The sequence below is a fragment of the Thermoanaerobacter sp. X514 genome (genome assembly GCF_000019065.1).
In the GTDB taxonomy this organism is placed as follows: domain Bacteria; phylum Bacillota; class Thermoanaerobacteria; order Thermoanaerobacterales; family Thermoanaerobacteraceae; genus Thermoanaerobacter; species Thermoanaerobacter pseudethanolicus.
Window position 1 is genome coordinate 47,501 of the sequence record NC_010320.1, and the last position, 230,686, is coordinate 278,186.

Below are 230,686 nucleotides of genomic sequence, written 5' to 3' on the forward strand. Positions count from 1 at the left end.
AGATGCGGGGACGCAGCGAGATAGGTGGAGCGTGCGGTTGGTAGGGCACGTCCAATCAGGCACCGAAGGGTACGTAGGCAAATCCGCGTACTGGCAGGGGTCTGAGAAGGGGAGCCGGAAGGCGAAGCCACCGAAGCAGCTGCCGAGAAAAGCCGCTATCGAGGCCTGAGGTGCCCGTACTACAAACCGACACAGGTAGGCGAGGAGAGAATCCACAGGCGAGCGGGAGAACCCTCATTAAGGAACTCGGCAAAATGACTCCGTAACTTCGGGAGAAGGAGTGCCGAAAGGCCGCAGAGAAGAGGCCCAAGCGACTGTTTACCAAAAACACAGGTCTCTGCTAAGTCGGAAGACGAAGTATAGGGGCTGACGCCTGCCCGGTGCTGGAAGGTTAAGGGGAAGTGTGAGAGCACTGAACCGAAGCCCCAGTGAACGGCGGCCGTAACTATAACGGTCCTAAGGTAGCGAAATTCCTTGTCGGGTAAGTTCCGACCCGCACGAAAGGCGTAACGACTTGGGCGCTGTCTTGATGAGGGGCCCGGTGAAATTGTAGTACTCGTGAAGATGCGAGTTACCCGCGATTGGACAGAAAGACCCCGTGGAGCTTTACTGTAGCCTGTCACTGGATTTTGGTAATTCTTGTACAGGATAGGTGGGAGACAGAGAAGGTAGGGCGCCAGCCTTACTGGAGTCGACGTTGGGATACCACCCTGGGATTACCGGAATTCTAACCTATAGCCGTGAAACCGGCGTAGGGACAATGGCAGGTGGGCAGTTTGACTGGGGCGGTCGCCTCCTAAAGGGTAACGGAGGCGCCCAAAGGTTACCTCAGCGCGGACGGGAATCGCGCGAAAGAGTGCAAAGGCAGAAGGTAGCCTGACTGCGAGAGAGACATCTCGAGCAGGGACGAAAGTCGGGCTTAGTGATCCGGCGGCAGTGAGTGGGAACGCCGTCGCTCAACGGATAAAAGCTACCCCGGGGATAACAGGCTGATCTCCCCCAAGAGTCCACATCGACGGGGAGGTTTGGCACCTCGATGTCGGCTCATCGCATCCTGGGGCTGAAGTAGGTCCCAAGGGTTGGGCTGTTCGCCCATTAAAGCGGTACGCGAGCTGGGTTCAGAACGTCGTGAGACAGTTCGGTCCCTATCCGTCGCGGGCGTAGGAAACTTGAGAGGCACTGCCCCTAGTACGAGAGGACCGGGGTGGACGAACCGATGGTGTACCAGTTGCACCGCCAGGTGCACAGCTGGGTAGCCAAGTTCGGAAGGGATAAACGCTGAAAGCATCTAAGCGTGAAGCCCGCCTCAAGATTAGGTTTCCCATCCGAGAGGGGTAAGACACCTCGAAGACCACGAGGTAGATAGGCCGGGGGTGTAAGAGTGGAAACACTCTTAGCTGACCGGTACTAATCAGTCGAGGACTTGACCGAGAAGGCTTTGTGCAGTTTTGAGGGTCTAGATTTCCGGTGGCGATAGCGGAGGGGAAACACCCGTTCCCATTCCGAACACGGTCCACAAGGGGCCCCCAGACGGTCGCAAGACCGGCTGGGGTGCTAGTTAAGCCCTCCAGCGCCGATGGTACTGCTTTCGCGGGAGAGTAGGTCGCTGCCGGTAAAATTTTATAAAAAGCCCCCTTTATAAACTCCTAAAAAGGAGTTTATTTTTTTATATATATTTCCCATACTCCATTTAGAACTTCATCTATTTCCACTGAACAATTAAGCTTTAAAAAATATTCCTGTATGTTTTTTAAAGAACAGCTATGGTCCACCACGATTTTTAACACATCACCTTTTTCCATTTTTTTATATTTTTCAATGGCCTTCAAAAGAGGTAGTGGACAAATTTCTCCAAAACTTATAAGTTCCCAAATCATGCTTTATCACCTTAACAGAAGAATTTTTTGCCTGAGTTTTTGATAAAATCAATAAAATCAGACTTAATTTTTTTACGAATCTTTTTGTTATATATAAGTGAATAGGTGTAATTAAACTCGATGTTATCTACTTCTATAATAGTGAGGGTTTTAGTATACAACTCTTTTTTTATAGAAATATAAGGCAAAATAGATAAACCATGTCCTGCAGCAACTAAAGATTTTATTGATTCGATAGAAGGTGACTCTATTTCAATTTTTAATTTGTTTATGTCAATGCCGTATTTAAGAAATGTCTCTTCAATTATTTTTCGCAATGCACAGTTTTTATGAATGATAAAAAAGTGGTAATAGAATAATTTATTTTTTGGCAAGTTTTTTAGCTCCCAATTGCCACTAGCGACAAAATGCATTTTAAATTCTCCTAGAGGAATGCAATTTATATTTTCATCAGTATAACAGCCTTCAATAAATCCTATATCAATGCCTCCTTCTTTTATGTGATGGATTACTTCATTGCTAAAATTGTGCTCTACGTGAAGTGTAATATTTTTATTTTTCTTTTTAAATTCGTGAAGAGTGCAGGGCAAAGCATATTGGCCGATGGTAGGGCAGCAAGATATTGTGAGTCTGTTTACACAGTCATTTTCACAACACTGTAGGTCTTGGAGCATATTGTCATATAAATTTAAAATTCGTTCTGCATATTGATAAACTAATTCTCCTGCCGGTGTTGGAATTACACCTCTATTGCTTCTCTTTAAAAGAGTAGTTTTTAAATCCTTTTCAAGAGTTTTTATTTGCTGACTTATAGCAGGCTGAGATAAATACAATTCTTTTGCAGAAGATGAAATGCTTTTATAATAAACTGTTTTGTAGAAAGCTCTCAAATTGTTGATATTCATACGCCTCCTCCTTTTTGACAAAAATTTATCGGATATTGTTAAAGACATGACTTAATACAACGTTTAATTTAATTATACTACAAATTTGATATAAATGAAACTAATATTGTATAAGATTTTTAAATAATAAAACGCCTAAAACTTATAGTATAATACAATTGAAATGTTAAAATAATAACGAAGGGAGGGATTTAAATGGAGACGGTGAAAAAAAGCAAAAAAAAGAAAAAAGTAAATCAGTTTCCTTATGGAGTCGTGCTTTTAGTGGTAATTGTCATTGTAGGCATAATCTTATCAATGCAATCGCCCCAGTTAGCAGTTCGTTGGGCCTTTGGAATCGCCTTTGGTTTCGTTCTTCAAAAGTCCAGATTTTGCTTTACTGCATCTTTTAGAGACCCAATTTTGACAGGTAGTACTTCAATTACCAGAGCTGTGATTGTAGGATTGATGATTGCCACAATAGGATTTGCCGCAATTCAGTACAATGCTTATTTAAGAGGAGAACCGATTCCTGGAAATATCTCACCTGTTGGAATACACATAGCAATAGGAGCTACGATGTTCGGGATAGGGATGGTCATAGCTGGAGGTTGTGCCTCAGGAACTTTGATGAGAGTTGGAGAAGGATATATGATGCAGTGGTTGTTATTAATATTCTTTATCATAGGTTCTTTATGGGGTGCAAGGGACTTTGGATGGTGGACTGAAATGTTTATAGCTAAATCCCCTAAAGTGTTTTTGCCAGATGTATTTGGCTGGGGAGTCGCATTCTTTGGACAACTAATATTGTTAGGTCTACTTTTCATACTTGCAGAATGGTATGAGCATAAAAGATTTAATGCTTAATGCAAAAAATTAATTTTTAAGGAGGAGATTTTTATGGCAGAATACAGACTTGATTGTTTAGGAGAGGCTTGTCCAGTACCACTTTTGAAGACTCAAAAAGAGATGGAGAAATTAAAAGTTGGCGATGTTTTGATTGTAGAGATAGACCACAGTTGTGCTATGAAAAATGTGCCAGAATGGGCAAGAAACATGGGATACAATGTAGAAATTGAAGAAGTTGACGATGGCCAGTGGGAAGTTTATATTGAAAAAAATAAATAAATGGAGGTGAAAGTAAATGAAGTCCCAGGAGCATCCCCTTTCTCCCCTTTTTAAGAAAATAATAAAGGATCCATGGAGTTATTGGATAGGAGCAGCCCTTTTAGCCCTTTTAAATATAGCTTTATTTGCATTTTCTGGGCATCCATGGGGTGTTACTACGACTTTTTCCTACTGGGGTGCTTGGATATTTAAAGCTTTAGGAGGACATCCAGAGACTTGGACTTATTTCCAAAATCCATCTCATGCAAAAGCACTCACTGAAAGTGTTTTCACAAACGCAGGTTCAGTTCAGAATATAGGGATTATTATAGGAGCTTTTTTGGCTACTCTTTTAGCTTCGCAGTTTAAAATTAAAAAGATAAAATCTTATAGACAAGTTATTGCGGCCATACTTGGTGGCCTTTTAATGGGATACGGTGCAAGAATAGCTTTTGGATGTAATGCTGGAGCTTATTTCAGTGGTATTCCTTCAATGTCTCTCTATGGTTGGGTGTGGGCAGTATTTGGACTAATTGGAGCGTGGATTGGAAGCAAACTTTTAGTCAAATATTTTATGTAAATAATTAGGTGGCTTGTAGCCACCTAAATTTTAGGAGGGAGTTTGCATGGAAAAGAAAAGAGAATATTATGATGTAGTAGTTATTGGCGGTGGACCTGCTGGAATGACAGCAGCTATATATTGTGGACGTGCGAGACTTAAAACTCTTTTGATTGAAAAGTCTCTCGTTGGTGGCCTTGCCACATATACCAGTGAAATCGAGAATTATCCGGGATTTCCTGAGGGAATTGGTGGACTTGAGTTGATGAAATTATTTGAGCAACAGACTAAAAGGTTTGGCGTGCAAATAAAGCTTACAGATGTAAAAGGCTTGAGAATAGAAGAAGACTATAAAGTAGTTTCTACTTTCAGGGTTGATTATTATGCTAAGGCTGTTATTATTGCGACAGGAGGCAAACCAAGGCTTACTGGTGCTAAAGGGGAAGAGAACTTTTTATACGATAAAGGAATATCTTTTTGTGCTACCTGTGATGCGGCCTACTACACTGATAAAAAGGTTATGATAATTGGAAGCGGAGATGCAGCTATAGAAGAAGGAATATTCTTGACCAAGTTTGCAAGAGAAGTTCATGTATCTGTTCTTCATGATGAAGGAATAATGGATGCCAATAAAGTAGCGCAAGAGAAGGCCTTGAAAAATGAAAAGATGATATTTCATTGGAATACAATGGTTGAAGCTTTTGAAGGGAATGAAAGGTTGGAAAGGGTTGTCCTTAAAAATTTAAAGACAGGAGAATTAATCCCAGTAGATGTAGATGGTTGTTTCCTGTTTATAGGTTATGTTCCTAATACGGAGATATTTAAAGGTCTAATAGACATGACACCTAAAGGTTATATCATAACAAATGAAAATATGGAAACTAATATTGATGGAGTATACGCAGTAGGAGATGTGAGAGATAAATTCTTGAAGCAAGTTGCTACAGCAGTAGGAGATGGTGCAATAGCGGGTGTTATGGCAGAGAAGTATATTGAGGAAACGGATTACTTTACGAATGAAATTTTGAAGGCTAAAGAGACAGTGTTAGCATATGTCTACAATGCTGTAGAAGCAAAAGACAGAGAATATCTTATGAAGGTTGAGGAATTTCATAAAAAATATGCTGATAAACTGAAAATGTGTAGGATAGATACTTATAAGTCTGACAGACTTGCTAAGAGGCTGTACTGTGAAAAGGTACCCTGTATTGCTGTTTTAAAAGAAGGCAAGGTGGTAAAACACATTTATAACTTAGAGGATTTTGAAAAAGAATTGCTTAGCTGTATATAAGAAAATGCCCTTTTGGGCATTTCAGCTTTGTTAACAAAGAACCAAAAATTATTTAAAGTAGATATTTTGCATCGTTGCTCCGAAGTTCCAAAGCGACAAAGCTAAAGCGCGACTTTCGGATTACGGCGGGGTACCGGGCACATTCGACGTCCTGTCTTAGGTGCCCGCCTCCGCCCTCCTTGGCTTCGGCCCCGCCTCCATCCTCAGTCTTGCTAAGCTTTGTTAGCGCTTTGTCACAAGTCGCAACTTATGTAAAATATCTACTTTGCGAAAGTTTGTCATCAGTCTGAAATGCCCTTTTGGGCATTTCTTTATTATATTGACTTTAATAGCAAAATGGAGGATACTATATTTAAAAACAGTGAAGAATGGAGGGATAAAAATGGGGAGAATCCTATGCGGTGTTGACTTAGGAGGGACAAAGATAAGCACAGGACTCGTGGATGAGAAGGGCAATATCATAAGAAGCACAAAAATACCTACTATGGCTGAAAAAGGGCCAGAAGAAGTGATTAAGCGAATAGAACAAAGTGTTTATGACGTTTTAAAAGAAGCAGGATTAAAATTATCTGATTTAAAAGGAGTTGGGATTGGATCTCCAGGGCCCCTTGATGCCAAAAGGGGGGTAGTTATAAGCCCACCTAATCTTCCGGGTTGGGACAATGTCCCTATTGTGGATATTTTATCTCATAAGCTGGGAGTTAAAGTAAAATTAGAGAATGATGCAAATGCTGCAGCTATTGGAGAACATTTATTTGGCGCAGGAAAAGGTATAGACAATTTTGTTTATATAACTGTAAGTACTGGGATTGGCGGTGGCGTGATAATAGAAGGGAAACTTTATAGCGGAGAAAATTCTAATGCAGCTGAGATTGGGCACCATACTATAAATTTTAATGGACCTCGGTGTAATTGCGGAAATTATGGATGTTTTGAGGCTTTTGCTTCTGGTACAGCTATTGCGAGATTTGCTCAAGAGGGAATTCAAAATGGGAAAGATACAATGATAAGGGATTTAGCTAAGGATGGAGTAGTAAAATCAGAACATGTATTTGAAGCGGCAAAATTGGGAGATGAGTTTGCGAAAGAATTGGTTGACAATGAAGCTTTTTATCTTGGAGTGGGAATTTCAAATATCATGGCTTTTTATAATCCAAAAAAAATTGCCATAGGTGGTGGCGTATCCACTCAATGGGATATGCTTTATGATAAAATGATGGAAACAATAAAGAAAAAAGCATTGAAGCCTAATGCCGAGGTTTGTGAGGTAGTAAGAGCTGAATTAGGAGAAAACGTGGGAGTTTTAGGAGCGGCAGCATTACTCTTATAAGAGGTGAAATATGAATAGGTGTCCTTGGTGTCTTAGTGACGAGCTTTACATAAAATATCATGATGAAGAATGGGGAGTGCCTGTTCATGATGATACAAAGCACTTTGAGTTTTTGGTTTTAGAATCAGCACAAGCAGGTCTTAGTTGGATTACTATTTTAAGAAAAAGAGAAAATTACAGAAAGGCCTATGCTGACTTTGACCCTATGAAAGTGTCACAATATGACGAAAAGGAAAGAGAAGAACTCATAAAAAATAGTGGAATTATAAAAAACAGAAAGAAAATAGAGGCTTCAATACATAATGCAAAGAGGTTTATAGAAATACAAAAGGAATTTGGAAGTTTTGATCAATATATTTGGGGTTTTGTAAATTATAGACCTATAATAAATGCGTGGGAAAAAATTGAAGATATACCTTCTAAAACTGAATTATCAGATAAAATCAGCCAAGACCTTAAAAAGAGAGGATTTATTTTTATAGGTTCTACTATTATATATTCCTATATGCAGGCGGTAGGTATAGTAAATGACCATTTAATAAGTTGCTTTAGATATAAGGAGTTAATTGAGTCTTTTAAATAATACAGGCAGGGCTTGGTGCAATTTGCATTGAGACTTGCTTTTTTTCTTTTAAGAAAAAATATAATGAAATTGAGGAAATACAAAAAAGGGTGAATATATTTCTGCACAAAAGGGAATAATTTCATTAGGATAATTTTGAAAGATGGTGTTGCATATGGAAAGCATAGCAACAAAAAGGAAATGCTTTATATGCGAACAGCAATCAGAAGATGGAATAGAAGTGTTAGGGAAATTTCTTTGTACAAATTGCCAACAAAAATTGATAAACTTATCTCCTTTTGATGAAGGTTATGATTTTTACAGGCAAAAAATGATAGACATATGGGAAGGCTATATGAGGGACATAAAATATGAAAACCGGATATGAATCCGGTTTTCATATTTTTTTATGGTATAATCAAAATAACGAAAAATTACGATTACACGGAGGTATTGTATGACAGCTCCATTATATAAAACACTTATGGATTATGTAAAAAACCAAATTATACCTTTTCACATGCCAGGTCATAAACAAGGAAGGACTTTTCCAGAAGAATATCTTGTTAATTTGGCAAAGATTGATCTAACAGAGGTACCAGGACTTGACAATCTTCACAATCCTGAAGGTCCCATACTTGAGGCACAAAAACTTGCAGCAAAAGCTTTTGGGGCAAGAGAGTCTTTTTTTCTTGTAAATGGGACGACATCCGGCATATATGCAGCGATGTACGCAGTTTTAAATCCTGACGATAAAGTGCTTATAATGAGAAATTCTCACAAATCTGTGTACAATGGCCTTGTACTAACAGGAGCAGTACCTGTCTACATAAACCCGGAAATTGATTATGAAGACGGTATTCCAATGGGAGTTGATATAAACAAACTGGAAGAATATTTAAAAAAAGATGAGTCTATAAAAGCAGTAGTGATAACTTATCCCAATTATTACGGATTCTGCAGCGATATCACAGGAATTTCTGACATTGTTCATAAATACAATAAAATTTTAATTGTAGATGAAGCCCATGGAGCTCACTTTCCTTTTTCTAATAATTTGCCTCTTTCTTCTTTACAGGCAGGATCAGATATTGTGGTACAGAGTGTCCACAAAACCTTGTCTTCTTTTACTCAAAGTTCTATACTTCATTTGAATTCTGATAGAGTAGATACAAATCGACTAAAATATTCTTTAAGCCTTTTTCAATCAACATCTCCTTCCTACCTTCTTATGTCTTCGCTTGACCTTGCAAGAGATTATATGGAAAAAGAAGGTAAAAACAGATTAGAAAAAGCGATTATTATTGCTGATTATGCAAGATATGAGATAAACACCATTGGGGGAGTAAGGTGTTTAGGAAAAGAAATAGTAGGTAGCTTCGGCATTGTTGACTTTGACAAAACCAAACTCACTGTAAGTGTAAAGAACATAGGTATAAAGGGGACTGAAGCGGAAAAGTTTTTGAGGGAGAATTTTAATATACAGGTAGAGATGGCCGATACTTTTAATATACTTGCTATGGTTACATTGGCAGATGATAAAGAAAAGATTGACCTTTTAATAAAGGGGATAAAAGGGCTTGCAAATGTAAAAAAAGATAAAAAAACAGCTGAAGAAGTAGCAGCTTATCCTGATACTCCAGAAATGGTTTTAAAACCTTCTGAAACGGTAAGGCAAAAGACTAAATTAATATCTTTAGAAGAAGCGGAAGGTTGTGTTTCTGCAGACTTTATTATCCCTTATCCTCCAGGTGTTCCGCTTATTTGTCCAGGAGAGCGCATAAAAAAAGATATGGTAAAATATATAAATGTATTATATAATAAAGGTATTAAGATATTAGGTCTTAAAAATAACAACCTATTGGTGTGTGAAATATGAAAGGGAAATTTATAAGCTTTGAAGGAATAGATGGATGCGGTAAGACTACTCAGATAAAATTTCTGGAGGAGTATCTTTTAAAACAGGGTTATAATATTTTGGTATTAAGGGAGCCTGGAGGCACAAAAGTTGGAGAAAAAGTTAGAGATATTTTATTGGATAAAAATAATTTCATTTCTCCAGTCACAGAAATGCTTTTATACGCTTCTTCTAGGGCTCAGCTAGTGGAGGAGAAAATATTGCCGGCCATTGAGGAGGGTAAAATTGTACTCTTAGACCGCTTTGTGGATAGCTCTTATGTGTATCAGGGTTATGCGAGGGGCTTAGGGATAGAAAAGGTTAAGGTAGTTAACGAAATAGCTACAATGGGGATTTTGCCTGATGTAACAATTTATATAGACATTACTCCTGAAGAAGCAATGAAAAGACGAGGCAAAAGAGAAGCAGACAGATTAGAGAGAGAAAGTTGGGATTTTCATAAAAAAGTAAGAGAAGGGTATATTAAGCTAGTTAAAGAATTTCCTAAAAGGTTTGTATTTATAGACGGAATGCAAGAGCTTATGAAGGTGCATAAAGACATAATTGATGTAGTAAAAAAATATTTGTAAGGAGGGCATAAGATGAAGTTAGTGTTAGCTATTGTGCAGGACGAGGATGTAAGAAGACTTATGGATGGTTTGACTGAGGGAGGATTTAGTTTTACGAGAATAGCATCTACTGGAGGATTTTTAAGGTCTGGTAATACAACTTTGATAATAGGTGTAGAAGACGAAAAATTAGATGATGTTATCAGCATAATAGAGAAAAAATGTAAAACTCGCGATAGAATAATTACTTCTCCTACGCCTATGGGTGGTGCTACAGACATTTTCCTGCCTCAAGCCGTTGAAGTTACAATTGGTGGAGCTACAGTTTTTGTATTAAATGTAGAAAAATTCTTCAGGATTTAGGGTGCTTGACATGAGAATTGAAGAGGTAAAATCTCCAAAGATTTCATCTGATATAAAAAGTGAGTATAATAGGTCTTATAGAGTTACCAAAAATTTTATTGATACTTTTGATGAAGAATTAGAGCAATTTCATCGAGACAAATTAAATGGGATTTTATCAGAGATAGATAGTGCAGCACAAAAGTTAAAAGAAAGTTTAACTTTGCAGGACTTAATTAATTACAAAAAACTTGTAAAGAAGTTTTTGCAGGAAGCGACAAGTGGTATGTTAAAATACACTAAAAAAGAATATGTCGATGCAAGAGGAAGGAAGAAAATTTATTCTTTGGTGGAAAAAGCAAATGACAAGCTAGAAAAGCTTACAGAAGAGTTTTTAAAAGATTCCAAACACTTGGAACTTTTAAAAATGATAGATGATATAAGAGGATTATTAATAGATATATATTCATAGGTGATAGCGTGTATAGGATTTATGGGCATGAAACAGTATTAAATATTTTTAAAAATGTAATATCTCAAAATAAAATTTCAAATGCTTATTTGTTTGTAGGAGAAGAAGGATTAGGGAAAAGATTTATGGCAGAGTATTTTGCCATGATGATAAATTGTAAAGGGGAAACTGCAAAGCCTTGTTTTAAGTGTAGTTCTTGCTTAAAGGTAATGGATAAAAATCATCCAGACGTATTTTTTATAAAGCCGGAGGAGAATTCTATAAAAGTAGATACTATAAGATATATAACTAATGAAATCAATATAAGACCTTATGAAGCTAACAAAAAGATTTTTATTATAGACCAAGCTGATAAAATGACTGCAGCAGCTCAAAATGCTTTTCTCAAAACTTTAGAAGAACCTCCCTTATATGGCCTTTTTATATTGATTGCATCACAACAACAAGAGCTTTTGCCTACAATTGTCTCTCGCTGTAATATAGTCCGTTTTAATAAGGAAAATAGAAATACGATAAAGAACTATTTAATGTTTGAACACGATATCTCTGAAAAAGAGGCGGAAGTGTTAGCTCATATTGCTGATGGAAATTTTGCTCAAGCCAACAAATTAACTAATAACGAATATTTAAATTTTAGAAGAGAGACAATACAAGAAATAGAAAAAATTCTTACGATTAAAGGATTTGAAGTGATAGAGGAGTTTGAATTTTTTGATAAGAATAAAGACAATATAGAAGAAATTTTAAAGATTCTGCTTTCTTATATGAGAGATTTGTTAGTTTTTAAGGCTACAAAAGATGCCTCTTTTATAAAAAATATAGATTTTTTAAATAGGATACAGGAAATGGAATCCCGATTGACTATTAATAAGCTCAATAATATAATTAATAGAATAGAGCAGTTTAATTCACAGATTAATTCAAATATAAACTATCAATTGGCAGTAGAGAATCTATTTTTAGATATGGCGGGAGGTTTATAATTTTGGTTATTGTTGTAGGTGTGAGATTTAAAAAAGCAGGGAAGATATACTATTTTGACCCAGGGGATTTGCCAATAAAAGTAGGAGATAAAGTTATAGTTGAAACAATAAGAGGGATAGAATTTGGAGAAGTAGTTGTCGGTATAAAAGAGGTGCCAGAAGAAGAAATTGTGGCTCCTTTAAAAAAGGTAATAAGGATTGCGACACCAGAAGATGTAGAACATTATTATGAAAACAAGAAAAAAGAAGCTGAGGCTTTTGAAATATGTCTTCAAAAAATACAGCAGCATGGTTTGGAAATGAATTTAATTGATGTAGAATACACTTTTGATAACACCAAAGTCATATTTTATTTTACTGCAGAAGGAAGAGTAGACTTTAGAGAATTAGTGAAAGATTTAGCGGCTGTTTTTAGGATGAGAATAGAACTGAGGCAAATAGGAGTAAGGGATGAGGCAAAAATCATAGGAGGTTTAGGACCTTGTGGAAGGCCTCTATGTTGTACTACTTTTTTAGGGGAATTTGAGCCTGTTTCTATCAAAATGGCTAAAGAGCAAAATTTATCTTTAAATCCTACCAAAATATCGGGTATTTGCGGGCGATTGATGTGCTGTTTAAAGTATGAACAGGAGATGTATGAGAAAATTAGAGCAGAGCTTCCTAAGGTTGGCAGCATAATAAGAGTTGGAGATAAAGAAATGAAGATTGCAGAAGTAGATGTGATTAGACGAAAACTCAAAGTAAAAATGAAAAATGCAGAAGGAATAGAGATAATAAAAGAATACGATCCTGAAGAAGTGGAGATTATAGAAGAAAGAGAAGAAATTGAAGGAACCTACGAGGAAGAACTATTTGAGGAGGACTTAGAGAAAATAGAGGAATAAATTTCCTCATAATCCTAAAAAGGCTCCAAAAATTCCTGCTATAAAAGAAAAAGTGAGAATTTCTAGATATGTAAGGACTATTATCATTTTTTATTAATAAATCTTCGCTAACATTTCCCTTGGGCTATCCCGTTTTTGTCCATAATTAAAGGGGCATATCTGTTAATTTGTTAGTAACTTTTCAATGTAGATTAAAAAATCCCCTTTTTTATGCTTTAGATTTGTACATAAAAAGGGGACTATGATTTAATTTATTCTCTTAAAAGGGGCATAGTCATACAACGAGGGCCGCCTCTTCCCCTTGAAAGTTCCGACCCTTCTATAGGGATTACCTTTATTCCTTCCTTTTCCATTATTTTATTAGATATTTCATTTCTAGAATAGGTTACAATAACTCCCGGAGCGATAGCTAAGGTGTTTGTACTGTCATTCCATTGTTCTCTCGCAGAAGTTATTGCATTTAATCCGCCAGTTGGTATTATATCTATTGTATAGAGATTTAGCGCACTTTTTAATGCTGTTTGCAAATCTTTTTCTTGATGTATAGAGAAACCTTTTTCTTCTTTTATGATGCTAAATACTCTCAACTCGTTTTTTATTCCTGGATAAAAAACAAATCTGTTTGTGTCAACCATCGTGAAAACTGTATCTAAATGCATATAAGAGCGGTTTATAGGGATTTGCACTACCAATATTCTTTCGACAGAGGAACCTTTTTCAAATAAATTATGGGCTAATTGCTCTATTGCCTGAGGAGTTGTTCTTTCACTACATCCTACTGCAATTACTTTTTCGCTTAATACCAGTACATCTCCGCCCTCTATGGAATGAGGATAGCTATCATCATACCACCAATGAATATTATTTTTTCTAAAAATTTCATGATATTTATAAATGTATTTTAATATTAGAGTCTCTGGCTTTCGCGCTGCTGTTTTCATAGAACTTATCATTAAGCCACCATCTATCATTGCTCCGGGGTCTCTTGTAAAATAAAGGTTTGGTAAGGGCTTTATATAAAAATAGCTGTCTTGGTATATGTATTCTGCTAAACCCATCATAGATTTTTTTATCTTTATTTCATTTAGAGTCAAACCTCCAATTGCTATTTCGGCAACCTCGTTTGAAAATTTTTCTTTAAGGAATTCTTTTAAATAGTTATTGATTTTTGGAGAGGTTACTCCATTTACTTGAAGTAATTCATCAATAAATTTTTCTTTTACATTTTCTTCTTTTAATATTTCTTCTAAGAGATTTTGTAAATACAGCACTTCGACTCTGTTTTGCTGCAATACTTTTACAAAATTGTCGTGTTCTTCCTGGATTCTTCTAACCCAAGGGATATCATCGAAAAGGAGTTCGGATAAATTTTGAGGAGTCAATCTTTCCAATTCTTTCCCTGGCCTGTGCAAAATGGCCATTTTTAATTTATTTATTTCTGAATTTACGCGAGGAGCAGTAACTACTTTTACCAACTTTTCATCCTCCTAATGTTTAAATTCTTTATATAGTATACTGTGCACTACTTCAATTTTCAATACGCTATTTAAAAAAGTTAATAAAAACTTTTGATAATTGTGATAAAATAAATCAAGAATACTATAGAGGTGATAAAATGCTGAGAGATGGGGAAAGATTAGATGAATTAAACTTAAAAGATTTAGTTATAATTCAACACAGGGATAAATTTAAATTTGGGATGGATGCGGTATTGCTTGCTAATTTTGTTACTGCTAAAAAAGGAGATAAAATTGTAGATTTAGGGTGTGGAACTGGCATAATACCTATTTTAATTGCTGCTAAAACTTATGATACATTTATTTATGGTGTTGAGATACAAGAAGATATGGCGGATATGGCTACAAGAAGTGTAGTTATTAATAAAATGGAAGAAAGAATAAAAATAATAAAAGGCGATGTAAGAGGATTAGAAAAGATATTAGGATATGAAAAATTTGATATAGTGACTTCAAATCCTCCCTATATGCCAGTAAAAACAGGATTTGATAAAAAACAAGAGTCAGAAAATATTGCGAGATACGAAATATATGGAGGACTTGAAGACTTTATAAAAGCTGCTTCGAAACTTTTAAAATTTGGAGGAAAATTCTTTATGATTCATAGAACAGAAAGATTAGTTGACATTTTGTATTTTTTAAGAAAATACAATTTAGAACCTAAAAAATTGAGATTTGTGCATCCTTACGTAGATAGTAAACCCAATCTTCTTCTAATAGAATCAAAAAAAGGTTCTCAGCCAGGTTTGAATATATTGGCTCCCCTTTATGTGTATGAAAAAAGTGGGGAGTATACAAAAGAAATTATAGAAATATACTCTAAAGCACAATTAGAGGAGGAATAGAGATGGAGAATTCTGGGGTATTATACTTATGTCCTACTCCTATTGGTAATTTAGAAGATATAACTTTAAGAGTTTTAAAAACTTTAAAAGAAGTTGATATTATAGCTGCGGAAGATACGAGGCAAACTCTTAAACTTTTAAATCATTTTGACATAAAAAAACCTCTTACCAGTTACCATGAACATAACAAAAGGACAAAAGGGGCAAAACTTATAGAGGAACTAAAAAAAGGGAAGTCAATTGCCTTAGTTACAGATGCAGGTACACCTGCAATCTCAGATCCTGGGGAAGACCTTGTGAAACTTTGCATAGAAGAAGGCATAAAAGTTGTGCCATTGCCTGGTCCAACTGCTGCAATTACTGCTTTAGTTGCTTCAGGATTAGATACTTCTTCCTTTGTCTTTGAAGGTTTTTTGCCGACAAAAAATAAAGAAAGAGAAGAAAGGCTAAACCGTATTTCAAAAGAAGAGAGAACCATTATACTTTATGAGGCACCTCATCGTTTAAAAGAAACTCTGCGGGAATTGAAATCTTATGTAGCTGAAAGAAAGATTGTCATAGCAAGAGAACTTACTAAAATTCATGAAGAATTTATAAGAGGTACAATAGATGAGGTTTTAACGAAACTGGGGGATGAAATAAAAGGTGAAATTGTACTAATTATTGAAGGAGCGCAAAAACAACAAGTTGAAGAAAAACCAGAAATATTAATTCAAAAATACCTTGAGGAAGGAATGGATAAAAAAGAGGCGATTAAAAGAGTTGCTAAAGAATTGGGAATACCAAAGAGTCAAGTGTATAAACTTATTATAGGAAAAAAATAAAGAGTTGGGGATAATTACCATTATCAATTGAATTTGATTTTCAATTATTTTGCGTTAATAATATTTGACTATTTTTTAGGAATCAAATATAATGTATATCAATAGGTTAGATTTCAATTGATAATTTGGAGGATGCCATGGATAAACAAAAAGCAGCGTTATTATCTATGATTTCTAATAGCGCATTAATAATTATAAAACTAGTTGCAGGAGTGTTAATGCATTCAATGGTGGTAATTTCTGCAGCTATAGATTCTTCAATAGATTTAATAGCCAGTTTAATTGCTTTTTTTCTATAAGAGTATCAGTAAAACCAGCAGACGAAGACCATCCTTACGGACACGATAAATATGAGAACATTTCTGGTTTTATAGAGGCTATTTTAATATTCTTTGCTGCTGTACTTATCATATATGAAGCTGTTGGAAGAATAATTGCTGGCACGTATGTAGAGAAATTAGAAATGGGAATTGCAGTCATGTTGTTTGTATCTTTTGTAAAAGGAATTGTTTCATACGTTTTGTTTAAAGTATCTAAAAAAGAAAATTCTATTGCTTTAAAGGCAGATGCAACGAATTTATTGACGGATGTATTTACTTCATTGGGAGTTACTACAGGGCTTGTAATTATAAAAGTCACTAAATTAGACATTTTAGACCCCATTATATCCATTTTTGTTGCGTTGATTATTATAAAAACTTCATTTGATTTGACAAAGGAAGTATTAAAAGATTTGACAGATAGCAGTCTACCTGACGAAGAGGTCAAAGAAATAGAAAACATAATAAAATCCAATCCTGAAGTTACCAGTTTTCATAAACTAAGGACGAGAAAGTCCGGTACTAAGAGAGAAATAGATGTTCACGTGAGAGTAGATAGAAATTATAACATAGTAAAAGCCCATGAATTGTCCCATAAAGTTTCAAAACAAATAACGGATAAATTTCCTGATTCCCATGTGATAATCCATATAGAACCGGAAGGAAAAAAAGAAGAGGATAAATAATAGGAGGACATACCCTCCTATTATTTATCCTGCTATTAGTCTACAGATTTCTTTAACTCTTCAAGGCAATTTTTACATATATTTTTGCCTTTGTAGTTTATTACATTCTCAGCGTTGCCGCAGAAAATGCAAGCAGGCTCATACTTTTTGAGGACTATTTGTTCCCCATCAACATAGATTTCAAGAGCGTCTCTCTCTGCTATGTTAAGTGTCCTCCTGAGCTCGATTGGTATTACTACCCTTCCCAATTCGTCTACTTTTCTTACAATACCTGTGGATTTCAACATTTTTCTCCCCTCCTGAGTTACAAAATTCGACAACTAAACTTCACTTATAATAATACCAAGTTTTGAAAAATAAGTCAACACCTTTTTTGGAATTTTTTAAGGTTAATAACATAAATTTTATTACATAAGAAGAAAAGCATAAACGAAGTTTTTTTGGTAATTTGGGAGGGCTATACCATGATAAATTACATATGGTTTTTTATGATAGCGATAGGAGTTTTAGTAGGAATAATAAATGGCAGAATGGCAGAAGTATCCAAAGCTATAATTGATTCAGCACAGACTGCTGTTGCTATTTCGATAGGGTTAGTTGGTGTAATGTCTTTATGGCTTGGAATAATGAAAATTGCAGATAAGTCAGGTCTTACAGATATTATCGCAAAATTGCTAAAACCTATAATCATAAGGCTTTTTCCTGATGTTCCTAAAGACCATCCAGCTATTTCAGCGATGATAATGAATATATCAGCTAATATGTTGGGATTAGGCAATGCAGCAACACCTTTTGGAATTAAGGCTATGGAATACCTTCAAGAGCTTAACAAAAAAGACAGTGCTTCAAATGCAATGGGCCGTTTTTTAGTGATAAATACAGCTTCAATACAGCTTATACCTGCAGTAATGATTGGAATAAGGGCTTCCTTAGGATCACGAAATCCTGCAGATTTTGTGATTGTCAGTATACTTTCAACTAGTACTGCCATTGTGGTTGGCCTTATTTTGAATAAATATCTTGAAAAAATGCCTATATTTAAGGAGTGAAAATAATGATAAAAATTATATCTGAATGGATTATCCCCATCTTTGTTTTTGTTATTCCTTTTTATGGAATTATAAAAAATGTCAAAGTGTACGAATTGTTTGTCGATGGGGCAAAAGAAGGGATTTCTGTAGTTGTAAAAATATTTCCAGCTCTTGTAGCGATGCTTGTGGCAATAGGCGTATTAAGAGCGTCAGGCGCCCTTGACTTGTTAGGGAAATTTTTAATGCCCTTTACAAATAAAATAGGCATGCCACAGGAACTTGTGCCTCTTGCTTTAATAAGGCCCCTTTCGGGAAGCGGTGCTCTTGGGATAGCAACTGAAATTATGAAAACTCATGGTGTCGATTCTCTAATTGGAAAAATGGCTTCTGCTATGTATGGATCTACTGAGACCACTTTTTATGTTCTTGCTGTTTACTATGGGGCAGTGGGAATAAAAAAGATGAGACATTCTGTTATTTCTGGAATTTTTGCAGATATTGTTGCAATACTTTCGTGTGTATTTTATAGCAGATTATTTTTTTAATACTTGTATACTTTTTCACTTTTGTTATACTATATAGTGTAATGTTGTTTTGCCTTTTAAAAGGAAAGGAATGATTTTTTGTGGCAACAATACCAAAATTAATAAGAAAATTAGGAAAAGAAGCATATAATTTGTATATTGTTGGGGGATACATAAGGGACAGGATTTTAAATAGAGAAGCTAAAGATTATGATTTTGTAGTTCAGGAAGATGCAGAGAAAATCGCCAAATTGGTGGCAGAAAAATTAGGGGGTACTTTTGTGCCTTTTATGGCGGAAAAAGGCACATATAGGGTTGTGGTAGGAGATGAAATATTGGATTTTACTAATTTAAGGGGTGAAGACATATACATAGATTTAGCTCATAGAGACTTTACAATGAATGCTATGGCTATAAAACTGACGGATTATTTTGAATTTGAATATATTATTGATCCTTTTGGTGGCATGACGGACATAAAAAACAGGAAAATAAAGCATGTTGGAATGATGACTTTTAAAGAAGACCCTTTGAGGGCTTTGAGAGCTGTAAGATTTGCTGTAACTTACAAATTTGATATTGATGAGAGTACAAAGGCTAAAATAAGAGAAGAAGCAGAGCTTATAAAACAAGTAGCGCCAGAGAGAATAATGAATGAAATTTTTATAATATTAAAAGAAAAGAATTCTCACAAATATTTAAGAATGATGGAAGATTTAAAACTTATGGAAAATATATTTGAAGAAGTTGCTAAAATGAAAGAAGTAGGAAAGTGCTATTATCACCTTACGAATGCTTGGATACATTCACTAAAAACTGTAGAAGAATACGAAAATATCATAAATTCTATGAGATTTCCCAAAGACGTATATGATATAGTTTCGGAGTATTTAGATAGAAAGCTTTCTTCTGACAACAAAGTAAAGGACATAATAAAACTTGGAGCTCTTTTTCACGATATAGGCAAACCAGAATCCATATACATTGATACTGAAAATAGAGTACATTTTTACAACCACGAGACAAAAGGAGCAGAAATCGTAAAAAAGATAGCATCAAGGATGAAAATGCCCAAAAAAGAGTCTTCTTTGCTAAAGAAGCTTGTTCTTTATCATATGAAGCCTTTGATGTACTATGTAAATGGCGGACCAACGAATAAGTCTCTTTTTAGATTTTTTTCCGAACTTAAGGATGATTCAATAGCGATTTTACTTTTATCTCAGGCTGATTTTACTGCTACAAGGCTTAATTTAGGCAAAGAGGAAGAAATACCTAGGTATACAGATTTTATTACCAGACTTTTAAAAAGGTATGTAGAATTTAAAGAAACAGAAAAACCATTACTTTCACCGCTGGATATAATAATAAATTTTGATGTAAAGGATGGGAAAAAATTAGGACAGATTTTATATGAAATAAGGAAAAATAGATTTTACGGAGAAATTCAAGATAAAAACGATGCGATTGAGTTTGTAAAAGAAAGAATGAAAATAGAGAAAGTATAAAAGAAAAAGTAGTTGACAATACTTTTTATAAAGGGTATATTAAAGAATAAATAGATATTGTAAAAGGCAATGAAGGAAAGAGTAAAAAGCTTGAACTTTTACAGAGAGTCGGGCGAGGTGCGAACCGATAAAGTTTGGGCTTTTGAAGATGGCTCCGGAGCCGTACTGCCGAAGGCTAGTAGGTTTTACCGGGAACTCCCGTTATAGAGTAAGAGTGTGTTAGCACTCTGTGAGGCATGCGTCGTGAGGTGTATGCGAAGAAGGGTGGTACCGCGACAATCTCGCCCCTTATGTGGAGGCGAGTTTTTTATTTACAAAAAAAGAGGAGGATGGATATGAAAAAGACTTTTTACATTACGACACCTATCTATTATCCCAGTGATAAATTACATATTGGTCATTCATATACTACTGTTGCTGCAGATGCGATGGCAAGATTTAAAAGGCTTACCGGATACGATGTCAAGTTTTTGACTGGTACTGATGAACATGGGCAAAAAATTCAAAGAATAGCCAGAGAAAAAGGGATGTCTCCTAAAGAATATGTAGATGGGATAGTTGAATGGATAAAAGATTTATGGAAGATAATGGATATAAGTTATGACCAATTTATTCGCACAACTGATAAATATCATGAGGAAATAGTACAAAAAATATTCACGAAATTATATGAAAAAGGAGATATATACAAGAGCAAATATGAAGGATGGTACTGTACTCCTTGTGAATCTTTCTGGACTGAGAGCCAGCTTGTAGATGGGAAATGCCCAGACTGTGGTAGACAAGTAGAAAGGGTAAAAGAAGAAGGGTATTTCTTTAGATTGTCTAAATATGGGGATAGGCTGTTACAATATTACGATGAACATCCTGATTTTATACAGCCAGAGTCAAGACGCAATGAGATGATAAACTTTATAAAATCAGGTTTGGAGGATTTATTTGTTTCAAGGAGTTCGTTTGACTGGGGTATAAAGGTACCTTTTGACCCAAAACATGTGATTTATGTTTGGATAGATGCTTTGTCAAATTACATAACTGCCTTAGGATATTCTACAGACCATGACGACGATTTTAAAAAATACTGGCCAGCAGATGTTCATTTGGTTGGAAAAGAGATAATGAGGTTCCACACAATAATATGGCCAGCAATGCTTATGGCTCTTGACTTGCCTCTTCCTAAAAAAGTGTTTGGACACGGTTGGCTTATACTGGAAGGAGGCAAGATGTCAAAATCTAAAGGTAATGTAGTAGACCCTAAAGAGTTAGTTAGTAAATATGGTGTAGATGCTGTAAGATATTTTCTTTTGAGAGAAGTTCCTTTTGGGGCGGATGGAGTGTTTTCTAACGAAGCTTTAATAAATAGAATAAATTCAGACCTTGCTAATGACCTTGGAAACTTGCTGAGTAGGACTGTTACAATGATTGAAAAATACTTTGGAGGCATTCTGCCAAAACCTTCACAAAAAGAAGAGGTAGATGATGACCTTATAACTACTGCACAGAATCTGCCGAAAACCGTTGAGGAGTATATGGATAAACTTCAGTTTTCCAACGCTTTAATTGAAATATGGAAATTGGTAAGACGAGCGAATAAATATATCGATGAAACGATGCCTTGGGTTTTAGCTAAAGATGAAAGCAAAAAGGAAAGATTAGGTACAGTTTTATATAATTTGACGGAAGCTTTGAGGTTTATTGCAGTACTTATATCTCCTTTTATGCCCAATACTCCAAAAAAAATCTTCGAGCAGTTAGGAGTAGAAGAGAATTTAACTACTTGGGAAAGCTTAAAATTTGGCCTGTTAAAGGAAGGCACAAAGGTGAAAAGGGGAGAAATTATATTCCCAAGGATAGATGTAAAGAAGGAACTGGTTGCTATAGAAGAAAAAGCAAAGGAAGAGAAAAAGATAGATTACATCACTATTGAAGAGTTTGCAAAAATTCAGTTGAGAGTAGCTGAAATTTTAGAAGCAGAAAGAGTGGAAGGTTCTGACAAACTTATAAAGATGAAGCTTAAAGTGGGAGAAGAAATAAGACAAATTGTGGGAGGAATTGGTCGCCATTATGCTCCTAAAGAGCTTGTAGGAAAGAAAATAATTATTGTATATAATCTGGAGCCAAAGAAACTAAAGGGTATTGAATCTCAAGGAATGCTTTTGGCAGCATCTACCGAAGGAAAAATGTCTCTTCTTACGGTAGACAGGGATATAGAAAGTGGGGCAAAGATAAGCTAAGGAGTGATAAAATTGTTGGTGGATTCTCACGCTCATCTTGAAGATGAGAAATACGATAAAGATAGAGAAGAAGTTATTGAAGAATGCAAAAAAGATCTCACATTTTTAATAAATGTGGGGTCTAATATCTTAACTTCTAAACAGTCTATTAAGCTAGCTCACAACTATGACTTTATATACGCTTCTGTTGGAATTCATCCTCATGATGCACAAAAGGAATTTGACAAAGTGGAAGAAATAGAGAGGTTGGCTTTGCAGGAAAAGGTTGTAGCAATAGGAGAAATAGGTTTAGATTATTATTACAATGACCCTCCTAAAGAGTTTCAAAAAGAGGTCTTCATAAAGCAAATAAGGCTTGCAAAAAAGCTTAATCTTCCAATAATAATACACGATAGGGATGCTCATGGAGATATACTAGATATATTAAAACAAGAATGGACGAAAGATTTAAGAGGGGTTTTTCATAGTTATTCAGGAAGTGTTGAAATGGCTTTTCAAGCAATTGAAATGAACTTTTACATTTCTTTAGGGGGACCTGTGACATTTAAAAATGCAAAAAAGCCAAAAGAAGTAGTAAAAGCTGTTCCCATCGAAAAACTTTTAATTGAAACAGATAGCCCTTATCTTACTCCTGAGCCTTATAGAGGGAAAAGGAATACACCGGTGTATGTGAAATTTGTAGCAGAAAAAATTGCAGAATTAAGAGAGATGTCTTATGAGGAGGTTTGTAGGATTACTGCTGAAAATGCCATAAAACTTTTTGACATCCTTCCCAAATAAAAATATTAAAAAACAACTTCCTGTTTTTAGGGGAGGTATCAAAAGTCAAAAAAATGCGTATAATATCATTAAGTTTAATTTCACCATAAATGAAAAATTGTGTATAAAAGTTTGACAAATCAAATTAATTGGATTAAAATTACTTACGACTCCCCTAAATTAAATTTTTAACAGGAGGTTATGGGATGGATACAGACGATTTTAGAAAGCGACTTGGTGAAATATTTAAAAAACCAGTTGCTCTTCTAACATTGGCTGCCGTATTCCTATTGATTGTCGGAGTTGGAACATACGCAAGCTTAAAAAAGGAAATAACCCTTCAGGATGAAGATAAAAAAATAGTTGTTACAACATTTAAATCAACAGTTAAAGATTTGTTAGAAGAGAAAGGAATTAAACTAAAAAAAGAAGATGTAGTAACGCCTTCTTTAGACACTTCTTTAAAAAATGGCATGAAGGTGACTATCAAAAGAGCAGTTCCTATCACTATCTGTGTGGGTGGAAAAGCAAAAGATATTTACACTGCTGCATCTAATGTAAAAGAAGTACTTCAACAAAATAGTATAACTTTAGGACCACAAGACAAAGTAAATATGAGTTTAGATACGCCTGTTTTTAAGTACATGTACATCGATGTTACAAAAGTAACAGAAAAAATTGTTACTCAAGAAGTAGATATACCATATCAAACAGAGACAGTAAAGAATGACAATATGGAAAGAGGGCAAGTAAGAGTAGTTCAACAAGGAGAAGTTGGGAAAAAACAAATTGTGATGAAAGTTACTTATGAAAACGGCAAAGAGGTAGCAAAAAATATAATAGAAGAAAAGATAATAAAAAATCCAATTAACCAAATTGTGCATGTGGGAACATTAGGAATTTTTACTACTTCAAGAGGGGAGACTTTTAGGTATAGAGAAGTTAGAACTATGGTAGCTACAGCTTATGACAGTAGTGAAGGAAGCACTGGTAAAAAACCTGGTGATCCAGATTATGGAATAACAGCTACTGGTATAAAAGCTACAAGGGGAGTAATAGCTGTAGACCCCAGAGTTATACCTTTGGGAACGAAGTTGTACGTAGAAGGGTATGGCTTTGGAATTGCTGCAGATACAGGTGGAGCTATAAAAGGTAATAAAATTGATGTCTATTTTCCAACCCGTGAAGAAGTAATGAGATGGGGAAGAAGATACGTTAAAGTTTATATTTTAAAGTAGACAGGGTTTCCCTGTCTTATTTTTTGAGGTGGAGCTATGAAAGTAAAAGGGGTTAATGTAAAGAAAAAATGGGGACAAAATTTCATATTTGACAAAAATATTTTAGCAAAAATTGTGATTGCTTCGGGAGTTGCTCTTGAAGATTTTGTATTAGAAATTGGAACAGGATTAGGGACTTTGACAGAAGAACTAGCTAAAAGGGTTAAAAAGGTAGTTTCTTTTGAAATTGACAGAGAACTTTATGAAGCAACAAAAGAAAAACTTAACATTTATAACAATGTGATTATCATGAATGAGGATATAATGAAAGCAGATTTAAATAGAATAGCTAATGAATATTTTGAAGGGAAGCCTTTTAAAGTGGTTGCTAATCTTCCCTATTACATAACTTCTCCTATAATAATGATGCTTTTAGAGTGTAAATTTGTAAAAGAAATAACTGTGCTAGTGCAAAAAGAAGTTGCTGAAAGAATTTGTGCTCTGCCGGGTACTAAGGACTATGGGATACTTACAGTTTTTATAAATTTTAAAGCAAAGCCTAAGATACTTTTTAATCTTCCACCAAGTGTTTTTGTTCCTCCACCTAAGGTAGATTCTTCTCTGGTTAAATTAGAGATACTTGATAAACCTTTAGTTGAGGTAAAAGATGAAGCGTTATTTTCTAACGTGGTAAAAGCTGCTTTTGGACAAAGGAGAAAAGTCTTGTCCAATGCTTTAAAAACTTTAGGGCTTCCAAAAGAAATTATAGATAAAGCTTTTACTCTTTCAAATTTATCCCATCAAAGGAGAGGAGAAACTCTTAGCATAGAGGAGTTTACTGCTTTGGCAAATGTTATTTATGATTTGACAAAGCAGTAATAATAATCCCCCTCTTTTCATAATATATATTGCAAAGTTATATTTAAGATAAATGAGGGGGAAGAATAAATGCCAATAAATATATATAAAAGGTTTTATATTGTCTTTAATCAAGAAGACAAGGGATGTTCTATTGAAGGAAAAGAAGTGACAGGCTATTTAAAAGTGGAGTTTAGAGGAAGCAGAGGAAGAATAACAGCGGCTTTGCAAAATCTTAATCCCATGTATTCCTATAATGTGAAATTGCTAAAAGGCGAGGGAGAAGTTACTGTTGTGGATTTTGGAGCAATAAAAGTAGATGATAAAGGACGTGGTGGAGGAGAATGGACGTTCAATGTAGAGGATGTAAAAGATTCGGGAATTAGTTGGGAGGAATTTTCTGTAGCATTTATAGAAGCCTATGATGGAATAAAAACTTTAATACCTTTAGCATCTGTTATAAATAAAAAAACTACAAACTGGAAGGCTGCTTATAAAAAATATCTATCAAAGGCAAAAGAAGAAGAAGAAACACCAGCAGAGAAGAGTGATAAGAATGATAGAGAAATTAATCAAGAAGAAACTGAAACTGCGATACTCCAAGACTATGAAAGTGCGGAAAATGAAACTGAAAAAGATGCAACTTCACAAAATATTTTGGAAGATCAATCTGAAACTCCTGCATCTGAAGAAACTTCTGATGCATTGACAGATTCTTCTTATACACAACAACCTGAAACTTCTTTTAAGTTTGAGGAAGAAGTAGAGGAAGGATATATAAAATATTTAAGAGAGTATGTTAACAATATAGTGAGTTTTTTAGAAGAAGTAGAGCCCTTTGAAAAAAATTTTGAAGGTTATAGATGGTGGAAAGTTAAAACGGGTTATAGGGAGGGAGGTTTTGACCATTATCTTGTGGGATTTGTAAATAATGAAAAGGGTGAATTAAAATATATTGTATATGGAATGCCAGGATTTTTTACTCTTGCAGACCAGCCTTTTGGTGGTATGACAGGGTTTGTAGTTTGGAAGCCAGTTAAAGAAAATTTAAGAGGCGCGAGGGATGAGGGATATTGGATTTTGCATATTGATGCAAAGACAGGACAAATTGCTGTGCCTATAGAACCAACTCCACCGCCTTTGATATAAAAATAAAAGCGTAGTCTCTACGCTTTTATTTTTATACTATTATACTATGAATTCTTTTAAATCTTCTTCTAATTTTTTCAAGCTTTCTTCATCAGTTGTGTGAGGTATTACTGTAAGGACATTTTCTAAATTAAGGCTAAAAAGGCCCATTATTGATTTTGCGTCTATTACATAACGACCAGAAGTCACGTCTATGTCAAAAGGATATTTTGAAGTTTTTTCTACAAAATTTTTGACACTTTCAATTGTAGTTAATTTTACTTTTATTTCTTTCACGGATAATTCCCCCTTTTATGGATTTAACTTTATCGTATATGATTTGTGGACTTTTATCAATTAGCTTTTTTCACAAAAATTTTATGCTTATTTTAGTAATTGTTTTCAAAAGTAAAATCCCTCCAATGAGGGATTTTACTTAACATCTGAGGCTAAATCAATATCAACAGAAACATTTATATTTTTATCTGTTTTAACACTTATTTGTGTAATTTTACCATCATAAGTAAAACTTTTTATGTCATATGGATAAGTGATAGCTTGTGTCACAATTGCATCAGGAGAAGGATCTATATATTTTACTTCAACTTCTAATATGGCATCCTTTGATGTCTTTATTATTTGGGCCTTTTGTATAATTACGATATATCCGCCTGTTCGCGTCATACCGCGGGTTGCAATTATATAATATACTCCATTTTCGTCTATTAGTTTTACCGTAGGCTTGCTTTTAATAGATTCAACAATTGACATTATTTTTTGAGAAGGATTTGTAACCTTTTTTAATTCTATTTGAATCACTTCCTTTTCACTTTTATTATTTAGAATCTCAATTTTTGTTATGCTATTTTTAGAATTCAATGTTAATTTAACTAACTGGCCGGTTTGCAAACATTCTTTTCCAATATTTTCGCTTTCGAGATATACAGGTACATTTTTTAGTAAATTATATTTTTTTAACTTGTTATCAATTTCTACGGTTATAGTGTTGTTATTTACCATAAAAATAGTAGCAATAATTTTTTTATCATTAAAATTAAAAGAAAATTCTTTGTTAGACTGTAAGTTTTTTAAAGAAGATATTTTGGAACAGGCTGCGGTAAACAATAGTATAACAAAAAGAATTATTAATATATCAATTTTTTTGAATATAGCATTTTACCTCCTTTTCTTTTTAATTTTGATTTTCATTATACCCATCTTTTATTTCTTTATCAGCATTCTTAGAGTTACAATAAGGGGATTCTACTTTTGTTGTTGATTCTTTTTTAGAAGAATTTTCAGATTCATCTTCTTTTTGTTGGTTGAAATCGCTGAAATTATCAGAATTCTCACCTTTAATTTTTTCATTGTTGCTTTTGTTTTTTATTTCAGATGAGTTACTACTTTTATTTTTATTATCATAATTTTTTTCATCTTCTTTATTAGGAGGATTGAAATTTTTCATTTCTATTTCTTTTTCTTTTATTTTTTTAGTATAAGCTTGTTGTAATTCTTTAAAAGATTCTGAATTGTTTAATTTATCTTTCGGTATCTCTATTCCTTCTTCTTTGGCTTTTTGCCATATAATAAGTCTTCCAGGAGAGACTTTTTCTTTTTTAGCTTCCTCTCTTTGAGTTTCATTGGATTTTAAAGTTTCTATTTGAACATTAGTATTTATCTTTTTAATATTATTAATAGCTTTTTGTATTTGTTCATTTATAATTGGTGAATTTTTAATAGGAACAGTAGTAATTATTACTGCATCATCTTCTTTTAAAAACCCTAATTTTTGCGATTCTTCAACTGTTTGATTTATAAACGTTGTAATGTCAAGGCCTTTATAAGAGAGATTTTTTAAGATTTTTTTTCCATCTTCATTTATAGGATTGGCACTTATTATTTTTCCATTTTTGTCTATTAAAACTTCAATGCTTGGATTTATATCTATATACACATAAGCGTAAACTTCTGCTGATTTAAAATTGATAATAGTAAATATTAATGCGAGAAGAATAGAAGCAGCTATTAAAATTTTAGCAATAGGCTTAAAAGCTACAAAATTTTCGTTAAGTTCGATAGTTTCACCTATATCTACATTTTGCAAATTTTTCAAGCACTTAAATTCTCCTTTTTCAGTCATTACATAAGTTTTATTTTTTTCTTTTTGAACTACAACAGCCTTCATATTTTTGCCACCTCACTTTCTGGGCTTATGTATTGTTTTAGAAGAGGTAAGTCTTCAGAAATAATTATTACTAACGCTATTATGTATTTTCTATGTTTTTCTATAGTCTTGCGGCTTACTTTTAAAATACTTATTAAATCTTTTATAGGAAGATTCTTTCTGTTTTTTAAATATTCTAGTAATTTCTCGTTTTTACAAATTGTATAAGCAATTTTTGTAGCTATTTTTCTGGTGTCTGAGTGTTTGGGGGATTGCTTAACTAAATCATCTAAAGTTATATTGTAAAGACTTAGCAAGTTTACAAAAGAAATCATTTCTAATTTTCTATTTTCTGCCTCATAATCAGTGCCTTTTTCTACATATAGTTCTAAAGGAATAGTATTTTGCTGATTTTGCCGTAAAAAATCTATAAGTCGCCTTTTAATGAGCAAACTTGAAAAGCTTAAGAAGGGACCTTTTGTGTTATCAAAACTGTCTATAGCTTCGTTAAAAGCTATAAGGCCTATGCTTAATTCGTTGCTATTTCTTTCATCTATATATCTATTTGTAAATAAAGACAATTGTTTTATGACAAAGGGGGTATATTCTTGAATTAATTTTTCTCTTTCGGAGGGATCTTTTTTGGCTGCGTATACTCTGTCGTTTATATCCAACTTAACCACCCCACTATATTATTCGCATCGACAAAATTTTTTGCGGGTATTCTATTAATAATGATTATATATTATAATATAAATGTCAACAAAAAAATACCAACAGGAGGTATAGAATTGGTTACAAAAGAACAAGTGTTAAACGCTCTAAGAAAGGTATATGACCCAGAAATAGGAAGAAGTATAGTTGACCTCGATATGGTGAAAAATATTCATATAGAAGGGGATAAAGTTACAATTGACATAAACCTTACTGTGAAAGGTTGCCCTCTTCAAGATACTATTAAAAAAGATGCTATAAAGGAAGTATCCAAACTTGAAGGAGTTTCAGAAGTAATAGTAAATTTAGGTAGCATGACAGAAGAAGAACGACAAAATTTGGCAAGAAAGCTTAGCGGTGGCAGGAAACCTATATTTGAAAATACGAGAGTAATAGTAGTAGGTAGTGGAAAAGGTGGAGTAGGTAAATCAACTGTTGCAGTTAATTTAGCTGTAGCTCTTGCTAGATTAGGCTTTAAAGTAGGGCTTTTGGATGCGGATGTGTTGGGATTTAGTGTTCCAAGGCTTTTGGGTATTGTGGATGAAAGACCTTATGCATTGGATGAGCACACTATTTTGCCATTAGAAAGATTCGGGATAAAAGTGATTTCGATGGGTAATTTTGCTGACGAAGATACGCCTTTAATATGGAGAGGTCCACTTTTGTCAGGAGTGCTTGATCAGTTTTTCAATGATGTGTATTGGGGAGAATTAGATTATTTAGTATTGGATTTACCACCAGGGACAGGAGATATACCTCTTACAGTGATGCAAAAATTGCCTGAGTCAAAATTTGTGCTTGTGACAACTCCACAAGCTTCAGCATCTCACGTAGCTGGAAGAATTGGCTATATGGCTAAAAAAGTTAATTTAGAAATTATAGGTATTGTGGAAAACATGTCATATTTTGAATGCCCTAACTGTCACCAAAGGTATAATATTTTTGGTGAAGGGGAAACAGAAAAATTAGCGCAAGATTTAGGAACAGAAATACTTGTAAAGATTCCAATAACGGTTAAAGTCAGAGAATTAAGCGATGTAGGTATACCACCTGCTCTTGATGATGGACCTGAGGGATTACCGTACATTGAGCTGGCAGAAAAAGTTGTGGAGAAAGTAAGGCCTATCAAATAAAAAAGCCTCTTTGTGAGGCTTTTTTATTTTGCAAGTTCGTCTTCAGGAATTGTATCAGTTAAATTTTCAACATATTTTGAGAGGTTTTGTATAACTTCTTCATAAGGCAAACTTTTCTCAAGACGTATAAATTTTAGCCCTTTTTGTTTTGCCTTTCCATAAGAAAGACTGCAAAAAGCTTCAGGCACAGTTATTACTACATCGGTTTTTTTGTCAAGGAGAAAATCTACAATAGCACTTCTTCTTCCTTCTTTTAGAAAGTATCCCGGATTATCGTACTTTTCAGTATTTTCTTTTTGTGTATCAAAAATAATTATATATGGCCCGTCGGGAAGTTTTTCAATATAGCCTTCCGCTGTTATTGTAGCAGCTATTCTCATACAAATTTGCCTCCTTATTTTTTACGTATCTTCTATAATTAATTATACTCCTTCTGAATGGCAAAACAAAATTTTTAATATTGTACTCGATATATATTATATGATATAATACAGTATATCATAAACAAGGAGTGAGAGTTTTGCTCAAGGGAATAAAATGGCAGATTGTTTTGATAACTTTTGTAGTAGTTTTTGGATTTTTATTTGCCGGCTTTCAATTGTATCAAAATAAAATTTTGCCCGATAAGATTTCAAAAGATGTAAGTACAGTTAAATTTGTCAAAATGGTAACAATTTCAACTGATACCAATGGGTATATTATGAAAGTTAGATTAGGAGAAGTAGAAAATTTAATGGAAACTTATAAAGAAATAGAAAACAAAGTAAATAAATACCCTGTTAAAATAAATATTTTACTTATTGACAATTCTAATGAGAAGTTAAATAATGTTTATTATAACTCTCAGTTTTCAATTTACGAAGGTATACAAAAAGGCGATTATATGAAGATGTATGATACAATAAGAGAGATTTCAAGTAAAAATAGTGTAAGATCTTATGTATATATTGATAAGCAAAACATTTATTTAGATTTAAGAGATGGGTCTCATTATTTATATAAAATAATACCGCGTGAGATTTACAAGGGGGAAAGCTAGATGGTCAAAGAAATCTTATTAGGAGTAGTTATTGCTTTTGCGATATTTGCAGCTTTACTAGGTATAAATGTTACTCCTTTACTCTTTTTAGCAGGTGTTTTTTTGCTTCTTAATTATATTATAGAAAATAAAGGGTTAATACCAGGAAGCAAAAATATTATAAAGCCCGAGTCAGAAATATCCTTTGAGGACATCGGAGGACAAAAAACTGCTATTTCGGAGCTAAAAGAGGCACTAGATTTTGTAATAAATAAAGAGAAATTATCTAAAATGGGTATACGACCTATCAAGGGCATATTACTGACAGGACCTCCTGGAACTGGTAAAACTTTATTAGCTAAAGCAGCTGCAAAATATACAAATTCGAGTTTTATAGCGACTTCAGGTAGTGAATTTATAGAAATGTATGCAGGAGTAGGTGCACAAAGAGTTAGAAATCTTTTTGAAACAGCAAGAAATCTTGCTAGAAAAGAGAACAAAAATAGTGCAATAATATTCATAGACGAAATTGACATATTAGGTGCTAAAAGAGGTACTAATGAAAGTCATCACGAGTATGATCAAACCCTCAATCAACTGCTGGTGGAAATGGATGGGATTAAAAGTGATGGAGAAATAAATATTTTAGTAATTGCTGCAACAAACAGACCAGATTTATTAGATCCAGCTCTTTTGCGTCCTGGCAGGTTTGACAGACAAGTTGTAGTGGACTTGCCTGATAAAAGTGGAAGACTGCAAATTCTCAAAATTCACACTAAAAACAAGCCTTTAGGTGAAGATGTCAATCTTGAGGCTATAGCTGAAAATACCTTTGGATTTTCAGGAGCACATTTGGAGAGCCTTTGCAACGAAGCGGCAATTCTTGCGATGAGAGACAATTCCGATGTTATTTTGCAAAAGCATTTTGTAGAAGCGGTGGATAAGGTTATACTGGGAGAAAAAAGTGACAAAAAACCGGCAGAAGAAGAAATATTTAGAGTTTCTGTACACGAAGCAGGGCATGCTATAATAAGTGAAATAGTAAATCCAGGCTCTGTTGCAACAGTCACTATTGTTCCAAGAGGAAAAGCTCTTGGGTTTGTAAGACAGTTTGATAAAGAGGATACCCTTATTTATACTAAAGAACAATTAGAGAAGGACATAATGGTAGCTCTTGGGGGAACGGTAGCAGAACTTTTGGTTTTAGGTAATAGAAGTACAGGCTCTGTCAATGATTTTGAACAAGCAGTTCATATTGCAAAAAAAATGGTATATACTGGTTTGTCTGGTTTGGGTATAGTCAGTAGAGAAGATGTTCCTAAAGAGAAAGTCAATGAGGAAGTAAATAAAATCATTAAAGAGGAGGAAGAAAAAGTTCAAAAAATGTTGGAGGAAAAACTTGAACATTTAGAAGAAATCGCAAATATTTTAAGGAAAGAAGAGACTATATCAGGGGAGAAGTTAAGGGAGCTCATAAGTGCAGTGAAGCTCTGAGCCGATTTAAAATTGTTGGTTCTTTGTCAAAAGTTGGGGTGGGTATTTTTCTGAATGCCTGCCTTTTATTTTTAAACTGAAATATATAATTGTCGTTTCTATTATGTCCTCAAAAATTATATCTTCAGCTTTTAGAAATTTTGTGATATAATTGGTATGCACTTCTGATGCCTCCTTTTAATAAATTTTGTTTTAACCAATTTTATTATAGCAGGCATTCAGAATAAGTACGTTATTTTTTATGGGGGATTTTTACCCTCTAACATTTTTATTTATAGAACCTGATTTTATAAAATTTATTTTCTTGTTATATTAAATAAAATATTATAAAATATATTCTAGAGCCAAATAATACTCAACATTTTTTCATTTTTAATATATTTTAATATATGAATATTATTCATATATTAGCTACACAAAAGGATAATAAAAAAGAGGTGAAAAAAGAATGAAGTTAGAAAATCTCACTTTTAAGGGTGGGGTAAATGTACCACATCATAAGGATTTAACTGAGGGGCTTCCTATAGAAAGAGCAAAGGAACCGGATGTAGTTTATATTCCATTGCATCAACATGTTGGAGCACCTTGTGAACCTTTAGTGAAAGTAGGAGATACTGTAAAAGTAGGTCAAAAGATTGGGCAATCTGATGCATTTGTATCTGCTCCGGTACATTCATCTGTCTCGGGCATAGTTAAAGACATTACGACTATGTTTATACCTACTGGTCAAAGGGTTAAATGTGTAATTATAGAATCAGATGGAAAGAATGAGCTAGACGAGTCTGTAAAACCAAAAGGAAGCCTGGAAGATTTATCTCCTAAAGAAATTATTGAGATAATTAGAGAGGCTGGTATTACAGGAATGGGAGGAGCTGGATTCCCAACTCATGTTAAATTATCGCCTCCTTCTGACAAAAAAATCGATACTATTCTTGTAAATGGAGCAGAGTGTGAACCTTATTTAACAACAGACCATAGATTGATGGTTGAATATCCTGAAAAGATAGTATTTGGTTTAAAAGCAATTATGAAAGCAGTAGGAGTAGAAAGAGGAATTATTGGAGTAGAAAAAAACAAACCTGATGCCATATTGGCTTTAAGAGAAGCAAGCAAAGATGAGAAAAACATTCAAATAGCAACTTTAAAAGTTAAATATCCTCAAGGGGATGAGAAAAGATTAATTAATGCTATATTAGGACGAATTGTACCATCTGGCGGATTGCCAATGGACGTAGGAGTTATAGTAGTCAATGCCGCTACTACTAAAGCGGTGGCTGATGCGATATTAGAAGGTAAACCTTTATATGAAAGAGTAACTACGATTACAGGCCATGGAATTAAACAACCAAAAAATCTCCTTGTTAAAATAGGAACGCCTCTTAAAGATTTGATAGAACAGTGTGGGGGATTTACTGAAGACTCACCAGGCAAGATTATCAGTGGTGGGCCTATGATGGGAATAGCTCAGCATTCTCTAGATGTACCGATTATAAAGGGAACTGGTGGAATATTGATATTGACAAAAAAGGAAGCAAGACCAGAACAAGTACAACCATGTATTAAATGTGGTAAATGTGTTGAAGTATGTCCTGTAAACTTACTACCATTGTATATAAGTAGTTATTCTCTCAAGAAAAACTTTGATAAGGCAGAAGAATACAATGCTCTTGATTGTGTTGAATGTGGATCATGTTCTTATATATGTCCTGCTAAAAGACCTTTGGCAGAATCTATAAGACTAGCAAAAAGAGAAATAATTGCTAAAAAGAAATCAAAATAGATAGGAGGATATAAAATGGCATCTAAAGTGCAAGAAGTCGTTTTAGAGAATAAGTTGTTAGTTTCTTCATCTCCTCATATAAGATCTAATGAATCGGTACAGAGGATAATGTTAGATGTGGTAATAGCTCTTACACCGGCTATTATAGGAAGTGTATACTTGTTTGGTTTAAATGCTTTAAAATTGATATTAATTTCAGTAGCCTCATCTGTTTTATTCGAAGCACTAATTCAGAAATTATTTAAAAAACCTATTACTATAACAGATTTTTCTGCTGCAATAACCGGTATATTAATCGCGTTTAATTTACCAGCCAGTGCCCCGTGGTGGCTACCAGTAATAGGCTCTGCTTTTGCAATAATAGTAGTAAAACAACTTTTTGGTGGTTTAGGTGCGAATTTTATGAATCCAGCATTAGCAGCGAGAGCAATGTTGATGACTTCATGGCCAGTTCACATGACAAACTATACTGGCACTAGACCGGACGTAGTCACATCAGCTACACCATTATCCATAATGGGCACTAGACCGGACGTAGTCACATCAGCTACACCATTATCCATAATGAAGTACGGTACAGGAGCTGAACTTCCAACATTGAGGGATATGTTTATAGGTAATATTCCTGGAGTTATTGGAGAAACTTCTGCATTATTGCTGTTAATAGGTGCTGTTTATTTGATAATAAGGAAAGTTATAGATTGGAAAATACCAGTATTTTACATAGGGACAACCTTTATTATGTTATTATTATTAGGAGTTGAACCTAAATTATTACCATATCATATATTAGGCGGTGGATTAATACTTGGTGCTTTTTATATGGCTACAGATTATTCTTCCTCGCCAGTAACTCCTTTAGGTAGAATTATATTTGCAGTTGGAGCAGGTATATTAACAGCAATAATTAGAGTTAAAGGAGCTTATCCAGAAGGAGTATCTTATTCAATACTATTGATGAATGTTGCGACTCCATTAATTGAGAAATTTACTAAACCTAATGTATTTGGGAAGGTGAAATAGATGAAGGAAATAACAAAAATAGGTTTAATTTTACTTTTGATAACTGCTGTTGCTGGAGTAATATTAGGAGTTTCGAATGCAGTTACTTCAGAAAAGATAGCAGAAATAGAAAAAATTGCTAATAATGCAGCAAAACAAGAGGTATTACAAGAAGCAAAAAATTTTGTTGCATTAGATGAAAAGCGATTAAAAGAGGTTGCCGGTTCTAATCAAAATGTATTAGAAATTAGTGAGGGTTATGATGCAAATTCATCTCTTGTTGGATATGTATTTAAAATTACTTCTAATGGTTATGGTGGAGAAATTCAATTCATGGTTGGTATATCTAAAAAAGGATATATTACAGGTATCAAAATCTTGAATCACAGAGAAACTCCAGGACTTGGAGCAAATGCAACTAAGAGCTTCTTCACTGATTCTTTTAAAGGTAAATCTGTAGCTGGCAAGTTAGTCGTTGTTAAGCATCCTCCTAAAGCTGATAATGAGATACAAGCTCTTACTGGTGCAACTATAACGTCTAATGCAATAGTCAGCGGTGTAAATATGGTTCGGGAAATATATAATTCAAAATTGGCTAATTAGTTAAATCGTGGAGGTGTAAAGAATGAAGTTATCCAAAGTTTTTTATAATGGTCTAGTCAAGGAGAACCCCATATTTGTCCAGGCACTAGGTATGTGTTCAGTTTTAGCTGTAACTACTTCAGCAATTAACGGTTTGGCTATGGGATTAGCTGTAACGGCTGTATTAGTTGGATCAAATTTAGTTGTTTCCTTATTAAGAAAAGTTATACCAGATAAAATTCGTATTCCAGCTTTTATTGTAGTTATTGCAACTTTTGTTACTGTTGTGGAAATGTTTATGAAGGCTTATACTCCTGATCTGTACAACGCACTGGGAATTTTTATTCCTTTAATAGTTGTTAACTGTATAATTTTAGGTAGAGCAGAAGCTTTTGCTTCCAAAAATAGTTTGTTGCCCTCCATAGTGGATGGTCTAGGTATGGGAGCAGGATACACTTTAGCAGTATTAATATTAGGAAGCATAAGAGAAATATTAGGTTCAGGTAGTTTGTTTGGAATACAGTTGTTTGGAGCAAGTTTTGAACCAGCACTAATTTTTATAATGCCACCAGGAGCGTTTATTGTACTTGGGATATTAATTGGGATTTTTAATTATGTTAGAAAGAGAAAAGAAGCTTCTGAGACTGGTGTAAGGGAGGAAGTTTTAGATGAATATATTTATAATATTGATTAATACGATATTTGTCAACAATTATGTTTTTGCCCGTTTTTTAGGGATATGTCCCTTCTTAGGTGTATCTAATAAAACAGAAACAGCTACTGGAATGGGTATGGCTGTAACTTTTGTAATTACACTATCGTCAGTTATAACTTATATAATACATCATGCTATATTAGTTCCACTAAATTTAGAATATTTGCAAACTATAGTTTTTATACTTGTTATAGCTTCTTTAGTACAATTTGTTGAAATATTTCTTAAAAAAACTAGTCCAAATCTATATAGTGCATTAGGTATATATCTTCCATTGATAACTACTAACTGCATAGTACTAGGAGTAGCTATATTGAATATTCAAGAAGGCTATACATTATTTGAAACGATTTTTAATGCCCTAGGAGCATCTATTGGTTTTGCTATTGCATTGTTGCTTATGGCTGGAATAAGAGAGAAGCTTGAAATAATAGATGTTCCAAAGGCTTTAGAAGGTGTTCCAATAACATTAATAACTGCAGGTCTTATATCCATAGCGTTTTTAGGATTTAATGGGCTTGTTTAGGAGGTAATAAAATGGATGGTATATTGTATGCAATAGTAGTATTAGGCGGTTTAGGATTTTTATTTGGATCAAGTCTTTCTTTAGCATCTAAGATTTTTGCTGTGGAGATAAATCCAAAAGTAAAAAAGATAAGAGAAGTTTTACCAGGTGCAAACTGTGGGGCTTGTGGATATCCCGGTTGTGATGCCTATGCTAATGCAATTGTAGAGGGGAAAGCTCCAGTAAATGCTTGTAGTGTTGGGGGAAATTCTGTAGCAAAAAAAGTGGCAAATATAATGGGAGTCGACGCTGTAGAAGTAGAAAGAAAAGTAGCAACTGTATTATGCCAAGGAGATCGTAATAAAGCAAAAGATAAATATCTCTATTATGGTATAAGGGATTGTAGGGCTCAAAATATATTAGCTGGAGGAAGCAAATCTTGCTCATACGGCTGTTTAGGTTGTGGTACTTGTGTGGATGTTTGTGATTATGGTGCAATTCAAATTATTAATGGAGTTGCTGTTATAGATAAAGAAAAATGTGTGGCTTGCAAAGCTTGTATAGAAGTTTGTCCTAAAGGAATAATTGAGCTTGTACCCTATGACCAAGAAGTGATAATAAAATGTAAGAGTAATGATCCGGGTAAGGTAGTTAGAAGCAATTGTAGCGTTGGATGTATTGGATGTCAAATATGTGTTAAAAGTTGCCCTGAAAATGCAATTACTTTTGAAAATTATCTAGCAAAGATTAACTATGAAAAATGTACTAATTGTGGAATTTGTGCTGAAAAATGTCCTACAGGTACCATATTTTCGAGTCTAGAACAGGTAAGGAAGAAAGTACAATAATTTAGAGCCTTTAATTAGGCTCTTTTTTATTCTTTTATAATTATTTTGTAAATAAAAAATATAAATGGTAAACTAAGTATGACGTTTGTAGAAATAAACTTGTTTCAAGGAGTGAAAAAAGTGACAAAAGGTGACAAATTTTTAATAATTACTATTGTAATTATCAGTGTTATATCACTTATATTTATAAATAAATCAGTTTCTAGTTACGAAGAAAAGTATATAAGTATACAAGTAGATGGGAAAGAGGTAAAGAGAATAAAATTTGATAGTAGTTTAGTGGGAAAAACAATACCAATAAAGACAGAATATGGTTATAATTTACTTGAAATTGGAGAGGATAAAGTGAGAGTAATTGAGGCGGATTGTCCTGATCAATTGTGTGTTAAACAAGGCTATATTTCACGAGTTGGAGAGGCTATTGTATGTTTGCCCAATAGATTAGTTGTTGAAATAAAAGGAGGGGAGAAGGAAATGGAAATAGATGGTATCAGTTACTAGAAGGGAACGAATAAAAATATTGCATCTATTCAGTGCTTTTAGGAACGAAAAATCCCGAACATGTAAGGAAAAATTTAGATTTATTAGAGTTAGAGATTGACGACAAAATTGTAGATAAAGCAATAGAAATTGCTAATTCATAAATTTTTTAATAAATTTTTGATTTAAAAAGAGGAATATTTATTTTTTTGTAGAATATTAATTATTGTGTGTGTTAAAGAAAGATTTATGGGTGTAAAAGGTGGCATAAAATGAGTAAAATTTTAGTTTTAGACGATAATAAGGGAATCTGTAGTTTAATAGAAGAAATTTTCACGATGGATGGCCATGAAGTGAGAACTTACAGTGATATTAGCCATTTTGACAAAGAGATAGAAAAATTTAGACCTGATGTAGGATTGTTTGATTTACACATGGCAAAAGATATGCTAAAAATCATCAAAAAAGTTAAGAATATTCATCCAAACATGAAAGGTATTATAATGTCAGCAGATGAGCCACAAGAGCCTTTTACGGAGTTTCCTTTTATCTCTAAACCTTTTGACATAATAACACTAAAAAATTTAGTTTATGATAGTCTAAAGCAAGAAATGTTTGTATAAGGTACGTTTGTACCTTTTTATATTTTTCTTGAGCTAGCTTTAAACAAATGCTATAATGAAAAAGTAAAGTTACATAATATTAGGTAGTATTTTGAAAACAGTTATAATAAAGGAGTTGTTAGAAATGTTAGTGACAGGTATAGAGATATTGGAAAAGGCCCATAAAGAAGGATATGCAGTTGGAGCTTTTAACACCAGTAATTTAGAAATTACTCAAGCCATTGTGGAAGCAGCAGAAGAGACTAAATCACCAGTCATAATACAAGTCAGTGAGGGAGGATTGAAATACGCTGGTATTGAGACGATTTCAGCGATTGTCAGGACAATGGCGGAAAAAGCGTCAGTTCCAATTGCCCTTCACCTTGACCATGGTACAGATTTCAATACGGTCATGAAATGCTTGAGAAATGGTTGGACTTCTGTAATGATGGATGCATCAAAATTGCCACTCGAAGAAAATATAAAAGTGACGAAAACTGTGGTGCAAATTGCTCACGGAATGGGAGTTTCTGTTGAAGCTGAAATCGGAAAAATTGGTGGTACAGAGGATAATATCACAGTAGATGAAAGAGAAGCGGCTATGACAGACCCAGAAGAAGCTTTAAAATTCGCAAAAGAAACAGGAGTAGATTATTTAGCTATAGCTATTGGGACAGCTCATGGACCTTACAAAGGAGAACCTAAGCTGGACTTTGATAGACTTAAAAAAATAAAAGAAATGCTCAATATTCCTTTAGTTTTACATGGAGCTTCAGGAGTTCCTGAAGAGGCTATAAAGAAGGCTGTAAGCCTTGGCATAAATAAGATAAACATAGATACGGATATAAGACAAGCTTTTGCACGAAGACTAAGAGATTTATTAGAAAAAGATAGTGAAGTATACGACCCAAGAAAAATTTTAGGTCCGTGTAAAGATGCGATGAAAGAAGTAATTAAGCAAAAAATGATTTTATTTGGAGCAGCAGGAAGAGCATAATTTAAAGCGGGGTTTCACCGCTTTTTATTTTTTATGTATAAATTTTTACAAATTGTCAATTATAAATTTGGGACTGAAAATAACTACTTGACATTCCAAAAAAATATAAATAAAATAGAATAAGATTATACGTATTCATTTCTTTTAGCATTTTCTTTTTGTGTTTTTAATAAGTATCCTTTGCGAGAAGTGTGTTGCGCAGAAATTCTCATTTTTATCCTCCAGGTAAGTTCCCTCTTATACTTTTTTAAAAATGAGGTAATGAGGACTTAGTTTGTTAAAATTCTACTTTTGGGAGGTGTACATTTGCATTTTGATATTAATACTTTGGGAAATTTGAGTTTGATGGAACTGAGAGAAATTGCAAAAGAGTTAGGCATTAAAAGTATTACGAAATACAGAAAACAAGAGCTGAGAGAAAAAATTTTGGAAAAAGTTAGTCAATTAAATGGAGAAAATTTAATTCAAGAGGATAACAGAAAAGAGGAAGGTTTAAATGAGGGGCCAACACAAGAATTACAAGAAAGTAGGGTAGGGAAAAATACAGACGATACTTCAAATACAAATTCTAACATATCGAAAAATGGATATGCAAAGTCTATTAGTACTGAAAATAGCGCAAATGGATTACAAGCTCAATCAAAGCCTTCAAAAGACATCTTGCCAATTGCTAAAGAACTTTCTGATCCATTGAAAGAACTTATACAGACACAAGGAGATGTAGTGGCAGAAGGCATTCTTGATATTTTGCCAGATGGTTACGGATTTTTAAGAGTAGAAAACTTTGTTCAAGGGCCTAAAGATATATATATTTCTCAATCGCAAATAAGGCGTTTTGGCTTAAAAGTTGGCGACAAAGTAAGAGGTATTACAAGGATTCCTAGAGAAGGGGAAAAATATTCTGCAATTCTTTATGTGGAATCTATAAATGGTGAAGATCCCGAAAATGCTAAAAAAAGGATTCCCTTTGATGAATTAACTCCTATTTTCCCAAATGAGAAATTGAGATTAGAGACTTCACCTACAGAATTTTCCATGAGATTGGTAGATATCATTGCTCCTATAGGTAAAGGGCAAAGGGGTATGATTGTTGCACCGCCAAAAGCAGGAAAAACCACTTTACTTAAGCAAATTGCCAATAGCATTTCACAAAACCATCCAGAAGTTATTCTCATTGTGCTTTTAATTGATGAACGCCCTGAAGAAGTAACTGACATGAAACGTTCTATAAAAGGAGAAGTAGTATATTCTACTTTTGATGAACTCCCAGAACACCATACTAAAGTGGCTGAAATGGTATTAGAGCACGCTAAAAGACTTGTGGAGTATAAAAAGGATGTGGTGATTCTTTTAGATAGTATTACTAGGTTAGCGAGAGCTTATAACCTTATTACACCTCCTTCAGGAAGAACTCTTTCTGGTGGCATTGACCCTTCTGCATTACATCCTCCGAAAAGATTTTTTGGAGCAGCCAGGAATATAGAAGAGGGTGGAAGTTTAACTATCCTTGCTACTGCTTTGATTGAAACGGGAAGCCGCATGGATGAAGTTATATTTGAAGAATTTAAGGGAACGGGCAATATGGAACTTCACCTTGACAGAAAATTACAAGAAAGAAGGATATTCCCTGCTATTGATATATACAAATCGGGTACAAGAAAAGAAGAATTGCTGCTTACTAAAGAAGAATTGGAGGCCATGTGGATATTAAGGAAAGCCATGTCAAATTTACCGCCTGCAGAGGTTACAGAGATGTTAATTGAAAAATTAATACGAACTAAATCTAATGCGGAGTTTATAAATATGATAAGAGCACAATTATATAAATCTTGATATTGTGTATAACTTGTGTTATAATTTCTCCGTATGAGTTTTGGTTGAAAGAGGTGAAAGCTGTGAAACCGAATATACATCCTACCTATTATCATGATGCGGTTGTAAGGTGTGCATGTGGAAATACTTTTATAACAGGTTCTACAAAGAAAGAAATTAGAGTAGAAATATGTTCCAAATGCCATCCTTTCTTTACAGGCCAGCAGAAGATTGTAGATACAGGTGGAAGAGTCGAGAGATTTAGAAAGAGATTTAATTTAGAGGAAAAATAATTTGGGGGTTAGAGTGGTGAAGACTCTAACCTTTTGTTTTTAATTTGACATTAAGAAAGGTGGTTTTCATGATATACGGATCTTTGGATCATGGTTTTATAGAGGTTATAGTTGGTCCTATGTTTAGCGGTAAAAGTGAAGAACTAATAAGAAGGATTAAAAGAGCACAAATTGCCAAACAAAAAGTACAAGTTTTTAAACCGGCTATTGACGATAGATATTCTATTGACAAGGTGGTATCTCACAATGGCACTAATATAAATGCTATTAGTGTAGTAAAAGCTTTTGAAATAATTGAGCTTTTAGAAGAAGACACAGAGGTTATCGCAATTGATGAAATTCAGTTTTTTGACCATTCGATTGTGGATGTTGTAAGGGAAATTGCTGATTTGGGCAAAAGAGTCATTTGTGCTGGCTTAGATATGGACTTTAGGGGAGAACCATTTGGGCCTACTCCTGATGTAATGGCAATTGCGGAGTCTGTGGATAAACTGACGGCTATATGTGTGAAATGTGGCAATCCTGCTACTCGCACTCAAAGGCTTATCAATGGGAAACCTGCAAAATACGATGATCCAATCATTTTAGTAGGGGCCCATGAAACCTATGAAGCAAGGTGTCGAAAATGCCATGAAGTTCCCCGTACATAGAAAAGAGGTGTAATAATGAAAAAAACTGATATAGGTGGTCAAGCAGTAATTGAAGGAGTTATGATGAGAGGACACAATAGTGTAGCGACAGCTGTAAGAAAAGGAGATGAAATAATTATAAAGAAAGAGTATGTAAAACCCTTGACTAAAAGGAATAAATTTTTTTCGTTACCTTTTATAAGAGGTACTTTTGCTCTTTTTGATTCTCTTATCGTAGGTATAAAAAGCCTTACTTATTCTGCAGAACTTTTTGAAGAAGAAGATGAAGAAAATATTTCAAAATTTGATTCATTTTTACAAAAAGTGTTTGGAGATAAGTTAGATGATGTTTTGATGTATTTTTCTGTCGCAATATCTTTAATTTTATCTATTGTCATATTTTTTATCGGACCGACATATGTAGCGGATTACATGAAATTATTTACAAAAAATACCATAGTCATAAATTTTGTCGAGGGGTTGTTGAGGGTTGTCATTTTTCTCTTGTACCTTGTTCTTATTTCTCAGATGAAAGACATAAAGCGTATTTTTGAATATCATGGGGCAGAGCATAAGGCTATTTACTGCCTTGAACATGAAGAGGAATTGACAGTAGAAAATGCTCGCAAATATACTACTTTACATCCTAGGTGTGGAACAAATTTCCTTTTTATAGTCATGACTGTCTCTATAATAGTTTTTTCTTTTTTGAAATGGCCTACTCTTTATATAAGGATACTCAGTAGAATTCTTTTGCTTCCTGTAGTTGCTGGTATATCTTATGAAATAATAAAATTGGCAGGGCGAAGTGACAATAAAATAATAGCGGCTTTTGTATATCCTGGCTTGCTGTTACAAAAACTTACTACAAGAGAGCCTGATGACAATCAATTAGAAGTTGCTATTGCATCACTAAAAAGTGTTTTGGAGGACGAGGGAGGACAAGAATTTGAAAGTATATGAAGTGATAAATTTAGGGGCAAAAGAACTTCAAGGCATTTGCGAAAATCCTAAACTTGAAGCGGAACTGCTCCTTGCCTACTGTTTGGGGATGGATAGGATAAATCTAATAATTAAAAGAGAAGATGAAGTGGAGGAAGGGGAGTTAGCAAAGTTTTTAGGACTTTTAAATATGAGAAAATCTCACATTCCTTATCAGTACATTGTAAAAAAACATTATTTTATGGGTTTGGAGTTTTTCGTGGATGAAAATGTATTGATTCCAAGGCCTGAGACGGAAATACTTGTGGAAGAAGTATTAAAAAGGCTTAAGAAAGGTAATACACTAATTGACATAGGGACAGGCAGTGGTGCTATAGCTGTAAGTGTAGTCAAATATTTTCCTGATTGCTTTGTATATGCTGTCGATATTAGTAGAAAAGCTCTTGAGGTGGCAAAATATAATGCAAAAAAACACAACGTTTTAGATAAAATTGTTTTTATAGAAAGTGATGTTTTTTCACAGGTTCCTAAGAATATAAAGTTTGATTTTATTGTATCAAATCCACCCTATATTAAAAGAGGCGAACTTGAAACCCTTCAAGAAGAAGTAAAAAAAGAACCTATTATAGCGTTGGATGGAGGAGAAGATGGGCTTTTCTTTTATAAAAAGATTATAGAGGGAGCTCCTTTTTATCTAAATCCTGAAGGGGCAATTTGCTTTGAAATGGGATATGACCAAAAAGAGGAGGTAACTGATTTATTGACAAAAGGTGGTTTTAAAAATATTGAAGTGATAAAGGATTTATCGGGAATTGATAGAGTTGTAATAGCAAGGTATAAGTTATAGTTTTCACAAATAGCAATATATGATATAATCAATCTTTGAGGTGAGATAATGATTGATAAATTGCAAGCAATAGAAGATAGATATGTAGAATTAAGTCAAAAAATAAGTGACCCTAATATTATTTCAAATGTAAATGAATGGAGAAAGTATGTAAAAGAGCATGCGGCTATTGAAGATATTGTGTTAAAATACAGAGAATACAAAAAAGTTTTGGAAGATATAGAGGCTACAAAAGAGTTGTTGTCTTCAAATGATGAAGAACTTAAAGAGATGGCAGAGGAAGAACTTTCTCAATTAGAAGAAAAAAAAGAAAAATTATTAGAGGAGATAAAAATTCTTTTAATACCAAAAGACCCAAATGATGAGAAAAACGTCATAATGGAGATTAGGGCAGGAGCAGGAGGAGAAGAGGCAGCTCTTTTTGCCCATGACCTTTTTAGGATGTATTCCATGTATGCAGAGAAAAAAGGTTGGAAAGTAGAAATAATGAGCTCCAATGAAACAGATATCGGAGGATTTAAAGAAGTAATTTTGAATATTTCTGGAAAAGGATCTTACAGCAGGTTAAAATACGAAAGTGGTGTTCATAGGGTTCAAAGGGTTCCAACCACTGAAGCCGGGGGAAGGATTCACACTTCTACCGCTACAGTGGCAGTTTTGCCTGAAGTCGAGGAAGTTGATGTAGAGATAAATCCAAATGATATAAAGGTAGATGTATTTAGGTCAGGCGGTCATGGAGGGCAGAGTGTAAATACGACTGATTCCGCAGTCAGAGTTACCCATATTCCAACAGGAATTGTCGTAACTTGCCAAGATGAAAGGTCACAGATTCAAAATAGAGAAAGAGCTCTTAAAATTTTGCGAGCAAAGCTTTATGAAATGGCTCTACAAGAACAACAAAGAGAAATTGCTGAGACACGGAAATCCCAAGTAGGTACTGGGGAAAGGAGCGAGAGGATAAGAACTTACAATTATCCACAAGGTAGAGTCACTGACCACAGAATAGGTTTAACTTTATATAGATTACAGGAAGTTCTTGATGGGGACTTGGATGAAATTATAGATGCTTTAATTTTAAATGACCAGGCAGAAAAACTTAAGAATATGAATCTAAATTAAAGGAACAGGGAAACCTGTTCTTTTTTATTCCTTAAAAGGATATGAAGTGTGTATTATCAAAAAATATAGGTATAATTTAAATTTTTGTGCTTGACTAAATAATCGTTATAAATTATAATTATAAAAAAACACTTTATTAAGTTAAACTAAGAAATAGCAGTATGTGACAAAATACATACAATTTAACATTGCCCCCCAGCTGTCCTCTATAGAGGACGCTTTATTCGCTCGATGGTCCTCCTACCTTCGAGCGAATTTTTTTGTGCTAAGCATAAGTTCAATAACGATTTAATACATTTGAAGTAGATTTAAAAATTAAGGGGATGTTTTTATGTCTGCCTTCAATGGGATGATAATAGGCTCTTTGGTCGGAATAATCGGTACGGGAATGGGGGGAGCTGCGACATATTTTTTAAAAAACCCTTCTAATAGATTTTTTAGTGGGATTATGGGGATTACTGCGGGCTTGATGCTCTCTATTGTAGTTTTTGACCTGTTGCCTCATGCTTTTGATATAGCAGGTCTTGCATTGGGGACAATTGGGATATTAATAGGAGCTATTTTGATTTCTTTTTTTGACATGATAATAGAAAATATGGATATCGCTGGAGGCTTCATAAAAGAAGGTGTATTATTAGGAATTGCAATTGCTTTACATAATTTTCCTGAGGGACTTGCAGTGGGCTCTGGTTTTATGGTATCTCAGTCATTAGGTATTAACATCGCATTGGTTATTGCTTTGCACGATTTTCCTGAGGGTTTAGCAATGGCAACGCCATTTTCTGCAGGCGGCATACCTCCTTATAAAAATGTAATATACACCGTATTAGCTGGGATTCCTACAGGAATAGGGGCTTTAATTGGAGTTTTGACGGGTGGTATATCCCCTTATTTTATTGGATTAAATTTAGGCATAGCAGGAGGAGCTATGTTGTATGTGACCTGTGGCGATGTAATTCCTGAGGCCAGAAATATTTACAAAGGGAAAATTTCTATTTTGGGGATGATATTAGGTTTTATTGGTGGTATAATAATAACAAAGTATTTGTAAGTTTTGTTTATGCAGGGAGTGCCTTAAATGACAAAAATAGTACGTGTTAATAAAAATAATCCAGAAATTGAGCTTATTGATTTTGCAGCAAAAGTGATAAAAGAAGGAGGACTTGTGGCTTTTCCTACAGAGACAGTTTATGGAATTGGAGCCAATTCTTTCAATGAAGAAGCTATAAAAAAGATATTTATAGCAAAGGGAAGGCCTCAAGATAACCCTCTTATTGTTCATATTGCAGAATTAGAGCAGATTTATGACCTTGTGAAAGAAGTACCTCAAAAAGCTAAAACTCTTATGAAGAAATTTTGGCCAGGCCCTTTAACACTTATTTTTAAAAAATCACAAAAAGTGCCTTATGTTAATACGGCTGGCATGGATACTGTAGCTATAAGGATGCCTTCAAACACAATTGCTCATCTTTTAATCAAAAGGGCAGAAGTCCCTATATCTGCTCCCAGCGCTAATGTTTCAGGTAAGCCTAGTCCTACTGATGCTTCTCACGTTATTGAAGATTTGTATGGAAAAGTAGATGTAATAATAGATGGAGGAAAATGTGATGTTGGCGTAGAATCTACTGTTTTGGATTTGACAGAAAAGGTGCCGGTCATTTTAAGACCGGGAGCAGTTACTTTGGAAATGCTTAAAGAAGTGATAGGAAATGTTGAAGTGGATCCTTCACTTTTAAAAAAGCCAAAGGAAGATTTAAAGCCTAAGTCCCCTGGCATGAAGTACAAGCATTATTCTCCTAACGCGGAGGTCTATATAGTGACAGGAGACCTTGAGAAAGTTGTAAAAAAAATTCAAGAATTGACAGAAGAACAATTGAAATATGGTAAAAAAGTTGGTATAATGGCAACGGTACAAACTTCGACACAATATGAAAAAGGAGAAATTATTGTCGTAGGGGATAGAAATAGACCAGAGACGATAGCGAAGAATCTTTTTGCAGTTTTACGACAATTTGACAAAAAGGGAGTAGATGTCATTTTTGCTGAAAGTTTTGGATATGACAACATTGGACTTGCTATTATGAATAGATTAGAAAAAGCTGCCGGTTATAAAGAAATAAGTGCTGAAGGAGAATTGCCATGAAAGTATTATTTGTGTGCACTGGGAATACCTGTAGAAGCCCTATGGCAGAGGGACTTTTTAATGACAAAGCGAAAGCTTTCGGTAAGGACTTTGAAGCAAAATCTGCTGGAGTATTTGCTCCAGAAGGTTTTCCAGCTTCACAAGAAGCAATAGAAGTATTAAAACAGGATTATAATATAGATATTTCAAACCACAGGTCAAAAAGTTTAAGACGTCAAGATTTAGAAGAGGCTGATTTAATTTTAGCTATGTCGAATTCTCATAAACAGAGCATACTTTCTAAGTACCCAGAATATTCCAATAAAGTTTTTACTATAAAAGAATTTGTAGGGCTACAGGGAGAGGTTGAGGACCCTTATGGCATGCCTATAGAAGTGTATAGACAAACGGCTCGCGAGTTAGACAATCTAATTTCAAAGATTATAACCAAAATTTCAGAAGGAAGGGAAAAACGGTGATTGCATTAGGAGCTGACCATGGTGGCTATGAACTTAAAGAAGCTATAAAAAAGTATTTAGATGAAAAAGGAATAGCCTATAAAGATTTTGGAACTTTTGGTACAGAATCTGTAGATTATCCAGATTATGCCCTCAAAGTAGCAGAGGCTGTTGCATCTCATGAGTGCAGCGAAGGAATTTTAGTCTGTGGGACAGGCATTGGTATGTCAATAGCGGCAAATAAAGTACCAGGAATTAGAGCTGCTCATGCAGAAGATGTTTTTTCAGCAAAAGCCGCTAAGGAACACAACAATGCTAATATTTTGTGCTTGGGAGGACGCATCACAGGACCAGGACTTGCTGTGATGATGGTGGAAGAATGGTTAAATGCAACTTTCCAAGGAGGACGTCATCAGAGAAGGATTGACAAAATAGCGGAAATTGAGAAAAAGTATAGCAAATGATATTAATTTGTTATTAGAAAAGAAATTTTAAACTTACAGGAGGTAAAAAATGTATAAAAATGTATTTGTCATTGACCATCCACTTATTCAACATAAAATAAGCCTTATAAGAGATGAAAATACAGGTTCTAAAGAATTTAGAGAGTTAGTAGAAGAAATTGCAATGCTCATGGCATATGAAGTCACAAGAGATTTGCCTCTTGAGGAGATAGAGGTAAAAACTCCAGTGGCAGTGGCAAAGACAAAAGTGATTGCAGGGAAAAAATTAGGAATAATCCCTATATTAAGGGCAGGATTAGGAATGGTGGATGGAATGTTAAAACTCATTCCAGCTGCTAAAGTAGGACATATAGGAATTTACAGGGACCCTGAAACTTTAAAACCTGTAGAATATTACTGTAAACTGCCTTCCGACATAGCAGAAAGAGACCTCATTGTGGTAGACCCTATGCTTGCGACAGGAGGTTCTGCTTGTGCTGCCATACATTTTCTCAAAGAAAGAGGCGCACAAAATATAAAATTGGTGAATTTAATAGCTGCTCCAGAAGGAATTGAGGCAGTTCACAGAGACCATCCAGAGGTTCCAATTTACGTGGCCAGCATAGACCAAGGTTTAAATGAACATGGTTATATTGTACCGGGTTTAGGAGATGCAGGAGATAGGCTTTTCGGCACAAAGTGATGGCGAGGGATGTACAAATGAGACCCTCATGGGATGAATATTTTATGCAAATTGTAGATGTTGTAAAAACTCGCTCTACTTGTCTTAGAAGACAAGTAGGGGCTATTTTGGTGGTGGATAAACACATAATTTCAACAGGGTATAATGGTCCTCCTACAGGACTCGCCCATTGTGAAGAAACAGGTTGTTTGAGAGAGCAATTAGGGATACCGTCGGGAGAAAGGCCAGAGCTTTGTAGAGGTGTACATGCAGAGCAAAATGCGATTATACAAGCAGCGTTGCATGGGGTAAGTACTAAAGGGGCTACTCTCTATGTAAGTGCCAGTCCTTGTGTCATATGCGCTAAAATGTTAATCAATGCAGGAGTTAAGCGAATTGTATATGAAGAGGAGTATCCCGATGAATTAGCTTTTAAACTTTTAAAGGAAGCAAATATTGACTTAGTAAAAATTGAGCGACAAAAATAAGCGGGGAATAAACCCCGCTTTTATAGATTTATTTTATTTATTAGCTTCTGCTTTTGTTTGACTTTTAGCGATTAGGTACCACAGATAACCAATTACTATTGCTCCGATGAATCCGCCTATTACGTTGTAATCAGCGACCATCCAGCCCCATTTGCCTAGGTAAGCGCCGCCAAGCCATGCTCCGATTAGATGTGCAACTAGTGCTGCCCAGTATGTTCCGTAAATTTTATTTAGCTTTTCGACGTAAGATTCTCCAGCTTTGGAGTTGAACAAAGGATGAAATACAAGACTAGATATAAGTCCTACTACAATAAGTGTTACCCAGAACATATTTCACACCTCCTTTTTGAGATATTTTTCCTTCCACTTATAATTTTACTTTATCAAAATTATAAAACAAATTTGATTTTTGACCTTTTTTGACCAAAAAAGTTTATCAGGAAAATTTATCTATATTTATCTGACCTTTTCTGACTTATTCTCTTTTTATCTAATTATTTCTAATGGCTGCCCATTTTTCCTGTTATGTCAATAATAAAATTTTTTAGATTGATGAATAAATCTTTTTATTTCAGTTAATAATTTAAAATAGAAGGGCGGTAAAAATCGGCGGATCCATTCTCCCCCTTGTGGATTCGCAGGTATTTTACCGCCTTTTTTTAAAAGGAGGTAAGAAATGTGTTTAAAAAAATATTTACAGGATTAATAATTTTTATTGTAATATTTTCATTTGGATTTCAAAAACAGACTTTTCTTTCATTGACGGAAGATGTTTCACTGACAAAAGAAGTCTTTTTAACGACAGGAGCCACTTATGAATATGCGAATATAAACGGGTGGGCAAAAGTCGACAATGTATTTACAAATTTTGACAATTTAACAAAATATGTTGAAAAAGCACTTGAAAGCATGGAAATTGACAAAGAAAAAATTAAGGTATCAAAAAGCGAAAAAGATAATTTTCGACAGATAGAAATAGACTATTCAGAAAATATGAGAGCAATAAGTATTGTGGCGCAAAGTATAAAGAATAGGGATAAAGGAGAGGCATACTTGTTAATAGATGAATATTTACTAAAAGGATATCAAGATGTTGAAAAAGAAAAAAAACTTATCGATAATACTTTTAAGGAATTAAAAGGGAAACCGGAGATAACAACCTGCTTTGTAGGGACTTTTAAAGGGAAGTTGAATAAAGAAAAAAATAGTAGTATAGTTAAATTAATACTTGACAAATTAGATGCACAAAAAGTAGAAGGAATGGAAGATGAAAATATAATAAGTGTTTCTGCTTATTCGAGCAAATTAAAAGAATATATTAAATTAGGAAGTGAAAAAATAAATTTAAACGTAGCAATAAGATATAGTTCTTTTGACGATAAAACTTATATATGGGTGGCGACACCTATTATAGCTATAGAATATTAAAAGAGGGTGATAACAACGAAATTTATTGTTGAAAAAAGCCCACCTCTTAAAGGAAGTGTAAAAATAAGTGGTGCTAAAAATTCTGTATTACCTATAATTGCCGCTTCTTTGTTGTCATCAGGAGAAATAGTGTTAGATGACATACCTACTTTAGAGGATGTCAATGTCATGATAGAGTTAATTAAGCATTTTGGTGCTATATGTGAATTTGAAAATGAGAAATTAAAGATAAAAGTGGATATTAAAGATGTAGAAGCCCCATATGATTTGGTGAAGAAAATGAGAGCATCGTTTTTGGTGATGGGACCCATACTTGCAAGGTTGGGGCACGCTAAAATTTCTATGCCAGGTGGGTGCGCTATTGGTTCTCGACCAATAGATTTGCATTTAAAAGGATTTCAAACTTTGGGAGCAGATATCACCATAGGACATGGTTATGTAGAAGCACGAGCCAAAAAATTGACAGGCAAAAAAATTTATTTAGATTTTCCAAGTGTTGGGGCTACAGAAAACATCATGATGGCGGCAGTTTTTGCGGAAGGAGTTACTATAATAGAAAACGCTGCGGAAGAGCCGGAAATTGTTGACCTTGCCAATTTTCTCAACAAGATGGGAGCAAATATTAAAGGCGCGGGGACAGATACAATAAGAATTGAAGGAGTAAAGGAGCTAAAAGGGGCTGAGCATACTGTCATACCAGATAGAATTGAAGCAGGGACTTTTATGGTAGCAGCTGCAATGACTGGAGGAAATGTTCTTATAGAAAATGTCATAGTGGATCATGTAAGGTCTATAATTGCGAAATTAACAGAATGCGGAATTAAGATAACAGAAGAACCTAAGGGACTGCGAGTCAAAGGAATCAAAAATTATAAAGCAGTGGACATAAAAACTCTTCCTTATCCAGGCTTTCCTACAGATATGCAAGCTCAAATGATGGTTATGATGACAGTGGCAAAAGGGACAAGCGTTATAATAGAAACAGTTTTTGAAAATAGATTTATGCATGTGGATGAGCTAAAGCGTATGGGGGCAAATATAAAGATAGAAGGGAGAAGCGCTGTTGTTACAGGAGTAGATCATTTGACAGGTGCAGAAGTTAAAGCAACGGATTTAAGGGCGGGAGCAGCCTTAGTATTGGCAGGACTTATTGCAGAAGGTAGGACTGAAATAAACGATATTTATCATATTGACAGAGGTTATGTAAAAATGGAAGAAAAGTTAAAAAATCTTGGTGCAATCATATATAGAATATAAAGGCGTCATGTTGCGCCTTTTTAAATTTACGAAAAATTTTAAGAAAGTATGTTGTTTACTTAAAAGTTTTTATAATTTCTATTTTTTGTTGAAGGATTTTTAATAGCTTTGTAGAATTAATATATTGAAAAGGTTTTGATAAAAGATTGATAAAGGAGAGATAGGATATGAAAATTGGCGTTCCAAAAGAGATAAAAACTGCAGAGGCTCGTGTGGCTATTACTCCTGCGGGAGTTGAAGCTTTTATAAAAAATGGCCATGAAGTATATATTGAAAAAAGTGCAGGAATGGGAAGTGGCATAACTGATGAAGAATATGCAAAGGTTGGAGCGAAAATACTTAATACTGCAAAAGAAGTATTTGATGTAGCAGATATGATTATGAAGGTAAAAGAACCACAGCCAAGCGAATATGACTATTTCAAAGAAGGACAGATTCTTTTTACTTATCTTCATTTAGCTCCTGATAAACAACAAACAGAAGCTCTATTAAGGAAAAAAGTAGTAGGGATTGCTTATGAGACAGTACAATTAGATAATGGAGCACTTCCTCTCTTAACTCCCATGAGTGAAGTAGCTGGAAGGATGTCGGTGACAATAGGAGCTTATCTTCTTACCAACATAAATGAAGGAAGAGGAATTGTAATGGGCGGAGTCCCAGGAGTAGAGCCAGCAGAAGTAGTAATAATAGGTGGGGGAACGGTAGGTACAAATGCAGCAAAGGTAGCTATGGGGATGGGAGCAAGAGTTACAATATTGGATGTAAATCCAGCGAGACTTGCTTACCTTGATGACATATTTGGTGGACGAGTTACAACTTTGATGTCAAATAGTTTTAATATTGCTCAGAGTGTGAAGAAAGCAGATTTGCTAATAGGAGCAGTTTTGATACCTGGAGCAAAGGCGCCAAAACTTGTGACAGAAGAAATGGTAAAGACGATGAAGAAAGGTGCAGTAATAGTGGATGTTGCAATAGACCAAGGTGGTTGTATAGAGACCTGTGATAGAACGACTTCTCACAAAGACCCGTACTTTATAAAACATGGAGTAGTACATTATTCTGTGCCTAACATTCCAGGAGCGGTTCCGAGAACCTCTACTTTTGCTTTAACTAACGTAACATTGCATTATGCTTTAGAAATAGCAAATAAAGGATATAAGAAGGCTTTACTTGAAAATAAAGCTTTATTAAAAGGATTAAATGTTTATAAAGGAATGGTAACCTACAAACCTGTTGCAGATGCTCAAGGTTTAGAGTATGTTGACCCTGTTGAGGCTTTAAACAAAGAATAAGAATTTTCTGAAGGGAAATATCTACCTCTCACAAAGAAATTTTGTGGGAGGTTTTTTGTTGTTTACTAAAAAATCTCATGTTATAATTTTTGTAAAATTAAAATCTCAATAGGCGGTGGAAAAATGTCTGAGACTTTATTATATAAAAATTACAATCCGCGCTTAAACAGAAAAAACGAAGATAGAATTTTTGGGGAAGGGTATATTGGAGGAAAAGCTTCAGGACTTTGCTTTGCAGAAGAGGTATTAGAAAAATATATTGATGTTTTTAAGCAAAGTGTAAAGATACCTGAAAGTTTTTTTATAGCTACTGATTATTATCAAATGTTTTTAGATTATAATAATTTAAATGATATAACGGAAGATACTCCTTATGAGGAAGTAGAAATGAGATTTAGAGAAGCTAAATTTCCTCCAGAATTTAAAAAAGTGCTGACAGAGATTTTAAATAAAATGTATTATCCTTTAGCTGTGAGGTCTTCTTCTTTATTAGAAGATAATGTAAAATATTCTTTTGCTGGCAAGTATTATACCACTTTTATTCCTAACAAGGGGACAGATAGAGAAAGGCTTAAACAATTAGAAAAAGCTATTAAAGAGATTTATGTAAGCGTATATGGCCCAGATGCCGTCGCATATAGGAGAAAACATGCTCCTGATCAAAAAGAATTAATGGGGGTAATTGTGCAACAACTGATAGGTTCACAAAAAGGTATGTATTTTTATCCAGAGGTTTCTGGAGTAGGCTTCTCTCGAAATTACAGACGGTGGACTGACAGAATTAAAATAGAAGATGGGGTTGTGAGATTAGTTTTTGGTTTAGGGACAAAGTGTACAGGTAGAGGATATGCGAGAATTTTTTCTCTAACTAATTTGCGTTTAAGGCCCGAAGGCAATAATCCAAAAGAAATAGCGAAAAATTCACAGGAAACTTTTGATGTGCTAAATTTAATTACAGGGGAAGTTGAGACCTATAACATAAATGAAGTACCGCAATTTTTAACATATCACGATAAGATAGGTGATATTGCTCAAATATACTCAAAAAGAGAGAACGCTATTTTTGATATCAATATACTGAATAACAGCAATGATGTTTTTAATAAATATATTTTTACTTTTGAAAACTTTCCGAGGAAACACAGAGGATTTTTTAACATAATCTCTAATTTGTTTAAATATCTTGAGGAAGAAATGGGAATGGCAGTTGACATTGAATTCACTTATGACTTAAAAAAAGGCGAATTTTATCTTCTTCAAACACGACCATTGAGTTCTTATGAGAGTTTCAGAAAAGTCCACATTCCTAAAGATATTGAAAAAAAATGTGTCTTGTTGAAAGGGGATAGAATGCTTACAAATGGCATCTTGAAAAACATAAAATATATAGTATACGTAGACCATAAAGTTTACAGCCAATATAGAGATAAACATGAAATTGCAAGAATAATAGGTAGACTCAATAAAAGTATAGGAGATAGATACATTCTTGTGGGTCCGGGAAGATGGGGTTCCTCTAATCCCTATTTAGGGGTACCTGTTATATACAACGAAATATCTAATGCTGCTATGATTGTAGAGCTTGGAATAAAAAATGGCGATTTTATGCCAGAGCTTTCTTATGGGACTCACTTTTTTACTGATTTAGACATTGATAACATTTTATACATGCCGGTATTTGATGGTTATGAAAATAATATTTTCAATGAAGAATGGTTTAAAAGGGGGACATATATCGACACGGCTGTCAAAATATTTGAAGGACGATTTGATGCTTATTTAGATGGAGACAAAATGATAGGGTATGTCATTTCTCATGAGAAGTAAGTCGATTTATGTATAAAAAGATATAAAAATAACAAAAAATGAGACTTAAGTCCTATTTAAAGCGCCAAAATAATGTAATATAATTTAAACTGTAAGAATGATTCCCCTTTTCCCCATAAAATTTAATATATTCTGCACCCCCAACCCAATGTAGGCTGCTTTAAAGCAGCTGTTTTTTTGTTTTATTAAAGTTTTATATTAAAACTGCCGATAGAAAGTTATGAAGCAATAAATGCTTATATCCTCCTCTACTATAGTGGGAACTTTTCCCACTATTTTAATTGTTATTTTGGATTCTCTGGAAGAATAAATATATATTTATGGACATATATTTTATTTAGCATGTTTAATGTCGGAGGGGGAAAATGAGATATGTTGCTTATGGAGTTTTCACAATATTTTTTAGTTTGATAATTTTGCCATCTATAATAGTGTTTGGCTTTAATTTTCATAAAACTTTTTCTGTACCTTCCCAAGAAATAAAATTAGTGGATAACGGGAAATTAGTAAAATTAGAGGACACAAGTAATTACAAAACTATAAATGTTTTTATAACAAACCAAAACAAAATACAAAAAATGGATTTAGAGGAATACGTAAAAGGAGTAGTTGCTGCAGAAATGCCTGCGGAGTTTGAAATGGAAGCTTTAAAGGCACAAGCTGTTGCAGCGAGGACTTATGCTCTCTCAAAGGAAATAGCTTTGGGAGGAAAGGGTTGCGAATTACATCCAGGAGCTGATGTGTGCGCCGATTCTGAACATTGCCAAGCATGGCAATCTGAGGGGGAGTTGAGGCAAAAATGGGGAGAAAATTTTGATAAATACTATGCCAAAATATCTCAAGCAGTAGAAGATACAAGAGGACTTGTCTTAGTGTACGATGATGCTTTAATTGTGCCAGCTTATCATGCTATAAGTGGAGGGAAAACAGAGAATTCTGAGGACGTATGGCAGAGTAAAATTCCCTATTTAAGAAGTGTGGTTTCTCCTGGAGAAGAGGTAGCATCAAAATATAAAACTACTGTTATAGTGTCAAAAGAAGAATTTATAAATAAATTAAAGCAAAAAGAGCCTTCTTTGAAATTGGATAATAGCAATATTTTAAATCAAATAAAAGATGTAGAAAAAACACAAGCTGGGCACGTTAAAACTTTGAAAATAGGAAATATAACTTTTAATGGCAAAGATATAAAGGAAATTTTTAATTTAAATTCTACAAATTTTAGTTTTGAGGTACAAGGAAATAATATTATAATAACTGTTATTGGTTATGGTCATGGTGTAGGAATGAGTCAATATGGAGCAAATGCATTGGCAAAACAAGGTAAAAAGTTTGACGAAATATTGAAATATTATTATACAGGGGTAGAAATAGTAAAAATTGAAGATTTATTGGAAATACAGCACTGATAAAGTGCTGTATTTTTTGTATAAATAATTAAGTTAGTGGTTAAAATACCATTTGGAGGTGAAAAATGTGAGAATAAACAGGGAAAATTTAATAAGATTTTTTGATAGAAAGGGTTTTTACATAGTATTATTTTTATCCATAGTAGTGATAGCCGCTACATCAGTATATGTTACTAATAATAATTTAAAAAAATTAGAAGAACTCAGAAAAGCACAGCAAGAAGAAATTAATTCAGCTATTGAAAGTGATTGGGATTATGAAGAAGAACTAGCTCAAACTCAAGAAGAAAAAGAACAGCAAAATAATTCTACAGCTGTTATCAGCCAACAACAAGAAAATAACGTATCTGACGATAAAGAAAATCCTCAACCGGTAACAAAACACAGTAACGAGGTTAAAAATCCAGGGAAAAATGATAGTTTAACAAACAGTAAAGTAACAACTGTTATGGCAAGTAATACCTCTACTATAAAAAAGGATAATAGTTTATCTTCTGCGAAATTAGTTTTATTGAAGCCTGTAAATGGAGACATAATATTAGAATTTGCCAAAGATAAGCTTGTATTTTCAAAAACCCTTCAAGAATGGACAACTCATAAAGGTGTAGATATTGGGTCAAACTTAGGAGAACCTGTATTGGCAGCTATGGATGGAATTGTGACAAAAGTATATAAAGATCCAAAATTAGGGAATACTGTTGTTATAAAAAATGGAAAATGGGAAACGCGGTATGCAAATTTAGACGATGAGATTTTAGTAAAGGAACAAGAAAAAGTAGTAAAAGGACAGCAAATAGGGAAAATAGGAGAATCGGCAAAGTTTGAAGTTGGAGAAGGCCCCCACTTACATTTTGAACTTTTAGAAAATGGAATACCTGTTGACCCAATAGCATATTTTAAATAAGAACACCTGTTTAAAAAGACTTGGATACTTCCCGGTATTCAAGTCTTTTTTGTTTTTATAAAGATTCTAATGGCTTTGTTTTGGCATATACATATTAATGAGATTTGAAAAATTTAAAGGGGGTTTTGGTTTTGAAAGATTACATAGAAGAGAGAACACTAGAAATATCAAAATACATAATAGAACACAAAGCAACAGTGAGAGAAGCTGCGAAGGTTTTTGGAGTTAGCAAAAGCACAGTTCACAAAGATGTGACAGAAAGGCTTCCTGATATAAATTTTGAATTATATAAAGAAGTGAGAGAGATTCTAAGCAAAAATAAAGCGGAAAGGCATATAAGAGGAGGAAAAGCCACCAAAATAAAATATCAAAAAATGAACAATAAATTTTAAGAAAATAAAAGAGGATTTTGTAAATTTGTAGCGAATTAATAAATTGATAATAAATTAAACATTTCGGCATCAATGTCGATAATTTAAGTGGATGCCATTTTTGTCGAAATACATAAGAAAGGTGTGTTTGGATGTTTGCGATCTCTAAGGATATCGGAATTGACCTTGGCACGGCATCTGTCCTGGTCTACATCAAAGGGGAAGGAATTGTTTTAAAAGAACCATCAGTTGTAGCAATTGATAGAAATACAAATAAAATTCTTGCAGTTGGCGAAGAAGCACAAAGAATGGTAGGCAGGACGCCAGGGAATATATTAGCTATAAAGCCTCTGAGGGCTGGAGTAATTTCTGACTACGACGTTACAGAGAAAATGCTTCGGTATTTTATAAACAAAGCCTGCGGGGGAAGGTTTTTATTAAGGCCCAAAATAATGATTTGTATTCCAAGTGGCGTAACACAGGTAGAAAAAAGAGCTGTCATTGATGCAGCATTACAAGCAGGAGCGCGAAAAGCTTATCTCATCGAAGAACCTATTGCGGCAGCTATAGGAGCAGGATTAGATATATCACAGCCTAGTGGAAATATGATTGTAGATATAGGGGGAGGCACCACTGACATAGCTGTAATTTCTTTGGGGAGTTCAGTGGTGTCTAAAAATATTAAAGTAGCAGGTGACAATTTTGATGAGGCAATTATCCGTTACATGAGGAAAAAGTATCACATAATAATAGGAGAGAGAATGGCAGAAGAAATAAAAATAAATATAGGTACTGCTTACTTTGACGGCAAAGAAGAGAAAATGCTAGTAAAAGGGAGAAGTTTAATATCTGGTTTGCCTCAAAATGTAGAAGTGACTTCCAGTGAAATATGTGAAGCATTAAAAGAGCCTCTTGAAGAAATTGTTGAAGCTGTGCACAATGTATTAGAAAGAACACCTCCTGAATTAGCGGCTGACATAAGTGACAAAGGCATAGTACTTACAGGGGGCGGAGCATTGCTTAAAGGAATGGACAGGCTTTTAAGGGAAAGGATGAATACACCTGTATATCTTGCAAATGACCCTATAAGTTGCGTCGCTTTAGGTACAGGAAAAGCATTGGATTCTCTTGAATTATTAGAAAAATCAGAAACTGTAATTGACGTATACAAAATCAATAAGTAAGAAGGTGATTTTATGTTAAGAGGGCTTTATACTGCCTCTTCTGGGATGATTACTCAAACTAAGATAATGGATGTTTTGGCGAATAATCTTGCAAATGTTAATACAGTAGGATATAAAAGAGATGTGGTAGTTACTTCCTCTTTTCCAAATTTTGAAGTAACAAGACATGGTGGTGATAATATACCGCCTAACGGAAAAATTGGAAGAATGGATTACGGCGTGTTAGTTGACACTTTTCATACAAATTTTGAAGAAGGGGCTTTTTCTCAAACCAATGGTAAGTTAGACTTTGCGATAGATGGCAATGGGTTTTTTGTGGTAGATACCCCTAATGGTCAGAGGTATACAAGGGATGGTTCTTTTACTTTATCAAAAGATGGGCATTTAGTCACAAAAGAAGGATATATTGTAGAAGGGGAAAATGGGCCTATACAGTTGTCACAGGGAGACATTTCTGTTGACGAGATGGGTAATATAATAAACAATGGTCAATTGGTGGACAGGCTTAGAATTGTGGATTTTGATAATTATGATGGTTTAAGAAAAGAGGGCAATAATTTATTTTTTATAGATAACAGTACCAATGTACAAGTTATTCCTGTAACAGGGAAAATAAAGCAAGGTTTTTTAGAACAGTCAAATGTGAATTCAGTTAAAGAAATGGTAAATATGATAAGCGTGATGAGAAATTATGAATCAAATCAGAAGGTTGTAATTGCTTTTGATGAGACTCTTGGAAAAGCTGTTAACGAAGTTGGAAAAGTATGAGGAGGTTGAAAACTTATGATGAGAGCATTGTGGTCTGCGGCATCTGGTATGACTGCTCAGCAACTTAACGTAGATGTTATCGCGAATAATCTTGCGAATGTAAATACTACTGCTTTTAAAAGAGATAGGGCAGAATTTAAAGATTTAATATATCAAACTTTACAAAGAGAAAACGTATATGGTGGACAAGGTAAACCTGTCAATATGCAAGTAGGGGTAGGCGTGAGACCTTCAGCAATTGTAAAAGATTTTACGGAAGGAAGCCTCCAGCAGACAGAGAATCCTTTGGATTTGGCATTAGATGGAGAAGGCTTTTTTGCAGTTTTAGGACCTGATGGCAAGGTTTATTATACAAGAGATGGAAGCTTTAAATTGAGTCCTAATGGGAATAATTTGATGCTTGTAACAGCAGATGGGTATCCCGTACTAGATGACAGCGGTAATCCCATAGTTTTTGACAGCACTGAAAAAGATATATCGGTATCACCTATGGGTGTGATAAGCGTAAAAAATCCTGACGGAACTACTCAAGAAGTAGCTACTTTAGGAATCTATAATTTTGTCAATACTCAGGGACTTTTAAGTGTGGGTAGTAATCTCTATGAGCCAACAGAAGCATCAGGACAGCCTGGTACAAGAGATGACTTTGAAGGAAGAATGGGTAAAGTCATGCAAGGATTTTTAGAAACCTCCAATATTCAAATTGTTAAAGAAATGGTGGATATGATTGCGGCACAAAGAGCTTATGAGATAAATTCAAAGGCTATACAAGCAGCTGATGAAATGCTGGGAATTGCAAATAATCTGAGAAGATAGTTATAATTGAAAGGAATGACATTGCATGGAAATAAATCCTATAAGTAATAATGCTGTAAATAAACTGCAAATTGATTTGCGAAAAGATGGAAGTGATTTTGAACGAATAATACAACAGGCAATAAAAGACAAAGACAAGCAAAAACTTAAAGAAGTATGTCAGCAATTAGAGGCGACTTTTATAGGGCTTATGTTAAATGAGATGAGAAAGACAATTCCAGAAGATTCATTGACCGGAAATAGCCTGGCGAAGGATATTTTTACTTCTATGTTATATGATAAATATGCTGAAATGTTGGCTCAAAATGGATCTTTTGGACTGGCTGACCAAATATATAATCAACTTTCTAAGAAAGTGTAAAAGGGCGCTTGCCCTTTTTACAGTTTGTTGACAAAGTTAAAAAATATTCAAAGGAGATATTTTGCATCGTCGCTCCGATGTTCCAAAGCGACAAAACTAAACTCGACTTTCGGGTTCCGGCAGGGTACCGGGCACAATCGACGTCCTGTCTCAGGTGCCCGCCTCCGCCCTCCTTGGCTTCGGCCCTGCCTCCACCCTCAGTCTCGCTAAGTTTTGTTACCGCTTTGTCACAAGTCGCTCCTTATGCAAAATATCTCCTTTACGAAAGTTTGTCTACAGTCTGTAAAAGGGCGCTTGCCCTTTTTATTTTTCATTTTTTTGTGATATAATCAATGATAAGCCACTGTTTTATCATATCTTCAAATTCTGCTAAAAAGAGGTGAAGAATAGAGTGGAAAATAAAGGTATAAGAAAAATTCTTCCTCATAGATATCCTTTTTTATTAGTGGATAGAATAATAGAAATTGAAGAAGGTAAAAAAGCTGTTGGAATAAAAAATGTGACAGCTAATGAACCTTTTTTTCAAGGGCATTTTCCAGACAATCCTATAATGCCAGGAGTTCTTATTGTTGAGGCATTGGCACAAGTAGCAGGTATTGCTGTTATGAATATAGAAGAATTCAAAGGTAAATTAGGGCTTTTCACAGGGATTGATAAGTGCCGCTTCAAAAAAGTAGTAAGGCCGGGAGACCAACTTGTTTTAGAAGTTTTAATAGATTCTATAAAGATGGGGCTTGTTAAAGCTAAAGGTGTTGCAAAAGTTGGAGATGAAGTTGCAGCTACTGCAGAGCTTATGTTTATAATGACTGAAGAAGGATAGGAGGCTTAATATATGTCGACGGCTAAAAAAGCTGTAAAAGCAGCTAGCGTCATAATGATAATAACTTTATTAAGTAAAGTATCTGGATTTTTGAGAGAAATAACTTTTGCTGCTAAATTTGGTACTTCTGTTTCCATGGATGCCTACAATATAGCAACTGTTATACCTATGACACTTTTTGTGGCGGTAACTGCCGCAATAGCTACCACTGTTGTGCCAATATTTACCGAATACTTTCAAAAAGAAGGAAAGCAAAAGGCATTTGATTTTATAAATAACCTTTTAGGTGTTGTATTGGTTGCAACAGTAATTTTAACTTTCTTGGGTTTTACATTCGCACCTTATCTTGTAAAATTTGTGGCGCCAGCTTTTACTGGAGAAAAATTTGAGTTGACAGTAAAGATTACGACTATATTATTGCCTACAATGGTGTTGATAGCTGCATCTAATATTTTTACTGGTGCTCTTCAGGCGATGGAACATTTCACTGTTCCTGCCATGATTGGTATACCTTACAATATTATTGTAATAACAGTAGCAATTTTATATGGGGGCAAATTTGGAATTACTGCAGTAGCTTATTCTACAATTATCGCCACTTTTATACAAACATTAGTTCATTTGCCTGTTTTATATAAATTAGGTTACAGATTCAAGTTGAGAGTGAATTTTAAAGATGAAGGAGTAAAAAGAGTCATTTTATTAGCAATGCCTGTGCTTGTGGGGACAGGGGTGCAGACTATAAATGTTTATGTGGATAGAGTGATAGCTTCTTTTTTGCCTGACGGAAGTATTGCGGCATTGAGTTATGCCAATAGGCTTAAGACGTTTGCATTAGGTGTTTTTTCAACATCAATTGCAACTGCTATATATCCTGTTTTATCGCAACATTCAGTAGCAGACGACAAAGAAGGTTTTCTAAAAAGTTTAAATTTTGTAGTAAGTGGTATTTTATATGTATTAATACCTGTATCAGTTGGTGCAATGGTACTCCGAGTGCCTATAATAAAAGTATTATTTGAAAGAGGAGCTTTTGATGAGAAGTCCACATATCTTACCTCAATCGCCCTTTTTTATTATGCCATAGGAATGACTGCGTATGGCCTTAGAGATGTCTTAAGTAGAAGTTTTTACTCTATGAAAGACACAAAAACTCCCATGATAAATGGTGCCATGGCTGTATTATTAAATATTGCACTTAATTTAATTTTGGTAAGATATTTAAAATTAGGAGGACTTGCTCTTTCTACTTCTATTGCAGCCATATTTGCTACTTTTCTTTTATTTACTTCTTTAAAAAGAAAACTTGGTAAAATAGGCGGGAAATACATGTTTATGAGTTTTATAAGGGCAATGTTTGCATCAGTTGTAATGGGGGTTGTAGTGCATTTTGTGTATAATAATATGATTATTAAGATGCCGTCAGATAAAAGAATTTATGAGGTTATAGTCTTGTTTATGACCATATTAATTGGAACTATAATTTACTCTGCCATTGTATTAATCACTGACAAATCTGCCCTCTCTTATTTTAAAAAAGGCATAAAATTTGTAAATTCTAAACTTGTAAGAAATTAATTTAAAAATGAGGTGATATCATGAAATCAAAGGTATATTTTTACAATCTGAGAGCGAATAAAGCCAGCAGTAGTTTGTCTTCCAAAGTAGCGAGAATTTTTGATGTAGCAGGTTTTAAAAACATTATTGATAAAAATGACTTGGTAGCTATAAAAATTCATTTTGGAGAAAAGGGAAACAACGCTTACATCAACCCTATATATGTAAGAAAAGTGGTTGATAAAATCAAGAGTTATGGGGGAAAGCCCTTTTTAACAGATACAAATACTCTTTACAAAGGTAGTCGTTCAAATGCAGTTGACCATTTGACAACAGCAATTGAAAATGGTTTTGCATATGCTGTTGTAAATGCACCAATAATAATTGCTGACGGCATTTTAAGTAAAGATTCTGTAGAAGTGAAAATTGACAAAAAACATTTTGATACTGTAAAAATTGCTTCAAATATTTTTTTTGCAAACTCAATGATTGTAATGTCACACTTTAAAGGTCATGAATTGGCTGGTTTTGGAGGAGCCATCAAAAACTTAGCTATGGGGTGTGCACCTGCGGCAGGAAAACAACAGCAGCATTCAACAGTGCAGCCTGTTGTAGGAAAGGGATGTACCGCATGTCAAATGTGTATCAGGAATTGCCCCGTAAATGCGATATCTTTGGTCAATGGTTCAGCTTATATTGACCCTTCTATATGTATAGGGTGTGGAGAATGCGTGTCCATTTGTCAATATGGCGTGATAAAGCCTCAATGGGGAACTGATATGGATGCTTTTGTAGAGAGAATGACGGAATACGCATATGGCGCTTATTCTACAAAAAAAGGCAAAATTGCGTTTATAAATTTTGTCATGAATGTTACACCACTTTGCGATTGTACGCCTTGGAGTGATGCTCCTATTGTTCCTGATATAGGAATATTAGCTTCCTTTGACCCTGTTGCTATAGATCAGGCAAGCTATGACCTTGTGAATCAGCAATTTGGTCACAAAGGCACAGCTTTAGAAGAAGCGGGATATGGCATGAATCCTGGAGAAGACAAATTTAAAGCTTTGCACCCTGAAACAAAAGGAGAACTACAATTAAAATATGGAGAAGAAATTGGCTTGGGTACAAGAGATTATGAACTTGTTGAACTAAAATAGCAGGTTAATCCTGCTATTTTTTAATAATTTTTAGTGACTTATGAGAACGTTTGTAGTATTATATAATTAAAGAGGGGTGGGGAGGGGGATTTATGGAAAAATATTTTGTTCTTGCTTCTATTATAGCAGTAATTACCTTTGTGCTATTTTTAATAGCCTCGGTCCTTTTTGTGCAATGGACAAATAAACTTTTCGGAATTGAAGAAAATAAAAAAGAAAAAGAGAAAAGGAAAGATAAGTTACACAGTTGATAAAGGAGTGATACTTTGGAAATAGGTTTTAAAAGAAATGAAGTAAAAGGAGTAGTTTTTTATACAATACCATCTTTTGAAAAGACAGGACTTGTCAAACACCTTTTTACTACTAGAATTGGCGGTGTAAGTAAAGGCAAATATGCTTCCTTGAATTTAAGCTTAAAAAGATATGATACTAAAGAGGAAGTCTATGAAAATTTTAAAATAATATGCGATATTGGCGGTTTTTCCTACGAAGATATGGTTTTTTCAGACCAGGTTCATGGTGATGTTATAAGAAAAGTGACTCTAAAGGATAAAGGAAAAAACTTTGGAGGAAGCGATATTTCTGGCGTAGATGCCCTTATGACTAATGAAAGAGGTATTCTGCTTGTTACATTTTATGCCGACTGTGTGCCTTTGTTTTTCTTAGACCCTGTCAAAAAAGTTATTGCCCTTGCACACGCAGGATGGAGAGGCACAGTAGCCTACATTGGGCCTAAAACAGTTAATGCCATGAAAGAAGAATACGGCTCAAATCCAAAAGATATACTTGTAGGGATAGGCCCTTCTATATACAAATGCTGCTATGAAGTAGGTGATGATGTTGCGAATAAAATTAAAGATGTTATTGATGAATGGGAAAAAGTTCTTGTGAAAAAGGCGGGGGGCAAATGGATGCTGGATTTACAGCTTACCAACTACATTGAACTTATAAATACTGGCATACCAGATGAAAACATTACAGTAACCCAAATGTGCACCCATTGCAATAGTGAATTTTATTCCTATAGAAGAGACAAAGGCATGACAGGCAGTATGGCAGCTTTTATGGAACTTAAGTAGTTTTTCTTTTATGATATTTGTTCTAATATATAAGTTAAAGAAATGGTTATTTATGTTTTTTGCATATTGACTATTTCTATATTGGATAATATAATCAAATTGAATAATATGATAATATAGTAAATAAAAATAGTGAAAGAGGTGGTAAGAATGAGAGTAAATGCTACAGAATTCAAAACAAGAGTTGGTAAATATTTAGAATTAGTTGATAAAGAAGAAATTATTATAACGAAAAATGGACGTGAAGTTGCGAAACTTATTCCAGCAAAAAAAGAAGGTACACCAAATGCAGATTTTTTGTATGGAATTTTATCTGACTATCCTGACAAAAATATAACTGCTGAGCAAATACGGGAAGAAAGAATAAGAAATAAATACAATTAAAGGGGAGGGAGAAATTACCCGTTAAATAACAATATGGGTATAATGGGGTAAATAAATGAAAGTGTTAATTGATACTAATGTTATTCTTGACGTTTTATTGAAAAGAACTCCCTTTGATGTAGATGCTTATAACATATTAAAATTAGCAGAAGAAAAAAAGATAAATGCGTATTTAGCTGCTTTTTCAATTACGGATATATATTATTTCATAAATAAAAACCTTTCTCACAATGAAAGCATAAAAGCATTAGAAGCTTTGCTAAGTATAGTAGAAGTAGTTAGTATAACAAAATATGACATAAAGAAAGCAATGAATTTGAAGGAGTTTGGAGATTTAGAAGATGCTCTACAAATGCAATGTTTGAAAAAATTAAAAGGTGATTTGATTATTACAAGAGATGAGAAATTTCAAAAAATAACTAATAAAGCAATATCACCAAAAGATTTTTTATCCAATGAGGGCTTAACTTAAAAACCAATACAAATGCTACCATACTTTTTATGCCATAAGACCTATTAAGGTCTTTTTTATTTTATCTAAAAACTTTTGTTCACAACTTATGCAATTTACTAAATATTCCGCTACAATTCCTGCCATATTTATGGTATATTTTTTGCATAATAGATATTGAAGGGAGGCTTGTCACTATGATTGAAAGGATTTTTGAAATTATACAAAAAGAGGATAAAAAGAATCCTTTAACAGATGACCAAATAGCGGCAATTCTCAATATTAAAAGAGAAGATGTGACACAATTTAGACTGAAAAATAATATTCCTGACTCAAGAGAAAGAAGAAAACCTTACCTTTTAGAAGATGCAAAAAAAATAATTTCAAAGGACCCAAATATTTCAGATAGAAATTTGACAAAACAATTAAATAATTTAGGATATAATATTTCTCGTTTTGTAGCTACACAAATAAAAAAGGAAATTTTAAAAGATAAAATTGCAGATAATTTAGTGCAACGAAGTACTATTAAAAACGATACTGTAAATTTTGAAACTCCTAAAACAGCTAAAAGCTTACTCTCATTTAAAGAGATTATTGGAAGCGAAGGAAGTCTTAAAGTGCAGATAAGCCTTGCAAAAGCTGCAGTACTTTATCCTCCCCATGGATTGCATACTTTAATAGTAGGACCATCTGGATCTGGAAAAAGCCAGCTGGCTGAAGCAATGTACAACTATGCAATAGAGTCTGGAAGATTTAATGAAAATGCGCCTTTTGTAGTTTTTAACTGTGCTGATTATGCGGATAATCCACAACTACTCATGGCGCAACTTTTTGGTTATGTAAAAGGCGCTTTCACAGGGGCTGATACTGCAAAAGCGGGATTGGTAGAAAAAGCTGATGGTGGAATTTTGTTTTTGGACGAAGTCCACAGACTCCCCAGTGAAGGACAAGAGATACTCTTTTATTTGTTGGACAAAGGAAAATTCAGACGATTAGGGGAAACAGAAAGTACTAGAGAGGCACAAATTATGCTTATTGCTGCTACTACTGAAAATCCTGAATCTTCGCTATTACTTACTTTTAGGAGAAGAATTCCTATGGTGATAGAACTTCCTTCTCTTTCAGAAAGACCTCCCCAAGAAAGATATGAAATTATACATCATTTTTTCTCAAAAGAGTCTTTTAGAATTAATAAATCGATTATTGTAAAAAAAGAGGCAGTAAGAGCTCTTATGCTTTATGACTGTCCGGGGAATATAGGGCAGCTAAGGAGCGATATTCAAGTTGCTTGTGCGAGGAGCTTTTTAAATTCATTAGGGAGTAAAAGCTCTTCATTGACAATAGACCTTTCAGATTTACCTAACCACGTAAAAATGGGGATAATCAGAGTAAATAAAAGAGATCCCGAAATAGAAAGATATTCAAATGAAGACATTATGGTGTATCCTGACAAGGAAATTAAGTTATATCCAAAAGAAGATAGATATATGCTGCCTGATGAAATATATCAATTTATAGAAGAAAGGTTTATTGACTTAAAAAGACAAGGACTTACAAAAGAGGAGATAGATAAAATTCTCGGGAAAGAGATAGAGGCGGAGCTGAAGAAATTTGCTGTAAATGTAAAATCTAACATAACAATTTCAAAAAAAGAATTGACAAACATAGTAGGAGAAAAAATTGTAAATGCTGTTGAAAAAGCATACGAGATTGCTAAAAAAAGTTTTAAAAACTTAGAGGATAATCTCTTTTATTCCCTTGCTATACACTTAAGTGCTGCTTATGAAAGAATATTAAGTGGCAAACCAATAATTAATCCTCAACTTGAAAACATAGTGAAAGAATATCCTGTTGAGTATTCTATTGCTAAAATTATGGCAAAACAAATTAACAAAGAATTAGAAATACAGCTGCCTGATGAAGAAGTGGGCTTTATTGCTATGTATCTAAGGACATTCTCAGGGGACAAAGAAATAACTAAAGGCAGAGTGGGCGTAGTTGTGCTTACGCACGGCCATGTTGCAAGTGGCATGGCAGAGGTGGCAAATAAACTCTTAGGGGTAAATCATGCAGTCGGTATAGATATGGCTCTTGATGAAAGCCCAGAATCTGTTCTTGAGAGGACAATTGAAGTAGTGAAAAGAATAGACGAAGGCAAAGGCTGCATTATTTTGGTTGACATGGGTTCATTAATTACCTTTGGTGAAATTATAACCAAAAGGACAGGGATACCTACAAGAGTGGTAGGAAGAGTAGATACGGTTATGGTGTTGGAAGCTGTCAGAAGAGCTATTATACCGGATACTAATTTAGATGAAATAGCAGATGCGTTAGACGTAGATAAAACATATATAGGAAGAGTTGAAGGTATAAAGAGTAAAGATAAGCTTCCAAAAGCAATTGTAACTGTATGTATTACAGGAGAGGGAACAGCGTTAAAAATAAAGAAATATATTGAAGATGTCTTACCACAACTAAAAGATGATTACAAAATAATACCTGTTGGAATGCTCAGGCAGGAAGATATTGAAAAAGAAATTTCAAAAATAAGAGAAGAAAATGAAGTGGTAGCTTTTGTTGGTACAATAAATCCCGGCATAAAAAGTATACCTTTTATATCTGTTGAAGATATTTTACATGGCACAGGGATTGAAAAGCTTAAAAAAATCCTCAATTTAAAGGTTGAAAATCCATTGAAAGAAATCATTGATGAAAACCTTATCTTATGTGATGTGGATATTTCTATGAAAAGTGATGTCATAGATAAATTAGTAGAATTGCTTCAAGATAAAGGTTATGTAGATGATAAGTTTTTGCTAAGTGTATACAAAAGAGAATCAATGGGAGCCACCTGGATGAAAGGCGGTATAGCTATACCACATGGATACACGAAAAACGTTACGAAATCTGCCATAGCAATTGCAAAATTAAAAAAACCTATTTTTTGGGAAGGAGAGCTTAAAGCGGATTTAGTTTTTATGATAGCGTTAAAAGAAGATTCGAAGGATTATATGCTTGATTTATATAAAGTAATGACAGACGAAAAGATTGTAAATGCTTTGAAGGGAGCTAAAAGTCCGGTTCAAATAAAAGAAATAATATTAAAAAATACACTACCGGCCAATTAATTGGCACGATATTTGCACTATATAGAAGGGCAGTAGATGAGGAGGTAATTGTTGATGAGAATATCAGAGTATTTCAATAAAGAATTAATTGTTACAAATTTAGATGTTAAAAGTAAAGAAGAAATATTTAAAGTACTATTTAAAAAACTATATGATAACGGTTTTGTAAAAGAGAGTTTTTTAGATGCAATTATTAAACGTGAAAAAACTTTTCCAACAGGTTTGCAATTAAATACGTATAATGTTGCAATTCCTCATACAGATCCAGAACATGTAATAAAACCTGCAATAGCTATTGCAACATTGTCAAAACCTGTTATATTTAAAAACATGGCAAATCCGTTGGAAGAAGTAAATGTTAGCATTGTATTTATGATGGCACTAAATGAAGCACATAGCCAGGTGGAGATGCTTCAACAAATGGTTCAATTAATACAGAATGACACATTACTTGAGAAAATAATTGAAGCAAATGGAGGTGATAAAATCATTGATATAATAAAAAATGCTTCATTTACATTGAATTAAATTTTAGTAAATGAAGCAAAATAGTAAGCTTTATAAATTTAGGCTTAGAGGTGTAATGTCAACTAGTAATTATTGGAATCTTGAAAATTAAAGAGTTGATTACTACACTTAGCTAAAGAGGCGTCTTCAGCACTAAAGCTGCCAGATTGATAATTTATTTCACACAAGGCAAGCAAATTCTTGGCGAATGCGTTAAGATGTTTTGGGATTTCTTTATCCGACTTTTTAAACTGGAAACTAAAGAAATTATAATATTTTCAATAGCCGTGATCAAAGTCATACTAACAGTATCGTATCAAACCTGATACACGAAGCATTAGTAGCTTTAGGATAAAAAATTACCTCAAAGGGATAATGGAATCAGCACCTGAAGTATTATGAGAAAGTGAAGAAAAAAGCTAAGATTGTTGACTGTAGCTAGGGTGTTCCTGAAACATAACTTTAGAGATAGGAGGGAGATAAAATATGATGACAGGAAAGAATTACAAGAATGTGCGTGTACTTGTTGTGTGCGCAGATGGTGTTGCTACTTCTACAATTGCGCTGGTATCTTTAAGAGAAGCTTTGGAGGAAAAAGGTATTCACGCAGAATTTGTACAAGGAAGAGTAGTAGATGTTGATAATATGGTAAAAAATGGAGATTTTGACTTTGTGATTTCTACTGCTGGAACAGATTTAGATGTAAATATTCCTGTTATTAGTGGAGTTCCGTTCTTAACTGGCATAGGAAAAGACCAAGTTTTTACTCAAATTCAAGATATTATTAACAATAAAGAAAGAGGGGGTAAGTAAAAATGTTTACGATGATTGTGAAAACCTTTGGGGCTGCTGTTCTACTTCCTATTGTAATACTAATTTTTGAATTAATTCTTGGAGTAAAGTTTTCTAAAGCTCTCAGATCAGCACTTTACATAGGTGTAGGTCTTAATGGTTTAGTATCAGTCTTAAATCCGTATTTCATGGGATTAATTGGGAAAGCAGTTTCGGATATGATAACTACGGGAGGAGTGCATTTACCATATGTTGATACTGGTTGGGCTCTTTTAGCAGCAGTGGGTTATTCAACACAAATTGGGGCACTGATTATTCCTATTGGTATAATTGTTAACATTATAATGCTTTTATTACACTGGACAGATACTTTAGACTTGGACGTATGGAATTTCTGGCATTGGGCTTTTATAGGCAGCATGGTTTATTATGCGACTAATAATCTGGTATATGGGTTATTAACTGCGGTAGCAGTTGAAATGTTCCTTCTTATACTTGCCGATATAACTGCTCCTACCATGCAAAAATTCTTTAATTTACCAGGGCTTGCTTTTCCGCATGCAAGTGGTCAAGGAGGAACATTAATAGCTGTTCCTTTGAAATGGTTCTTTGATAAAATTGGATTAACCAAGATACAAATTAGTTCACGAACTATAAGAGAAAAATTTGGTATTTTAGGAGATTCTGTTGTTGTGGGCTTTATAATAGCTACAATTATAGGGTTTATTGCATGGAGAAATAAATTAGGTGATATGCAAACTTGGTCTGGGATATTGGCATTAGGCATAGGAACAGGTGCTTTTATCTACTTATATCCCAAAGCAACCGGAGCTCTCTTGGAAGGATTTGTACCTCTTAATGAGAGAGTAAGAGAGATACTTTCTAAGAGAGGCGTTAATAGAAAATTAAATTTTGGGATGGATTCAGCTCTTACTATTGGACATCCGGATGTTCTTACTACAGGGCTTCTGACTATGTTGACTACTGTACCTCTTATATTTTTGCTACCAGGTAATAAATTTATCATGTTAGCAGATTTAGGAGTAACACCCTTTTTCTTAGCTTCAGCTGTAACAGCAATAATGGGAGGAAATATTATTGCTTCTTATATCACTACAGTTATTGCTGTAATTATAACATTATACTTTTCCAGTGCAGCATCTCCACTTTTTGCCCATATAGTAACTTTGATAGGAACCCAGTTACCTGATACTGGTAAAGCCATTGTTGGCGCTGATATGAGACCTTTACATGGATTGTTTTGGTTACTGGGGCAATCACCTATAGGACTTGTTGTAGCATTTATAGGTATTTTTGCGATGCTATTTTTCTTTAAGAGAAGTCCTGAAGTATGGTATAAAGCATTTGGTTATAAAGGCAACGAAAGCAAAGCAAAAATTTAAACATATTATAATAAAATGCAATTAGTTGTACCAAACAAGAATAGTTGATAGTTTATTCTTGTTTGGTACTATAATTTGTTGATGTGAATCATAATAATGAATATAGGCAGATCTGTTTGTGAGACGAGGGAGGAATATTTAAATGAAAAAATGGAAAGTTGTTAGTACAGCAGTTACATTTGGAAAAATTAATAAAGAACCAGTAAAACGTCTCGAAGAATTTGGTTGTGAAGTTGTACTTAATCCTTTTGGAAGACCTTTTACAAATGAAGAAATAATAAGATATGCTTCTGATGCGGATGCACTGATAGTAGGAAATGATAAAGTTCCAGGGGATGTTATCAAAAAATGTAAGAAACTCAAGATTATTGCAAAACATGGAGTAGGAGTAGATAGCATCGACGTTAAAACTGCGAATCAATTAGGCATTGTTGTTACTAATGCCCCTGGCACTAACAGCGAAGAAGTTGCTGATTTAGCTTTTGGATTACTTCATATGCTTGCTCGTGGGCTTTATCAAGCAAATACTGATACAAAAAATGGCAAGTGGATTAAGCCAGTTGGTATAAGTTTAAGCAAAAAAACTATTGGAATTATCGGAGTTGGTACAATAGGTACTGCAGTGGCAAAACGAGCTACTGGATATGATATGAATATTTTAGGATATGATATCAAGAAAAATCCATTAGCCTTGGAGCTAGGAGTAAAGTATGTGGGGCTAGATGAACTTTTATCAGAAGCAGATTTTATAAGTTTGCATTTACCATTAACCAACGATACATTAAATATTCTTAATGCAGATAAATTTAAATTAATAAAAAAAGGTGCTATTATGATTAATACTGCTAGGAGTCAACTTATTGATAATGAAGCTCTTTACAACTCTTTGATAGATGGAACTTTAAAGGGGTATGCTACTGATGTATATGATTTTGAACCTCCAATGCATTTGCCTCTTTTTGATTTACCTAATGTTATATTAACACCTCATATTGGTGGAACAACTGTTGAATCAAATAAACGAATGGGTAATACTGCTGTTGATAATGTAATTGCAGTTTTAAAAGGCGAAACTCCTCCTAATATTGTTTTGGTTGATTAGAGCTAAGCTAAAGTAAATGAGGGGAGATATTAAATGCCTAGTATAAAAAAAGCAATTCTTTTAAATAAAGCGGATAGTGTTGCAACGGCATTGTCACAGATTCAAAAGGGTGATGTTGTAGATATTATCTATAATAATGAAACAGTTAATAGACTCATTGCATTAGATGATATAGAAATATACCACAAAATCGCAGTAGTACCTATTCAATCCGGAAATAACGTTTATAAATATGGGGAGGTTATAGGTAAAGCTATTAAATCTATAGAAATTGGCCAGTGTGTTCATATAGATAATATAGAGAGCGTGAGGGGTAAGAGATGAAAATTAAGGCATACAAAAGACCAGATGGTAAATATGGAATAAGAAATAAAGTTTTAATTTTACCTTCTGTAGGATGTGCAAATGAAACAGCGAGATTAATATCAGAACAAGTTCAAGGTACGACATATATAACTAATCCAAAGGGATGCGGGCAAATTGGAAGTAGCGTGGAACTTATGCACAGGACTTTAATAGGGTTGACTTTAAATCCTAACGTATATGGAACCATTATAGTTGGATTGGGATGTGAAACTATTCAAGCTTATGATTTATATGAAGAAGTTAAAAAAAGGAGTAATAAACCAGTAGAAGTCATAAGTATACAAAGAGAGGGAGGAACACTAAAAACCATACAGAAGGGAATTAAATTAGCACGAAAAATGGTAGAAGAGATGTCAAAAATAGAGCGTGAAGAAGTTGACATTTCTAATATAACATTAGCAACTAATTGTGGAGGTTCTGATGCTACTTCTGGAATAGCTGCTAATCCAACATTAGGATATTGCAGTGATATTTTAATAAAAGAAGGGGCTACAGTATTTTTGGGTGAGACTACAGAATTCATTGGAGCGGAACATATATTAGCCAGAAGAGCAAAAAATGAAAAAGTTAGGAATAACTTATTAACAATAGTTAAAAATTTAGAAAACGAGTTTATTAGATTAGGAATAGATGTTAGGGGCGCGAATCCTTCACCGGGAAATATTAAAGGAGGATTGAGTACTTTAGAAGAAAAATCATTAGGTTCGATTATGAAAGGTGGAACAAGTATTATTAATGAAGTTGTACGTTATGGAGAAATTCCGAAAGAAAAAGGTCTCATTATAATGGATACACCAGGTTATGATATTGAATCTGTTACGGGGATGGTAGCTGGAGGAGCGCAGATATGTGTATTTACCACAGGGAGAGGTACTCCTATTGGTAATCCTATTATACCTTTAATTAAAATAACGGGAAATAAACAAACGTATGAAAACATGTCGGATAATATTGATTTAGATGTTTCGGATATAATTGAAGGTAAAAAAGACATTAAAGAATGTGGTGAAATGCTTTTACAAGAGATAATAGATGTATGTAATGGTAAATTAACAAAAGCAGAGATATATGGATTTTCAGAAACGTGTATATATAGAAATCAAGAGATTTGGTGTTCGTGGTAAGGTAATAAAACATTCCTTAGATTATAAGAAGCTGAGAGTAAAAAAGGTTCAACACAAGTAAGACATTAAAATGAGGAGGGGAGAAATAAAGATGAAGATTACATCATTAAAGGTATATAAGGTAAAACCAAGATGGATATTTTTAAAGATAGATACAGATGAAGGGATTAGTGGATGGGGTGAATTGATTTCGGGTACTAAAACAGAAACAGTTGTTGCAGGCGCATATGAAATGGGAGAGTATCTTATTGATAAAGACCCGAGACAAATTGAGGATATGTGGCAAGTAATATATAGGTCCTTTTTTAGAGGCGGTCCTATAAATATGACAATTTTATCAGGCATAGAAATGGCATTATGGGACATAAAAGGCAAATATTATAATATGCCAGTATATGAATTTTTGGGCGGAAAAGCAAGAGACAAAATAATGGTTTACTCATGGATTGGTGGAGATAGACCCTCAGATGTAGTGGAAGCAGCTTTGGATAGGAAGAATAAAGGTTTCAAGGCAATAAAAATGAACGCCACAGAGGAACTTCATTATATTGATTCATATAAAAAAATTGAAGCTGTTATTGAAAGAGTGGCATCAATAAGAGATGCTGTTGGTTATGAAATGGAGATAGGGATAGATTTCCACGGACGTGTTCATAAGGCAATGGCTAAAGTTTTAGCTAAAGAATTGGAAAAATACAGGCCGATGTTTATAGAAGAACCTGTATTACCCGAAAACAATGAAGCACTGAAGGAAATAGCAAGTTATACATCCATACCTATTGCGACAGGTGAAAGATTATATACTAGGTGGGGATTCAAAGATGTATTAAAAAGCGGTGTTGTAGATATAATTCAACCCGATGTAGCATTAACAGGGGGTATTCTTGAAGCTAAAAAAATATCTGCTATGGCAGAAGCGTTTGATGTAGCTGTAGCTCCACATGCTCCGTATGGTCCAATTGCACTTGCTGCTACATTACAATTAGATATCTGTACACCTAATGTGTTTATACAAGAACAAAGCTTAGGCATACACTATAATCAAGGTTTTGATTTACTTGATTTTGTAAAGAATAAAGAAATCTTTGCGTATAAGGATGGCTTTGTCGATATTCCAACGGGCCCAGGACTTGGTATTGAAATCGATGAAGAATTAGTCAAAAAAGTTGATATGGAAGGATTACATTGGACTAACCCAAAGTGGAGGAATTACGATGGAACGGTAGCTGAGTGGTAATATTATTAAGCAGTAAATAACGCATATATCGGATAATTAAAAAGCAATTTAAACAGTAAATAACATTGGATTTTCAAGGGGTGATACAATGTCTAAGTATAAAGTTGTGATTACTGCTAGATCGTTTGGTGAGAGCAGTGATGAGCCGTTCAATATATTAAAAGGGAATGACTGTGAAGTGGTTAAGATTCCTGTTGATAGGCCTTTAAGTGCAGAAGAACTTATACCTTTAGTGAAAGATGCTGATGCACTGATAGTAGGTAACGATAAAGTAACTGAAGATGTAATTAATGCAGGCAAGAAGTTGAAGGTTATTTCTCGATACGGGGTTGGATATGATAATGTTGATTTGAATGCTGCAAAGAAAAAAGGAATTGTTGTAACAAATACTCCAAACGCTAATAATAACTCCGTGGCTGATTTGGTAATTGGGCTCATGCTCGTGCTTGCAAGGAATTTACTTGCTGTAGATAGAATTGTGAAATCTGGCGGATGGAAGAGAATAATGGGTACTGAAATCTACGGAAAGACTCTGGGCATAATTGGCTTAGGAAAGATAGGGAAAGGTGTTGCAAAGAGAGCTAAGGGTTTTGATATGAATGTACTTTGCTATGATGTTTATCCAGATCTAAAATTTTCAGAAGAATATGGAGTAACTTATTGCTCATTTGAGGAACTTTTGAAGCAGTCAGATATTGTAACTATCCATGTTCCATTGACACCGGAGACAAAAGGTCTTATTGGCGAAAGAGAACTTGGCATGATGAAACCAACTGCTTTCTTGATAAATACATCAAGAGGTGGTATTGTAGATGAACGCGCACTATACAATGCTTTAGCGAATAAGAAAATAGCAGGGGCTGCACTTGACGTTATGGAACAAGAGCCACCCATTAATAGCCCACTTCTTCAGCTTGACAATGTTGTAATAACATCCCATATTGGAGGATACACATGTGAGGCCATTACTAATATGGGAATTGTGGCTGCAAAAAATGTTGTACTAGTGTTAAATAAAAAGCAAGGCGCACACATAGTTAATGGCGAATAATTTTTAGGAGGGAATGATTATGAAAAGCTATGAGGTATTAAATAAGATTAAGGAAGTAGGAATTTGTGCAATTGTAAGGGGTACATCCGTTGATTCATTATATAGAATTGCAGATTCACTGATTGCAGGGGGAATAAAAGCTATTGAAGTTGCATTTAATACCCCTGGTGCTGCTAAGATGATAGAAAAACTTGTTGAAAAATATAGTGATCAGGTATTAGTAGGTGCAGGTACTGTCTTAGATGCTGAAACTGCGAGAATTGCTATACTGTCAGGAGCATCATTTATATTATCACCTTCTTTAAATCTAGAAATGATAAAAATATGCCAAAGGTACAATGTACTACCTGTTCCGGGCATTTCGACACCTACAGAAGCAGTAACAGCGTGGGAAAATGGAGCGCAGATTGTTAAAGTGTTTCCTGCTGGAGTCTTTGGGCCAAACTATATAAAACAGTTAAAAGGACCTTTATCGCAAATAGAAATGATGGCAGTTGGGGCAGTAAATCTTGACAATTTTAAAGATTTTATAAAAGCTGGAGCATGTTCTGTAGGAATAGGCAGTGAGCTTGTAAATAATAAGCTTGTCGAGGAAGGAAAGTTTGATGAAATAACAAAGAGAGCTGCAGCATTCGTAAATGCGTTTAAAGAAGTTAATGGTAAATAACCAAATTTGTTTTTCCTCCCCTGTTTCTGTATAATTAATGTGCAGGATAAACAAGACAGGGGAGGATATTTTGTTGAGAAAAAACGCGTATACAATTGCAATAATTTACCTTTTAATGATGTTAATAGGAATAGTAGAAAATGTCAAAGGACCGCTGATAATAAATATCAAGACTTTTTATGGTGTTGACTATACTATGATGGGCTTATTTTTGTCAGCTGGAAGTTTTGGATTTATTTTATCAACTTTTCTAGGAGGATTTTTAGCCGATAAAATAGGCCGTAAGTCAGTATTAATAAGTGGTCTAATCCTTATAATAGCCGGAATACTTGGAATTTTTGCAGCTCGTAAATTTATTGTATTTCTTATTTTTGCTTTTGTGATGAACATGGGGATGGGACTATTGGAGATTGGCATAAATGCAGTTGCTTCAATAGTTTTTATAGTAAACCAAGCACTTATGATGAATTTGCTTCACTTTTTTTACGGAGTTGGAGCTATTATTTCCCCAAATATGACAGCAAAACTGTTACATATCAATTTTTCGTGGCAACAAGTTTATTTAACTGTTGGAGCAATAGTTTTTATACTAATGTTAGCTGCACTTGAGATTAAGATGCATGGAGAGGAAAAACACATTGCGAGAGATAAAATAGATTACATACAAATCCTAAGTGACAAACGCATGTGGCTTTTTGCAAGTATGCTTGGATTTTACGTTGCCTCTGAACTTGGCATAGGCAATTGGGCTGTCACATTTTTTAGCGCACAATATAAAATGGACAATACAATAAGTTCTCTCTATCTTGGGCTTTTCTTTGCGACATTCACTTTTGGCAGATTAGTTGGGGGGTTTATTGTTGAAAGAATTGGTTATATAAAAAGTTTGTTTATATTTTCTTTGGTTTCTTCAATACTTATTGCATCTGGAATGGCCGGAAGAAATTTTGCATTTTTAATTTCAGTAGCAGGATTTTTTTATTCAATAATTTTCCCAACGACAATTGCTATAGTCATGAAAGAATTTAAACAACATGTAACTATTATAATCGCCATTATTTTGACAATAAGTTCAACAATAAATATGTTGGCAAATTTTTTAATTGGAAGATTAAACGACATTTTTGGAGTTTTTATTGGATTTTCAGCTATATTGATATTTATGATTTTAGTCGTATTTATGTCTTTAATTTTAGCGAAAACAGAAACAACTGATGATTTAGAGAAAGTCTGATTTACAAACTAGCTTAACTTTCCTCTAAAAATTTTTACTTTTCTGTGGTATACTTTTTATAAATACAGTATGGAGGTGTGCGATAGTTTACTAATTCGCCTTAAAGGGGAGATCATCCTTGACAAACAAAGAAAGAGTATTTAATTTGATAAAGGATTTGTCAAAAGATATAAATATTAAGGAAAAGAAGGGATTGACTGCCCAAGAAATTGCCAAAAAATTGAATTTGAGAAGGAATGTGGCAAGCCATTTATTAAATGAACTTTATAAAGAGGGCAAAATAATAAAAATAAACACAAGGCCTGTCTATTTTTTAGACAAAGAAGTTTATGAAAAGAAGGCAAAAGAATTCAAAGAAACGGCTAAAACTTTGGATTCAACTGTAAAGGTTTCAAACGATGACCCTTTTACAAAGCTTATAGGATATAACGGCAGTCTTAAAACACAAGTGAAATTATGCAAATCTGCTGCTTCCTATCCTCCCAATGGACTACCTATTTTGCTTATTGGAAATACAGGAGTAGGTAAAAGCTTCATTGCTCAACTTATTTACGAATATGCAAAATCGATCAATGCCATAGATGAAAATGCTCCATATGTGATATTTAATTGCGCTGAGTATGCTAACAATCCTGAACTACTTTCCGCAAACCTTTTTGGCTATGTAAAAGGAGCATTTACAGGTGCTGATAAAGATAAACCCGGCCTTTTAGAAGAAGCGGATGGAGGATATTTGTTTTTGGATGAAGTTCACAGGCTTCCGCCAGAAGGGCAGGAAAAACTGTTTCTATTTTTGGACAAAGGCATATTTAGAAGGCTTGGTGAGACAGGCAATTGGAGGACAGCAAAAGTAAGGTTTATCTTTGCCACAACTGAAGACCCTGAGCAAACTCTTACAAAGACTTTTTTAAGAAGGATACCATTAGTTGTAAACATCCCCTCTCTCTATGATAGGCCTTTACATGAAAGGTTACAACTTATCTATAACTTTTACAAAAATGAGGCCAAAAATCTGGGAATGGATATTTTAATAAGCAAACAAGTCCTTAATGTACTTCTTAAAACCAAAATTTCTGGCAACATTGGCAAACTTATAAATGTCATAAAATACAGCTGTGCTCAAGCCTATAACCATGTCATAAGAGAGAAAACAAATATATTGCGAATCCATCTATATGACCTGCCAAGAGAAATGCAGGCCGATTTAGATATAATAAAAAGTAATTTTCACTTTAACGGCATGTTAATTTCTCACAATAGGAAAGATGAAGATTTGATATGGGACAAAGAAGACAATAAAGATGTATATGAAGTAGTAAGCAAAATATTTGTGCTATTTGAGAAATATAGTAGTAGGGAAATAAATGCTGACAGTTTTAAAAAAGATGCTTTGATTTATTTAAATGAGTTTACAGATAAAATAATTTTTAAAAACGATAACACGTATATAGATTCAATAGTTTTCAATGCTATTAAAAATGTAATAGAAAATGTGTTAAATATAATACAAAATATGTACGGAATTAAATATTATGGCAATTCAGTTTTGGTATTGACTCATTTTATTAATTATTTATTAAGCGAAGTAACTTACGAGAAGTATTCTGAGAATATAAAAGTGGTATTGGGAGTTTTGAAAAATGTTTTTCCCAAAGAGTTTATAATAGCTAATAAAATGGTTGAACTTATTGAAGTTAATCTGGACGTCAAGCTCAACCAAATAGCTATAATTTATTTTACACTTTATATTAAAAGCTTAAATAAAAGTGACAATACAAATCTCATAAATTCTATAATAATAGCCCATGGTTATTCAACTGCCAGTAGCATAGCTAGTGTCGCCAATAGGCTTTTGGGACAGTTTGTTTTTGAAGCTTTTGATATGCCAATTGAGATGTCGACACAAGAGATTATGCTAAAAGTTCAAGATTATTTAAAAAATATAGATACCTCCAAAGGGATTATTATATTAGTAGACATGGGTTCTTTAGAGGAGATATACAAGTCTTTAACTGACATTGTGGAGGGAGACATAGCAATTATTAATAATATTACTACTCAATTGGCTTTAGACGTTGGCAACAAGATAATGCAAAATCAGCCTATAGAACAAATTGTTACAGAATCAATCCAAAGAAATAGCAGTAGTTATAAACTCATTAAGTCGCAAAAAAATAAAAGAAATGCTATTATTGCTACTTGTATAACGGGAATAGGAACTGCTGTAAAAATAAAAGAACTTTTAAAAGAATGCTTTGTAAATGAAGATATTGAAATAATTGCGTACGATTATAATAGACTTAAAGGTAATGGTGTAAAAGACGAGATATTTAAAGACTTTAATGTTAAATTAATTATTGGTACAGCAGATCCTGGCATAAAAGAAATACCTTATTTGTCGTTAGAAGATTTGATTGCTGGAAAGGGCGATGTACTATTGAGTAAAGTTTTAAGAGGGGTTGCGGATGCTGAAAAAATTCAGCGAATCAATCAAACGATAGTCAGACTTTTTTCTTTGCAAAATGTGTTACATCATTTGACAATATTAAATCCTGATAAAATAATTGCTCAAGTTGAAAAAGCTATTTCCGATTTAGAAAGATTCATTGGTGTGAGGTTTTCAAATGATTTAAAAATAAGCTTATATATACACGTTAGTGTAATGATTGAAAGATTAGTAATGAAAGAGCCCATTGTGTTTTACAGTAGTTTAGAAGAGTTTGAACAGTGTCATAGACAGTTCATAAATTTCGTTAAATCTTCTTTTAGTGTCATAGAAGAGATGTACAAAATTGAAATTCCTACATCAGAAATAAGGCTGATATATGATATTATAAAAGATAGAGTAGCAGAGTTAAATGTGTAATTAATCAAAGCATGCTGAATAGTTAGTACACTATTTGGCATGCTTTTTGCATTATAAAGAAGCAGATAAAAATTTAAAATAAAGTATAGTTAACATCAACTTTTAAAAAAGTTTCAAAGAAGTATTTTAAAATTCAAAGTTAAAGATATTAGCAAAGCGGAGGTGTAGTAGTGAAAGAAAAATTCGTACTAATTATTACACATGGAAATTTTGGGAAAGGATTATTAAACGGAATTGAGGTGATTATGGGAAAACAGGAAAATGTGTTAGCCTTGGGACTTAATTTAGGGGATAATATCGAGCTTTTAAGAGCTGAAGTTGAAAAGATTGTTAGAGAAAAGCTAAGAGAGAACAAGGAAGTAATAATTGCTGTGGATTTATTTGGGGGAAGTCCATTTAATGTTGCACTTTATGTTATGAAAAATTACGATGTAAAAGTTATAACAGGAGTTAACATGCCTATGCTTATAGAATTGCTGTCTTCACTTAATGCATGTGACACAAAAGAACTGATAAATAACATATACAAAGTTGGTGTTGATGGTATTAAGGTAATTGAGAAGAATTCACTTAGTTTGTGAAGAAAGAGAGGTGAAACAGCATACGAGTAAAAAAATAGCAGACAGTTGGAGGGAATACAGTCTAACTCGAGTAATAACAAAGAAGGCTCTACAGAGGTAAGCTAGAGATTCCAAGTTCTTGTTAACAGTTATACAATAATACCAGAAGATAATATTTTTCTGCTTAAAGCCTGAAGCTTTAGCCAGAAATTTCCAAAATTATATTATACGAGATAGGGGGAAATGAAAAATGCAAATGAGTTTAAGTATTTCACAGGCAGCTTTGATAGCTTTATGGATAGCAATAGTAGAGGCACGTGCTCTTGGTTACTCTACATTAATGCTTCGTTTTAGTCCTTTGATGACAGGCTTAATAGTTGGGATAGTTATGCATGATATTCCAACAGCGATGACTATTACAGCTGCCATTCAATTAATTTATATGGGCTTAATTGCTCCAGGAGGTGCTATGCCAAGTGAACCTGCTGTAGCGACTGCTATAGCAGTACCGGTTGCTATTTTAGGAGGCCTAACTCCAGAAGCAGCAATTGCTATAGCTGTTCCTGTAGGACTTTTAGGTTCTTATCTTTATTCTCTAAGATTTTTTATTAATACATTTATCATTCGTTTAACCGATAAATATGCGGATGAGCTTAATGAAAAAGGATTAACTTTAAGCATTATTGTACTTCCTATACTTGTAAGTTTGGTTCTGTTCTTTCCACTAATGTTTATTGCACTTTATAAAGGAACACCTCTAATAGCTGATTTAGTAAAAACATTAACTGTTGGAAAGGCATTTCATGTGTTAAATGTTGTTGGAGGAGGACTACCTGCATTAGGAATTGCGTTAACACTAACTGTAATAGGAAAAAGAAAATTTCTTGTGTTCTTTCTTTTAGCTTATTTTATGGCTGTAATTTTAAAGCCGCTTAATGTCAATACTGTGACATACGCAATTTTAGGAGGAATAATAGCTTATCTATATGTACTTGTTACACATTCACAGGTTGAAGGGCAAGAAATCTAAAGAGGAGGTAAATGGCATATGATGGAAAACATAGAAGCTAAGGATGATTTAAAGGGTACACAATCTAATTCTACTGATAGTAAAATTACGAAAAAAGATTTACTTTTGAGTTGGATTAGATGGTGGTATGCAAATGAAATTCCTCATAGTTATGACAGAATGATAGCCCCTTCTCTTCTTTGGGGGTTGATGCCTATTTTGAGAAAACTGTATAAAAAGAGTGAAGATTTAAAAGAAGCATATAAAAGACATCTCGTGTTTTATAATACTCAAGCAATTTGGGGCGGTGGGACGATACTTGGAATTACAGCTTCTCTAGAAGAGGCGAGGGCTAGAGCATTGGAGGAGAATAAAGGAGAGGATGTTGTTACTCCGGATGTAATTAATAGCACTAAAGTTGGTTTAATGGGACCACTTGCAGGTATAGGAGATGCTATAGATTCTGGTACAGTTCAATATATTTTAATAGGTATGTTCCTTCCTTGGGCGAAAGCAGGTAGTGCTTTAGGTGCATTAATTCCGTGGATTGCATTTGTGGCTTTAACTTTTACTTATGGATTTTACTTTACTCAGCTAGGGTATCGGTTAGGACGAGCTGCAGCCATTGAAATAGTTAGTGGCAAGGGAATAAGGAGTATAATTGATGGATTATCAATTTTAGGCACATTTATGATGGGGATTTTAGCAGCTTTATATGTATCAGTTAGTACTCCTCTAAAATGGAGCCTTTCAGGGAAAGAGTTTGTGTTGCAAGATATATTGGACAAAATTCTACCTGGGTTATTGCCTTTACTTACTGTGTTATTAGTTTATTTATATTTTTCCAAAAAAGGCTTGAAAATAATACAAGCACTTTTATGGTTAGTAGTTATTTTTGGAGTGTTAGGAGTAATAGGTATACTTTAAAAATATAAAGATTTTAAATTTAAATATATGTTATTGATCCTTGCAGAACCCTTAAAATTCATGTATCTTTGGGTTCTGCAAGGAATTTTGAGATAAAAAAGAAAGGTGAGTGATTAAAATGGGAGAAATAGTGTTTGCTAGAGTAGATGACAGATTAATTCATGGTCAAGTAATGACCAAATGGGTAAAAGGATATAATTGTAATTCTATTTTTATAATTGATAATTCCCTTGCGAATGATGAGTTTATGAAACAAGTTTATATGATGTCTGCCTCAGCAGCTCATGTAGCACTGAAAATACTTAGTACAGAAGAAACGATAACATTATGGAAAAAAGATAAGTTTAACGGATTTAGAGTAATTTTACTTTATAAGGATATAATTTCGGTTAAAGAAACAATTGCCAATGGCTTGCCAATAAAAAAATTGAATATAGGAGGTATTGCTAAAAGCCAAGATAGGAAATTTATAATACCCAGTGTTAGCTTGAAAAAAGAAGAGTTAGAAATACTTGTGGAACTTGCGGATAATTTTGGCGTGGAAGTCTTTTTTCAAACAGTTCCAGATAGTAAAAGAGTTGATTTAGAGGATGCCCTAAAGTTATTTGGTTTAAAATAAATAAACACTACATTTTACTATTATAGACATGAACAAAATGTTAAACCAAGGTCATTAAAAATAAAATTCATAGAACACATAGATAGGTTTCTTTCTTTAAAAATAAAGGGAGGTTTAATAAGAATGAGGAAAAAAATATTGATTACGCCAAGATCTTTTGGGAAAAGTAGTAATCTCCCATTTGAGATGCTAAAAAAGTATGATTATGAAATTATAAAAAATGAATCCGGACAACCATATGAAGAATCACAATTGATTGATCTCATTAAGGATGTGGATGGTATAATTGTTGGTTTAGATAAGATAACAAGCAATGTGTTGAGAAATGCAAAAAAATTAAAAGTTATAACAAAATATGGAGTTGGCGTAGATAATATAGATGTTGATGAAGCAGAAAGAATGGGGATAAAGATTACTTATACGCCTGATGCAAATAAAGAATCTGTAGCAGATTTAGTTTTTGCTCTAATGTTGGGTTTAAGCAGAGAAATCATAAAGTTAGATAATATAGTTAGAAACAACCGATGGGAAAAAATAATTGGTAACGAAATTTATAAGAAAACAATTGGAATTATTGGGACGGGAGCCATTGGTAGATGTGTTGCCAAAAGAGCTACGGGTTTTGATATGAAAATATTAGCATATGACAAGTACCCTAATTATGAGTTTGCAAATAGCATAGGCATGAAATACGTTGATAAAAAAGCATTATTAGAAGAGTCTGATTTTATAACATTACATTTACCATTGACAGAAGAAACCTATCATTTTATAGATGAGGAAGAATTAAAAATTATGAAAGATACAGCTTATATAATTAATACTTCGCGTGGTGGAATTATAAACGAGAATGCTCTATATAACGCGTTAAAAAATAAAAAAATTGCAGGAGCGGCATTAGATGTTTTTGAAATAGAACCACCGATAGATAGTAAATTATTGAAATTAGACAATATAATTTTAACACCTCATTGTGGAGCATCTACCAAAGATGCGACAGATAGGATGGGAATTATGGCAGTGGAAGGACTTATCAGCGTATTAGAAGGCATGGAACCAAAATATCTTTATAAAAGGCAGAAATAAAATAATTTTAAAAAATAGGAGGTAGGAAGATGGAAAAACAACAAATAATTGAAAAACTTAAACAACTTAAAATTACAGCTGTAATTAGAAATAGTGATATAAACACAATGTTTTCTTTAGCTGATGCCTTAAAAAAAGGTGGTATTGAAGCATTAGAAATAACTGTTGAAGCGCCCGGTGCTATAGATGTAATCAAAGAATTAAGTAAAGCAAATAAATATTTTGTTGGTGCTGGAACAGTATTAGATGCGGAAACTGCGAGGGCTGCTATTATAGCAGGTGCAAAATTTATATTTACACCGGTTATGAGACTTGATGTAATAAAATTATGTAATAGGTATGGTATACCTGTTATTCCTGGTGCTACTACTCCGACAGAAATTTTAACAGGTTATGAAGCAGGAGCGGATTTTATTAAAGTTTTTCCTGCAGGAGTTTTTGGACCTCAATATTTAAAAGAAATTTTAGGGCCACTCAAACATATACCCATTTTTGTGACGGGAGGAATTAATAAAAATAATATTAAAGATTTTATTTTAGCAGGTGCAACAGGCGTATCCTTAGGCGGAGCATTAGTAGATAAAGAACTTATTGCAAAAGGCATGTTTGACAAAATAACCGAAAAAGCTATTGAGTTTGTAAGGCTGGTAAATCAAGTTTAGTTTACATGAAAGGGCATTGATTCAGCAGCAGGTTTAGCCTTATCAGGACTTAAGGAACCATCATAAAATTTAATATGACAGACAATACGTAATTCATTAGTAAATTAAATTTGGGAGGCATAAAAAATGGGTGTTAAAATTGCCATTGTAAATTCCAGCAGTTTTGGCAAGCATTTTCCTGAACATATTGAAAGGTTAAAAGCATTAGGAGAAGTCGAAAGATTTGAACTTCCCCACGATATGAGAGGGAAGGCATTAGCGGAAAAGCTAATGGGGTATTCTGTAATAATTGCCAGTGTCAAGCCATATTACGATAAGGAGTTTTTTGAGCATAAAGACAAAACTCTTTTAATAACACGTCACGGCATAGGTTATGATACAATAGACATTAAAAGTGCTACTGAAAAAGGAGTTATTGTAACGAAAGTTGAAGGCATTGTAGAAAGGGAAGCTGTAGCCGAAAACGCTATTGCACTTTTACTAGATGTTATGAAAAAAGTAAGGTCTGCCTCACTTAAAGTGAAAGAAGGAAAGTGGGGGGAAAGAGCGAGCTTCATTGGATATGAAATAAAAGGCAAAGTTGCAGGAATTATAGGTATTGGAAATATTGGAAGCAGAGTTTGTGAAATCCTGAAATATGGGTTTGGTGCTAAAGTAGTGGCTTATGACCCTAATCTTTCAGCGGAAGAAATAGAAAAAAGGGGAGCAGAGCCTGTCACATTAGAGGAACTTTTAAAGAGGGCAGATATAATTTCTTTAAATGCTTCGCTAAATCGCGACAATTATCACATTCTTTCTCATAAAGAATTTGCCATGATGAAAAAAGGTACATTTATTGTCAATACAGCAAGAGGAGAACTTATAGACACAGAGGCTTTGATTAAGGCGTTAAAGGAAGGAATAGTTTTAGGAGCAGGGTTAGATGTTATAGAAGGGGAACCTATTGACGAAAATCATCCTCTTTTGGCATTTGACAACGTCATAATAACGCCTCATACTTCTGCATACACTTATGAATGCCTAAAAGGCATGGGGGACAAAGTGGTTTCTGATGTAGAGAAAGTTTTAAGAGGAGAAATACCTGAAGGGGTAATAAATCCAGAAGTTTTGGAGGGTAGGCCATGGAAAATTTGATTTTTTCTGTTGATATATAAATAAAGAAAGCAAATAACAACCATTTATTGGAAATTATTAACAAAAAAGCAATGATACAAAAAATTAAATGTTACAATTATAGAAGAAATGAATAGGACAAAAGGGAAAGGGTATAATTCAACAAAGCCTTTAAAAATATGCAAGTAAACTATTTATATAATGGGAGGTAATGTATGATAAAAGCTGACATTGGTTTAATAGGCCTTGGGGTGATGGGACAAAATTTAGCATTGAATATTGCAAGAAATGGATATGCTGTCTCTGTATTTAACAAAACAGAGGAAAAGACGAGAGAGTTTATTGATGAGAAAGTAAAAGAAGAGAAAATTTATCCTTTTTACACATTAAAAGATTTTGTCGAAAGTCTAAAAAAACCAAGAAAAATTATACTTATAATAAAAGCAGGAACACCTGTAGATGATGTGATAAACGAACTCTTATCGTATTTAGAAAAAGGGGATCTTATTGTTGACAGTGGGAATTCTTATTTTATGGATACTTCCAGGAGGTTAAAAGTTTTAAAAGAAAAGAATATTTTATTTTTAGGCATGGGAATTTCTGGTGGAGAGTATGGTGCATTATATGGTCCTTCTTTAATGCCAGGTGGAACAAAAGAAGCTTATGAGTTGATAAAAGATGTACTTTTAAAAGTAGCTGCAAAAACAGAAGATGGGCCTTGTTGTACGTATGTGGGCAACGATTCTGCAGGGCATTTTGTAAAAATGGTTCATAATGGTATTGAATATGCTATTATGCAATTGATTGCTGAAGTGTATGATTTTATGAGGAAAATATTGAATATGACTAATGAAGAGATAGGGGATGTGTTTGAAAGGTGGAATCAGGAAGAACTTGATTCTTATTTAATGGAAATTTCTTATAAAATTATGAGATATAAAGACAAAGAAACTGGAGGATTTTTATTAGATTACATTTTAGATAAAGCAGAACAAAAAGGCACTGGAAAGTGGACTGCTCAAACTTCTTTGGATTTAGGAGTTCCTACACCAACATTGAATTTGGCGGTAGAGGCCAGAGTTATTTCTCATTACAAGGAAGAAAGAAAAACTTTATCAAAATTATATTCGAAAGAAAAGAATACAATCTCTGTGAATAAAGAAGAAATGATAGAGCATTTAAAAAAGACACTGCTTTTTGGAGTATTCATGTCATTTTCACAAGGATTATGGCTCATTTATGAAGCTTCAAAACAATATAATTATGGAGTAGACCTTAGCGAAATATTAAGAATTTGGAAAGGAGGCTGTATTATAAGAGCAAAAATTTTAGACTTTTTGAGGGATATCATCAGAGAAAATGAAAAATATGCAAATCTTTTGCATAGTGATAAGTCTATAGAATTTATTAAGGATAAATTAAATTCTGTCTATCAAGTTCTAGAAATTGGAAGAAATTATAGAATACCTCTCATGATAATAAATTCTGCAGTTGATTATTATTTTGCTTTAACAGAGGAAAATCTTCCTGCAAATCTTATTCAAGCCCAACGTGACTTTTTTGGAGCTCATACTTATGAAAGAGTCGATAAAGAAGGAATATTCCACACAGAGTGGGAAAAATAAGCCATGGAGAAGTTGCTCCATGGCTTTATAACTAAAAGAAATAGCATGATTGACTCGATGACAGTAATCTGCTATAATTTAAGCGTTGAAAATTTGACTTAGATATTTTAAAGAAGAAGTGGTTCCATAGGCTTCTTGCTTTTTTCATGGGAAGGTGATTTTTATAATAAAAATAAAACTGACACCTACTCAAGTACTTGCTTTAGGATTTGCGGCTATTATATTAATTGGGACTTTATTACTAATGCTACCTGTGGCAACTAAAAGTGGAGAGAGAACAGATTTTTTAACTGCGCTTTTTACGGCTACATCAGCTACATGTGTTACTGGCCTTGTAGTTGTTGACACAAAAACATATTGGTCTGTTTTTGGGCAAATAGTGATAATGTTGCTGATACAAGTTGGCGGTTTAGGTATTATGACCATGTCAACGCTTTTCGCGTTGATCCTTGGTAGGAAGATAACCTTTAAAGAGAGATTGGTGATGCAAGAAGCTTTCAATACAAATAGCCTCGGAGGCATTGTGAAATTTGCCAAGTATATACTAATGGTTTCTTTTTTATTTGAAAGCATTGGCGCAATTATATTGACTTTGAGATTTTTACCGCAGATGGGATTAAAAAAAGCAGTGTATTACGGCTTGTTCCATTCTATTTCTGCATTTAATAATGCTGGCTTTGATCTTATGGGTAATTTTAGGAGTTTAACGGGTTATGTTTCTGACTGGGTGGTAAACCTGGTCATAATGGGTTTGATAATATTTGGCGGGTTAGGATTTTACGTTTTGCTTGATATATACGAACATAGACATTTTAACAAATTTACACTGCATTCAAAAATTGTTATAACTATTACATTGTTTTTAATTACTATCGGCACACTGCTTATATTTTTATTTGAATACAATAATCCAAAAACATTAAAACCGCTGGATTTTCCTACCAAGATACTTGCAGCATTATTTCAAGCTGTGACACCCAGAACAGCTGGTTTTAATACATTATCGCTTTCTGACATGACTATAGCATCTAAATTTTTGACAATAATACTTATGTTTATTGGAGCTTCTCCAGCTGGAACAGGTGGAGGTATCAAGACAACTACTTTCGCGGTTATACTATATACTGTGTTATCAGTTATAAAAGGTGAAGAAGAGACAGTACTTTATAAACGCACTATTAGCAGAAACATAGTCTATAAAGCTGTAGCTATATCTTTTATAAGTGTTTTTATTATTTTCTCCGTGACTATGGTTTTATCTATTACTGAAACATCCAACTTTTTGACTGTATTATACGAGACGACTTCAGCTTTTGGAACTGTAGGACTATCACTTGGGCTTACCCCCGAATTGAGTACAGTTGGCAAAATTATTATAATATTTACAATGTATACTGGCAGAGTTGGTCCTTTAACATTGGCGCTGGCATTGGCAAAAAGGCAGAGAAGGCCTAAACCTATAATAAAATATGCTGAAGAAAAAATTATGGTGGGTTAAATAGAGGTGGGACGATGAAACAATTCGTTGTTATTGGGTTAGGAAGCTTTGGCATAAGTTTGGCTAAGACTTTATATGAAATGGGCAATGACGTACTGGTTATAGATGAAGATGAAGAATTGGTGCAAGCTATGAATGGCTTGGTTACACATGCAGTGAGGGCTGATGCTACTGATGAAAATGTACTTAAGTCCCTAGGTGTGAAAAATTTTGATGTGGCTATAGTTGCTATAGGAAAGAACATGGAATCAAGCATTATGGTAACAATGCTTGTGAAAGAATTGGGAGTAAAATACGTAATAGCAAAAGCTCACAATGAATTACACGCGAGGGTTCTTTATAAGGTTGGAGCAGACAGGGTTGTTATGCCCGAAAAAGATATGGGCATAAGGGTTGCCAGAAATGTTTTTTCTAGCAATTTAATAGACCTTATTGAGTTTTCTAAGGAATACAGCATAGCAGAAATTCTTCCAATTGAAGAGTGGTTTCATAAAACATTAAGGGATATAAACATGAGAGAAAAATATGGATTAAATGTCATAGCGGCAAAAAAGTTGAATGATGAGATTATACTATCACCAGGACCGGACTATGTGGTTGATGAAGGTGATGTATTGGTTGTTTGCGGTAAAAACACAGATATTAAAAAATTTGAGATAAAAATATAGGATGTAGGACAGAATTGTAGAAAAATAAAAGCCATTGGAGAGTATATATCACTCTATGGCTTTATTTTTTATATAGTTAAATAAGTTAACCTCAATATTTTTAAAGCTTTTTTAGGATTTCGCAATAACCTAAATGTTTTAATTTTGAAAGGAGGAAACGACATTATGTTGCTAAAGCAAGGGGAATTGGTATTATTTCAAGGTGATAGCGTGACAGACGCGGGACGCAATAGGAATGATGGAAACGACCTGGGTTTTGGGTACCCCATGTTTATAGCATCGTGGTTTTCTGCTATGTACCCTGATTAGGCGTTCGCTTTATAAACCAGGGGGGTAAGTGGCGACAGGGTAAGGGACCTTAAAGCGCGCTGGAGGCAGGATTGTCTTGACTTAAAACCTGATTAGGTTTCTATACTCATAGGAATCAACGATTGTTGGAGAAGATATGACAGCAACGATCCCACATCAGTAGAAGCTTTTGAGGCTGATTACAGGTATATATTGGATCAACTAAAGAAAGAACTGGATTCTAAAATTATAATTTTAGAGCCTTTCGTGCTTCCCATATCAGATGATAGGATGCAATGGAGAGAAGATCTGGACCAAAAAATACAAGTAGTAAGAAAGCTGGCAAGGGAATACAGTGCCTTTCTCATACCTTTGGACGGTGTTATGGCTCAGGCCTGTACCAGGAGGGAACCAGAATTTTGGGCGGCAGACGGCGTACATCCGATGGTAAGGCTAGAATTTGCCTATGTTGCAGAAAATCTACTTTTAAGAGGTGGTTATAGGAAAACCCATTTTCAAGCTGATCAGACTACATTACAATCAGTTTCCCAAATAGGGGAGGTTTATAATAAGCCAATTGAGACTTTAACAATCAGCAATTACAAAACGTTTACTCCTTCTATTGTATGGGATAGAAAATTTGAATCATCACCCGAAACTTTCTACTTTCAGGAATCTATTCTCCAATCTTTGATAAGGCAACATCTATCAGTTAATAATAATCTCCAAAACTTTTTATTTTCTGCTGGCTTGATTTCTTTTAAGGCGGAAGATTTTGAGGTTCTCGGGGAAAAAGCTTTATCTGAAGGCTACATAGATATCCTCATGAAGGATCGTATGCCTGTAGGCTGTTCTATGAAGATTATTTTAGAAATTAAGACTGGAAACGCAAAATATAAAGATATTGAGCAAGTACAAAACTATATTAGAGAAATGGGTCCAGAATGCATAGCGGGAGTACTTATAGCACAAAAATTTTCAAAAAAACTCAAAGAAGAATGTGAAAGTATAGGAATAAAACCTTTTATTTACACTTTCGGTCAGATTGAAAAGTCACGCAAATATACTTTAGAAGACTTGAAGCGAAAGCTTCAAATTTTTAAAGTCGATCCATAAAAGGTAGGGAGGAGGAAAATATTGTGAACGAAGTTATCAACGCCATTAAATCCCGAAGGAGTATAAGGCGGTTTAAGCCCGAACAGGTAAGGGATGAAGAAATAGAGGCCATTATCGAAGCAGCAATCCATGCTCCCAGCGGCCACAACGAGCAGCCTTGGCATTTTACCGTCATTCAGAATAAAGATCTCATCGACCATTTCAGCAATGTCACAAAAAAAGCCATGGCCGAATCTAAAGTCCCATGGATAGCCGCACTAGGCAAAAATGAGAAATTGCATCTTTTTTATAACGCACCGACCGTAATAGTAGTATCGGGCAAAAAAGGTTCTTATTCACCTCTTATCGATTGCAGCGCCGCCACTCAAAACATGCTGCTTGCAGCTCACAGCCTGGGACTCGGAGCGTGCTGGATCGGCTTAATAAATTTGATATTTAAGATGGAAGAAGAGGTGAAAAAACTCTCGCTGCCACACGGCTATGAGCCTTACTTTGCAGTGGCCTTGGGTTACCCAGACCTGGAAAAACCACCGCGTCCCATAGAAAGGAAAAAGGATGTAGTAAATTACATAAAGTGATAAAAAATCCACCCCCAAACTTTGACAGTTTGAGGGTGGATTTTTTGCTTAATAATTTTCGTACATATCTTCCAATATCTTCAAAATTTCTTCTCTTTCCAATTGCCGCGGAACAAAACTGTAGCAAGGATCTTTAAACACCATATCAACCGTACCCAATAAATCTTCTTTAGATATCCCAAGCTCTCTAAGCGGCCTTATTCCCAACCCCTTCATGAACCTTCTTATGGCTTGAGCAACCTTTTCGCCAATTTCTTCGCCACTTTCCCTGCCTGAAAAATCAAGGCCCATCGCTTTGCCCACAATCTTTACCCTAGATGCATCCACCGTAGCGGCGTATTTCATCACTTCGGGTAGCGCCAGAGCACATGCTTCGCCATGGACTACATGGAACTTCGCACCTATGGTGTGAGCTATGGCATGTCCTAAGTGTACTAAGGCATCGTTAAAGGCTATACCTGCAAAATTGCTAGCGAGAAGCATATTTGCTCTTGCTTCGATGTTGGCACCATCTTCGGCAGCAACCGGCAGATACTTAATTATTTTATTAATCGCATCAAAGGCAAGAAGCTGCGATTTAGGATTAGGCAGTTTTGCCGTAATAGCTTCAGCCGCATGGGCGAATGCGTCCATCCCTGTATGGACAGTGGCATCCTTTGGCAAGCTTACAGTAGCTTCGGGATCTAATATTCCAAGGGAAGCTACTCCAAAGACAGAGTTTTTAGCATTATTTACAGTATCTGTTATTACAGCGACTCCCGTGCTTTCGCTTCCGGTACCGGCTGTTGTCACCACCATCACAACGGGAACGCCGGGCTTAAAAAAGGGATTCCCAAAATACCGGTTTATGGGCGGCGGATTATTTATAAGTATATTTATGCCTTTAGCCGCATCCATTACGCTTCCTCCACCTACAGCCACTATCCCGTCAACTTTTTGCTCTCTTGCCACTTCTCCGCCTTTATTGACTATATAATCCGGAGGATCAGGTAATATTTCATCAAATTCTACAAAGCTTATGCCAGCATCACTTAGACTTTTTTTGCACTTTTGGTAAATATCAAGATTTGACACAGTTTTATCTGATACCAGGAGCACCTTCGAACATCCTAGTTTTTTGACTTCGTCGCCCATAAGACTTACAGTTCCTCTTCCGTAAATAATTGGACACAATTGGGCGTATCTCGAATAGGATAACAACATCTCAGATTTCCCCCTTTTTAGCTTCATTGATATTTTACAAATTATACGCTGCCAAAAAGCCAGCCTCTATAGCATTTCTTATTTTCCCTGCTTTTTCTGCATCTCCCAATATAAAGACCTTTTCAAAGCTGCTTTTTATCTCTTCAACCAAGTTTTTATTCGGTATCCTCCCAAGAGACAGCACCACGTAATCGAATTTGCAAACGACTTTTTCTTGAGTTTTCGTGTTCTCAAAAATCACTTCATTTCCATTTATCGCAACAAGTTTGTGGTTTGGATTTAGCTCTACATTATATGCTTTCAAATGACCTAAAACATCTATTAAATTCTGGAAAAATAATCCGGGTCCGATTTCATCTAGCATTTCAAATACACTGACCTCATTTCCTTTTTCCGCGAGGTAATGAGCGGTTTCAAGCCCCGTCATTCCAGATCCAACTACTGCTACTTTTTTACCGGATATATATACTTTCTCACCTAATATATCTTCTGCTGTAAATACGTTTTCGCTTTCGATGCCGGGAATCGATTTAGGTATTATGGGCTCTGAACCTTGAGTTACAAACACCGCGTAGGGGTTAAGTGCCTTTAATTCATCAATCGTCGGCATCGCATTAAATCTTACCTCTATATTTTCCTTTTCAATCTGAGAGTTAAAATAATCAATGAGCCAATTTATCTTCTCCTTTTTGGGAGGCTTGCTTGCAAGGTTCAACTGTCCGCCTATTTTATCGGTCCTTTCAAAAATCACCGGCCTAAACTTCCGTTTCGCCAGTATTCTTGCTGCCTCAAGCCCCGCAGGCCCTGCGCCTATTATAGCTACAATCCTACCTTCCCCATCCTCCTTAAGTTGATTTAACTCCCATTCGCGGCCACTTTGGATGTTTATGCTGCACTGGCAAGGCATTCCTGTTATATCGGCACCAATTAAGGTTTCCATACAATAAAGGCAAGATATGCACTTTCTTATTTCATTTACTTTACCTTCCATTGCCTTATTCGCCCATTCCGGATCAGCAAAATGCTGTCTTGCGGAACCCGCAAAGTCGATCTTACCTTCCCTTATCATTCTGTCTGCAAATTCGGGGTCCCTTATTACTGAAACTCCTATTACTGGGATGTCCACGGCTTTCTTTATCGTTTCAGCAAGATATATCTTCCATCCCTGCTCGTAAGAGGTCGGTTCCCAGGACACATTCATTGTTTCATAGATACCGCAACTTATATCCAGTGCATCCACGCCAAGCTCCTCAAGCCTCTTTGCTATTTTTACCCCATCTTCTAGATGAAGCCCTTCATTTGGAAGCCCCACCTTCTCCAAAAATTCATCGACCGTCAATCTTACAAGAAGTGGAAAATCTTTTCCGCACTTTTCTCTAATGCCAACTACTATTTCTTCTAAAAACCTCATCCTGTTTTCAAAACTCCCGCCGTACTTGTCAGTCCTTTTATTTGTATATGGACTCAAAAACTGGTTTATTAAATATCCGTGCGCTCCATGGACTTCAACTCCGTCGAATCCGGCTTTCTTTATTCGAACTGCAGCATCTACAAATTTTTTTACCATTTCCTCGACTTCTTCCGTACTCATTGCCCTCACGGGTTGATGCACGACTTTGCATTCCACCTCGCTCGGTGCCGCCATCGGCATATTTCCGTTTATCGCAGAAATTCCTTGCCTTCCCGGATGATAAATCTGAGCCACAATCTTCGCACCGTATTTGTGCACCTCATCGGCCAGAGCTCTGAGACCGGGTATAAATTTATCGTCATACGCACACATCTGCCTGGTGTTACCTTTGCCCCTCTCGTCTACAACCATACATTCGGTGATAATGAGCCCTACTCCACCTTTTGCCCTAGCCGCGTAAAATTGGATGTCCCTTTCCGAAACAGTTCCATCGGAATTTGCGAGGGCGTTTCCCATAGCTGTAAAGACGACCCTGCTTTTTGTTTCCATAGTCCCTATTCTGCCGTGAGAAAACAAGTTTTTAAACATACCCTTCCCTCCTACTTTGTTAATGTTATAACTATCCCATTTCAATATATATTTTAGCCAACATAAAACCTCTTGCCTAACATAAAGTAGTTGTATTAGCTACAATCTTTTTTTGACCGTAAAGATATCCTTTCAAAGGCCTTGATACCTTTAAATCCATATTGTAAAATTTCAGTAGTAGACCAAGAAGCGAGGGTGATGAAATGGAAATCGATATTACTTCTCTTAAATATTTCGTGCTTATATGCAAAAATAAGAGCTTTTCCAAAGCTGCAGAGGAACTTTTTATAACCCAGCAGGCTGTAAGCAAGCGCATCCAAAAGCTAGAAAAGCAGTTAGGCACACAGCTTTTTGAACGTACACCCCGAGGCGTCACTCTTACGGAAACGGGTAGGTATGTCCTTTCGAGGGCGGAACTTCTTGTCAAAACTTATGATGAATTCATTTCCGATGTAAAAAGTAAAATAGACCAAGAAAAAACAACGATAAAAATAGGGTTTGCCCCTGGCACTCTCCAAATTTTAGGGGTCAAGGCAATAATTGAATTCGAGCAAAAAAACCGGGATATCCACATTGAAATAGCAGAATTTTCCGATATAGACTGTGAAGCTAATGTATTAAACGGAACTCTAGATCTAGCTTTGACAGTAAAACCTAAAGACCTGAGCAATTTTATCTATAATCCTCTCATAAGGGAAAAATTAATCGTTACAGTCAATAAAGCCAACCCTCTTTCATCTAAAGAAAGTGTAAGATTTGAGGACCTTAAAAACGAAAAACTGATACTATTGAGCGATACTTTTCGGATCCAACCAGTTATCCTTGAACATTTTGAGAAAGCGGGCCTTGTTCCAAAAATTTACTTTAAATCAAGCCACGATTTGAAAGTCGCTTACGACTTTGTGGAATTGAACCAGGGCATTTTTATATTTGTGGACAAACTAAAGCCTCCCCACATAGAAGAATATAAAAATATAAAGGTAATCCCCATTGATGATCCCACAGCTTACTGGGATGCCGGATTTATAGTAAAAAAGGGAACAAAGATTAGCAAAGCTGCGAAAAGGTTTATAGATTACTTCATAGACAAATAAAAAACAAGTCAGAAACTATTTTTTAATTACTTTCTTATTTCCTAAACCTTTTGAATCAAAGTTGCGGGACTTCTTTCCTTTATTGCTAAAAATGACATAATTATATATAATTAGGAAAAATATCAATTTTATATAGACTCACGGCAATATGTCAATACCCTAAAACTGGAAAATAAAATTATCAGGGCAAAAAAAGACAATAATATCTCTAGTCAATTAGTATAAAAAAATGGCACAGAGAAAGATCGGATAAGTTTTAAAAACAAAATTAATTCTTCACCGCTGGTGCTTTTGCACCTCCTGATACTTGGTCTGATAATAGGCCTTGTATTCCTCGTTGTGCACCCGCAACGAGTTTGCAGCCATGACCAAGTAATAGCGGAGGTATTTGTTCCCGCTCTTTGTCAAACGACGCTCTTCGGCGCCAAAATTGCCCGACTGATACCGGGTCCAGGTGAGGCCAGCATACTGAGCAAAAGAGGCTTTGTTCTTGAAACGCTTGATATCGCCTATTTCAGCGATTATCCCTGCAACCGACACCTCACCTAAACCCTTAAACGTAGTGAGAGTTTGAGGAATAGCCCTAAGCTCTCTAGAAATCACCTTATCAAAGCTTTTAATCTGCCTTTTGAGATGCTCAATGTTTTGAAAAGTTAAAGAAAGAGCTATCTCGCAGGCCTGCTGCATTTTATGAAAGAATCTTCAAATAATTATTATAAAAAATTTTAACTCAAGGGAACTTTTTGGCAACATAAAACGACTATATTTATAGAGGGAAAAATTCCATGTGAAAGATGCAGAATGGCTTGCAACTCTTTTAACGGTAGGGCTTTTAAATGGAAGCTTCATCCCTCCTCAAGCAATTCGAGAATTACGAGACCTTACAAGATACCGTAAAAGCAATCTCAAAAAAACTGGTATTGAAAAACACCTCCAAAGCTGTGGTTTTAAGCTCTCAAATTTCCTCACAGACATATTTGGCGTATCAGGGAACCATAATAGACCATATAGCAGAACACAGCAGTATAACCGTTGAAAAAGTTGAAAGTTATGTAAAAACAAGGGCACGTAACAAACTACAAGAGATAAAACTATCGGTTCAACGGCAGAATGAACAGGCACCAACGGAATTTTTTAAAGCTGCTGCTTAAACATTTAGATGAAACCTATGAACATCTCCGCGAAATCGGAGAAAACATTAAAGTTATAGTCCTTCAATCGGTTTAAGTTTTGATTTAATTTATAAAATTTTCCATTTGGTACCTTGTAGCATTGGTTAGATTATCATTGCTTTTTTTCTGGTTTAATGATTAGCATATTCTATTTGTCAATGTTCAAAATCATTTTTGAACGTAACCTATTTTCTTGCTAAACACTAAGACAAAGGCTGCATAGACCATTTTTTTCGTGATGGTCATTTTTTTGTCTTTTTGGGCCTCCAATTCTTTTTTTATTCTGAACCACACCTCATCTTCGATATGTTTACGTGTCTATTATAAAAAAATTTTATTCTAAGGGAACTTTTTGGCATCATAAAACGACTATATTATAGAGGAGAAAGATTATGTTGACCAGCAATAAAACTTTTTAAGGAGGCGATACCCCTATTTTTTAAGTAAACACGGGTAAGGGGTAAGAGCTATGAAAGGTTAGCATTCGAATAAGGGTATCGAAAAAATTAAATGTTTTACTTTAATGCGGGAGGGATTAAAAGTGAAATTATTAAAAAAATTATCTATAATGGCTTTTCTATTCGTGTTTTCTTTAAGTAACGCATTAGCAGTGCCTTTTGATAAAAACTTACCAATTACAAAAGATGATAGAATTATATTGAAATATCAAATAATTATTCCGCCTCAATTAGGTTCTGATAGGGAAATAGGAGTGGAATATGTAGATCCGGGTTACGGAACCGTAAAAATAGAAGATGTTTTAACAAACGAAGTTGGATATATTGATGGGACTCTAAGGAAAAGTTTTACCAACTTCGAAACTTTTAAATATGCTTCAATATTGATAATTAAGGCAGTGCCTGGTCTTGGGGATATATATAGAAGAGGTGAAGAAATATACAATGCGTTAAAGGCTATTTATACGGATTTGTCAAAAATAGACCCTTACAAGAGAGTAGAAACGGAAACAAAGTACACATACAGGGATTTTTACCATGACCTATGTGTTTGGGACTACAGCAAAACGTGGAAAAATGTGGGCTATAGCCTGAGCAGATATTATTATAAGTATTACAAGATATGGTATTTTAACACGGATATTGGCGAATTTAGATGGAGGGATTATGCTTTTAGTCATCAAAATGATTACCCCCCTGAAGTTATAGCAAAAGCTCCAAATTATATGAAATACAATGTGTTAAGTCAATTAGCATACGAGGCATGGATAATGGGGAGGAAATATTATGAAACCTATTAGAAAATTAATTATCATTTATCTTCTTTTCTCTTTTTTATTGTTAACTGGATGCCAATATTTTGCCGATCCTTTCCTCCCAGACGTTTCCTTCGTAATAGACAGAATAAATTCAGGGGAAAGTGAAATAGATTATGAAAAATACATAAAAATTGAAATGTATAAATCTCGATTGCTTTTCGATCATACCACAGAAGAAGGCGGCCCGGATGATGAAGCCTGCAACCTGATATATGAATTTAGAGTAATAAATATTTCAGATGAAACTATTAAAGTAAATTTAAAAAGGTTCGTTCCTCCGGAGTTAAATCAAATAATTATTGCTGGCCAACAAACAGAAATGTTTTCACCTCATGAATATATTGTATTGAAACCAGGGGAAAGAATTCATGCCGAAGGAGGAGTATTGATGAGGCACTATAATAAACTTTCAGAAGAAGAAAAGGAGATATTCAATAAATATAAAGATACCCTTTATTTCGAGTTAAGGATCAACGGGAAGAAAGCTTACGTTAAAGTTTCTAGTTAAGACTGATTATGCTGGTCCCGGTTATTTAGACTTAAACGACTAGCACTTCCCAGCCCGCATTATTTCTTAAAAATTCTTCGTAAAATTTGTTTGGCGTTATATATTCCAGCGATTGATGGGGGCCTTTATTTATATTTTCTACATACAGCAGTTTTGGTGTAGAAGGGCTTTCATCTTTAGCAATAATAGCAAGTTTTATATATAGCTTCCTGGTATAAAAGAGGGGCTTTTAAGTATTTGGCAGGTTTTCAATTGGGAAGAATGCTTTTCTCTTCTATTTGTTATTTTATTTACCGTAAAAACATCCTTGCGCGGTAGAGCCTGTTTTTGACGGTTCCTAATGGTACACTGAGATACTTTGATATTTCATTTTCTGAAAGGTCGTTATAGTACTTCAATACTACGATCTGCCTGTAAGTTGGATTGAGCTGCTTTAAAGCGTAATCCAGATCTATCCTATTTTCAGCATCCGTAATTGTATCGAGCGAAACTTCCAGATTGGTATTCAGAGAAACTATCTTATCCATAAAGCTCTCATCTATGAGCACATACTTTGCCTTATTTCGGATAAGGTTAACGGCTTTTTTGGTAGCGATAGCTCAGACCAGCGCCTGGAATCGGGAAAGGTCCACAAGGTTTTTTTTAATATTTCGTAGGTCACCAAAAAAGCTTCCTGAACGCAGTCCTGGGCGACCAGGTACGCCGACCTGTAAGCTTTTGAAAAATACCTGCGGTAAAGGTTCTCGAAAAGGTCCAAATTTTCCATTTTAAAATACCGCCTTTTTGAAAGAATCTTTAAATATTATTATAAAAAATTTTTCAATTAAAGGAAACTTTTTGGCAACATAAAACGACTATATTATAGAGGCGAAAGATTATATTGACCAACAGATTATGAATATATTTTGCTCTAGTTTAAAAGCTCAATTGAAAAAACAAAAAAAACTTTAAACCGGGATTTTTGGGACACAAAGGGACACCTTCTGAATCTGAATGAGGTTTGGGCAAATCTTTGGTTACATCTAGAGGGATAAATTCTTCGATGTCGATGTAATCGTTAAGCATCTTTAATTTATTGTTGCTGGTTGCTATCTGGAAGTCATTGCATAGGTGAAAAATAGTTATCTATTTATATTTCTCCAAAAGGGTCCCCTCCGGTTGAGAGTTTTTCAAAATGAAATATTCTTCATGAGGTGAAGGGAGCCCTTCTTGTAATTAGGTAAAAAAACCCTAATTTTTTTTACTTAAATAAGGAGGATTTTTTAAATTTATAGAGAATATATATAATATATAAGTTTGTTGGCTCAATAAACTTATTGTTAATCGTTATTTAAGAAAAACAATGTAGCTAAGTTTTTGAAGGTCTTTAGTTTAATCCTTTTCTTAGGATACGTAGAAGCTGTGATTATTGTTAAAAGATGGTTTGGTAGCTTCTGACCGTTAACAGGGAAATCTAGAAAGTCCTGATTTTAAATTTAGAAGGAGGAAAATGACATGGAATACTTCAAAAATGTACCACAAATAAAATATGAAGGACCAAAATCAAACAATCCATATGCATTTAAATTTTACAATCCAGATGAAATAATAGACGGAAAACCTTTAAAAGAACACTTGCGTTTTTCAGTAGCGTACTGGCACACATTTACAGCTAATGGGACAGATCCATTTGGAGCACCTACAATGCAAAGGCCATGGGACCATTTTACTGACCCTATGGATATTGCCAAAGCGAGAGTAGAAGCAGCCTTTGAACTATTTGAAAAACTCGACGTACCATTTTTCTGTTTCCATGACAGAGATATAGCTCCGGAAGGAGAGACATTAAGGGAGACGAACAAAAATTTAGATACAATAGTTGCAATGATAAAAGACTACTTAAAGACGAGCAAAACAAAAGTATTATGGGGTACAGCGAACCTTTTTTCAAATCCGAGATTTGTACATGGAGCAGCTACTTCCTGTAATGCAGATGTATTTGCATATGCAGCAGCGCAAGTAAAAAAAGCCCTTGAGATAACAAAAGAACTTGGAGGACAGAACTATGTATTTTGGGGTGGAAGAGAAGGATATGAAACATTACTTAACACAGATATGGAATTGGAACTTGATAACTTAGCAAGATTTTTGCACATGGCAGTAGAATATGCACAAGAGATAGGATTTGAAGGGCAGTTTTTAATTGAGCCAAAACCTAAAGAACCGACAAAACACCAATATGATTTTGATGCAGCAAGTGTACATGCATTTTTAAAGAAGTACGACCTTGATAAATACTTCAAATTAAACATAGAAGCGAACCATGCGACACTTGCAGGACATGACTTTCAACATGAATTAAGATATGCAAGGATTAACAACATATTAGGCTCTATAGATGCAAATATGGGAGATATGCTTTTAGGATGGGATACAGACCAATATCCAACAGACATACGAATGACAACCCTTGCGATGTACGAAGTCATAAAGATGGGAGGTTTTAACAAAGGTGGACTTAACTTCGATGCGAAAGTAAGGCGTGCCTCCTTTGAGCCAGAAGATTTATTTTTAGGGCATATAGCGGGTATGGATGCATTTGCAAAAGGATTCAAAGTAGCCTATAAGCTTGTTAAAGATGGTGTATTTGATAGATTTATAGAAGAAAGATACAAAAGTTATCGAGAAGGCATAGGAGCAGAGATAGTAAGTGGGAAAGCGAATTTTAAAACTCTTGAAGAATACGCATTAAACAATCCAAAAATTGAGAACAAATCAGGCAAGCAGGAACTACTGGAGTCAATATTAAATCAGTATTTATTTAGTGAATGACGGAGGGCTAAAATATGTATTTTCTTGGGATAGATTTGGGTACATCAGCTGTAAAGATAATTTTAGTAGAGGAAAATGGAAATGTAATAGGAAGCACATCAAAAGAATATCCAGTATATTACCCTCAGCCAGGCTGGTCAGAACAAAACCCTGAAGATTGGTGGAATGCCACAAAAGATGGCATACGTGAGTTAATAATTAAAACTGGTGTAAAAAATGATGATATAAAAGGCATAGGGCTAAGTGGACAAATGCATGGCCTTGTGCTTTTAGATGAGAACAACAATGTACTATTGCCTGCTATACTTTGGAATGACCAAAGAACGCAAGAGGAATGTGATTATATTACCCAAACATTAGGTAAAGAAAGATTGACAAAATACACAGGGAACAAAGCTTTAACCGGATTTACAGCCCCAAAGATATTATGGGTAAGAAAACATCGCCCTGATGTATATAAAAAGATTCATCATATACTTTTGCCTAAAGATTACATCAGATTTAAATTGACAAATGAATATGCAACAGATGTATCAGACGCATCAGGTACATTGTTATTTGATGTAGAAAATAGAAAATGGTCAAAAGACATGCTAGATGCATTAGACATACCTTATAATTGGATGCCAAAATGTTATGAATCTACGGAGGTAACTGGATATGTCACAAAAGAGGCAGCAGATTTGACAGGATTAAAAGAAGGGACAATAGTTGTAGGCGGAGGAGGAGATCAAGCAAGTGGAGCAGTAGGGACAGGAACAGTAAAAAGTGGCATAGTATCAGTTGCACTTGGCACTTCAGGAGTTGTATTTGCAAGTCAAGACAAATATGTAGTAGATGAAGAAAACAGATTACACTCTTTCTGTCATGCTAATGGCAAATGGCATGTAATGGGAGTAATGCTCTCAGCAGCCGCTTGTTTAAAATGGTGGATAGATAACATAATCAACTTTAATGGTTCTTCTATAACATATGAAAAGCTTTTAGAAGAAGCAGAAAAAGTAACACCAGGCAGTGGTGGATTAATATTTCTGCCTTATCTCATGGGTGAGAGGACTCCACATAGTGACCCTTATGCAAGAGGAAGTTTTATAGGATTAAACATGACTCACAAGAGAGAACACATGACAAGAGCAATACTTGAAGGTGTAGCATTTGGGCTTAGAGACTCACTTGAGATAATAAAAGAACTCAATATACCGGTAAATGAAGTCAGAGTAAGCGGTGGCGGTGCAAAAAGCGTATTGTGGAGACAAATACTTGCAGACATTTTTGGTGTCAGAGTAGACATGGTAAATGCGACTGAAGGACCAGCTTTTGGCGCAGCAATAATGGCAGCAGTAGGATATGGTATATTTAAAGATGTTGAGGAGGCATGTAGTACACTCATCAAAGTGACTGATAGTGTGTATCCAATAGGAGAAAATGTAAGTAAATATGATGAAATATATGCTATCTACAAGGACTTGTATTACTTACTAAAAAATACATTTAAAAGAATCTCAAAAAATAGTTAAAAGGGGGTGTCCAAAAATATCACAAGACAAAATCTTTTACAGCAAAAATATTATAAAAATATATTATTTTGAGGAGGAGAATAAGTATGTCATGGAAAATTTCCAGAAAAATTGTTTTACCACTTATAATGGTGTTAATTTTGACATTTGTATTTTCTGGATGTGCTACTACATCTAACAACCAGCAAAGTACTACTTCTACAACAACTTCTTCAGATAATGCTAAAAATACAGAAACAATCAAAATAGGCTTCAGTATGGATAATTTGGCTTTGGAAAGATGGCAAAAGGATAGAGATTTATTTGTAAAAAGAGCGAAAGAATTGGGAGCAGAAGTTTTAGTGCAATCTGCTAACAGTGATCCACAATTGCAATATTCACAATGCCAAAATTTAATTGCTCAAGGGATAAAAGTTTTAGTTATACTTCCGACTGATGGTAGTGCTATTGCGCCTATAGTAGAAGAAGCGCATAAAGCAGGTGTAAAGGTTTTAGCCTATGATAGATTAATAATGAACTCTGATTTAGATTATTATGTATCTTTTGATAATGTTAAAGTTGGAGAATTACAAGCAGAAGCAATTACTAAATTAGTACCCAAGGGTAGGTATTTCTTGCTTGAAGGTTCTCCGACAGATAATAATGCAAAACTATTTTATGAAGGGCAGATGAAAGTATTAAAGCCACTAGTTGACAAGGGGGATATTAAAATTGTAGGAGAACAATGGGCTAAAAATTGGGATACCAACGAAGCCTATAAGATTATGCAAAATGCGTTAACAGCTAATAATAATAAAATTGATGCAGTTGTTGCCGCTAATGACAGTACTGCATTGGGAGCAATCAGAGCTTTAGAAGAACAGAAATTAGCTGGAAAAGTGCCTATTTCTGGTCAAGATGCTGACTTAGCAAATTGTCAGTTGATTGTGGAAGGCAAACAAACCATGACTGTATATAAGCCAATCGTATTAGAAGCTACAAAAGCGGCTGAAATGGCAGTTGCTATGGCGAAAGGAGAAAAAATTGAAACAAATGGAACTGTAAATAATGGAAAGATAGATGTACCTTCTGTTTTGGTAACTCCTATTGCAGTTGACAAAAATAATATGTTTGATACGGTTATAAAGGATGGGTTCCAAAAGTTAGAAGAAGTTTATAAGAATATTCCCAAAGACCAATGGCCTAAACAATAAAAAATTGTAGGGGAATGAAATCATTCCCCTACTTATGCGTGCGCCCGGCATGGGCGATAGCTAGGCGGTGAAAGTCCGCTGTGGGCTTGGTAGTGGGAACCACTAGCCAAGAGCAAGGGTGTCCATCGTGAGGTGGAATCTGAAGGAAGCTTAAGGCAAAATCTCGGTCTGATGAACAAGAACCAGATAAGAGGCTGAATTGGGATGGATGAGTTTGCGTAACAAAACGAAGTCCAACACTACCCGAATCCCATACAGTAAATCTGGCAGATATATGAGATGAAAGTTATCGTTCTTACCCGGGGAGGTCTCAAGGATAAGTCACTAAAGTGAACTCTGAAGTGACAACCCATACAGTGATGTATGGTTGAACCTTGAGAAGTCAGCAGAGGTCATAGTACTTATCTAGTCATGAATAGATAAGGAAGGGCCGAACGTTAGGAGGTTTTGGAAATCTTATGGACTCGAAAGATATGCAGAGACTGCAGACAACTCAACAAAGAGGCTATCCGTTGAATAGAGAAATGGAATTTCAAAAGACAACGGAAGTGCATAGTATATCATCGGCGTCAAAAGATAGAAGAAACGATGTACAAAGATATACCAGCAAGATGCTTGAAATGATAGTAGAACGAGGAAACATGAGAGCAGCATACAAGCGCGTTGTTGCAAATAAAGGAAGCCATGGAGTCGATGGGATGGAAGTAGATGAACTTCTACCGTATCTCAAAGAAAACTGGGCAACCATAAAACAACAACTGCTGGAGGGGAAATACAAACCACAACCAGTGCGAAGAGTAGAAATTCCCAAACCAGATGGAGGAGTAAGACTACTAGGAATACCTACAGCACTAGATAGGCTAATACAACAAGCAATAGCCCAAATACTAAATAGAGTCTACAACCATACATTTTCTGATAGCAGTTATGGATTTAGACCAGGACGCAGTGCAAAAGACGCAATAAAAGCCGCAGAAGCATACATAAATGAAGGGTACACATGGGTTGTAGATATGGACTTAGAAAAGTTCTTTGACAGAGTAAACCACGACATAATAATGTCCAAACTAGAAAAGCGGATAGGAGACAAAAGGGTACTAAAGTTAATACGAAGATACCTAGAATCAGGAGTAATGATAAACGGAATCAAAGTATCAACAGAAGAAGGAACACCCCAAGGAGGGCCATTAAGTCCCCTATTAGCAAACATAATGTTGGACGAACTAGACAAAGAACTTGAAAAGAGAGGACACAAATTCTGTCGATACGCAGATGACTGCAACATATATGTAAAAAGCAGGTCTGCAGGAAACAGAGTAATGAAGAGCATAAAGAAATTCATAGAAAGCAAATTAAAACTAAAAGTCAACGAAGCAAAAAGTGCTGTAGATAGACCATGGAGAAGAAAATTTCTTGGATTTTCATTCTACACAAAAGAAAACGAAGTAAGAATAAGAATCCATGAAAAATCCATCAAAAGGTTTAAGGAAAAAGTAAGAGAAATAACCAATCGGAACAAGGGAATAAGCATGGGAAACAGAATAAAAAGACTAAATCAAATAACAACAGGATGGGTCAACTATTTTGGATTAGCAGACGCAAAAAGCATAATGAAAACCCTTGACGAATGGATAAGGCGAAGACTAAGGGCATGTATATGGAAACAATGGAAGAAGATAAAAACGAGGCATGATAATTTAGTAAAACTAGGAGTAGAAGAACAAAAAGCCTGGGAATACGCCAATACAAGGAAAGGCTACTGGAGAATATCCAATAGCCCAATCCTAAATAAGACTCTTACAAATAAATACTTTGAAAGCATAGGTTATAAGAGTTTATCCCAAAGATATCTAATTGTACACAATTCCTAATGAACCGCCGTATACCGAACGGTACGTACGGTGGTGTGAGAGGACGCTGAATAAAATAATTATTCAGCTCCTACTCGATTTAACAATGGAGGGTTAATATGAGTGAATATATTTTAGAAATGCGTAATATTACAAAAGATTTTGCAGGAGTCAAAGCTTTAGATAATGTTTCTCTTAAAGTAAAGAAAGGAGAAATTCATGCTCTTTGTGGAGAAAATGGTGCAGGAAAATCTACATTGATGAAAATATTGAGTGGTGTATACCCTTATGGTACTTATTCTGGCGAAATATTTTATAATGGTGAAAAATTGATTTTACATTCAATTAAAGATGCTGAAAGAAAAGGTATAGCTATTATATATCAAGAATTAGCTTTAATTAAGGAGCTTTCAGTAAAAGAAAATATTTTTATAGGGAATGAACCAAATAAAAATGGGATAGTTGATTTTGATCAAATGTATATCGAGACGAAAAAAATTTTGCAACAATTTAATCTTGATATTAATCCAAATACGTTAGTAAAAAATTTAGGTGTTGGACAGCAACAATTGGTTGAAATTGCGAAAGCATTATCGAAGAATGCAAATTTACTGATTTTAGATGAACCGACATCTTCTTTAACAGAATCCGATGTAGAAATCTTGTTAAATATTTTAAAGCATTTGAAACAAAATGGTGTTACCTGTATTTATATTTCACATAAGTTAAATGAAGTAATGGAAATAGCTGATACTGTTACTGTAATTCGGGATGGCAAAACAATTGGAAGTGATGATGTTAAAAATTTAACACAAGAAAAAATTATAAATATGATGGTAGGAAGAGAGTTATCGCAACTTTATCCCAGAGAAGAACACTCGATAGGCAAAGAGATATTTGAAGTAAGGAATTTTAATGTTTTTGATATCAAAGTTCCTAATAGAAGAATAGTAAAAAATGTTAGTTTTAGTCTCAGAGAAGGAGAAATATTAGGAATTGCAGGGCTTATAGGGGCAGGGAGAACGGAACTTGTCTCAAGTATTTTTGGTTCATATCCTGGGAAGTATTCAGGTGAAATATATTTAGAGGGTAAAAAAATTATTATTAAAAATCCAAATGATGCATTAAAACATGGTATTGCGATGGTACCAGAAGATAGGAAAAGACTTGGGCTTATAAGCTTAATGTCAGTAAAGGAAAATATGACTATATCAAATATAGAAAAATATAAAAGTATACTTGGTACCATAAATGAGAATGAGGAACTATTAGATGTAAAAGATTATGTAAAAAAGTTAAGCATAAAGACACCACGTCTTAATTTACCTGTTAAAAATTTAAGTGGTGGGAATCAACAAAAAGTGGTACTTGCAAAAAATTTATTAAGAAAACCTAAGATATTAATTTTAGATGAGCCGACAAGAGGCATTGATGTTGGTGCAAAATATGAGATATATAAATTAATGTTTTCACTCGTTCAAGAAGGAATTTCAATAATAATGATTTCTTCAGAATTACCAGAAATACTTGGCATAAGCGATAGAATAATTGTAATGCATGAAGGCGAGAAAAAAGGTGAATTTGAAAACAAAAATGTAACACAGGAAATGATAATGCAATGTGCAATAGGAGGTAAGGAATGATGGTAAAGCCTAAAGATAATGAATATAAACAATATGTATCAAAGCTTGGAATTTTGAACATAAATATGAAATTATATACTATGCTTATAGCATTAATAGCTATATGGGCTATATTTTCAATAGCAACAGATGGCAATTTTATTACACCAAGAAACATATCTAATCTTTTAAGACAGGCAACCTCTACTGGGATTTTGGCTATTGGAATGGTATTTGTAATCATTGCAGGTCAAATAGATTTATCAGTCGGTTCTTTACTTGGTTTAACAGGTGGTATTGCGGCTATTTTAAATGTTTGGTATCACGTAAATGGGATAGTTTCTATTTTGGTAGCTTTAGCAATAGGCGTGATAATTGGATTATGGAATGGATGGTGGGTTGCTTATAGAAACGTTCCGGCTTTTATTGTGACACTTGCAGGGATGCTTGTGTTTAGAGGAATTCTAATCGGTATAAGTAAAGGATATACTATTGCTCCTTTGAGCTCAGATTTTCAATTTATAGGGCAAGCTTATTTAACACAAAATAGCGGATATTTACTGGGGATTATAGCTGCTTTTTTGATAGTTTATTTAGTGTTAAATAGCAGAAAAACAAAAGCTAAATATAATTTAGATATTCCTCCATTAGGAATTGATATTTTAAAAATGACTTTTTTAATAATTCTCGTTGGTTTATTTGTCTTTATTTTAAATTTATATCAAGGTGTCCCGTTATCCGTATTGATTTTATTGATATTAGCGTTAATTTTCTCGTACATTTCTTCTAAAACTGTGTTTGGAAGAAGAGTATACGCTATTGGTGGTAATGTTGAAGCTGCTAAATTATCAGGCATTGATGTCAAAAAGATTACTCTAATTTTATTTGCTATAAATGGTTTGCTTGCTGCATTTGCAGGAATACTACTAACTTCAACGTTAAATGCTGCATCTGTTTCTGCAGGGCAAAATGCGGAGTTAGATGCAATTGCTGCTAGTGTGATTGGTGGTGCTAGTCTGAGCGGTGGAGTAGGGACAGTGTTTGGAGCGGTTATAGGTGCGTTAGTTATGGCAAGTATAGATAATGGAATGAGTATGCTTAATTCTCCACCATTTTGGCAATTTGTTGTTAAAGGATTAATTTTACTTATAGCTGTATGGATAGATGTGGTATCTAAAAATAAATAGTGATATAATTAATATATGGAAAATAAAACAATGAAAATGGAATAAAAAGGTGAAGAAATGATAACAGCGGATCAATTATTAGTTAAGCAAATAAATAAATCAATAGTGCTCAATACCATAAGAAAAAAAGGGAATATTTCAAGAGCGGATATTGCACATATTACAGGTTTAAACAAGTCAACTGTCTCTTTCCTTGTTGATGAACTTATAAACGAAGGGTTTGTAAGGGAAGAAGGGCCTGGTGCATCAAAAGGTGGTAGAAAACCAATCATATTAAGCATCAATAACAATGCTGGCTGTATAATAGGTATTGATTTGGATGTAAACTATATATTAATTGTTTTGACTGATTTAATGGCAAATGTCATTTGGGAAAAGAAAGTCGATATAAAAATTGGTGAAAGTCAACAGGCTATTATTGAGCGTTTAATAGAATTGATTGACGAAGCAATTTTAAATGCACCTAACACTATTAGGGGAATTTTAGGTATTGGGATTGGTGTGCCAGGCATTGTGGATTACAAAAAAGGCAGTATATTGATGGCGCCGAATTTAAAATGGCAGGATGTGCCTCTTAAAGAAATCATAGAAAATAAATTCAAAATTAAAGTACACATAGATAACGAAGCAAATGTAGGAGCAATAGGTGAGAAGTGGTTTGGCACTGGAATTAAATACAACAATTTCGTATATGTAAGTGCTGGAATTGGTATTGGTACAGGAATAATAATCAATGGAGAACTGTATAGAGGGACAGTAGGGCTGGCAGGAGAAATGGGACATATGACAATAAATATACATGACCATCAATGTAGTTGTGGAAATACAGGTTGTTGGGAAAATTATGCATCAGAAAAAGCACTATTCGATTATATACATACACAGTTGATAATGGGAAAATCTGATAATTATATAAATAAAGATAATTTTAATACACTTAGTGCTCTTGATATTATAAATTATGCTCAAAAAGGAAGCGAAATAGCAGTAGAGGCTTTAAAAGAAATTGGAAGGAAATTGGGTGTGGGAATTGTCAATGTAATAAATACATTTAACCCGGAACTTGTGATTATTGGAAATACGTTGTCTTTAGCAGGAGATTTGATTTTGGATGAGGTTTTGAAAGAAGTAGAAAAAAAGTGTCTTGTGTATAGATATTATAAAGTAAAAATCAAAACCTCTAAACTTCAATTTCATGCAGGAGCAATTGGAGCAGTATCGCTTGTTATTTCAGAGTTGTTTGCATATCCTGGACTTTAATTATATGAGGTGTTGACATGGAAAAATTAAAAGCAATTATTATAGGGCCAGGGAATATTTTTAATAAAGCCTATTTGCCTTTCATATTTAATTTAGATGAACTAAATATATTAGGTATTGCTGGAAGAAACAAAGAAAAGCTCCAAAAATATAAAGAAAGATATGGTTGTGATGTTTACACAGAAATAGACGTTGTGATAAAACAAAAGCCAAATTGTGCTTTTGTACATGCATCCACAGATAGCCATTATGAAATAGTAAGAGAACTACTAAAAAGCGGTATTCACGTATATGTTGATAAGCCTATAACTGAAGAGATAGATAAGACAAAAGAACTTATAGATTTGGCTATGGACAAATCTCTTATTTTGAAGGTAGGTTTTAACAGAAGATATGCGCCTATGTATCAAAAAGCCTTAGCTTTGTTTGAAGGCTTAAAACCTGAATTGTGCATTATGGTGAAAAATAGGAATAATGACATCAAAAATAGTGTTAAGTTTACACTTTATGACGATTTCATTCATATAATAGACACTTTATGCTATATAGTTAAAGATGTTGATGACATAGATGTAAATATTTCAAAAGAAAGAGATTCATTAAAATCCATAGAAGTAGTATTAAAATCTAATAGTTCTACAGCGATAGGAGTCATGCATAGAAATGGCGGAAAAGATTATGAAAGGTTAGAGATACACGGGCATGGCAAAAGTGCAGTTGTGGAAGACATGGAAAGTATAAGAATAATGGAAAATGGCAAAATATATGTGCATAATATTGAAAGCTGGGATACTATATCTTATAGAAGAGGTTTTGAGACTGCTGTAAAAAGCTTTTTAAAGGACGTATTAGAAGGGAATTATGCAAATGACGAATTAAAATGTACTTTAAAATCTCACGAGATTATAGAGGAAATATTAAAAAAGGCAGTATAAAATCAGGGCACAAAAAGCCCTGATTTTATAATAATTAAATCACGTGAAAAGTTATAAAAAATTTTTATTTTTATTATTGACAAAATGTCATTTTTATTTTATTATATAGTTAAGCGTTTTACTAAAACGTTAAACCAAATTTAATAGGTGATGAATTTATGGCTGTAACAATAAAAGATATTGCAAAACTAGCGAATGTATCAATTACAACAGTATCGAGAGTTATAAACAATAAAAGTGAAGGGGTTAGTGAAGAAACTAGAAATAGGATTCTTCAATTAGTAAAAGAATTAGGGTATCAACCTAATGCAATAGCACGAGGCTTAGTTACTAAAAAAACTAAAACTATCGGCCTTATAATTCCTGATATTTCCAACCCATTCTTTCCTGATATTGCCCGTGGTGTAGAGGATAGTGCTCACATTTACGGTTACAACGTCTTCTTGTGCAATACAGATGACAATTTGGAGAAAGAAAGCGAGTATATAAATGCACTAAAAGAAAAATATGTCGATGGTATAATATTTACCAGCAGTTCTATTCCTAAACATGAACACATTATGGAACTTGTCAAGAGTGGTATTCCTATTGTCATAATGGATAGACGTGTTGATTCTGAAGACATTTACGGAGTTTTTCTTGATAACTATGAAGGTGGTTACATTGCGACAAAACATCTCATAGATTTAGGGCATAAAAAAATTGCGTGTATAACGGGACCGCTTTATACAAAAAGTGCCAAAGAAAGACTAGAAGGGTACAAAAAAGCATTAGTAGAAAATGGTATGGATGTGGATGAAAGGTTGATATTTGAAGGAGATTATAAGATAAACAGTGGAATAATTGGAACTGAAAAATTGTTAGGTAATAATGAAAATGTTACAGCTATTTTTGCCTGCAATGATTTAATGGCGTATGGAGCGTACAAAACAATACGTTCATATGGGTACAAGATACCAGATGATATTTCAATAGTAGGGTTTGATGATATACAGCTTTCTCAAATACTAGAACCACAATTAACTACTATAAAGCAACCTGCATATGATATGGGACTGGCTGCTGCTCGAATGCTAATAAAACTTGTAGAAGGGAAAAAGTTAAAGAAAAAAATTATTAATTTTAGACCACAGTTGATAATACGCCAAAGCACAAAAAATATTGGCTAAAGGTGGTAAAAAAAGATGGAGAAGATAGTTGTTGTTGGAAGTATTAATATGGACGTTGTGATACGAGTTCCGCATATTCCTGTAGTTGGTGAGACAGTTATTGCTTATGATTTAAAAAATTACGGCGGTGGTAAAGGCGCAAATCAAGCGGTATCAATTGCAAGGTTGGGTGGAACGGTCTTTATGATCGGCAGAGTGGGAAATGATGAATATGGTAAGAAATTATATGAGGATTTAAAAAATGATAGCGTTGACATTAAAGGAATAGAATTTGATTACGAAATACCGACGGGTACAGCTTATATTAATGTGAGTGAAAGAGGAGAAAATAACATAGTTGTTTATCAGGGAGCAAATAAAAGGCTTAATATAGAGCAAATAGAAAAACACGAAGATATTTTTGATGAAGCAAAAATGTGTGTAATTCAGTTAGAAATACCAGTTGAGACAGTAGAATTTGTAGTGGATTTATGTTACCGAAAGGGTATAAAAGTCATATTAAATCCTGCACCAGCATGTGAATTGCCTGATACGCTCTTAGAAAAGGTTTATATTTTAACTCCAAATGAAACAGAATTAGCTCTTTTATCTAGAAGTAAAACAGAAACAATTGCAGATATAAAAAAGGCCTCAAAATATTTGCTGGACAAAGGAGTTCAAAACGTTATAACAACTATTGGAGAAAAAGGAAGCTTTTTTATCAATAAGGATACAGAAAAACTATTTGATGCGATCAAAGTTACTGCTGTTGATACAACAGCAGCAGGTGATTCATTTACAGGAGCATTAGCAGTGGCATTAAGTGAAGGGAAGAACATTGAAAGTGCAATAGAATTTGCTACATACGTAGCAGCATTAACGGTTACTAAAGAAGGCGCTCAGTCATCCTTGCCTTATAGAGATGAGGTAGAAAAATTTATTAAAGAAAGGGGTTATAACAAATGAAAAAGACATATTTGCTGAATAGTGAAATTTCAGAAGTTGTTGCAAGATTAGGGCATACAGATTTGTTGGTGATTGCTGATAGTGGATTACCTATACCAGATGGTGTTAAAAGAATTGATATTGCTTTAACAAAAGGGATACCGAGTTTTAAAGATACATTAAATACGGTACTTACTGAGTTGGGAGTAGAAAAAGCATATATTGCGAAAGAAATGATAGATAAAAATAACGATTTATACCTATACCTTCTCGAGCTATTTGGAGAAAAGCTAATAATTATTAGCCATGAAGATTTAAAGGCAATGTCAAAAAACGCTAGAGCTATTATTAGGACTGGTGAATATAAGCCATATGCAAATATTATTTTAGAGTCAGGTGTGGAATTTTAACAATCCAAAGGGGGGAATAATTTTTGGAACCCGTTTTAGAGATGAGGAATATAACGAAAAAGTTTGGCAATGTTAAAGTTCTGGATAATGTGAGCTTAACCCTTTATAAAGGTCATGTCTTAGCTTTATTAGGTGAAAATGGGGCAGGAAAGTCAACTTTGATGAAAATTCTCTGCGGCATTTATGAGAAAAATGAAGGAAGTATTTATATAAAAGGGGAAGAAGTAAATATAAGAAATGTCAAAGATGCTGAAAAATATGGCATTGCTATGATTCATCAAGAGCTCAATCTTATACCATCACTTAGTGTTGCTGAAAATATTTTTTTAGGGAGGGAATATCTAAAATCATTTAACGCTATAGATTGGAAAAAAATAAAGCAAGAAGCTGCTAAAAAGCTTAGCGAATTGGGTATGAATATAAACGTTAATAGACTGGTAAAGTACTTGAGTGTTGGAGAACAACAAATGGTTGAAATAGCTAGAAGTTTATTGATGGATGCTGAGATATTAGTAATGGATGAACCAACTGCTGCTTTAACAGAGGCAGAGACAAAGAAATTATTTGAGGTCATAAGATCGCTTAAATCAGAAGGTCGAACTATTATTTATATATCTCACAGAATGAATGAAATTTTTGAAATTTGTGATGACTATATTGTTTTAAGAGATGGACGCTTTATTTCTCAAGGTAAAATTAACGAAGTTACACGTGATGAGTTAGTTACAATGATGGTTGGAAGAGAACTAAAAGAACAATATCCTCGTGAATCTGTTCTGCTGGGAGAGGAAATATTGCGAGTAGAAAATCTTAGTATGAAGGGTTTATTTGAAAATATTAATTTCACAGTCAGAAAAGGTGAAGTAGTAGGGTTTGCTGGTTTGATAGGTGCAGGAAGAACTGAAGTGGCCAAAACAATATTTGGTTTTTATAAGAAAACCTCAGGTAAAATTTATCTTGAAAATGAGGAGCTAAAGATAAATAATCCAAAAGATGCTATTGATAATGGAATAATATATTTATCTGAAGATAGAAAAAATGACGGTTTGATATTAAAGCATACTTTAAAAGAAAATATGACGCTTTCAGCATTAAAAAGTATTTCTGATTATATAGGCACTATTTACCATTCTAAAGAAAAATATTTAGTAAACCAGATGATTGAAAAATTAAACATTAAGACCTCTTCAATAAATCAAAAAATATCTAAACTGAGTGGAGGAAACCAACAAAAAATTGCTATTGCCAAATGTTTATTGACAAATCCTAAATTAATTATTCTTGATGAACCAACTCGAGGCATTGATGTTGGAGCAAAAAATGAAATATATAAATTGATTAATAATTTAAAAAAGCAAGGTATTGGTATAATTTTAATATCTTCAGAATTGCCAGAGGTTTTGAATATTAGCGATAGAATTATTGTAATGCATGAAGGAAGGATAACAGGCGAAATACTTCATGAAGAAGCGACAGAAGAAAAGGTAATGTTAAAAGCTGTAGGAGGGGAATGAGTTGAATTTACCGGAAGAAAAAGTAACAAAAATAAATATTAGTGAATTTTTACTCAAAGCAAAATCTTTGATAGGCTTAGTAGGGTTAATCGTTGTATTTTCAATATTATCACCAAGATTTTTAGATTATTATAATCTTACAAATGTTTTAAGACAGACTTCCCTAAATGCAATAATGGCTGTGGGTATGACGTTTGTAATATTAACAGGTGGAATAGACTTATCTGTAGGTTCTATATTAGCCTTTTCAAGTGCAATTACAGCTGGCATGTTAAAAGACGGTTCTCCATTAATTATAGCGGTATTAGCAGGTTTAATAATAGGTACCGGTTTAGGATTTTTTAATGGTTTTGTCATAATTAGATGGAATATACCACCCTTTATTGCGACATTTGCCATGATGACAGTAGCAAGAGGTCTAACACTTGTATATACCAATGGACAACCAATAACGGGTTTAGGTGCGGCTTTTGGTTATATTGGCAACGGTTATATTGGGCCGATACCTGTACCAATAATTCTTACGGTTCTTATCTTTGCGATAGGTTATTACATTTTAAAGAATAATAGACTTGGAAGATATGTCTATGCTACAGGGGGCAATATACAGGCTGCTAAATTGGCTGGTATTAATACTAACAATATAATTCTATTTGTGTATTCTTTAAGTGGCTTTTTAGCAGCAATAAGTGGTTTAATAATTACTTCAAGGTTAAATTCCGCAGCTCCAACAGCGGGACAGGGTGCTGAACTTGATGCCATAGCTGCGGTTGTACTTGGAGGTACAAGTTTATCAGGTGGCGAAGGGGGAGTAATAGGTACTCTGATAGGTGCTTTGATAATAGGCATTTTAAATAATGGCTTAAATTTACTTAACGTTTCGCCTTTTTATCAGCTTATAGCTAAAGGTGCAGTAATATTACTTGCTATAGCATTAGACAAAAAAGAAAGTAGATAAAGGGGGTGTTTTAGGAAGGTTTTAATTGAAAAACAAAAAGTTTTAAAAATTAAAAATTTAATTAAAAGGGGAGAGTTGAATTATGAGAAAATCAAAAATTTTGTTCCTTTTATTAACATTTATTTTACCTGTTGCGTTAATTGCTGGATGCAGTACAGGTAATACCAATAATACTTCAAATGCTAAAGAAGAAAAGACTATAGGCTTGGTAATATCGACACTTAATAATCCATTTTTTGTAACATTGAAAGATGGAGCAGAAGCTAAGGCAAAAGAATTAGGCTATAAATTAATAGTAGCAGATTCACAGAATGACTCTTCAAAAGAACTTTCTAATGTAGAAGATTTAATTCAACAAAAAGTAGACGTTTTGCTTATAAATCCTGTAGATAGCGATGCTGTAGTTAATGCGATAAAAGAAGCAAATAGCAAAAATATACCAGTTATTACTTTGGACAGGTCTGCAAATGGTGGAGATGTTATTTGTCACATAGCTTCAGATAACGTAAAAGGTGGAGAAATGGCAGCAGAGTTTATTGCCAAAACGCTAAATGGGAAAGGAAACGTAGTAGAACTTGAAGGCATACCAGGTACTTCCGCAGCAAGAGATAGAGGCAAAGGATTTGATGAAGCTATCGCTAAATATCCAGATATAAAAATTATAGCAAAACAAGCTGCTGATTTTGATCGTTCAAAAGGTTTATCAGTAATGGAAAATATCCTTCAAGCCCAACCTAAAATTGATGCAGTATTTGCGCAAAATGATGAAATGGCATTAGGTGCAATAAAGGCAATAGAGAGTGCAAATAGGCAAGGAATTTTAGTAGTTGGATTCGATGGGACAGATGATGCGTTGAAAGCTATAAAAGATGGCAAAATGGCTGCAACGATTGCTCAGCAACCAGCTTTAATAGGTTCTCTTGGAGTAGAAATGGCTGACAAATATCTAAAAGGTGAAAAGGTAGAAAAATTTATACCAGCTGAGCTTAAACTTATAACGAAGTGATATGATATCAATACAGATAAGGAAAATAGAAAAACGAATGCGAATCTAAAAAGCCTGCCGTGTTTTGGGCGGGCTTTTTTACGTGCGCCCGGCATGGGCGATAGCTAGGCGGTGAAAGTCCGCTGTGGGCTTGGTAGTGGGAACCACTAGCCAAGAGCAAGGGTGTCCATCGTGAGGTGGAATCTGAAGGAAGCTTAAGGCAAAATCTCGGTCTGATGAACAAGAACCAGATAAGAGGCTGAATTGGGATGGATGAGTTTGCGTAACAAAACGAAGTCCAACACTACCCGAATCCCATACAGTAAATCTGGCAGATATATGAGATGAAAGTTATCGTTCTTACCCGGGGAGGTCTCAAGGATAAGTCACTAAAGTGAACTCTGAAGTGACAACCCATACAGTGATGTATGGTTGAACCTTGAGAAGTCAGCAGAGGTCATAGTACTTATCTAGTCATGAATAGATAAGGAAGGGCCGAACGTTAGGAGGTTTTGGAAATCTTATGGACTCGAAAGATATGCAGAGACTGCAGACAACTCAACAAAGAGGCTATCCGTTGAATAGAGAAATGGAATTTCAAAAGACAACGGAAGTGCATAGTATATCATCGGCGTCAAAAGATAGAAGAAACGATGTACAAAGATATACCAGCAAGATGCTTGAAATGATAGTAGAACGAGGAAACATGAGAGCAGCATACAAGCGCGTTGTTGCAAATAAAGGAAGCCATGGAGTCGATGGGATGGAAGTAGATGAACTTCTACCGTATCTCAAAGAAAACTGGGCAACCATAAAACAACAACTGCTGGAGGGGAAATACAAACCACAACCAGTGCGAAGAGTAGAAATTTCCAAACCAGATGGAGGAGTAAGACTACTAGGAATACCTACAGCACTAGATAGGCTAATACAACAAGCAATAGCCCAAATACTAAATAGAGTCTACAACCATACATTTTCTGATAGCAGTTATGGATTTAGACCAGGACGCAGTGCAAAAGACGCAATAAAAGCCGCAGAAGCATATATAAATGAAGGATATACATGGGTTGTAGATATGGACTTAGAAAAGTTCTTTGACAGAGTAAACCACGACATAATAATGTCCAAACTAGAAAAGCGGATAGGAGACAAAAGGGTACTAAAGTTAATACGAAGATACCTAGAATCAGGAGTAATGATAAACGGAATCAAAGTATCAACAGAAGAAGGGACACCCCAAGGAGGGCCATTAAGTCCCCTATTAGCAAACATAATGTTGGACGAACTAGACAAAGAACTTGAGAAACGAGGGCATAAATTCTGCCGATATGCAGATGACTGCAACATATATGTAAAAAGCAGGTCTGCAGGAAACAGAGTAATGAAGAGCATAAAGAAATTCATAGAAAGCAAATTAAAACTAAAAGTCAACGAAGCAAAAAGTGCTGTAGATAGACCATGGAGAAGAAAATTTCTTGGATTTTCATTCTACACAAAAGAAAACGAAGTAAGAATAAGAATCCATGAAAAATCCATCAAAAGGTTTAAGGAAAAAGTAAGAGAAATAACCAATCGGAACAAGGGAATAAGCATGGAAAACAGAATAAAAAGACTAAATCAAATAACAACAGGATGGGTCAACTATTTTGGATTAGCAGACGCAAAAAGCATAATGAAAACCCTTGACGAATGGATAAGGCGAAGACTAAGGGCATGTATATGGAAACAATGGAAGAAGATAAAAACGAAGCATGATAACCTAGTAAAACTAGGAGTAGAAGATCAAAAAGCCTGGGAATACACCAATACAAGGAAAGGCTACTGGAGAATATCCAATAGCCCAATCCTAAATAAGACTCTTACAAATAATTACTTTGAAAGCATAGGTTATAAGAGTTTATCCCAAAGATATCTAATTGTACACAATTCCTAATGAACCGCCGTATACCGAACGGTACGTACGGTGGTGTGAGAGGACGCTGAATAAAATAATTATTCAGCTCCTACTCGATTAATACAAGAAAATAATAGCATGTAAATGAATGAACATAGACTTTAATTAAAATAATAGTATAATATCATAAATAGAGGATAAAAAATAGTAAGTGGTGATTATATGAATAAAATAGATTATCTTATAAATGAAATAAAATTACTTCCCCGCAAAGGATTGGCTAAAACCTGAGGAGGACGAGGCATGGCAGAACTTATAAAAGGCGATGTGGTTGAAAAGATATATATTCATTTCCTTTGAACAATGAGGATTTAGAAATTGGGACTTTAAATTAGGTAGACCAAATAAATTATTTACAGCTGATAGTAAGATTGTAATTTACAAAGTCGGTACTATAAATCAAGAAAAGCTTAAAGAAGTAATTGATAAATTGGTTCAAATTATAAAAGAATAACTGTTATAAAACTTATAGTTTTAAACAGATGGGCTGATGGCCTGTTTTTTTATGCAGATAATAATTTACAAAAAGTTGTAAAATATGACTTAGGTCGAAAATATAGTTTTAATATCAAAGTTTTAAAACATTTTATGAAACCAAATTACAAAACCATAAAAAATACTTGAAATATTATTTCATAAGTAGTATAATATAAACTAGAAAGGAGTGCAAACATTAACATGCCAGGAGATATAGAGAAAATTAGGGCAGTTATTAATAATTTAAAACCATCAGAAAGAAAAATTGCTGAGTATATAATTGAAAATGCTGATAAGATTTCAGATTTATCTGTAGCTGAACTTGCAAAAAACAGCAATACCAGTGAAGCAAGTGTTGTGAGATTTTGCAAAAGTCTCGGATACAAAGGATATCAAGATTTAAAAATAAAAATTGCTGCAGACTACACATATAAGACAAAAAGTATTCAAGGTTTTGTTAATATAGATGATGATATTAATACCATAATTGTGAAAATATCTAAAAATAATATGGACTCAATAGAAAAAACAATGGATATGTTAGATAGAAACGAAGTAGAAAGAGCTGTTATTGCTATTTTAAATGCCAATAAAATAGACATTTATGGAGTTGGAGCATCTGCTATTGTTGCACAAGATATGTTGCAAAAATTTATGAGGATAAATAAATCTTGTACGGCATACAGTGATTCTCACATGCAACTTGCATCTGCGGCTAATCTTCGCCAAGGAGATGTGGCAATTGGTATTTCGTATTCAGGTCAAACAGCAGATACTGTTGATGCTTTAAGGATAGCTAAAAATTCGGGCGCTACAACAATTTGTATAACAAGGTTTGGTAATTCACCTATAACAGAAGTTTCAGATATAAAACTTTTTGTATATTCTACTGAAGCAATCTTTAGAAGTGGTGCAATGGCATCAAGGATGGCACAACTTAATGTAGTAGATATATTGTTTTCTATAATAGCCTGCAGGAAATACGATGAGGTAATAAAATATTTAGAAAATACAAGTGAAGCGGTCTCATCAAGAAAATACTGAAGGAGAGGTTTGTATGTTTAATATATTTAAAAAAAAGACTGATAAACTATTAATTAAAGCACCTGTTGATGGAGATGTGGTAGAAATAGTAGATGTTCCAGATGAAGTGTTTGCTCAAAAACTTATAGGAGATGGTGTTGCTGTGATACCTGAAGCCGATATATTTGTTTCTCCTGTTGATGGTATTGTAACAGCTGTTTTCCCTACAAAACATGCAATAGGTATTAGGACAAAAGAAGGAATTGAGGTAATGATTCATGTAGGAATTGATACTGTAAAACTAAATGGTGAAGGATTTGTTACGTTTGTAACTGAAGGTGATAAAGTAAAAGTTGGCGATAAACTATTAAAGGTAGAAAGAACTTTAATAAAATCAAAAGCTAAATCACTCGTTTCCCCTATAGTAGTAACTAATATGGATAGGATAAAAGAATTTAAAAAAATGACAGGTAAAGCGACTGCTGGGCAGACCGTTGTAATTGAGGCGGTTATTTAATTTACTTCAATATGAAATAAATTTTCATAAATACTTTATATTTATGAAACAATATAACATATAAGGAGGTGGGAGATAGGTATATAAGATTCATATGTTTAATTATCATTATCCTTTAAATATTAAATTGAGGATAGGGGGATTAAGAATGTCAAGAGAAAAAGAAATAGCTCAAGGAATTATTAAAGAGTTAGGCGGAAAAGAGAATGTTATATCAATCACGAACTGCATGACAAGATTAAGGATACTTGTCAAGGATTATGACAAGGTTAACAGGGAAGCTTTGGGGAAAATTGACGGTGTTATTAAAGTCAATGAAGAGGGTGGAGAGTTACAAGTTATTGTAGGACCTGGTCTTGCTAACAAGGTAGAAAGTGAGGCATCAAAAATACTAGGTGGTACTAAAGTTGGAAAAGCAGAAGAAGTTAAAGCGGCAATTAGTGCCAAAAACCAAACACCTTTTAAACTTCTCTTGAGAAGGATTGCTAGTATATTTATTCCTTTGATTCCAGGTTTAATTGGTGGTGGTTTAATACTTGGCATTACCAATGTTGCGACAAAATTTAATTGGATTGCAGACAAAAATTTATTGGCTATGTTAAGTTTGTTAGGCAGTACTATTTTTACGTATATGGGTATTATGGTAGGTATGAATACTGCTAAAGAATTTGGAGGTTCTCCTACAATTGGAGGTATTCTTGCTGGTATTATTTATAACCCTGCATTAGCTAATATTACAATTGGAGGGAAAGCTTTAGTCGTAGGTAGAGGCGGAATTATTTCTGTTTTAATTGCAGCAGCATTTGCAAGTTGGCTTGAGAAAAACATTAGGAAAAGAATGCCTAACAGTATAGAATTGCTTGCAACTCCTTTGCTTACAATTTTGATAGCAGGTTTTGCAACTTTATATGTATTACAACCTTTAGGCGGATATATAGCTGATGGTATTGGCAAAGCAGTAACTGTTGCAATTGCAGGAAAAGCTGGTGTATTTACAGGATTTATACTTGCTGGTACATTTTTACCATTAGTTATGACAGGTTTGCATCAGGGTTTGACACCTATCCATGTGCAATTAATTGAGTCGACAGGAGTTACTATATTACTTCCTATTTTAGCGATGGCGGGAGCAGGTCAAGTTGGAGCTGCATTAGCAGTATATGTGAAGACCAAGAGCAAACAACTTAAAAAAATTATAGAAGGCTCAATACTTGTCGGTATTCTCGGTATTGGAGAACCATTGATTTACGGTGTTACTTTACCACTTGGGAGACCTTTTATAGGGGCATGTATAGGAGGTGCTTTTGGTGGAGCTTTTGAAGCCCTTAAAGTAGTTGGTGCAAGAGGATTGGGTATCTCCGGTGTACCATTAGCTGTATTAATTGAGCCAAATAAAATTATTTATTATGTTTTAGGATTATTGATATCGTATACTGCAGGATTTATAGCTACCTATCTATTAGGATTTGAAGATCCAGTTGATGAAGAAATAGAAAATTCACAACCATTTACTTTTAATGTTTGATACAATTAAAAAGGGGCGTTTTGCCCCTTTTTAGGAGGAGATGATGAGGTGGCTGTTGGTATTTCGGTTTATACTACAGAAGACTTTCCACATCAAAAGAACAAGGAATATATAAAAATGGCAAAAGACAATGGGATAAATATGGTTTTTACGTCGATGCATATGCCTGAGGTTGAATATGATAAAAAATTAAATGAATTTGAAGATTTAATTGAATATATTAAATTACTAGATATGAAATTAACTATTGATATTTCGCCTGTAACAATGAATATATTAAATTCCTCAATAACAGATTTAAAACCTTTTTATGATTTGGAAGTAGATTGTTTAAGGCTTGATTATGGTTTTACTGCAGAGGAAATAGCTGAAATGACAAACAACAAATATGGAATTAAAATAGAGTTAAATGCCAGCACAATAACAAAAGAAGAAATAGAGAAATTGATAAAGCTAAAAGCTAATATAGATAATTTGACAACTTGCCACAATTATTATCCTAAACCGTATACAGGTCTTTCCTATAAGTTTTTTAAAGAAAAGACAATGATGATAAAAAATTACGGACTTAAGGTATCGGCATTTATTCCTTCTTTGGAAGGTAGGAGAGGGCCAATATATGAGGGATTGCCGACGCTTGAAATGCATAGAAACATAAAACCTTACACAGCAGCGAGACATTTAATTTATTCTGGGTTGATAGATGACATATATTTTGGGGATGCATATGCATCTATAAATGAAATAAGAGATGTTATCTCAATAAATAAAGATGTCATTGAATTAAATATCAATCTTATTATGGATATAACAGATTATGAGAAAGACATAATTTTTGCTGGTATTCATACAAATAGGTCTGATTCTTCTGAATACATTATAAGATCAGAGGAGTCAAGGGGTTATGCAAAGATAGGGAAAGCAATAAAGCCGTATAATTGCATTGAAAGAAAGAAATACAGTGTTACAATTGATAATTACGGTTTTAAAAGATATTCGGGAGAGCTTAATATTTGTTTGATTGATATGCCTCAAGATGAAAGAGTAAATGTGGTAGGACATATACCTGAAGAAGAACATATATTGGTAGATTTAATTAGACCGGGGACAAAATTTAAATTTAGAAAGGGTTGATACAATGGATTTAGATAAACTTATAACGGAAGGAAGAAACCCTGATACACTTGATATTGATAGATTAAGTACAGAAGATATGTTAAAAAAAATAAATAATGAAGATAAAAAAGTTCCAATAGCTGTTGAAAAAGAAATACCTAATATAGCAAAAGCTGTTGATATTATAGCAGAAAAATTAAAACAAGGAGGAAGACTTATATACATTGGTGCTGGTACAAGTGGAAGGCTGGGAATTCTCGATGCATCCGAATGCCCACCAACTTTTGGAGTAGATCCAGAAATGGTGCAAGGGATTATTGCAGGTGGAGATGTTGCAATAAGAAGGTCAGTAGAAGATGCGGAAGACAAAGAAGACCTTGGTAAAGAAGATTTAAAGAAAAAGAATTTGTCAAGTAAGGATGTTGTAGTAGGTATTGCAGCCAGTGGTCGGACGCCTTATGTATTAGGAGCACTTAGATATGCTAAAGAAGTTGGTGCACATACAGTAGGGATATCCTGCAATCCGGATAGTGAGATGAAAAAAATAGTTGATATAATGATAGCGCCTGTTGTAGGGCCAGAAGTAATTATGGGTTCTACCAGAATGAAAGCAGGAACTGCACAAAAATTAGTATTAAATATGCTATCTACAGGTGCTATGATAAAACTTGGTAAAGTTTACAGCAATTTAATGGTGGATGTAAAAGCTACAAATGAAAAATTAATTAACAGAGCAAAACGCATTGTAAAATTAGCAACGGATGCAGATGAAAAAGTAATTGAAAAAATACTTAAGGAAACTAATTATAATGTTAAATTAACAATTTTAATGATATTAACAGGACTTAACCAAAATAAAGCAAAAGAACTTTTAGATAGGTCTAATGGTTATATTGCAAAGGCATTAATGCTTAATGAAAATAAGTCTTAAGAATAAATTTGAAGAGAAATTGAATTTATTAGGAAGTTTTATTTAAACTGAAAGGCGGATTAGTTTCCGCCTTTTATAAAAAATTTTTCGAAATCATATTGACACTGATGAATTAAAATGCTATATTATAAATGTACAAAATATTGTATATTGTCCGGGTGATTGAATGATTAAAGATCTATTAACTAAAAATGGGATTGCCGTTACGATGTTGGCACGAGAAATGCTTTCTTTAAAATGTGGAGATAGAATTGAAACGATAGGAGAATATGCCAAAAAATTTGACCTCGGGCGTGGGACAATACAAACTGCTTTAAAGTATTTAGAAGATAATGAAGCAATTGAATTAGAGCCACGAGGGCATTTAGGTACGTATATAAACAATATTGACTACAAAAAATTATGGGAATATGCGGGACTTACTATTGTTTCAGGGGTAATGCCTCTTCCGTATTCAAGAAGATATGAAGGGTTAGCTACAGGTTTATATAAAGTATTTGAAAAAGGGGAAATACCTTTTAATATGGCATATATGAGAGGAAGCGAAAGAAGGTTAGAGGCATTGTTGAATGGAAAATATGATTTTGCCATAATGTCGATGTTGGCAGCAAAATTGTATATTGAATCTGGTAAAAATTTAAAAATAGTAGTCGATTTTGGACCAAATACGAACGTAAGTACTCATCGTATAATATTTTCAAATAATGCGAAAAATGCGATTGAAGATGGAATGAAGATTGCTATAGATCCAACTTCATTAGACCAATTTATATTAACCTACTATGAATGTGAGGGAAAGAATGTAGAGTTTATAGAATTACCGTATAATCAAATTATACCTCATATAATGGAAGGAAAAATAGATGCAGCTGTATGGAACTATGATGAAATAGTTGACAGAGGACTGTCTATTAAAAATGAACCGCTTAAAAGCGAAAAATCGAAAAAAATTAGTGAAGATAATACACGTGCTGTTTTAGTAGTTAAAAGAGATAATTGGGGTGTTGATAAAATAATAAATAGAATTGTTGATAAAGAAGAAGTTATAAAGATTCAGGAACAAGTGTTGTTGAATAAAATATTTCCAGAATATTGATTTATAATTATTCATATATTATTTTTGGAAGGGCTTAAAAAATAACTTTATATCACAGTACAAAATACTGTATAATGTTTGGAGGGATTTAAGTGAAGGATAATGTTGTAAATAGAATAGATTTGTTAGTACAAGGTAATGTGATTGATTTTGATACTGGAAAAGCTATTAAAAAGATTGATGAGGAATTAAGAGTAAATTATGAAATTTGCGCTGAGGATGAACACTATGAGATGTTTATAACCCATTTAGCAATGTCTATAAAAAGATTAAAAGAAGAAGAAAAATTGGAGTCTACAATAGATGACGAACTTTTTAACGAAGTTAAAAATTGTCCTAATTACTATAGAGCACTTGGTATTTTACAAAATATAGAAGATAGGATAGAAATAAAATTACCCGAATCCGAAAAAAGATTTGTGTTATTACATTTGTGTAATCTTTTAGAAAGGGGTAAAAGTACATGATAAGATTTGTTGTAGGTGGAGCTGTTGATAAGCAAAAAGTTGCTCAAATGATAAAGGAGATAGGAGGTGATAAAGTAAGTGTTGAAATAAAATCAGATATTGAAGCTGCAATGGCTGTGAAAAATGGAAAGGCAGATTACTATGTTGGTGCTTGTGCAACAGGAGGTGGTGGTGCTTTAGCTATGGCAATGGCTATATTAACAGCTCAAAAATGTGCAACTATCTCTATGCCTGGTAAGCCACCACAGGAAGCCGACGTAAAAAAAGCAGTAGCTGAAGGGAAAGTAGCGTTTGGTTTTACTAATGACCATATTGAAAAAGCTGTACCTTACATTGTAAACGCAATTTTAGAAAAATAGGGATTGGAGGATAAAAAATGAAGATAGTGTTAATTGCTTTAATTGGTGCTTTGGCAGCAATTCTTGCGAATGGTGGTATTGCTGTATTTAATGATGGGCTAAGACCTATAATGCCTGAATATCTAGAAGGTAGAATGAAAAAAGCAGAATTGGCTGCAACGAGTTTTGCTTTATCTTTTGGACTTGTAATCGGTTTTGGAATACCAATTTCAATTGGTGCTACCATATTACTTGTTCATAGTATTTTACTCGGGACAGATATTATAGGAACATGGTCACCAAAAGGTAAAATAGGATATGCTGTTGCTGGAACAATAGGAGCTCTGTGGGGAATAGGACTATTGGTAGGATTGCAATGGATTGTAAATGTATTCAAAAAATTACCGGTTAATGTTTTCGACTCAATGGGACAAATAGGTACACCTGTAATATTTGCTTTTGCAGCATTTCCTGCATTAGCAGTTGCATACCAATATGGTGTTAAAAATGGGCTTATTACTTTAACAATATCGGCATTGGTTAGAGCTATAGTAGCAAGATTTTCTCCAATAGTTATTGGAACAAGCAAAATAGCTTTGAATCCAGAAGGTATGGCATTAGTTACTGGAATGATAGTTTTACTTATCTATGCTATGAGAGAAAAGAAAGAAGAAAATTCAACAAATATTGCTGCTTTATTTACTGAAAGAGTAGACAGGATAAAAAAGAATGTTTGGGTACTTGCTATAATGGGTGCTCTTGTAGCGGCAGCCACGTCTCTGCATATTTTGGCAGGCGATCCAATTTCTCTATCATTGGTTTCTAAAGGTAATTATACAGATGCTGCTTTAGTTGCATTAGCGAGAGCAATTGGTTTTGTACCTTTAGTTGCAACTACTGCTATTGCTACCGGTGTATATGGTCCTGTTGGAATGACTTTTATATTCGCAGCAGCTTTATTTGCGAACAATCCACTGCTTGCAGCAATACTAGGATTTGTAATAATTTTTGCGGAAGTTTACCTGCTGGGAGGTATAGCGGCATTTTTGGATAAATTCCCAGGGATTAAAAAGTCTTCAGATAACATTAGGACAGCGATGGGACAATTATTGGAAGTGGCATTGTTAGTTGGCGGGGCGAATGCATCTAATATGGCGTTGCCTGGATTAGGGATATTTATTGTAATTGGGTTATACCTTTTAAATGAAATTGCAGGAAGACCTATTGTGAGAATGGCAGTTGGACCCATTGCAGCAATATTAGTTGGTATTCTTGCTAACATATTGGCGGTTTTTGGACTGTATGTTCCACCGGTTAAATAAAGAGGGGAATTTCCCCTCTTCCATATAATAAATTTATTAGGGTGAATGTTATATATGAATGATAAAATAGTTATGCAAAAAATAAATGAGATGGCAAGACTCGCATATGCGATAAATATAGCACGTGATAATTTAGGTTATTCTGTTAGATATATTAATTATAAGGCAATAAAAAAAGCTGTAGAAGCGTTAAAAGTATATGATAAATTATACTTTTATGGAATAAAAAATACATCACAAATTAAACGCGAATATTTGCAAAAATTATCTAATATTGGAAATTATATATGGCTTACAGTTGATGAGATGTCAAAAGGCGGTAGAGCAATTGATATTGAGAGAATAAACCCTGTTACTGGCAGGCCGATGACAGGCTCTACAAGTGCTGGTTGTATCAATGTGTTATTGGGAATAAATGATTTTACTATTGGCACTGATGGTGGTGGTTCTGTGTTGGGGCCTGCGATGTCCTGTAATTTGTATTCTATCATGGCAAAAGGATTAGGCCTTGAAGGTAAAAAATTAAAAAAATCAACAGATGCTATAAATTTCATACCTGGTATTGGAATAATTGCAAAAGATTTATTCGTATGTAAAGATGTATTGAGTAACCTAATAGATTTGGATGATACAATAGATTTTCGCAATTTAAAAGTTGGAATTCCACGAAAAGGCGATATAAATCTTCCGATTATTGGTGACGTCCGTGAAGATTTATATAATATTGAAAGAGTTTTATCAAAAGAGGGTATTCCAGTAATTGATATTGATTTGAAGGATGTATTGAAAAGAGAAGATGCTATATATAAGCTTAATAAAGCTTTTGAAGAGGTAGATATAGTGATAACAAAAGAAGGACCTATTGATATTTTTGGTTTAGGAGATTCGGTTTTAGGTACTATGGGATATGTCGGAAGTTATATTCAAAATAGTTCAGGAAAATATTTGATAAAAGTTGCTAACATGGTAAATACTACAGCTCTTACAATACCATCAGAAAATTTAGGTGTAGGGATTTTAATAATGGCGAAAGAAGGAAATAAATATGGTACAGGTGCTATTAAGCTGGCAGAGATAATTGATAGCAATATTAGCCATCCAAAACTATTTTATGAATATTTTAACACTAAAGAATATGATGATATTTTATTTGAGGTGAATTAAATGATTTTAGATAATAATACTGGTTTTAAAGATATAGGTTATACTCTTATACATGAACATTTGACTATTGATTTATCAAGACTCAAAGAAGATGATGATGCCAAACTTGATGATGTAGATAGCTTAATTGAAGATTTAAAAGAACTCAAAAAAAGTGGCATAGATACTATCGTTGATGTTACAAACATAGGTATGGGTCGAGATATTGAAAGAATCAAGTATATTTCTGATATTTCAAATATGAATGTGATTTTATCTACTGGATTTTATAAAGAACCTTTTTTGCCGGAAATAGTTTATAAGAGTTCTGTTAAAGAATTGGCTGATATATTTATTGATGAAATTATTAATGGAATCGATGGTACAAATTATAAAGCATCTGTGATAGGCGAGATAGGCACAAGTAAAGAAGAAATAAAAGAAGTAGAAAGAAAAATTTTTGAAGCTGCTGCAATTGCACATAATGAAACCGGAGTACCGATAATAACTCATACAACGTTAGGGCTTTTAGGATTAGAACAGATTAAAATTTTTAAAAATGTGAAAGTAAATTTAGAAAAAGTAGTTATAGGGCATGTTGATTTAAACATTGATATGGATTATTATTTAACTTTACTTGATAGTGGATGTTATCTTGCTTTTGACACAATTGGTAAAACTAATTATCAACCAGATGAGTTAAGAGCAATATCTATAAAGAAACTTATTGACAAAGGATTTATTAACAAAATTCTCCTTTCATTGGATATTTCAAGAAAATCTTATCTAAAAAATTATGGTGGTTTTGGCCATTCATATATAGTAGAAAAATTTATTCCTCTTTTAAAAAACAATGGGTTAACAGAAGAAGATATAAAGACTATATTATACAGAAATCCATTGAACTTGATTGGAGGATAAAGAATGATTACGTATCCTATTAAACAGATTAGCTTAGAGGAAGCAATTAATTTGCAGTTTAAATTAGTAGATATCATCCAATCAGTTTTTCGAGGGCATGAATTGCTCGAAGCTGGTGATTATGGTGTATCATTGGAGCTTGGACGACCTAAAACCACCTCAAAAGTTGAGAAGGTTCTTGCTAAATTTTTTGATGCAGAAGACTCTGCTCTAGTAAGAGGTGCTGGTACGGGGGCTATGAGACTCGTTTTTAATAGCTTATTAAAACCTCTTAATACCTTACTTGTGCATGACGCCCCTGTATATCCTACAACACAAAACCTTATCGATATGATGGGCCTTAAGCTTTTAAAAGTAAACATGAATGATTTAGATTCATTTGAGATATTAAAAAATACAAAAGTTGATGCTGTGTTAATACAACATTCAAGGCAAAAACCTGATGACAGCTATGAGCTCGAAAAAGTAATAAAAGCTATTAAATCTATAACGAATGTGCCTATTATCACTGATGAGAATTATGTAGTTATGAAAGCTCCATATATAGGTGTTCAGTTGGGAGCGGATGTTTCAGTATTTTCCATATTTAAATTGTTGGGTCCGGAAGGAATTGGATGTGTAGTAGGTAAAAAGCATATTATAGACGGAATTCGTAAACTAACTTATTCAGGAGGAAGCCAAGTGCAAGGACCTGAGGCAATGGAAGCTTTAAGGTCGCTTGTATACACTCCTGTTTCATTAGCAATACAAGCAATGCAGGTTGATGAAATAGCAAAGAGGCTTAATAACGGGGAAATAAAAGGAGTAAAAAAGGCATATGTAGCAAATGCGCAGTCCAGAGTTGTATTAATAGAATTTGAAGAACCAATTGCGGCAAAAGTATTAAAGTACGCTGAAGAGATGGGAGCAGTACCTTATCCTGTAGGTTCTGAATCAAGATATGAAATTGGTGCTATGTTTTATAGAGTTTCAGGGACTTTTATTAAAGATAATCCTGAAATAAAAAATTATGTAATTCGCATTAATCCAATGAGGGCAGGTGCTGATACTGTTATTAGAATTTTAAAAGAAGCTGTAAAGAAAAGTCTGGCTTAGGAGATGATGCAATGTTTCTTAATATGGTTATTGAAAGAAATCCACAACTTATTATAGAAGCTGCCAAATTACACAGAGACGGTGTTATTGAACCCAATACTTATGTGTTGGATGTTGATAGTATTTATGAGAATGCAAGATTAATTAAAGAAACTGCTGATAAATATAATATTAGCTTATATTATATGACAAAACAGTTTGGAAGAAATCCTATTATTTCAAAAATCATTGAAAAGGCGGGAATTGATAAAGCAGTAGCTGTAGATTTTGATGAGGCAAGGGTATTGTTTGATAATGGTCTTAAAATAGGGCATATAGGACATTTAGTACAAGTCCCGAAAAATGACATTAAGTTATCTTTACTCATGAAACCAGAAGTTATAACATGTTTTTCATATGAAAAAGCAAAAGAAATATCAGATAACGCAAAAGAGCTTGGAATTATGCAAGATATATTATTAAGAGTAATAGATGAAAATGATGTAATATATCCGGGTCAAGAAGGAGGTATATATCTTGGAAAGTTAAAAGAAACAGTTCATCATATATTAAAATTGAAGAATATAAAAATTGCTGGTATTACATCCTTTCCATGTTTTCTTTATGATTATGAGAAGAAAGAAATTACACCAACGCACAATGTATATACACTCTTAAAAGCAAAAGAAATATTGAATGAAATGGGGCTTGAAATCTGGCAAGTAAATGGGCCCAGTGCTACATGCTGTAGTTCAATACCGCTTTTAAATAAGTATGGTATTACTCATGGAGAGCCGGGGCATGCTTTATTGGGGACGACTCCTTTACATGCATATACAAAACAGCCTGAAAAACCATCAATTGTGTATGTATCTGAGATATCTCATATTAACAATGAAAAAGCTTATTGCTATGGAGGCGGGTTTTACCCGAGGTCGAATGTTAAATATGCGTTAGTATCAAATAATCCTGAAGATATTTTAGATAGAATATTTGATGTTGAAGAATTACCCCCGGAATCAATAGACTATTATGGAACTATACTTTTAAACAATAGAAAGGTTAACGTCGGGGACACTGTAATATATTCATTTAGAACACAAATATTTGTAACAAGAGCAAAAGTAGCTCTTCTTGAAGGGTTATCTTCAGGGAAACCAAAATTAACGTATATATTTGATTCAAAAGGTAATCTTTTAAAGGATTTAAGAAAGAAGGATAATAAATGAGAGCCATAATTCTTGTAATAGATAGTCTTGGGGTTGGTGAAATGGCTGATGTCCCTGAGGTACGTCCGCAAGATATAGGAGCAAATACTTTAAAACATGTTTCTGAATATAATGATAATTACAGATTAAATAATTTAGAATTAATGGGAGCAGGTCTTATAGTTGAGAGTAAGAATATAAAAAAGGTTAGTAATCCCATTGCAAGCTATGGATGTTCAAACTTAGAGCATGAAGGAGCAGATACTTTTCAAGGGCATCAAGAGATTGTTGGTTCAAAGCCTAGAAAAGCTTTGGTACAGCCTTTTAAAGAGTGTATGGACAAAGTAAAAACTGAGTTAGAGAAAGCAGGCTTTGATGTTACTATACCAGATTCTAAACACCCATTTTTATTGGTAAATGGTGTTGTAACAATAGCAGACAATATTGAAGCGGATATAGGTTTAAACTACAATGTTACTGCTCCTTTGGATTATATTTCATTTGAAGAAGAATTGAAAATCGGACAAATAGTAAGAGATAACGTTAAAGTTGGAAGAGTTATCGTATTGGGAGGAAAAGGGATCACAATAAATGATATATTAAATGCGGTAGAAGAAAAATCGGATAATATCGTTGGAATAAACTGTACAAAAGCTGGTGTGTATAATAAAGGTTATATGGTGAGACATCTTGGATATGGAATAGACCCAAATGTCCAAGTGACAACTATTTTGAAGAAGCATGGTTTTGATGTATCTCTTATTGGAAAGGCTGCAGATGTTATAAACTGTGATGGTGCAGATTATAATCCATGTGTTGATACAGAAACTGTATTAAGCATATTATTGAATAAGTTAGACAACATATCTGATGGTTTAATAATGGCAAATGTACAAGAAACAGACCTTGCAGGGCATTCACAGGACGTAGAAAAATACGCCGAAAAATTGAAACTTGTAGATTATTATCTACCTAAAATTATTGATAAAATGAAGAAAGATGATATTTTATTTATGACTGGTGATCACGGTAATGACCCTACCATAGGGCATAGCCACCACACAAGAGAAAAAGCGCTTCTATTGGTTTACGGCAAAAAATTAAGACCGGTAAATTTAGGAGAAAGAAAGACTTTATCAGGTATAGGAGCTACTATAGCAGATTATTTTGGTGTTGAAAAACCAGAGAATGGAGAGAGCTTTCTAAAAATGTTAATATAATTATTTTTGACGAGCATTTGAGCCTTGGAAATAAGGGGTAAGAAATCCTTTATAACGAAAGATTTCTTACCCCTTTCAATATAATCGTTAAGCATTTTCTCGGTATATAGTATATAGAATAAAATACCAATATCGCGAAAATATGATTTGCTTTTAATGTAGAAAGGGGAGGTTCTATAGTAATTGTATCACAATTGCGAAAGTTATATATTAACATCGTGAGAAAAATAAAAAAGGATTTATTAAAAAAATGTAGAATTAATTATGTAAAGCATAAAATAGAATTGGTGCGTAAAGAAAATGAAAGTCCTTTTAAAAATATCATCTGAAAGGATTGAAGATTATGGGGATTAAGGATATGACACTGGAAGAAAAGATAGGGCAAATGCTGATGGTTGGCTTTCCGTCGCCCACCTATGATGACCATGTTGAGAAGTTAGTTAGTGAATATAAAATTGGTAACATAATTTTATTTTCTAGAAATGTAAAGGGAAAAGAACAGCTTCAAAATTTATGCAATAATATCCAGATGAACATAATAAAACATACAGGCATTCCAGCGTTAGTTGCTATTGACCAGGAGGGAGGAATGGTTACAAGAATTTATAAAGATGCCACTTATTTACCAGGCAATATGGCAATAGCAGCGACAAATGAAGTAGAAAATGCATATAAGATAGGAGAAATAGCAGGTAAAGAGCTTAGAGCATTGGGCATAAATATTAATTTTGCTCCTGTCCTTGATATTAATAATAATCTATCTAATCCTGTAATAGGGGTTAGGTCTTATGGAGAAAATCCAGAAAAAGTAGCGGAGTTCGGAATTAATTATATAAAAGGTTTACAAAAAGAAAATGTTATAGCGACAGCGAAGCATTTTCCCGGTCATGGGGATACTTCAGTAGATTCTCATCTTGATTTACCATTGGTGTCTTACAATAAAGAGCGATTATATAGAATTGAGTTATATCCTTTTAAAAAAGCAATAGAAAATGGTGTGGAAGCCATAATGACAGCCCATATTCTCTTTTCAGCTCTTGAGGAAAATAAATTGCCTGCAACATTGTCCCATAATATTCTCACCAATATACTGAGAAAGGAACTTAGATTTAATGGATTAATTATAACTGATTGTATGGAAATGAATGCAATTGCAAAATATTTTGGTACGGCCAAAGCAGCTGCGATGGCCATAAAAGCAGGAGCAGATATAGTCCTTGTTTCCCATACGAAAAAACTGCAGATAGAGGCATTTAATGAAATCAAAGAGGCAGTTTTACGAGGTGAAATATCAATTGAAAGAATAGATGAATCTGTTGAAAGAATAATCCAATTAAAAGAGAAATACAAACTTTTTGAAAATCCATATCCAGATGAAAATAAAATTAAAACTATTGTGGGGTGTAAAGAACATCAAGAAATTGCAAAAAACATAAGTTTGAATAGCATCACTATTGTTAAAGACGAAAATAACCTTTTACCAATAAGGAAACAAAAAATATTGGCAGTTTCTCCTGAAACAGTCCCAATTTCAGGTGTGGATGATACTTTAATGGATAAAGTATCTTTTGCAAAAGCTTTTGTGCAAAAATTTGGAGGGGTTGAAAAAACTATTCCTGTAAATCCTGATGAAGACCTCATAAATACTATCAGAGAAGAGGCTAAAGATAAAGAAATTGTTGTAGTAGGCGCTTATAATGCTAGTTTGAATGAAGGCCAAGTAAGGCTTGTAAACTCATTGCTGGAAGTGAATAAAAATATCATCGTTGTTGCCTTAAGAAATCCATATGATTTATTAGAATTTGAAGATGTGCCTACATATGTTTGTACTTATGAATATACTCCACTTTCTGTAGAAAGTGTGCTAGAGGTTTTAAGTGGTAATTATGTGCCAAAAGGAGAATTGCCGGTTTCTTTATAAACCAAATAATTAAAATAAAATAGTAAAAAAGGGGAGTTGACATGGATATTCAATATATTAATTTGACAGAGGGAAGGGTAGAAGAAATATTGTTTCTTTGGAATAAAGAAATAGGTGATAATTTTCCCATGAGAAAAGAGCTATTACGACAAAATACTTTTGAAGATGTAAATGTCCTTTTAGAAGGGTCATGGGTTGCCGTTGATACAAAAAACGACAAGACAGTAGGCTTTATAGTGTCAAAAATATGGAAAGAAGATATGGAATGTTTAAAAATCCAAAAAGGTGTTGGACATATTCAAGTCATTTTGGTTGATCATGACTACAGAAATAAAGGAATTGGCAGCGAATTGTTAAAGAGGGCAGAAAAAGCTTTAAATGAAGCAGCTGTTAAAACTGTATTATTAGGCCAAGATCCATGGCATTACTTTCCTGGCATACCTTCTGAGTTTAAAAAAACGAGGGAATGGTTTGAAAGACGAGGATACGTTAATTATGGGGAAGAGTACGATATGTATTGTGATTTATCTAAGAAAAATGAAGTGATATTACCGGATTTACTAGATGTTAAATTTAAACTGTTAGATTTAGCAGAAAAAGACAAATTTCTTTCGTTTTTAAAAAAGAGTTTTCCAGGTCGGTGGGAATATGAGGCTATACATTATTTCAAACGAGGAGGTGAAGGACGGGATTTTATTGTAGGTGAGAAAAACGGCGAAATAGTAGGTTTTTGTAGAATTAATGACATTAATTCTCCTTTTATTGCGCAAAATGTGTATTGGGCTCCTTTATTTAACAAAGAGCTAGGAGGTATAGGGCCCTTAGGTATTGATGAAAAGGAGAGAGGAAAAGGATTGGGGTTGGCAATTGTTCAGGCTGGCATGTACTTTTTGTATAGTAGAGGAATTAGAAATGTGGTGATAGATTGGACTGAATTGGTGGATTTTTATTCAAGACTGGGGTGCAAAATTTGGAAAAAATACACAGTGTATAAAAAGAATTGAAATAAAAGACAAGTTGTTATTGGAAGGAAGTGATTTGCATGAAAAACCTTTTATTAAAACATGGTGAAATATATACACAGAATGAGATAATATATAATGGAGATTTATTAATTTCTAATGGGAAAATTTCAAGTATAGGTAAAAATTTAAGTACTAATGATGCAGAAGTAATTGATTTAAAAGGCAAAAAAATAGTGCCTGGCTTTATAGACATACATATTCACGGCGGTGTTGGACATGATACAATGGATGCTACTTATGAAGCATTAAATGCTATTTCAATTCATCTTGCAAAACATGGAGTAACTTCTTTTTGCGCTACTACTATGACAATGGATGTACCCTATATCCTGAATGCTCTTAAAAACATAAATGAGACGATGAAAAAAGGAACAGGTGGAGCACAAATTTTAGGGGCATATGTTGAGGGACCCTTTATAAGCAAAGAACACAAAGGGGCACAGGATGAAAAATATATAATACAACCTGATAAAGAGTTATTTGACAAATTTTTAGAAGTTTCAGGAGATAACATAAAAGTAGTAGCATTAGCACCTGAAAAAGACCCGGATGGAAGCTTTGTAGAACATGTCACTAAAAAGGGTGTAAAAGTCTCCTTAGGGCATACAAATGCCACTTATGAGGAGATGAAAAATGGAGTAGATCATGGTGCTACAATTGCAGTTCACACTTATAACGGCATGAAAGGGTTACATCACAGAGAACCTGGTGCATTAGGAGAAGTATTTTTAGATGACAGAATATACAGTGAGGTAATATCGGATTTTATTCACACACATCCCGCTTCAGTAAAGATATTAATTAAAATAAAAGGAACAGACAAAGTGATACTTATATCAGATGCGATGCCTGCCTGTGGATTAGGAGACGGGGAGTACATATTTGGAGGGCAAAAGGTACTTGTAAAAGAAGGTGTGGCAAAACTAGAAAACGGTTCATTAGCAGGAAGTACATTGACGTTAGATAAAGCTTTAGCAAATATAACATTTCTTGGAGTACCGCTTTTTGAAGCTTGCAAGATGGCCTCTTTAAATCCTGCCAAAGCAATTGGAGTAGATAATAGAAAAGGAAGCATAAAAGTTGGCAAAGATGCAGATATAGTTGTGCTAAACAATGATTTGACTGTTTATATGACGATAATAGAGGGGAAGGTTTTTAAAGAATAAAGTAAATTAATATAAAAATGCTCACAAAAAAACTGATAAATAAATGCCAAGAAGCTTAATTGCCATACAAAGTTTAAGGAATCCTTTCGATGTAAGGATTCCTTTTTACATTAAAGGTATTTTGCGATATGTTGGATGTTATTCCTTTACAATATTCTCTTTGCAAAATTTTTTATTCTTTCAAGTGCTCTTGCTATTTTATCTATAGAATATGCGTATGATACACGAATAAATCCTTCACCGCTTGGGCCAAATGCGTCTCCTGGTACTACAGCTACTTTTTCTTCTTTTAAGAGTTTTTCACAAAATTCCTGTGAAGTCATACCCGTCTTTTTTATTGACGGGAAAATATAGAAAGCTCCTTTTGGCTCAAAGCAGTCAAAACCTATTTCGCGAAATCCGTTTACAATAAATTTCCTTCTCTTATCATATGTTTCTCTCATTTTTACTATGTCTTCTTCACATTGATATATACCCTTTATAGCTGCATATTGTGCTGTTATTGGAGCGCATATAGTTGTGTACTGATGGATTTTATTCATCGCTTCAATGAATCCGTGTTCTGCTGCAATATATCCAAGTCTCCAACCTGTCATGGCAAAAGCTTTAGAAAAACCGTTTATAAGTATTGTCCTTTCTTTCATGCCCGGAAGTGAGGCTATGCTTACGTGTCTTCCTTCATAAGTCAATTCACTATATATTTCATCAGAAATTACTATTAAATCATGCTCGATTATTATGTTTACAATTTCTTCTAATTCTTCTTTTTTCATGATAGCACCTGTAGGGTTATTGGGGTAAGGAAGAATTAATGCTTTTGTTTTCGAGGTTATTTTTGATTTTAGGTCATCAGGGGTTAGTATAAAATTGTTTTTTTCATCAGTAGGAACAAATACAGGGATGCCTCTTGTCAAAGTTACACAGGGGGCATATGAAACATAGCTAGGTTCAGGAACTAAGACTTCGTCACCGTCATTTAAAAGAGCTCGCAGAGCAAGGTCAATGGCTTCACTAGCACCAATAGTTACCATTATTTCTTTTTCAGGGTCATAGGTTAAATTATAATGAGTTTTTAAGAAATAGGATATGGCCATTCTAAGTTCGGGCAAGCCTAAGTTTGAGGTGTATGTTGTGCTACCTCTATCTAGTGCGTTAATGCCTTCTTTTCTTATTTCCCACGGAGTTACAAAATCTGGTTCGCCAACTCCCAGTGATATTATGTCTTTTGAATTAGTCACAAGGTCAAAAAATTTTCTGATTCCGGACGGTGGAATACTTTTTACTACGTTGGATATGTATTTGTCTGTATTCATGGTGTTATCACCAATCTTTTGTCGTCTTGTCCTTCTTCATAAAAAACTCCGTCTTTTTTATATCTTTTTAAAATAAAATGTGTGGTAGTGCTTAATACGCCATCAATGGGGGCAAGTCTTTCAGCGACAAAGAAGGCTATTTCTTTCATTGTTTTACCTTCTACTTCAACGGAAAGGTCGTAAGTTCCGGAAATTAAGGAAACTGATTTTACTTCTTCGTACTGGCATATTCTTTCAGCTATTGCATTAAATCCAAGTCCTTGCTGGGGTGCTACTTTTACATCTATGAGGGCAGTTACGACTTCCCGGCCAGCCTTTTCCCAATCCACGAGAGCAGTGTATTTTAACAACACTTTTTTGTCCTCAAGACTTTTTATTGTGTTTTTAACTTCTTCTTCACTAAGCCCTGTGATTGCTGCCATTTGCTTTTCTGTAAGACGGCTGTTTTCGCACAGAAGGTCAAGGATCTCCATGCTTTTATCCATTTTTGCACCTCCTAAAAATATATTTTATGCACATTATAATACAAAGATAGGCGTAATTCAATAATTTAATAAATTGAAGTATAAAAATTTAAATAAAAACGTTTGAAATTTAACGAATGTGTGAATTCTGGGTTGACATGTATGTATAAAGAATGTTACAATTTTTATATAGATATTGATAATTATTTTCAATTATGGAGGCATCACAAATGGCAGAGAATACTATTATAAATCTTATACAATTAAGGGAAAATCATGAAGGAGAGATTATACTAATAAAAACTGGAAGGACAGCTATGCAAAGATTGAATGAAATGGGACTTGTCCCAGGGACGAAAGTTAAGCTGGTTAGAAAAGGCCCTTTGCGGGGGCCTGTTGAGCTTGAAGTTAGAAATTCTCACCTTGTGATTGGATATGGTCTTGCTTCAAAAATATATGTAAAAATTGCCTAACAGAAAGGAAGGCTTAAGATGAAAAAAGAAATAGTTATAGCCTTAGCAGGAAATGCTAATGTAGGTAAAAGCGTTATCTTCAATCAATTGACGGGTTTAACTCAGATAATTGGCAACTGGCCGGGGAAAACAGTGGAAAGGGCAGAAGGGCTTTTGAGATTTAAAGGCCGGACTATAAAAATTGTTGACCTTCCCGGTATTTATTCTCTTTCTGCCTATTCTCAAGAGGAAATTGTTTCTCGTGAGTTTATAGCTTTTGAAAAACCGGATGTTGTAATAAACGTGGTGGATGCCTCTAATCTTGAGAGAAATTTGTTTTTTACAGTGCAACTTTTAGAGCTTCATGTGCCTATGGTTATGGCTTTAAACCAAGTGGATTATGCCCTTAAAAAGGGTATAGATATAAATGTAAAAAGGCTTGAAGAACTTTTAGGAATTCCTGTTGTAAAAACTATCGCTACAAAGGGGAAAGGCCTTGAAGAATTGATAGATAAAGCTTTAGAAGTTGTAGATTCACATAAAGAAACGGCTGTAAAAGAGTATGACATAAAACAAGAAAAAATTCTCAAATACAGAAATGAAGTAAGCGAGTATGTAATGAGAATTTACAATATTCTTTTAAAACACAATGTAGTAAACATTATAAATTTGTTTCATCCTCTGTGGATTTCTCTAAAACTTATAGAAGAAGATAGCGATATAATTGAAAAGCTAAAAAGAGAGCCTGATGGTAAAAAGGCTTATGAAGAGATTCAAAAAGAACTAGAGGGATTAAAGGCGAAGACAGATGGCCCTCTTGTGACTTTAGTTACAGCAGCCAGGTATGATATTGCCTCTTTTATAGCCAGGCAGACAGTATCAGAAATTCACCATAGAATTACATGGACTGATTTGATTGACAATGTTGCTCTTCATAAAATATTTGGCTATATATCAATGTTTGCTATTGTCTTCATATCATTTTACGGCATATTTAAATTTGGAGAGTATTTCTCTGGCGTGTTGGAGGGATTTTTTGATGTATTAAGACCTTTGGTGTATAATTTGCATATTCCAAATATGTATAAAGATGTTTTATGGAATGGACTTGTTGAAGGACTTATTTCTGCTATAACCATCGTACTACCTTATATACTCCCATTTTATGTATTTTTATCAATACTTGAAAACACGGGTTATCTTGCGAGAATTGCCTTTTTAATGGATGAGATAATGCACAAAGTGGGACTTCACGGCAAAGCTCTCATTCCAATATTGATGGGCTTTGGGTGCAATGTCCCGGCAGTACTAGGCACAAAAATTTTAGAAACTGATAGAGAAATATTTGTTGCGTCTTTTATGTCCACTCTTGTGCCTTGTTCTGCAAGGATTGTGATAATTTTAGGTACAATAGGGGTATTCATGGGGCCGCAATACGCACTTGCTGTTTTTGCCTTAGATGTTTTGGTAATTTATATAGCAGCGTATTTTGCAGATAAAATAGCGCATGGAAAACCCTATGATTTGATAATGGAACTTCCCGGTTACAGAGTACCCGCGTTAAAACCAACATTAAAGCAAATATGGATTAGGATTAAAGACTTTTTGTATGTGGCACTTCCTATAATTGTTGTAGGAAGTCTTGTGCTTGAAATATTGAAATACACAGGTATATTTAAATATGTGACGTATGTAACGGACCCTATTGTAGTAAAATGGTTGGGATTGCCATCAATAGTAGGAATAGTATTGATTTTTGGGGTTTTAAGGAAAGAGCTTACCCTTATAATGCTTTTAACACTGTCTGGGACAAGTCATATAACACAGATTTTGACGCCGCGGCAGATGATTGTCTTTGGTGTTGTTACAATGCTTTATATTCCCTGTATTGCTACAATTGCGGCATTAAAAAGGACAATTGGATGGAGAAAAACATGGTGGGTAGTTTTTGTTAATATTTTTATTGCAATACTAATAGGGGGAATATTAAATAGAATTCTTACTTTTGTATAATTGTGCTATAATGTTAATGGGTGAAAAACAATAGAATTTATAGAAAAAATAAATTGAAAATAGAGTAGGACACTAGACCTACTCTATTTTTTTATCAAATCAGATTGGCTTTTAGCAAAAGCTCCTCATTATTAAGAATTTCCTCAGGTTTACCTATAGTTTCTATTCTATGGTCTTCGTTTAGCACTATTATCCTGTCTGAAAGCGTTGCTGCCATATCAAGGTCGTGAGTTGCAATAACTATTGTAGTACCTTTTTTGTTTAATTCTTGTAGTTTCACTAAAAGCCACTTTTTTGACCGTGGGTCAAGGCCATTTGTAGGTTCGTCAAGAAGCAAAACTTCAGGATTTATCACCATGACTGATGCTAATGCGACTTTTTTCTTTTCTCCGCCGCTTAATCTGTGAGGGGGCCTATCTTTTAATTTTTCAATTCCAAAAGAAATAAGAGTTTCTTCCACTATTTTTTGGACTTCGTCTTCCTTTAAGCCCATTTGAAGTGGTGCAAATGCTATTTCGTCAAAGACTGTAGTGCTGAAAAGTTGCACATCAGAGTCCTGAAACACAAAACCTACTTTTTTTCTAAATTCATATTCATCAAAAGTTTTTTTACCCCCCAGCAATTTGCCAAATGCCCATATTTCACCTTTGTCCGGATAAATTAAATTGTCCATCAATTTTAAAAGAGTGGATTTTCCACTGCCATTTGCACCGAGAAGGATTAACTTTTCTCCTTTTTTTACTTCAAAACTTATGTCAATTAAAGCAGGAACTGATTTATTGTAAGAGTAATAGACATTTTTTAATTCAAATACTGTGCTCAATTTACACCTCCTTATGGGTGGATATACCACAAGATGAATAAAAAAGTTATATTAAAACCTATCCACATATAATCATAAAAAGTCATTTTAAAAGTAGTTAGTGTTTTGTAATCTCCATTGTAACCTCGTGAAATCATGGCGTTATAAACTTCATCACTCAGTTGTTGAGACCTTATCAAAACATTTGCCATAGCAGAAGCGACAAATTTTCTTCCTTCACTACTATCACTTTTCCTGACATTTCTGCTTTTTCTTGCGAGAAACATGTTTGTAGCAATTTCTAAAAGCAAAAAGATGTAACGTAAGGCCATTTCAAGTGTAGCAGTAAAAATGCGGGGAAGCTTAAAAGACCTCAATCCTTTTAATATTTCTACCCATTTTGTTGACAGTGCTAGTATATATACAAAAGATAAAGATATAAATGACCTCATCATAAAAATAATGGCACTATACAAACCTTCTTTTGTTATATAAAAATTTTTTGTGAAATATACTAAAGGCTGTCCTTCTTTTACTACATTAAAAAGTGAAGGTATCAGGACAATACCTGTAAAAAATATTGAGACTGTTGATACCCTCACAACATATGCTTTTAAAGGTATTTTAGAAAAATAAGCCAACAAAAGTGTATAAATAAGAAATATGGTCATAAAAGGTATTGTCTTTCCAAAATTGACTATAATGATTAATATAAAAACGGAGACGAGTTTTATTCTCGTATCAAGAGACTGCATAATACCTTTCTTAGCAAAAATTGTGTCAGAATAAAACATATCTTCAAATGCATTTTGTATACTTAAGATTGTCTTTTCTAAAAAGTTATCCATTTTTCTTCTGGGGTTTTCCCATAATCCTCCCTAATATTGCAAATATCAATACAATAGCTGCAATTCCTATAACTGCCGAAAAAATATAACCTAAAGCTTGTTGGAAGAAATTAACATCAAATCCTGGTATACTGTAATCGGGTAATATTGCTTTTATAACTTCTGAGAATCTACTCATTCCCTCAGGTACATATCCTATCATGTTCTTAATTTCATCTAAGCCCCATTCTCCCCATGCCGAACCAGGAGCTAAAAGCCCGAGAGGAGTGAGAAGTATTATAACTATAGCTGCAATGTAGAATTTTTTCATCTATTATCACCTCTAAGCTTGTATGAAAATTTATACAGTATATTTTCCTCATCCGCTTTTTGTAAATAATATACTACAAGGCCTGTTATGATGGCTTCTACAATACCAGCTACAGTAAGATGAGCAAACATCATTGCAGGTATTGCTACGTTTAATCCATAGGGAAAATATAGAGGTGTTCCATTTGCTGTATGAAAAAGCAATGGCTGAAGTCCAAGTTCTATTGCTGTAGCAAGAGCTGCAGCATTTATTCCTACATATCCCCCTATAGCAGATGATATGACTTTATTTAACTTAAGTGACAACATAAGTTTATAAATTCCGTATCCAACAAAAGGAGCTATAAAAGCTATATTAAAACTATTTGCACCCAAAGCTAAAATTCCTCCGTCACCAAAAAGCAATGCTTGTATAAATAAAGCTATAGTAAGAGATATACTTGCTGCCCACGGCCCTAAAGTTATTGCAAGGAGAGTTGCACCAATGGCATGGGAAGTTGTACCACCTGGTATTGGTACGTTAAACATCATTATTGTAAATGCAAAAGCAGACCCTATAGCCAAAGTAGGTATGTCTTTTTTGTCAAAACTTTCATTGACTTTTTTTGCTGCAACTGAAATGACTGGTACCATAGCAGCACCCATAACAGCGCAGGTTTGAGGACTTATATAGCCTTCAGGTATGTGCATAAAAAATTCCCCCTTACAAATTTTCACCTGTTGTTGTCATTACCAGTTTTCCATGCTTTACTCCTTTTGTGCTTATAATTTCATCTGCAATTTTTGTAATTTCTTTTGAAGTGCCTTTTACTACCATTACTTCGAGGCAGTTGTGCTTATCCAAGTGTACGTGCATTGTTGAGATTATGTTTTGATAGTGCTTGTGTTGCATATCTGTCAGTTTGTCACTTATTTCCCTCACTTCATGATTAAAAACATAAGTAATTGTTCCAATAGTTTCTACATCCTCTGCTTCCCACTGATTTTCCACGATAAAATCTCTTATCAAATCTCGTATAGCTTCAGACCTGTTGTTGTAATTTTTTTTCTTTATAAGCTCGTCAAATTGATAAAGAAGTTTTGATTCCATTGAAACTCCAAAACGTGTTATTTCTTCCAGACTTATCACTCCCATAAAATAGTGTTATCTTCTTAAAAATAATAACACTATTTTATGGGAGAGTCAATTTAAAAATTAACTAAAGTCTTCGCTTTTATGCGTAGAATGCATTGCGGGAGTAACTACGGGAGCCTGCAGACAAGAGCATAAAAGCAGAAGGCTTAATTTTATCATTGGAGGCACTATCGTATATCTTGCAATAAAAAATACGAACTGTGTTTAAAGTTGCTATTGGAGAGATAGATTTTTGGTGGTAGTTATATTATTTGTGATGATTAAATTTTTAGTAAAAATATTTAATAAGTGAGATGAGTGTAAAAATTTTTCACTCTTTTTTAATTATAAAGCTCTTGTGATATAATAAAATAAAGTTAGTTACAATACAGGAGGTAGAGTATGCCACTTAATGTAGTACTTGTTGAACCTGAGATACCACAGAACACGGGGAATATTGCAAGGACTTGTGTACTTACGGGCAGCAGGCTTCATCTTGTAAAACCTTTAGGTTTCAGTATAGACGAAAAATACGTAAAAAGAGCTGGCTTAGATTACTGGCCTCTTTTAGACCTTACTGTTTACGATAATCTCGAACAATTTCTTGAACAAAACAAAGGGAAAAAGTTTTATCTTGCTACCACAAAGGCTAGAAAATATTATCATGATGTGAAATATGAAGACAATTCTTATATACTTTTTGGGAAAGAAACTGCAGGACTTCCTAAGTGGTTGATTGAAAAATACTACGAGGATTGTATACGGATACCAATGCATGAAGTGATATCTACAAGGTCTTTAAATTTGTCCAACTCTGTAGCTATAGTACTGTATGAGGCCTTGAGACAACTGGGTTTTCCTAATATGAAATAAAAAAATTGAGGGATGATTATGAAACGAAAGATTATTCATGTTGATATGGATGCTTTTTTTGCATCTGTAGAACAACATGATAATCCGGAATACAAAGGGAAACCTGTTATTGTAGGAGGTCTGTCGGGAAGAGGGGTAGTTTCAACTTGCTCCTATGAGGCAAGAAAGTACGGAATACATTCTGCAATGCCGATGTACATGGCAAGGAAGCTATGTCCACACGGTATTTTTCTTTCTGTAAGGAGAAAAAGATATGAAGAGGTTTCAGCTCAAATTTTTGATATCCTGTACAGTATAACTCCTTTAGTGGAACCTGTTTCTATAGATGAAGCCTATCTTGATGTTACAGATATTGACAAAAATCCAGAGATTATTGCCCTGGAAATAAAAAAGAAAGTGAAGGAAACGACAGGACTTACTATTTCTGCAGGAGTTTCCTATAATAAATTTCTTGCAAAACTTGCCTCAGATTGGAATAAGCCAGACGGATTTATGGTCATAACAGAAGACATGATTCCCGACATTTTAAAACCACTTCCCGTTTCCAAAGTTTATGGTATAGGGCAAAAATCCGAAGAAAGACTTAAATCTATGGGAATAAATACAATAGGTGACCTTTTAAAACTGTCACAGGAGAATCTTGTTGAAATTTTTGGTAAAGTAGGTGTGGAGATATATTTAAGAATCCGTGGCATTGATGAGAGGCCTGTTGAAACTATGAGGGAGATTAAGTCTATAGGAAAGGAAAAAACATTGGAAAAAGATACAAAAGATAAAAAACTTTTGCTTCGCTATGCGAAATTATTTTCCGACATAATATCGGAAGAATTGTTTAGAGAGAGGCTTTATGCCAGAACAGTTACTGTTAAGATAAAAACATCAGATTTTACAGTTCACACCAAAAGCAAAACTTTAAATAAATATATACGATTAGGTGAGGACATATACGATGTAGCCTACGAAATTATTGAAAGTCTAAAATTAGACCAATATATAAGGCTTATTGGTCTATCTGTTTCTAACTTGAGTGCAGTAAAATATGAGCAATTGTCCTTTTTGGATAAAAGGGTTATTAAATTTATTAAAGCAGAAAATGTAGTTAGAGAAATAAATAAAAAGATGGGGCAGGAAGTAGTGAAAAAGGCAAGTGAACTTTTAAAAGAGGAAACGAAGCAACGGAGGGATTAAATTGGAAGCAAAAGAGAGGCATAAGCGCAATGTTGCTAAAGAAATTATAGAATTGGCTTGGCCTTCTATAACAGAACAAATGCTTATAATGACAGTTGGAATGGTGTCAACTATATTTGTAGGTCGAATAAGTGCCAGTGCAATTGCGGCTGTTGGGATGATTAATTCCCTTATTTTTTTCTTTCAGGCAATCTTTTCAGGGCTTGCCACTGGTTCCACAGTAATTGTAGCGAGGCTTATTGGTGAAGAAGACAAAGAAGGGGCTCGCCTTGCAGTTATGCAGTCCCTTATTATGAGTATTGCCATTTTTATAGGACTCACTACTTTGGGCTATATTTTTGCAGTACCTATTGTTAAAACCTTCTTTGGAAGTGTATCCCCTGATGTTTTTAAATTGGCTTTAATGTACTATAGAATAGTGCTTTTTGGTCTACCTTTTGTGATAATTGATATCATCATAGACTCCCATGCCGCAAATGCAGCACCAGCAGAGGATGAAAATGTCCTTTTTTGATGATATAATCAGTACAGCGGCTGGTGAAGAAAGGTCGTTCTTACCTTGGTGCTTTGAGCCCGACTCATAGACAGACTCCAACGACCAGGTGCACCACAGATTGTTGCTCCCTTTACGGGAAGCACGCAGGATAGAATAACCCCTTATGGTTGTTGCACCAGCTCTTCAATTTTACAGTCGCTATCGTTCAAATTTTAAAAAAGGAGTTGGCTCTTTCATGGATTTAGTTTACTCTCACGTTTGCGGATTAGATGTCCATAAAAAGAATGTCGTAGCTTGTATAATAACACCAGAAGGTAAAGAAATCCGCACTTTTTCAACTATGACCGATGACCTTATTGCATTAAAAGAATTTATTAAAGCTAAAGGTTGTTCTGTTGTTGCTATGGAAAGTACCGGCTCTTATTGGAAACCTATTTACAATCTACTTGAGCTTGAGAGCATTAAAATCCTACTCGTCAATGCTAAGCATATTAAAAATGTCCCTGGTAGAAAAACCGATGTAAAAGATGCTGAGTGGATAGCAAGTCTCTTACAACATGGCCTTTTGCAAGGCAGCTTTGTGCCAGATCGTGAACAAAGAGAACTTCGCGAGCTTGTACGCTATAGAAAAAGCCTCATTGAAGAAAAATCAAGAGAACTTAATCGCATACAAAAGGTTTTAGAAGGAGCTAATATCAAACTGTCTTCGGTAGTCTCTGATATCAACGGGGCATCCAGTCGTTCTATACTTGAGGCTATTATAAATGGTGAAGAAAATCCCGAAACCCTGGCTGAGCTTTCTCAAGGCAAGCTAAAAAATAAAATGGATGAACTAAAACGCGCTTTAAAAGGCTTGATCAATCATCACCAAAGGATGCTTCTGGAAATACAGCTTAGACATATTGATTACCTTGATGAAGAAATAGCAAAATTAGACGAAGAAATTAAAAATCGAATGCTCCCTTTTGAAAAAGACCTGGCACTGCTGGATACAATCCCTGGAGTCGGAAGAAGAACTGCAGAACAAATAATAGCCGAAATCGGCACGAATATGGAACAGTTCCCCTCTGCTGCCCATTTGTGTTCTTGGGCAGGGTTGTGTCCAGGTCATAATGAAAGTGCTGGTAAACAAAAGTCTGCAAGAACTCGAAAAGGTAACCAAAAATTGCGAAGCTCTCTTATTGAAGCTGCCAGAGCTGCCTCAAGGGCAAAAGATACTTATCTCTCAAGTCAGTACCACCGCATCGCTGCTCGAAGAGGAGCAAACCGTGCAGCAGTTGCAGTGGCACATAGCATTTTAATTATAGTTTATCATATTCTCAAGCAAAAGCAACCATATATTGAATTAGGTCCTACTTATTATGAAGAGAAAAAGCGTAATATGATTATTCGTCAATCTTTAAAAAAGCTAGAGTCTTTAGGCCTTAAGGTCACGGTCGAATCTGCAGTGTCTTAACTTTTAATTTAACTTTATTAACCATTTATTTATCCCATATTTTTACATCGGTATGGGTTTAGTTTTTTGTTGCCTTTTTGAGAGACACTATTTTCAGGATAGGTGGGGCTTTAAGAGGTGCAGGGGATACCAAAACCCCAATGTACATAACTGCTACAGTAAATGTGATAAATCTTTTGTTAAATAGCACGCTTGTATTTGGAGTAACTTATCAGAGTAGATATTTAATACCTCCTTTAGGAGTAAAAGGTTCTGCACTTTCTGCTACAATTTCAAGAATAATAGGAGGTTTTTTGCAGTTATATGTTTTATATTTTGCTAAAAGAAGGATTAATCTTGATATAAAAGAAAAGATTCGATTTGACTTTAACATGATGATGAGGATTATACGAGTAGGAATACCAGCTTCTTTAGAGCAGGTAATAATGCAAGGTGGTTTCCTTGTAATGCAAGTTATCGTTTCCACAATGGGGACTATTGCAATTGCTGTATATCAAATAGGTATGAATGCTAATAGTCTTGCTTTTATGCCTATATTTGGATTTTCAATAGCGGCAACCAGTTTAGTGGGACGGAGTCTTGGTGCAAAACATTTTATGTTAGCGGAAATATACGCAAAGGTTTCAAGAAACATTGCTGTTGTTGTAATTTCTGTTATAGGTGTTTTTATGTTTATATTTTCAAGGCAGCTTGCAGCGCTTTATACTACTGATCCTATTGTTATAAAAATGGCATCGGATATTATTAGGATTTTTGCTGTTGTGGAACCTTTGCTTGCTATATTAAATGTCATGGCAGGAGTATTAAGGGCTGCAGGCGATATTCCTTATATTGTTCTCTCGGCTTTTATTGGTTTATGGCTTTTTAGAGTGACAATTGGTTACACTCTGGGAAAAGTATTTGGTATGGGAGTATATGGAATATGGATTGGTATATGTATCGACTTTGTTGTAAGGTCAGTAATGTATAGCTATAGGTTTAAAGCGGGTAGATGGAAATATATAAAAGTTTAGACTACACAAATTTATCACATATTCTTAATTTTTACATAACAATTTTTTGATATTTTAATTATAACATCAATTTTTTAGAAGAGGTGGATTTATGAAGAGGAAATATTTATATGCGATTGTTGCAGTATTAATCATTGGAATTGCCACTTTTTACTTTGTAAACAGGGCAAAATCATCACAACCCCAGCAGCTTTCATATGTTACAGTTACTCGTGGTAATATTTCTATGGAAGTCACTGGAACAGGAAACTTAAGTGGCGATGTAAGAGCAATTACGTTAAAAGGCAGTGGAACAGTAAAGAAAGTGTATTTTAAGGTAGGAGATACTGTAAAGAAAGGAGACCTATTATACGAAATTGAAGATGACGATTTAAATAATCAGCTTGAAGAAGCCAAATTAAATCTTGATTTAGCACAGCAGCAATTAAATCAAGAAAAGCAAAATTATAATAATAGCCTTGCTAAGTTGAGTATAACTGCACCTTCTGATGGAGTTGTACAGGTATTAGTAAAAGAAGGACAGGATGTTACTCCAGGTATGCCTGTTGCAATAATTGGGGATAATTCAAAAGAGAATGAAACTGCAGAAAATAATGGGCAAACTACTCAAAATTCAGTTAATGTTACAGCACAAATTGCAGGTACAGTAGAAAAAGTATATGTGTCCCAGGGACAAAATGTAAAAAAAGGCCAACTTTTAATAAAACTATCCTCGAATAATATAAGTGATGCACAAATAAAAAATGCCGAATTAAAACTGAAGCAAGCACAAAACCAGTACAATCAGATTTTGCAACAAATTGATAACTTAAAAATTTACTCTCCTATAGATGGGAAGATCCTTAGCCAAAATATAAACGAAGGAGATATACTAGGTACTTCTGTAGCGAGCACTAACATAAGCAATACAAATAGCCAATCGCAGCAAGCAGGTTTTGTGCCCGTTTTAGATATAACACAATTATCTACTTATGAGAGTCAACCAGAAACTGCGGTAATAGTGGGCAATTCTAATTATGTTGTCAATCTTTCTGTTGACGAGACAGACATAAAAAATATAAAAGTAGGGCAGCAAGCACAGCTTACAACAGATAATTTACCGGGTAAGACTTTTACCGGTACTGTTTCACAAGTATCACAACTTCCAACAATACAAAACGGAGTAGCTTCTTATAATGTAACTATTGAAGTAGAGCCAAGTGAAGACTTACTTTTAGGAATGTCAATGAATGTTTCAATAACTGTTGCAGAAAAACAAGATGCTTTAATACTTCCTATACAAGCTGTTCAGACAAACGGTGATAGAAAATACGTAATACTCTACACAAACGATTTAAAAAATCAAAATATCAATAGCACTAACAATAGCACTAATAACAGGAACTCTTTCAGGAACAACATGCGATTTGTAGAGACAGGCATATACAACGACAACTTTATAGAAATCGTGAGCGGTTTACAGGAGGGAGACAAAGTATTAATTCCAACCCTTAATTCTTCAACAAACGCAAATAACAGTAATCTAGGTGGTTTTGGTGGAATGGGTGGCTTTAGGCCAGGAGGCAATTTCAACGGGAACAGCACAAGCCAAGGTGGTAGTTACCCAGGCGGAAGCTTTAACAGGACATGGCAAAATAACTCTTCCCAAGGGAGGTAAATGATGGATAGTGTTTTGATAAAAATAAGGAATTTAACAAAGATTTACAAAATGGGGGAAAATGAAGTAAGAGCGTTAGATGGTATAAACCTTGACATTGAAAAAGGAGAATTTGTCTCAATTGTTGGTCAATCAGGTTCAGGCAAAACCACTTTAATGAACATAATAGGCTGTTTAGATGTAAAAACTTCTGGAGAATATTTTTTAAATGGCATAGATACAAGTAAACTTTCTGACAATCAATTAGCAGATTTAAGATGTAGTGAAATAGGGTTTGTTTTTCAAAATTTCAATTTGCTTCAAAAAATGACGGCTTTAGAAAATGTGGAATTGCCTATGATATACAAAGGTGTGCCTACAAAAGAAAGGCGGCAAAGAGCGGAGATGCTTTTAGAGATGGTAGGACTTAAGGAAAGGATGCACCATAGACCTAATGAATTATCAGGAGGTCAGCAACAAAGAGTAGCAATAGCAAGGGCACTAGCAAATAATCCCCATCTCATATTGGCAGATGAACCAACGGGAAACTTAGACTCAAAAAGTGGTAGTGAGATAATGAAAATAATAAAAGAGTTAAACGAGAGAGGAAATACAGTAGTACTCATAACGCATGATCCTAATATAGCTGCACAAGCCAAAAGAATAGTAAGAATAAAAGATGGGCGCATTTTAGAAAACGAGGTGGTAACACCGTGAGATATGTAGAAGCTTTGAAAATAGCTATACGCAGTATTTTAAGCAATAAAATGAGGTCTTTTCTCACCATGTTGGGGATTATAATAGGTGTCACAGCTGTTATAGCCTTAGTAAGTATAGGCCAAGGCTCTACAAGAAGTGTTACTTCTCAGATACAGAGTATGGGTTCAAACCTCATAATGGTAAACGTAATGGGGAGAGGGGGAGAAAGCTCTTTAACTTATGACCAAGCCATTGCTTTAAAAGACTCAAGCTTTATAGCTGCTATATCTCCGGTCATATCTACCAGTGTAACGGCTATGTACGGAAATAATTCAGTGGACAACACAACAGTAAATGGAGTTAATGGAGATTATCAATCAATACGCGATCTACAAGTAGCAGCTGGCAGATTCATTTTGCCGATGGATGATGAAGGAAGGAACAAGGTGGCAGTTCTTGGCAGCAATGTAGCGAGAGAGCTTTTTGGCTTTACTGACCCTATTGGCAAAACTATAAAATTAAATGGCCAAAACTTCACGGTAGTAGGTATTTTGTCCCAAAAAGGTTCTTCAATTGCAGGTTCTGATGATGATTCAATATTTATACCCCTTAAAACAATGTTCTACTTTGCGAAAAATAGAGATATAAGACAAATATATATAGAAGCAACAAGTCCAGATACCGTTGAACTCGCTAAAAACGAAATAAACAGCAAACTGCTAACTATATTTAAAGGCGATGCAAATGCCTTTAGAATAATTGATCAATCACAAATTTTATCTACAGTAAATAGTGTTACTGCTACATTGAGCTTGCTCCTTGGAGGAATTGCAGGAATATCCCTTTTAGTCGGTGGAATAGGCATAATGAACATAATGCTTGTATCTGTTACTGAAAGGACGAGAGAGATAGGGATAAGAAAAGCATTAGGAGCCAAAAAGAAAGATATATTACTTCAGTTTATAATTGAATCATTAACTTTAAGCGGATTAGGAGGAATAGTGGGAATTATAGTAGGATACGTATTGTCGATGGTACTAGGCTCAGCTATGAATATAAATGCTAAGCCTTCTCTCTCTACAGTATTAATATCCTTTTCCTTCTCAGTAATTGTAGGATTGTTCTTTGGCGTATATCCTGCAAATAAAGCTGCCAATTTAAATCCAATTGAAGCTCTAAGATATGAATAAAATACAAAGAAAGAGGGCATAAATTTATCAATTATAATGCTTGTCAATAAAACGTTGGTGGATTGGCTTATAAATCACAAAGCAAAGTAGATAAAAATTAGGAGAGTACATAAAAAGTCAAATGTAAATATATAAATAGCCTGTAAATGCAGGCTATTTTTTAATCATAAGTTATGTGGTAAAATATTTTTAAATCTAAAAATTTGAGGGGGTTTTATTGTGAGGCTTGTGAGAATAGATAAAGCGTTGAATGAATATGGAATAATTGAAGGGGATAAAGTTATTGCATTTGGAAGTGAAGGTTTCAATTCTTACAACTTGGAGGAAGTAAAGCTTTTGCCCCCTTGCCTGCCTACAAAAGCTATATGTGTAGGGTTAAATTATAGGGATCATATAGAGGAAATGGGGGACAAAGAGCCGGAGGAACCGACATTATTCATAAAACCTTCAACAGCAGTTATTGGCCCTGATGATTTTATAGTTATTCCTAAGATGTCAGAGAGGGTTGACTATGAGGGGGAATTGGCTGTTGTCATAGGCAAAAGAGCGAAAAATGTGTCTGAAAAAGATGCGTTAGATTATGTCCTTGGCTATACGATAGCTAACGATGTAACTGCGCGGGATTTGCAGGCAAAAGATGGCCAATGGACAAGAGCGAAGTCTTTTGACACTTTTTTGCCCATAGGCCCTTGGATTGAGACAGACTTAGACCCATCTTCTTTGGACATAACTACATATGTAAATGGTGAAGTAAAGCAAAAAAGTAACACCAGACACCTCATATTTAACGTTCCAAAACTTGTAAGTTTTATATCCCACATAATGACTTTAAACCCTGGCGATGTCATATTGACGGGGACACCTTCTGGTGTTGGTCCATTAAAACCTGGTGATGTTGTAACTATTGAAATAGAGGGAATAGGTAAACTGACAAACAGAGTAAAATAAAATCAAATGTCATGCAGGGCTTATTTTAGCTGCTGCCAGTTTTGTGTTGTTAAGTACTGCAATGAAAATATTGAAGCAAGTGAAAAAGATAAAAATGAAACAGACTTAAAATTTAAATATGGGAATACTGATTATGCGTTAAAAATAACAGTGTCAGGGGAAGGAACGAATATTTGGGTTGAAGGAAAATAGAAAGTAGAAATTTGCAAAGTTTATGGTGAGTAATATACAAGGGGACGTTTTGTTTATCTTATTAACAAAGGGAGTGTCCTCTTGTATTTTTTTTATCTTTATCAATAGTAAATAATGTGGTAACATCTATATAGATAAGTTTTTGGGAGTTGATTTTATGGGTATAAGGTTTATATATGGAAGAGCAGGTACAGGCAAGACTTATTTTTGCCTCCGTGAAATAAAAGAAAAAATAAATGACGGCAATAGTCATCCTCTTATACTTTTGGTGCCAGAGCAGTTTACTTTTGAGGCAGAAAAATATCTTCTTGAGACAGTGGAAAAAGATAGAAAGATGAGGGCGCAGGTTTTAAGCTTTAAAACTTTGGCAAACAGAGTTTTTACAGAGGTTGGAGGGCTTACACGTCAGCACGTCAACTCTTGTGGCAGGTCAATGGTGATTTACAAGATAATGGAGGATTTAAAAGAAAACCTTAAAGTTTATTATAAAGCTTCAAGACAGCAGGGGTTTATAAAAAAGATTTCTGAGGTAATAACAGAGTTTAAAAGGTTTGAAGTCACACCAGAAAAGCTTATGGATACAGCTGAAAGTATACAAAAAGAAGGTTTAAGGGAAAAGTTAAGAGAGTTAAGCTTGATATATGGCAAATTTGATGAACTTCTTCATCAAAAATACATAGATGAAGAGGATGCTCTTACATTGTTAGCGGAAAAATTGGAGTATTCTGAGCAATTTAAAGGTGCAGAATTCTGGATAGATGGTTTTACGGGGTTTACACCAAAACAGTACAAAGTTTTAGAAAAGCTTCTCAAAAAAGCTGCCAGAGTAAGTGTCACTCTCACAATGGACACATCGAAAGATTCAATAGATAACACAGACCTTTTTTACACTACCAAGAAGACAGAAGATAAATTGCTTAAAATATGCTATGAAAATAATATTTCTTATGAAAAACCTGTAGATTTAAACGAAGGTGTGCCAAAAAGATTTGAAAAAAATGAAGAAATGGCTTTTTTAGAAAAGCATCTTTTTTCATATCCTTACAAGATTTATAGTAAGGATACAAAAAATATAAGCCTTTTTAAGGCAGTGAATGTTTACAGTGAAGTAGAAGAAACAGCAAGAGAGATAATAAGGCTTGTAAGAGATGAAAATTTACGTTATTCAGATATTGTAGTTACTGCAAGGGATTTAAAAAGATATCACAAACTTATAAAAACTATATTTTCCCATTATGGAATTCCACATTTTATAGATTTAAAATTAGACATAAAAAACAATCCTATTATTGTCTACATAACTTCCCTTTTCGAAATATACTTAAAAAATTGGTCTTATGAATCGGTTTTCAGGCACCTAAAGACTGGTTTTACAAATCTGAATAAAGAAGATATAAGTTTTTTAGAAAACTATGTCTTAGCAAACGGCATAAAGGGCGGCAAGTGGAAAGAAGAATGGAAATATAGTTTTAGAAATAGACTTGACAAGTTATTCGATGATCAAGATGAAAAAGAAGCTTTAGAAAAAGTAAATACAATAAAAAACGGCATTTCGGAACCTCTTAATAAGTTTTATAAAGACTTTTCCAATGCAAATACGGTTAGGGAAGCCTGTGAGATTTTATACAATTTTTTAGTAGAAAGGGATATTCCACAGAGGATAGAAAATCTCATTAGAGAGTTCAAAGAGAATAAAGAGTTTGAGATAGCAAATCAATATTCTCAAATTTGGGACATAGTTGTGGATGTATTGGATCAGATGGTAGAAGTTATGGGAGAAGAAAAAATCAACATAGACCTTTTTTCTAAAATCTTAGACATTGGGTTTGAAGCATACCAGATTGGCAGTATACCGCCAGCTTTAGATGAAGTTTTAGTAACGAGTGTTGACAGGATGAAAAGCCATAATGCAAAAGCCCTTTTTGTAATAGGGGCAAATGATGGGATATTTCCTGCTTCCTCTTTTGAAGAAGGTATACTTACAGATGAAGATAGGCAGATTCTAACTTCTTATGAGGTAGAACTGGATAGGGATACGAAGGCTAAGGTGTTTGAAGAACAATTTTTGGTTTATACAGCTTTGACCTCCACAAGTAAATTTTTGAGGATAAGCTATCCTATTGCAGACCATGAGGGTAGGAGTTTGAGGCCTTCTATAATAATTTCAAGGTTTAAGAGGATTTTCCCTCAAATTACGCAGTTTAGCAATGTAATAGAGATGGATACAGATGAGGAAAACTTGCACCGTGTTTCTTCTCCTGATCCCACTTTTAATGAAATGATAAAATCTTTCAAAGAATGGGATATAAAAGATAAAATAAATTCCTTGTGGTTAGATGTGTACAATTGGTATTCAAATAAAGAAGTGTGGAGAAAAAGGATAGAGAAGGTGCTTGAAGGATTTAATTATTCTAATCAAGTTAGAGTAATTCCTTCTGCTAAAATAAAGAGACTGTATAAAGATGAGATAAACTTTAGTGTTTCACGACTTGAAAAATATGCTGCCTGTCCTTTTGCCTATTTCGTACAATATGGACTTAAAGCCAAAGAAAGAAAAATTTACAGTTTTGATCCGCCAGACTTGGGAATCTTTATGCACAATGTTTTAAACGAAGTCTCTAAAGCATTGGAAAAAGAGGATAAGACGTGGGAGGATTTAGATAGAGAGTATTGTGATGAGGTAGTGAACATTGTAGTGGATAATATGCTAAAAGGTGTATCTGAACACATTCTAAAGAGCAGTCCCCGTTATGAATATCTTTCCAAAAGACTTACAAGGGTACTTTCAAATGCAGTTTGGGTGATTTCTGAACACATAAAGAGAAGTTCTTTTATTCCTTCAGGACATGAGGTTGCATTTGGGGAAAACCAAATGTATCCACCTATAAAAATAATTCTGTCCAATGGAGAAGAGATAAATCTTATAGGTAGAATTGATAGGGTAGATGTGTTTGAAAAAGGCGAGGAATCTTATATAAGAATAATAGATTATAAGTCAGGCAACAAAGAATTAAAACTTGAGGATGTATTTTATGGTTTAGAGCTTCAGCTTTTAATATATTTGGATGCGATATTAGAAAGTGCGGATAAAGAAAATACAGATATCAAACCGGCAGGCATATTTTATTTTAGAATAGATGACCCGATTGTGAAGGCTGATAAAGATATAACTGACGAAGAACTGCAAAAAGAAATTTTAAAAAAGCTGAGATTGGACGGCCTTGTGCTTAAAGATGCCGAAATAATAAAGGAGATGGACAAATCTATAAATGGTACTTCATATATAATTCCTGCTTCTATTAATAAAGACGGTACAATAGGCAAGAAAACAAAGGGAGCTACAAAAGAACAGTTTGAACTTTTAAGAAAACATGTAAAAAATATGATAAAAGATTTGGCGGAACAAATGATCAATGGCAATATTTCTATTACTCCTTATAGAAAAGGAAAAGAAACTGCTTGCAAGTATTGTCCTTACTCTTCTGTATGCAAATTTGAAACCAATTTTGAAGGGAATAAATACATGTTTATAAAAGAGCAAAAAGAGGAAGAGATTTGGAATATGTTACAAAAGGAAGTGAATAAAGATGGGGACAAAGTGGACTGAAGAGCAGAAACAAGCTATTACGACAAGAGGAAGCAATCTTTTAGTTGCGGCAGCAGCCGGTTCGGGTAAGACGGCTGTCTTGGTAGAGAGGATTATAAATCTCATAACAGATGAAGAAAATCCTGTAGACATTGACAGGTTGTTAGTTGTTACTTTTACAAATGCTGCTGCATCTGAGATGAGGGAGAGAATTGCAGAGGCTTTAATTGCCATATTGGACCAAAATCCGGAGGATAAAAGGCTGGCGAATCAGCTGACACTTCTTAACAAGGCTACTATTACAACAATCCATTCCTTTTGTTTGGAAGTAGTCAGAAATAACTTTTTTTTGCTGGATTTAGACCCTAACTTTAGAATTGGAGATGATACAGAAACCTTGCTTTTGCAATTGGAAGCGTCAGAAGAACTTTTTGAAGAGATGTATGCTAAAGAGGATAAAGATAAGGAAGGTTTTTTGACATTGGTGGAAAGTTATGGTGGCACAAAAGATGACCAAGATTTGCAGGACATCCTATTAAGACTTTATGGATTTGTGAGGTCTCTCCCTTGGCCTGAAAAATGGCTAAAGGATGTGATTAACACTTTTAGAGTAGAGGATAATTTCAAATTTGAAACTTCAAAGTGGGCTGAGGTTATATTGGATAGTTTAAAAGTAGAAATATCTGGGATTTTAAATACCATGCTTGTGGCTGTCGACAAACTCAAAAACGAGGCGGGGCTTGAGGGATATTTTCATGCTTTTCAGAGGGAAGCTTATGAAATAGAGCAGCTCCTCCAATATGATAATTGGAATGAATTTAAAAATCACATACAGGCAATTGAGTTTGAAAGGCTTCCCAATGCTGGTAAGGATGCAAATAAGAATGTTAAAGAAGAAGTTTCAAATATAAGAAAAAAAGTAAAAGATAAAATAAAAGAAATAAAGGAAAAGTTTTTTTCTGACAGCGTAGAGGAAATAAAAGATGAAATAAAGGCTTTGTACCCTATTATGGAAGCTTTGGCGGATTTAATACTACTTTTTGATAAAAAGTATAAGGAAAAGAAAAGAGAAAAAGGAATAATAGATTTTAACGATATTGAACATTTTGCACTTCAAATTTTGACTGAGATTGATGAGGAAGGAGACGTAAATCCTTCAGAAGTAGCTTTGCATTATAGAGAAAAATTTGAAGAAATATTTGTAGACGAATATCAGGACTCAAACCTGATACAGGAGGAGATACTTAGTATAATCGCAAGAGAAAATCCTCCCAATAGATTTATGGTAGGAGATGTAAAGCAGAGTATATATAGATTTAGACAGGCAAACCCTTATATATTTTTTGAGAAATACAATAGCTATTCTCTTGATACAGGAGAAAAGAATCAAAAAATACTGCTGTATAAAAATTTCAGAAGTAGAATAGAAGTTATAGAAGCCATAAATTATATTTTTAAAAAGATAATGTCAAAAAATATAGGGGAAGTAAACTATACAGAAGAAGAAAAATTAAATTATGGGGCAGAGTATGAAATTCCTCCCGAAGATTCTGTTACAGGTGGTGCCGTAGAACTTCACCTTATAGAAAAACAAAAGGTTGAAGAGGAAGTAGAAGAAAAAGAGGAGGAAAAAAATGAGGAAAAAGATTTTGAGGAGGAAGAGGAGGACTTAATTGATGATATACAGGTAGAAGCAAGGGTTGTAGCAGAGAGGATAAAACAGCTTTTTTCACAAAATTTTATGGTTTACGATAAGAATATAAAAAGTTACAGAGCAGTTGATTACAGGGATATTGTAGTATTACTTAGGGCTACTGACAGGTGGGCACCGGTATTTTTGGAGGAACTGACACAGGCAGGTATTCCAGCTTTTGCAGATACGGGCACAGGATATTTTGATACAACAGAAATAAAGACTATAATATCTCTTTTACAAGTGATAGATAATCCAATGCAGGATATACCATTGTTAGCTGTGCTTCGCTCTCCAATCTTTTCTTTTACAGAAGAAGAGCTTATTGACTTAAGATTAGAGGATATGGAGAAAACCATATATGAAGCAATCAAAAAAGCTTCTCAAAGGGAAGACGAATTAGGTGAAAAGGCTAAGAATTTTTTAGATACACTGAAAAAGTGGCAGGAAAAGGCTGTTTATATGCCTGTTGATGAATTTCTTTGGTATTTATATAAAGATACTGGTTATTATTCTTATGTTGCTGCTATGCCTCAAGGGGTTCAGAGGCAGGCAAATTTGAGGATTTTATTTGAAAGAGCTAAACAGTACGAGGAAACCAGCTTTAAAGGCCTTTTTAACTTTATAAATTTTATCAACCGACTTAAAGTGAGCAGTGGCGACATGGGAAGTGCTAAAATTGTCGGAGAAAATGAGAAAGTTGTACGGATCATGAGCATACACAAAAGCAAAGGCTTAGAATTTCCTGTGGTGATAGTTGCAGGGTTGGGCAAGCAGTTTAACACAAAAGACCTATATCAAAAGATTCTGTACCATCACTTTTTAGGATTAGGTCCTGAATTTGTAGATTTTAGAAGAAGGATTTCTTATCCCAGCATTGTAAAAGAGGCTATAAAGTATAAGATAAAGTTAGAAGGCCTATCTGAAGAAATGAGGGTTTTGTACGTTGCACTGACACGGGCAAAAGAAAAATTAATACTTGTAGGAAGTGCAAGAGATATAAAGAAAAATGTGAGGAAATGGGCAAATGCGGCAATTTTGCAGGAAAAGGTTTCTGAATATGATATTTTAAATGGCAAAAGCTACATGGATTGGATTGGAGCAGCTGTTATAAGGCACAAAGACTTAGAACCTTTACGAGAGTTTGCAGGTGTTTCTCTTTCTGAAGAAGAAGACGCTTCAAAATGGGAAGTAAAACTATGGAATAAAAAGGATGTGCTTTTAGAAAAAGAGAAAAATGACAAAGTAGATGTGGTGGAAAGACTAAGAAGTTTAGACTTGGATGCCCACTACAGCGAGTTTTACAAAGAAGTTGAAAGAAGGTTAAACTATGTATATCCTTACGAAAAAGCATGTTACCTACCTGCCAAGCTTTCTGTGACGGAGGTTAAGCGCATTTTAAATGCAGAAGTAGTTGACGAAGATACCACATCTATTTTTGAAAGAGAAGTTTTAAAAACACCCATATTTTTAGAAAAGAAAAAAGGACTAACTGCAGCTGAAAAAGGTATAGCTATGCACCTTGTCATGCAAAAACTTGATTTAGATAAGGATTTGTCTTTGGAGGGTATTAAAGAACAGATAAAAGATATGGTAGATAGAGAGATATTAACAGAGGAGCAAGCAAAAGAAGTGAATATACATAAAATCGAAGGATTTTTCAAAACCTCTCTTGGGGAAAGGATGCTAAGTTCAAAAAATGTAAAAAGAGAAGTGCCTTTTCACATTAAATTGAGCAGCAGGGAGATTTACAAAGATTTGCCTGAAGAATACGAAAATGAGTTTATACAGGTGCAGGGAATTATTGATTGTTTCTTTGAAGAAGAGGATGGTTTAGTTTTAATAGATTATAAAACAGACTATGTACAGGAAGGCAAAGTAGAAGAAATTAAAGAAAGATATAAAGTTCAGATAGAACTATATTCAAAGGCATTAGAGAATATTACAGGCAAAAAGGTAAAAGAAAAATACATTTATCTATTTTTCAATGGGAACATTTTGGAGTATTGATAGACATGCGTCAAACAGAGGGGACGGTTCTTTTTGTTTGGCTCAAACAAAAGGAACCGTCCCCTCTGTTTGGTATAAGTTTTATGATATAATAAGCTTGTAACAATTGTTTATCGTTTCTAAGTGAAAGATAAAATATTAAGGGTGATAAAATGAAGATTTTACATACTTCAGACTGGCATTTAGGGAAGGCTCTTGAAAATTTTTCGAGGATTGAAGAGCAGGAGAAATTTTTAGAGGATTTTGTTAATATAGTTGAGGAAAATGATGTGGATTTGGTTATAATTGCTGGAGATGTTTATGATTCTTTTAATCCTCCTGCAAAAGCGGAAACCCTTTTTTACAACACTTTAAAAAAGCTTTCTAATGGAAATAGGGTGGTTTTGGTTATAGCAGGGAATCATGACAATCCTGAAAGGCTTTCTGCTGCCAGCCCTCTTGCCTATGACCAAGGTGTTATACTTTTAGGGATACCCAAAAGCATTGTGCCTACTGGGGATTTTGGAAAGTTTAAAATTTTAGACTCTGGTGAAGGCTTTTTTGAAATAGAAATAAAAGGAGAAAAAGCGGTAATTATAGCTTTGCCGTATCCCAGCGAAAAAAGGCTAAATGAAATTTTTACAGCGGAATTGGATGAAGAGAAAAGACAGAAAAGTTACTCTGAAAGAGTTGGTGAAATTTTTAATGACCTTTCTAAAAAATACAGAGAAGATACTATAAACATTGCGGTATCTCATATTTTTGTTGCAGGAGGAGAGGAGTCAGGTTCAGAAAGGCCCATTCAGTTAGGAGGAAGTTTTACAGTAGAAATAAGGCACCTGCCACAAAAAGCGCAGTACATAGCTCTCGGACACCTTCACAAACCCCAGAGAATTTCTTCTACTCTTCCTGCTTATTATTCTGGTTCCCCTCTTCAGTACAGCAAAAGTGAGATGAACCATTCTAAATGTGCTTATTTAGTAGATTTAAAGGCAGGAGAACCTGCACTTGTGAAGGAAATATATTTTAAAAATTACAAGCCTATTGAAGTGTTTAGGTGTAATGGTATAGAGGAAGCTTTAGAGATTTGCAATGAATACAGGGATAAAGATATATGGGCATATTTCGAGATTAAAACTGAGTTTCCACTGCCTTCTTCAAAGATAAAAGAAATGAAGAGCATATTACCGGATATAGTTGAAATAAAGCCAATTTTGCCAGAGGATGAGATGGAAATTGAAGACTATGAGATAGATGATAAAAGTGTAAAGGAACTTTTTGAAGAATTTTATTTAAAGGAAAACAAAGTTTCTCCAACAGAGGAGGTTTTAGAACTTTTTATGAGTATAGTAAAGGAAGAGGATGAGGAAGATGAGACCTCTGAAGCTTAAAATTGCTGGGCTTAATAGTTTTGTAGAAGAACAAATTATTGATTTTGAACTCCTAACAGAAAAAGGACTTTTTGGCATATTTGGTCCCACAGGAAGTGGAAAATCCACTATTATAGATGCAATTACTCTTTCAATGTACGGGAAAATTCCCAGAAATAGCAAGGATTTTATAAATACTCAATCTACATCTATGTCTTTGACATACCAGTTTGAAATAGGTGTTGATGGGGCAAGAAAAAGGTATATAGTTGAGAGAAATGTAAAAAGGGACGCAAAAAGCGGCGGTTATAAAACTACATTAGCAAGACTGCGGGAAATAGGGGAAAGTGGAGAAAGAGTTTTGGCAGAAAAAGATAGGGAAGTTCAGCAAAAAATAGTGGATTTAATTGGACTTACAGCAGAGGATTTTACTCGTTCTGTAGTGCTTCCACAAGGGAAATTTAGTGAATTTTTAAAGCTAACAGGCAAAGAAAGAAGGGACATGTTAGAGAGGATTTTTGGCTTAGAAAAGTATGGAAGCAAATTACTTGTTAGAATAAGAGATGTAAAGAGAGAAAAAAGTAATTTATTGAATGAGGTAAATGCGAAGTTAAGTCAGCACGAAGGTGTTACTAAAGAAGCATTGGAAGATTTAAAGAAAAAGTTTGAGATTTTAAAAGAAGAAGAGAAAACTTTAAAAGAACAAAAGGATAAATTAGATAAAGAAAGGGAAAAACTTAAAGGGATATGGGAAAAACAGCAGGAGTTAAATCAATTTTTGCATAAGAAGGAAGTCTTAGACCAGCAATTAAAAGAAATAGAAGATAAAAAGGAAAAGTTAAAAAAAGCGGAAAAGGCATTATCAGTAAAACCGTATATAGACTCTTTAGTGGAGACAGAGAAAAAACTCATTTTAAATCAAAAGGATGTGGAAAAGTATTCTAAAGAGTTGGAGGAGGCTGAAAAATTACTTGAGAAGGTAGAAAAAGAATATGAGGCTTCATTAAAAGAAAAGGAAGAAAAAATTCCTCTCATAATTGAAAAGGAAGAAAGGCTTAAAAGGGCTTTTAAACTGAGAGATGAGATAAAAAAGATTAATAGTGAAAGGGAGAAACTTGTAAAGGAGTATAAAGATTTAAAAAAGCAGATAGATGGGATAGAAAGAGAAATAAAAGCCCTGTCCGATTCTATAGATATAGCAAAAAGACAGTTGGGTGAGAAGGAAAAAAGAATTAATGAAATTAAAGTTGATTCGAATAAAAGGGAAAAAATTTTTGCTGCTTTTGAGATTCAGAAAGAGTTTGAAAGGGCAGACAAAGAGAAAAAAGAAAAGGAGAAAAGAATTTTAGAATTAAAAGAGCTAATAGGTAAGCAGCAGAAAGATATTGAAAAAATAGATAATTTATTGAAACGAAAAGAAAAAGAAATACAAGAGGTTGACAATAATATAAAAAAACTTGAAATGCAAAAGCCTCCCACAAATGAAGACCTTTTGGACCTGCAAAAAAGTTTAGAAAGAAAAAGAGTAGAAATTTTAGAATTGAAAGAAAAAGAAAAGTTAAAAAATGAGGCGGAAAATAATTTAAAAGAAATTTTAAAAATAAAAGAAGAAATAAATAATGAGATAAAAGAGATTGAAGAGAAATTAAAAAATAAAAATAATAGTTTGGAAGAAGTAAAAAAAGATATAGAGGAACTTGTAAAAAACAACATGGCAGGTGAACTGGCAGAGGGATTAAAAGAAGGTGTTCCCTGTCCTGTCTGTGGTTCGATTCATCATGTAAGATTGGCACAAAAGGTAGAGGAAGACTTAATAAAAGAAAAGCAGGAAATAAAGGCAAACTTAGAAAAGGATATAATGGACTATCAAAGTAAGCTTTTTAAATTAAAAGGTGAATTATCAGGAATAGAAGTCAAAGAAGAGATGTATAAAAAAGAATATGATAAACTGTGGGATATATTAAAAGACATTAACCTTTTAAAGTTAGAAGAAGAATTAAATAAGATGGAGTCTGATTTTATACAGTGGAAAGAAAAATTAGAAAAATGGAATAAGAGTAAGGAAGGATTAGAGACCTTAATTAAAAAATTAAAGGAGGAAAAAGCAAGTTTAGATTTAGAACATACAAGATTAAAAGAAGGTATAAATAAAGATATTAGCCTTTTGAAAGAGTTTGAGTCTTCTCTTGAGGCTATTAGTATAACTTACAGTGAATTAGAAGGTCAGTTAAGAATATCAAGGGAAGAATTGGGGATTTCAGATTTTAAAGAAAAAGTGGAAGAAATAAATCAAAAAGAGAGGGAAATAGAAGGCCTGAGGAATGAAATAGAGAATTTTAAAAATACGATTGAAGAATTGACAAATAAAAAGGAAACCCTTTCAAACAATCTCAATGCTCTTTCAATAAGGAAAGGACAGATAGAGGAAATAGGTAAGGAAAAAAGTAAAAACCTTCGGGAGAGGCAGCAGGAGTTTGATTCTTTATCAGAAGGTAGAGACATAGAAGAATATTTAAAAGAGATTCAGTATAATAAAGAAAAAATTACAAAAATGGAGAGTGTTTTAAAAGAAACTTTAGAAAAGGCAAGAAAGGATAAACAAAATATAGAGAGTAAAAAGATATCTGCCTGTAAGAGTCGGGACCTTTTAAATAATATGTTTAGGGAACAAAGTGAAAAATTAGAAAATGCTCTATTAGAAAAGGGATTTAAGGATAAAAAAGAGGCTTTGGAGTATTTATTAGACAGTGAAAATATTAAAAAAATTGAGGAAGAAATTAAGAATTTTGAAAATGAATATGTATCTGTAAACAAAAGTATAGACAGACTGATGGAGATATTAAAGGGGCAGAAAATTAATGAAGAAGAATGGAATCAATTAGAAGAAAGCATTAAAGGGTTGGAACAGGTCTTAAACGAAAAAAGGAAGGAAATAGGCGCTACAGAAAAGGCTATTTCAGATATGCAAGAGAATTTGCAAAAAGTAGAAGAATTTACAAAGCAGAAAAAGGAATTAGAGCGTGTAGTGGATATATTAAATGAATTGGACAATCTTTTTCAGGGAAATAAATTTGTAGATTTTATTGCCGCAAGACAGCTTAAATATATAACCTTTTTTGCATCAAAAAGGCTTAAGGAAATAAGCAGGGGAAGGTATGCCCTTGAGATTGATTCAGACAACAATTTTGTAATGAGAGATGACTTCAATGGCGGAGTAAGAAGGTCTGTAGATACTTTATCTGGCGGTGAAACTTTTTTGACATCCCTTTCTTTGGCTTTGGCTCTTTCTTCTCATATACAATTAAAGGGAAGAGCACCTTTAGAATTCTTTTTCTTAGATGAAGGTTTTGGAAGTCTTGATGCGGAACTTTTGGATATAGTGATGACCTCTTTAGAAAGGCTTAAAAAAGACAAAATGGTAGTGGGCATAATAAGCCATGTAGATGAATTAAAAGGCAGAGTACCTGTAAAACTAATTGTTACACCACCTGCCGTCTCTGGCGAAGGGAGTAAGGTGAGAATAGAATATACATAGAGAGAAGGGGATACCTTCTCTCTAAAACTGTCTTACAATTTTCTCAATTGCATCGAGAGTTTTTTCAATCTCTTTTTTACTTATGTAATAATGAGTTACAAATCTTACTGCAAAATCATTCCCGCCGTTTATTAAAATTCCATGCTCTTTTAGTCTTAAGGATAGTTCCTTACCTGTCATTCCTGTGCCTGAAATGTCTGTCATTACAATATTAGTCTGCACTGTTTCCAGGTCGAGGTTTATTCCCGGTATATTTTTTAATCCTTCTGCTAAAAATCTTGCATTGTCATGGTCTTCCTGTAGCCTTTTTGTCATTTTTTCAAGTGCTACAATGCCAGCAGCTGCAATAAAACCTGCTTGTCTCATTCCACCACCTAACATTTTGCGGTATTTTCTTGCTTTTTCAATGAAATCTTTTGTGCCGACGACTACCGACCCAATAGGGGCGCATAAGCCTTTGGAGAGGCAAAACATTACACTATCTGCATATTTGGCTATTTCTCTTACATCTACTTTAAGATAAGTAGCGGCATTGAATATTCTCGCACCATCTAAATGAACAGGTATATTATGTTTTTGAGCTATTTCGTATATTTCCTTCATAATTTCAATTGGAGTTACAGTGCCACCAGCTCTGTTATGAGTATTTTCAAGGCAGATAAGACTTGTGACGGGGTAATGTATGTCCTTTGGCCTTATGGCCTTTTCTACATCGGCAGGATTTAAGACACCTTTGTTGCTTTTCAAAGCTTTTGTCTGTACGCCTGCAAGGTATCCCACTCCTCCAACTTCATAAGTTATGATATGGCAGTTTTCTTCTACAATAATTTCTTCTCCTGGATGAGTGTGAGTCATTATTGAGACTTGGTTACCTTGTGTACCGCTTGTTACTAGCATTGCTGCTTCTTTTCCCAACATTTCTGCTGCCATTTCTTCAAGTTTTCTCACTGTAGGTTCTTCGCCGTAGACGTCATCACCTACCTCAGCTTTATACATAGCTTCTCGCATTTCTTGTGTTGGAAGAGTTACTGTATCGCTTCTCAAATCTATATATTTCATTTTTATCCCCCTATCAACTTAAGCTTACTTCCATTATATCACATCTCATAAAGATTTCATTTATCAGCAAACTAAAGCGACGACCTACTTTGTTAAAGAGGTCGTCGCTGTCGAAAAGAAGGGATATTTTATGAGTGACCTTATTTCAAAGGCTTGTGTACAAACCACCAGTCAAAAGCTTCAATTTCTTTTGATTTAATTTTTTCTTTTCTTTCATTTGCAGAAGCTTCATCAGTGGATGGTGGGACTATTACATGGTCTTTAATTAAGTAGTTATTTGGCCATTTTTCAGGGAGTGCCACGCCGTATTGGTCTGCTGTTTGCAATGCTTTTAATGCTCTTAATATTTCATCTACATTTCTTCCAACTTCTTGTGGATAATACATTATAAGTCTTATTGTTCCTTTGTCGTCTACTATAAATACTGCTCTTACAGTATTGGTACCTTTGCCTGGATGAATCATTCCTAATTGGTTAGAGACTTTTCCTAAGTCATCAGCTATTACTGGGAAAGGAATAGCTATGTTTGTGTTGTCCTTTATCCACTCTACCCATTTTATGTGGGAGAAAACTTGGTCAACTGATAGACCTATTAATTCAGTGTTTAATTCTTTAAAGTCATTAGCTTTCCTTGCAAATTCTACAAATTCTGTTGTGCAAACTGGTGTAAAGTCTGCTGGGTGGCTAAAAAGCACAAACCACTTTCCCGCGTAATCCTCAGGCAGTCTCTTTACTCCTTGAGTTGTTACTACCTCCATAGATGGGAATTTTTCTCCTAACAATTTCATTCTAATTTCCTCCATTTTTTAAACCTCCTTATTTTTCTCATTACATTTTTTGCATATGCCATAAACATTTATGTCAACATTTCTAATTACAAAGCCTTTTAATTCTTCTACATTTATAATTTCCTCTGATACGGGAAAATCATATACGTTGCCACATATTTCACATTTAAAGTGTCCGTGAAAGTAAGTGTTTATATCATATCGCAATTCTTTTTCTTTCAAAGATAAAGCATTTACAACTCCTTTTTCCATAAACAATTCCAATGTGTTGTAAATACTGGTTTTTGAAAGGGTTGGTATTTCGCTTATCAAGTATTGATAAATGTCATCAGCTGTTGGGTGTATTCTATTGTTTAAAAGGTATTCTAATACTTTTATCCTTATGGTAGAAGGCTTTATATCATGTCTCTTTAAATAATCTTTTAATTGCTCTATTGTATAAGTCATTTTCATTACTTCTTTCTCACGATTATTTTGCTGCGTAGTAGCATCTTTTGGGAGACATTATCAAGTCCTCTTTTTTTAGCTCTTTTATAGCTTTGTCTACTTCTTTTTTGTCTAAATTAGCTTTTTGAGCAATATCTCCTGGTCTTAAAGGTTCAGAGGATTCTTTTAAAGTTTTTAGTACCAACTCTTTTACTTCCATTTATCTCACCTCATTTGTATTAAATTTAATTTTGTATTGATTTCAATTTTATTATAATATTAATTTTTAGTTTTGTCAACAGTTTTTTGTTTTATTTTTTCCTTCATGAGAAGAAATTATTAAAAAATGAAGCAGTAATCTTCAAAAAAACATTGACAATTTTAAAGGAAAAGTATATTATAATAGTAGAATGCATTCGGTTGCATAAAAGTTCTTGACATTTCTCCCCGATTTGATTAATTTTCAAAATTAATCAAATTCTTTTTTTAATGTGGGATGCATTCGATTGCATTTACTAAAAAGAATAGGAGAGGTCTTACAAATGTCCGAAATAAGATATGACCTTATAACTGGTAAAAGGGTAATTATAGCTACAGAGCGAGGTAAAAGACCTCATGATTTCAATGTAAACTATGAGGGAAAGAAAAATAATAATACTTGCCCTTTTTGCCCCATGAATGAAGAGATGACTCCTCCTACTTTAGTTGAAATTAAGGATAAAAAAGGGAACTGGTTAGTGAGAGGATTTGAAAATAAATTTGCAGCCGTGAATAGGGATTTAAAGAGCTTTGAGGTACCATCCCTTTATAAAGCAGAATATGGTTATGGTGTAGCAGAAGTGATAGTAGAGTCACCAGAACACGATGTAACTTTTGGAAGTTTATCTTTAGGGCAAATGCAAAAAGTTTTTATGGCAATAATTGAGCGTTATAAAAAAATTGCTCAAGACGATAAAATAAAATACATTCAGGTGTTCAAAAATTTTGGAGCAAGAGGAGGAGCTTCCTTAGAACACGGGCACTGGCAGATTATAGCTATTTCTTTTATTCCAGATGTAGTAGAAAAAGAGGTAACAGGTACACAAGAATATATTAAGAAGAAGGGCAAATGTCCTTATTGTGAAATTGTCAAATATGAAAAAGAAGAAGGTAAAAGGATAATAGCTGAAAATGAGAGTTTCATTATTATAGCCCCTTATGCATCTCAATATCCTTATGAGTCATGGGTAATGCCCAAAGAGCATCAGGAGCGATTTGAAGAGTTAAGAGAAGGAAATATTGCAAGTCTGACTGAAATTTTGAAGCCTCTTATAGAAAAGTACGAGAAAGAATTTAACTTGCCTCCATATAATATTGTGATTCACACATTACCAATTTCTGATATAAGAAATTATCATTGGCATATTGAAATTATTCCAAGGCTTACTGTGGCAGCTGGTTTCGAGTTAGGGACAGGAGTTTATATAAATCCTGTGCCACCAGAATTGGCAGCATCAGTTTTAAGAATAGAATGAAATTCTATTGAAAGAAGTGGTCAAATGTATATTGATAAAACCTTCAACTTTGAAGATATACCTACAAAACTGAAAGATATAATTAAAAATATAGATAAAGACAATTTTAAAAAGTTTAGGTGGTTTCAGGAGAAGGCTTATAATATTTTAGATATATTTTTATTTGATTATGCAATATTGTCTAAAAAGGAAACTGAGATTATAATTGCAGCTATTATAGCTTTTGTGGTGAAAGCTCCAACGAGTAAGAAAGAGATTACTTTGCTTTATTATGTGCCTTTAATTATAACTCCTTATTTTAGGAATAATGATTTAATAGATATTATTGAGAATCCAAATTTAAAAGCTTTTATATACGATGGAATTGACGATATAAATTATGTTAAGTTTTTAAATAAAGTGTTAAGTGAAGAAACAGTTATAAAATTTGAGTCTGGTGCCCAATTAATTCCTTATAATCTTAAAAAAGACGATATATACAGTTCAAGAAGGCTGAGCAATAAGTCTAGTAATAGTTTAACATTTTTGCAAAAAGATGAAATAATAAAGACTTATAGAAAATTTGTAAAAGGAGTTAATCCTGACCTTGAAATGACTTTTGAACTTAAAAATGCAGGTTTTGGAAATGTTCAAGATATAAGAGGATATTTTTTATATAAAGACAGGAACAGAGAAAGGTACACTGTTGCTATAATAGTGGAACACATTAAAAACATGGGAGACATGTGGCAATATACCGAAGAGTATTTGTCTTCTGTAATTTCTACTTTATCCGATTATGATGAAATTAAGGAAAGTTACGTAGAAGGATACTTGAGCAATTACCTTGAAGAGGTAAGAGGGATAGCAAGGATAATTGCCGATATGCATATTAAATTGTCTTATATTGATAAAGAAGATTTTGCTAAAAGAAATGTGGAAATATCAGATGTTGAAGAAATAGTAAAAAGTATAAAAAATAATTTTACTAAACTTTTAAATTTTGTAAAATTGTCAACTTTCGATGAACAAATAACTTCAATGATAGAAGAGATTGTAAAGCAACAAGATTTTTTAATGAGCAAATTAGAAGAATTTAAAGATACTGCTGTTTTTGGCAAATATATAAGATGTCATGGAGACCTACACTTAGAGCAAATTTTAAAGACTGAAGAGGGATATGTGATAATAGATTTTGAAGGGGAACCGACAAAACCTATTGAGGTGAGGAGAAAAAAAATATCTCCATTAAAAGATGTGGCAGGCATGATACGCTCTTTTAGTTATGCTGCTTATGCTGCTTATTTTAATTATCTTAATGCAAAAGGTAAGTTTCGGGATGAAAAAATAGAAAAAGCGCTATTATGGTGGGAAAAAGCTGTCACAGAGACCTTTGTGGAAAACTATTTGGAATTGGTGACAAGGGAAGCACCAGACATTGTACCAGAAGGTAAAAACTTTGATAAGGCTTTAGCTATTTTTAAATTAGATAAAGCTCTTTTTGAAGGAATTTATGAGGTAAATAATAGACCTTCTTGGTTTAGAATACCTTTAAAAGGTATTTTAGAGTGTATTGAGGATTTGAAATTAGAAAAGCACAGATCGGAGGTAAATTATGGATAAGTTAAAAGTTACAATGTTTACAAATGAATACCCACCTAATATTTACGGTGGAGCTGGCGTTCATGTAGATTATCTTGTCAGGGAACTGTCTAAACTGATGAAAGTAGATGTGAGATGCTTTGGTGACCAAGATTATACGGCTGATAATGTAAAAGTCCGTGGATATAAAGAGTGGGATAAGTTAAAGGAAAATTCAGATCCAAGATATCAGAAAGTTTTGGGGCCTTTTTCCATAGATTTGGCAATGGTGAAAGATGAGATAGACTCAGATATTTTACACTGCCATACCTGGTATACTTTCATGGCGGGCTTTTTAGCTAAAAAATTGTATGATAAACCCCTTGTAGTTACAATTCACAGCCTTGAGCCTTTAAGGCCATGGAAAGAGGAACAGTTAGGAAATGGATATAAGCTAAGTTCTTGGATGGAAAAAACAGGAATTGAAGCCGCTGATAGGGTTATAGCAGTATCACAAGGATCGAAAGAAGATATATTGAAGTATTACAATATTCCAGAAGAAAAAGCTGAAGTTATATATAACGGCATAGATTTGAACCAATACCAGAAAACAGATAGAAATATTGCTCGCAAAAAATATGGAATTGAGGGTAAATACATTCTCTTTGTAGGAAGAATATCAAGGCAAAAGGGCATTACTTATTTAATAGATGCAGTAAAGTATCTACCTAAGGATATAAAGGTTGTACTATGTGCTAGTTCTCCAGATACACAAGAGGTTTTAGAAGAAGTAGAGCAAAAGGTTAAACTTTACGACAATATTATTTGGATAAATAAAATGGTAGAAAAAGAAGAAATTATAGAGTTGTACAGCAATGCTGAAGTTTTTGTTTGTCCTTCTATTTATGAGCCTTTTGGTATAATAAACTTAGAAGCAATGGCTTGTAAAACTCCTGTTGTGGCAAGTGCTACAGGAGGAATTAAAGAGGTTGTAGTTCATGAAGAGACAGGATTCCTTGTAGAACCAGGCAATTCTGAAGAATTGGCAAAATATATAAACATACTTTTAAATAACAAAGATTTAGCTGTAAAGTTTGGAGAAAATGGGAGAAAACGTGTTGAAGAGATGTTTAGTTGGGAAAGCATCGCCAAAAAGACTTATGAGATGTACAAGGATGTAATAGAGAAATATAAAAAATAAATGCGCTAAGGCAGGGGTGACAATTTCCCTGCTTTGTTTTTTTGTGTTATAATAAACTTAAAAAAATAATGGATGGTGTGGCCATGGAAGGAGAATCTTTTCTTTATAATTCGGTAATAATTTATGGCTACATAGCGCTTTTTATAGGGCTTATGATTGAAGGAACTGGAATGCCGGGACCAGTGCAAATATTATTTTTCGCTGCAGCGTACTTGGTTTCAAAGGGGGAAATGAACCTTTTTTATGTTATAGTCATCGCTGCATTAGGAAATGTGACAGGAAATGTGATAGCTTATTTGGTAGGCTATTATAAAGGTAGGCCTGTTGTTGAAAAGTACGGTAAATATCTAAAAATAACAGTAAAAGACCTTGAAGCTATGGATAAATGGTTTGCTAAATATGGAGGATTTACGGTTTTATTAGGTAGGCTAATAGGACTTCCGCGGACCCCGGCTATTTGGGCCTCGGGAATAACGCGTATGAATTTTACTGTGTATGTGGTGTTTTCTGCTATTGCTGATTTTATATGGTCTACTTTTTGGGCAGTAGTGTCTTATCTTGCTGCAAAACAATTGATTAACATAAACTTTTTCGGAAAGAGCCAACCGCCTTGGGTGTATTTTGCTTCCACAATAGGCTTTATGATATTTTTATATGTAGTTTGGAAGGTACTCCTTTGGATGAAAGAAAAGTATCTAACGTAACTATTAAGAAGATAGCAAATGTATCTGATCTTTTAGATATAGAGGATATATGCTATGAGTTTAGAGAATGTGTCGGAAGTTTATCCTTTATTAAAAGGTAAGAGAGTTTAGGGAGTCACAGGTTTAGCGTAAAAGAATTTAATAGGGTCACTGTATTTAGGTACCACTATTTTATCAGAAGTTTGTATGTCTACTTTAATACCATAAAATCTTAAAGTATCTACTATTCCGCCTTTTAAATTAAGAGCTGCTTGCAATGTGTCAGGGTCTCCTATTGCTTTTATTACGTAAGGAGGAGCATACCTGGTAGAGTTTATGATTATCGTTGGACCTACGCATCGTATTTCAGATGTTGCAATTATTCTTTGGTTGTTTATAGCTATTGCTTCAGCTCCACCCGCTTTCAATTCATTTACAATACTTAATAAATCTTCATCATGGACTAAGTACAAATTAGGGTCTTCCCCGTCTCGAGGCTGTAAGTCGCTGTCATTTACCGTTACTATAACTCCTGGGCCTACCATATCTGTAAGTCCTGCTAAAATTTTGTATTTTTCAACATCCTGCTGTAGATTTTTTAAAGCGGCATCATCTTTTGATGCAACATCTTCGTACTCTTTAAATCTTTTAGTGAGTTCTTCTAATTGCTGTTCTAAATTTGCCTTTTCTTCTTGAGCTTTTTTGAGCTGTTGAGTAAGTTCTTCTAATCTTGCAGAGTTTGTAACTGAAATAGAGGTAGGAGGTTTATCGCCGCCTTGTACAGTTTTAAATTGCATAGAAATCATGAGACCCATTGCAATAAATACAAGTATCAAAGATAAAGTTTGCAATGCCTTTCCTTTCAATTTCTCCACATCCTTTCTCTATATAAAAAGACATCTTCGTCTTGCTTTTGGTTTCAGCTTATATGCACTTTTATAAATAACTATGATACTCTATAAATACTATAACATGGAAAATGTTAAAATTTATTAAGAAATTATTAAGTTTTTATTACAAAAAAGTTACAAAACCTCTGACATTTTTCATATCAGAGGTTGTCATTTTTTATTTTATTTTCTATAGAATTTTTTAGTGACAATATTTCTTCTAATTCTTTATTGTATTTATCTATTTTCAACATGGTACTTCTATATAGGCGTATATCTTCTTCGTTTTTTTGTATACATTTTTTAAGGGAGTTTTTTACAGTTTCAAAAAGCGTATCATAAGTAATGTAATTATGCATTTCAAGGTCGGAGATTGGAACTGCGATTAATTCCTCCCCTTCTATTTTATAGTGATAAAAAATGTTGTCGGGTTTTAAAACTATTTTTTCATCTATGCTTTTATCGTAAATTATTATACCTTCTCCTATTTCAAAAGTTTTTCCGCTATAACTTCTAAGTTTTATATTTTCGACTCCTATGTATTTTTTTATTGCCAAAAGTATGTTTTTTATTTCTGAAATGGATTTTACAAGCACTTCTTGCATTTTTTTATTTGCCATCTCTTTATCTTTTTCACTTTTTATGAGTTCTTCCATCAAAGACTTTATTTCATGTATATCTCCCATAAAATATCACCTCTTTCTTAATATTCCACAGAGGAATCATTTTAAACGTTGAATATTTTAAATTATTAGAGAAAAAATAGACTTGACTATTTTTTGAAATTTGATAGACTATTATTAATAGAAAATTAATATTGAAAAGGAGAAGATATTATGAACAAAATATCTATAATAGGTTCTGGATTTGTCGGTGCTACTACTGCATACACACTGGCTTTGAGTGGGATTGCCAAAACTATTGTATTAATAGATATTAATAAAGACAAAGCAGAAGGCGATGCTCTTGATATAAGCCACGGCGTACCGTTTATTAGTCCAGTTGAATTGTACGCGGGAGATTATAGTGATGTTTCAGGTTCTGACATAATAATCATTACAGCGGGAGCAGCACAAAAACCGGGAGAAACCAGACTTGACTTAGTGAAGAGAAATACGATGATTTTTAAAGACATAGTGGCAAAACTTATTAAAGTAAATGACACAGCAATATACCTTATAGTTACAAATCCAGTAGATATTCTTACATACGTTACCTATAAAATATCTGGCTTGCCATACGGAAGAGTATTGGGGTCTGGCACAGTTCTCGACAGTGCGAGATTCAGATATCTTTTAAGCAAACATTGTAACATAGATCCGAGGAATATACACGGATATATAATTGGGGAGCATGGCGATTCTGAGCTTGCAGCTTGGAGCATTACGAACATAGCAGGCATACCAATTGATAATTACTGCAATTTATGTGGAAAAGCATGTGAAAAAGATTTTAGAGAGGAGATTTTTAATAATGTTGTAAGAGCTGCCTATACGATAATAGAAAAAAAGGGTGCGACATATTATGCGGTTGCTCTCGCAGTAAGAAGAATCGTAGAAGCTATTTTCAGAGATGAAAATTCCATTTTGACTGTGTCATCTCCGCTAACCGGCCAATATGGTGTTACAAATGTGGCTTTGAGCCTTCCCTCCGTTGTTGGACGAAATGGAATCGTAAATATACTTGAATTACCACTTTCACAGGAAGAAATTGCTGCTTTTAGAAGATCAGCCGAAGTTATCAAAAGTGTAATACAAGAGCTTGATATATAAGAGGGGAAACCCTCTTTTTTTGTATATAAAAAGTCACAGCGTGAAAATATAATAATTAAAATAATGATTTTTTAGGGTGTGATAGTCGTGCAGAAAATAACTCAGCAGGAGATTATTTTAAGTGCCTTTGTTGAAGCACAAAATTTAGAAAAGATACTGTTGGATAAAGTAAGAGAATATGGGAAAGAATCAGTAGATAATCAAATAAAAGCATTGTTAAAGCAAATTGAAATAATGATAAAAAATCATAAAGAAGACATAAAAAAGGCACAAAAGACTATGCATATTAATTCCCTTGTCAAAAAAAATATGTCTCAAGAACCTTTAGACATGCTTCAAGATTTATTAAAAAATTTAGTTAATATTCAAGCCTTCTATAATGAAACTGTTGTGAATGTTACTAATCCTTACGTTAGGCAGTTGTTTACTCAAATGAGGGATGATGTTATGAGATTTATTTCTATTCTTCAAATGGAGATTGAAAGTCTGGAATCGAAACCTTCTATTCCAAATAACACAGTTTTAAATACACCGGAGATGAGTTAATATGAAAGTGGCTATTATTGGTGCTGGTGTTTCAGGGCTGGCTGCGGCAATTACTTTTCAAAGGTATGGCATTACACCAGATATTTTTGAAAAAAAGTGCAAAATAGGTGAATTATTTAACCATGTTGCGGGGTTATTAAAAGTGATAAATAGGCCTATAAAGGATCCGCTTCATCATCTTAAAAATGTTTATGGAATAGAAGTTAAACCAATTAACACCATTGACAAAATAGTAATGAAGGGGCCAACTGTAACAGCTTCTGTTACTGGGAGTAATCTTGGGTATATGATTTTAAGAGGACAGGACGCAAACTCTCTTGAAAATCAATTGTATAATAAGTTAGAAATACCAGTTAATTTCAATATAGAAGCTGATTATAAGAAGTTAAAAAATGATTACGATTATGTCATTATTGCTACGGGAAGTTCGCAGATTCCAAAAGAATTAGGTTGTTGGCAAGAGTTGGTGACGACCTGGGTGAGGGTAGCAAATGTTTTGGGGAATTTTGACACGAAAACTCTTTTAATGTGGATAAACACTCTTTACACTAAAAGCGGTTATGTATATCTCATGCCTTATAATGAAAAAAGAGCTGTCTTAGCTATGGTAGTACCTTATATTTCAAAAGAAGAGTTGCAGTATTATTGGGATACATTTCTAAAGGTAGAAAAGATGAATGTGGATATTGTAAATATGGTGGATTTGGAGCATATTTCGGGTAATTGTTTCCCACATCAATATGAAAATCTGCTTTTTGTTGGGAATGCAGGAGGAGCGATAGAGCCTTTTTTAGGGTTTGGGACTTTTAACTCAACTGTAAGTGGAGCTATAGCAGCAAAAAGTATAGCTGAGGGAGTCGATTTTAAAAAAGAAATAAGATTTTTGTCTGAAGCAAATATAAAGATGTTGGAATTTAGAAAAGCTTTAGACCTTATGGACAATGATAAGTTGGATAAGTTTATAAAAATTCTTACTTTTCCTCCTGTGAAAAAACTTGTTTACAATACTAATTTCAATGCTATAAAATATGGCTCTATTTTTATGAAATATGCAATAAATAAAATGAATAATAAACCTTATGAACACAGAAAGAAGGTATGAAAATGAGAGTAGCAATAATTGGAGCAGGAGTAGCAGGCCTATGTTGTGCATATACTCTCGAGAAATTAGGTGTACCTTGTGATATTTACGAAAGAAAACATACAATTGGAAGCCTGTATTCTTATGGAGAATTGTTATTGCAGATTGTGCATAGACCTTATAAGGATCCTCTTAAGTTTATAGCTAAAGAGTTTGGAATTTTAATTGAGCCTTTAACTGAAGTAAAAAAGATAGTTATCAAATCTCCAAAGAGGGAAGCTTTCATTGAAGGTAAAAAACTTGGATATATTGTAAAAAGGGGTCAAGAACAGGAAAGCATAGAAAACCAATTGGCAAAAAAAATAAATGCAAAAATAAATTTTAATGTTAATGCGGATTATAGGGAATTAGCCCAATCTTATGATTACATGGTAGTTGCTACAGGCAGCAGCATGATAGCAAAACAACTTACAAAAGTTAAAAATATAGTTTCTTCAAGGATTAAAGGAGGAATTGCATTAGGGGATTTTGAGCCTAATACTGTGTATTTATGGCTTAACACTCTATATGCAAGGTCAGGTTTTGGCTATCTTGTGCCTTTTAGTAAAAATAAAGCATCAATAATTCTTGTGGCTACTTATACGCAAAAAGAAGAGATTGAAAATATGTGGCACACCTTTTTGTATCAAGAAAAATTAAATTATGAGATGATAGAAACTTTTGAGACGGAATTAGACATAAGTATAACAGATAGACATCAGATAGATAATATATATCTAATAGGAAATGCAGGAGGTTTTTTAGATCCTTTTTTAGGATTTGGACTTTTAAATGCTATAGAAAGTGCAGTTTATTCAGCTAAATCAATAATACATGGCGAAAATTATGAGAAAAAAGTTAAGAAAATAACAGATAAAGTTGATAAACTTGTAGATTTTAGGAAGATGATGGATGGTATAAAAAATGAAGACTATGATAGAATAGTAAAAGTGATTGGAAATCCCATAATTAAAAGGATCATGTATAAAACTAATTTGGATGTGATAAAGTATTTACATTATTTTACAAAATATCAAAGACCCAGCAATTAAACTGGGTCTTAAATATTCCACAATTGAAGTCCTGTTGTTTCATCGTAAACTCTTTCCAGTTTATTGTCACCGTAATCTGTTATTACGAATTCTGCAGCAAATATTATTGTCCCTTCCATTAAATGGCCGCCAAAAGCGTTTCCGTTCTTATCTGCTAATGTTATGTGGACATGGGCAAAGGGCTTGCCATCTTTTACTGAGATATTTCCTATGGCATTTAGTATTTCCATGTGCTCGTCTTTTGATATGTAGATGTAGCTTTTGCTTTGTGCATCATAGTAGCCAAATATGGCTTTTGACACAGCACCTATTATGCGTATTTCTCCTGAGAGTATGTTTTCTTCTGTAATCAGTTTATTGATTTCTTCAAGTAAGTCTTTCCCGTATGGAAATCTACCCATGAACTTTCTCTCAATTAGTACACTTTTATACCCCATAAAACCACATCCTTTTAACTTTTATTTTTTACATTATTAATTATATCATAAACTTGCTTGAGTGTGGAATTTGCAGAGGATATATACCTTTTTGGTTCATGTGCGAAAGGAGTGAGTTTAATATGAAAACTTCAGGTTTTCCTATATCTACGGTAAACCAAGAATCAATGGATTTACCTAATATCAAACGTTTCATTGTTGTTTTTGATTTCAAACGATAAAAATGAACGTAAGAGCATCCGAAATAAATAGGACATATTGTTGAAAAATAGATATAATAATTTATAATATAAGTATAAATAGCATAACATTATTAATAAAATATAACATACTAATGTAAAAAGGAGGAAGATTTTATGTCCAAAATAACTTTAACTGTGATTAAAGCAGATGTTGGTGGCTTTGTAGGGCATACAGATGTACATCCTGAACTTCTAGAGCTTGCTAACAAACATTTAAAAGAAAAAGGAAAAATGCTCATCGATTTTTATGTGACTAGAGTAGGAGATGACATTGAACTTGGTTTTCCAGCAGTAGGTGAAGCGTTGGAACCTTTTGCTAATCCCTATCTTGTTGAAAAACTTCAAGGGAGATGGGAGGAAGAATGAGGTGCAAATTGCGCCTCATTTTTACATTTTTTCAAGAAAGGATTTTTGAAAAGTTTATCGAATAAATATAAAAGATTGGACAATTTTTATGTGACAACTATTTAATAATTTTAAGTTGATATTTAATCGTCAATATTTTATTATGAGTGTAAAAGAGACGTAAGGAGGAAATAGCGATTTTTATGAAAACGTTAAATGAGAAGTTTTTTAAGTTAATGGACAAGGTCATTTTAATTTTGGTCATTTTGATAGCAGCATTGAGCATTTTTTTATATAAGCTTCAAAAGGTAGAAGAACCCATTTTTGCAAAAACGCCTCAGTATCACTTTTACATGGTAGCCCAAAATTCTGTAGATCCTTTTTGGAAAGAAGTAAAAATGGGTGCCATGGATGCTGCAAAACGTTACAATGTTGCAATTGAATTTAATGCGCCAAAATTTAATAACATCCAAGAGGAACTTCAATATTTGGATATTGCTATACTGTCTAAAGTTGATGGTATAATAACTCATGTTTCAAACAGTAAAGAATTTGTAGACTTGATTGAAGAAGCCTATAAAGAAGGTATACCAGTAATTACAATAGAAAATGACGCGAAAGATAGCAAAAGACAGGCTTTTATAGGTACTAACAGTTTTCAATTAGGAGAAGAAGCAGGAAAACTTATGATTCAAGCTACTAAAGGGAAAGCCAACATTGCTATAATTGTCAGTAATGATTATCAATTGGACACTGTAAATCAAAATTTGAAAATCAATGGTTTTTTAGATGCCATAAAGGATTATCCTCAAATGAAAGTAGTAAAAGTTTACACTTCAAAATTAGGTACTTTAAGCGCAGAAGAGATTACTCAGTCAATTATAAGCAGTAAACAAAACATAAATGCCATTTACACTACAGATTCTGTGGATACCATTGGTACTGCACAAGTAATAGTTGATTTTAACAAGGTGGGAGACATAGCGATTGTAGGGTATGGAGATACAGCGGATATTTTAAGGTATATCGACAAGGGAATAATATACGGTACAGTTATGAGTGACCCTTACAGAATAGGATATGAAAGTGTAAAATCTATGGTGGAAATTAAAGAAAAAAATAATGTTTCTACATTTGTTGATATAGGAGTAAATGTTATTACTAAGGACAATGTCAAAGAATATTTCAAAAGAATACAATCAATAGAATAAGGTGATGGCATGAAAAAAGATATGTGGAGATTTACGGGCATAAGGCGAAAATTGATAGTTTATTACCTCATAATCACTATTTTAATGGGTATCACAAGTTTTTATTCGTATTATAATGCAAAATCAGTTATAAATCGTTTAAAATCAATTTTTGTGGATTATATATACCTTAACAATTTAAATGCGGATGTAAACATGTTGGAAACAGAAGTGGAGAAGTATTTATCTACCAAATCTTCGGACGCCCTTTTAAATTATTATACTCTCTATAACAAACTTCAAGAACAAGCCTCCGCTATTTTAAATGAAAAAAACTATGACCAGGATGGTTTAATGTTAAAGGATATAGGGAATATGATTGAAAGCCTTTTGAATGAAACTGACGCAGCAATAAATGCTAAAAGAGGCAGGATAAGCAGCGAGTACATTGCACATTTTACGAGGTCCAATAAAATAAGTGAATATATAAAACTTTACATTAATAATCTTCTCAACAGTAAATTGCAAGAGGGCTCTTTAAAATATGCATCTATAACAAAAAACATGGAGTTTATAAGCTATTTGAATGTGTTTTTGATAATAGGTTCTATTCTTTTTAACATATTTCTTGCAATATTTTTTACCTATCGAATTACAAAACCTCTTATAGACCTTTCCCATTTGGCAGTGAGAGTTTCAAAAGGAGATTTTGATGTAAGACCGCTTTCTATAAAGACAAACGATGAGATAAATATACTTGCAGAAGCTTTTAATAAGATGGTAGTAAGCATAAAAAATTATATAGGGGAAATCAAAAATCAGGCAGAAGTAGAGAAAAAATTAAAAGAACAAGAGATGCAAAATCTCAAAATGAGAAATATTTTAAAAGAGGCAGAACTTAAGGCTTTGCAGTCTCAAATAAATCCACATTTTCTCTTTAATACCTTAAATGCAGCTGCACAATTAGCGATGATGGAAGGGGCAGATAAATCTTCGGAGTTTATAGAAAACGTTGCAAACCTATTTAGATATAATCTAAAAAAATTGGATACTACAGTTACTTTGCAAGACGAGATAAACAATGTAAAGACATATATGTACATTTTGAAAACGAGATTTGGCGACAGAGTAGATTTTAAAGTAGATGTAGACGAAGGGGTTTTAGATGTAGAAATGCCTTGTACAATAATTCAGCCTGTAGTTGAAAATGCTTTTATTCACGGATTAGAAGATACAGAAAAAGGAGGTTTTATTAAACTTGCGGTAAAGAAGGATAATGATAAAGTTTTAATAGAGGTTATTGACAATGGGATAGGAATGAGTGAAGAAAAAGTAAGGGCAATATTATCAGCAGACAATGAGGATTTATCTAAAAGGCATGTTACGGGTATTGGCATGCACAATATCATAAACAGACTAAGACTTTTTTATAACACTTCTGCTATAGAAGATGTAATTGAGATAGATAGCAAAATAGGAGAAGGAACAAAAGTTACTTTAAAAATTCCTTTAATGAAGGGTGATAAAGAAAATGATTAAATTGTTTATTGCGGATGATGAGCAAATAGTTATAGATTCAATTAAATTTATCATAGAAAAGAATAATGTAAAAGCTGATATAATTGGTTTTGCTAAATCTGGAAGAGAAGCCATTGAAAAAGTGGAAATTTTAAAACCTGATGTAGTTTTTATGGATATAAAGATGCCAGGAATAGATGGAATTGAAGCCATAAAGCAAATTAAAGAAAGGCATAAGGACATAATTTTTGTTATTATTACCGCTTACGAGTATTTTAATTATGCGAAAGAGGCAATAGACCTTGGAGTGTTAGATTATCTTTTAAAACCTCTTAATAGAAATAAAGTCGTGGAAACTATAAAGAAAGCTATTGAGGTGATTGAAAAAAGAAGAGAGGCAATGTTAAAAGAGTTAGAGTTAAAGGAGAAACTCAATAAGATTATTCCTTATTTGGAGGGGCAATTTTTGTATACTACTCTTTTTAGTGGTATAACCTATGATGACTTGTCCTTTTATGAAGATGTATTTGGAATAGAATTAAAACGGGGTTATGCCATGATAGTGACAGTGGAGGATTTTGGTAAAAACATCAAAGATCAAAATCTAAAATTGAGCATAGAGAAACAAAATTTTTATGATTATTTTAAAACAATTGTAAAAAATTTTAAAAAATGTTTGGTAGGTCCATACTTTATTGACAAATTATTTGTGTACTTTCCTGTGGAGGAGGGAAATTCATTTGAGATTAAAAATAATTCTATAGAAACAGCGCAGAAGATAATAGAAGCTATAAACCAAAAAGTGAAAATTCCTTACAGGATTGGAATAGGCAGAGTTTACAGTTTCGAAAATATTTTGAAATCTTATTATGAAGCAGAAATAGCTTTAAAAATGACAAAAAATGAAATGATAGCACATTTTGATGATATGGCAATGCCACAAAATAGATTTAAGCCTTATCCTATTAATAAAGAAAGACTTTTTATTGATAGACTTATGACTGGAGACCTTCAAGGATCTTTTACTATATTTAATGAAATTTATGAATGGATGGTTTTTGAATACCAAGAAGATATAGATAAAATAAAGGCTAAACTTATAGAAATAATCGGTGTTATTAAAAGGAATCTTTCCTATTATGCAGAGGATGAAAATTTTATTGAAAACAGAGAGCTGGAAGAAATTTTAAAAATAAACGATGTTGACAAAATAAAGTTTATATTTATCAATACTCTGAAAAATTTATTCGAAAACATAAAGACAATCAACAAAGAAAAAATGGATACCTTTATAGCCAAAATAATTAGATTTATAGAGGACAATTTCAATAAAGATATTACTCTGGATGACGTTGCAAAAGAAGTCAATATGAGTTACCACTACTTTAGTAAATTTTTCAAAGATCAAACTGGAAAAAATTTCATCGATTACTTGACAAATTTGAGAGTAACTAAAGCCAAAGAACTTTTAGAGGATGAAACTGTAAGCATAAAAGAAGTGTGCTACAAGGTTGGCTACAGCGACCCAAATTATTTTAGTAAGATATTTAAAAAAGCTACAGGGATGACGCCTACAGAGTACAGATCGGCTATTTACAAAGGAGGGGGTGTAGTTGGTGGAGAGTAAAAATGTAATCAAAGTGATAGTAGCAATTGTCCTTATGATTATTTTGGGTGTTTTAGTTTTTTTGACTGTTAAGCATGTAGTAGCGTATAGAGAGGTAAAGAATGTAAACTCTAATCCCTTAGATAAAAAAGGGCATAAGATTAAAATTGGTTTTTCTCTTGGTACCTTAAAAGAAGAAAGATGGATTAAAGATAGAGATATAGTAATGGCAAAGTTACGGGAATTGGGGGCAGAGGTTTTAGTGCAAAACGCTAATAATGATGACCAAGACCAATTAAAACAGGTGAGATACCTTTTGGACCAAAAAATTGACGTACTTATCATTGTTCCAAATGACCTTGAAAAAGCCTCTTATGCGGTATCTTTGGCACAAAAAGAAGGAGTAAAAGTGATATCCTATGACAGGCTTGTTACAAAATCAAATGTAGACCTTTATATATCCTTTGACAATGTGAAAGTTGGGAAACTGATGGCGGAATATTTAGTGAAAAGAGTGCCAAGAGGAAATTATCTCATAATAAACGGTGCTACGACGGATAACAACACAAAGATGATAAAGGAAGGATATGACAGTGTTTTAAAACCTAAAATTGAAAGTGGAGACATAAAAATTGTAAAAGAAGATTGGGCGCCTAATTGGATGACGGAATACGCTTTTAATTCTACTGATGAACTGCTGCAAAAGGGTGCAAAAATTGATGCTGTGATAGCGGGGGATGATGCTTTAGCAGGAGGAATTATAGAGGCTTTGTCAGAGCATAGATTGGCGGGAAAAGTATTGGTTGCAGCTCAGGATGCTGACCTTGCTGCATGTCAAAGGATAGTGGAAGGAACTCAAGCTATGACAGTGTACAAACCAATTGATAAATTAGCGGAAGCTACAGCAAAAATGGCTATGAAACTTGCGAGAGGAGAAAAATTAGACATTAAAAATACCATATATGACGGAAAATATTACGTTCCTTATTATGTTCTTGAACCAATTGCTGTTGATAAAACTAATATAGATGATACTGTAATAAAAGACGGTTTTCACAATCGCGATGAGGTATACAGAAATGTGGCTAAATGATTATTCAGGCTTTAAGCCTGTATTTTTTTGTCTCAAAAAAATACTGAGAAATAAGTTAAAAAATTTAGGTCGCCAAAAAAGTAAAGGATAACAAAAAAAGTTCCAGAGGCAATTTGAGGGGGGAGGTAGAATTAATTATTAAAATAAAATTTTAGAAAGGAGAGGTAATGTACAATGAGTAACAAGCGCAGACTTATAGTAGTAGTAATAGCATTCCTATTGTTAGTATCTGCTTTTCTTGGTGGTTGTTCTTCTTCCTCAAAGCAAACTTCTGAGAAAAAACAATTGGCTGTTGGTATTGTATTACCGACAAAAGATGAACCCAGATGGATTCAAGATGAGACCCGCTTTCAGGATGCATTAAAGAATACCCCTTATTCTGCTGAAATTCTTTTCAGCCAAGGTGACCCTGCTAAAGAAAAAGCTAATGTAGAAACTTTGCTAAGTAAAGGTATAAAAGTGCTTATTTTGTGCCCTCACGATGCAAATGCGGCAGCAGCTTCTGCAGAGGCAGCTAAAAAAGCAGGTGTAAAGGTTATATCTTATGACAGATTAATACTTAACACAGATGCAGTAGATTATTATGTCACTTTTGATAGTGTACAGGTAGGTAAAGAACAAGGACAATATTTAGTTGATCATGCAACAGGTAAAGGCAATCCTTTATATCTCTATGCTGGTGCTTTATCTGATAACAACTCTTTCTTATTCTTCCAAGGAGCATGGGAAGTTTTACAGCCAAAGATCGCTGATGGCACTTTTGTAATTGCAAATTCTGACAAAGCAGTTGCATTAAAAGATAAAAAAGATTTAACTCGTGATGAAATGGCAAGTATTATAGGACAAATTACTACAAATTGGGATTTCAATACTGCTAAAAACCTTGCTCAGGCAAACCTTGCTAAGGCGCCAAAAAATTTAAAGGGTAATGTATTTATACTTGCTCCTAATGACGGTACTGCAAGGTCAATAGCAGATACTTTTAAGGCAGATCCGGACATCAAAAGTTATGTAATTACTGGACAAGATGCTGAAAAACCATCCATTCAATACATTATTGATGGAAAACAATCCATGACTGTCTTCAAAGATGTTAGGATTCTTGTTAAGGATGCAATAAATGCTGCTTTGACATATTTAGACGGAAAAACACCAGAATCTACAAAAACTTATAATAATGGTGTAAAAGATGTTCCTTCTAAACCATCTCCTGTACAAGTAGTAGATAAGAATAATGTAAAACAAGCCTTAATAGATTCGGGATATTACAAAGAAAGCGATTTTACTTGGCCTAAATAATGTTGGAGGTGTAGAGAATGGGTACCCCGCTTATAGAGCTTGTAAACGTAAGTAAAAGTTTTTCAGGTGTACAAGTATTATTTGGTGTAAATTTTAAAGTTCAACCAGGGGAGATACATTGTTTAGTTGGAGAAAATGGAGCCGGCAAAAGTACTTTAATGAAAATCTTAAGCGGGGTATACCCTTATGGTGAATACGAAGGAGAGATAAGACTTGAGGGATACCCTGTAAGATTTTTTAGCATAAAAGACAGTGAAAAAGCCGGAATTTCCATTATCCATCAAGAACTTTCTTTAGTTCCAGAGATGACAGTATATGAGAATATCTTTTTGGGAAATGAAATTAAAAAGGGAAGTGTGATAGATATTTTTGATGAGATAGAAAAAGCACGACAACTTTTATCAAAAGTCAAAGGTGAAAATATTAATCCTACTGCAAAGGTTAAAGACCTTAGCGTGAGTATGCAGCAGCTTGTTGAAATAGCAAAAGCACTTTCAAAAAATCCCAAAGTATTAATTTTGGATGAGCCAACTTCTGCTTTGAGTGAAACTGAAAGTGAAAATCTCCTTATTCTTTTAAAAGAACTTAAAGAACAAGGAGTTACAATTATTCTTATAAGTCATAGATTAAAAGAAGTTTTGAAAGTGGCGGATTCTATAACTGTTTTACGAGATGGGCAAACAGTAGCCTATTTTAATTGCAAAACTGAAGAAGTAGATGAAAAAAAGATAATAAAACATATGGTTGGAAGAGAGATTACAAATCTTTATCCAATGCCTATAGCCAAACCTCTAGATGAACCTATAATGGAAATTAAAAAATGGAATGTAGTTGAACCCAATACAGGCCGCTATTTAGTAAAAGATGCAAATATTGTATTAAAAAAAGGAGAAATAGTAGGGTTATTTGGATTAGTTGGTGCTGGACGTACAGAATTTGGACTTAGCCTTTTTGGGAATCCATATGGCTACATTATTTCTGGAGATATAATATTAAAGGGCAGAAAAGTAAAGTTTAAGACTCCGGAAGATGCAATTAAGCAGGGAGTGCTTTATTTAACGGAGGATCGAAAAGAAAAAGGGCTGATTTTGATAAACAGCATAAAGGAAAATATAAGTTTGGCGAATTTAAAAGCTTTGAAGAAAGGAATTACAGTTGATGAAGCCAAAGAGATAGAAATAGCCCAAGGTTTTCAGAAAAGACTTAATATAAAAGCTCGTAATGTTGAAGTTAATGTTTCTACTTTGAGCGGAGGGACTCAGCAAAAAGTTTTGGTAGCTAAAGGCCTTTTTGCTGAACCAGATGTCATTATTTTGGATGAACCTACAAGAGGTATAGATGTTGGCGCAAAATATGAAATATACACATTAATAAGAGAATTAGCAAGTGAAGGCAAAGCCATTCTCCTTATATCCTCTGAATTACCGGAAATATTGGGAATGAGTGATAGAATATATATAATGAGCAAAGGTAAAATTACAGGGGAATTGAAATCAGAAGAAGCCAATCAAGAAATCGTAATGGCTTATGCCGTGAGCTAAAGGAGGGTTTAAGATTGAAGGAATTTATTCGCCATTTAAAAGAATTTTTGAAAGATCATGTAAGAGATTATGCTATGTTTATAGCACTTTTTGCAATAATGGCTGTTTTTGCGGCCCTCTCTGGCGGCGATTTTTTATCACCTGTAAATATTAGTAATCTTGTGGACCAGACGGGATATATAGCTGTTCTTGCAATTGGAGAAACTTTAATTATTGTTATACGACATATTGACCTTTCTGTAGGATTTTTGTCTGGATTTTTAGGAGCAATTGCAGCTATATTGATGCAATTTTATCACTTTTCTGCTTTATCAGCCATTATAATAGTGCTAGGATTAGGAACATTAGCTGGATTACTAAACGGTTCGCTAGTAACCTACTTAAGAATCCCAGCTTTTGTTGCTACTTTAGCAGGTTGGTTAGCTTATCGTGGCGCTCTTTTGTTGGCTACAAAAGGATCTGGAACTATTATAATTACCAATAAAACTTTTAATGCTATAGGCAACGGTTTTATTCCAGACTTGCCTTTTATAAATAATATTTTACCTAATTATCATAAGCTTACATTGTTAGTGGGTATTGTAGCAGCAGTGCTAATTGTTTATTTTTCTCTTAAGAATAGAGCCCAACAAATTAAAAGAGGATTTGATGTACTTCCACTAGACATTTTCCTTATCGAATTGCTTTTTATTGATGCTTTATTGTTATATATAACTTTTATTTTAGCAGCTCATCGAGGGATTTCATGGACCCTTGTAATTATGATAATTACCACAGTTATTTATAGTTTTATTACTAATAGAACCGTTTTGGGAAGACATATTTATGCAGTAGGTGGTAATCCAGAAGCGGCTGCTTTAAGTGGAATTAATGTGAAAAAAATTACCCTTATTGTCTTTGCTTCGATGGGTTTTCTTTCAGGTTTATCAGGAATATTGTTTGCTTCCAGACTTCAATCAGCTACAACTACTGCTGGTACTCTTTTTGAACTTTATGCTATTGCTGGAGCTTATATAGGAGGAGTATCTGCAGCAGGCGGAGTGGGAAAAGTAATCAACTCATTGATTGGAGCATTTGTTATGTCAACTTTGACTAATGGAATGAATCTTCTAGGAGTGGATATTTCGCTTCAATATATAATTCTTGGAATAGTTTTGGCTGCCGCTGTCATATTTGATGTAGCAACTCGCAGCAAGGAAAGATAAAAAAGACGGGTATGTCCCGTCTTTTTTATCCCCCGCTTTTTCAATGGTCCCCCTCTATTTGCTCCACTTTAAAACAGGATTTCTTGCAGCCAGTACCTCATCAACCCTTCTTACAGGCGTGTTGTGTGGAGCTTCTTTTAAAAGTTGCGGATTTTCTTTTGCTTCCTCTGCTATTTTAATCATTGCTTCAATGAAAGCGTCTAATGTTTCTTTACTTTCTGTTTCAGTAGGCTCTACCATTATGGCGCTGTCAACAATTAATGGGAAATATATTGTGGGTGGATGGAAACCGTAATCTATAAGTCTTTTAGCTACATCTAATGTTGTGATATCATTGACTTTTTCTAAAAGACCAGCTAAAACAAATTCATGCATGCATACTTTGTCAATAGCGACTTTGTAGTGATTTTTGAGTTTTTCTTTAAGATAATTAGCATTTAAAACTGCCATTTCGCTGGCTCTCTTAAGTCCTTCAGCTCCCATAGTTAAAATGTAGGAATAAGCCTTTATAAGCACATTGAAGTTGCCATAAAAGCTTCTCACTTTTCCAATAGAAAGCGGCCTATCATAGTTTAAGCTATATATGCCGTCTTTAAATTCTATTACAGGCACTGGCAAAAAGTCGGCAAGCTCTTTTTTGACACCTACAGGTCCAGAACCCGGGCCACCACCGCCATGAGGTGTAGAGAAGGTCTTGTGAAGATTTAGATGTACAACGTCAAATCCCATGTCTCCAGGGCGTGTGATTCCCATTATAGCATTTAGATTTGCACCATCGTAATACAAAAGTCCTCCTGCTTCGTGTACTAGTCTTGCGATTTCTACTATATTTTCTTCAAAAAGCCCTAAAGTGCTGGGGTTTGTAAGCATAAGTCCTGCTACTTCCTCATTTAAAACGGCTTTTAACGCCTCAAGGTCTATTGCACCTTCTTTGTTAGACTTAATTTCAATAACGTCAAAACCTGCAACTGCTGCACTGGCGGGGTTAGTACCATGAGCAGAGTCTGGCACGATTATTTTTTTACGTTTTTTGTCATTTCTGTGTTCGTGATAGGCCTTAATTATCATGAGTCCCGTCAATTCTCCGTGGGCACCTGCAGCAGGCTGTAATGAAAATTTGTCCATTCCAGTTATTTCAGAGAGCATGTTTTCTAATTCATACATGAGTTTCAAAGCGCCTTGCACAGTTTCTACTGGTTGATAGGGATGTAGAGCTGTAAAACCGATAAGGGATGCCATGTCTTCATTTATTTTAGGATTGTACTTCATAGTACAAGAACCTAATGGATAAAAACCCGTATCGACGCCGTAGTTTTTATTTGACAAAAGGGTGTAATGTCTTATTATGTCTACTTCACTTACTTCGGGAAGCTCTATTTCTTCTTTTCTCATCATTTGTTGCGGAAGTATGTCTTCTAAAGGTTTTTCTTCTATATCCAACTTAGGGAGAGTGTAGGCTTTTCTTCCTTTCTTTGACAATTCAAATATCAATTTATTGTACTCTTTCATTCTATCACCTCCAACAGAGCTTTTAACTCATCAATTTCTTCTTTTGTCCTTTTTTCTGTAAAGGCCAGTAACATTGTATTTTTGTATTTGTCGTAATCTCTGTGGAGGTTGTATCCGCCTAATATGCCCTTTTCTAAAAGTTTTTTATTAATTAAGTCTACATCTACATCAGCCTTTAATGCAAATTCCATAAAGAAGGGCTTGTTAAAAGCAGGTTTATATTTTCCTGATGCGGTAAGCATTGAAAAAGCGTAATGAGCCTTTTGAGTGCACTGATAAGCCACTTCTTTTATACCTTTTTTGCCCATAGTTGCTAGATACACTGCAGCTGTTAAGGCATTTAATGAGTGGTTTGAGCATATATTCGAAGTGGCTTTTTCCCTTCTTATGTGTTGCTCTCTTGCTTGCAAAGTAAGCACAAAAGCACGTCTACCATCTACGTCTTTTGTCTGGCCTACTATTCTTCCTGGCATTTTCCGCACAAGCTTTTGTGTTGTAGCTAAAAAACCAAGATAAGGGCCACCAAAATTTAACCCATTGCCAAGAGACTGACCGTCTCCTACAGCTATATCTGCGCCAATTTCTCCTGGCGATTTAAGTATGCCGAGAGGTATTGGATGTACGTAAGTTATCAACATTGCTTTATTTTCATGGGTTATTTTCTCAATTTCTTGCAGGTCTTCGATGATTCCCATGAAATTAGGATACTGTACAATTACTGCCGCAGTGTTAGTCCCAATTTCCGCTTTTAATTTTTCTAAATCTGTTACTCCTTCATTATCGTCTATTTCAATTACTTGGATATCTCTAAAATGCATATAAGTCTTTAAAACTTTTCGCGTTTCTGGATTTACAGTTTTTGAAACTATTATAGACTTCCTTTTGGTGTTTTCACAAGCCATAATTGCAGCTTCTGCGCAGGCTGTTGCTCCGTCGTACATTGAAGCGTTTGTGACTTCCATTCCTGTAAGTTTTGTAATCATTGTCTGGTACTCAAAGATAGCTTGTAGTGTTCCTTGGCTTATTTCTGGCTGGTAAGGAGTGTAGGCCGTGTAGAATTCAGAACGAGATATTATGTGCTTTACCACAGAAGGAATGTAATGGTCATATACTCCAGCGCCTAAAAAACTTGTCAGCTCTTCAAGGCTTTTATTTTCTTTGGCGCATTTCTTTATGTGAGCTGTAAGTTCTACTTCTGACATTGGATTTCCAAGATTTAAAGGCCTTTTTAAGCGAACTTCTTGAGGTATGTTTTCAAATAGCTCTTCTATAGAATTTTTTCCTATTGTTTTAAGCATTTCTTTTTCGTCATTGGAGGAGGCAGGAAGGTAAGGAAACATGCTCTCACTCCTCATCTAAAAATTTTTTATATTCTTCGGCTGTCATCAAATTATCAAGCTGTGACTTGTCTTTGAGTTCTACTAATGCCATCCAACTGCCATAGGGGTCATTGTTTACTAAAGAGGGGTCGTCAACGATAGCATTGTTTACTTCAAGTACTTTTCCATCTACAGGTGTGTAAACATCAGATGCAGCTTTTACAGATTCTACGACTCCAAGTACATCGCCAGCCGAGAGTTCTGCACCTACTTCTGGAAGCTCAATGTACACTATGTTTCCTAAGGAATGCTGTGCATAGTCAGTTATTCCTATGTATGCTTTATCTCCTTCTACTTTGACCCATTCGTGGTCTTTTGAGTAATACAAGCCTTCTAAAACTTCCATACCAAAAACCTCCTATTTTTTATAATTTTTCTTGTAAAAGTTTTTGCTTATGATTAAAGCCTTAAGTGGCTTATTTCTTATCACAATTTCAATTTGATTTCCTAATTGGGCATATTTTGAATCAATCAATGCAAGACCTATATTTTTCTTTAGTGTAGGAGAGAAATACCCTGTTGTTACATAGCCGATTTTTTGATTGTGAGCACGCACTTCATAACCATGTCTTGGAATTCCATTGTCTATCATTTCAAATCCCACGATTTTACGCTTAAGCCCTTCTTCTTTTTGCTTTAGTAGAGCATCTTTTCCGATAAAATTGCCCTTGTCAAATTTGACGAAAAACTCAAAACCTGCTTCTAAAGGAGTTATTTCTTCTGAAAGTTCATTTCCGTATAGAGGTAAACCTGCTTCAAATCTCAAAGTATCTCTTGCCCCTAATCCTGCCGGTTTAAGTCCATATTCTTTTCCAACTTCCACTATTTTTTCCCACAATTCTACTGCGTATTTATTAGGCATGTAAATTTCAAAGCCATCTTCACCCGTATATCCTGTTCTTGATACCAGGCATTCAATTCCAGCTATTTTTACATTGTCTTTAAAGCAGAAAAATTTAATTTCTGAAAGATCAGTATCTGTAAGTTTTTGAAGTATTTCTTCTGCTTTTGGGCCTTGTATGGCAAGTTCTGCTACTTCATCTGAAATGTTTTCTATTTCTACCTCATATACGCCTTTATTGTCTTTCATCCATTTGTAATCCTTTTCTATATTAGCCGCATTTACAACCAAGTAGAAGTGTTCATCAGAATATTTGTAGACTAATAAGTCATCTACAACGCCGCCATTGTAATTGCACATAAAAGTATAAAGGACTTGATTGCCTTTTAGTTTTGACAAATCATTTGTTATGAGATTTTGCAAAAAGTTAAAAGCTTCTCTTCCTTTTACAGTTATTTCTCCCATGTGAGAAACATCAAAGAGTCCTGCAGCATTTCTCACTGCTTCGTGTTCAGAGATTATACTTTCAAACTGAACAGGGAGAGCCCATCCTGCAAAGTCAATGATTTTTCCATTATATTTTTTGTAAAGTTCAAAAAGAGGTGTTTTTTTGAGGTTATCCAAACATACCACACCCTTTCATAAAATTTAAAAGAGGAGTTATGATGAGCACAACAAGAGAATATGCCATCACAACTCCTCTGTTTTTTGACCTGAGAGCTTCTACTTATGTATTGCTCCTTCGGTGCTCTTGCGAGACTTTCCAGAGGTCTATCCGATAGCGATACTTTTGCCTGAGAGCTTCTATAAAGGCTTGGCGGGCCTTTATATTTCCCCTTCGGCTATCTTTTTACAAAGATATCTCTCGCTATCTTCATCTAGAACAGTATTAAATTTTTTTAAAATATGCTATACTTTTATTATATTATATTCCCTGTAATAGTCAATAATCAAAACAAGGAGAGGTGGATATGTTATATATTTACAATAAGAACACAAATCCTTATTTTAATTTAGCTGCTGAAGAGTACGTTTTAAAAGAATTCCAAGAAGAATGTTTCATGTTATGGAGAAATGAACCTAGCATTATAGTAGGCAAAAATCAAAACACATTAGCGGAAATAAATTTGGATTATGTGCGACAACATAAAATTCCAGTTGTCAGAAGATTATCGGGTGGAGGAGCGGTTTTTCACGACCTCGGCAATTTAAATTTTACTTTTATAGTAAATGAGGATGTCAGCAGTTTCAGTGATTTTAAAAGATTTACACAGCCAATTATAGATGTGCTTAGAAAACTTTCTGTTAATGCTGAGTTTTCAGGGAGAAATGACATAACAATTGACGGCAAAAAAATTTCAGGAAATGCGCAGTATTATTACAAAAATAGGATATTACACCATGGAACACTTTTGTTTTCTTCCAGCATTACAGATTTGTCAGCAGCACTGAAAGTGCGACCTGTAAAATTTGAAGATAAAGGTGTAAAATCTGTGTCTAAAAGAGTTACAAATATAAGTGAGCATCTAAAAGAGCCTATTACAATAGAACAGTTTATAGACCTCATTATGAATCACATTAGAGAACAAACCGGTGGAAGGGAAATGTATGAATTTACGCAGGAAGACATAAAAAAAATAGAGAAATTGGTTAAAGAAAAGTATAGCACATGGGAATGGAATTTTGGAACATCGCCAGATTACAGTTTTAAAAATGAGAAAAAATTTACTGGTGGCACTGTAGAAGTAAATTTAAATGTAGAAAAGGGAATAATAAAAGATATAAAAATTTATGGAGACTTTTTTGGAAAATACGATGTTTCAGAGATAGAAAACCTTTTGAAAGGAGTAAAGCATTCAGAAGAGGAAATAAAAAAAGTACTTTCAAATATTGATATAAACGATTATTTTGCCAACATAACTGTTGACAATTTAATAGAAGTGATGTTTTGATAAAAAAATATTTTTAAATTGTTGAATTTTTAACTAAAAAGTGATAAGATATATATGAAGGAAATTGTTAAATAATTGGCGTTTTTATTTTATCAAATTTAATCCCCTCCCTAATGGGGAGCTATTACAAGAGATACGATTTGTAAGTGATTGATGAAACAGAAAGTATTGGAGGTATATATAGATGGAAATAGAAATAAAAATACCTGCTTTGTCAGATACGATGAAAAGTGGGCGAATTACAAAATGGTACGTAGAAGAAGGACAATACGTAGAAAAAGACTCTTGTCTATGTGATATAGCAGTAAATAAAGTAAATTTTGAAGTATACAGTGACTATGAAGGCATTATTTCAAAAATTGTTTGTCCTGCTGGAAGTACAGTTGAACCGGGAGATGTTATTGCAATTGTTACACAGTCTGAAGAAGTAAAGCCTTCTGCCACCCAAAAAGAAATTAAATATGAATACAAAGAATATGATTTAGCTGTCATAGGGGCTGGACCAGGGGGATATGTGGCTGCTATTAAAGCTGCTAAAAAAGGTGCAAAAGTGGCTTTGTTTGAGAAGGATAAATTAGGTGGCACCTGTTTAAACAGAGGATGCATACCAACAAAAGCTTATGCGAGAATTGCTGAAGTGTATGACATTTTAAAACGGTCAGGAGAATTTGGATTTGATGTGAAAGTAAATTCTTTTGATTACGCTAAAATTGTAAAAAGAAAAAATGACATTGTAGGAGAGCTGACAGAAGGTATAAATGCTTTACTTAAAGCCAATGGAGTGGATTTGTTTTACGCTGAAGCAAAAGTTGACAAGGAAAAGAATGTGCTCTTTGGAGAAAACAAAATTAAAGCGAAAAATATTATCATTGCAACGGGGTCATCACCTGCTGAACTTCCTATCGAAGGCATTAACTCCAAAAATGTCATGAATAGCGATGTTATTCTTGAAATTACCTCTTTGCCTCAAAGCTTATGTATTATAGGTGGCGGAGTAATAGGCATGGAATTCGCCTTTATAATGAACCAATTTGGAGTGAAAGTGTCTGTTGTTGAGATGATGCCTGACATTCTGCCCATCCTTGATAAAGAAGTAAGTTCTTTTATTAGGGCAATAGCTCAAAAAAGAGGAATCAAGATATATACTTCTTCAACGGTTGAGAGAATAGATGAAGAAGAAAATGGCGGAAGTATAGTAACAGTTAAAAATGGTGAAAATATAAAACGCATATACGCAGATAAAGTGTTTGTGTCTATAGGGAGGAAGTTAAATACAGATATTGGTCCAATTGTAGAACTATTAGATTTTGAAGGGAAAGCTATTAAAGTTGATGAGTACATGAGGACAAATGTAGAAGGGGTTTATGCAGTAGGTGATGTTACAGGCAAAATGATGTTAGCCCATGTGGCTTCTGCACAAGGGGAGGTAGCAGTTGACAACATTTTTGGTGAATCAAATACATTAGACTATATGAAAATACCTGCAGCAGTATTTACAGAACCAGAGATTGGGTATTTTGGCTATACCGAAGAAGAGGCGAGAAAGAAATTTAAAGATATAAAAGTGGGAAGATTTAATTTTGAACACAATGGGAGAGCAAAGACATATGGAGAAACGGAAGGTTTTGCAAAAGTAATTTCAAACGAAAAAGGAGAAGTAGTCGGTGTGTGGGTGGTAGGTAGTGGAGCTTCTGAACTTATCCACATACTTTCAACAGCCTGCCAAGAAGGTGTGGATGCAGAAGCTTTGAAGAAAGCGGTTTATGCCCATCCTACCCGAAGCGAAACTATTATGGAAGCTGTTAAGGATATTTTCGGGGAGTCTGTACACAAAGTATAATTTTAACGTTATTTATCTATAGTGCTTTCGAAGCTCTTAAAGGGCTTTCGAAATACATAAACTTTGAAAAATAAAAGGAGGAGTTTAAAATGGCAATTGAAACATTTAAAGCAGTTTCAAGGAAATTGCCAGAGGGATTAGCAGTTGAAAGCGAGGTAAGAGGCTTTAAAATAATCTTAGATGAACCTAAAGAGCTAGGCGGCACGAATAAAGGGATGAATCCTGTTGAGGCTTTACTTTGCGCTTTAGGGTCATGCCAGACGATTGTAGCGGCAGCTTTTGCACAGGCGAAAGGCATAAATCTACAAGGTTTTTGGGTAGAATTAGAAGGAGACCTTGATACAGACGGATTTATGGGAAAAGCTGGTGTAAGACCAGGTTTTCAAGAAATAAGATTTAAAATGCACATAAAGACAGATGCCCCAAAAGAAAAAGTAGAAGAATTTGCAAAGTTTATAGAAAATACCTGCCCAGTAGGAGATTCTTTAGCAAATCCAGTAAAATTAGTTTTGTCAGATGTGATTGTTGAATAATAGTCAAAAGCACTCCACCTTTTTAAGTTGGAGTGTTTTTTATATAGAGGATTTTTAAGATTTTTGTAGAACTATAATAATAAAACTATTGTTTTAGGAGGATTAGAGATGAACTTTGAAGACAAGGTGGCAAAAAGAGCAAAATCTATAGAAATATCTACCATAAGATATTTCTTTAACATGGCGCGAGAGGTGCCGGGAGCAATATCCCTTGCTATTGGAGAGCCGGATTTTGTAACGCCAGCGCATATAAGAGAAGCAGCGAAAAAAGCCCTCGATGAAGGTAAAACAGGGTACACTGTAAATCCTGGACTTATTGAATTGAGGCAAGAAATTTCGAATTATCTTAATAGAAGGTATAACCTTTCTTACAATCCGGAAACAGAAATTTTAGTTACAATTGGGGCTACTGAAGCTATATACGTTGCTTTAAATACTTTGGTAGAAGAAGGAGACGAAGTATTAATTCCAGAACCTTCATTTGTGGCATACCATCCTTGTACAATTCTTGCAGGTGCTAAATCCGTTTTTGTCCCAACATATGAAGAGGATGATTTTGTATTAAGGGCAGATGTTTTAGAGAAGTACATTACGGACAGATCAAAAGTCTTAATTTTACCCTATCCTAATAATCCAACTGGGGCAGTAATGCCAAAAGAGGCGATGGAAAAGATAGCTGAAGTGGTCAAAAAGTATGACCTCATTGTAGTTACTGATGAAATTTATTCTGAGCTAGTATACAGTGGTTTTGAACATGTAAGTTTTGCATCTTTGCCAGACATGTGGGAAAGGACGGTTACTATAAACGGTTTTTCTAAATCCTATGCGATGACAGGTTGGCGTCTCGGATATATAGCGGCACCAGAATATTTTATAAAACATATGACAAAAATACACCAATACGGCGTAACAGCAGCAGCAACGATGTGTCAGTATGCGGGTATAGAGGCTATAAAAAATGGGGACGGAGATATTTTAATGATGAGAGAAGAGTACGACAAAAGAAGAAAGTATTTGCTTCAAAGTGTGAGAGAAATGGGACTCGATTGTTTTGAGCCAAAGGGTGCTTTTTACATATTCCCTTCAATAAAAAAGACAGGCCTTACCTCAATGGAATTTGCTAAGAGACTCCTTTACGAAGCAAAAGTTGCAGTTGTGCCGGGAAATGCCTTTGGAGAAAATGGTGAAGGATATGTTCGCATGGCTTATGCAACCTCTATGGAAAACTTAGAAGAAGCAGTAAAAAGAATGAAAGAATTTATGTCAAAGTTTTAAAAATAAACTGCGGAAGGTGAATAGCTTACCTTCCGCAGTTTATTTTATGCCATTTATTTAGTTTATTTTTGCCACATTTATATTGCAAAATGTTAAGCTTTTCATAATAATATAAATAGAATATAATTTAAAATGAAAGAGGTGATAATTATCACACTCAATGAAAGATGTACTCAAATCCTTATCAGACTTATTAATTCTAATGCGCCTATTAAAATTTCTGACCTTGCAAAAATATTCAATGTAAGCAGTAGAACTATAAGATACGACCTTGATACAATCGATGAGTTTTTAAAGTACAACAATTTGCCACAATTGATACGCAAACCGAATGTGGGTGTGAAATTTTCTGAACTATTGGAATACAGAAATAAAGTTTTATCTCTTCTTGATAATCTCAATATTTATTATTACAACTTATCTCAAAAAGAAAGAGTAAATATCATATTAAGTGAACTTATACAGCAAAAAGACTACATCACTATCAATAGCATTGCAGATAAATTGATGGTGTCAAGAAGTACCATTATAAAAGATTTAAAAGATGTAAGAGAGTGGCTTACACGTCATGGACTTCAGTTAAAGTCTGCACCGAAATATGGAATCAAAGTTGTGGGGGATGAAAAACGATTACGAAGAGCTGCTATAGAACTTCTAACAGAGGCAATTGACGTTGATAAGGCGCTGGATATTGTAAAATCTCCGATTTATACTCGTTCTAGTGTAGGAATTGATAAACAAATTACCAAGCTATTTGAAGATATAGACATACCTTATATCGAAGAATGCATACAAATAGCAGAAAGAGAACTGGAAACTGTTTTTTCGGATGCGGCATTTTCTGGCCTTGTAATACACATAGCAATAGCGATTAAAAGGATTCAACTAGGGAAAGACATAATTATGCCAAAAGAAGAATTAAAAGCTTTGGAAATTACAAAGGAATTTGCTGTTGCATCAAATATTGCAAAAATGTTGGAGGACCATTTTAAAGTTTCTATTCCTCTTGATGAAATCGGATATATTACTGTTCATCTTCTTGGAAGTAATGTCTCAAAAACACGTCCTTATCCTAATGAAAACTGGGTTGAATACCAGTTATTGACGGAAAAAATTATTACAAATGTCACCAACAAAATACACCAAGATTTATCAGGAGATAGACAGCTTTTTGAAGGGCTTTTAGACCATTTAAGGCCTACAGTATACCGGTTAAAACACGGACTTAAATTAAAAAATCCCATTTTAGATGAGATTAAAGCAAATTATAAAGAATTGTTTGAAATAGTCAAAGAAAGTTTAAAACCTTTAGAAGATTATACAGGCAAAGCATTAAACGACGAAGAAATAGGTTATTTTACAATACATTTTGGTGCTGCAATTGAAAGATTAAAAGTTACTAAAGCACCTAAGCCTAATATCCTCGTTGTATGTGGTACAGGAATAGGTACGGCGAAACTTCTTTCTTCGAGATTACAATCAGTTTTTGATGTGAATATAGTAGATGCTGTCGCATACCATCAGGTAAAAGAAAGATTGAAAGAAAAAGATATAGATCTAATAGTATCTACTGTTCCAATTCCTTATGAAGGTATTAAAACCATTGAAGTAAATCCGCTTCTTACAGAGAAAGACATAGAATTATTAAAAGACCTTGTTATTAAACCTAAGCTGCAAGGGACAGTTATTAATGATTTAATAAAAATAATAGAAAAGCATTGTGTGATAGGCAATCGTGAAAAGTTAATAGAAGATTTATCAAAATTTTTAAATGTAGCATCATATGAAAATACGAGAGGAGTTGTACAACCAGTGTTAAAAGACCTTTTGACTAAGGATACTATAAAACTAAATGTTGAGGCAAAAGATTGGGAGGAAGCAGTGAGGATAGGAGGTGAGTTATTAGAGAAAAGCGGGGCAATTGAACCGAGGTATATTGATGCAATGATAAACACTGTAAAAGAGATAGGCCCTTACATTGTTATTGCGCCAGGAATAGCGATGCCCCACGCAAGGCCAGAAGCAGGTGCTAAAAAAATAGGCATGAGCTTAATTACACTAAAAAATCCTGTCAACTTTGGCAATAAAGAAAACGATCCAGTAAAAATTGTAGTTTCCCTTTGTGCAATCGACCATTCTTCACATCTTAAAGCATTGTCTGAACTGGTAGAACTTTTGGGAGATGAAAATACGGTAAAAACAATATGTGAGGCAAATGACGTTGAAGAAGTGGTAAATTTGATTAAGTAGATATTTTGTCAAATGGAGTTTGTGTGTTTGATAATGGTATTTACTATGTGAAAACAAATAAAAGATAGTTTATTTTTAGAGGAGGGAATTTGATGGCATTAATTGATTTTTTGGTTAAAAATTTGTTTAATCAGGTATCTGTTTTAATAGGTCTTGTTACATTGATTGGTTTACTTTTACAGAAAAAATCTTTTCAAGACACAATTTCAGGTACTATAAAAGCAATGGTAGGTATACTAATTATGCTAGCGGGGACAGATGTTTTTATAGCAGGTCTTGTTTCTTTTCAAACGATAGTTTCATCAGCATTTCATATTTCTGCCCCAGTTGCTAAGAATACTTTACAAAACTTTACGAATAACTTCGGAAGTATTGCAGTTTCAATAATGGCTCTTGGCTTTTTAATTCATCTCATTATTGTAAAACTATTTAATACAAAATTTGTATATTTAACAGGACACTTAATGTGGTGGATTTCTCTTGTTATTACAGCAAGTTTATTAGAAGTATTTCCCAATATTAATCAAGGTACTTTAATACTAACAGGAGCGATTTTAATAGCACTTTATTGGACTTTTCAGCCTGTTTATCTCCATAAATATATGAGGAAAGTTACAAATAGTGATGAAATTGGTTATGGCCATACTTCTTCCATTGCTGCTTATTTAGCAGGATGTTTTGGACATTTATTTGGAAGACCAGAAGAAAGTACTGAGAAAGTGAACATTCCAAAGAAAATTGAATTTATGAAAGATATTACTGTTGGAACTGCTTTTATTATAACGATAATAATGCTTGTTGCTAGTTTCTTTGCAGAAAGAGAAGTTGTATTAAAACAAGCAGGAGATCTAAATTTTGTTATTTGGGCAATAATTCAAGGATTTAAGTTTGCCGCAGGTATAACTATTCTATTATATGGAGTAAGACTCTTTCTTGCCGAGATTGTTCCTGCTTTTAGAGGAATATCGCAGAAACTTATTCCTGGTGCAAAACCCGCTTTAGATGTACCAGTAGTATTTCCATATGCACCTACTGCAGTTCTTATTGGTTTTATTAGCTCAACACTAGTATTTTTGCTCTTTATGATAATATTCGGGTTAACTGGATTTGCGACAATAGTTCCTTCAATGATAATGCTTTTCTTTCCTGCTGCTGGTGCTGCAGTATTTGGAAATGCAGTTGGGGGATGGAAAGGTGCTGTATTTGGAGGAGCAATAAATGGTTTATTTTTGGCTTTTGGTCAAGCACTGACTTGGCCTATGTTAAGTAATACTGCTCCTGAACTTGCTGTTCTTGCAGATCCTGACTGGTATATCATAATGTGGCTAATAATAGGAATTGGTAAACTTATAAAGTTGGTATTTTAGCCTAGGAGGTTTTGTTGATGAAAGACAGAATAAGAATTGTAACAGCATGCGGTGTAGGTATGGGAAGCAGTCTTATACTTAAGATGATGATAGAAGACCTTTTAAAAGAATTAGATATAAATGCGCAAGTAGAAAATACTGATATAGGGAGTATAAAAAGTACTAACGCTGATATAGTTGTTGTTCAAACGTTTCACAAAGACAAAATGGAAAATATAGCAAAAGTAGTAATAGCTATTGATGATTTTTTTGATAAAGAAAAATTAAGAGAAAAACTTCTTGAAGGATTAGATAAAGTGAAAGAAGCACAAAATTAAGGGGGCTATAAAAAATTGTTATTAGAGTATATTGATGAAGTTTATAAAAGCGTAGAAAAGATAAAAGCAACTCAGATTAAAAATATACAAGAGGCAGCAATGTTAATAGCTAATTCTCTTCTAAAAGAAGAAGACAGTGTTTTTCATGTATTTGGCTGCGGCCATTCTCATATGGCCGCAGAAGAATTGTTTTATCGTGCAGGAGGTCTTGCTTGTGTAAATCCTATTTTGCCTTCAGAATTAATGCTTCATGAAGGAGCACTAAAAAGTTCTTATTATGAGAGGAATGAAGACATAATAAAATTGATTTTTGACAGATATGATTTACGACAAGGAGAATGCATTATTATTGTTTCTCATTCTGGCAGAAATGGAGCACCAATTGAAGCAGCAATTGAAGCTAAACGTAGAGGGTTAAAAGTTGTGGCGATAACCTCAAAAGAATATAAACAAAAAACATTTTCTAGACATTCTTCTGGCAAGTTTCTTGAAGATATTACAGACATTGTTATAGATAATTGTGGGCACTATGGTGATGCAGTGTTAAAAATTAAAAAAGATACTCTGGAAATTTCATTTTCTCCTCTTTCTACTGTACTTAATACCATTATATTAAATATGATAGAGGCTGAAATAGTTTCTATTATGATAAAAAAGAATTTAGTTCCTCCTGTATTTTTGAGCGGTAATATAGAAGGGGCAGATGAACATAATTTAAAATTAATTGAAAAGTATAAAAAAAGAGTAAAACATTTATGAGATTTAATGCTTTAAAAATGAGCAAGCTATGTTGGTTAATTTTTTTAGAAACAGAAGGTTTCACAGATGATGAAGTTCTTGGACGTTTTTCTTTACGTTCAAGGACTTTTAATTTTGTAAATTTGTAAATGATAAGGGAAGGAATTTTTATACAATATGGATAATAAAAGATATAAATTTTTTGAAATTGATCTTCAATAGATTATAATTAAATTAGAATAATAAAAACATTGAGGAGTGATTTTATGGAAAACTTTGTTTTTTCAAGCCCTACAAAAATTATTTTTGGTAAGGGAACAGAACATCAGGTTGGAAGTGAAGTAAAAAATTATAGCAGTAAAGTGTTGTTTTGTTATGGTGGAGGAAGCATAAAAAAATCTGGCTTATATGATAAAGTTGTAAATTCTTTAAAAGAGGCTGAGATTGAGTTTATAGAGCTATCAGGGGTAAAGCCTAATCCAAGGCTTAGTCTTGTGCAGGAAGGAATAAAACTATGTCGAGAAAACAATATCGATTTTATCTTAGCTGTTGGTGGAGGAAGTGTTATTGACACTGCAAAGGCTATTGCAATGGGTGTGCCTTATGATGGCAACGTGTGGGACTTTTTTGTAGGAAGAGCGAAGCTTGAGAGGGCCTTACCTGTAGGTGTAATTTTAACTATTCCTGCAACAGGAAGTGAAGCGAGTGATGCTACAGTTATTACAAATGAAAACGGATGGTTTAAAATAGGTTTTCATCATGACTTGATAAGACCTAAGTTTGCGATTATGAATCCAGAGCTTACATATACATTGCCAAATTATCAAACGGCCTGTGGTGTTGCAGATATTATGGCACACGTCATGGAAAGATATTTTACAAATGTCAAAGGTGTTGATTTGACTGATAGGTTTTGTGAGGCTACTTTAAAAACTGTTATAAATAATGTGCGTATTGTGCTAAAAGACCCAACAAATTATAATGCAAGGGCAGAAATTATGTGGGCAGGTACCATTGCACACAATGATTTACTAAGCACAGGAAGGATAGGAGATTGGGCTTCCCATAAAATTGAACATGAATTAAGTGCTATTTACGATATTGCCCATGGAGCAGGACTTGCAATTATCTTTCCAGCCTGGATGAAGTACGTATACAAGCATGATATAAATCGCTTTGTACAATTTGCTGTAAGAGTATGGGATGTGAATTTAGCTTATGAAAACCTCGAAGACATAGCATTAGAAGGTATAAGACGAATGACAGAATTTTTTAAAGCGATTGGTCTTCCTGTTACGCTCAAAGAAGCAGGCATTTCTGATGACAGATTTGAAGAGATGGCAAATAAGTGCACAGACAACGGCAACAAAAAAATTGGTAATTTTATAAAGTTAGGAAAGGAAGATGTCATCAATATATATAAATTAGCAAAATAAGCTTTTAAAAAGTCAGTCATTAGTGGCTGACTTTTTTGATGGGATTTTTAATGATTTGTTACAAATTGGACATAAAAATGGCCTGAATTTATGATATAATTTATATTAATCATTATATGCTTTCAGAAGAGTACTTTAATATGGGGGATTTAATATGGATAATAACGCAAATTTAAAGCGAAGTGAAAGGAGAAAACAGAAGGATAAAACTAAAAAGAAAAGCGTGGCAAAAAACATAATAAAATTTGTCATATATACTTTTATAATTCTAATATTTGCAGCTGCTGGGGTTATTGGAGCTAAAGTATGGACAATAATTAAAGATACTCCCGAGATATCTGAGGAAGCTTTAACAAAGCAAGCCCAATCTTCTATTGTTTATGCAGATAACGGAGAAGAAGTAGCAACTTTGTTTGGGGCAAGTAATAGGATATGGGTTCCATTAGACCAAATACCTAAAGATTTACAAAATGCTTTCGTTGCTATTGAGGACCAAAGATTTTATCAAAATAACTTAGGAATTGATCCAAAAAGAATCATTGGAGCTCTTATTGCAAATATTAAAGCGGGAGGTAAACCTGTTGAAGGTGCAAGTACTATAACTCAACAGCTTGTAAAAAATACCATGCTTTCCAGTGAAAAAACCCTTTCAAGAAAAATTAAAGAAGCGATTCTTGCTTGGAGACTGGAACAGAAATATTCAAAAGAACAAATACTAGAGGCTTATCTCAACACAATATACCTTGGAGGACCTAATGTAAATGCATATGGAGTGGAAGCAGCTGCAAGAGCTTATTTCAACAAACATGTTAATGAGTTAGATTTAGCAGAAAGTGCTTTAATTGCTGGTATAACTAAGAACCCTTCCTTGTATTCGCCTGCAGCTAACAAAGAAGCTGCAATAGAGAGGCAGCGTCTTGTTTTAAAAGAAATGCTTAAACAAGGGTACATTACACAAGAACAATACGATGAGGCTATTAATGAAAAGTTGGAGTTTGATATACATTATTCTGTTGTCAGCGATAAACATAAATATTTCATAGATCAAGTAAAAGAGGATGTGGCTAATGCTCTTTCACAAAAATTAAACATATCGTATGAAGAGGCTATGAACAAAATATTCAATGGTGGTCTTAGAATTTACACGACAATGGATGTAAATATCCAAAATATTATGGAGGAAGCTTTCAAAAACTCAAAACTTTTTCCGGCTGATTTAAAAGATAAAGAAGGCAACATTCGAATAGTTCAAGGTGCCATGGTAGTAATGGATTGGAGAACAGGAGAAGTTAAGGGTATAGTTGGGAGAAGAGAAACTGACGAAACTCAGGGCAAAGTAAGAGTTTTCAATTATGCAACTACAGGTGGCAGACCACCTGGTTCTTCAATAAAGCCTATTACAGTTTATGGACCAGCATTGGAGAAAGGCTATACAGCTGCTACAGTTGTTGATGATGTTCCTGTTTATTACAAACAGTGGAATTGGGAGCCTCACAATTATAGTAGAAATACTTATAAAGGTCTTATGACCTTCAGAGAAGCTTTAAAAGTATCCCAAAATATACCTGCTGTAAGGATAGTTGTCGAGATGATAGGGCTTAATACTGCTGCAGAATATGGCAAAAAATTTGGGCTTGACATAACGGAAAGAATTGAAAAATCACCAGCTGCCCTTTCCCTTGGAGCAGGTGGAGAAGTTACCCCACTTCAAATGGCCGCTGCTTATGGAGCGATTGCAAATGGAGGAGTTTACACATCTCCTATTACATTTACAAAGGTTACTGACTCAGAAGGGAATGTAATTTTAGAAAATAAACCTTCCCAGCATATAGTTTTAAGTCCGCAAAATGCTTATATATTAACAAATATGATGCAGGAGGTTGTAAAACCTGGAGGGACGGGTACGAATGCAAGACTTCCTAATATGCCTGTTGCAGGGAAAACTGGTACAAATGAAAACTATTATGATGCCTGGTTTGCAGGGTTTACCCCTTATTATTCGGCTTCAGTGTGGATGGGAACCGGGGAGAATATAGCAATGATATATGGTGGTAAAGGAGTTACAGGAGGTTCTTATCCAGCAATATTTTGGAAAACAGTGATGATGCAGATACACAAAAATTTACCATATAAAGATTTTGTAAGGCCACCAGGAATTATTTCTGTAACAGTATGTCGCGATTCAGGAGAACTTCCTACAGATTTGTGTCATTTGGATCCTAGAGGTGACAGAACCTATACTGAAATTTTTGCACAGGGTACTCAACCCACAACTTATTGCACTGTTCATGTTACAGCAAAAATAAATTCTCAAAATGGTAAACTAGCAACGGATTTAACTCCTCCTGATTTGGTAAAAGATGCTGTGTTTATAGATCCACCAGGTAGAACACCAGCGCAGAATGCAGTTGCACTAGATGGAAAATATGTGGTTCCAAAAGAATACGATGATACTGTTCCGCCACCACAGAATTCTGATAATGGTGATGCTCCAGGGGATAATACTCAACCACCGCCCGCTAATAACGGTGGTACAGAGCAACCTCCTGGAGGAGAAACGACCAATCCGCCTCCTAACAATGGTAATTCTCAAACTAGTCCGCCTAGTAATAACCCTCCTTCCACAACAAATCCAATACCATGAGAAAAAAGCATACTTGAAAGCATAGCTTTCAAGTATGCTTTTTTTATAAAATGTGCTATTATTAAATTAAGATATAGTTGGAGGAGTTAAATTGAAAAAGATTGTTTTATTAATGATGGTTTTAGTGTTATTTTTATCAGGGTGTGACAATTTAAAAACCCCAGGGGAAGCTATAAAACCTCCGAAAAATATTGCAAATGCCGCCTTGCAAGACGGCAATGTGCCTTTGTGGACAATTCAAAGTAATGGAGAAAGATTTTTTGATACCACATTTATATCAGAAGATGAAATCGTTACTTTAGTGTATAAAGATGGAAACATATATTTGAGAAGTTATGACAAAGATAAAATGATTGAAGAAAAACTTTTGGGGACAAAAGCAGATTATAGAATATTAAATACCTCTTTAAATAAATTTGTGGTTAAAAAAGGAGAAACGGAAATAGTACTTTATGATGATAAGTTAACTGAAATTTTAAATTATAATGTGGAGGCTAAAAAGATTGATTATCAAAAGAATGTGTTAGATGCTATGGTGTCTCCTGATGGAGAAGCTGTTGTTATTTCCAATATATACTATGAGGATAATTATCCAGCTGATGGCGAATTAATATTGTTAAATCAAAATAAAATTGTCAAAAAGATAAATCATGTAATACCGAAACTTGAAAATTTTAGCGATAATAGCGAAAAATTTTTGTTTATTGATTTAAGCAATAGAAATAACAACAATAATTTGATACAAGAAAAAGAAAATGATGTTCCTTATCTTTCCTCTAGTGATTTGCTACAATATAACGTTTATGTGTATAATAGAAATGGGAAAATGATAAAAAGAATAAAGATGCCGCTCAGCCCATCAAAGGTAGAAGGAACTTCTGGCCTGACAAAAAATTCGGCTTTATTATCTGCTGATGGCAATACAATTTTATTTTCCAGTTATTTTGACAAAAAACTTTATATAGAAAAATTAAATGGCGACAAAACGGAGATCCCAACGATAGCAGAGAGGTTTTACACTAATAAAGATGCTACTAAGTTTGTTATAGGCAATTATGGAGTTTCTAAAATTTATGATAGTTGTGGAAAGCTTGTAGACTATATTGTAGTAAATTACGGACTTATAAATGATGTGCGTTTTGAAGGGAATAATACTTATTTTGCTATAAATGGCACAACAATACCTAACGCGAAAACTAAAGATTATATAGGGGTCATGGATGAAAGTGGAAATATGATTTGGACTGCCAAAGTCTATGATACTATAGCAATGCTTAAATTTTCTCCAGATGGCAAAAGAATTATGGCACAGTCTTCTAAATCCATATCAGTATATGACTATCGCAATGGGAAAATGGACATTATACCTCGCCCTATAAACGGAAAATATCCTGAGTTTGTCTGGAAAAGGTTATTAAATGAAGACATTGAAGGAGAAAATGCTTTTATATTTACAGATGAATTAGAAAATATTTATATAGCTAAAAATACTAATTTGATAAAGGCTACAAAAAATGGCAATCAGCTTTGGATGGTAGGTACAAGTAAACCTATCAAATTTTTGGATTTATCTCGCAATGGAGAGTTAATTGCTTTAGCCATAGAAGATGAAAAAGGTAGTGAAGTGATAGTTTATGATAAGTCAGGCATGGTGATTTCCCACAAATACATAATAAAAGGGCACAAAGTAACTTCCGTTTCTGTATCTCCTGATGGAGAATATTTTTCCTATGCAGTATCAACGCCTGAAAATGAGGAATATGGCTCTTTTATTGATTTTTTTAATGATAAAGGATATATGGTATGGGAGCAAAAAATAAAATCTACTTTTGTTTATGACTTATCTATAAATAAAGATATAGTAACTGCCTCTTTTGATGATGGTAATTCTTCTGGAATTTTAGCGATGGATTTTAACGGCAAAGTTTTTTATAATAAAGACATGAAAAACAATGAACCTTTTATAACAGCTTCAGAGGATGGAAAAGCGTTTTTACTCTTAGGTTTTGACGGTAGTATTGGATTTTATAATAGAGAAAAGGCACTTTTAAGTGAAAACTATACAAAAAAAGGAGTTATACAACAAGCTTTAATGTCTAAAGATGGGAAAGCATCGGTTCTAATATCTTTCAGCAAAGATTATAAAGAATATTATATTACATTTTTTAACAATTTTAATATGACAAAAACTATAACTTCTAGTTGGAAAGTTAAAAAAACAGTTATGACACCTGATGGAAATTATATAGTAATTTTATCTCAAGAATATGACAATACCATAAACAATGCTAATAAAATAACTATGTACGATAAACAAGGAAATACTTTATATAGTTATTATCATAAAAGCGGTATTTATGATATTGCTATTACGGAGGATGGTTCGAACTTGTACATATATTCCGCAGATGGTTACGTATATAAGTATCGCAATAAATAGTTTTACTGAGAGGGGGCTTTTAATTTGAAGAGCATTGACTATTTAAAGGAATTGACTAAGTTTGAACACAGGGGCTCTGCGACAAAAAATGAAAGGCAAGCCGCAGAGTATATTTTGCAGGAATTGAAGAGGATGGGGTATAAAGCTGAGAAATGGACTTTTAAAACTACAAGAGACAATCTATATATGCTTCCTTTACAAGTGGGTGTTCTGCTGTTTATTTGCGGCTTTTTCTCGTTGATGTACGGCGGACCTTTAGAAATAGCAGCATTTTTACTCAGTTTATTTGCGATAAGTCTTTTGTTATTAGAAGTAAGTGGTAAGCCAGTTGAAACAAGTATAATGCCAAAGTTTTTATCCCAAAATGTTTTTACAAGTTTTGATGAAAGCCGCAGCAAAAGAATAATTGTATCAGCCCATTATGATACGCAAAGAGGCAGTATAATGTTTCATCCTAAAATTGTCGACAAACTAAGTGCAATTTACAACATTTCATATATAGGATTTGGACTTATTCCAATTGGAATTTTGTTTAATATTTTCAATTTAGTTATAGCTTCTGCAATATTGCGTATTGGACTTATTATTGTTTTTGCAAATATAATTTTTATGGCTATATGTGAAGTAACGGGTAGGTATACACAAGGGGCAAATGACAATGGCACAGGGGTAGCTTTAACTTTAGCATTGGCAAATTACTATATAAACCATAAAGACAAGTTTCCTGATAATGTTGACATGGTATTTTTATTTACTGGCAGTGAAGAGACAGGGGAAAGAGGAATGAAAAATTTCATAAGGGAATACCGTAAAAAACTTTCTAAAGAGACCAAATTCATCATACTTGATAATCTTGGAACTGGTAAAGTTACATACCTTGAGGGGGAAGGAATGATATTTTATAAAAGAGCCGGGAAAATGTTACTTGATATAGCAGAGGAGATGGCAAAAGGTCGTGACGGAAAAGTTCAAAAAATGAAAAATTTGCTCCTTCCTACAGATGCTCTTCCAGCAATGGCTGCTGGATTTGATGCAATAGCGTTTCTTGCAAAAGATGAAAAAGGAAGACTAGGTAACTACCACTGGCATACGGATACTATAGAAAACGTCGATACCCAACTTTTAAGTTATGAAGAAGAGTTTTTTAAAGAATATTTAGTTAAAGTAGCAGAAAGATTAAATTGACAAAAAATTAACTTGACTATATTTGAAAAATCGAATATAATTTATAGGAAAGGGTGAAAGAAGTGGAAGCTGATGTATATAATAAAGCTGCTGAATACTTTAAAGCATTATCACATCCTACAAGAATAAAGATAATAGAGCTTTTAAGCAAAAAAGAAATGTGCGTATGTCAGATGATGGCAGCACTAAATTTAGACCAATCTCATGTATCAAGGCATTTAATGGTATTAAGAGCAAATAAAATGGTAAAAACAAGAAGAGAAGGGACTATAATTTATTATTCTTTAACAGATGAAAATATCATAAACATTATCGAGAAAGTGAAAAATATTTTTCTTGTCAAAAAATAATTTTTTTACTTGCTATATTCGAATATTCGAATATAAAAATATACAAGGAGGTTAATATAAATGATAATTGCTTTTTTAAATGCTGGGGAGGAGGTGAAATATGTGGCAAAAAATTGGTACCCTATAATAGATAAGGATAAATGCATTCAGTGCTATCAATGTGTGAACTTTTGTCCACACGACGTTTATACCATCGGTGACGATGGGTATCCGGATGTTGTAAATCCAGACAACTGCGTGGAATTTTGCCGTGGATGTTCAAAAATTTGTGATAATGAAGCTATAACATATTTTAGAGATAGGAGGTAATTTTTATGAGTAAAAAAGGATTACTTTTATGTGTCTGCCAAGGCACATGTCCATCATTTCAAGAGATGGATACATTTGAAGTTTTGAACACTTTAAGAAGAGAAGGAATTTTTGAATGGGTAGGATTACATCCTCAACTTTGCGCAGATGATGGAGATAGGTATTTAAGGGAATTATTAAGAGGAGCTCAAATAGATGAACTTTATGTTGCTGCCTGTGATCCAACAATGCAGAGGAAAATGTACAGAGATGCTTTTGATGATGTAGGTTTTCCTAGAGATAAGCATATTGGAATCGAAATAAGAAACATGAATACACAGCAGGTTATAGATGAAATAAAGAAAGCCGTACACTTAACGGGAAATTGTTAGTTCTACCTATGAAAGTTAAATAAAGTAACTATCTGGCCGTATGGCCAATTTTTTTTAATAAAAATCTTTGCTTTTTAAAAGAGCAATTTTGCTTTTTGTTTTATGACAAAGATATGTTATAATATGTATGCAAGCAATTACTTGCATACATATTGTGAGGTGTTTTAATGGGCGATTCGGTAAAGGAAAAGATAGTTGTATCTACTTTAAAACTAATTTCTGAAAAAGGATATAAGTCTACAACTACAGAAATATTGCAGAAGAGGCAGGAGTGAATGAAGTTACAATTTTTAGATGTTTTGGAAGCAAAAAAGATATAGTGCTTTATGCTTTAAAAGAGCTGGAATTATTAAAGCCTGTAGATGAAAGAATATTAGACAATTGTACATGGGATTTAAAAGAAGACCTATTCATGTTGGCTCATGAATATCATAAAAATTTTACAGAAGAAAAAGCGAAAATCATGATAGGATTGAGAAGTCCAGAGATTTTTGAAGAGGTAAAAGAATATCTGCTCAGGATTCCGAAAGGCTTTAAAGAAGTTTTGATAAAGTATTTTGAAAAAATGTATGAGAAAGGATTATTAAATACTGATGATTTTGAACTTTTAGCCTTTTATTTTATATCACTAAATTTTGGTTTTGTTTTAATGAATGTCTCCTATGGTAACAAGCTAATTGGCTTTAGCGATAGAGAATTTGTAAAAAAAAGCATAGAAATTTTTGTGAAAGCAATAGAAAAAAAGTGATTGAAGTAGTGTAAAATATGATATATGATGAACTTGGAGGAGAGGAGAACAAATAATGAAAATAGGTATTCCAAAAGCTTTAATGTATTATTTTTATTATCCATTCTGGAAAACTCTTTTTGAAAGCCTTGGTTTTGAAGTGGTCACCTCTGACGATACTTCAAAAAGTATTTTAGACATAGGGGTAAAAGAAGCAGTTGCGGAAATATGTGTACCTATGAAGGTATATACAGGACATGTTTTAAATTTGCTGGATAAGAGTGTTGATTACATATATATTCCTAGGTTTGTAAGCTTAAGGAAAGGTATATTTATGTGCCCTAAATTTATGGGGTTGCCTGACATGATAAAAGGTCTTTTTGATGGCATTGAGAATAAAATTTTGACTCATAACATAGTGTCAAAAAGTACTGACATATCAGAGTTCCACAATTATACAGTTTTTATCGATAAATTGGGTGTGAGTAGAAAAGATTTAAAAAATGCTTTAAAGAAAGCCCGAGACAAATGGCTTGAGTTTAGAACTTTGAATAAGCAAGGATATGATATAAATGAGCTTTTGACGAGTGATAAACCAAAAAAATATGAAGGCGATATTACAATAGGTCTAATTGGTTATGTATATAATGTTTATGATAGATTTGTCAATATGGACTTGCTTAATGTTTTTCGCAAGCTCAACATAAAAGTTGTGACTTTTGATATGATGGAAGAAAGGATAATACAACGTCAATTGAAAAAATTTAAAAAAAATATGTTTTGGGAATTTACTAATATGCTCTTAGGTACAGCTTATGAGTTTATGGAAAGAGATGACATTGATGGTATTATTCATATTACTGCCTTTGGATGCGGTCCTGATTCAATTGTTGAGCCTTTTTTAACTATAGATTCTGAAAAACACAAAAAACCTTTTATGACTTTAAGAATTGATGAGCAAACTGGTGAAAGCCACGTAATTACAAGAGTTGAGGCATTTACGGACCTCATAAGGATTAAAAAATATAAAGCTGAAAAAACTGTGGAAGGCGTGATTTAAGTGAAGATAACATTTCCATATATGGGTTCTCCTTATATGTATGAAAAACTTTTTACATTATTAGGGCATGAAGTTATAACTCCTCCGAAACCTTCACAAAAAACTGTGGATTATGGAGTGAAATATAGTCCTGAATTTGCTTGTTTTCCTTTAAAGGTTATTTTGGGAACTTATCTTGAGGCTTTAGAATTAGGAGCGGATACTATAGTGACTTCTGGTGGGAATGGCCCCTGCAGGGCTGGTTATTATGGAGAGGCTCAGAAAAAAATACTTAGAAATATGGGATATGACGTTGAGTTTATTATATTTGACGAGCCGAAAAAGGATATAAAAGGATTTATGGATAATGTAATGAAAATAAAAGGGAAAAGTTCATGGGCACAAGTTATTAGAACAGTAAAAATTGTTTATGATATGGCGAAATCAATGGATAAAATAGAGAAAATTGTAGAGACCAAGAGGGCTTATGAGTGTAATAAGGGAGAGTTTACTAAGGCATGGCATGAGATTACAGAAGAGTACAGGAGAATAGAGTCTTCTGAAGATGTGAAAAAAGTTGAAAGAAAGGCAATTGAGAGGTTGAATAGTATAAAAATTTGTGAAGTTCCAGAAAAAGAAAAAATAAGGATTGGAATAGTAGGAGAAATATATGTTGTGATGGAGCCTTCAATAAATGGTAATATAGAAGAAGTTTTAAATGCTTATGGCGCAGAAGTGGAAAGGTCTCATTACATTTCCGAATGGATTGATTTTAATTTAATACCTTTGCCTTCCTACAAAGAAAAAGAACATAAAATATTGAAAAAAGGTGAAAAATACATAGAGATAATAATTGGAGGCCATGCGAAGCAATCTGTCGGTGCAATAATTGATTTTATGGAAAGAGGATTTGATGGAGTTATTCACTTGAAACCCTTTGGATGTTTACCAGAACTTATTTCTCAAAGTGTGATAGATAAAATAATGAGAGAATATGACTATCCAATTTTGTCACTTTCTGTAGATGAACAAATGGCTATTGCCAATGTATTAACGAGAATAGAAGCTTTTTTAGATGTTATAAAACTAAAAAAACACAGAGAAAGGATAGCGAGGTAGGCAAAAGTGGAGAAAATATATATTGGTGTTGATGTAGGGTCAGTAAGCATAAAGGTTGTAGCAATTGATGAAAATAATGAGGTCTTATTCAATTCGTACGTAAGAAATGTTGGGCAACCAATTGATACTGTAAAGGATGAACTAGCAAAATTACACAATGAATTGGCAACTAAAGAAATAGGTGGGGTTGGCGTAACTGGAAGTGGCAGACAGCTTCTTGGATACATTCTTGGTGCAGATGTAATAAAAAATGAGATTACGGCCCATGCTACTGCTACATTACACTTTCATCCAGATGCTAGTACTATTTTTGAAATTGGCGGACAGGACTCAAAACTTATTATTATAAATGATGGTACGATAGCTGACTTTGCTATGAATACGGTTTGTGCTGCTGGTACAGGGTCATTCCTTGACCATCAAGCACAAAGGCTGGGGATAAAGATTGAGGAATTTGGTGAAATTGCATTGACTGCAAAGCGAGATGTGAGAATTGCAGGTAGATGCACAGTCTTTGCAGAATCTGATATGATATCGAAACAGCAATACGGGTTTAGTAAAGCTGAAATATTAAAAGGTCTTTCTAAGGCCTTAGTGAGAAATTATATGAACAATCTTGTAAGAGGAAGAAAATTAAAACCGGTTTTTGTATTCCAAGGCGGTGTGGCGGCAAATATTGCGATAAAAAAGGCGTTTGAAGAAGAAGTAGGACATGAGGTAATTGTGCCAAAGTATTATGACATCATGGGAGCAATAGGAATAGCGATGTTGGCAAAGGATGAAATGAAACGGACAGGCAATTCTACTAAGTTTAAAGGGTTTGAGGTTTCAGAGGAGAAGTTTGAAACGACGAGCTTTATTTGCAAAGCTTGTCCTAACGAATGTGAAATAATACAAATTAAAGCAAACGGCAAAGTAATAGCGATGACAGGAGATAGATGTGGCAGATGGTCAAACTCTGTTATATAATTGAAGCAAACAAGGGGAGCATTTTCTCCCCTTATTTTTTGTTATCCTTCTTTTGCTGTTTTAAAGTAGTTTTGGAGAAATGCTGTTATTATGAGTGCAACAATACCTCCTATGAGTGCTGTTATAAGCTGTGGGAAGGTAAAAGCCTGGACAATTTTTAAGGGAACTTTTACATTGAATAGTTGTATTATATATTTTACTGATAAAGCAAGCCATATAAACTTAACTACAGCACCTACTATCATTCCTATTACTTTGTTTTTTTGCGTTGAAAAAAGCATTACATATAACCCATTACCCACCATTATGAAAGGAATCATTAAAGGAAATCCCATTATGCCTACTAAAAATGCAATTACCGGTGTTAAAAGTCCTATTATAATTCCTGACCACATTCCTACAGTTCCAGCTGCGATTAAAAGCATTGCATTAACGATAGAACCTGTTATAAGTTGGGGCATTTTTAAAAACTGAAATATTAAAGTAATAGCTAATAGGATAGCTGTTCTCGTTATAAATTTTGTATTCACACAAATCGCCTCCTTTCCTCTTATTGTCAATTATATTTTATTACTTTAACAAAAGAATGTCAAATAAATATCAAAGTTGCAAAGAATTTTTTACTTTGTTGACTTTAATGGAAGATAGAGATACAATTTAAATGTAAATGTAACAGTTGTTACAGTAGAGGTGATTTATGTGAATAAAATAGAATTTAAAGAGGTAAGCTACGGTAGTTTTGGAAAAGAGATATTAAAAGACATTTCTGTAAAGTTTGAAGGTGGAGCAATACATACTATTGTCGGCCCTTCTGGAGCTGGAAAATCGACGCTGATTAAACTGATAAACCGATTGATAGATCCAACCCATGGCAGTATTTTAATAGACGACGTGGATATTAAAACAATAGATGTGATAGACTTAAGAAGAAGAATTGGAATGGTTTTTCAGCAGCCTCATCTTTTTGAAGGAACAGTTAAAGACAATATTGAGTATGGTCCAATGCTTAAAGGCGAAAAAAATGTAAACGTGGAGTATTATTTGAGCATTGTAGGATTGAATAATGAGTATGCTACAAGAGATGTGAAAAATTTATCAGGAGGGGAACAGCAAAGAGTTTCTATAGCGAGAACTCTTACAAATAATCCTGAAGCTCTTTTACTTGATGAACCTACATCAGCCCTTGATCCTACCTCTACAGAAATAATAGAAGAATTAATAGTTAAGCTGAAGGAAGAAATGAATCTGACGGTTATTTGGATAACTCATAACATGGAGCAGGCTAAGCGCATTGGGGATTACACAGCACTGCTTAACAAAGGGATATTAGTAGAATATGCAAAAACTTATGATTTTTTTACAAATCCCCAAAATGAAATTACAAAATTGTTTATACAAAGCAAGTTAAAGGAGGAAGGTTAAATGAGTGTATTGTCTTTGACATTGGCGTCAAGTCTTGTGCTAATATCAATTTTTGTTTCTTATTACCAAAAACTGGGGATTGAAAAGGAAATAGTTATAGGTACTATAAGAGCGGTTGTGCAGCTTACAATAGTGGGATACATTTTACACTACATATTTGCTGCCGATAATGCTTTATTTACCTTGGCAATGGTAAGCTTAATGATAGTAGTTGCTGGAAATAATGCTTCAAAGAGAGGGAAGGGAATACCGAATGTTTTTTATTTTATCACTTTTTCAATTGCCTTAAGTGCCGCGATTACAATTTCTCTGCTTATTTTGTTTGGGAATATACATTTTAGACCCCAGGAAGTTATACCTGTATCAGGAATGATAATAGGAAATTCAATGGTGGCTTCAGGACTTGCTGTTTCAAGGCTAAAAGACGAAATAAAAAATAAGTCAGAGGAAATAGAGGCGTATTTGTCACTTGGTGCAACTTCAAGGCAAGCCGCACAAAAAGTGATAAAGACTGCAATAAAGACAGGTATGATTCCTACAGTTGACAGTATGAAAACTCTTGGTATCGTCCAACTTCCAGGGATGATGACAGGTCTCATATTGGGAGGAGTGGACCCTATTGAGGCAGTTAAATATCAGATAATGGTTACATTTATGTTAGCCTCTACAGTAGCGATTTCCTGTTTTAGTGTTACCTTTCTTACATACAGAAACTTTTTTACAAAGTACCATCAACTTGTGTCTGATTTACAATAATATTGTTTAAAATGATATTGCATTTATTTCTATTTTGTAATAAAATAATGTACAAATCAATTTGTAAATGCAATGAAGTGGAGCAGTAGGCATTGTAAGCTTTAAGAGAGCCGTTGGTCGGTGCAAAACGGTAGCCTAAGATGCCGAAACTCGCCACGGAGCAGGCATACTGAAGTGTAGTAGGTATGCACGGTTACCGCCGTTACAGGTTTAAGTGGGCTTTACGCCAAAAAGAGTGGTACCACGGAAGTGCAAGTCTTTCGTCTCTTAAAGATGAAAGACTTTTTTTAATAAAATCGAGTTTGCTAAAAAATCATAGATAGGAGTGGAGGTTTATGGCTTACTCAGTGGATGTTGATAGAAAATGGCAAAAAAAATGGGAGGAGACAAAACTTTATAAGTTTAATCCTAAAAATGTAGATAAAAAGCTTTATTGCCTTGAGATGTTTTCTTATCCTTCAGGTGCCAAGCTTCACGTAGGGCATTGGTACAATTATGGACCTACTGATTCTTGGGCGCGTATGAAAAGAATGCAGGGATATGAAGTTTTTCATCCGATGGGATTTGACGCTTTTGGACTTCCTGCAGAAAACTATGCTATAAAGACGGGAATACATCCTTATGATTCTACTATGGAAAATATAAGGACGATGGAAAAGCAGCTTAAAGAAATGGGGGCGACTTTTGATTGGGACTATGAAGTAATAACTTGCTTACCGGAATACTACAAATGGACGCAGTGGATTTTCCTTAAACTTTTTGAGGCAGGCCTTGCCTATAGAAAAAAAGCTCCAGTAAATTGGTGTCCCAGTTGTCAAACTGTTCTTGCAAACGAACAAGTTATAGATGGGAAATGTGAAAGGTGCGGCACTGAAGTTACAAAGAAAGATTTGACTCAGTGGTTTTTTAAGATAACTGCTTATGCAGAAGAACTCCTTGAAAAACTGGATGAACTTGATTGGCCTGAGAAGACAAAAATAATGCAGAGAAATTGGATTGGAAAGTCGGATGGAGCAGAGATAGAATTTAAAGTAGCCGGAAAAGACCTGACATTTAAGGTATTTACTACAAGAGCTGACACGCTATACGGAGCGACGTATGTAGTTATTGCGCCAGAACACGAAATTGTAGATTTAATTACTACAGAAGAATATAAACAAGCTGTTGAAGAGTATAAAGAATACGCGAGAAAACAGAGTGAGATTGAAAGGTTGTCTACTGAAAAAGAAAAGACAGGGGTATTTACAGGAGCATACGCAATTCATCCTCTGACGGGAGAGAAACTCCCTATTTGGATAGCAGACTATGTCCTTGCAACATATGGAACAGGATGTGTCATGGCTGTTCCTGCCCATGATGAAAGAGATTATGAGTTTGCAACAAAATACAACCTTCCTATAAAAAGAGTGATAAAAGGAATAGGAGATATAGACGATAGTTTGCCTTTTGTCGAATATGGAGAGCTTGTAGACAGTGGAGAATTTACAGGTTTGAAATCAGAAGAAGCGAGGATAAAAATTGTAGAAAAATTAAAGCAAGAAGGTAGAGCAGAGTTTAAAGTAAATTACAGATTGAGGGATTGGCTTGTTTCAAGGCAGAGATACTGGGGTGCTCCAATACCTGTCATTCACTGTGAACGGTGTGGCATAGTCCCTGTCCCAGAAGAAGATTTGCCAGTATTACTTCCTTATGATGTGGAATTTGCTCCAACAGGTGAGTCTCCACTTAAAAAGCATGAGGGCTTTATGAATGTAACTTGTCCTAAATGTGGAGGTAAAGCGTTAAGAGACCCCGATACTCTTGACACTTTTGTAGATTCTTCTTGGTACTTTTTAAGATATCCCGATAACAAAAACGACAAAGAGCCTTTCAATAAAGAATGGATAAATAAAATGTTGCCTGTTGACAAGTACGTAGGTGGAGCAGAGCATGCGACAATGCATCTTTTGTACGCAAGGTTTGTTACAAAGGCTTTGAGAGACTTAGGATATCTTGACTTTGATGAGCCGTTTAAATCATTAGTGCATCAAGGTACAATATTGGGCCCTGATGGAAGCAGAATGAGTAAATCTAAAGGAAATGTCATTTCGCCTGACGAATACATTAAAGAATACGGTTCTGATGTATTCAGACTCTATCTGATGTTTGGATTTGCTTATTCTGAAGGTGGGCCATGGAATGATGATGGTATTAAGGCAATTTCCAGATTTGTCAATAGAGTGGAGAGATTTATAGATAAATTCATAGAGACAAAAAACAATCCTGGCAAGACTAAAGACGAAATGGGAAAAGATGAAAATGAATTAAACTATGTGAGACATTATGCTATAAAAAGTGTGACAGAAGATGCAGAGAGATTTCAGTTTAATACTGCAATAGCGAGGATAATGGAACTGGTAAACGCTCTTTATAAATACGACACAGATGTGGAAGTTAAAAATATCGAATTTTATGAAGATGTGGTGGCAGATTTAATAAGGCTTTTGGCGCCATTTGCTCCTCACTTTTCCGAAGAAATGTGGGAAAAACTTGGATATGAATATTCTGTTTTCAATCAAAAATGGCCAAAGTGGGATGAAAAAGCTCTACAAAGAGATGTTGTAGAAATAGCTGTGCAGGTAAACGGCAAGGTAAGAGGAAGACTTGAAGTTCCTTCAAATGCTCCTGACGAAGAAGTACAGAGGATTGCACTTTCAGATGATAAAATAAAATCCTACCTTGATGGAAAAGAAATAAAGAAGGTCATAGTTGTTAAAGGCAGGCTTGTAAATATTGTTGTGAAATAATTAAAGGCAGGAGGCTCACTCCTGCTTTTAAAAAATAAATATTTTTTAGTGATGGTGAGGTAATTGTGATAGTAGATAGTGATGTTAAAAAGAGTATAAATGGAGTTAAAAGTGCATTACCTATTGTGTTAGGGTATTTGCCAATAGGCTTTGCTTATGGACTCGTTGGTGTGAAAAGCGGTTTTACTATTTCACAAGTGGTGGCATTGTCTCTTTTTGTGTATGCTGGTTCAGCACAATTTATTGCTATAAGTTTGCTTAGTGCAGGAACAAATTTTGTTACACTGGTGTCTACAATATTTATAGTAAATTTGAGGCACTTTTTATATAGTACATCGCTGTCGCAGTATATGAAACATATATCGAGGAAACATATACCAATATTATCTTTTTTTATTACTGATGAGACATATGCTGTTGCGATTACAGATTTGCAAAATAACTCTAAATACACTGAAGGATATTTCTACCAACTATTTTTAACCTCATATACTGCCTGGGTATTTGCTTCATTTTTAGGTGCTGTATCAGCAACTTTGATAGGAGGCTCTATAAACATAGGGCTTGATTTTGCACTTCCAGCAATGTATATTGCCTTGCTATTTATGCAAATATCAGGTTATAAAAAAGTTTTTATAAGTATATTTTCGGGCTTTTTGTCTATAACTTTGATGTTTATATTACCAGGAAATACAAATGTCATTGTAGCCGCATTAATAGGTGCAGGAATGGGGGTATTGGTTGACAAATGGGTACGAAATTTATAATAAGTGTTATTGGAATGTTTTTAGTTACATATATTCCACGATTTATGCCTGTTTATAGCTTAACTAAAATAGAACTTCCTCAGGCTGTAAAGTCATTTCTTGAGTATGTGCCTGTGGCAGTTCTTTCAGCTCTTTTATTTCCAGTAATTTTTATTAAAGATGAAAAATTATTTTTAGATTTATCAAATGTATATTTACTTTCAGCAATACCGACATTTATAGCTGCATATTTTACAAGGAAGCTATTTACACCTGTTGTTGTTGGTATTGTTAGCTATGTGATTTTATCATATATTATTAAGTAGATTGGTATGCTTTCTGGATAACAATGTTTTTACTGCTTTTTAAAATAAGCAGTTTTTTATTTGCGTTTTTGTGATATAATATACTTGCAAATGTTTGATAAACAAATAATTGTTTGGGAGTGTATTGATGTGGCATTGACACAGAGGGAAAAAGAGATATTGAGATTTATAAAGAAAAATCCAATGATTTCTCAAGAAGAATTAGCACAGCTTATGGGTATTAGCAGGTCAGCTGTTGCAGGGCACATAGCAAACCTCATGAAAAAGGGCTTTATATTAGGAAGAGGCTATGTGGTGAGGGACTTTAAAGGTATTACTGTAATTGGAGGAGCAAATATAGATATAAAAGGTAAACCCTATTCAGAGCTTATGAAGCACACTTCAAATCCTGGACACATAAACATAGCACCTGGTGGTGTAGGAAGAAATATTGCTCACAACCTTGCACAGCTTAGCTTACCTGTTACGCTTTTGAGCGTTGTGGGTAATGATGATGAAGGAAGAAGGCTTCTTGAGGAGACAAGGCAAGCAGGGGTAAATGTTGAACAGATTGTAATTTCAAATACAAGGCGTACAGGTATATATCTTGCCATTCTTAATGCAATTGGTGATATGGATGTGGCTCTTTCAGGAATGGACATTTTAGAAGAGTTAAATATACAATATCTTGAGTCCAAGATGGAAGTTATAAAAAATAGTGAAATTGTAGTTTTTGATACAAATATTCCTGAAGACAGCATCAAATATATTGTGGAGCTTTGCTACAATAATAATATTCCTGTAGTGGCAGAGCCCGTTTCAATAGATAAGGCGAAAAAACTAAAGAGTGTACTTGACAAAATCGATTATGTAACTCCAAATAAAGAAGAACTTGAATCGATATCTGGAGTTAAAATAGCAAATGATGAGGATATGAAAAAAGCAGTAAAGCATTTAAGACAAAAAGGTGTTAAAAATGTCATAGTAACTTTAGGAGAAAGAGGCGTGTATATTTCATCAGCAGAATTTGAAAAATTTATAAAACCGTATGATGCTGAAATTGTTGATGCTACAGGTGCAGGAGATGCTTTAACTGCTGGCCTTGTTTATGGTATTTTTAATGGCTATCCTCTGGATGTATCAGCAAAATTTGGTCTTGCTGCGGCATCTCTTACAATATCCTCACCTTATACAGTAAATCCATTTTTAAATGAAAATCAATTAAAAAATATAGTAAAGGAGATTGTAAAATGAATAAGTTTATTGATTTGTCAAAAGAAGTTAAAGAAGCAATGGAAGAAAGGAAGCCTGTTGTTGCACTTGAATCTACTATAATATCTCACGGAATGCCTTATCCGGAAAATATTGAGACGGCTAAAACTTTGGAGAATATTGTAAGAGAACATGGAGCTATACCTGCTACAATTGCCATTATAAATGGAAGAATAAAAATTGGTTTAAGCGAAGAAGAACTCGAATTTATGGGAACTTCAAAAGAAATATTAAAAGCTAGCAGAAGGGATTTACCCGTAGTTTTAGCAAAAGGACTTAGTGCAGCGACTACAGTTTCCGCAACAATGATTTGTGCAAATCTTGCAGGCATAAAAGTGTTTGTTACAGGAGGTATAGGAGGTGTCCACAGAGGAGCTGAACAGACTTTTGATATATCAGCCGATTTACAAGAACTTGCAAATACAGATGTAGCAGTTGTGTGTGCAGGTGCAAAGGCAATACTTGACCTTCCTCGCACTCTTGAATACCTTGAAACCTTTGGGGTTCCTGTGGTAGGGTTTAAAACTTCAGAGTTTCCAGCTTTTTATACAAGGGAAAGCGGACTTAAAGTTGATTATAAAGTGGATGACGAAATAGAGGCTGCAAAAATTATAAAGACAAAATGGGATTTAGGCTTAAAAGGTGGGGTTTTAATTGCAAATCCTATTCCAAAAGAATATGCCTTGGATAAGACTTATATAGATAAAGCAATAGAAGATGCTCTTTATGAGGCAGAAAAACGCAATATAAAAGGTAAAGAAATAACGCCTTTTTTGTTGGATAAAATAAAAGATTTGACACAAGGTAAAAGCTTAAAAGCTAATATTGAACTTGTCAAAAATAATGCCCATGTAGGTGCGAAAATTGCCATTGAATTAAATAAATTGTATAAAGAGGCGTAATCCGCCTCTTATACCTACTTTTTGTCGTTATCGTGTACTTCATCTATTATTTCTTCTCTCATGTTTTGTATACTTGTCAGCCTATTTTTGTTTTTCTGCTTAATCCTTTCTATTTCTTCAGGAGAAAGTTCTTCTGCGTGTAATTTTAGGTAATCTTCTGCTTCTCTATAATTTTCTATAGTATCGTGTATCATCTGTTGTAATTTCTCTACATTGTCTGAGCGGTCATCCGGCTTTGGAGGTTTTGTGTATTTATCATTTTCCTTTGCCATAAATCTCACTCCTAAATTTAAAGTTTCTCATATTTATTTTGTTCAGTAACAACATTTATATGTATTGCAAAAAGCATGTTTTTAAGGTTAAGTGTTTTAAAGTGTATTATTTTTTTGTATTTTATGATAAAATGTATCATAAAAGGGGGCGAAGGATGTGAAAAGGATTGATAAAGTTTATAATTGTGTAAAAGAATTATGTAGCAAGCAATTTGCTGAAAGAGGAGAAATAATTGGAGTTTCAGCTATGGAAATTGCACATGCTCTTAATATACAAAGAACAAATGCTTCCAGCGATTTAAATACCCTTTTTAGAGAAGGAAAAGTTATAAAAGTTGAAGGCAAACCAGTTTTGTATAAGGTTAAAGAACTTGATATAGTTTCTGATGAAAGTGATATGGTAGTGAAAGATGTATTTGACAGCATAATAGGAGCTAATTTAAGCCTTAAAAATGCCGTACAACAAGCAAAAGCTGCTATAATTTATCCTCCCAATGGTCTTCATACACTTTTGCTTGGAGAGACGGGTACAGGCAAATCCATGTTTGCAGAGGTCATGTATAGTTTCGCAAAAGAAATTGGAAGGATAAAAAGGAACGCTCCTTTTGTGACTTTTAACTGTGCTGACTATGCTAATAATCCGCAACTTTTAATGTCACAACTGTTTGGCGTGAAAAAAGGAGCGTATACTGGTGCCGATAAGGATAGAATGGGCCTTGTTGAAAAAGCAGATGGTGGCATACTTTTCCTTGATGAAGTCCATAGGCTTCCACCAGAAGGACAAGAGATGCTTTTTTATCTAATTGATAAAGGACTTTATAGACGGCTTGGAGAATCTGAGACGCAACATAAAGCGAATGTTTTAATAATATGCGCTACAACAGAAAATATTGAGTCTACTCTTCTTAGGACTTTTATAAGGCGGATACCAATGGTGATTAAATTGCCAGCTTTAGCAGAAAGAACATATGAAGAAAGATTTGAACTTATTAAAAATTTCTTTAGAGAAGAAGCAGCTATTATTAACACTGATATTATGATCACTTCAAATGCTTTGAAAGCTTTATTGCTTTATGAGTGTCCTAATAATATAGGTCAACTGAAAAGTGATATAAAACTTTCAATTGCAAAAGCTTATCTTGGGTACATGATGAAAAGAGATAAAGGAGTATGCGTGCATACTGAAGATTTACCTGAGTATGTCAGAAGAGGATTGTTTAAGTATAAGGAATCGAAAGATGAAATTGATAGATTTATTACGGGAGATATAATAAAGTTTTCAGTTGATAATGCTACTCCTGTTATCCAACAGAATAATCAGATATTCAATTTTTATGAGGCATTAGAAGAAAAAAGAAAAGCTTTGGAGCAAAAAGGACTTAACGAAAGTGATATAAGACTCATCATGAGTATTGATATAGAGACATATTTGAAAAAGTATCTCTTAAATCTTGATAAAAATAATTTGGAGGAATTGTATAAAGTAGTGGATAAAAAGATTGTCGATATAGTAAACGATTTTTTGAATTATGCCAGTAAAAAGTTAAAAAGGTCCTTTAGTGAAAAAACTTTATACGGCCTTTCTATGCATGTAGCCAGTTCTGTTGAAAGAATACTAAGTGGCAAAGATATTGTAAATCATCAGCTGGAAAACATAAAGAGAGTGTATGAAAAAGAATTTGAAGTGGCAAAGGCTTTGAGAGAAAGGGTCCAAAAAGAGTTTAACATAAAAGTACCTGATGATGAAGTGGGTTTTGTTACAATGTTTTTATGTCTTGAGGAGGAAACAAAAGAAAAAGACGAAAGGGTAGGAATTATTGTTGCAATGCATGGAGAAGCCGCTGCTACTTCCATTGCAGAGGTTTCTAACAGGCTTTTAGGTGATAATTATGTAATTGGTTATAATATGCCACTTGATCAAAAACCAGAAGTTGCGTTAAATAATTTAACTAATATTGTAAAAAGAGTGGACAAAGGAAGAGGCGTTTTACTTCTTGTCGACATGGGGTCATTAGTGTTATTTGGTGACATGATATACGAAAAGACAGGAATACCCGTCAAAACGATTGAAATGGTTTCTACTCCTATGGTTTTAGAAGCGGCAAGAAAGGCAATCCTTAACGCATCTTTAGAGGAAGTGTATGATGCAGTTGTTAATTTTAGTCCTTATGTAGGCAGAATCTACAAAGACAGTGTTAAATTTGAAGCTTCTCTTAAAAAGAATGTTATCATAACTGCTTGTATAACCGGTGAAGGGACAGCAGTTAAACTTAAATCAATACTTGAAAGAGACCTTAACTTAAAAGAGAAAGATATAGATATTATTCCTATTGAGGTTGAAAGCAAAAGAGAATTTAGAAGAAAACTACTCAACATCAAAGAAGAAAAAAATATTTTAGCTGTTGTAAGTGCTATAAATCCACAGGATGATTCTATATTGTATATTTCTACATCAGATGTGTTTGATAATGATAAATTATCTGTATTGAAAAATAAAATTGAAGCTCTTTCGCAAATTGAGGTAATTGATAACATGAAGGAGGTTATAAGAGAAAATATAAAGATAGATTCAGAAAAGTATATATCTTCTTTTAAAAGATTTTATGCAGCTTTAATAAGAGAAGGAGTAAATTTAAATGAAGATATTACAATAGGATTAATACTTCATCTTGCCTGTGTAGTTGAGCGTATATTACAAGGAAAACAGTTAATACACATGAAGGATACACAAGAATACATTAAGAATTATCCAAAAGAGTTTGATATTATAAAAAAAGCTATAAGGATTATCGAAGAAGGATGTAGTGTAAAAATTTCAGACGAAGAATGTGTAAATATGATGAAAATAATCTATTCACTTTGATACACATATGTGTATTGAATAGGTTTTTAAATGATACACATTGAAATGGTTCAATAAACATCGTCATTGAAGGCGGAAAAGTAGCAATTTTGTTAAGATGA

General features: G+C 34.0%; 213 protein-coding genes, 2 rRNA genes, 8 pseudogenes, 1 riboswitch and 2 other annotated features (1 of these 226 only partly in view). Of the genes and pseudogenes, 187 read left to right on the forward strand and 36 right to left on the reverse strand.

What is annotated here, in order from left to right:
• Window positions 1-1,431 (forward strand): 23S ribosomal RNA (locus TETH514_RS00230) (it extends 1,867 nt beyond the left edge of the window).
• 32 nt (window positions 1,432-1,463) lie between these two features.
• Window positions 1,464-1,615, forward strand: a 5S ribosomal RNA gene (rrf, locus tag TETH514_RS00235).
• A 43-nt stretch (window positions 1,616-1,658) separates the two neighbouring features.
• On the opposite strand, the gene TETH514_RS00240 is transcribed toward rrf, so the two are convergent.
• Both TETH514_RS00240 and TETH514_RS00245 read right to left on the reverse strand, forming a co-directional pair.
• Window positions 1,659-1,877 (reverse strand): sulfurtransferase TusA family protein, encoded by a 219-nt coding sequence (locus TETH514_RS00240; RefSeq protein WP_003867367.1) that lies wholly within the window; start codon window positions 1,875-1,877, stop codon window positions 1,659-1,661.
• A gap of 11 nt (window positions 1,878-1,888) precedes the next feature.
• Window positions 1,889-2,782: a LysR family transcriptional regulator gene (locus TETH514_RS00245; RefSeq protein WP_009052004.1), complete on the reverse strand. Its 894-nt coding sequence runs from the start codon at window positions 2,780-2,782 to the stop codon at window positions 1,889-1,891.
• Between the two features lie 195 nt (window positions 2,783-2,977).
• On the opposite strand from TETH514_RS00245, the gene TETH514_RS00250 reads away from it, so the two are divergent.
• From TETH514_RS00250 to TETH514_RS00275, 6 genes are all read left to right on the forward strand, one after another.
• Complete coding sequence (locus TETH514_RS00250) at window positions 2,978-3,628, forward strand: YeeE/YedE thiosulfate transporter family protein (protein WP_009052003.1); 651 nt, start codon at window positions 2,978-2,980, stop codon at window positions 3,626-3,628.
• 33 nt (window positions 3,629-3,661) lie between these two features.
• On the forward strand, window positions 3,662-3,889 hold the full coding sequence (locus TETH514_RS00255) for a sulfurtransferase TusA family protein (RefSeq protein ID WP_009052002.1): 228 nt from the start codon (window positions 3,662-3,664) through the stop codon (window positions 3,887-3,889).
• A 16-nt stretch (window positions 3,890-3,905) separates the two neighbouring features.
• Entirely contained in the window at window positions 3,906-4,448 is a 543-nt protein-coding gene (locus TETH514_RS00260; protein ID WP_003867362.1) for a YeeE/YedE thiosulfate transporter family protein, read from the forward strand.
• Window positions 4,449-4,494: 46 nt separating this feature from the next.
• Window positions 4,495-5,718 (forward strand): NAD(P)/FAD-dependent oxidoreductase, encoded by a 1,224-nt coding sequence (locus tag TETH514_RS00265; protein ID WP_003867361.1) that lies wholly within the window; start codon window positions 4,495-4,497, stop codon window positions 5,716-5,718.
• Between the two features lie 382 nt (window positions 5,719-6,100).
• Window positions 6,101-7,048 carry an ROK family protein gene (locus tag TETH514_RS00270; RefSeq protein WP_003867360.1) on the forward strand — a complete coding sequence of 316 codons (948 nt, stop codon included), beginning with the start codon at window positions 6,101-6,103 and terminating at the stop codon, window positions 7,046-7,048.
• Between the two features lie 10 nt (window positions 7,049-7,058).
• On the forward strand, window positions 7,059-7,631 hold the full coding sequence (locus TETH514_RS00275) for a DNA-3-methyladenine glycosylase I (RefSeq protein ID WP_003867359.1): 573 nt from the start codon (window positions 7,059-7,061) through the stop codon (window positions 7,629-7,631).
• 48 nt (window positions 7,632-7,679) lie between these two features.
• Here the strand turns inward: TETH514_RS00275 and TETH514_RS13100 are convergent, their stop codons facing one another.
• Window positions 7,680-7,847 (reverse strand): hypothetical protein, encoded by a 168-nt coding sequence (locus tag TETH514_RS13100; protein WP_353784563.1) that lies wholly within the window; start codon window positions 7,845-7,847, stop codon window positions 7,680-7,682.
• Here TETH514_RS13100 and TETH514_RS00280 point away from each other — a divergent pair.
• The 7 genes from TETH514_RS00280 (at window position 7,774) to TETH514_RS00310 (ending at window position 12,757) form a co-directional block, all read left to right on the forward strand.
• Entirely contained in the window at window positions 7,774-7,998 is a 225-nt protein-coding gene (locus TETH514_RS00280; protein ID WP_003867358.1) for a sigma factor G inhibitor Gin, read from the forward strand. The two genes, TETH514_RS13100 and TETH514_RS00280, sit on opposite strands and share 74 nt — an antisense overlap.
• 69 nt (window positions 7,999-8,067) lie before the next feature.
• Window positions 8,068-9,489, forward strand: a complete 1,422-nt coding sequence (locus tag TETH514_RS00285; RefSeq protein ID WP_003867357.1) for an aminotransferase class I/II-fold pyridoxal phosphate-dependent enzyme — start codon at window positions 8,068-8,070, stop codon at window positions 9,487-9,489.
• Window positions 9,486-10,097, forward strand: coding sequence for a dTMP kinase (gene tmk, locus TETH514_RS00290; protein ID WP_003867356.1), 612 nt, complete (start codon window positions 9,486-9,488; stop codon window positions 10,095-10,097). Before TETH514_RS00285 ends, tmk begins: the two co-directional genes overlap by 4 nt.
• Window positions 10,098-10,109: 12 nt before the next feature.
• A complete protein-coding gene (locus tag TETH514_RS00295) occupies window positions 10,110-10,439 on the forward strand; it encodes a cyclic-di-AMP receptor (protein WP_003867355.1) in 330 nt (109 codons plus the stop codon).
• Window positions 10,440-10,449: 10 nt separating this feature from the next.
• Window positions 10,450-10,890 carry a YaaR family protein gene (locus TETH514_RS00300; RefSeq protein WP_003867354.1) on the forward strand — a complete coding sequence of 147 codons (441 nt, stop codon included), beginning with the start codon at window positions 10,450-10,452 and terminating at the stop codon, window positions 10,888-10,890.
• A gap of 8 nt (window positions 10,891-10,898) precedes the next feature.
• Complete coding sequence (holB, locus tag TETH514_RS00305; RefSeq protein ID WP_003867353.1) at window positions 10,899-11,873, forward strand: DNA polymerase III subunit delta'; 975 nt, start codon at window positions 10,899-10,901, stop codon at window positions 11,871-11,873.
• Window positions 11,874-11,875: 2 nt separating this feature from the next.
• Window positions 11,876-12,757, forward strand: a complete 882-nt coding sequence (locus TETH514_RS00310) for a stage 0 sporulation family protein (protein ID WP_003867352.1) — start codon at window positions 11,876-11,878, stop codon at window positions 12,755-12,757.
• A 251-nt stretch (window positions 12,758-13,008) separates the two neighbouring features.
• Here the strand turns inward: TETH514_RS00310 and arcA are convergent, their stop codons facing one another.
• Window positions 13,009-14,232, reverse strand: a complete 1,224-nt coding sequence (arcA, locus tag TETH514_RS00315; protein ID WP_009052001.1) for an arginine deiminase — start codon at window positions 14,230-14,232, stop codon at window positions 13,009-13,011.
• A gap of 140 nt (window positions 14,233-14,372) precedes the next feature.
• On the opposite strand from arcA, the gene TETH514_RS00320 reads away from it, so the two are divergent.
• The 3 genes and pseudogenes from TETH514_RS00320 to TETH514_RS00330 all read left to right on the forward strand — a co-directional run bounded on the left by TETH514_RS00320 (window position 14,373) and on the right by TETH514_RS00330 (window position 16,949).
• Entirely contained in the window at window positions 14,373-15,119 is a 747-nt protein-coding gene (locus TETH514_RS00320; RefSeq protein WP_003867350.1) for a tRNA1(Val) (adenine(37)-N6)-methyltransferase, read from the forward strand.
• Between the two features lie 2 nt (window positions 15,120-15,121).
• Window positions 15,122-15,943 (forward strand): 16S rRNA (cytidine(1402)-2'-O)-methyltransferase, encoded by an 822-nt coding sequence (gene rsmI / locus TETH514_RS00325; protein WP_009052000.1) that lies wholly within the window; start codon window positions 15,122-15,124, stop codon window positions 15,941-15,943.
• Between the two features lie 137 nt (window positions 15,944-16,080).
• Window positions 16,081-16,949 (forward strand): annotated as a pseudogene (locus TETH514_RS00330) (cation diffusion facilitator family transporter).
• 35 nt (window positions 16,950-16,984) lie between these two features.
• On the opposite strand, the gene TETH514_RS00335 reads toward TETH514_RS00330, so the two are convergent.
• Complete coding sequence (locus TETH514_RS00335; RefSeq protein ID WP_003867347.1) at window positions 16,985-17,236, reverse strand: AbrB/MazE/SpoVT family DNA-binding domain-containing protein; 252 nt, start codon at window positions 17,234-17,236, stop codon at window positions 16,985-16,987.
• Window positions 17,237-17,413: 177 nt separating this feature from the next.
• Here TETH514_RS00335 and TETH514_RS00340 point away from each other — a divergent pair, with 177 nt between their 5' ends.
• The 8 genes from TETH514_RS00340 (at window position 17,414) to TETH514_RS00375 (ending at window position 26,226) form a co-directional block, all read left to right on the forward strand.
• Window positions 17,414-17,998, forward strand: a complete 585-nt coding sequence (locus TETH514_RS00340) for a nucleoside recognition domain-containing protein (protein ID WP_009051999.1) — start codon at window positions 17,414-17,416, stop codon at window positions 17,996-17,998.
• 5 nt (window positions 17,999-18,003) lie between these two features.
• The gene (locus TETH514_RS00345) at window positions 18,004-18,525 is read left to right on the forward strand and encodes a spore maturation protein (protein WP_003867345.1); all 522 of its coding nucleotides are present in this window, start codon (window positions 18,004-18,006) and stop codon (window positions 18,523-18,525) included.
• Between the two features lie 80 nt (window positions 18,526-18,605).
• Window positions 18,606-20,009 (forward strand): CCA tRNA nucleotidyltransferase, encoded by a 1,404-nt coding sequence (locus TETH514_RS00350; RefSeq protein WP_003867344.1) that lies wholly within the window; start codon window positions 18,606-18,608, stop codon window positions 20,007-20,009.
• Window positions 20,010-20,069: 60 nt separating this feature from the next.
• Window positions 20,070-20,301 (forward strand) — a binding site (T-box leader).
• Entirely contained in the window at window positions 20,300-22,243 is a 1,944-nt protein-coding gene (metG, locus tag TETH514_RS00355; RefSeq protein WP_083758910.1) for a methionine--tRNA ligase, read from the forward strand. It overlaps the preceding feature by 2 nt.
• Window positions 22,244-22,255: 12 nt before the next feature.
• A complete protein-coding gene (locus TETH514_RS00360) occupies window positions 22,256-23,023 on the forward strand; it encodes a TatD family hydrolase (protein WP_003867342.1) in 768 nt (255 codons plus the stop codon).
• A gap of 185 nt (window positions 23,024-23,208) precedes the next feature.
• The gene (locus TETH514_RS00365; protein WP_009051997.1) at window positions 23,209-24,240 is read left to right on the forward strand and encodes a ubiquitin-like domain-containing protein; all 1,032 of its coding nucleotides are present in this window, start codon (window positions 23,209-23,211) and stop codon (window positions 24,238-24,240) included.
• 36 nt (window positions 24,241-24,276) lie between these two features.
• Window positions 24,277-25,098, forward strand: a complete 822-nt coding sequence (gene rsmA, locus TETH514_RS00370; protein ID WP_009051996.1) for a 16S rRNA (adenine(1518)-N(6)/adenine(1519)-N(6))-dimethyltransferase RsmA — start codon at window positions 24,277-24,279, stop codon at window positions 25,096-25,098.
• Between the two features lie 69 nt (window positions 25,099-25,167).
• Window positions 25,168-26,226, forward strand: coding sequence for a hypothetical protein (locus tag TETH514_RS00375; protein WP_009051995.1), 1,059 nt, complete (start codon window positions 25,168-25,170; stop codon window positions 26,224-26,226).
• A 39-nt stretch (window positions 26,227-26,265) separates the two neighbouring features.
• Here TETH514_RS00375 and TETH514_RS00380 read toward each other — a convergent pair whose 3' ends face one another.
• From TETH514_RS00380 to sigI, 4 genes are all read right to left on the reverse strand, one after another.
• Window positions 26,266-26,502 carry an HPr family phosphocarrier protein gene (locus TETH514_RS00380; protein WP_003867338.1) on the reverse strand — a complete coding sequence of 79 codons (237 nt, stop codon included), beginning with the start codon at window positions 26,500-26,502 and terminating at the stop codon, window positions 26,266-26,268.
• 135 nt (window positions 26,503-26,637) lie between these two features.
• On the reverse strand, window positions 26,638-27,225 hold the full coding sequence (locus tag TETH514_RS00385) for a protease complex subunit PrcB family protein (RefSeq protein WP_009051994.1): 588 nt from the start codon (window positions 27,223-27,225) through the stop codon (window positions 26,638-26,640).
• A gap of 172 nt (window positions 27,226-27,397) precedes the next feature.
• The gene (locus TETH514_RS00390) at window positions 27,398-28,390 is read right to left on the reverse strand and encodes an anti-sigma factor domain-containing protein (protein ID WP_009051993.1); all 993 of its coding nucleotides are present in this window, start codon (window positions 28,388-28,390) and stop codon (window positions 27,398-27,400) included.
• Window positions 28,387-29,043 (reverse strand): RNA polymerase sigma factor SigI, encoded by a 657-nt coding sequence (sigI, locus tag TETH514_RS00395; protein ID WP_009051992.1) that lies wholly within the window; start codon window positions 29,041-29,043, stop codon window positions 28,387-28,389. Before sigI ends, TETH514_RS00390 begins: the two co-directional genes overlap by 4 nt.
• Before the next feature lie 60 nt (window positions 29,044-29,103).
• Here sigI and TETH514_RS00400 point away from each other — a divergent pair, with 60 nt between their 5' ends.
• Window positions 29,104-30,216, forward strand: a complete 1,113-nt coding sequence (locus TETH514_RS00400) for an Mrp/NBP35 family ATP-binding protein (protein WP_003867334.1) — start codon at window positions 29,104-29,106, stop codon at window positions 30,214-30,216.
• A 23-nt stretch (window positions 30,217-30,239) separates the two neighbouring features.
• Here the strand turns inward: TETH514_RS00400 and TETH514_RS00405 are convergent, their stop codons facing one another.
• Window positions 30,240-30,596 carry a hypothetical protein gene (locus TETH514_RS00405; RefSeq protein ID WP_003867333.1) on the reverse strand — a complete coding sequence of 119 codons (357 nt, stop codon included), beginning with the start codon at window positions 30,594-30,596 and terminating at the stop codon, window positions 30,240-30,242.
• 140 nt (window positions 30,597-30,736) lie between these two features.
• On the opposite strand from TETH514_RS00405, the gene TETH514_RS00410 reads away from it, so the two are divergent.
• Together TETH514_RS00410 and TETH514_RS00415 are read left to right on the forward strand one after the other, a co-directional pair.
• Window positions 30,737-31,255: a hypothetical protein gene (locus TETH514_RS00410; RefSeq protein ID WP_009051990.1), complete on the forward strand. Its 519-nt coding sequence runs from the start codon at window positions 30,737-30,739 to the stop codon at window positions 31,253-31,255.
• Window positions 31,256-32,728, forward strand: coding sequence for an AAA family ATPase (locus tag TETH514_RS00415; RefSeq protein WP_003867331.1), 1,473 nt, complete (start codon window positions 31,256-31,258; stop codon window positions 32,726-32,728).
• 6 nt (window positions 32,729-32,734) lie between these two features.
• On the opposite strand, the gene TETH514_RS12660 is transcribed toward TETH514_RS00415, so the two are convergent.
• Complete coding sequence (locus TETH514_RS12660; protein WP_003867330.1) at window positions 32,735-32,890, reverse strand: hypothetical protein; 156 nt, start codon at window positions 32,888-32,890, stop codon at window positions 32,735-32,737.
• Window positions 32,891-33,176: 286 nt separating this feature from the next.
• On the opposite strand from TETH514_RS12660, the gene rsxC reads away from it, so the two are divergent.
• The 21 genes from rsxC to TETH514_RS00520 all read left to right on the forward strand — a co-directional run bounded on the left by rsxC (window position 33,177) and on the right by TETH514_RS00520 (window position 50,074).
• Window positions 33,177-34,508: an electron transport complex subunit RsxC gene (gene rsxC / locus TETH514_RS00420; protein ID WP_009051989.1), complete on the forward strand. Its 1,332-nt coding sequence runs from the start codon at window positions 33,177-33,179 to the stop codon at window positions 34,506-34,508.
• 15 nt (window positions 34,509-34,523) lie between these two features.
• Window positions 34,524-35,531 (forward strand): RnfABCDGE type electron transport complex subunit D, encoded by a 1,008-nt coding sequence (locus tag TETH514_RS00425; protein ID WP_009051988.1) that lies wholly within the window; start codon window positions 34,524-34,526, stop codon window positions 35,529-35,531.
• On the forward strand, window positions 35,532-36,113 hold the full coding sequence (locus TETH514_RS00430) for an RnfABCDGE type electron transport complex subunit G (protein ID WP_003867327.1): 582 nt from the start codon (window positions 35,532-35,534) through the stop codon (window positions 36,111-36,113).
• Window positions 36,114-36,135: 22 nt separating this feature from the next.
• Window positions 36,136-36,786 (forward strand): electron transport complex subunit RsxE, encoded by a 651-nt coding sequence (gene rsxE / locus TETH514_RS00435; protein ID WP_003867326.1) that lies wholly within the window; start codon window positions 36,136-36,138, stop codon window positions 36,784-36,786.
• Window positions 36,761-37,333, forward strand: a complete 573-nt coding sequence (gene rsxA, locus TETH514_RS00440) for an electron transport complex subunit RsxA (protein WP_003867325.1) — start codon at window positions 36,761-36,763, stop codon at window positions 37,331-37,333. Before rsxE ends, rsxA begins: the two co-directional genes overlap by 26 nt.
• Before the next feature lie 11 nt (window positions 37,334-37,344).
• Window positions 37,345-38,160 carry an RnfABCDGE type electron transport complex subunit B gene (locus tag TETH514_RS00445; RefSeq protein ID WP_003867324.1) on the forward strand — a complete coding sequence of 272 codons (816 nt, stop codon included), beginning with the start codon at window positions 37,345-37,347 and terminating at the stop codon, window positions 38,158-38,160.
• A gap of 120 nt (window positions 38,161-38,280) precedes the next feature.
• The gene (locus TETH514_RS00450; RefSeq protein ID WP_038016313.1) at window positions 38,281-38,661 is read left to right on the forward strand and encodes a NusG domain II-containing protein; all 381 of its coding nucleotides are present in this window, start codon (window positions 38,281-38,283) and stop codon (window positions 38,659-38,661) included.
• Window positions 38,662-38,912: 251 nt separating this feature from the next.
• Complete coding sequence (locus TETH514_RS00455; protein ID WP_003867322.1) at window positions 38,913-39,263, forward strand: response regulator; 351 nt, start codon at window positions 38,913-38,915, stop codon at window positions 39,261-39,263.
• A 124-nt stretch (window positions 39,264-39,387) separates the two neighbouring features.
• Complete coding sequence (locus TETH514_RS00460) at window positions 39,388-40,239, forward strand: class II fructose-1,6-bisphosphate aldolase (RefSeq protein ID WP_003867321.1); 852 nt, start codon at window positions 39,388-39,390, stop codon at window positions 40,237-40,239.
• Between the two features lie 306 nt (window positions 40,240-40,545).
• Window positions 40,546-42,072, forward strand: coding sequence for a transcription termination factor Rho (rho, locus tag TETH514_RS00465; protein ID WP_009051987.1), 1,527 nt, complete (start codon window positions 40,546-40,548; stop codon window positions 42,070-42,072).
• Window positions 42,073-42,134: 62 nt separating this feature from the next.
• Window positions 42,135-42,344: a 50S ribosomal protein L31 gene (gene rpmE / locus TETH514_RS00470; protein WP_003867319.1), complete on the forward strand. Its 210-nt coding sequence runs from the start codon at window positions 42,135-42,137 to the stop codon at window positions 42,342-42,344.
• 71 nt (window positions 42,345-42,415) lie between these two features.
• A complete protein-coding gene (locus TETH514_RS00475; protein ID WP_172632706.1) occupies window positions 42,416-42,994 on the forward strand; it encodes a thymidine kinase in 579 nt (192 codons plus the stop codon).
• Window positions 42,995-43,009: 15 nt separating this feature from the next.
• Window positions 43,010-43,936, forward strand: a complete 927-nt coding sequence (locus tag TETH514_RS00480) for a DUF1385 domain-containing protein (protein ID WP_009051985.1) — start codon at window positions 43,010-43,012, stop codon at window positions 43,934-43,936.
• The gene (gene prmC / locus TETH514_RS00485) at window positions 43,923-44,762 is read left to right on the forward strand and encodes a peptide chain release factor N(5)-glutamine methyltransferase (protein WP_003867315.1); all 840 of its coding nucleotides are present in this window, start codon (window positions 43,923-43,925) and stop codon (window positions 44,760-44,762) included. The genes TETH514_RS00480 and prmC overlap by 14 nt, the downstream gene beginning before the upstream one ends.
• Window positions 44,763-44,810: 48 nt before the next feature.
• Window positions 44,811-45,881: a peptide chain release factor 1 gene (gene prfA / locus TETH514_RS00490; RefSeq protein ID WP_009051984.1), complete on the forward strand. Its 1,071-nt coding sequence runs from the start codon at window positions 44,811-44,813 to the stop codon at window positions 45,879-45,881.
• Window positions 45,882-46,212: 331 nt separating this feature from the next.
• The gene (locus TETH514_RS00495; protein ID WP_009051983.1) at window positions 46,213-46,932 is read left to right on the forward strand and encodes a ZIP family metal transporter; all 720 of its coding nucleotides are present in this window, start codon (window positions 46,213-46,215) and stop codon (window positions 46,930-46,932) included.
• A 27-nt stretch (window positions 46,933-46,959) separates the two neighbouring features.
• Window positions 46,960-48,024: an L-threonylcarbamoyladenylate synthase gene (locus tag TETH514_RS00500; RefSeq protein ID WP_009051982.1), complete on the forward strand. Its 1,065-nt coding sequence runs from the start codon at window positions 46,960-46,962 to the stop codon at window positions 48,022-48,024.
• Entirely contained in the window at window positions 48,021-48,482 is a 462-nt protein-coding gene (locus TETH514_RS00505) for a low molecular weight protein arginine phosphatase (RefSeq protein ID WP_009051981.1), read from the forward strand. The genes TETH514_RS00500 and TETH514_RS00505 overlap by 4 nt, the downstream gene beginning before the upstream one ends.
• A complete protein-coding gene (gene rpiB, locus TETH514_RS00510; RefSeq protein ID WP_003867308.1) occupies window positions 48,479-48,925 on the forward strand; it encodes a ribose 5-phosphate isomerase B in 447 nt (148 codons plus the stop codon). The genes TETH514_RS00505 and rpiB overlap by 4 nt, the downstream gene beginning before the upstream one ends.
• A 49-nt stretch (window positions 48,926-48,974) precedes the next feature.
• Window positions 48,975-49,607: a uracil phosphoribosyltransferase gene (gene upp / locus TETH514_RS00515; RefSeq protein ID WP_003867307.1), complete on the forward strand. Its 633-nt coding sequence runs from the start codon at window positions 48,975-48,977 to the stop codon at window positions 49,605-49,607.
• A 17-nt stretch (window positions 49,608-49,624) separates the two neighbouring features.
• Complete coding sequence (locus TETH514_RS00520) at window positions 49,625-50,074, forward strand: dCMP deaminase family protein (protein ID WP_012268568.1); 450 nt, start codon at window positions 49,625-49,627, stop codon at window positions 50,072-50,074.
• Window positions 50,075-50,107: 33 nt separating this feature from the next.
• Here TETH514_RS00520 and TETH514_RS00525 read toward each other — a convergent pair whose 3' ends face one another.
• Window positions 50,108-50,404, reverse strand: coding sequence for a hypothetical protein (locus tag TETH514_RS00525; protein WP_003867305.1), 297 nt, complete (start codon window positions 50,402-50,404; stop codon window positions 50,108-50,110).
• Window positions 50,405-50,752: 348 nt separating this feature from the next.
• On the opposite strand from TETH514_RS00525, the gene TETH514_RS00530 reads away from it, so the two are divergent.
• The 42 genes and pseudogenes from TETH514_RS00530 (at window position 50,753) to TETH514_RS00735 (ending at window position 94,371) form a co-directional block, all read left to right on the forward strand.
• Window positions 50,753-51,502: a YwmB family TATA-box binding protein gene (locus TETH514_RS00530; RefSeq protein WP_009051980.1), complete on the forward strand. Its 750-nt coding sequence runs from the start codon at window positions 50,753-50,755 to the stop codon at window positions 51,500-51,502.
• Window positions 51,503-51,508: 6 nt separating this feature from the next.
• Complete coding sequence (gene murA / locus TETH514_RS00535; protein WP_003867302.1) at window positions 51,509-52,759, forward strand: UDP-N-acetylglucosamine 1-carboxyvinyltransferase; 1,251 nt, start codon at window positions 51,509-51,511, stop codon at window positions 52,757-52,759.
• A gap of 167 nt (window positions 52,760-52,926) precedes the next feature.
• The gene (gene ald / locus TETH514_RS00540; RefSeq protein WP_003867301.1) at window positions 52,927-54,051 is read left to right on the forward strand and encodes an alanine dehydrogenase; all 1,125 of its coding nucleotides are present in this window, start codon (window positions 52,927-52,929) and stop codon (window positions 54,049-54,051) included.
• 123 nt (window positions 54,052-54,174) lie between these two features.
• Window positions 54,175-55,878, forward strand: coding sequence for a PEP/pyruvate-binding domain-containing protein (locus tag TETH514_RS00545; RefSeq protein WP_003867300.1), 1,704 nt, complete (start codon window positions 54,175-54,177; stop codon window positions 55,876-55,878).
• A gap of 365 nt (window positions 55,879-56,243) precedes the next feature.
• Window positions 56,244-57,287, forward strand: a complete 1,044-nt coding sequence (gene spoIID, locus TETH514_RS00550; RefSeq protein WP_003867299.1) for a stage II sporulation protein D — start codon at window positions 56,244-56,246, stop codon at window positions 57,285-57,287.
• Between the two features lie 67 nt (window positions 57,288-57,354).
• Window positions 57,355-58,191, forward strand: coding sequence for a M23 family metallopeptidase (locus TETH514_RS00555; RefSeq protein ID WP_003867298.1), 837 nt, complete (start codon window positions 57,355-57,357; stop codon window positions 58,189-58,191).
• Between the two features lie 131 nt (window positions 58,192-58,322).
• Entirely contained in the window at window positions 58,323-58,583 is a 261-nt protein-coding gene (spoIIID, locus tag TETH514_RS00560; protein WP_009051979.1) for a sporulation transcriptional regulator SpoIIID, read from the forward strand.
• 131 nt (window positions 58,584-58,714) lie between these two features.
• A complete protein-coding gene (locus tag TETH514_RS00565; protein WP_003867296.1) occupies window positions 58,715-59,746 on the forward strand; it encodes a rod shape-determining protein in 1,032 nt (343 codons plus the stop codon).
• 12 nt (window positions 59,747-59,758) lie between these two features.
• Complete coding sequence (gene flgF / locus TETH514_RS00570) at window positions 59,759-60,514, forward strand: flagellar basal-body rod protein FlgF (RefSeq protein WP_003867295.1); 756 nt, start codon at window positions 59,759-59,761, stop codon at window positions 60,512-60,514.
• Window positions 60,515-60,529: 15 nt separating this feature from the next.
• Window positions 60,530-61,330 (forward strand): flagellar basal-body rod protein FlgG, encoded by an 801-nt coding sequence (flgG, locus tag TETH514_RS00575; protein ID WP_009051978.1) that lies wholly within the window; start codon window positions 60,530-60,532, stop codon window positions 61,328-61,330.
• A gap of 25 nt (window positions 61,331-61,355) precedes the next feature.
• A complete protein-coding gene (locus TETH514_RS00580; RefSeq protein ID WP_009051977.1) occupies window positions 61,356-61,691 on the forward strand; it encodes a rod-binding protein in 336 nt (111 codons plus the stop codon).
• Window positions 61,692-62,082: 391 nt separating this feature from the next.
• Entirely contained in the window at window positions 62,083-62,511 is a 429-nt protein-coding gene (gene fabZ / locus TETH514_RS00585) for a 3-hydroxyacyl-ACP dehydratase FabZ (RefSeq protein ID WP_009051976.1), read from the forward strand.
• Window positions 62,512-62,523: 12 nt separating this feature from the next.
• Window positions 62,524-64,089, forward strand: a complete 1,566-nt coding sequence (gene murJ / locus TETH514_RS00590; protein ID WP_009051975.1) for a murein biosynthesis integral membrane protein MurJ — start codon at window positions 62,524-62,526, stop codon at window positions 64,087-64,089.
• A gap of 20 nt (window positions 64,090-64,109) precedes the next feature.
• Window positions 64,110-65,228 carry a DUF362 domain-containing protein gene (locus tag TETH514_RS00595; RefSeq protein ID WP_009051974.1) on the forward strand — a complete coding sequence of 373 codons (1,119 nt, stop codon included), beginning with the start codon at window positions 64,110-64,112 and terminating at the stop codon, window positions 65,226-65,228.
• A gap of 92 nt (window positions 65,229-65,320) precedes the next feature.
• Complete coding sequence (locus TETH514_RS12665) at window positions 65,321-65,479, forward strand: hypothetical protein (RefSeq protein WP_009051973.1); 159 nt, start codon at window positions 65,321-65,323, stop codon at window positions 65,477-65,479.
• A gap of 15 nt (window positions 65,480-65,494) precedes the next feature.
• A complete protein-coding gene (gene pgeF, locus TETH514_RS00600) occupies window positions 65,495-66,307 on the forward strand; it encodes a peptidoglycan editing factor PgeF (protein WP_009051972.1) in 813 nt (270 codons plus the stop codon).
• 150 nt (window positions 66,308-66,457) lie between these two features.
• Window positions 66,458-66,691, forward strand: coding sequence for a type II toxin-antitoxin system Phd/YefM family antitoxin (locus tag TETH514_RS00605; protein WP_009051971.1), 234 nt, complete (start codon window positions 66,458-66,460; stop codon window positions 66,689-66,691).
• A gap of 55 nt (window positions 66,692-66,746) precedes the next feature.
• Window positions 66,747-67,163: a PIN domain-containing protein gene (locus TETH514_RS00610; RefSeq protein ID WP_009051970.1), complete on the forward strand. Its 417-nt coding sequence runs from the start codon at window positions 66,747-66,749 to the stop codon at window positions 67,161-67,163.
• A 176-nt stretch (window positions 67,164-67,339) separates the two neighbouring features.
• Complete coding sequence (locus TETH514_RS00615; protein WP_012268569.1) at window positions 67,340-70,273, forward strand: sigma 54-interacting transcriptional regulator; 2,934 nt, start codon at window positions 67,340-67,342, stop codon at window positions 70,271-70,273.
• Window positions 70,274-70,327: 54 nt separating this feature from the next.
• Window positions 70,328-70,801, forward strand: coding sequence for a PTS sugar transporter subunit IIA (locus TETH514_RS00620; protein ID WP_003868990.1), 474 nt, complete (start codon window positions 70,328-70,330; stop codon window positions 70,799-70,801).
• A gap of 465 nt (window positions 70,802-71,266) precedes the next feature.
• Window positions 71,267-71,593, forward strand: coding sequence for a PTS sugar transporter subunit IIB (locus TETH514_RS00625; RefSeq protein WP_003868991.1), 327 nt, complete (start codon window positions 71,267-71,269; stop codon window positions 71,591-71,593).
• 2 nt (window positions 71,594-71,595) lie between these two features.
• The gene (locus tag TETH514_RS00630; protein WP_009051968.1) at window positions 71,596-72,975 is read left to right on the forward strand and encodes a PTS transporter subunit IIC; all 1,380 of its coding nucleotides are present in this window, start codon (window positions 71,596-71,598) and stop codon (window positions 72,973-72,975) included.
• Window positions 72,976-73,117: 142 nt separating this feature from the next.
• Window positions 73,118-74,077 (forward strand): phosphoglycerate dehydrogenase, encoded by a 960-nt coding sequence (locus TETH514_RS00635; RefSeq protein WP_003868993.1) that lies wholly within the window; start codon window positions 73,118-73,120, stop codon window positions 74,075-74,077.
• 33 nt (window positions 74,078-74,110) lie between these two features.
• Window positions 74,111-74,401 (forward strand): UxaA family hydrolase, encoded by a 291-nt coding sequence (locus tag TETH514_RS00640; protein ID WP_003868994.1) that lies wholly within the window; start codon window positions 74,111-74,113, stop codon window positions 74,399-74,401.
• The gene (locus tag TETH514_RS00645) at window positions 74,398-75,567 is read left to right on the forward strand and encodes a UxaA family hydrolase (protein ID WP_003868266.1); all 1,170 of its coding nucleotides are present in this window, start codon (window positions 74,398-74,400) and stop codon (window positions 75,565-75,567) included. Before TETH514_RS00640 ends, TETH514_RS00645 begins: the two co-directional genes overlap by 4 nt.
• 91 nt (window positions 75,568-75,658) lie before the next feature.
• Window positions 75,659-76,804 (forward strand): galactonate dehydratase, encoded by a 1,146-nt coding sequence (dgoD, locus tag TETH514_RS00650; protein WP_003868265.1) that lies wholly within the window; start codon window positions 75,659-75,661, stop codon window positions 76,802-76,804.
• Window positions 76,805-76,892: 88 nt separating this feature from the next.
• Window positions 76,893-77,855 (forward strand): phosphoglycerate dehydrogenase, encoded by a 963-nt coding sequence (locus tag TETH514_RS00655; RefSeq protein WP_003868264.1) that lies wholly within the window; start codon window positions 76,893-76,895, stop codon window positions 77,853-77,855.
• Window positions 77,856-77,874: 19 nt separating this feature from the next.
• Window positions 77,875-78,522 (forward strand): bifunctional 4-hydroxy-2-oxoglutarate aldolase/2-dehydro-3-deoxy-phosphogluconate aldolase, encoded by a 648-nt coding sequence (locus TETH514_RS00660; protein ID WP_003868263.1) that lies wholly within the window; start codon window positions 77,875-77,877, stop codon window positions 78,520-78,522.
• Between the two features lie 73 nt (window positions 78,523-78,595).
• On the forward strand, window positions 78,596-79,756 hold the full coding sequence (locus tag TETH514_RS00665) for a sugar MFS transporter (RefSeq protein WP_003868262.1): 1,161 nt from the start codon (window positions 78,596-78,598) through the stop codon (window positions 79,754-79,756).
• 118 nt (window positions 79,757-79,874) lie between these two features.
• Window positions 79,875-82,622, forward strand: a complete 2,748-nt coding sequence (locus TETH514_RS00670) for a sigma 54-interacting transcriptional regulator (protein ID WP_009051967.1) — start codon at window positions 79,875-79,877, stop codon at window positions 82,620-82,622.
• 170 nt (window positions 82,623-82,792) lie between these two features.
• A complete protein-coding gene (locus TETH514_RS00675; RefSeq protein WP_009051966.1) occupies window positions 82,793-83,203 on the forward strand; it encodes a PTS sugar transporter subunit IIA in 411 nt (136 codons plus the stop codon).
• Window positions 83,204-83,432: 229 nt separating this feature from the next.
• On the forward strand, window positions 83,433-84,212 hold the full coding sequence (locus TETH514_RS00680; RefSeq protein ID WP_009051965.1) for a PTS sugar transporter subunit IIC: 780 nt from the start codon (window positions 83,433-83,435) through the stop codon (window positions 84,210-84,212).
• Window positions 84,213-84,230: 18 nt separating this feature from the next.
• Window positions 84,231-85,118 carry a PTS system mannose/fructose/sorbose family transporter subunit IID gene (locus TETH514_RS00685; RefSeq protein ID WP_009051964.1) on the forward strand — a complete coding sequence of 296 codons (888 nt, stop codon included), beginning with the start codon at window positions 84,231-84,233 and terminating at the stop codon, window positions 85,116-85,118.
• A gap of 118 nt (window positions 85,119-85,236) precedes the next feature.
• Window positions 85,237-85,737 carry a PTS sugar transporter subunit IIB gene (locus tag TETH514_RS00690; RefSeq protein WP_012268571.1) on the forward strand — a complete coding sequence of 167 codons (501 nt, stop codon included), beginning with the start codon at window positions 85,237-85,239 and terminating at the stop codon, window positions 85,735-85,737.
• A 123-nt stretch (window positions 85,738-85,860) separates the two neighbouring features.
• Entirely contained in the window at window positions 85,861-86,823 is a 963-nt protein-coding gene (locus tag TETH514_RS00695) for a phosphoglycerate dehydrogenase (RefSeq protein ID WP_009051962.1), read from the forward strand.
• Window positions 86,824-86,852: 29 nt separating this feature from the next.
• On the forward strand, window positions 86,853-87,485 hold the full coding sequence (locus TETH514_RS00700) for a bifunctional 4-hydroxy-2-oxoglutarate aldolase/2-dehydro-3-deoxy-phosphogluconate aldolase (protein ID WP_009051961.1): 633 nt from the start codon (window positions 86,853-86,855) through the stop codon (window positions 87,483-87,485).
• 126 nt (window positions 87,486-87,611) lie between these two features.
• Complete coding sequence (locus TETH514_RS00705; RefSeq protein ID WP_009051960.1) at window positions 87,612-88,619, forward strand: D-isomer specific 2-hydroxyacid dehydrogenase family protein; 1,008 nt, start codon at window positions 87,612-87,614, stop codon at window positions 88,617-88,619.
• A 194-nt stretch (window positions 88,620-88,813) separates the two neighbouring features.
• A complete protein-coding gene (gene gndA / locus TETH514_RS00710; protein WP_009051959.1) occupies window positions 88,814-90,223 on the forward strand; it encodes an NADP-dependent phosphogluconate dehydrogenase in 1,410 nt (469 codons plus the stop codon).
• 154 nt (window positions 90,224-90,377) lie between these two features.
• Window positions 90,378-91,721, forward strand: a complete 1,344-nt coding sequence (locus tag TETH514_RS00715; RefSeq protein WP_009051958.1) for a TrkH family potassium uptake protein — start codon at window positions 90,378-90,380, stop codon at window positions 91,719-91,721.
• 14 nt (window positions 91,722-91,735) lie between these two features.
• Window positions 91,736-92,389 carry a TrkA family potassium uptake protein gene (locus TETH514_RS00720; protein ID WP_009051957.1) on the forward strand — a complete coding sequence of 218 codons (654 nt, stop codon included), beginning with the start codon at window positions 91,736-91,738 and terminating at the stop codon, window positions 92,387-92,389.
• Window positions 92,390-92,554: 165 nt separating this feature from the next.
• A pseudogene (locus tag TETH514_RS13105) lies at window positions 92,555-93,121 on the forward strand (SGNH/GDSL hydrolase family protein); the annotation flags it as partial.
• Between the two features lie 695 nt (window positions 93,122-93,816).
• Complete coding sequence (locus TETH514_RS00735; protein WP_003868252.1) at window positions 93,817-94,371, forward strand: nitroreductase family protein; 555 nt, start codon at window positions 93,817-93,819, stop codon at window positions 94,369-94,371.
• A gap of 48 nt (window positions 94,372-94,419) precedes the next feature.
• On the opposite strand, the gene TETH514_RS00740 is transcribed toward TETH514_RS00735, so the two are convergent.
• Both TETH514_RS00740 and TETH514_RS00745 read right to left on the reverse strand, forming a co-directional pair.
• The gene (locus TETH514_RS00740; protein WP_003868251.1) at window positions 94,420-95,574 is read right to left on the reverse strand and encodes an iron-containing alcohol dehydrogenase; all 1,155 of its coding nucleotides are present in this window, start codon (window positions 95,572-95,574) and stop codon (window positions 94,420-94,422) included.
• A 34-nt stretch (window positions 95,575-95,608) separates the two neighbouring features.
• A complete protein-coding gene (locus TETH514_RS00745; protein ID WP_003868250.1) occupies window positions 95,609-97,573 on the reverse strand; it encodes an NAD(P)/FAD-dependent oxidoreductase in 1,965 nt (654 codons plus the stop codon).
• A gap of 203 nt (window positions 97,574-97,776) precedes the next feature.
• Between TETH514_RS00745 and TETH514_RS00750 the strand changes: the two genes are divergently transcribed.
• Entirely contained in the window at window positions 97,777-98,667 is an 891-nt protein-coding gene (locus TETH514_RS00750) for a LysR family transcriptional regulator (RefSeq protein WP_003868249.1), read from the forward strand.
• A 282-nt stretch (window positions 98,668-98,949) separates the two neighbouring features.
• Here the strand turns inward: TETH514_RS00750 and TETH514_RS00755 are convergent.
• A pseudogene (locus TETH514_RS00755) lies at window positions 98,950-99,357 on the reverse strand (IS110 family transposase); the annotation flags it as partial.
• Between the two features lie 85 nt (window positions 99,358-99,442).
• Here TETH514_RS00755 and TETH514_RS12155 point away from each other — a divergent pair.
• The 3 genes and pseudogenes from TETH514_RS12155 to TETH514_RS00770 form a co-directional block, all read left to right on the forward strand.
• Window positions 99,443-99,867: pseudogene (locus tag TETH514_RS12155) on the forward strand (IS110 family transposase); the annotation flags it as partial.
• A 513-nt stretch (window positions 99,868-100,380) separates the two neighbouring features.
• Window positions 100,381-101,097, forward strand: a complete 717-nt coding sequence (locus tag TETH514_RS00765) for a hypothetical protein (RefSeq protein WP_003868247.1) — start codon at window positions 100,381-100,383, stop codon at window positions 101,095-101,097.
• Window positions 101,084-101,623, forward strand: a complete 540-nt coding sequence (locus TETH514_RS00770) for a hypothetical protein (protein WP_003868246.1) — start codon at window positions 101,084-101,086, stop codon at window positions 101,621-101,623. Before TETH514_RS00765 ends, TETH514_RS00770 begins: the two co-directional genes overlap by 14 nt.
• A gap of 290 nt (window positions 101,624-101,913) precedes the next feature.
• Here the strand turns inward: TETH514_RS00770 and TETH514_RS12160 are convergent, their stop codons facing one another.
• Complete coding sequence (locus tag TETH514_RS12160) at window positions 101,914-102,219, reverse strand: RNA polymerase sigma factor (RefSeq protein ID WP_081448158.1); 306 nt, start codon at window positions 102,217-102,219, stop codon at window positions 101,914-101,916.
• 898 nt (window positions 102,220-103,117) lie between these two features.
• Between TETH514_RS12160 and xylA the strand changes: the two genes are divergently transcribed.
• From xylA to nagA, 32 genes are all read left to right on the forward strand, one after another.
• Window positions 103,118-104,434 carry a xylose isomerase gene (gene xylA / locus TETH514_RS00775; RefSeq protein WP_009051955.1) on the forward strand — a complete coding sequence of 439 codons (1,317 nt, stop codon included), beginning with the start codon at window positions 103,118-103,120 and terminating at the stop codon, window positions 104,432-104,434.
• Window positions 104,435-104,448: 14 nt separating this feature from the next.
• Window positions 104,449-105,951: a xylulokinase gene (gene xylB, locus TETH514_RS00780; protein ID WP_009051954.1), complete on the forward strand. Its 1,503-nt coding sequence runs from the start codon at window positions 104,449-104,451 to the stop codon at window positions 105,949-105,951.
• An 86-nt stretch (window positions 105,952-106,037) separates the two neighbouring features.
• Window positions 106,038-107,144 (forward strand): D-xylose ABC transporter substrate-binding protein, encoded by a 1,107-nt coding sequence (gene xylF / locus TETH514_RS00785; RefSeq protein WP_003868242.1) that lies wholly within the window; start codon window positions 106,038-106,040, stop codon window positions 107,142-107,144.
• 458 nt (window positions 107,145-107,602) lie between these two features.
• Window positions 107,603-109,015: a group II intron reverse transcriptase/maturase gene (ltrA, locus tag TETH514_RS00790; RefSeq protein WP_009051953.1), complete on the forward strand. Its 1,413-nt coding sequence runs from the start codon at window positions 107,603-107,605 to the stop codon at window positions 109,013-109,015.
• A gap of 98 nt (window positions 109,016-109,113) precedes the next feature.
• Window positions 109,114-110,637, forward strand: a complete 1,524-nt coding sequence (locus tag TETH514_RS00795) for a xylose ABC transporter ATP-binding protein (RefSeq protein WP_009051952.1) — start codon at window positions 109,114-109,116, stop codon at window positions 110,635-110,637.
• A complete protein-coding gene (locus TETH514_RS00800; RefSeq protein ID WP_009051951.1) occupies window positions 110,634-111,803 on the forward strand; it encodes a sugar ABC transporter permease in 1,170 nt (389 codons plus the stop codon). Before TETH514_RS00795 ends, TETH514_RS00800 begins: the two co-directional genes overlap by 4 nt.
• A 57-nt stretch (window positions 111,804-111,860) precedes the next feature.
• Window positions 111,861-113,063, forward strand: coding sequence for an ROK family transcriptional regulator (locus tag TETH514_RS00805; protein WP_009051950.1), 1,203 nt, complete (start codon window positions 111,861-111,863; stop codon window positions 113,061-113,063).
• 17 nt (window positions 113,064-113,080) lie between these two features.
• Window positions 113,081-113,998 carry a Gfo/Idh/MocA family protein gene (locus TETH514_RS00810; RefSeq protein WP_009051949.1) on the forward strand — a complete coding sequence of 306 codons (918 nt, stop codon included), beginning with the start codon at window positions 113,081-113,083 and terminating at the stop codon, window positions 113,996-113,998.
• A gap of 158 nt (window positions 113,999-114,156) precedes the next feature.
• A complete protein-coding gene (locus TETH514_RS00815) occupies window positions 114,157-115,167 on the forward strand; it encodes a LacI family DNA-binding transcriptional regulator (protein ID WP_009051948.1) in 1,011 nt (336 codons plus the stop codon).
• A 15-nt stretch (window positions 115,168-115,182) separates the two neighbouring features.
• On the forward strand, window positions 115,183-116,112 hold the full coding sequence (gene rbsK, locus TETH514_RS00820) for a ribokinase (RefSeq protein WP_009051947.1): 930 nt from the start codon (window positions 115,183-115,185) through the stop codon (window positions 116,110-116,112).
• The gene (rbsD, locus tag TETH514_RS00825) at window positions 116,109-116,501 is read left to right on the forward strand and encodes a D-ribose pyranase (RefSeq protein WP_009051946.1); all 393 of its coding nucleotides are present in this window, start codon (window positions 116,109-116,111) and stop codon (window positions 116,499-116,501) included. The genes rbsK and rbsD overlap by 4 nt, the downstream gene beginning before the upstream one ends.
• A gap of 23 nt (window positions 116,502-116,524) precedes the next feature.
• Window positions 116,525-118,015, forward strand: coding sequence for a sugar ABC transporter ATP-binding protein (locus TETH514_RS00830; RefSeq protein ID WP_009051945.1), 1,491 nt, complete (start codon window positions 116,525-116,527; stop codon window positions 118,013-118,015).
• Between the two features lies 1 nt (window position 118,016).
• On the forward strand, window positions 118,017-118,973 hold the full coding sequence (locus TETH514_RS00835) for an ABC transporter permease (RefSeq protein WP_004399903.1): 957 nt from the start codon (window positions 118,017-118,019) through the stop codon (window positions 118,971-118,973).
• 82 nt (window positions 118,974-119,055) lie between these two features.
• Window positions 119,056-119,979: a ribose ABC transporter substrate-binding protein RbsB gene (rbsB, locus tag TETH514_RS00840; RefSeq protein ID WP_009051944.1), complete on the forward strand. Its 924-nt coding sequence runs from the start codon at window positions 119,056-119,058 to the stop codon at window positions 119,977-119,979.
• A 502-nt stretch (window positions 119,980-120,481) separates the two neighbouring features.
• Window positions 120,482-121,894 carry a group II intron reverse transcriptase/maturase gene (gene ltrA, locus TETH514_RS00845; protein WP_009051943.1) on the forward strand — a complete coding sequence of 471 codons (1,413 nt, stop codon included), beginning with the start codon at window positions 120,482-120,484 and terminating at the stop codon, window positions 121,892-121,894.
• Between the two features lie 699 nt (window positions 121,895-122,593).
• Entirely contained in the window at window positions 122,594-123,436 is an 843-nt protein-coding gene (locus tag TETH514_RS00850; protein ID WP_004400353.1) for a MurR/RpiR family transcriptional regulator, read from the forward strand.
• A 13-nt stretch (window positions 123,437-123,449) separates the two neighbouring features.
• The gene (locus TETH514_RS00855) at window positions 123,450-123,932 is read left to right on the forward strand and encodes a PTS glucose transporter subunit IIA (RefSeq protein ID WP_009051942.1); all 483 of its coding nucleotides are present in this window, start codon (window positions 123,450-123,452) and stop codon (window positions 123,930-123,932) included.
• Window positions 123,933-124,080: 148 nt separating this feature from the next.
• Complete coding sequence (locus tag TETH514_RS00860; RefSeq protein WP_009051941.1) at window positions 124,081-125,457, forward strand: PTS transporter subunit EIIC; 1,377 nt, start codon at window positions 124,081-124,083, stop codon at window positions 125,455-125,457.
• Window positions 125,458-125,505: 48 nt separating this feature from the next.
• Window positions 125,506-126,591: a DUF871 domain-containing protein gene (locus TETH514_RS00865; protein WP_009051940.1), complete on the forward strand. Its 1,086-nt coding sequence runs from the start codon at window positions 125,506-125,508 to the stop codon at window positions 126,589-126,591.
• A 4-nt stretch (window positions 126,592-126,595) separates the two neighbouring features.
• Entirely contained in the window at window positions 126,596-127,504 is a 909-nt protein-coding gene (murQ, locus tag TETH514_RS00870; protein WP_009051939.1) for an N-acetylmuramic acid 6-phosphate etherase, read from the forward strand.
• 166 nt (window positions 127,505-127,670) lie between these two features.
• A complete protein-coding gene (yhfZ, locus tag TETH514_RS00875) occupies window positions 127,671-128,600 on the forward strand; it encodes a GntR family transcriptional regulator YhfZ (RefSeq protein WP_009051938.1) in 930 nt (309 codons plus the stop codon).
• Window positions 128,601-128,692: 92 nt separating this feature from the next.
• A complete protein-coding gene (locus TETH514_RS00880; RefSeq protein ID WP_009051937.1) occupies window positions 128,693-129,067 on the forward strand; it encodes a PRD domain-containing protein in 375 nt (124 codons plus the stop codon).
• Window positions 129,064-129,426 (forward strand): DUF2620 family protein, encoded by a 363-nt coding sequence (locus TETH514_RS00885; protein ID WP_009051936.1) that lies wholly within the window; start codon window positions 129,064-129,066, stop codon window positions 129,424-129,426. Before TETH514_RS00880 ends, TETH514_RS00885 begins: the two co-directional genes overlap by 4 nt.
• Before the next feature lie 17 nt (window positions 129,427-129,443).
• Window positions 129,444-130,727: a YhfT family protein gene (locus TETH514_RS00890; RefSeq protein WP_009051935.1), complete on the forward strand. Its 1,284-nt coding sequence runs from the start codon at window positions 129,444-129,446 to the stop codon at window positions 130,725-130,727.
• A 54-nt stretch (window positions 130,728-130,781) separates the two neighbouring features.
• Entirely contained in the window at window positions 130,782-131,891 is a 1,110-nt protein-coding gene (locus TETH514_RS00895) for an amidase (protein ID WP_009051934.1), read from the forward strand.
• A complete protein-coding gene (locus tag TETH514_RS00900) occupies window positions 131,892-132,791 on the forward strand; it encodes a phosphotriesterase (RefSeq protein ID WP_009051933.1) in 900 nt (299 codons plus the stop codon).
• 3 nt (window positions 132,792-132,794) lie between these two features.
• Window positions 132,795-133,886 carry an aminotransferase class V-fold PLP-dependent enzyme gene (locus TETH514_RS00905; RefSeq protein ID WP_009051932.1) on the forward strand — a complete coding sequence of 364 codons (1,092 nt, stop codon included), beginning with the start codon at window positions 132,795-132,797 and terminating at the stop codon, window positions 133,884-133,886.
• An 11-nt stretch (window positions 133,887-133,897) separates the two neighbouring features.
• Window positions 133,898-135,094, forward strand: a complete 1,197-nt coding sequence (locus TETH514_RS00910) for a YhfX family PLP-dependent enzyme (RefSeq protein WP_009051931.1) — start codon at window positions 133,898-133,900, stop codon at window positions 135,092-135,094.
• Window positions 135,091-136,293: a phosphopentomutase gene (locus TETH514_RS00915; protein ID WP_009051930.1), complete on the forward strand. Its 1,203-nt coding sequence runs from the start codon at window positions 135,091-135,093 to the stop codon at window positions 136,291-136,293. The genes TETH514_RS00910 and TETH514_RS00915 overlap by 4 nt, the downstream gene beginning before the upstream one ends.
• A gap of 343 nt (window positions 136,294-136,636) precedes the next feature.
• The gene (gene nagZ, locus TETH514_RS00920) at window positions 136,637-138,214 is read left to right on the forward strand and encodes a beta-N-acetylhexosaminidase (RefSeq protein ID WP_009051929.1); all 1,578 of its coding nucleotides are present in this window, start codon (window positions 136,637-136,639) and stop codon (window positions 138,212-138,214) included.
• Window positions 138,215-138,255: 41 nt separating this feature from the next.
• Window positions 138,256-139,218, forward strand: coding sequence for a GNAT family N-acetyltransferase (locus tag TETH514_RS00925; RefSeq protein ID WP_009051928.1), 963 nt, complete (start codon window positions 138,256-138,258; stop codon window positions 139,216-139,218).
• A gap of 38 nt (window positions 139,219-139,256) precedes the next feature.
• Window positions 139,257-140,405 (forward strand): N-acetylglucosamine-6-phosphate deacetylase, encoded by a 1,149-nt coding sequence (gene nagA / locus TETH514_RS00930; RefSeq protein ID WP_009051927.1) that lies wholly within the window; start codon window positions 139,257-139,259, stop codon window positions 140,403-140,405.
• Between the two features lie 146 nt (window positions 140,406-140,551).
• Here the strand turns inward: nagA and TETH514_RS00935 are convergent, their stop codons facing one another.
• Both TETH514_RS00935 and TETH514_RS00940 read right to left on the reverse strand, forming a co-directional pair.
• Window positions 140,552-141,718 carry an aminotransferase class I/II-fold pyridoxal phosphate-dependent enzyme gene (locus TETH514_RS00935; protein ID WP_009051926.1) on the reverse strand — a complete coding sequence of 389 codons (1,167 nt, stop codon included), beginning with the start codon at window positions 141,716-141,718 and terminating at the stop codon, window positions 140,552-140,554.
• A complete protein-coding gene (locus TETH514_RS00940; RefSeq protein ID WP_003867108.1) occupies window positions 141,715-142,203 on the reverse strand; it encodes an Lrp/AsnC family transcriptional regulator in 489 nt (162 codons plus the stop codon). The genes TETH514_RS00935 and TETH514_RS00940 overlap by 4 nt, the downstream gene beginning before the upstream one ends.
• Window positions 142,204-142,412: 209 nt before the next feature.
• On the opposite strand from TETH514_RS00940, the gene TETH514_RS00945 reads away from it, so the two are divergent.
• Both TETH514_RS00945 and feoB read left to right on the forward strand, forming a co-directional pair.
• A complete protein-coding gene (locus TETH514_RS00945) occupies window positions 142,413-142,655 on the forward strand; it encodes a FeoA family protein (RefSeq protein WP_009051925.1) in 243 nt (80 codons plus the stop codon).
• Between the two features lie 18 nt (window positions 142,656-142,673).
• Entirely contained in the window at window positions 142,674-144,647 is a 1,974-nt protein-coding gene (feoB, locus tag TETH514_RS00950; RefSeq protein ID WP_009051924.1) for a ferrous iron transport protein B, read from the forward strand.
• A 94-nt stretch (window positions 144,648-144,741) separates the two neighbouring features.
• Here the strand turns inward: feoB and TETH514_RS00955 are convergent, their stop codons facing one another.
• From TETH514_RS00955 to nikR, 5 genes are read right to left on the reverse strand one after another with little or no spacing between them, the layout of a single operon-like run.
• The gene (locus TETH514_RS00955; protein WP_009051923.1) at window positions 144,742-145,470 is read right to left on the reverse strand and encodes an energy-coupling factor ABC transporter ATP-binding protein; all 729 of its coding nucleotides are present in this window, start codon (window positions 145,468-145,470) and stop codon (window positions 144,742-144,744) included.
• An 11-nt stretch (window positions 145,471-145,481) separates the two neighbouring features.
• The gene (gene cbiQ, locus TETH514_RS00960; RefSeq protein WP_009051922.1) at window positions 145,482-146,297 is read right to left on the reverse strand and encodes a cobalt ECF transporter T component CbiQ; all 816 of its coding nucleotides are present in this window, start codon (window positions 146,295-146,297) and stop codon (window positions 145,482-145,484) included.
• The gene (locus TETH514_RS00965; RefSeq protein ID WP_003867103.1) at window positions 146,290-146,607 is read right to left on the reverse strand and encodes a PDGLE domain-containing protein; all 318 of its coding nucleotides are present in this window, start codon (window positions 146,605-146,607) and stop codon (window positions 146,290-146,292) included. Before TETH514_RS00965 ends, cbiQ begins: the two co-directional genes overlap by 8 nt.
• Window positions 146,604-147,296 carry a cobalt transporter CbiM gene (gene cbiM / locus TETH514_RS00970; RefSeq protein ID WP_003867102.1) on the reverse strand — a complete coding sequence of 231 codons (693 nt, stop codon included), beginning with the start codon at window positions 147,294-147,296 and terminating at the stop codon, window positions 146,604-146,606. The genes TETH514_RS00965 and cbiM overlap by 4 nt, the downstream gene beginning before the upstream one ends.
• 13 nt (window positions 147,297-147,309) lie before the next feature.
• The gene (gene nikR, locus TETH514_RS00975) at window positions 147,310-147,726 is read right to left on the reverse strand and encodes a nickel-responsive transcriptional regulator NikR (RefSeq protein WP_038016399.1); all 417 of its coding nucleotides are present in this window, start codon (window positions 147,724-147,726) and stop codon (window positions 147,310-147,312) included.
• Between the two features lie 396 nt (window positions 147,727-148,122).
• Here nikR and trmL point away from each other — a divergent pair, with 396 nt between their 5' ends.
• From trmL to TETH514_RS01045, 14 genes and pseudogenes are all read left to right on the forward strand, one after another.
• The gene (trmL, locus tag TETH514_RS00980; RefSeq protein WP_003867100.1) at window positions 148,123-148,593 is read left to right on the forward strand and encodes a tRNA (uridine(34)/cytosine(34)/5-carboxymethylaminomethyluridine(34)-2'-O)-methyltransferase TrmL; all 471 of its coding nucleotides are present in this window, start codon (window positions 148,123-148,125) and stop codon (window positions 148,591-148,593) included.
• A gap of 18 nt (window positions 148,594-148,611) precedes the next feature.
• A complete protein-coding gene (locus TETH514_RS00985) occupies window positions 148,612-149,781 on the forward strand; it encodes a DNA polymerase IV (RefSeq protein WP_003867099.1) in 1,170 nt (389 codons plus the stop codon).
• A gap of 1 nt (window position 149,782) precedes the next feature.
• Window positions 149,783-150,241: pseudogene (locus tag TETH514_RS00990) on the forward strand (MATE family efflux transporter); the annotation flags it as partial.
• Window positions 150,242-150,512: 271 nt separating this feature from the next.
• The gene (locus TETH514_RS00995; RefSeq protein WP_003869923.1) at window positions 150,513-151,733 is read left to right on the forward strand and encodes an IS110 family transposase; all 1,221 of its coding nucleotides are present in this window, start codon (window positions 150,513-150,515) and stop codon (window positions 151,731-151,733) included.
• A gap of 98 nt (window positions 151,734-151,831) precedes the next feature.
• A pseudogene (locus tag TETH514_RS01000) lies at window positions 151,832-152,746 on the forward strand (MATE family efflux transporter); the annotation flags it as partial.
• 91 nt (window positions 152,747-152,837) lie between these two features.
• Window positions 152,838-154,403 carry an efflux RND transporter periplasmic adaptor subunit gene (locus tag TETH514_RS01005; protein WP_009051918.1) on the forward strand — a complete coding sequence of 522 codons (1,566 nt, stop codon included), beginning with the start codon at window positions 152,838-152,840 and terminating at the stop codon, window positions 154,401-154,403.
• A gap of 3 nt (window positions 154,404-154,406) precedes the next feature.
• Window positions 154,407-155,099, forward strand: a complete 693-nt coding sequence (locus TETH514_RS01010; protein ID WP_003867095.1) for an ABC transporter ATP-binding protein — start codon at window positions 154,407-154,409, stop codon at window positions 155,097-155,099.
• Window positions 155,096-156,271: an ABC transporter permease gene (locus TETH514_RS01015; protein WP_003867094.1), complete on the forward strand. Its 1,176-nt coding sequence runs from the start codon at window positions 155,096-155,098 to the stop codon at window positions 156,269-156,271. Before TETH514_RS01010 ends, TETH514_RS01015 begins: the two co-directional genes overlap by 4 nt.
• A gap of 219 nt (window positions 156,272-156,490) precedes the next feature.
• Entirely contained in the window at window positions 156,491-157,219 is a 729-nt protein-coding gene (locus TETH514_RS01020) for a fumarylacetoacetate hydrolase family protein (protein WP_003867093.1), read from the forward strand.
• Window positions 157,220-157,225: 6 nt separating this feature from the next.
• Entirely contained in the window at window positions 157,226-157,411 is a 186-nt protein-coding gene (locus TETH514_RS01025; RefSeq protein ID WP_003867092.1) for a hypothetical protein, read from the forward strand.
• Between the two features lie 157 nt (window positions 157,412-157,568).
• The gene (gene addB / locus TETH514_RS01030) at window positions 157,569-161,018 is read left to right on the forward strand and encodes a helicase-exonuclease AddAB subunit AddB (protein ID WP_009051917.1); all 3,450 of its coding nucleotides are present in this window, start codon (window positions 157,569-157,571) and stop codon (window positions 161,016-161,018) included.
• On the forward strand, window positions 160,999-164,700 hold the full coding sequence (gene addA, locus TETH514_RS01035; RefSeq protein WP_009051916.1) for a helicase-exonuclease AddAB subunit AddA: 3,702 nt from the start codon (window positions 160,999-161,001) through the stop codon (window positions 164,698-164,700). The genes addB and addA overlap by 20 nt, the downstream gene beginning before the upstream one ends.
• A 152-nt stretch (window positions 164,701-164,852) precedes the next feature.
• Entirely contained in the window at window positions 164,853-166,070 is a 1,218-nt protein-coding gene (locus TETH514_RS01040) for an exonuclease SbcCD subunit D (RefSeq protein ID WP_003867086.1), read from the forward strand.
• Window positions 166,051-169,584: an AAA family ATPase gene (locus tag TETH514_RS01045; RefSeq protein WP_009051915.1), complete on the forward strand. Its 3,534-nt coding sequence runs from the start codon at window positions 166,051-166,053 to the stop codon at window positions 169,582-169,584. Before TETH514_RS01040 ends, TETH514_RS01045 begins: the two co-directional genes overlap by 20 nt.
• A gap of 21 nt (window positions 169,585-169,605) precedes the next feature.
• On the opposite strand, the gene ltaE is transcribed toward TETH514_RS01045, so the two are convergent.
• The 4 genes from ltaE to TETH514_RS01065 all read right to left on the reverse strand — a co-directional run bounded on the left by ltaE (window position 169,606) and on the right by TETH514_RS01065 (window position 172,077).
• Complete coding sequence (ltaE, locus tag TETH514_RS01050; protein WP_003867083.1) at window positions 169,606-170,643, reverse strand: low-specificity L-threonine aldolase; 1,038 nt, start codon at window positions 170,641-170,643, stop codon at window positions 169,606-169,608.
• Window positions 170,644-170,783: 140 nt separating this feature from the next.
• Complete coding sequence (locus TETH514_RS01055) at window positions 170,784-171,446, reverse strand: peroxiredoxin (RefSeq protein WP_003867082.1); 663 nt, start codon at window positions 171,444-171,446, stop codon at window positions 170,784-170,786.
• A gap of 3 nt (window positions 171,447-171,449) precedes the next feature.
• On the reverse strand, window positions 171,450-171,884 hold the full coding sequence (locus TETH514_RS01060; protein WP_003867081.1) for a Fur family transcriptional regulator: 435 nt from the start codon (window positions 171,882-171,884) through the stop codon (window positions 171,450-171,452).
• 16 nt (window positions 171,885-171,900) lie between these two features.
• Entirely contained in the window at window positions 171,901-172,077 is a 177-nt protein-coding gene (locus TETH514_RS01065; protein ID WP_003867080.1) for a MarR family transcriptional regulator, read from the reverse strand.
• A gap of 322 nt (window positions 172,078-172,399) precedes the next feature.
• On the opposite strand from TETH514_RS01065, the gene galT reads away from it, so the two are divergent.
• The 4 genes from galT to TETH514_RS01085 all read left to right on the forward strand — a co-directional run bounded on the left by galT (window position 172,400) and on the right by TETH514_RS01085 (window position 176,836).
• Complete coding sequence (gene galT / locus TETH514_RS01070) at window positions 172,400-173,371, forward strand: galactose-1-phosphate uridylyltransferase (protein WP_003867079.1); 972 nt, start codon at window positions 172,400-172,402, stop codon at window positions 173,369-173,371.
• 24 nt (window positions 173,372-173,395) lie between these two features.
• Window positions 173,396-174,973: a hypothetical protein gene (locus TETH514_RS01075; RefSeq protein ID WP_003867078.1), complete on the forward strand. Its 1,578-nt coding sequence runs from the start codon at window positions 173,396-173,398 to the stop codon at window positions 174,971-174,973.
• Complete coding sequence (gene glgA / locus TETH514_RS01080) at window positions 174,966-176,132, forward strand: glycogen synthase (protein ID WP_003867077.1); 1,167 nt, start codon at window positions 174,966-174,968, stop codon at window positions 176,130-176,132. The genes TETH514_RS01075 and glgA overlap by 8 nt, the downstream gene beginning before the upstream one ends.
• 83 nt (window positions 176,133-176,215) lie before the next feature.
• Complete coding sequence (locus tag TETH514_RS01085; RefSeq protein ID WP_003867076.1) at window positions 176,216-176,836, forward strand: DedA family protein; 621 nt, start codon at window positions 176,216-176,218, stop codon at window positions 176,834-176,836.
• 107 nt (window positions 176,837-176,943) lie between these two features.
• On the opposite strand, the gene TETH514_RS01090 is transcribed toward TETH514_RS01085, so the two are convergent.
• Together TETH514_RS01090 and TETH514_RS01095 are read right to left on the reverse strand one after the other, a co-directional pair.
• Complete coding sequence (locus TETH514_RS01090) at window positions 176,944-177,690, reverse strand: DUF881 domain-containing protein (RefSeq protein ID WP_009051914.1); 747 nt, start codon at window positions 177,688-177,690, stop codon at window positions 176,944-176,946.
• A 176-nt stretch (window positions 177,691-177,866) separates the two neighbouring features.
• A complete protein-coding gene (locus TETH514_RS01095) occupies window positions 177,867-178,391 on the reverse strand; it encodes a hypothetical protein (RefSeq protein WP_003867073.1) in 525 nt (174 codons plus the stop codon).
• Between the two features lie 150 nt (window positions 178,392-178,541).
• On the opposite strand from TETH514_RS01095, the gene TETH514_RS01100 reads away from it, so the two are divergent.
• The 4 genes from TETH514_RS01100 to TETH514_RS01115 all read left to right on the forward strand — a co-directional run bounded on the left by TETH514_RS01100 (window position 178,542) and on the right by TETH514_RS01115 (window position 182,195).
• Window positions 178,542-179,477: an L-lactate dehydrogenase gene (locus TETH514_RS01100; protein ID WP_003867072.1), complete on the forward strand. Its 936-nt coding sequence runs from the start codon at window positions 178,542-178,544 to the stop codon at window positions 179,475-179,477.
• 87 nt (window positions 179,478-179,564) lie between these two features.
• Window positions 179,565-180,023 carry a DUF2383 domain-containing protein gene (locus TETH514_RS01105; RefSeq protein ID WP_009051913.1) on the forward strand — a complete coding sequence of 153 codons (459 nt, stop codon included), beginning with the start codon at window positions 179,565-179,567 and terminating at the stop codon, window positions 180,021-180,023.
• Window position 180,024: 1 nt separating this feature from the next.
• The gene (locus TETH514_RS01110) at window positions 180,025-181,125 is read left to right on the forward strand and encodes an NAD(P)/FAD-dependent oxidoreductase (protein WP_003867070.1); all 1,101 of its coding nucleotides are present in this window, start codon (window positions 180,025-180,027) and stop codon (window positions 181,123-181,125) included.
• Window positions 181,126-181,127: 2 nt separating this feature from the next.
• Entirely contained in the window at window positions 181,128-182,195 is a 1,068-nt protein-coding gene (locus tag TETH514_RS01115; protein ID WP_003867069.1) for an NAD(P)/FAD-dependent oxidoreductase, read from the forward strand.
• Between the two features lie 8 nt (window positions 182,196-182,203).
• On the opposite strand, the gene TETH514_RS01120 is transcribed toward TETH514_RS01115, so the two are convergent.
• On the reverse strand, window positions 182,204-182,632 hold the full coding sequence (locus TETH514_RS01120; protein ID WP_003867068.1) for a PPC domain-containing DNA-binding protein: 429 nt from the start codon (window positions 182,630-182,632) through the stop codon (window positions 182,204-182,206).
• Between the two features lie 356 nt (window positions 182,633-182,988).
• On the opposite strand from TETH514_RS01120, the pseudogene TETH514_RS01125 reads away from it, so the two are divergent.
• The 8 genes and pseudogenes from TETH514_RS01125 to TETH514_RS01160 form a co-directional block, all read left to right on the forward strand.
• Window positions 182,989-183,153: pseudogene (locus tag TETH514_RS01125) on the forward strand (fructose 1,6-bisphosphatase); the annotation flags it as partial.
• A 269-nt stretch (window positions 183,154-183,422) separates the two neighbouring features.
• The gene (locus tag TETH514_RS01130; protein WP_004400255.1) at window positions 183,423-184,430 is read left to right on the forward strand and encodes a sugar-binding protein; all 1,008 of its coding nucleotides are present in this window, start codon (window positions 183,423-183,425) and stop codon (window positions 184,428-184,430) included.
• A 9-nt stretch (window positions 184,431-184,439) separates the two neighbouring features.
• Window positions 184,440-185,948, forward strand: a complete 1,509-nt coding sequence (locus TETH514_RS01135; RefSeq protein ID WP_009051911.1) for a sensor histidine kinase — start codon at window positions 184,440-184,442, stop codon at window positions 185,946-185,948.
• Window positions 185,941-187,554, forward strand: a complete 1,614-nt coding sequence (locus TETH514_RS01140; RefSeq protein WP_009051910.1) for a response regulator — start codon at window positions 185,941-185,943, stop codon at window positions 187,552-187,554. Before TETH514_RS01135 ends, TETH514_RS01140 begins: the two co-directional genes overlap by 8 nt.
• Window positions 187,544-188,626 (forward strand): sugar ABC transporter substrate-binding protein, encoded by a 1,083-nt coding sequence (locus tag TETH514_RS01145; protein WP_009051909.1) that lies wholly within the window; start codon window positions 187,544-187,546, stop codon window positions 188,624-188,626. The genes TETH514_RS01140 and TETH514_RS01145 overlap by 11 nt, the downstream gene beginning before the upstream one ends.
• A 174-nt stretch (window positions 188,627-188,800) precedes the next feature.
• Complete coding sequence (locus TETH514_RS01150) at window positions 188,801-189,925, forward strand: sugar ABC transporter substrate-binding protein (protein WP_009051908.1); 1,125 nt, start codon at window positions 188,801-188,803, stop codon at window positions 189,923-189,925.
• A 17-nt stretch (window positions 189,926-189,942) separates the two neighbouring features.
• The gene (locus TETH514_RS01155) at window positions 189,943-191,466 is read left to right on the forward strand and encodes a sugar ABC transporter ATP-binding protein (protein WP_009051907.1); all 1,524 of its coding nucleotides are present in this window, start codon (window positions 189,943-189,945) and stop codon (window positions 191,464-191,466) included.
• Between the two features lie 14 nt (window positions 191,467-191,480).
• Complete coding sequence (locus TETH514_RS01160) at window positions 191,481-192,671, forward strand: sugar ABC transporter permease (protein ID WP_003870809.1); 1,191 nt, start codon at window positions 191,481-191,483, stop codon at window positions 192,669-192,671.
• A gap of 54 nt (window positions 192,672-192,725) precedes the next feature.
• Here the strand turns inward: TETH514_RS01160 and gcvPB are convergent, their stop codons facing one another.
• Genes gcvPB through gcvT form a run of 4 tightly spaced genes read right to left on the reverse strand, consistent with a single transcriptional unit; the run spans window position 192,726 to window position 197,024 of the window.
• Window positions 192,726-194,180 carry an aminomethyl-transferring glycine dehydrogenase subunit GcvPB gene (gene gcvPB, locus TETH514_RS01165; protein WP_009051906.1) on the reverse strand — a complete coding sequence of 485 codons (1,455 nt, stop codon included), beginning with the start codon at window positions 194,178-194,180 and terminating at the stop codon, window positions 192,726-192,728.
• Window positions 194,177-195,520 (reverse strand): aminomethyl-transferring glycine dehydrogenase subunit GcvPA, encoded by a 1,344-nt coding sequence (gcvPA, locus tag TETH514_RS01170; RefSeq protein ID WP_009051905.1) that lies wholly within the window; start codon window positions 195,518-195,520, stop codon window positions 194,177-194,179. The genes gcvPB and gcvPA overlap by 4 nt, the downstream gene beginning before the upstream one ends.
• Window positions 195,521-195,524: 4 nt before the next feature.
• A complete protein-coding gene (gene gcvH / locus TETH514_RS01175) occupies window positions 195,525-195,905 on the reverse strand; it encodes a glycine cleavage system protein GcvH (RefSeq protein ID WP_003870812.1) in 381 nt (126 codons plus the stop codon).
• 12 nt (window positions 195,906-195,917) lie between these two features.
• Window positions 195,918-197,024: a glycine cleavage system aminomethyltransferase GcvT gene (gene gcvT, locus TETH514_RS01180; RefSeq protein ID WP_006569280.1), complete on the reverse strand. Its 1,107-nt coding sequence runs from the start codon at window positions 197,022-197,024 to the stop codon at window positions 195,918-195,920.
• Window positions 197,025-197,172: 148 nt separating this feature from the next.
• Window positions 197,173-197,278: riboswitch (glycine riboswitch) on the reverse strand.
• A 93-nt stretch (window positions 197,279-197,371) separates the two neighbouring features.
• On the opposite strand from gcvT, the gene TETH514_RS01185 reads away from it, so the two are divergent.
• From TETH514_RS01185 to TETH514_RS01275, 19 genes and pseudogenes are all read left to right on the forward strand, one after another.
• Window positions 197,372-198,352: a lipoate--protein ligase gene (locus TETH514_RS01185; protein ID WP_009051904.1), complete on the forward strand. Its 981-nt coding sequence runs from the start codon at window positions 197,372-197,374 to the stop codon at window positions 198,350-198,352.
• A 184-nt stretch (window positions 198,353-198,536) separates the two neighbouring features.
• Window positions 198,537-200,192, forward strand: coding sequence for a dihydrolipoyl dehydrogenase (lpdA, locus tag TETH514_RS01190; RefSeq protein WP_009051903.1), 1,656 nt, complete (start codon window positions 198,537-198,539; stop codon window positions 200,190-200,192).
• A gap of 89 nt (window positions 200,193-200,281) precedes the next feature.
• Window positions 200,282-200,725 (forward strand): OsmC family protein, encoded by a 444-nt coding sequence (locus tag TETH514_RS01195; protein WP_003867059.1) that lies wholly within the window; start codon window positions 200,282-200,284, stop codon window positions 200,723-200,725.
• A 108-nt stretch (window positions 200,726-200,833) separates the two neighbouring features.
• The gene (locus TETH514_RS01200) at window positions 200,834-202,000 is read left to right on the forward strand and encodes a pyridoxal phosphate-dependent aminotransferase (protein WP_009051902.1); all 1,167 of its coding nucleotides are present in this window, start codon (window positions 200,834-200,836) and stop codon (window positions 201,998-202,000) included.
• 132 nt (window positions 202,001-202,132) lie between these two features.
• Window positions 202,133-204,250 carry a BglG family transcription antiterminator gene (locus tag TETH514_RS01205; protein WP_009051901.1) on the forward strand — a complete coding sequence of 706 codons (2,118 nt, stop codon included), beginning with the start codon at window positions 202,133-202,135 and terminating at the stop codon, window positions 204,248-204,250.
• A gap of 92 nt (window positions 204,251-204,342) precedes the next feature.
• Window positions 204,343-205,617, forward strand: coding sequence for a PTS ascorbate transporter subunit IIC (locus TETH514_RS01210; protein WP_009051900.1), 1,275 nt, complete (start codon window positions 204,343-204,345; stop codon window positions 205,615-205,617).
• 17 nt (window positions 205,618-205,634) lie between these two features.
• Window positions 205,635-205,934 carry a PTS sugar transporter subunit IIB gene (locus TETH514_RS01215; protein ID WP_009051899.1) on the forward strand — a complete coding sequence of 100 codons (300 nt, stop codon included), beginning with the start codon at window positions 205,635-205,637 and terminating at the stop codon, window positions 205,932-205,934.
• A 15-nt stretch (window positions 205,935-205,949) separates the two neighbouring features.
• Window positions 205,950-206,693, forward strand: coding sequence for an SIS domain-containing protein (locus TETH514_RS01220; RefSeq protein WP_009051898.1), 744 nt, complete (start codon window positions 205,950-205,952; stop codon window positions 206,691-206,693).
• Between the two features lie 245 nt (window positions 206,694-206,938).
• Complete coding sequence (locus tag TETH514_RS01225) at window positions 206,939-208,108, forward strand: iron-containing alcohol dehydrogenase (protein WP_009051896.1); 1,170 nt, start codon at window positions 206,939-206,941, stop codon at window positions 208,106-208,108.
• Window positions 208,109-208,262: 154 nt separating this feature from the next.
• Window positions 208,263-210,752 (forward strand): transglycosylase domain-containing protein, encoded by a 2,490-nt coding sequence (locus TETH514_RS01230; RefSeq protein ID WP_003867048.1) that lies wholly within the window; start codon window positions 208,263-208,265, stop codon window positions 210,750-210,752.
• A gap of 91 nt (window positions 210,753-210,843) precedes the next feature.
• Window positions 210,844-213,192, forward strand: coding sequence for a WD40 repeat domain-containing protein (locus tag TETH514_RS01235; RefSeq protein WP_009051895.1), 2,349 nt, complete (start codon window positions 210,844-210,846; stop codon window positions 213,190-213,192).
• A gap of 24 nt (window positions 213,193-213,216) precedes the next feature.
• Window positions 213,217-214,377: a M28 family peptidase gene (locus TETH514_RS01240; protein WP_003867046.1), complete on the forward strand. Its 1,161-nt coding sequence runs from the start codon at window positions 213,217-213,219 to the stop codon at window positions 214,375-214,377.
• A 62-nt stretch (window positions 214,378-214,439) separates the two neighbouring features.
• Window positions 214,440-214,727 carry a metalloregulator ArsR/SmtB family transcription factor gene (locus TETH514_RS01245; protein WP_038016298.1) on the forward strand — a complete coding sequence of 96 codons (288 nt, stop codon included), beginning with the start codon at window positions 214,440-214,442 and terminating at the stop codon, window positions 214,725-214,727.
• Between the two features lie 60 nt (window positions 214,728-214,787).
• Window positions 214,788-215,036 carry a ferredoxin family protein gene (locus TETH514_RS01250; RefSeq protein ID WP_003867044.1) on the forward strand — a complete coding sequence of 83 codons (249 nt, stop codon included), beginning with the start codon at window positions 214,788-214,790 and terminating at the stop codon, window positions 215,034-215,036.
• Window positions 215,037-215,041: 5 nt separating this feature from the next.
• On the forward strand, window positions 215,042-215,407 hold the full coding sequence (locus TETH514_RS01255) for a hypothetical protein (protein WP_003867043.1): 366 nt from the start codon (window positions 215,042-215,044) through the stop codon (window positions 215,405-215,407).
• A 167-nt stretch (window positions 215,408-215,574) separates the two neighbouring features.
• Window positions 215,575-216,155: pseudogene (locus TETH514_RS01260) on the forward strand (TetR/AcrR family transcriptional regulator).
• 55 nt (window positions 216,156-216,210) lie between these two features.
• The gene (locus TETH514_RS01265) at window positions 216,211-217,194 is read left to right on the forward strand and encodes an acyl-CoA dehydratase activase-related protein (protein WP_009051894.1); all 984 of its coding nucleotides are present in this window, start codon (window positions 216,211-216,213) and stop codon (window positions 217,192-217,194) included.
• On the forward strand, window positions 217,195-218,292 hold the full coding sequence (locus TETH514_RS01270) for a 2-hydroxyacyl-CoA dehydratase (protein WP_009051893.1): 1,098 nt from the start codon (window positions 217,195-217,197) through the stop codon (window positions 218,290-218,292). It abuts the gene before it with no gap.
• A 6-nt stretch (window positions 218,293-218,298) separates the two neighbouring features.
• Complete coding sequence (locus tag TETH514_RS01275; protein WP_009051892.1) at window positions 218,299-219,261, forward strand: acyl-CoA dehydratase activase; 963 nt, start codon at window positions 218,299-218,301, stop codon at window positions 219,259-219,261.
• 41 nt (window positions 219,262-219,302) lie between these two features.
• On the opposite strand, the gene TETH514_RS01280 is transcribed toward TETH514_RS01275, so the two are convergent.
• Entirely contained in the window at window positions 219,303-219,791 is a 489-nt protein-coding gene (locus tag TETH514_RS01280; RefSeq protein ID WP_009051891.1) for an ECF transporter S component, read from the reverse strand.
• 169 nt (window positions 219,792-219,960) lie between these two features.
• Between TETH514_RS01280 and TETH514_RS01285 the strand changes: the two genes are divergently transcribed.
• From TETH514_RS01285 to TETH514_RS01315, 7 genes are all read left to right on the forward strand, one after another.
• Window positions 219,961-220,683, forward strand: coding sequence for a phosphate ABC transporter ATP-binding protein (locus tag TETH514_RS01285; protein WP_009051890.1), 723 nt, complete (start codon window positions 219,961-219,963; stop codon window positions 220,681-220,683).
• The gene (gene fetB / locus TETH514_RS01290) at window positions 220,684-221,439 is read left to right on the forward strand and encodes an iron export ABC transporter permease subunit FetB (RefSeq protein WP_009051889.1); all 756 of its coding nucleotides are present in this window, start codon (window positions 220,684-220,686) and stop codon (window positions 221,437-221,439) included.
• Between the two features lie 63 nt (window positions 221,440-221,502).
• Window positions 221,503-221,710: a binding site (T-box leader), on the forward strand.
• A 64-nt stretch (window positions 221,711-221,774) separates the two neighbouring features.
• Window positions 221,775-224,225, forward strand: a complete 2,451-nt coding sequence (leuS, locus tag TETH514_RS01295; protein WP_009051888.1) for a leucine--tRNA ligase — start codon at window positions 221,775-221,777, stop codon at window positions 224,223-224,225.
• 65 nt (window positions 224,226-224,290) lie between these two features.
• Complete coding sequence (locus TETH514_RS01300) at window positions 224,291-224,992, forward strand: AzlC family ABC transporter permease (protein WP_009051887.1); 702 nt, start codon at window positions 224,291-224,293, stop codon at window positions 224,990-224,992.
• On the forward strand, window positions 224,974-225,297 hold the full coding sequence (locus TETH514_RS01305; protein WP_009051886.1) for an AzlD domain-containing protein: 324 nt from the start codon (window positions 224,974-224,976) through the stop codon (window positions 225,295-225,297). The genes TETH514_RS01300 and TETH514_RS01305 overlap by 19 nt, the downstream gene beginning before the upstream one ends.
• Window positions 225,298-225,426: 129 nt before the next feature.
• The gene (locus tag TETH514_RS01310) at window positions 225,427-226,530 is read left to right on the forward strand and encodes a PfkB family carbohydrate kinase (RefSeq protein WP_009051885.1); all 1,104 of its coding nucleotides are present in this window, start codon (window positions 225,427-225,429) and stop codon (window positions 226,528-226,530) included.
• On the forward strand, window positions 226,527-227,450 hold the full coding sequence (locus TETH514_RS01315) for a pseudouridine-5'-phosphate glycosidase (protein ID WP_009051884.1): 924 nt from the start codon (window positions 226,527-226,529) through the stop codon (window positions 227,448-227,450). Before TETH514_RS01310 ends, TETH514_RS01315 begins: the two co-directional genes overlap by 4 nt.
• A 14-nt stretch (window positions 227,451-227,464) precedes the next feature.
• Here the strand turns inward: TETH514_RS01315 and tlp are convergent, their stop codons facing one another.
• Complete coding sequence (gene tlp / locus TETH514_RS01320) at window positions 227,465-227,722, reverse strand: small acid-soluble spore protein Tlp (RefSeq protein ID WP_009051883.1); 258 nt, start codon at window positions 227,720-227,722, stop codon at window positions 227,465-227,467.
• Between the two features lie 157 nt (window positions 227,723-227,879).
• Between tlp and TETH514_RS01325 the strand changes: the two genes are divergently transcribed.
• Window positions 227,880-230,585, forward strand: a complete 2,706-nt coding sequence (locus tag TETH514_RS01325; protein ID WP_009051882.1) for a sigma 54-interacting transcriptional regulator — start codon at window positions 227,880-227,882, stop codon at window positions 230,583-230,585.
• Window positions 230,586-230,686: the final 101 nt, after the last annotated feature.

What these genes read in the sequence shown, in the direction of transcription:
- ltrA (WP_009051953.1), top strand. Translation starts at nt 107,603, where the DNA reads ATGGACTCGAAAGATATGCAGAGACTGCAGACAACTCAACAAAGAGGC.
- TETH514_RS00940 (WP_003867108.1), bottom strand. Translation starts at nt 142,203, where the DNA reads ATGGATAAAAGCATGGAGATCCTTGACCTTCTGTGCGAAAACAGCCGT.
- TETH514_RS00335 (WP_003867347.1), bottom strand. Translation starts at nt 17,236, where the DNA reads ATGTTGAAATCCACAGGTATTGTAAGAAAAGTAGACGAATTGGGAAGG.
- TETH514_RS00495 (WP_009051983.1), top strand. Translation starts at nt 46,213, where the DNA reads ATGTCTGCCTTCAATGGGATGATAATAGGCTCTTTGGTCGGAATAATC.
- TETH514_RS00375 (WP_009051995.1), top strand. Translation starts at nt 25,168, where the DNA reads ATGCCAATAAATATATATAAAAGGTTTTATATTGTCTTTAATCAAGAA.
- tlp (WP_009051883.1), bottom strand. Translation starts at nt 227,722, where the DNA reads ATGGCAAAGGAAAATGATAAATACACAAAACCTCCAAAGCCGGATGAC.
- TETH514_RS00460 (WP_003867321.1), top strand. Translation starts at nt 39,388, where the DNA reads ATGTTAGTGACAGGTATAGAGATATTGGAAAAGGCCCATAAAGAAGGA.
- TETH514_RS00795 (WP_009051952.1), top strand. Translation starts at nt 109,114, where the DNA reads ATGAGTGAATATATTTTAGAAATGCGTAATATTACAAAAGATTTTGCA.
- prfA (WP_009051984.1), top strand. Translation starts at nt 44,811, where the DNA reads ATGATTGATAAATTGCAAGCAATAGAAGATAGATATGTAGAATTAAGT.
- nagZ (WP_009051929.1), top strand. Translation starts at nt 136,637, where the DNA reads ATGGGGATTAAGGATATGACACTGGAAGAAAAGATAGGGCAAATGCTG.
- rsmA (WP_009051996.1), top strand. Translation starts at nt 24,277, where the DNA reads ATGAAAGTAAAAGGGGTTAATGTAAAGAAAAAATGGGGACAAAATTTC.
- TETH514_RS00690 (WP_012268571.1), top strand. Translation starts at nt 85,237, where the DNA reads ATGGGAGAAATAGTGTTTGCTAGAGTAGATGACAGATTAATTCATGGT.
- TETH514_RS00250 (WP_009052003.1), top strand. Translation starts at nt 2,978, where the DNA reads ATGGAGACGGTGAAAAAAAGCAAAAAAAAGAAAAAAGTAAATCAGTTT.
- TETH514_RS00655 (WP_003868264.1), top strand. Translation starts at nt 76,893, where the DNA reads ATGTCTAAGTATAAAGTTGTGATTACTGCTAGATCGTTTGGTGAGAGC.
- TETH514_RS01120 (WP_003867068.1), bottom strand. Translation starts at nt 182,632, where the DNA reads ATGGGGTATAAAAGTGTACTAATTGAGAGAAAGTTCATGGGTAGATTT.
- TETH514_RS01130 (WP_004400255.1), top strand. Translation starts at nt 183,423, where the DNA reads ATGAAAACGTTAAATGAGAAGTTTTTTAAGTTAATGGACAAGGTCATT.
- TETH514_RS01065 (WP_003867080.1), bottom strand. Translation starts at nt 172,077, where the DNA reads ATGGAAGTAAAAGAGTTGGTACTAAAAACTTTAAAAGAATCCTCTGAA.
- TETH514_RS00900 (WP_009051933.1), top strand. Translation starts at nt 131,892, where the DNA reads ATGATTTTAGATAATAATACTGGTTTTAAAGATATAGGTTATACTCTT.
- TETH514_RS00400 (WP_003867334.1), top strand. Translation starts at nt 29,104, where the DNA reads ATGATTATATATTATAATATAAATGTCAACAAAAAAATACCAACAGGA.
- TETH514_RS00770 (WP_003868246.1), top strand. Translation starts at nt 101,084, where the DNA reads ATGAAACCTATTAGAAAATTAATTATCATTTATCTTCTTTTCTCTTTT.
- TETH514_RS01100 (WP_003867072.1), top strand. Translation starts at nt 178,542, where the DNA reads ATGAACAAAATATCTATAATAGGTTCTGGATTTGTCGGTGCTACTACT.
- TETH514_RS00340 (WP_009051999.1), top strand. Translation starts at nt 17,414, where the DNA reads ATGATAAATTACATATGGTTTTTTATGATAGCGATAGGAGTTTTAGTA.
- TETH514_RS00260 (WP_003867362.1), top strand. Translation starts at nt 3,906, where the DNA reads ATGAAGTCCCAGGAGCATCCCCTTTCTCCCCTTTTTAAGAAAATAATA.
- TETH514_RS00915 (WP_009051930.1), top strand. Translation starts at nt 135,091, where the DNA reads ATGAGAGCCATAATTCTTGTAATAGATAGTCTTGGGGTTGGTGAAATG.
- TETH514_RS00275 (WP_003867359.1), top strand. Translation starts at nt 7,059, where the DNA reads ATGAATAGGTGTCCTTGGTGTCTTAGTGACGAGCTTTACATAAAATAT.
- dgoD (WP_003868265.1), top strand. Translation starts at nt 75,659, where the DNA reads ATGAAGATTACATCATTAAAGGTATATAAGGTAAAACCAAGATGGATA.
- TETH514_RS00545 (WP_003867300.1), top strand. Translation starts at nt 54,175, where the DNA reads ATGTCTGAGACTTTATTATATAAAAATTACAATCCGCGCTTAAACAGA.
- TETH514_RS00610 (WP_009051970.1), top strand. Translation starts at nt 66,747, where the DNA reads ATGAAAGTGTTAATTGATACTAATGTTATTCTTGACGTTTTATTGAAA.
- TETH514_RS01210 (WP_009051900.1), top strand. Translation starts at nt 204,343, where the DNA reads ATGGCATTAATTGATTTTTTGGTTAAAAATTTGTTTAATCAGGTATCT.
- TETH514_RS00430 (WP_003867327.1), top strand. Translation starts at nt 35,532, where the DNA reads ATGAAGGAAATAACAAAAATAGGTTTAATTTTACTTTTGATAACTGCT.
- TETH514_RS00620 (WP_003868990.1), top strand. Translation starts at nt 70,328, where the DNA reads ATGAGAATATCAGAGTATTTCAATAAAGAATTAATTGTTACAAATTTA.
- TETH514_RS01055 (WP_003867082.1), bottom strand. Translation starts at nt 171,446, where the DNA reads ATGGAGGAAATTAGAATGAAATTGTTAGGAGAAAAATTCCCATCTATG.
- TETH514_RS00455 (WP_003867322.1), top strand. Translation starts at nt 38,913, where the DNA reads ATGAGTAAAATTTTAGTTTTAGACGATAATAAGGGAATCTGTAGTTTA.
- gndA (WP_009051959.1), top strand. Translation starts at nt 88,814, where the DNA reads ATGATAAAAGCTGACATTGGTTTAATAGGCCTTGGGGTGATGGGACAA.
- TETH514_RS00595 (WP_009051974.1), top strand. Translation starts at nt 64,110, where the DNA reads ATGAAATCAAAGGTATATTTTTACAATCTGAGAGCGAATAAAGCCAGC.
- gcvPA (WP_009051905.1), bottom strand. Translation starts at nt 195,520, where the DNA reads ATGTTTCCTTACCTTCCTGCCTCCTCCAATGACGAAAAAGAAATGCTT.
- TETH514_RS00885 (WP_009051936.1), top strand. Translation starts at nt 129,064, where the DNA reads ATGATAAGATTTGTTGTAGGTGGAGCTGTTGATAAGCAAAAAGTTGCT.
- TETH514_RS01315 (WP_009051884.1), top strand. Translation starts at nt 226,527, where the DNA reads ATGAATAAGTTTATTGATTTGTCAAAAGAAGTTAAAGAAGCAATGGAA.
- TETH514_RS01005 (WP_009051918.1), top strand. Translation starts at nt 152,838, where the DNA reads ATGAAGAGGAAATATTTATATGCGATTGTTGCAGTATTAATCATTGGA.
- TETH514_RS12665 (WP_009051973.1), top strand. Translation starts at nt 65,321, where the DNA reads ATGGAAAAATATTTTGTTCTTGCTTCTATTATAGCAGTAATTACCTTT.
- TETH514_RS00805 (WP_009051950.1), top strand. Translation starts at nt 111,861, where the DNA reads ATGATAACAGCGGATCAATTATTAGTTAAGCAAATAAATAAATCAATA.
- TETH514_RS00605 (WP_009051971.1), top strand. Translation starts at nt 66,458, where the DNA reads ATGAGAGTAAATGCTACAGAATTCAAAACAAGAGTTGGTAAATATTTA.
- TETH514_RS01250 (WP_003867044.1), top strand. Translation starts at nt 214,788, where the DNA reads ATGATAATTGCTTTTTTAAATGCTGGGGAGGAGGTGAAATATGTGGCA.
- tmk (WP_003867356.1), top strand. Translation starts at nt 9,486, where the DNA reads ATGAAAGGGAAATTTATAAGCTTTGAAGGAATAGATGGATGCGGTAAG.
- lpdA (WP_009051903.1), top strand. Translation starts at nt 198,537, where the DNA reads ATGGAAATAGAAATAAAAATACCTGCTTTGTCAGATACGATGAAAAGT.
- TETH514_RS00285 (WP_003867357.1), top strand. Translation starts at nt 8,068, where the DNA reads ATGACAGCTCCATTATATAAAACACTTATGGATTATGTAAAAAACCAA.
- TETH514_RS01045 (WP_009051915.1), top strand. Translation starts at nt 166,051, where the DNA reads ATGAGACCTCTGAAGCTTAAAATTGCTGGGCTTAATAGTTTTGTAGAA.
- TETH514_RS00815 (WP_009051948.1), top strand. Translation starts at nt 114,157, where the DNA reads ATGGCTGTAACAATAAAAGATATTGCAAAACTAGCGAATGTATCAATT.
- TETH514_RS00365 (WP_009051997.1), top strand. Translation starts at nt 23,209, where the DNA reads ATGGATACAGACGATTTTAGAAAGCGACTTGGTGAAATATTTAAAAAA.
- TETH514_RS00300 (WP_003867354.1), top strand. Translation starts at nt 10,450, where the DNA reads ATGAGAATTGAAGAGGTAAAATCTCCAAAGATTTCATCTGATATAAAA.
- TETH514_RS00615 (WP_012268569.1), top strand. Translation starts at nt 67,340, where the DNA reads ATGATTGAAAGGATTTTTGAAATTATACAAAAAGAGGATAAAAAGAAT.
- TETH514_RS00345 (WP_003867345.1), top strand. Translation starts at nt 18,004, where the DNA reads ATGATAAAAATTATATCTGAATGGATTATCCCCATCTTTGTTTTTGTT.
- TETH514_RS00945 (WP_009051925.1), top strand. Translation starts at nt 142,413, where the DNA reads ATGGCAGAGAATACTATTATAAATCTTATACAATTAAGGGAAAATCAT.
- TETH514_RS01135 (WP_009051911.1), top strand. Translation starts at nt 184,440, where the DNA reads ATGAAAAAAGATATGTGGAGATTTACGGGCATAAGGCGAAAATTGATA.
- TETH514_RS00700 (WP_009051961.1), top strand. Translation starts at nt 86,853, where the DNA reads ATGGAAAAACAACAAATAATTGAAAAACTTAAACAACTTAAAATTACA.
- TETH514_RS00625 (WP_003868991.1), top strand. Translation starts at nt 71,267, where the DNA reads ATGATGACAGGAAAGAATTACAAGAATGTGCGTGTACTTGTTGTGTGC.
- nagA (WP_009051927.1), top strand. Translation starts at nt 139,257, where the DNA reads ATGAAAAACCTTTTATTAAAACATGGTGAAATATATACACAGAATGAG.
- TETH514_RS01255 (WP_003867043.1), top strand. Translation starts at nt 215,042, where the DNA reads ATGAGTAAAAAAGGATTACTTTTATGTGTCTGCCAAGGCACATGTCCA.
- yhfZ (WP_009051938.1), top strand. Translation starts at nt 127,671, where the DNA reads ATGATTAAAGATCTATTAACTAAAAATGGGATTGCCGTTACGATGTTG.
- TETH514_RS00630 (WP_009051968.1), top strand. Translation starts at nt 71,596, where the DNA reads ATGTTTACGATGATTGTGAAAACCTTTGGGGCTGCTGTTCTACTTCCT.
- TETH514_RS00895 (WP_009051934.1), top strand. Translation starts at nt 130,782, where the DNA reads ATGAATGATAAAATAGTTATGCAAAAAATAAATGAGATGGCAAGACTC.
- xylA (WP_009051955.1), top strand. Translation starts at nt 103,118, where the DNA reads ATGGAATACTTCAAAAATGTACCACAAATAAAATATGAAGGACCAAAA.
- flgF (WP_003867295.1), top strand. Translation starts at nt 59,759, where the DNA reads ATGTTAAGAGGGCTTTATACTGCCTCTTCTGGGATGATTACTCAAACT.
- TETH514_RS00855 (WP_009051942.1), top strand. Translation starts at nt 123,450, where the DNA reads ATGTTTAATATATTTAAAAAAAAGACTGATAAACTATTAATTAAAGCA.
- TETH514_RS00240 (WP_003867367.1), bottom strand. Translation starts at nt 1,877, where the DNA reads ATGATTTGGGAACTTATAAGTTTTGGAGAAATTTGTCCACTACCTCTT.
- TETH514_RS00935 (WP_009051926.1), bottom strand. Translation starts at nt 141,718, where the DNA reads ATGAATACAGACAAATACATATCCAACGTAGTAAAAAGTATTCCACCG.
- TETH514_RS01195 (WP_003867059.1), top strand. Translation starts at nt 200,282, where the DNA reads ATGGCAATTGAAACATTTAAAGCAGTTTCAAGGAAATTGCCAGAGGGA.
- TETH514_RS00565 (WP_003867296.1), top strand. Translation starts at nt 58,715, where the DNA reads ATGTTTGCGATCTCTAAGGATATCGGAATTGACCTTGGCACGGCATCT.
- glgA (WP_003867077.1), top strand. Translation starts at nt 174,966, where the DNA reads ATGGATAAGTTAAAAGTTACAATGTTTACAAATGAATACCCACCTAAT.
- TETH514_RS00480 (WP_009051985.1), top strand. Translation starts at nt 43,010, where the DNA reads ATGAAAAAAACTGATATAGGTGGTCAAGCAGTAATTGAAGGAGTTATG.
- rbsK (WP_009051947.1), top strand. Translation starts at nt 115,183, where the DNA reads ATGGAGAAGATAGTTGTTGTTGGAAGTATTAATATGGACGTTGTGATA.
- upp (WP_003867307.1), top strand. Translation starts at nt 48,975, where the DNA reads ATGTATAAAAATGTATTTGTCATTGACCATCCACTTATTCAACATAAA.
- TETH514_RS01060 (WP_003867081.1), bottom strand. Translation starts at nt 171,884, where the DNA reads ATGAAAATGACTTATACAATAGAGCAATTAAAAGATTATTTAAAGAGA.
- TETH514_RS00280 (WP_003867358.1), top strand. Translation starts at nt 7,774, where the DNA reads ATGGTGTTGCATATGGAAAGCATAGCAACAAAAAGGAAATGCTTTATA.
- cbiM (WP_003867102.1), bottom strand. Translation starts at nt 147,296, where the DNA reads ATGCACATACCTGAAGGCTATATAAGTCCTCAAACCTGCGCTGTTATG.
- spoIID (WP_003867299.1), top strand. Translation starts at nt 56,244, where the DNA reads ATGAGATATGTTGCTTATGGAGTTTTCACAATATTTTTTAGTTTGATA.
- TETH514_RS00500 (WP_009051982.1), top strand. Translation starts at nt 46,960, where the DNA reads ATGACAAAAATAGTACGTGTTAATAAAAATAATCCAGAAATTGAGCTT.
- TETH514_RS00320 (WP_003867350.1), top strand. Translation starts at nt 14,373, where the DNA reads ATGCTGAGAGATGGGGAAAGATTAGATGAATTAAACTTAAAAGATTTA.
- trmL (WP_003867100.1), top strand. Translation starts at nt 148,123, where the DNA reads ATGCCACTTAATGTAGTACTTGTTGAACCTGAGATACCACAGAACACG.
- TETH514_RS00910 (WP_009051931.1), top strand. Translation starts at nt 133,898, where the DNA reads ATGTTTCTTAATATGGTTATTGAAAGAAATCCACAACTTATTATAGAA.
- TETH514_RS00635 (WP_003868993.1), top strand. Translation starts at nt 73,118, where the DNA reads ATGAAAAAATGGAAAGTTGTTAGTACAGCAGTTACATTTGGAAAAATT.
- addA (WP_009051916.1), top strand. Translation starts at nt 160,999, where the DNA reads ATGGGGACAAAGTGGACTGAAGAGCAGAAACAAGCTATTACGACAAGA.
- rbsD (WP_009051946.1), top strand. Translation starts at nt 116,109, where the DNA reads ATGAAAAAGACATATTTGCTGAATAGTGAAATTTCAGAAGTTGTTGCA.
- TETH514_RS00745 (WP_003868250.1), bottom strand. Translation starts at nt 97,573, where the DNA reads ATGTTTAAAAACTTGTTTTCTCACGGCAGAATAGGGACTATGGAAACA.
- TETH514_RS00640 (WP_003868994.1), top strand. Translation starts at nt 74,111, where the DNA reads ATGCCTAGTATAAAAAAAGCAATTCTTTTAAATAAAGCGGATAGTGTT.
- TETH514_RS00520 (WP_012268568.1), top strand. Translation starts at nt 49,625, where the DNA reads ATGAGACCCTCATGGGATGAATATTTTATGCAAATTGTAGATGTTGTA.
- xylF (WP_003868242.1), top strand. Translation starts at nt 106,038, where the DNA reads ATGTCATGGAAAATTTCCAGAAAAATTGTTTTACCACTTATAATGGTG.
- TETH514_RS00850 (WP_004400353.1), top strand. Translation starts at nt 122,594, where the DNA reads ATGCCAGGAGATATAGAGAAAATTAGGGCAGTTATTAATAATTTAAAA.
- ald (WP_003867301.1), top strand. Translation starts at nt 52,927, where the DNA reads ATGAAAATTGGCGTTCCAAAAGAGATAAAAACTGCAGAGGCTCGTGTG.
- TETH514_RS00750 (WP_003868249.1), top strand. Translation starts at nt 97,777, where the DNA reads ATGGAAATCGATATTACTTCTCTTAAATATTTCGTGCTTATATGCAAA.
- rsxC (WP_009051989.1), top strand. Translation starts at nt 33,177, where the DNA reads ATGAAGTTAGAAAATCTCACTTTTAAGGGTGGGGTAAATGTACCACAT.
- TETH514_RS00995 (WP_003869923.1), top strand. Translation starts at nt 150,513, where the DNA reads ATGGATTTAGTTTACTCTCACGTTTGCGGATTAGATGTCCATAAAAAG.
- TETH514_RS01305 (WP_009051886.1), top strand. Translation starts at nt 224,974, where the DNA reads ATGGGTACGAAATTTATAATAAGTGTTATTGGAATGTTTTTAGTTACA.
- fetB (WP_009051889.1), top strand. Translation starts at nt 220,684, where the DNA reads ATGAGTGTATTGTCTTTGACATTGGCGTCAAGTCTTGTGCTAATATCA.
- gcvH (WP_003870812.1), bottom strand. Translation starts at nt 195,905, where the DNA reads ATGGAAGTTTTAGAAGGCTTGTATTACTCAAAAGACCACGAATGGGTC.
- TETH514_RS00405 (WP_003867333.1), bottom strand. Translation starts at nt 30,596, where the DNA reads ATGAGAATAGCTGCTACAATAACAGCGGAAGGCTATATTGAAAAACTT.
- TETH514_RS01265 (WP_009051894.1), top strand. Translation starts at nt 216,211, where the DNA reads ATGAAAATAGGTATTCCAAAAGCTTTAATGTATTATTTTTATTATCCA.
- TETH514_RS00390 (WP_009051993.1), bottom strand. Translation starts at nt 28,390, where the DNA reads ATGAAGGCTGTTGTAGTTCAAAAAGAAAAAAATAAAACTTATGTAATG.
- rsmI (WP_009052000.1), top strand. Translation starts at nt 15,122, where the DNA reads ATGGAGAATTCTGGGGTATTATACTTATGTCCTACTCCTATTGGTAAT.
- ltrA (WP_009051943.1), top strand. Translation starts at nt 120,482, where the DNA reads ATGGACTCGAAAGATATGCAGAGACTGCAGACAACTCAACAAAGAGGC.
- galT (WP_003867079.1), top strand. Translation starts at nt 172,400, where the DNA reads ATGTCCGAAATAAGATATGACCTTATAACTGGTAAAAGGGTAATTATA.
- TETH514_RS00505 (WP_009051981.1), top strand. Translation starts at nt 48,021, where the DNA reads ATGAAAGTATTATTTGTGTGCACTGGGAATACCTGTAGAAGCCCTATG.
- TETH514_RS00265 (WP_003867361.1), top strand. Translation starts at nt 4,495, where the DNA reads ATGGAAAAGAAAAGAGAATATTATGATGTAGTAGTTATTGGCGGTGGA.
- TETH514_RS00415 (WP_003867331.1), top strand. Translation starts at nt 31,256, where the DNA reads ATGGTCAAAGAAATCTTATTAGGAGTAGTTATTGCTTTTGCGATATTT.
- TETH514_RS01150 (WP_009051908.1), top strand. Translation starts at nt 188,801, where the DNA reads ATGAGTAACAAGCGCAGACTTATAGTAGTAGTAATAGCATTCCTATTG.
- TETH514_RS00685 (WP_009051964.1), top strand. Translation starts at nt 84,231, where the DNA reads ATGATGGAAAACATAGAAGCTAAGGATGATTTAAAGGGTACACAATCT.
- TETH514_RS00385 (WP_009051994.1), bottom strand. Translation starts at nt 27,225, where the DNA reads ATGGTAAATAACAACACTATAACCGTAGAAATTGATAACAAGTTAAAA.
- TETH514_RS01110 (WP_003867070.1), top strand. Translation starts at nt 180,025, where the DNA reads ATGAAAGTGGCTATTATTGGTGCTGGTGTTTCAGGGCTGGCTGCGGCA.
- TETH514_RS00800 (WP_009051951.1), top strand. Translation starts at nt 110,634, where the DNA reads ATGATGGTAAAGCCTAAAGATAATGAATATAAACAATATGTATCAAAG.
- TETH514_RS00295 (WP_003867355.1), top strand. Translation starts at nt 10,110, where the DNA reads ATGAAGTTAGTGTTAGCTATTGTGCAGGACGAGGATGTAAGAAGACTT.
- TETH514_RS01115 (WP_003867069.1), top strand. Translation starts at nt 181,128, where the DNA reads ATGAGAGTAGCAATAATTGGAGCAGGAGTAGCAGGCCTATGTTGTGCA.
- xylB (WP_009051954.1), top strand. Translation starts at nt 104,449, where the DNA reads ATGTATTTTCTTGGGATAGATTTGGGTACATCAGCTGTAAAGATAATT.
- ltaE (WP_003867083.1), bottom strand. Translation starts at nt 170,643, where the DNA reads ATGAAATATATAGATTTGAGAAGCGATACAGTAACTCTTCCAACACAA.
- rbsB (WP_009051944.1), top strand. Translation starts at nt 119,056, where the DNA reads ATGAGAAAATCAAAAATTTTGTTCCTTTTATTAACATTTATTTTACCT.
- TETH514_RS00245 (WP_009052004.1), bottom strand. Translation starts at nt 2,782, where the DNA reads ATGAATATCAACAATTTGAGAGCTTTCTACAAAACAGTTTATTATAAA.
- TETH514_RS00445 (WP_003867324.1), top strand. Translation starts at nt 37,345, where the DNA reads ATGGATGGTATATTGTATGCAATAGTAGTATTAGGCGGTTTAGGATTT.
- TETH514_RS00660 (WP_003868263.1), top strand. Translation starts at nt 77,875, where the DNA reads ATGAAAAGCTATGAGGTATTAAATAAGATTAAGGAAGTAGGAATTTGT.
- TETH514_RS01085 (WP_003867076.1), top strand. Translation starts at nt 176,216, where the DNA reads ATGGAAGGAGAATCTTTTCTTTATAATTCGGTAATAATTTATGGCTAC.
- TETH514_RS00905 (WP_009051932.1), top strand. Translation starts at nt 132,795, where the DNA reads ATGATTACGTATCCTATTAAACAGATTAGCTTAGAGGAAGCAATTAAT.
- TETH514_RS01140 (WP_009051910.1), top strand. Translation starts at nt 185,941, where the DNA reads ATGATTAAATTGTTTATTGCGGATGATGAGCAAATAGTTATAGATTCA.
- TETH514_RS00255 (WP_009052002.1), top strand. Translation starts at nt 3,662, where the DNA reads ATGGCAGAATACAGACTTGATTGTTTAGGAGAGGCTTGTCCAGTACCA.
- TETH514_RS00925 (WP_009051928.1), top strand. Translation starts at nt 138,256, where the DNA reads ATGGATATTCAATATATTAATTTGACAGAGGGAAGGGTAGAAGAAATA.
- TETH514_RS00860 (WP_009051941.1), top strand. Translation starts at nt 124,081, where the DNA reads ATGTCAAGAGAAAAAGAAATAGCTCAAGGAATTATTAAAGAGTTAGGC.
- TETH514_RS01075 (WP_003867078.1), top strand. Translation starts at nt 173,396, where the DNA reads ATGTATATTGATAAAACCTTCAACTTTGAAGATATACCTACAAAACTG.
- TETH514_RS01205 (WP_009051901.1), top strand. Translation starts at nt 202,133, where the DNA reads ATGAAAGAGGTGATAATTATCACACTCAATGAAAGATGTACTCAAATC.
- TETH514_RS00740 (WP_003868251.1), bottom strand. Translation starts at nt 95,574, where the DNA reads ATGTTGTTATCCTATTCGAGATACGCCCAATTGTGTCCAATTATTTAC.
- TETH514_RS01225 (WP_009051896.1), top strand. Translation starts at nt 206,939, where the DNA reads ATGGAAAACTTTGTTTTTTCAAGCCCTACAAAAATTATTTTTGGTAAG.
- cbiQ (WP_009051922.1), bottom strand. Translation starts at nt 146,297, where the DNA reads ATGGATAACTTTTTAGAAAAGACAATCTTAAGTATACAAAATGCATTT.
- TETH514_RS00705 (WP_009051960.1), top strand. Translation starts at nt 87,612, where the DNA reads ATGGGTGTTAAAATTGCCATTGTAAATTCCAGCAGTTTTGGCAAGCAT.
- TETH514_RS00810 (WP_009051949.1), top strand. Translation starts at nt 113,081, where the DNA reads ATGGAAAAATTAAAAGCAATTATTATAGGGCCAGGGAATATTTTTAAT.
- TETH514_RS00965 (WP_003867103.1), bottom strand. Translation starts at nt 146,607, where the DNA reads ATGAAAAAATTCTACATTGCAGCTATAGTTATAATACTTCTCACTCCT.
- feoB (WP_009051924.1), top strand. Translation starts at nt 142,674, where the DNA reads ATGAAAAAAGAAATAGTTATAGCCTTAGCAGGAAATGCTAATGTAGGT.
- TETH514_RS00270 (WP_003867360.1), top strand. Translation starts at nt 6,101, where the DNA reads ATGGGGAGAATCCTATGCGGTGTTGACTTAGGAGGGACAAAGATAAGC.
- TETH514_RS00720 (WP_009051957.1), top strand. Translation starts at nt 91,736, where the DNA reads ATGAAACAATTCGTTGTTATTGGGTTAGGAAGCTTTGGCATAAGTTTG.
- TETH514_RS00580 (WP_009051977.1), top strand. Translation starts at nt 61,356, where the DNA reads ATGGAAATAAATCCTATAAGTAATAATGCTGTAAATAAACTGCAAATT.
- murQ (WP_009051939.1), top strand. Translation starts at nt 126,596, where the DNA reads ATGGATTTAGATAAACTTATAACGGAAGGAAGAAACCCTGATACACTT.
- TETH514_RS00695 (WP_009051962.1), top strand. Translation starts at nt 85,861, where the DNA reads ATGAGGAAAAAAATATTGATTACGCCAAGATCTTTTGGGAAAAGTAGT.
- TETH514_RS00645 (WP_003868266.1), top strand. Translation starts at nt 74,398, where the DNA reads ATGAAAATTAAGGCATACAAAAGACCAGATGGTAAATATGGAATAAGA.
- murJ (WP_009051975.1), top strand. Translation starts at nt 62,524, where the DNA reads ATGTCGACGGCTAAAAAAGCTGTAAAAGCAGCTAGCGTCATAATGATA.
- metG (WP_083758910.1), top strand. Translation starts at nt 20,300, where the DNA reads ATGTGGAGGCGAGTTTTTTATTTACAAAAAAAGAGGAGGATGGATATG.
- TETH514_RS01215 (WP_009051899.1), top strand. Translation starts at nt 205,635, where the DNA reads ATGAAAGACAGAATAAGAATTGTAACAGCATGCGGTGTAGGTATGGGA.
- TETH514_RS00425 (WP_009051988.1), top strand. Translation starts at nt 34,524, where the DNA reads ATGGCATCTAAAGTGCAAGAAGTCGTTTTAGAGAATAAGTTGTTAGTT.
- addB (WP_009051917.1), top strand. Translation starts at nt 157,569, where the DNA reads ATGGGTATAAGGTTTATATATGGAAGAGCAGGTACAGGCAAGACTTAT.
- TETH514_RS00890 (WP_009051935.1), top strand. Translation starts at nt 129,444, where the DNA reads ATGAAGATAGTGTTAATTGCTTTAATTGGTGCTTTGGCAGCAATTCTT.
- TETH514_RS01025 (WP_003867092.1), top strand. Translation starts at nt 157,226, where the DNA reads ATGTCATGCAGGGCTTATTTTAGCTGCTGCCAGTTTTGTGTTGTTAAG.
- TETH514_RS01010 (WP_003867095.1), top strand. Translation starts at nt 154,407, where the DNA reads ATGGATAGTGTTTTGATAAAAATAAGGAATTTAACAAAGATTTACAAA.
- rsxE (WP_003867326.1), top strand. Translation starts at nt 36,136, where the DNA reads ATGAAGTTATCCAAAGTTTTTTATAATGGTCTAGTCAAGGAGAACCCC.
- rsxA (WP_003867325.1), top strand. Translation starts at nt 36,761, where the DNA reads ATGAATATATTTATAATATTGATTAATACGATATTTGTCAACAATTAT.
- gcvPB (WP_009051906.1), bottom strand. Translation starts at nt 194,180, where the DNA reads ATGAAAGAGTACAATAAATTGATATTTGAATTGTCAAAGAAAGGAAGA.
- TETH514_RS00985 (WP_003867099.1), top strand. Translation starts at nt 148,612, where the DNA reads ATGAAACGAAAGATTATTCATGTTGATATGGATGCTTTTTTTGCATCT.
- TETH514_RS01230 (WP_003867048.1), top strand. Translation starts at nt 208,263, where the DNA reads ATGGATAATAACGCAAATTTAAAGCGAAGTGAAAGGAGAAAACAGAAG.
- TETH514_RS01155 (WP_009051907.1), top strand. Translation starts at nt 189,943, where the DNA reads ATGGGTACCCCGCTTATAGAGCTTGTAAACGTAAGTAAAAGTTTTTCA.
- TETH514_RS01185 (WP_009051904.1), top strand. Translation starts at nt 197,372, where the DNA reads ATGTTATATATTTACAATAAGAACACAAATCCTTATTTTAATTTAGCT.
- leuS (WP_009051888.1), top strand. Translation starts at nt 221,775, where the DNA reads ATGGCTTACTCAGTGGATGTTGATAGAAAATGGCAAAAAAAATGGGAG.
- TETH514_RS01095 (WP_003867073.1), bottom strand. Translation starts at nt 178,391, where the DNA reads ATGGGAGATATACATGAAATAAAGTCTTTGATGGAAGAACTCATAAAA.
- TETH514_RS01040 (WP_003867086.1), top strand. Translation starts at nt 164,853, where the DNA reads ATGAAGATTTTACATACTTCAGACTGGCATTTAGGGAAGGCTCTTGAA.
- TETH514_RS00525 (WP_003867305.1), bottom strand. Translation starts at nt 50,404, where the DNA reads ATGTTCTGGGTAACACTTATTGTAGTAGGACTTATATCTAGTCTTGTA.
- TETH514_RS00680 (WP_009051965.1), top strand. Translation starts at nt 83,433, where the DNA reads ATGCAAATGAGTTTAAGTATTTCACAGGCAGCTTTGATAGCTTTATGG.
- flgG (WP_009051978.1), top strand. Translation starts at nt 60,530, where the DNA reads ATGATGAGAGCATTGTGGTCTGCGGCATCTGGTATGACTGCTCAGCAA.
- TETH514_RS01200 (WP_009051902.1), top strand. Translation starts at nt 200,834, where the DNA reads ATGAACTTTGAAGACAAGGTGGCAAAAAGAGCAAAATCTATAGAAATA.